Genomic DNA, 230,686 nt, shown 5'->3' on the forward strand with positions numbered 1-230,686 from the left:
TCCACGACCCTGGGCTGATTGCGGCTGTCCCAGCGGTAGTGCCACACCTGCGAACGGTAGCCCGGTTGCACCACCTGCCTGCGAATGAGCCACAGGATGCCACTCGGTCAACCGTGTCGCATCCTGCGGCAGGCCGCTACGGTTGTAGCGGTACTGTTCTTCCGTGTTAACGTTGCGCCCACGCCACCACTCAGTACAGACTACAGGTAGGTTAGCTTCATAACACCAAAACGTTTGTTGATCTCTTCGTGTATAGCCAAATGGGTTAATCATGGACTTTCCATTCAACAGTAATGGAATTTCACCATCGTTCGAGAAACACCTCATCACACCGGAGTATGTAGCGTTCTTAATTTTATGACTTTTAACCCATTCTGATATACACGCATCAATATCAATTTCTTTCACACGGATACGAACATTCGTAGCAGGTCGATTTACAGTGTTACTTAGCACCAAGTTGTAGGCAATTAATTCGTTACCACCGCCGTGAGTTTCGACCACCACTGAAACTATCGAGCGATTTGATTGAAGCCAGCTTCTTCGTGTGAAAAGAAATGAAAAAACCGATAACACAAGTGCCAACACAGACAAGATAGTTTTCCAATCATCCGGGCTCGGCAATAACATATCTTGCTCCTAACGTATGCTTTTCTTAACTGGTCTAGCAGAAAACAGGAAGCCACTCTGGTAACATTCGTCTATTTTTCAATCCTAAAAATTTCGATCATAGAATCAAATGTATTTTGATGCCGGTCAAATTCCGGTCAGGATATTATCAATGAGTTCAAAGCCAGACACCCCCATTGTTATGTGATTAGGATACTCAGAAACAGGAATACGCCTAATTTCTTCTTCCCCGTGATAAAGACCACCAGCATAATTGAATATTTTTAACTTTCTACTCTCCTCACCTAAATCGGCACACCCTACAATCTTCCATACACCGACACTAATATTCTGATTTCCCGTAAATATAACTTTCGTTTTTTTTCCAAACTTCTCAAAAGACATAGGTTCCAGAAGCCCATCATTTTTAAAAACCTCACTATCTTGTATAGAAATAACACAGAAAGCGATTACTTTCTTAAACTTTGCTTTCGGCGAAAAAACAACCTGACACATAGCATATTTACCATTACTCAAAGGAATGAAAAATATGTCGCCTTCTTTATATTTTATTTTCATAATCCATTAGCCTTCAACTGACCCATTTGGGAAATCAGGTGAAACTAAAATACTATTTAATATAGACATAGCCATGATTTACATTCCAGGAGGATTAAGAAGAGTAACACTTTCAACGAAGCCGCCACTACCTTGAGCATTTATTATTATACCTACCGGTATCCTAGAAGGACTTCTATAGTTCCCAATAAAATTCCCCAACTGCTAAAGTCGCTTTTTTGTCCCAGTCTTAGAAGGCGCCATTGCACAGTTTTGTCATACGCTGCATGTTCACTATTGTTGGACAAGATCAAAGAAACTCCCATGCTGAATATTTATAGTCACTATTTATTTCTTTAAAATCCACCCCCTTTAGCCCAAGCAACTCAAACTTAGATTTAAATATATCAGAACAGACGGGAGCAGCTATTTCATTGCAAAAAAACAAATATTCATTTATCTCTTCTTTTATTTCAAATAGTTCTATTGACTCATAATAAATTTTTTCGACCCCCTATCCTCTGGTGTATTAAATTCCCCAGTTTCATGATCTACAGATACCTCATAAATCGAATTCTCTCTATCCATTATAGATATATAATTCCTCAAGAAAAACAAGAAATATTTTCAGGAGAAAATTGTACAATAAAAAAGATTTTCCACGATTTTTCATAACAATTTCCCTGTATTAGGATCAACTTTAAACAAACCATTATCTAAGCCAGATCTGGCCAAATCCTGAATTTCCTTAACTTTAAGTTCTAGACTTGTATCGCTTAGAGATTTAGCCTGCCTTGAAAGGGTAACTAGTTGCTTTCTAATTTCATCTGTATACTGACTATGCTACCGCCTATCCACGAGGGAGTTAGCCATGGCTAAGACACATTCTAAGTCAGACGTCACCGTTAATAAAGCAACAAAAACAGAGCGTTGGATACGCCCCGCACAAACCTGTTATAACAGGTTTGAACAGCTTTAGCTGGCCCGTAGGGCGAGTCTCAAAATGAGACGAGTAAAATGGCAGACCCAACCCGCCGTCCGCGATTAACCTTAAAGGTCGCTGGCTCGAAGAGTCAGGGTTTATGGCTGGGATGCCGATAACGGTGACGGTGACGGTGACGGTTGAGCGGGGCAGGATAGTGATTGAGACCGAGATTAATCTCTGACGCTGCGCACGATAAATAGCAGATAAAATAAAGCCGGAAGGATCGTCAGATCTTTTCAACTTTATTCACATTAATGTTTTTAACAAGTAACTCTTTGCCACCATTTTTTATTTTCAATATAAACTGATGTAACTCCCTTACTCCATTTAGCATATTTTTTTAGAAAAAAAATCATAGCTGCATCAGATTTACCCATAATATCATCAGGTCCCTTCAACTCTAAAAATATAAAAATATTTATTGAATCAAATAAATGAATAACTTTTAAAAACTCCTCATAAAGTAAGTTACCATCAGAATAAATCAACCCATCCATATAATCATATGTAATCTCAACAATATTACTATATTTAGAAGTCATGACACTTTTGATAAAATCGTTAATTATATCATTATCAACCTGCTCGTTACTTTGCAATGCGTAATATATTTCACTCGCCACCACTTCAATATCATGAGGCAATCGATATCCTTTACTCATCAACCAAATAATATGATTTATTTTATCCGACATTTAATTACTCTCACTAATTAGGTACCGAGAAACCAGGCAATTTCCTCAGATTTTCCCAACTATCAGGAAAGTGAGTCAGTATAGTAGGCGTTTTACCTGTTTGACTAGTTGCTGTAAACAAGCCTGTATTAGGATCATAATAACCTACACGAGGTTTATTAGTATATCTATAAGTAAATTCCCTGCCATCTTGGATAGTAGTTCTGGCACTGAAATCATATTCCCTCACTGTATTTGCCCCCACTTGATCACCATGTTTTGCATAATGATCTCTTAATCCAGGCCCATCAACTCCCTGCCTAGATTTATTCCATTTTGCATTTTTCGATACACCACAAAAAAGCCCCAGCGGATCAACCCATCCCAGCGGATTCGGCGCATACTGATAAAGGTTAATCCCCCCCGCCAGCCCTATCGGGTCCGGTGTCGTGAAGCGGCCTACCGTCGGGTCGTAATAGCGGAACAGGTTGTAGTGTAATCCCGTTTCCTCATCTGCGTATTGTCCGGCATAGCGTAGCGACTGGGATTCTACCGGCTTGCCGCAACGCAGCCCTTCGCTGTCCTGCGTCTGTCCGGTGACAGCGCCGAAGCTGCCGTAGTCTCCGCTCCAGCGCACCGCGCCTTCCGCATCCGTCATCTCCAGCGGCGCACCGTTCAGCTCGGTATTGAACCAGCGGATATCGCCGTCACGCGCGCCCGGTTGCTGCGTGATACGCGCTAACGGCGACCACCAGAGAGTCGGGTCATAAACGTAGCTTTCCGTCCGCTCGGCGTGTCTGACCTGTAGCAGCCGAAAACCTTCCCACAGGAAACGCGTCTCTTCCTGCGTCCCGTTTTCACCCCGGGTGACCGTTTTATGGGTGCGCCTGCCCAGCGCATCATAGCCATAGCAGGCCACGAACTCACCCTGTGGCCCCCGACCCCGGGCTTCCACCAGACGGTTGTCCGCATCATACCGGTAAAACTGCTCCGTGGTGCCTTCACGCCGCCGTGTCAGGTTGCCCTGACCGTCATACTGGTTCCACAGATGACGCCAGTTCAGCAGGCGATTGTCGGACAGCGGGCCAGCAGACGGCGAATGGCCGCTATCCTGTAGATTGTCCGCCGCATCATAGCCATATCCCCGATGATGCACCAGCCAGTGCACATCAATCCGTTTCAGCAGCCGACCTTCTGCATCGTAATCATACTGCACGTCACCCCGCAAGCCGTCCCTGACTGACGCAAGCTCGCCGGAAGCCGTGTAGCGTAACGCCCGCGAGAGAAGCTGCTGCTCCGGCTCTGCGACATCCCAGAGTCCGCTGCGCTGTGAGGTCAGGCGACCGAGGCTGTCATACGCCCGTTGCTGCGTGCGGCGGCCCTGAGTACGGCTGATTTCCCGGTGCAACCGGTCACGGGTAAACTCGCTGACCACCTGATGATTGAATTTTACCGCGCTGACATGGCCCGAGCCGTAGCGCAACCAGCGCAGCGTGTCGCCATCCGGCAGCGACAGGGCGCTCACGTTGCCCAGTGCATCCCGCGTGTAGCCGATATCACCTTCACTGCCGTGTTCGCCTGACTGAGGGGTTAATAAAGCAACCAAAACAGAACGTTACTATACCGTGGGATATGCCCCGCACAAACCTGTTATAAACAGGTTTGAACAGCTTTAGCTGGCCCGCAGGGCGAGTCTCAAAATGAGACGAGTAAAACGGCAGGCCCAACCCGCCGTCCGCCATCAACCTTAAAGGCCGCTGGCTGGAAGAGTCGGGTTTTATGACCGGGATGCCAATAACGGTGACGGTTGAGCGGGGCAGGTTGGTGATTGAGACCGAGATTAATCTCTGACGACACACACGATAAGCAGCAGGTAAAAAATAGCCGGAAGGATCGTTAAGATCACTTCCGGCGTATTAAACTACTTAGTGCTATATACAAAATTCTTTAAATCAGATTTCCAGCTTTCATTTTTTTTATCGAGATATAGCCGAGCATCATCTTTATTTCTTTTTACATAAAGGATATCTGACATTTTGTAAGTTCGTCGTCCTAATTCATCAAACAAACAAAAAACCAGAGTCTCTTTACTCAAGGTTCTTTCGTTTAACATATCCCATTCTATTTCATCATTAAAAACAGTGAAAATTTCATTCCCATTTAATATTACCCACCCAGATCGCTCTAACATATCCTTTATCTCAAGCATTTTCTCTTTAATTTTCAAAGTGCCTCCCAAAATCCATTAGGTGGCGCAATTCCATTATTATTTAAGTTTTTAATAATGTCATCTTGAGTCATAGGGGTACCACCTTTCTTCCACGTATCAATAGAAAGGATCTTATTATTTCTATCAGCAATTGTCACACTGTAATCATTATCACCTAATTTTCTGATGTAATATTTAGTATCTGGATGTTTACCTCCACCTTTCAATAAACTCCCGTCAGAAATATTCCTCTTCCCTCTTTCTAAATATTTTTCTGGAGATAAATTTGAATGACGTCGAGCATGGTCCTTAAGACCTGAGTCTCCGTTTTTGAAGGTTCGCCGACTTTTCCATTCACCACTCCCGCATTTCGCCAACCCCAGCGGATCCACCCACCCCAGCGGATTCGGCGCATACTGATAAAGATTCAGTCCTCCCGCCAGCCCTATCGGGTCCTGTGTGGTGAAGCGGCCTACCGTCGGGTCGTAATAGCGGAACAGGTTGTAGTGTAATCCCGTTTCCTCATCTGCGTATTGTCCAGCATAGCGTAGCGACTGGGATTCTACCGGCTTGCCGTGGCGCAGTCCTTCACTGTCCTGCGTCTGTCCGGTGACAGCGCCGAAGCTGCCGTAGTCTCCGCTCCAGCGGACCGAACCTTCCGCATCCGTCATCTCCAGCGGCGCACCGTTCAGCTCGGTATTGAACCAGCGGATATCGCCGTCACGCGCGCCCGGTTGCTGCGTGATACGCGCTAACGGTGACCACCAGAGAGTCGGGTCATAAACGTAGCTTTCCGTCCGCTCGGCGTGTCTGGCCTGTAGCAGCCGAAAACCTTCCCACAGGAAACGCGTCTCTTCCTGCGTCCCGTTTTCACCCCGGGTGACCGTTTTATGGGTGCGCCTGCCCAGCGCATCATAGCCATAGCGGGCCACAAACTCACCCTGTGGCCCCCGGCCCCGCGCTTCCACCAGACGGTTGTCCGCATCATACCGGTAAAACTGCTCCGTGGTGCCTTCACGCCGCCGTATCAGGTTGCCCTGACCGTCATACTGGTTCCACAGATGACGCCAGTTCAGCAGGCGATTGTCGGACAGCGGGCCGGCAGACGGCGAATGGCCGCTATCCTGTAGATTGTCCGCCGCATCATAGCCATATCCCCGATGATGCACCTGCCAGTGCACATCAATCCGTTTCAGCAGACGACCTTCTGCATCGTAATCATACTGCACGTCACCCCGCAGGCCGTCCCTGACTGACGCCAGTTCGCCGGAAGCCGTGTAGCGTAACGCCCGCGAGAGAAGCTGCTGCTCCGGCTCTGCAACATCCCAGAGTCCGCTGCGCTGTGAGGTCAGGCGACCGAGGCTGTCATACGCCCGTTGCTGCGTGCGGCGGCCCTGAGTACGGCTGATTTCCCGGTGCAACCGGTCACGGGTAAACTCGCTGACCACCTGATGATTGAATTTTACCGCGCTGACATGACCCGAGCCGTAGCGCAACCAGCGCAGCGTGTCGCCATCCGGCAGCGACAGGGCACTCACGTTACCCAGTGCATCCCGGGTGTAGCCGATATCGCCTTCACTGCCGTGTTCGCCTGACAGGTCACCCGCCGCGTCATAGGTCAGCCTGACCTCATCGGCGGTGAGACCCAGCGCGAGGCCCTCCCCGGTGGGTTCACGCTTCAGGGAAACCAGTTGCCCCCGCTCGCTGTGCTGGTAGTGAAACACCGCGTGGGCATGCTCACGACGCACCAGTTGCCCCGCCGCATCGTGCTGATAAACGTGCGAGACCGCCTCGTCATTCGCGGCCTGACCGCGCTGCAACCGCTGACACAGATGACCGGCGGCGTCGTAGTCGAAAGTCAGCTCGACGCCATCCACGCGCCGCTCGTTCACCAGCCGGCCAACGGCGTCATAGCCAAACTGGTACGCCGCGCTGTTGCCGTTCTCCAGCCGCAACAACAACCCGCGGGCGTCATAGTGCCAGCGCGTTGTCCGGCGAAGGCGGTCCGTGACACTGACAGGCTGGCCGAGGTCGTTATACTGCCAGCGGACTTCGCTGTTCTGGGCGTCACGCCAGGCCTGCAACTGACCACGGGCATTCCAGTGCAGCGTTTCCCGGCGACCATCCGGGTAGATTACGCCCGTCAGGTGCCCACAGGCATCCCATTCCCGGCGAGTCGTGTGACCTTCGGCATCAACAGATGCCAGCAACTGCCCGTCACGGTCATACTCAAAGGTGCTGCTCTGCCCAGAACAGTCGGTACGTGCCGTCAGCAGCCCCTGCCGGCTCCAGACCAGCGTGACGGTGCCGCCCAGTGCGTCGGTGATACTGTCCGGCAAACTTTCCTGTGCCGTGGGGTAATGGTAGTAGGTTGAGTTGCCCCGCGCGTCAATCTCCTCAATCAGACGATTGCGGTCGTCATACTGCATTTGCTCGCGGCTGCCATCGGGATACGTAATCAGCGTAATATGCCCCGTCAGCCGATACCACTGGTAGCCGGTTTCCCGACCCAGCGGGTCAGTCTCGCTGAGCAACCGGCCATAGTCGTCCCAGGTCGTTTTGCGGCTCGCCCCGCCGGGCAGGATGACGTCACACAGTTCGCCATCGGTATAACTCAGGGTCGTCTCGCGCCCGTCGTAATCGGTAAAGCGAGTGACGTGGCCCTCATCGTCAAGTATCCACTGCGCGATGAGCCCATCCTCCCGGCGGGCAGTGCGCCGTTGTCCGGCGAAGTCATACGCCAGCGTGAGTTGCTCACCCGCGCTATTGCGGTAGGCCACCACACGCGGTAAATCGGCAATCTCCTGCCACTGGTATTCGCTAAGCAGGCCGCTCGCCTCTTCATGGCTGGCCATCAGCCCGTCATCGTGCCAGGTAAAACGGCGGCGCACGCTACCGCCCCGCCCGGTGACGGTAATCAACTGCCTGTGCGCATTGTAGGTATAGTGCACCAGACAGGTCGATTCATCCAGCCAGACGCTGTCCAGTCGTCCGTCACGATACCGGCAGGTGAGGTGCCGTCCGGCGCTGTCCGTCAGCGCCTGAAGCGTGTCATCATCGTTCCAGAAAAAGAGAAGGTCATGACCACACGGCTCGGCAATGCGTGCCAGCACCGCTTTCCCCTGTGGAGACAAGGCCGTGTAAGACCATACTTCGCCGTCCGGCCCATAAACCGACCAGCTCTCATCCTGATGGTGCTCCAGCCAGCGTTTTTCTGCCGGACAGTAGCTGCGCTGGCCGACGGGAACAAAAGGAAAGGAAATCAGATCGCCCGACGGGGCGCGCCAGACCAGACCATCCTGATAGCAGGTCAGCGTCGTTTCCCAGAACAGGCTCCATCCCTTTCCCAGTACGCTATCGCCGGGGTTACCGCTGCGCCAGCAGCGTTGCCAATAGACGGGCAAGCGGGAAGGCAGCACAAAATCCAGCTCCTCCTCATCCGCCAGAAATTTTTGCCCGCTCACGATGTCGATTGGGCGGGCAATAATCCCCCCGGCGGCGATACTGGTCATGAGTACGCCAAAACGGCAGGCAAGACGCTGGAGCTTGTTGAGGCTGGGAAGTTCCCGCAGCAGCTTGCCCAGTTTTCCGACGTTGCCCGCCATGCCGCCCACCCAATGAACACATTGGATGAGCCTTCCGTGATAGTGGCACCGCAGTTCACCTTGTCCCCCAGACGGGAGGCGGGCTGGTTGTTGATGTAGACCGTTGCGGAGCCCTCCGCCACCTGCATGGAAGGGCCGTCCTTGCTGCAACTGGCCACACTCAGAATAGCCATGGCAGCCTTCATGCCGTTGATAAAGACCGTGGGTGAGCCCTTGTCAATCGTGCCGGCCTTTGACATGCTGCTGGCAAAGGAGTCGGCAATGCCGTCACGGACTTTTGCTGCCAGCTCGCCCGTCGCCCACCCCACCGCAAGACTGAGGCCAATCAACAACGCGCCACCTACGAGGCAGGAGCCCAACCCCGCAAAAAACAGGGCACTGGCCGCAATGCCGCCGGCGGCAGCAATCAATCCGCCAGCAATGGTGCCCAGGATCATGCCAGCCAGAGCACTGGAGTGCCCGATCCCATCGCCAACGCGCGCAGCTTCAAACATAACAATATTCCTTATCGTTACTGGTTAAACGTAAAACTCCCGAGCAGGGCGTTGAAGCGGGATTCATCAGCCGCCGAAGGCGTGGCGGTTTTTGAGAGGGTGAAAACCAGGATCTGTGCGTCAGCGAAGGCGAATACCGCCTGCTGTTGCCAGATACGCTGACCGTCGCGCAGGTAACTCGCCTGGAGACGTTCACCCTCCAGCAGACGATCGCCTAACCAGATGACATCACGGGTCTGTGTTTTCCAGCCCTTGAAATGCTGCGTCATCAGCGCCAGTTGCCTGTCGATATAGGCATCGACGGTTTCCCCGTCGTTCAGCCTGTCGCGTGAAATTGTAAACGCGGGTTCGCCTTCCTGACTGGGTGTGAAGGCGTTCAGGGTTCGATCCTGATAGCCATCAGGGAGCGTGATACAGCCTTCGGTAAAGCGGCAATAAGAAGCAGATGGGGTCGTCATGGTACGTGGTCTCACAGGGTGATGGAGGACGTCACGCTCGCCTCAGCGGGGTAACGTTCTTCCTGATTATTTATTCAGATCAATACGCGAACTGCCGATCACATTGACGTTCACGCCCTTGATTTCAATATCGCCATTATTGAAAAGGGTCAGCGAACTCGCTCCCGTCTTCAGCGTGATGGTGCCACTGGTCGACGTCACGGTAATGTTGCCCGTCACCGTCAGTGTGTCGTTGGACGTGACATCGGTTTTACGGCCCTCACCGACGAAGATCCCCTGGGTGCCCTGGATCTTGGTCTCCTGATTGTGGACAACCTCAATCGTCTGATCTCGTCCCACCACGCTGAGCTGATCGTACCTGACTTTTTCCTCATGACTCCCCCCGACACCGGTGCTGCGGTTATTCAACACCACGGTGTTCATGTCCTTCTGGGCATGGATAAACACTTCCTCCTGCCCGGCCTGGTCTTCAAAGCGCAGTTCATTGAACCCGGCGCCCTTGTGCGTGGCGGTCCGCAGCGAGGTGCGGGTCTTGTTGGCCGGTAACGGGTACGGCGACGGATTGGTGGCATGAAAGGTTCTGCCGGTCACTATCGGCTGGTCCGGGTCGCCTTCGAGGAAGCTGACAATCACTTCATGGCCGATGCGCGGGATGGCTATCAGCCCGTACTGGCCGCCCGCCCAGCCCTGACTCACTCGCACCCAGCAGGAGCTCTGGTCGTCACTTGCGCCGTAGCGGTCCCACGGGAATTGCAGTTTGATTCGACCGTACTCGTCACAGTAGATTTCTTCACCGGCCGGCCCCACCACCGTCGCAATCTGCGGGCCGTCCACCATGGGTTTGTACGGCAGGTCGGCTCGCCAGGTAGTTTTGGCGCTGATAACCTCGAAGCTGTTGCTGTAAGTTGTGGGTTCACCGCCGCTTTCTTCTTCCAGCGCCTGCGGTTGCTGCCCGCTGTGGGTGATGGCCACCAGTTGCCAGCCGGTGTTGAGGGGCAGGTTGGGGTGCTCGGTGAGGGTAAAACTGCTGCCCGGCATCAGCATCGCCGCATTGGAATCACCCGCGCCGGTGATGGCATTCGCCCGTAACGCCTCCAGCCGGTAGCGACTGAACGCCTTGCCGCTCGGGTCCTTTTTGAAGCGCCCGGGGTAGTCGAAGTGCTGATAGCTTTCGCGCTGATGGTCCAGTTCGCTGCTCATCTTCTTGTGCAGCAGGCCATAGGCTGGCGTTTTGAAGCTGTAGTCCTTGAGCGCCACTTCAGCCGTGCTGACCCGCTCGGCGTAGCGGAAACGGTGGACGTACTCGCCTTCGCTCAATCCCTGCGTGGCGAGGTTGAAGAACAGGTCGGGGCCTTTCGCCAGCGCCCCGGCGTCGTCGGCAAAAACCACCCGGTGTTTGCCTTCCTCAAACTCGTGGAAGAAGTACAGCCCTTCCTCGGCTGCCAGTCGGGTGACAAACGCCAAATCACTTTCGCGGTACTGCACGCAGTACTCACGCGGGGCATGGTCATGACGTAACGAAAAGGCGTAATCGGTAATGCCGGCTTCTTCCAGCAGGGTGCCGATAATCACTTCCGGCTTCTGCGCCTGAAAGATGCGGGCGTTGGTACGCAACCCGAGTCGCCACAGTGCTGGACGCACCTCCGCCTGATAGCGGGTGCGGCGAAAGCCGGTGTCGCCCTGGGCAAAGGCGCTGATTATCCCGCCTACCCGACGCTTCAGCTCACCGTCGTACCACACCAGCAGCTCACACGGCTGGTCCAGCACGGCGCCAAAATCCACATCCGGCAAGGCACTGGCCAGATTGAGGGACAGGGCAAACGGCTGGTTAAGCGCCTCGCTGAGCTGAAAATCCACCACCGCAAACGTCGAGGCCGGCAACGCGCCGACCTTTACGGTGAACTGTAATCCTGTACTGTTGGCCATCCGTCCTCCTGATGCTGTCATCCACACTCAGGCATGGCATGGGCCATGACTCAGTACAGAACACTCCAGTTAAATAGGATTATCCTTCGACAGCAGCGTGTGCACGCAGCAGGAGACAAGCGAGTAGCGGAATCGGGACGGTATGAAAAATAATGAAGGCGTTCTATGTGACATCCTTGCCAAGATTCCCTTTTTGAAAGAAAAACACCAAAAGGATAGCAAGATGCATTGAGTTTTAATTGCACAAGGACGGGGATAAAATCAGGCGAATAAATTAATTAAAATTAAAACAATTTCATCCAAATTAATAACATGAGGGTAGAATCCATCTACCCGCCAGCAATGTTCCGCTTAGTCGGCAAGTCTCTCTAACGTCATATCGACGACATCGTTAGCCCCCGTCATCTAACGAGGGCATCAACGTTTATCCGATCCAAATCAGGACGATCAGAACAGCTTTTTCGCCGTCTCCAGCCAGTCGCCTTTGAACGGACGTTTCATGTTTTCGATGGCATCAACGATGTCATGGTGCACCATTTTCTCATTCTGAATACCGACACAGCGACCACCGTAGCCTTGCTGTAGCAGTTCAATCGAATATGCGCCCATGCGGGAAGCCAAAATGCGGTCATACGCGACCGGCGAACCGCCGCGCTGAATGTGGCCGAGCACCGTGGCACGGGTTTCGCGCCCTGTTTCTTTTTCAATGTATCTCGCCAGCTCATCGACGTCGCACACCAGTTCGGTAATCGCGACAATCGCATGCTTTTTACCTTTCTCGATACCGGCTTTGATTTCGCAAACCAGATCTTCCGGGCTGAACGGCACTTCCGGCAGGACGATGAATTCACAGCCGCCGGCAATCGCCGCCGCCAGTGTCAGATCGCCGCAGTGGCGTCCCATCACTTCGACAATCGAAATACGTTGGTGAGAAGAAGAAGTGTCGCGCAGGCGGTCAATTGCTTCCAGCACGGTTTCCAGCGCGGTAAAGTAACCGATGGTGTAGTCCGTTCCCGCCACGTCGTTATCGATCGTGCCGGGCAGGCCGATACAGGGAAAACCCATTTCCGTCAGACGTTTGGCACCCATGTAGGAACCGTCACCGCCGATGACGACCAGCGCATCCAGGCCGCGTCTCTTCATGTTTTCCACACACACCTGACGCACCGCTTCGTCACGGAACTGCGGAAAACGCGCTGAACCGAGGAACGTACCACCACGGTTAATCACATCCGATACGCTGTAGCGATCCAACTGCTCCATGCGATCTTCGTACAAGCCCTGATAACCATCATAAATGCCGTAGATTTCCAGCCCTTCAGACAGTGCAGCACGCACCACACCCCGAATTGCCGCATTCATACCTGGTGCATCGCCACCGCTCGTCAACACTCCGATTCTTCTAATCATGACAACCTCTGGACTTGTAGATGTAATTTTGCAGGATTCTTCTATCGTAAATTCGCCGCCGCTGTTACGCAGGCAGCAAGCCTTGTTCTTTTATTAGCATATTATAACAAACACCCGAAGCTGAATTGATTCAGGTCAGGCTACATTGTGCATAAATTTTCATGGCCTATCACGTTTTTCACATAAAATGCTGAAAATACCGTCGCCTACGTCGTCAACCTGCCACGCTGGTTTTCCGGCACAGCAGAAGCCGGGTCCTGATGAATCATAATATCAGCTCCCGGAAACTGTTTACGTAATGCCTGCTCCAGATCGTCGGCAATCTGGTGTGCCTCAACCAGCGGCAGGGCATCATCCATTTCCAGATGTAGCTGAATAAAACGCGTTGGCCCGGAACGCCGGGTGCGCAAGGCATGTGCGCCGCGAATACCCGGCCAGTTCACAATCACCTCGGCGATAGCGCGATGTTCGTCCTCCGGCAGCGCGCGATCTAGCAGCGACTGCACCGCGTCATACCCCATACGTAACGCGCTATATAAAATATAGCCGCCAATCCCCAACGCAAACAGGGAATCGGCACGCGTAATCCCTTTCCAACTGAGTGCCAACGCCAGCAGAATCGCACCGTTCATCAGCAGATCGGACTGATAATGCAGCATGTCCGCGCGTACCGCCTGACTGTGCGTGCGTTTAACCACCCAACGCTGGAACGAGACCAGCAGCAGCGTCACCACTAGCGCAATGAGCGTCACCCACATGCCCACTTCCGGCGCGTGCAACACCTGCGGCTCCAGCGAATGTTGCAGCCCCGTCAGGATCAGGAACAGCGCCGAACCAGAAACAAACATGCTCTGCGCCAGCGCAGCCAGCGATTCTGCCTTACCGTGGCCGAACGCATGCTCAGTATCCGCTGGCTGCAACGAATAGCGCACTACCAGCAGGTTAACCAGCGATGCGGCGATATCCACCAGCGAATCGACCAGCGACGCCAACAGGCTCACCGAACCGGTATGCCACCAGGCAAACACTTTCATCACAAACAGCACCAGCGCCACGACCGTTGCGCTCACTGCCGCCAGCGTCACCAAACGCGCATAGTGTGGATTCATCATGTCCTCACAGAAAATAGATCGTCCGGGTCTTTACCCAGATTCAGCTCGTTAATGACGTTTTTAACACACGGGAATAACGAACAAACGTAAAAATACAGCACACCGTCGCCAGTATCGCCATCGCCGCCCCCATGTAACCGATGTCGGGCAAGCCAAGATGGGTAATAACCTGATTACCGAGCAGCGCCCCACCGCCGATCCCGATGTTATAAATCCCCGAATAGAGCGCCATTGCCACATCGGTTGCATCCGATGCCAGCGTCAATACCTTGACCTGCATACCCAGGCTCAGCGCCATAATGGCGATCCCCCAGATGATACACAGCGTCGACAGACTCCAGCCGCTGAATGACAGCGGTTGCAGTAGCAATAAACACACCGCCAGAAACGCGAATGAGACAATCAGGAAACCCGCCGGATACTTGCTGCTGTAGCGGCTAAACAACATGCTGCCAATGATTCCAGCACCGCCAAAAATCAACAGCAGAATAGTCGTGAAGTTTTCACTCAACAACGCCACTTTCTGGATAAACGGCTCGATATAACTGTAAGCAGTAAAGTGTGCCGTTACGATCATGACGGTCAGGCCGTACACGCACAGCAGCGCTGGGCGCTTCAGCAGGAGAGGCAAGCTCTTCAACGAACCGGAATTGCTGCTCGGCAACACGGGTAGGAGCTTCATCAGGCCCAGCATAATCACCGCAGCAACCAGACCAATAAGGACAAACGTTACGCGCCAGCCCAGATACTGCCCGACCACACGCCCTAGCGGTAAGCCCAGCACCAGCGCCAGCGCCGTCCCGGTCGCCAGCAGGCTCAACGCCTGCGCTTTTTTATCCGCAGGAGCCAGACGTACCACCAACGATGCCGTAATCGACCAAAACACGGCGTGGGACAGCGCCACGCCGACACGGGCCATGACCAGTACCCAATAATTCCAGGCCAGACCGGACAGCACATTACTGATAGCGAACAGGATAAAGATGTTGATCAGCAGGCGGCGTCGTTCCATATCGCTGGACAACAGCATGCAGGGCAGCGACATCAGCCCAACTACCCAGGCATAAATCGTAATGATCAGCCCAACCTGCGCGGCGCTCATGGAAAAGCTGGCAGCGATGTCTGACAACAGCGCGACAGGAGCAAACTCAGCGGTGTTAAAAATGAATGCCGCCAGAGAAAGACTGACGACGCGTAACCAGGCGGTCGAACGGGGAGAACGGGTCATGGTATTGATATCAAAAGTTAAAATAAAAGAATGCGCCCCCTGTCATGGCAGAGGCTAGCGCGGTGAAGCAATGGTACAAGGAAAGTATGACACCGCCATGTAATCGGCGAACCGTCAACGGTGTTTCAGCGTGCTTTTATGAGGATGTCAGCCAAAAGCCTGAAGACAGGTAAGGGAACATTCATGAGCATCATTTTTGGTGCTCATATTCTACGCGTTACCACGCCCTTACGCTGTCTTTTTTCGTGCCTTTCTTGCTCTACTTTAATCCTGCTTTGGTCGGGAAAACGGCGTTACGCTGATGAAGGTTGCCGCAGCACAATCGGTAAGCCGTTTTGAAAACGCTGGAGCCTGTCGCAAAGAAAGACGACCCGCAGCAGGCTATCAACCTGCGGCTGGGGCTGTGCTAAATAGTGCGACAACGCGCGCTCAACGAGCGTTAGGCCCAGCTCATTGGCGGCTTTCATTGCGTGTTGCAACTGCTCTCTTTGCGTTGCGGTTAAATGCCGACGCCCAGTGCAGGCCTGCGCATCCAACACATCCAGGATCGGCTGACAAATCCGCTGTGCCAGCGTCAGCGGTGGACGCGGTACCGTTTTTTTCCGCTTCTTCTCAGCCAGCATGGTTTGAATATGGCTGATAAAACCCAGCACTTTCTTCTCACTTTTGATGGTCTGAAAATCCAGACAGAACGCCTTCACCATCCCACCCTCCTTTACCAAGAGAGAATAGGGTTGGAGATCGATATCATTCCCACGGCGGCGAGGCTGAACCAGCACCGCCATAATCTTCCATTTTTGCTGAGTAGCCTGTTCGAGCCTGTCTATACGCTGGTGCTGCGCCTTTTTCCAGTTGAGGCTCAGGTGCAGCGCATTATTGGCGTCGTCAAACACTGGCCAGATGATACGCTGCTCTACCTCATGCCAGATCACGGGTTCATAGCGATGCACATGTAGCAACAGAGGCTGTGGATAATCTTGATTCTCTTGCTCAAAATAGCGAGACAACTGCGACCAGTCGGCAATGCCCGCCGTCGATTTGCACTGCTCATACGCAGCAGCAGGCCACGGTGTACCATCAAGGTTCGCGTAACTTTCGCCACCAGAGGCCAATTTCCCGTCGTCAGAAAAACGCGGGTGATGCAGCGTAAACGGGGCACGCATGATGTGCTCACCTAACTGCTTCCACATAGTTTGTCCCTGCCACACGCTCTGCTGGCTGAATGTCACATCATGGTGATCGGCCCGCGCTTGTGTGCAGTGCAGTAATTGCTGGTTTTCACTCTCCCAAAACGAAAAGGTCGCCCCCCGCGCGCCGCCCTCAGTCACCCACCACTGCGCCCCTAACGGTACAAGCGATAGCGCTTCAGGCTGTTGTTGATACTGCCGCCGTACCTGCCCACGCAGCAGCAGCAAGCGTTCGGGGCTCGCCTGCTCAAGCTGGAATAAATACGCCGACAAGCGGGCAATAAACAGTAGGACATCACGCTCTTCCAGGCTGTAATGCCTTTCCGCTAATAAGCTAACCTGTCCGCTCAGCGTGCGCAGGTAGCCCGCCAATCGCGGTAATCCTTCCGCACGGGCAGACATATTCAGCAAATGAAGCTGCCGCGCACTGCTTTTACTGATGTGCGACAGCCCCTGACTCAGGACGTCATGGATAAACGTATTCAGCATAGTAATCAGCGCCTGCTCATCGGCATTTAACGCCCTTTCACTCGATTCCTGAGCGAAGCAATCCGCTGGCCACGGCCAGATGCACTGATTTTCTGCAAAGAGGCGGGCAAGGGCAGCAAGGTGCAAGGCAGGCTGCTTCTCACGCAGGAAATCCGACAGCATGCCAGTCAAGCCCGTTCCGGCCAGATAGATCACGGGGCTTTCCAGCGTTGGCAGGTAAATTTTAAGCTGGTTTGGCAGCGTCTCTGTCCTCACCGACTCTTCTGCCCACATTTGTACAAATCGTGCAGCATGCCGCGTTTGCACTTTACCGACCTGCTTCATTAGTACATCAGGATCAAGCTGTAAGATCTCGGCAAGCACGTCTATCGGTGATACTACCGTTTCCGAAGAGAGGTCAGCCGTTTGCTCCGCATCCCGTTCAGCATGGGTTTGTAACCACAGCACCGCCGCCAAAATGTGCTTACAGCAGCCGGTTGCCGGGCAATCGCACCGTGCAGTTTGTATCCCCAGCCCACCAAGCACCACCTGCTGACCATCGCTGACAAAATATCCTTCTTGCCCCGCGTCAGTCACCAACGTCACCTTGTCGCCCGCCAGATCTTTTTTGGCTCGGCGCAGTAAACCCACATTGGCAAAAACGCTCAGCGCGTCTTCATCATAATTCAGGTAGAGACGTTGCCAGCTCATCGCATCACCTCCGCCAGCCACTGTGCAAAATGCTCCGGCGTTAATGCTGCGACATGCATACCGCGATCGGCCAATTTTTGCCCGATTGCGGCATCGTAGACCGGGTGTGCCGCCTCATCCAGTGCTGCCAACCCTAACAGCTTGACTTGCTGGCTGTGCATACGCTGCACGCAACTGAGCAGGTGACTCAGCGCGCCACCTTCTTCAAAATCACTGATTAACGCCACGATAGTACGTTTCGGATTTTGTACGCGCTGTTCGCAATACTGCATAGCCTTCGCAATATTCGTCCCGCCCCCGAGTTGCACCGTCATCAGTACCTCAACCGGATCGTGGGCAAGATGCGACAAATCCACCACCTGCGTATCAAACACGATTAAAGAAACTCGCACCGCAGGCAACGTCGCCAAAATGCTGGCACAGACCGCCGCGTACATCACCGAGCTGGACATCGAAGCGCTCTGGTCGACACACAGAATGACATCCCACGGCATATGCCGCTGCATGCGTGAATTAAAATGCGGTGTTTCAATCACCAGGCGCTGCTTCTCGCGATCAAAATGCTTAAGATTGGCTGCAATCGTGGCACGCCAGTCAAAATTTTGACTGCTGGCGATCGGCGAGCGTCGGAATCGATTACGGCGACCGGTAAGCGCGTTCGTAAAGGTCGGCTTCAGCGTGCGTAATATCTCATCCACCACCTTCCGAATAATGTCGCGTACCGCTTCACGCGTTTGTTCATTCATCCGGCCACGCAAACTCAATAGCACCTTAGCCAACGCCGGCGTAGGTTCCATGGCTTGCAGAGCTTGCGGATCGTTGAATAAATGCGTGATTTCATAGCGTTCAATCGCTTGCGATTGCATCCGCTCAAAGGTGCTGCTGGGGAATAATTTACGCGCCTGATTGAGCCAATTCACCGCCGTCAGTTGAGACTGATCCAAAGAACCGTGGCGTCCCCCTTCCTGCTTCAGACCACGGCGTTGATATTCGCGGCGATAGAGATAATCCAGCGTGCGTTCCACTTTCAGATCCTGCGCATCAAACGCCGCCTTGCCTAATGCCTCATCGGCATAATGGCCCAGAATCAAGCGCCAGCGTTTGCCGTTTTTTCCTTTATCATCATGAGCACTCATCAGACTGGGTCCTTCTCTTTCTCGTACCATGACAGTAAATCGTTTTCCGCCAGTTGTTGTTGCAGCCGCTGGTTTAACTGCATCGTCTGTAGCATCTCCTGCTCCGTGAAGTCCGTTTGCCAAAGATGCATTTCCGGCTCAGAGAAACCACATTGCTCCGCAACATAGCTTGCTAACGTCGCGTTCTGCTTCGGTGTGAGTTGGCTGAAGGCAAAACGCAGGTCGGGCAACACATGCAGAAAACGATCGTCATCCCACTGCGAAATCAGCGTATTTAGCTTATCGACTAAACGCGGTGTCTTGATGATGAGCTCAGGAGCCGCACGCATTAACCCGACAAAATAGCGCACCGCCTGCTCAGGATCGCTCCCCTGACTAAAGACGCTCGATAGATTGTCATCAAGGGCGCGTTCATCAATGTCATCACCGAGATAACGCAGCGCATCAACCGCTCCTTTCAATAACGGCACGTCCTTTAATTCTGGAGAGATCTGCTGCAATTGGTGGTAAAAATCGCGACTGGCGGTATTGGAAGGGTCGAGCGTAGGAATAAATTCAATCAGCTCACGCAAGCCAAGCAGTGCCGTAAAATGCGTTTCCTGCTGTGATTCATCGCCCGCCGTGATGGTCGGTAAACAAAACAACGCCTGTGGAACCAGCGTAAACAAGAGCTGCGTTAATTCAGGCTGATTGCGTAAGCCAAGAAAATCACGCCCGCGCCATAGATGGATCAGGCTATGCCCGCATCCAACGAGTGAATCTAAGCGAAAATCGTTGTGTATATCGTCATGCAATAAACGAAATAGTCCGGCTAAACGCGACTGTAGCCCTAATAGCGCCGCCTGAATCAGCACATGCACCGCATTTTTACTCGACCGGTTCTGCCCTTGTTCCTCTAACTGCTTTTCCAGATAGACGACTTTATCGATGGCAATCGCCTCGAGCTGGCTTCCTTTCTCCGAGAGCGCAATCAATCGCCCTTCGATCGACGGGGTCCACGCATAGTGCCACTCTTCAAATAGCAGATCGAGATTGTGACCGCCCAAAAAATCAGGGCCGTTACTGCGCGTTGCGAAGCCGACTTCAAGGAAGCTCAGCAGATGGAGAAAGCGGCTGCGTGCACGATGCTGCGGGTTGCGATAGATATCCAAACGGCTCTGTTTGACGAGCGTATCATCAAGTTTAAAGCGGTGAGATTTCGCTAACCGATAGGTTTCATCAACCAACGGGGGCGTCGCACTACCAGCAGGAATCTGCCCTAGCGCATGGCCGGAAAATGTTTTTTGGATCTCAAGCCACAGTCCACTCTGCGCATCATCAATACTGCCTTTGATAAAACTACTCTGTAGCCCATCCAGCAGATCGTAACGGCCAGGACCATCATGCCCGCGTAATGCCGCGAGCTGCACACACTGCTCTACCGCATTTTTTACCGTGATATAGCTGGGGGGATCGTCAAAAGCTTTAGCACGGAGCATGCTGGCAACCTCAGACAAAAAACGCATCCCCATGTTATTGCGGTATTCCTGGGTCGTGAGCGGCGCTAATCCCTTTTCCACCTGCCGATCGCCCCGCTGCGCCATGAGCATTTGCCAGCTTCGCTGATAGTAAGCAGGCGCCGGCATGCCGGATGCGTATCCATTGAGCGCATCTAATCTGTCAAAGCTATAGCGAATCAGCCACGCGTGATCTTTTTCTGCCAGCTTAAGCTGTTTTTGGTACTGCTTTTTCGCGGCATCCGTGAAAACATTGAACGATTTGCCGTCGTGGGACAGCCCTTCGAGCAGCGCCAGTGAGTGAAACCCCCCCGTGACAACCAGAATTTTCCCCGTTGGGTTTTCAGCACGAACCTGCATGATAGCGGCAAGCATATGTGCCTCACGCTGCGCGGAACCTTCGGCCTCCAAAACCTGAGGCTCATAATCCAGTCGCGCCAACGCACACCAAACCAGCGTATCGCGGAAAAGCTGCTGCCAGTCGCTCAGAGCCTCAATCGAGCGTAACTCGAATAAATGTTCCCATAAATCATCGTGATCGCGGCAATGGCATCTCTTGGCGAGCGCTGAAATAAACTGGCTGTGGGCGAGATAGCGTTCTGCTTGCAGGCTTTGGCTGACATCATCCTGACGTTCCTCAATCGCGATTTGCTCAACCCACGGCAAATCAATAAAGCGTAATGCCGCGTGGTGTTGATGCCCGGCGTGCAGTGCAACCCATTCGGGCGAGTAGTCACAGAAAGGGAAAAAAGCACTACGCGTAGCCGTTTGCGGCGTTTCACCGTCTTGCGGCTCACCGGATTGAACGTCAGCCTGTCCCATCACCGCGATGGGAGGCTTCGCGTCAGGGTGAAGCAAATCGGGCAGTAAGTGATTAAAACTGACCGGAGCCTCAATCAGGATATGATCGGGGTGGATATCTTCAATCAATGACAGCAGGCCGTAGGCACAAGCGGGGCTATGGTGGCGCACCGGTGCAAAGTAGATCTGCTGCGACTGCAAAAAATCCCATGTTGCCAGCGCCTGTTTCATCCGTGCGGGCAGTACGATGTTCGAGAGACTCACTGGCGCGTTTCCTCATGAAAAAGAGTCCGTGAAGTAATCGGTAACAATGGACTACAGCCTAATGCCGATCGTTTAAGAGCCGAGATATACGGAGCAGCCACAGGGAGTGGTATCCCTGTGGTTCTCCTACTATAAGGCTTAAGTGACCAGCGATTAGGCCGTGGCCTTACTGCCAAAACTGTCGTGAGGCATCGTAAAACGCTTTCCAGTCATCGCTGCTTTTTGCCCGTTCTCGCGCCACGTTATCTACGTAGTAGCGCATACGTTTCGCATCGTCAGGGTTATCTTTTAATACCACGCCGATAATCTGGCGTGCGATGGCGCCCGCATTTAGCGTGCTATCGCCCAGATAATGCGCCTCAAGCGCGGAGGCATAGGCAATATTGACGGCTTCCGCACTCGACATCACCGCATCCGGCGTTTTGATGCTGCCACCGTCGCGCGTATTACCGGAGCGAAGCTCCTGGAACGTGGTCACCAGCAGTTCAATAACGCTCGGTGGCACAGTGACTCGCGCAGCCAGTTCACCCAATTCACGCGTAAGCTGCGTTTGAATCAGCTCAATCTCGAATTTAGGATCTTGAATCGGCCTCACGGTTTCAAAGTTAAAGCGCCGTTTTAATGCCGCGGACATTTCATGTACACCGCGATCGCGCAAGTTCGCCGTGCCAATCAGGTTAAAGCCGGGTTTAGCACTGATCCGTCCTTGCTCACCCATTTCAGGGATCATCAACTGTTTTTCAGACATCAACGAAACCAGGACATCCTGTATTTCCGGTGGACAGCGGGTGATTTCCTCAAAACGAACAATCCTGCCCTGCATCATCCCCTGATAGAGCGGTGAACCGATCAGCGCCCGCTCAGTGGGGCCTTCAGCAAGCAACAGCGCATAGTTCCATGAATACTTGATATGGTCTTCGGTTGTTCCCGCCGTGCCTTGAATCGTCAGGCCAGAATCACCCGAGATAGCCGCTGCAAACAGCTCAGACAGCATGGATTTTGCGGTTCCGGGTTCGCCAACCAGCATCAATCCCTGTTTCCCTAGCAGCGTCACAATTGCACGATCGACCAGCGCATTATCGCCAAAAAACTTCGCGGAAATCCCTAAGGCATCGTCACCTAGAATAAACTGCCGCACCGCACGGGGCGAGCGCAGCCAACCCTGCGGCTTAGGGTTATTTTCGTCCGCTTTAGTCAGGCGCGCTAACTCATCCGCAAAGCGAATTTCAGCATGTTGACGCAGCACATTGCTGGCCGTCTCTGGGTGTTTTTCCATGTTCGTGTCTCTGTTCGCCACAAAATAATGAACGAAGCCGGCACAATGTGTACCGGCTCCATAAGCGGATTACCAAGGCGTTTTGTTTTCCCAATCGGCATCGAATCCCGAGCAGGCTTGTGCGACTTTCAGATAATCGGCGTAGCTTTCTGCCAATAGGATGGGCGGAACGTCCTGCAATGCCAGATTATTGCGATCCCAGTAATTTTGCTGGTTTTTCTCAAAGCTCAAATCAAACAATACCGCTGGAATATTTTCTTCTGGCACGTAGCTGCCGCTAAATCCAATATTCACGTACAAATCCAGACTACTGAAATGTTTGTAATAGTGGCTAAACGACCCGCCATCTTCCGCTGGCGCACGCTGATATCCTATCTTGGTTAAGACGCCGCGCAGCGTGAACGTATCGGTCAGCCACCCTTTTCTATCCTCAACGTCAACCTGTTTGAGATCGAATTCTGGCACGGTGTTTACCATCTGCGAGAATAAGAATGTCACTTTATAGTCGTCAAAATGCGCAAGCCAGGCTTCACGCGTGTCGTTATCCACCACCGCCGCATGAGCAAGCTGAATCACCGTGCCGCTTGATAATTCAACCTCATCATCTTCAAGATTAATTAAGCAACCGTCATCCGTTGGCCTGAAAGTATTAAGCACCTGCTCATCCTTCACTTCTTGCCACACTAAACGCTCAATCAACGGGCGCATGACAGGATGGAGCATGATGTAAGTCTGCCAGTCTTCACTCAGCCATTGGCGCTGAGCACACATCGATTCATACAAACGTGCAGTTTGGAGATCAATTATCTGCTTCAACTCTTTTTTGCTCGACGAGAACAGCTTTTTCGCGTCTTTTATCTGCTCTTCATTATCCGTTTTACGAGCCGCAGGCAGTGCTTTAATTTCTTTCCCTTCTGGGTTCAGGAGCACCAACCGTTGCTTACTGTCCATACGAGCGGTAAAAGTCCTCTCGCCGTACTCCAGCACTAACGTTCCCGTTTCATCCATCCCGGCAGTGGGGATCGTGCGGTCAGCCAGCTCATCGGCACTCCAGCCATTGCGATCGGCAATCTCTTTGACTAATTCACGCGCCTTTTCCTGAATCGCGGTAGTACGGTAGCGACGTGACAGTGAGAGTAACAGTTGGATAATGATCGGATCGTCGCTAACCGCCACCGCGCTGATCATCGCCTCAATCTGTGAACGGCGCGGATAATGGTCGCGCATATAATTTCGTAATGCAGAGACGGCAACATGGCCTTCAATATGGCTAGTCAACGCCAGCATGCCTTTCTCACTGATTGCGGAGCCTAAATAGCGCCGTAAGACTTCATGCTTTATTTCTTCGGTCGCCTGCTCTAGCGTGTAATTCGCATACTTTTGGTAATATTCACCATAATGTTCAAAACAATATTGATAGTTTTTTAAACGTTCCGGTGCATCTTTATGTGCCTCCAACATCGCTTCTTCCAGCGATGGGTTTTTTACATCCTGCGCGATAAACGTGTGTAAAATAAAATTCCCCAGCTTATGCTGGCTCTCTTTGGCTAATAAACCGACATAACGCTGTAATAATGTGTTACCTGCAGGCGCTTTTAATTTTACCGCCAGGATTATCCACCATTTAATGATGTCAGCATCGACGGCCTTGCCGTTTTCCCATTTCAATGGCGGTATCACGCTATAGTCAAACCAGCTCATGCTCGCAGGAGGGTTTGCCTTCAACCCCTTCAAGGCTTCTTCGCGCAGTATTTTTTCTGATAAGTAGGGCGAAATGTCTTCACCAAACTGCTCCAATGCCGCCAACAAGGCGGCACGCACCGTTTCTCTTTTCTCTTTCTTTAACAATGCATAAAGCGGAGCGATGCTGTCTTTATTTTTTATACGCGCCAGCCACTCGATCGTGGTAATACGGATTTCTTGCTTCGCGGAATGCAAACTTTCCTGTGCATTCACATGTACATTCGGCAATTTTTCAAGCAATTGCTGCGCACTCACACGGAACGTTTTATTTTCACCCAATGCCAATTCCATAATTCGGGGAATAAATTGTGCAGGGATGGTAGGGAACTTACCAAGCAACTCAAAAGCATGGCCTAATTCAAATTGTCTATATTGGTTTTCGCTCTTATTCGGCAACAGTCCCAACGCTTCGGCAATATACTCTGGATATTGAGAGAAAAAAGGCCAAAGCTGTTCCGGTTTAGGGAAGAGTTTCAACCCATCGTTATAGGATTCTAAACATAGCTTGGCGACTTCCCGAGCAGGATCACGGCATGCCAGTTTCTGCAACACACTTTCAATCTGCCGTAATTCCAATCCAGCAAGAACATGAACTGGCGCTTCACTTTCTATTCGGGTGGTGCTTAAATTAACGTTACCATGCTCTTTTCCGAAAACAACTCTCATCGCATGATAAAGGGTAAATTCAGGAAGATTGCTAATGCGTTTCTTATATTTAATAACATTAACCTCTTCACTAGATAGAGGCACCCCATTATTCCCTAAATTAAGTCTATCGACTAAATAACGGCAGCGTTCAGCACTAATTTTTTTTATTTCATTATAATGATTCTGCGCCCATTTATATTTATGCTTGCTCGATTTATTCCCTTCTATTTCTTTTTCTGCATTTATTTTTGCTTTTTCCACCATCTCGACCAGGTTTTCGATAAGAATATCTTTTGCACTTTCAGGCAATGGCGTATCGGCGAGCAACGTTAGCTCAGGTAAATCAGGAAGTTCAATATTTTTTGCTGTATCAACAACGCCAAAACGCGTAATGGCACTTTCGATACTTTTTATCACTACCTTACTTTTTTCCAACTGCAACGCATGCTCTAAAATATCTTTATTTTCACCCTGACGGGCAAAGAGATCGGCGGCCTGAGATCGCTGCTTTGGCGTTCCGTTAAACAGGATATCACTCAGATGCGTTTTAACATCGCTAGCAGGGAGAATATTCAGCAGCGGTTCTGCCTCATTGCGTACCGTTTTTCGCTGATCTATGGCTAATTTAACAATGACGTCTGAGAATGAAACACGCAACGCTTCACGATCGGATAAATATTTCAGAAGTTGAATCAGACCAGGTGCAGAAAGTTTTTCCACCAGTGTGGTGCGGAAAAATTGCGCATGCTCTTCAATGTAGGCATAAAAATCAGGGAGTTCAAAGAAAATATTCAACTGCAGACTATAATGTTCAGATATTTCTGCCCTATCAAAGATCGCAAATAAAATAGATTCGCCCTTATCATGACCCTGCTCACTGGCAATCAGGTCTGCAAGAAGTTGAATACGCCAACCCGTTCGGTGCGTTAACTTTAGCTTCTCATTGGAGGTACTTTTTAACGTCGTAGACAACGCATCACACAGCAAATAAAGCATCCAACTTGGCACTTCACCCGTGGTGATTTTTATATTTTTATCCTGACATGCTGCAGCTAATACTTTAGCGAAGCGTATGACTTGCTCATTGGTTAGCGTTTTGCCTACTTCAGAATAGAGCTTATAGCGTGAATTTATTGCTTGCCTGATTATTTTATTATATTCGCTAGAATTAAAACTATTATTTCTAACATACCACCAATCAACCGTTCCCGGCTTATCCAAAAGTACCGTTATTTTATCGGCATCCAACTGATTTAGGGTGTAAACGATCTCAGGTTCAGTGCCTGCCATGACATAATGGAATAATTTCTTTGGCAACGTTTTATCAAGCTCTCCAAGCGGCAATAGAGACTCTTGCAACAATTTTTCCGTTGGCGTGACTTCATTATTACCAAAAAATGGCAAAAGATCGAATAACTTCCTTATCATGACGGTACCTAATTATTTATAGACAAATAATACTTTTAGCATGAATCTCATTCATTCTCAATTTGAAAATACATGATTTTTCGCAAGTTTTTTATTTTACACACAGTTGGTTTTATAGCGAATAAAACCATTTAATCTCATTCTTATCCAAAATTTCGGATAAAAATAGAATGGATTTAAAATATCGTAATATTAATGAAAAAATACAAAAACCCCGCAACCATTGTTCTGATAAAAACAGCCAGTGATCCTTTATCAGTACCCAGTCACAGATGAGGATACCGATTCCATGATGCCATTTATTGACGTCAATATAGATATCGCCTGTTTGAAGTCAAATTTTGAAGCCAAGGTGCGCCATTGACGTTAAAAAAGCCAAAAAAAAGCCCTCCATCATGGAGGGCAAAAAGACAGGGATGGTGTCTATGGCAAGGAAAAACAGGGTGTGTACCTACTACACATTACTACTCGGACTGCACTACGCTTACAGACTACTTACTGCACTACTACTCGGGATTATCTGTCTCAGTATGGTTTGTCGTACCTGGTGGTGGCGCGGCCATCTGGTTAAACATAGATATCTGCTGCTGCATCTCTTTCATACGTTGCTTATGCTTCAGCTCTAAAATGTCTTTCTGCGCTGGCGTCAGCAGGTTATACATTTGGTTGCGCACTCGGGTCATCTGAATCTGACGCTCAATCTGCACACTCATCATTCGGGTTATCTGCGCTCGCACTGCCGCTTCATCAAACGTTTCCGCCGTCACCAACTGATGCATGGCTTTAACATCGTCGGTATTAAACGCCGGTTTGTCCTGACGGCTCTGGTGCATCAAATCACGCATTTGCTGACGCTGTTGCTCCGTCAGCCTCACGCCATCGAACATACCTTGCTGGCCGGATGCGCCTTTAGCGGCGGAATCATCAATATGCCAGCCGCTCGCCGGGGCATCCCCATTCTCTGCTGCAAAGGCGGTAAAAGTGCCTAACATAAGCAGTGAAGCAAGAGATAAGGTTGCGAACTGTTGCATCAATAACTCTCCAGAGCGGTACGTCATTTTGTGAATCAATGAGCATGAGTCTACGCATCTTGCTGCAAACATCCGTCAGAGGATGTAAAACTACGTAAAGTCATGGAATAGCGCTAATCTATGTCGTATTTTGCCCTTGGAGGTAGAGAAAACATGAATAAAATTCTGTTGGTTGATGACGATAAAGAGCTGACCGCTTTATTGAAAGAGTTGCTCGAAATGGAAGGTTTTAACGTCGTTGTCGCCTACGACGGCGAGCAGGCGTTACAGATAGTCGATAACACCATTGACCTGTTATTACTGGATGTGATGATGCCGAAGAAAAACGGTATCGATACATTAAAAGAACTACGGCAACAGCATCAAACGCCGGTCATCATGTTGACCGCCCGCGGCAGTGAATTAGATCGCGTTCTTGGCCTGGAGCTGGGTGCCGACGATTATCTGCCGAAGCCCTTTAACGACAGGGAACTGGTGGCACGCATTCGCGCGATTCTCCGCCGTTCCAACTGGACCGATCAACAGCAGGCGGGTGATAACAGCGCACCGACGCTGGAAGTGGATGGCCTGCGTCTGAACCCCGGACGGCAGGAGGCCAGCTTTGACGATGTTGTGCTGGATCTGACGGGCACCGAATTCACGCTGCTCTATCTGCTGGCACAACGGCTGGGACAGGTAGTTTCGCGCGAGCATTTAAGTCAGGAAGTACTGGGGAAACGACTGACGCCGTTTGACCGTGCGATCGATATGCATATCTCGAACCTGCGGCGTAAATTGCCAGAACGTAAGGACAGTTTACCCTGGTTTAAAACGCTGCGTGGACGAGGCTACTTGATGGTATCGGCTGCATGATCAATAGTTTGACCGCCCGTATCTTTGCCATTTTTTGGTTAACGCTGGCGCTGGTACTCATGCTGGTTCTGATGGTGCCCAAGCTGGACTCGCGCCAGCTTACCGCCTTGCTGGAAAACGAGCAGCGGCAGGGCATCATGCTGGAACAGCACATTGAAGCAGACCTCGCCAACACGCCTGCCAACGATCTGCGCTGGTGGCTACGGCTATTCTGGGTGTTGGAGAAGTGGGCTCCACCAGGGCAGCGCCTGTTTCTGGTCACCAGCGAAGGACGGATCTTTGGCGCAGAGAAACATGAAACCCCAATCGTGCGTAATTTTATCGGGTTGTCGGATAACGCCGATCATCCGCAAAAGAAAAATTACGGCCGCATTGAGCTTCTCGGTCCCTTTTCGGTCCGGGATGGTGATGACAACTATCAGCTTTACCTGATTCGTCCTGCCAATAGCCCGCAGTCAGATTTCATTAGCCTGCTGTTTGACCGCCCTTTGCTGCTGCTGATCTTCACCATGTTGATCAGTTCGCCGCTATTGCTCTGGCTCGCCTGGAGCCTGGCGAAACCCGCGCGTAAGCTCAAACACGCCGCCGATGAAGTCGCCAAAGGTAATTTACGCCAGCATCCTGAATTGGAATCTGGCCCGCAGGAATTTCAGGCTACGGGCGTCAGCTTTAACCAAATGGTCAGTGCGCTGGAACGGATGGTGACCGCACAGCAACGTCTGCTGTCAGATATCTCCCACGAGCTGCGCACGCCGCTGACGCGCCTGCAACTGGCAACGGCGCTACTGCGTCGGCGTCAGGGAGAAGGCAATGAACTGAACCGCATCGAGACGGAAACCCAGCGGCTCGACAGCATGATTAACGACCTGCTGGTGCTGTCGCGCAACCAGCACAAAAACGAACTGACTCGCGAGTTCCTGCATGCCGATGAGCTGTGGGGTAATGTGCTGGACGATGCTGCTTTTGAAGCCGAGCAGATGGGTAAAACGCTGGAAGTCCCTTACCCTCCGGGGCCGTGGACGCTCTTCGGCAACCCCGCCTCGCTCGACAGTGCGCTGGAGAATATTGTGCGTAACGCGCTGCGTTATTCTCACAACCACATCGAAGTCGCCTTCTCGGTAGATAATCAGGGCATCACCATTAAAGTGGATGACGATGGCCCCGGCGTTAGCCCGGAAGATCGTGAACAGATTTTCCGTCCCTTCTACCGAACAGATGAAGCGCGTGACCGCGAATCTGGCGGAAGCGGCTTAGGACTCGCCATCGTGGAAACCGCGATTACGCAACACAAAGGGTGGGTAAAAGCGGAAGACAGCCCACTGGGCGGGTTACGCTTAATTATCTGGCTGCCGTTGCATCAGCGGTAAATCGGACAACCTCTTTCCTACCGCTACATCCTCTCAGGTGCCCGCACGGGCACCTGTCACATTCTGTTTATCTCCCCAGCATTGAGTTTTTTACGCGATTGCGTAGAGTGATCCCATTCATGCCGAAAACAGGCGAGACCCGTGTTGAATGAAGGATACTAACCACATGAAAGGAGTAACACTGCTGGCTGGCATACTGACCGCGTTAATAAGCAGTCAGGCATTCAGTTCCAGCGATGGAGCGTGCGGATTTTCCGACTCAGAGTGTGGCATGCCTGCCCTGCCTTATCTGCAACCGGGCAATGACACACGCGCTAACCTGATGCTGCTGCAAAGCCGCCTCCACAACATGTCGCTTCCGTTACCTCATCCTTTGCCCGATCAAACACGTTCACGTATCGACCCTTTCACAGCCTACCGAGTCATGGGGATTGCGGCCGCGGAAGTCGTACCGCCGTCAGGTTCAGGGGAAGATGTCACGGCAGATGCGCCTTACCTCTCGACGCTCAACAAAGCGAAGCAACTGAATCTTCCTTTGTCCGTTCAGGGCACGATCTCCACGTTTTCGCCTGACGATAACGAAGGACGCCATATTTCCAATGCGCTTTCCACACTGGAAGCGTTTTTCGACGTCCTGCTGGCTGACACACAGCTCACCAATGAACAGCGCACACTGCTGGCACATCAGCGGGTGAACCTCCTCAACCCGCTGTATACCAAAGAGGCGCTGAACGAGGGTCTTGTAAGCCTGCCGGACGAAGGACACGCCGGCGCTCTCATGCAATATCTGTTCGCAGTTCTGGCTTTCTATCAGGGCCACTTTGATGAGGCGGAAAGCGACTTTCAGGCGTTAACGTCGTCACCACAGACGTGGGTCGCAGAAACCTCGCGCTATATGTTGATTCGCGTAGCGATCAATAAAGCGATGGAACACGCGCTTGATGAATACAACATGTTTGATGCCAGTAAAGCCGATAAAGACACGGCGCAACTGACCGTTAAGCGTATTGATGATTATCTGAAACAGTATCCAGAGGGACAATACGTCGATTCCGCTAACGGGCTATATCGCCGCGCTTACTGGATCATGAACGATATGGATGCGTTAGCGAAAACGTACCAACACGAGCTGGACGGCACCACCGATATTGAAGCACTCCTTGAGCTGAGCGACGAGATCGACAACAAGCTGCTGGAAAATCGGCAGTTCACCAGCGCACCGGGCAGCGCGCCGTTGACGATGGTGCAAGATCTCAAGCGCTTGCGTTCAGATGAAGGCTGGCAGGCATTACCCGCCTTATCCGCCGACGAGCTGGCCGCGCAGAAGCCGCTGTTTGAGCAAGGTAATATGCAGGAGGCGTTCAGCTACCTTCAGGCCGCCCAGTTGTTTTATACCCAAAAAGATTACGCGGCCGTGGTTAACAGCGTTCCAATGACACAGGCGAACGATCTCACCGATACCGTGCGTTTCAGCCTGCAAGTCTTACGCGGCCGAGCGCTGGTGCGTCTGGAACGCTGGGATGAGGCGGAAGCACACTGGCGTCAACTGTTAACGCAAAAAATGGGGTATACCCAAAATCAGTTCCTGCAATTAGCGCTGGCAGAAACGCTGGTTAAAGCGGGCCACCCGGAGCGCGTCTTTGCTGCCGATAGCCCGGTGAAAAACCTGCGCTTCCGCTCCGCTGTGCTGAAGATTAGCGCCAACGCCGATTTGCTCCGTCAGCAAACAGGCCCGCAGCAGAGCCATGAGGAGCGGGCTATCGCGCTGCATACGTTGTTAACCAAATCACTAACCCACGGTGATTACGCCAGCTATCTCAAAGATGTTCAGTTGCGAAAAGACATCGCACCGCTGGTCAGCAGTGAAAATCAAAGCTGGAATCAGGAGGATTTAACGGCCTTTGATTGGGATGGCAGCGACACCGAGGAAGACTATCAATGCCCGGCACTGGATAGCATAGTCACAACGCTGAACCAGCGCCCCAATGACGCCCGTGCGACTAACTGCCTCGGCGAATTCTTCCTGCGTACCAATAACAGCGTGGGCTTCGATTGGGGTGAGGGCAGTATGTTGAGCGGACTCACCAACGCGCCAACGCAGTTCGTCGGTGCCGAATATAACCGTCTGGATGGTTATATGAAGGTAATCGCGGATCCAAAAGCGCCACCGGAAGACAAAACCTATGCCCTGTATCGCGCGGTCTACTGCTATGCGCCGAGTGGCTATAACGACTGTGGCCCACAAGAAATCAGCAAAGCAACCCGCAAAGCCTGGTTTACTCAACTGAAAACCAAATACAAAGGCAGCGTGTGGGCAGAGAAGCTCGATTATTACTGGTAACGCCGTCAATCGTGCTGGCCTGCCTACTCTCATTTTGTACGCAGGCCGCTCCCGTTAACGCTGCACCTTCAACCGTCAACGCGGCGAACGCCACCGTCGACGCGACCCGCTATCAGGATTTTTGGCTATGGGCCGCAGTGCGGCCACAACCGATTCTGCATCAGGCACAGACACTGTACCTGCACCAGGGAGAGGTCGCCCGCCGTCAGGGCAACGTCGTTTTCCTGCGTCAGGGAATTCCGCCCAGCCAACTGCGCGTTAACCGCGTCTGGCTGGCTTTCCGTATGACCACGCTGGAGCTGTCCGATCGCCACCTGAACCGGATGCTAGCGTTACGGGAAAAGTGGCAACGCCACGGTAATCAGGTTGTCGGAATTCAGATAGATTTTGACGCAAAAAGCTATCAACTTGCGGGTTATGTCGCGTTTTTAACGCAATTACGCGAGCGTTTACCCGAAGATTGTCAGCTCAGCATCACGGGGCTGCTCGACTGGTCGAAAACGGGGGATGTCTCCGCGCTGAATCGCTTACAAGGCAAGTTGGATGAAGTGGTGGTGCAAACCTATCAGGGACGCAACACCATTACCAACTACGCCGAGTACCTGCCCGCGCTGATGAAGCTGACCCTTCCATTCCGGCTAGGATTAGTACAAAACGGCAAGTGGGAAAAACAGTGGCAGCAGCGCCTTGCCACTTCACCGTATTATCGCGGGGAAGTGGTCTTTCTGGTGAACCCGCTAGCGAAGAAATCACCACCGCGCAGCAGTAAAACTGAGTGACTATATGCAGCTACATTGTAGCTACAGATAACTACAGGCACCCACCGAAACCATTCTGCCGCCAGGCTTCATAGCTGATGATTGCCACGGCATTGGACAGATTCAGGCTGCGGCTATCGGACTGCATGGGAATGCGGATACGGAAATCCGACTCGAAGCCGTTGCGAATCGCATCGGGCAACCCCGACGTTTCCGATCCAAACAGCAGCACATCGCCAGGCTGGTACGTCGGCTGGTCATAGGGGCGGCTGCCTTTGGTGGTACAGGCGAAAATGCGCTGGCCGGGAACCTCAGCCAAAAAATCCTGATAGTTTTTATGACGGCTGACCTTTGCCAGATCGTGGTAATCCAGCCCTGCACGGCGCAGTTTCTTCTCTTCAAAATCAAACCCCAGCGGTTCAATCAAATGAAGCGTACAGCCGTTGTTAGCCGCTAATCGGATGATATTGCCGGTGTTTGGTGCAATTTGAGGCTCATAGAGCGCGATATGGAACATGAGATAACATCAGCCACGAAGGAAAATTCCGCCGCAGTATAACGCATTCCAACGAGGCAACCCAAAACCTGTGCGCACAGGAATGCAGATTACTCCGCACGACGTTTTCATCCATAGCGATTACACTTAAGGAAGTACATCAGAATCATATACTGATGAAAACACGATGCGGGCATACTGCCTGTGTGGAGGTTTAATGAAACACCCTAAGGCAGTATTGGCCTGTGCAGCCCTGCTCTGTCTGCCGCTTCTGGCGGGCGCTAACACAACGCAAGCACCCACGCCTCAGCAGCAGTTTGAAAATGGCATCAGCAGCCAGAAACAGCTACAGCAAAGTATGCAGCAGAGCCAACAATTGCAGCAGCAACGGCTGAATCAGCAGCTCCAGCAGCGTAACCAGCAGTTACAGCAACAACGCCAGCAGCAGATCCAACAGGATTTACAGCGGTCACAGAGAACTACGCCGCCGCCACCGATTAAACAGAACCCCTGATCAACGGGTCTGCTCTTTTGATTTTTATTATCTTACGCGCGTAAAGAATTACGCTGAGGTGGGCGTGACCGCCGGATGAGCGGCATGGACGCCGCGAAAGCCTGTGACGCGCCGGGAGCGCGTCACAGGCGGTTCAGGTAGCGGGCATGAACACCGAAGGTACCGCAAAGCGGCGACACCATTTTGCAACGCAAAATGGAACAACGCTTGCGTTGGCCCGCAGGGTGACCCCAGAGGGGGCATAATTCCCCGCGAAAAGCCGGGGGTCACGGGGCGGCGGCGATTGAGCCGCACCGTGTCGGGCGCATGCGACAATGGTTGCAGAAAACCACGAGAGCAAACGCGCACGAAACATTACATAACACTAACAGAGTGCCTAACTACAGGCTTCCTCAGCCAAGCGTGGCTGACTATAGCCGTACCCCCATCAGCGTTAAAATCAACGGCGTGGTTAACGCCGCCATCGCCGTTGATAACAGCAGGCTTGACGCCACCGGGCCGCCCAGTACATCGAACTGACGTGACATCAGATAGACGTTGACACCCACCGCCATCGACCCCAACAGCACGACCGCGCGCGTCTCCATCTCCGGCAGGCCCAGCGCGACCGCAATCCCCCAGATCACCAGCGGCTGGACCAACAGCTTGATGGTACAAATCGCCGTACTAATCTGCCAACCGTCACGCACGCGGTATTCTGCCAGACCCATCCCCAGCGCCACCAAAGACAGCGGCGCGGCAATCTGCCCCAGCATGGCAAGCGGCTGGTCAACATACGACGGCAGCGGCAAGCCCGTCAGGCTGAATACCGTCCCGGACAGGATGCCGATAATCAGCGGGTTCTTCAGCACGCCCAGCGCGGTTTTGGTGAATCCCTGTAGCGATAGCGCACCGTTACGCGCCCATTCCACCGACACCGTCACCAGCGTCCACAGAATAAGTCCGTTAAACACCACGACCAGCGCCACAGACGGAATCGCCTCTTCACCCAGCATCAGCGTGGCAATCGGCAGCCCCAGCATTACGTTGTTGGAGAAGATGCCGCTCAGCGCAAAAAGCGAGCCGGATACGCCATCGAGATGAAAGATTTTGCGCGCCACGATGCGGCCGAGGACAAACACCAACAGGCAGCCGCCGAAAAAGGCGATCAGTAGTCGGGCATCGACCACCGGACGTTTGGAGAAATCCGACATCAGACGAAACAGCATCGCGGGCATTGCCACGGAGAAAACAAAGCGCGTCATGCCATCGGTGACGGTGGTCGGCCATTTGCCGTAGCGAATCAGGCTATAGCCGAGCGCGATCAGAACAAAAAGGGGTAACGACAGAAAAATCTGGTGCCAAAGCGAAACAATAAATGCGGGCATGAAGCCACTTCCTTATTACCGGCACCGAGTCAGAAAGAAGGTCCCCGCATTATATTTTCTTGCAGCAATATCAACATCGCCGCAGCTTGAAGTATGACGGGTATAAAGGCAGACCTCAGCCGGTCGCGAAGTGTGCCCCGATTAAATCTATCCGGTCAGTACAGATGCAGTCAACGCCCCAATCCAGCAAAATTTGCGCACGATCGGTTTGGTTAACGGTATAAACCAGAATACGCAAACCCGCCGTTTTCAGATCCACGACACGTTCTGCCGTCAGCAGTTTGTGATTCAGGTGGATGGACACGCACTCCAGACGCTGCGTTAATGCCAGCCAGTCCTCTTCCCACTCATCCAGCAGCAACCCACGCGGTAGTTCTGGTACGGCCTGCTGCGCCGCTTCCAGAGCGTCGATAGAGAACGATGACAGCAGCGGTGCGACCGGATGATCGGCCCATAACTGGCGTGCCGCCAGCGCAATCACGCGCCCCGTTTCGGTTTCATATCCGGTGGTGGGTTTAATCTCGATATTGGCCGCCATGCCGTACTGCATACAGCGTTTTGCCACTTCCGATAGCAACGGTAGACGCTCGCCGACAAATCTATGGCCGTACCAGCCGCCGACATCCAAACCGATCAGTTTATCCCACGGCAGTTCACCGGCGATCCCCAGCCGTTGCTGGTGCGCTCAAGCGTGTCGTCGTGTAAGAGGAAAATCTGGCCGTCCTGCGACAGCTTGGCATCAAATTCGATCATCTTGTGACCGAGGCTAGCGCCGACATCAATCGCCGCCAGCGTATTTTCCGGTGCCAGTGAACCGCCACCGCGATGGGCGACAATCGCTGGGTAAGGCCAACGTGTTTCCATTATTCCATCCGTAATCCGCTTTGCGAATCAAACAGGTGCCATGATGACGACGGCAAATGCAGCCAGAGCGTCGAACCGATGGCGGGACAGTGTTCATAAGAAAGCCGCACGATCACATTCTGCCCGCCCCACTTGCCGTGCGCTAAGTTGTCCGCCCCCAGCAGTTCGAGCGTTGAAACCTGTAACGGGATACCACCGGTTTCGCGCGTCGCCAGTTGAATATGCTCTGGTCGAACCCCCAGCGTCAATGCCTTACCGCGCCACTGCGGCTTCGGTTCAGGCAGCGCCAGCACGAGGTCTTCACCGATTTCAAAGCGGCAGCCGTCATCGCTAATGCGCCCCGACCACAGGTTCATAGCCGGTGAACCAATAAAGCTAGCCACAAACAGCGACGCCGGACGGCGGTAAATATCAGACGGTGCGCCGATTTGCTCGGCGATGCCTTTGTTCATCACAATCACACGCTGTGCCAGCGTCATCGCCTCGACCTGATCGTGCGTGACGTACAGGCTGGTGGTTTTCAGGCGCTGGTGTAGTTGCTGCAATTCCAGCCGCATCTGTACGCGCAGTTTGGCATCGAGATTCGACAACGGTTCGTCGAACAGGAACACCGCGGGTTCACGCACAATCGCCCGTCCCATTGCCACACGCTGACGCTGCCCGCCCGATAGCTCACGCGGTTTGCGTTGCAGCAGCGGCATCAGTTCCAGAATACGCGCCGCATCTTCTACACGCTCACGAATTTGCACCTTACCGAAGCCGCGAATTTTCAGGCCGTAAGCCATATTGTCGAACACGTTCATGTGCGGATAAAGCGCATAGTTCTGGAATACCATCGCAATACCGCGATCTTTCGGCTCCAGATCGGTGACCCGCTGGTTATCAATGTAGATATCGCCGCTGGTGGTACGTTCGAGGCCTGCCACCATACGCAGCAGCGTCGATTTACCACAGCCCGATGGCCCGACCATCACCACGAATTCGCCGTCCGCGACGTCCAGATCGATAGGTTGAATAATCTGTGTTTTGCCATCGTAAGACTTGGTGACGGCCTGAAGTTTTAAACATGCCATAAGCGTTTCCGAAATTCGTCTTGATTTATTTTTCGCTGTCGACCAGACCACGAACGAACCAGCGCTGCATCAGTAGCACCACCAGCAACGGAGGCAGCATAGTCAGCAGCATTGCGGCCATCACCTGATTCCACTGGGTCGCGCCATCGCCGGAAGCAATCATGCTTTTAATCCCGGCAACCGCAGTGCCCAGATTGGCATCGCTGACGATCAGCAGCGGCCACAGGTACTGGTTCCAGCCGTAGATGAACGTGATCACAAACAGCGCCGCCAGGTTGGTCTTCGACAGCGGTAACACCATGTCGAAGAAGAAACGCATCGGGCTCGCGCCATCGATACGCGCCGCTTCCATCAGCTCATCCGGCAACGTCATAAAGAACTGACGGAACAGAAAGGTTGCGGTCGCCGACGCCATCAGCGGCAACGTTAAGCCAGTGTAACTGTCCATCATGTCCAGCCGCGCGATCACTTCCACGGTCGGAAAAATACGCACTTCCACCGGCAGCATCAGCGTCAGGAAAATCATCCAGAAGAACAGGTTGCGCAGTGGAAAACGAAAATAGACGATGGCGTAAGCGGATAGGATCGATACGGTAATTTTGCCTACCGTGATCGCCAGCGCCATCACGAAACTATTGAGCAGCATTAGCCCGAACGGTGTGGTGTTGTTGCCTGCACCGTGCAGCCAGATATCACGCAGGTTTTCCCACAGGTGTGAACCGGGGATGAGCGTCATCGGTGCCTGAAAGACTTCCTGATTATCCAGCGTGGCGGCCACAAATCCTACGTACAGCGGAAACAGTACGGCGAGAATGCCGACGATCAGCATGACGTGACTGAAAACAGTTAACCCGCGGCGATTCTCAATCATTGGCCGTAGACCTTAATAAATAGCGTACCTTCATTGGTAGTTCACCTTCCGTTCCACAAAACGGAACTGAATAACGGTCAGTCCGATAACCAGCAGCATCAGTATCACCGACTGCGCCGCCGAGCTGGACAGATCCAACCCTGCAAAACCTTCGCGATAAATCTTGTAGATCAGCGTAGTTGTCGACTGCACCGGCCCGCCGGCCGTCGCGGCATCGATAATCGGGAAGGTATCGAAAAAGGCGTACACCAGATTGACCACCAGCAGGAAGAAGCTCACCGGTGAGATCATCGGCAGCACCAAATTGAAGAACCGCCGTACCGGCCCAGCGCCATCAATCGCGCCCGCTTCGACCAGCGAACGGGGGATCGACTGCAACGCAGCAAGGAAGAACAGGAAGTTATAGCTAATCTGTTTCCACACCGATGCCAGTACCACCAAAAACATCGCCTGTCCGCTGTTCTGCGCGTGATTCCACGTATAGCCAAGCAGCCCAAGAAAATGGGTGATCAGCCCCAGACCGGGGTTAAACAGAAACATCCACAGCACGGCGGCGACGGCAGGTGCCACGGCATAAGGCAGAATAATCAAGGTCTGATACAGGCGGCTGGCACGGATTACATAGTCCACCAGCGCGGCCAGAAAGAGTGAAATCAGCATGCCAAACCCGGCGACCAGAAAACTGAATATCAACGTGGTATAAAACGAATCGAGGTAGTAAGGGTTATTGAATAACTGCCTGAAGTTTTCCATGCCGACGAATTCGCTGGATAGCCCAAACGGGTCCAGATTCTGCACCGAATACCACAGCGCCTGACCAGCAGGCCAGATAAAGAAAATCACGGTAATCAGCAGTTGAGGCAACACCAGCACATAGGGCAACCAACTACTGCGAAAAACGGGGCGGGATGATGTCATGCGGCAACTCATTGCAAAAAAAAAGAAACAGGCCGATTCCCTTCGGCCCGATATTACTCAACAACAGCGCATTACTTCGTTGACTGCTCGAAGCGACGCAGCAGCGCGTTACCGCGTTCTACCGCGCTATCCAACGCCTGTTGTGGCGTCTTCTTACCTGTCCATACGCTTTCTAATTCTTCATCCACAACGGTACGGATTTGCGGCATATTGCCCAAACGCAGACCTTTGGTGAACGACAACGGTGGCTTGTTCAGCATCTGACGGGTAGCGATATCCGCACCGGGGTTTTTCTCATAGAAGCCCTGCTTCTGCGTCAGCTCATATGCCGCAGTGGTGATCGGCAGGTAGCCGGTTTTCTGGTGCCATTCAGCCGCATTTTCCGGTTTCGCCAGGAATTGCATAAACTCAGCGACGCCTTTGTAGGTTGCGGCATCTTTGCCGCCCATCACCCACAGGCTTGCTCCACCGATAATGGCATTCTGCGGCGCGCCTTTCGCGTCGGCGTCATACGGCATCATGCCGACGCCATAATTGAACTTGGCATGCTCGCGGATGTTCGCCAGCGAACCAGAAGACGCGGTCGTCATCGCACATTCGCCGTTATAGAACTTCTCGGTCGGCTCATCCTTGCGCCCGAAATAGGTGAAATCACCCTTCTTGTTCATGTCCTGCAACAGTTGGATGTGTTTGACCTGCGTGGGTTTGTTGAATTCCAGTACCGCATCGGTGCCATCAAAACCGTTATTTTTGGTCGCCACGGGCAGGCCGTTCCAGGCACTGAAGTTTTCAATCTGAATCCAGCCCTGCCAGCCGCTGGCGTAGCCGCACTTCATTCCGGCTGCGCGCAATTTGGCGGTGTAGTCAGCCATTTGCTGCCAGGTTTTCGGTGGCTGTTCTGGATCTAAACCGGCTTTCTTGAAGGCATCTTTGTTGTAGTACAGCACGGGGGTCGAGCTGTTAAACGGCTGCGACAGCAGGTGGCCACTCTTCGCATCGGTGTAATAACCGGAGACAGTCGGTACAAACACCGACTCATCGAAATTAATGCCAGCGTCTTTGAACACGTCATAGACGGGCTTGATGGCTTTACTTGCCATCATGGTGGCAGTACCGACTTCATAGACCTGCAAAATAGCGGGCGCATTCCCCGCGCGGTAGGCTGCAATCCCGGCTGCCAGGTTCTGTTCGTAGTTGCCTTTATAGACCGGTACAATTTTTACGTCGGTGTGTTCTTTATTAAAACGGTCAGCCAGAGAATTCACTTCTTTCCCTAACTCGCCTTCCATGGAGTGCCAAAAAGAAATGTCTGTCGCGGCCTGCGCACCAGCGCTCATCAGCGCAAATGCCACACACGCCGCTGCGGTGCGAATAGCATGTGTTTTACGAATTGTGTTGTTGAACATGCCTGTCTCCTGCAATCAATTAAATGCGCCATCATCACGGCGTTTTTTATGCGAAGGTAAACATGACATGGCCGCATGACAGAAAAATAACTGGAAGGTGACGGGAAAATGACAAGGGAAGTGCTCCCCCCTTATGGGGCTTATCCCTGATTTGGTCGCAGAAGGTGAAGTAACTCAAGCCATATCAAGCCGGTCAACCGTTAATTCGGTCATCATGCTGATAGGCCCCGTCATTGCGGCCTCCATTATTTCTTTCTCTTCAGCAGGTGTAGCGCTCTATCTCTCTGCAATAATGCTCGGATTATCATGTATTGCCTTTATCATTTTATTAGCAAAATCGGGTACAGATCCCGTTTCTGCGGGTGAAAAAGAGACATGGTTTGTAAAAACGAGAGGAGCCTTAACGGCAATTTACCGCGTCAAATCAGAGCTGCATATCGCGTTAATTTCCGCGGTTATTAACTTCACTCTGCTCCCCTTCTTTTCAGTGACCATACCTTACTGGATTAATACAGAATTAAAGCTTTCGGCATCGTACTTGAGGGCATTTGAATTTTCATTCGCCTTAGGGTTAATCATGGGAAGTCTTTATTTAAATACACGCATTAGAGAAGCTCTGGGGCGTTTATATAATGTTGTTCTTGGTTTCGTTTTACTTGGCGGTAGCGTGATGGCAATTGCCATTACAAGTAATATCTATATTGCTTTAGCTTTCTTTTGTGGTGCTGCATTTATTTTTATCAATGTCAATCTCAGTACACTCCGCTCGCTCATGCTGGCCTAACGCTTATCGGTGAACTCGACGAGCAATGGAATTTTGTCAGCAGCCACGAAAAACCGCTGACACTCTGCAGTTTTCCTCTTTATGCCAAAAAATACGCCCGTTTTACTCGTATATTCCACATCTGCCTATCCATGCGTTGTCTTTATAATGTGTTCATGGCAAGGGACAACACGCTCTCCTGCCAGGCAAGTCTGCAACACATACACTATGTCATCAAAAGTGCATGTCATCAGAAATACGCCCTATTCCTGACCTATCGTAGATAGCAGCCCAATCCATGAGGCTAAACCTGTATCAATCGATGAAAAATAATAAAGGAACACTATGAATTTTTTAGCAAAAATGAAGCTTGGCACCATGCTAGGTATGGGCTTCGCCTCTGTCATTATCATCGGTCTGATGGTCGCCGTTCTGGGGCGCGTACACCTCGCTAATCTGGGTAAAGATATTGAATCGCTCTCTGAAAAAAATTTGGCCAACCTGCTTCTTATTCAGGACACCAAAGGTGGTTTTGAGGTTGTCGCCCGAGTAGTCCGTAATATCGGTCTCTCACAAGACAGCGCCCGCATCCAGGAAGAAAAACGCCTTTTTGATCAGCAAATTACCCGCAATAATGAAGCGTTGGCGAAAGTCTATAAACAGCTTGCCGAACCGGAGGCTCGTGACCTGCTGGAACAACTCACACAGGCACGGCCGGTTTATCTGAAAGCGGTGAATAAGGCCATTACATTAAGCCTCTCTGGCGTACCCGAAGAAAAAGTGCAGGCAGCATTAGTCATGGTCAATGAAATGCCACCCGCACAGGCGTCCGTTTTCGCGGCTCTGGACGGACTAACAGCGTTGCAGAAAGAGAAAACGATGAAAACGGCGACCAACGCCATGCATAAAGCCAAGGACGATGGAAATATGCTGCTGCTGTTCGCTGCATTCGCGGTATTCATCGGGATTTTTATCTCTATTCTGATCACCCGCACGATAAAGAATCTGCTGGGTGGCGAAGTGACTTACGCCGCACAGATCGCTCAGGCGGTTGCGCAGGGAAATCTGGCTGTCGCGGTCAATCTCCATCCCGGAGACGATCGCAGCGTACTAGCAGCAATGGATGGTATGCGTAAAAGCCTGAGCAGTATCGTTGAACAAGTGCGTGAGAGCAGTGAATCCATCGCGACGGGTGCCAGCCAGATCGCCGCAGGCAGCACCGATCTCAGCCAGCGCACGGAAGAACAGGCGGCCAACCTGCAACAAACTGCCGCCTCAATGGAAGAGATGAGTCAAACGGTACGCCAGAATTCGGATACGGTGCGTAGCGCCGCTCAACTGGCGCAGGCCGCCAGCAACACTGCCGCTAAAGGCGGTGAAGCCGTCAGCAATATTGTTGTTACCATGCAAGAAATCACCAGCAGCTCACAAAAAATTGGCGACATCATCAGCGTCATTGATGGCATTGCTTTCCAGACCAATATTCTGGCGCTCAACGCCGCGGTAGAAGCCGCACGCGCGGGCGAGCAAGGGCGTGGTTTTGCCGTGGTAGCAGGCGAAGTGCGATCGCTGGCACAGCGCTCCGCCACTGCTGCCAAAGAGATTAAAGAACTGATTGGCCACAGCGTCGAGAAAGTTGAAACGGGTTCTGCTCTGGTCAGCGATGCAGGAACAACGATCGAAGAGTTAGTGCGTCAAGCCCGTCACGTTGCCGACTTGATCAACGAAATTGGTGTCACCACGCAGGAACAAGAGTCCGGTGTCTCACAGATTCATGATGCCGTTAACCAGCTCGATCAGGTGACGCAACAGAACGCCGCGCTCGTTGAGCAATCCGCATCCGCGGCCGATAGCCTGAGCGATCAAGCGGCTCATCTGGTAGAGCTGATGAGAGTCTTCATCGTTGAAGGTGGACAGTCTCAGCGTAGTGCGCCCGCGTTGAAAAGGCCCAGTAGCGCGAAGCTTTCCCTGACGAACCATAAAAGCAGTACGGGAAACCACAGTCAAAATTGGGAACAGTTCTAATTACCCACAGGGGGATGCCACGCATCCCCCTGCTTATATTCTTCCCCCTCCCGCCACACACAGCATTTTCCTTTTTTTCTCGTCATCGTGCGCCATGCCACAGCAGTAGGAATTAAAATCAATGTTTTCCCCAAAAATGCCGATATTTCAGACTGAACGGGTCAGTTATTCACCTAGAGGATCGGGGCCGTGCCAGTACATTGCTTCTGGAGAACAAAGGAAACTCACGTAATAACAATAAATATTTTAAATAGATCATGAGGATAACATGCAGCGTATAAAAAAAATGAAACTGGGTACTCAGGTCGGTTCGGGTTTTGCCATTGTTATTATTATCGGCCTATTCGTGGCCATCTTCGGCAGAATGCATCTGATTGGCCTCGGTAATACCACTGACAATCTTGCCAGGCACCATCTTGCCAACCTCATCGTACTACAAGAGTTGAAAGATAATCTGAACGTCACGATCAAAGCTACGTTGCGCATGCTTATCACAACGGAAAAAACGGTTCTGGAGGACAATCAAAAACTGATTGAAACCACGAGCGCCAAAAACGCAAAGCTCGTCACTCAACTGGAAGAGAATTTACAGGCCAAAGAGGTTCGCAATATGCTGGGTGAGCTTCAGCAAAACCGTACTGAATTTGCCACCGTGGGCCGTCAATCCGTCGCCCTGTCGCTCAACAATAAACAGGCCGAGTCCATCGAGTTAGTCAGGACCCAGCTTGAGCCGATACAAACCAAACTTTTCAACAACCTGAACACCATGATTCAGTTGCAGAAAGACTACACCACGCAAACGGCCACCAAAGCGATTGAAGAGTCTTACTATGATGGCAATTCACTGCTGATACTGGCTGGCATCGCGTCATTGATTGGTGTGTGCATCGCCTGGCTGATTACTCGCCACATCAAGAAGCAACTGGGTGGTGAACCCGCTTATGCCACGCTGGTCACACAGGAAATCGCCCAGGGTAATCTCGCCATACCGATTGATCTGGTGGCAGGCGACACGACCAGCCTGTTGTCCTCCATGAACCACATGCGCAAAAGCCTGAGTGGAATTGTTGAACAGGTGCGTGAAAGCAGTGAATCCATCGCGACCGGCTCCAGCCAAATCGCTGCAGGCAGCACCGATCTCAGCCAGCGTACGGAAGAGCAAGCAGCCAACCTGCAACAAACCGCTGCCTCAATGGAAGAGATGAGCCAAACGGTACGCCAGAACTCGGATACGGTGCGTAACGCAGCTCAACTGGCGCAGGCCGCCAGCAATACCGCGGCTAAAGGTGGTGAAGCCGTCAACAATATCGTTATCACTATGAAAGAAATTACTGACAGCTCGCAAAAAATTGGTGACATCATCAGCGTCATTGATGGTATCGCTTTCCAGACCAATATTCTGGCGCTCAACGCCGCAGTAGAAGCCGCGCGCGCGGGTGAGCAAGGACGGGGTTTTGCCGTAGTCGCGGGCGAAGTGCGCTCGCTGGCACAGCGCTCCGCCACTGCTGCCAAAGAGATTAAAGAGCTGATCGGCCACAGCGTCGAGAAAGTCGAGACGGGTTCTGCTCTGGTCAGCGATGCGGGAACGACGATCGAAGAATTAGTGCGTCAAGCCCGCCACGTTGCTGACTTGATCAACGAAATTGGCGTCACCACGCAGGAACAAGAATCCGGCGTTTCACAGATTCATGATGCCGTTAACCAACTCGATCAGGTCACCCAGCAGAACGCTGCACTCGTTGAGCAATCTACTTCCGCTGCCGATAGCCTGAGCGATCAGGCCGCCCATCTGGTAGAGCTGATGAAAGTCTTCGTCGTTGAAGGCGGGTCGTCACAGCATGTTGCATCGCCGCTGAAAAGGCCCACCAGCGCAACGCTTTCCCTCGCGAATCCTAAAAGCAAAACGGGAAGCAGTAGCCAAAACTGGGAAACGTTTTAACGATTAAGCAAAAGAGACCCAAAACCGCTGAGCAATCAGCGGTTTTTTATCCCTTTTGCACCTGAACACCTCACATCGCCATTCAGTACGTTTCCACTATTGATTGAAAAAAGAGTCGCTATGCATTGAAGAAAATGGCCAACGCTTTCAATAGGAAAAAACAATTAATAAAAAATAAAAATCAGCAATTGGCTTTATACCAAGTGAAATAGAATAAATAGAAAGCAAGAGAAGCGGCGATCTGAGGTTATAAATAACATCAAATATATGATGATAAAAACATCATATCTTTCAAAAAAAAAGAATAAATAAAAACAAATATCGTTTTAGGGATGAATAAATAAGCAAAAAATCATAATCGCAACGTTTATTAACATGGTTGTCAATTTAACATTACACCTCCCCCCCTGTTCGCGTTGAGCATAACCCCTATCGATATTGCGGCTTTCCTTTCATCCCTCTATACTCCTGCACCATCATTTCTCCTTATATGCAAATGTTCTTCCGAACGGATTCACACTCACAGTACACCGCATTTCATCCATCATCACTTAGCGAATAACGTCACAGGAACCAGTAAGCACAGCTTACGTTTATTACCACAAGGAAACGGGCAATGAGTAAAAGGACACATAAACGCGATAGCTCTTGCAAAATCAATATGTTCTCGCAACGTTTATTTCACATTACAAACGCACCAGTTCTAACAATAGTCGTTTTCAACATATAATAAGGGACACCATGAATCTCATCAAAAATAGCAGCCTGGGTAAAATGCTAGGGACAGGCTTTACTCTGGTCATTGCCATCGGTTTCCTGGTGGCGATATTTGGTCGTATCCAGTTAGACAAACTCGGCGAAAACATTCAAGTGTTGTCGCAAGTCCGTATCGCCAACCTCCTGATGATGGAAGAGTTCAAAGACAACATTAACACCAATGCGATTGCTGTCAGAAATCTGGTATTGCTGGAAGACGAGAGGCAAATGCAGGAAGAGAAAGCGCGTATTGAGGAGATGATCTCTCGTAATAACACGTTACTAGCAAAAATAGACGATGCCACTGTCGATAAGCATGCCAATGAACTGGTCGAAATACTGGAGCAAGTACGCCCAGCTTACAGCGACGTCATGAAAGAGGCCATCACGCTGGCGATGACAGGCAAGAATAACGAAGCGCGTGACCTGTTATTAACCGACGTAAAAGCCAAGCAGAATTCTGTCTTTAATGCCTTGAATGACATGGTTAATTGGCAAGAGAAACTCACGGTTGAAATCGCCGATCAATCTTTAAAAAATGCGAATAATGCAGGTACGCTGATGGTCATCATCGCCCTGCTTTCCGTCGTGCTGGGTATACTGATTTCATGGTGGATCACGCGGACCATTAAACGCCAGCTCGGGGGGGAACCGGCCTACACGCTGGAAGTGACGCGTCAGGTCGCACAAGGGAATCTGGCCGTTGCGATTGAACTACGCGACGGAGACACCACCAGCGTACTGGCGTCGATAGAAGACATGCGTCAAAACCTGAGCAACCTCGTCGGTCAGGTGCATCAGAGCAGCGAATCGATCGCCACGGGTGCGACGCAGATTGCGATGGGTAATACCGATCTGAGCCAGCGCACGGAGGAACAGGCCGCGAATCTTCAAGAAACCGCTGCCTCAATGGAACAAATGAATACCACCGTGAAACAGAATGCGGCGACCGTGCGCACCGCAACGGAGTTAGCCCACTCTGCCAGCACCACGGCGCAGAAAGGCGGCGATGCCGTCAATAACGTTGTACGGACGATGGAAGATATCACCGCCAGTTCGCGTAAAATCGGCGATATTATCGGCGTGATAGACGGGATTGCTTTCCAGACCAACATCTTGGCACTGAATGCCGCCGTGGAAGCGGCCAGAGCCGGTGAGCAAGGTCGTGGCTTCGCCGTGGTCGCAGGTGAAGTGCGCTCTCTGGCACAGCGTTCCGCTTCCGCCGCGCGTGAAATCAAAGATTTGATTAGCGTAAGCGTAGCGAATGTAGAAACGGGTGAGAAACTGGTTAACGACGCAGGCATCACCATCAAAGACATTGTCGAGAAATCTCAGCATGTTGCTAACCTGCTCAGTGAAATCGGCCTGACAACACACGAGCAGGAACAAGGCGTTGCCCAAGTGAATGATGCGGTGAATCAGCTCGATCAGGTGACGCAGCAGAATGCCGCACTGGTGGAAGAGTCAGCTTCTGCCGCTGACAGCTTGAGTGAACAGGCCAGAACGCTGCTGGAATTAATGGGCGTTTTCAAAATCAGCGGCGTTCAATCACCAGCACCGCGACTGACATCACCGATGAAACCGCAAGCTGCACCGAGATTGGCTCTAGCCAGCCAATCAGGTAACGCCAGCAGCGATAACTGGGAAACCTTTTAAGCGTAGAATCGATTAACGCTAAAAAAGACGATTAATACTAAAAAAGCCGCTGAAATATCAGCGGCTTTTCACATCAACAGATTACCTGCTATCAACAATTACAGCGCCCGGCGCAGCCGCGCCACCGCTTCATGCATTTGCTCATCCGTTGCCGTTGCAAAGGACAGTCGCAGCGTTGAGTAATCGATATTATCTGGAAAGAAGAACTCGCCCGGCACGAAGACAACCCCCTGTTCCAGCGTCTTCTTCAGCCATTCCGTGGTGTTGACATCGTCCTGACGGAACTTCGCCCACAGGAACATCCCACCTTTCGGCTGGTTGAAGGTGATCACATCACCCAGTTCTTTCTCGATAAGCTGTGCCAGCAGTTCGCCTTTATGCTTATAGGCATGGCGAATTTTTTCGATCTGCGTATCCAAACGGCCCAGCCCCAGATAGCATTCCGCGACGGTCTGCGACAGCGCGCTGGCGTGCAAATCGGCAGCCTGCTTGATAATTGCTACCTTGTGCAACAGCCAATCCGGCAGAATCGCCCAACCAAGACGCAGACCCGGAGCCAACACTTTCGAGAACGTGGAGGTATACAGTACGTATTCCGTGCTGCCCAGCTTATCCTGCGCCAGTTGGAACAGCGTCGGGTTGCGCTCTTCGGTGAAACGCAATTCGCCATACGGATCGTCTTCGATAATGACAAAACCGTAGCGCTCCGCCAGTTGAACCAATTGCAGGCGACGTTCATAACTCAGCGTCACGCCGCTCGGGTTACCGAAGTTCGGAACAATATAGACGCCCTTGATGCGCTGTTTCTTCAGCAGCGCCTCCAGCTCATCAACCACCATGCCGTCGGCATCGGATGACACCGACATCACATTCGCCTGCGCCAGTTCCAGCGTTTGCAGCGCCGCCAGGTAAGTCGGGCGTTCAACGACGAACACATCGCCGGGATCGATCATCGCACGCATAATCAGGTCCAGTGCCTGCTGTGAACCTGCCGTCACAACGATATCGTCGCCGCGTGTTTTTACGCCGCGCACCGCACACAGATCGGCAATGCGATCGCGCAGTACGCCGCTGCCTTCGGTTAAGCCGTACTGGAATGCCGTTTTCGGCTGTTCGGTAATCGCTAACTGCGTGGCCTGATTTAACCCTTCGAAATCAAACAATGCATCTGATGGGATCCCGCCAGCCAGCGAGATAATGTTTTCCATCTTGCTGTGTTTCAGCAGTTCACGGATGGCGGAACTTTTTAACCGGGCGATGCGGTGCGCTAACAACCCTTCAATGGCCATGTCTTCTTAACCCTTCTACGAAACAGGCCGGTAAACCGGCCCGATATCGACTATTTATTAACATTATCCGCCTAGATAGGCCGAACGTACCGCTTCATTAGCTAACAATGCCGCACCGGTATCTTCCAATACGATATGGCCATTTTCAAGTACATAACCCCGGTCAGCCAGTTTCAGCGCCTGATTGGCATTTTGCTCCACCAGGAAGATGGTCATGCCTTCTTCGCGCAATTGTTGGATCGTATCAAAAATTTGCAGAATGATAATCGGTGCCAGCCCCAGCGATGGCTCATCCAGCAGCAGTAAACGCGGCTGGCTCATCAGCGCACGGCCAATCGCCAGCATCTGCTGCTCACCGCCGGACATAGTGCCAGAACGCTGGGCGCGTCGCTCATACAGGCGCGGGAACAGATCGTAGACGCGCGCAATGCGCTCCTGATACTGATCGCGCTCGGCAAAGAACCCACCCATCGCCAGATTTTCTTCTACCGTCATGCGGGAAAAGACGCGACGACCTTCCGGCACAATCGCGATCGCTTCGCGCATAATCTGCGCCGTCTGCCAGTGTGTGATGTCCTTACCGTCAAACGTAATCGAACCTTCCGTTGCGCGTGGATCGCCGCACAGCGTGCCCAGCAACGTGGTTTTACCGGCGCCGTTAGCGCCGATCAACGTGACAATCTCGCCCTGATTAATATGCAGGCTAACCTGATGCAGCGCCTGAATCTTTCCGTAGTGGGCAGAAACCTGATGTAATGACAGCATAAACGTTATCCTTCACCCAAATACGCACGGATGACATCCGGGTTGTTACGAATTTCAGCCGGGGTGCCTTGTGCCAGCGGCGTTCCCTGATTGACGACATAAATCCGGTCGGAAATCCCCATGACCAGCTTCATATCATGTTCAATCAACAGAACAGATACCTGATGGCTATCGCGCAGCTCCACAATTAGCTGATTTAACTCGTCAGTTTCTTTCGGGTTCAGACCCGCGGCGGGTTCATCGAGCATCAACAGCTCAGGCCGCGTCACCATACAGCGGGCAATTTCCAGACGACGCTGATCGCCGTAAGCCAGATTCCCCGCCTGACGGTTCGCTAAATCCAGCAGGCCGATACGTTCCAGCCACACGGCCGCACGCTCTTGCGCATCCGCTTCGGCACGACGAAAACTCGGTGTTTTCAACAGCCCGGCAAACACGCCGCTTTTCAGATGCTGGTGCTGCGCAACCAGCAGGTTCTCGATCACCGACATTTCACGGAACAAACGAACGTGCTGGAACGTGCGCACCACGCCCATGCGGGCAATAGCCTGTCCAGGTAACCCTTCCAGATGGCGATCGCGCAGCATGATGGTGCCGCCGCTTGGGCGATAAAACCCGGTCAGGCAGTTAAAGACCGTGGTTTTCCCCGCGCCGTTCGGACCGATCAGAGAAACGATTTCGCCCGCATGAATATCCATTTCAACATTGTTGACCGCCAGCAGGCCGCCAAAACGCATCATCAGACCTCTGACTGATAATAGTGGCTGCGTGCTCATGCTTGCTCTTCCTTCTTCGCGACTTTCAACTTCATCTCAGGACGCGTCATCGGCAGCAAGCCTTGCGGACGCCAAATCATCATCAGAACCATCAATGCACCCAGCAACAGCATGCTGTATTCATTCAGGTCACGCATCAGTTCGCGGGACACCACCAGCAGGATAGCAGCGAGAATGACCGCAAACTGCGAGCCCATGCCGCCCAGCACAACGATGGCCAGCACAAAGGCCGACTCAGCAAACGTGAACGATTCCGGGCTGACAAAGCCTTGGCGCGCGGCAAACAGCGTACCCGCGAACCCAGCGAATGCGGCGCTGATGGTAAAGGCGGTCAGTTTGATGCGCGTTGGGCTCAGCCCCAGAGAACGACAGGCGATTTCATCATCGCGTAGCGCTTCCCAGGCGCGTCCCAACGGCATCCGCAGCAGGCGGTTAATCACAAACAGGGTTAATATGACCAACAGCAGCGCGACCAGATACAGGAAGATAATGCGGTCGCTGGGGTCATATTGCAGGCCAAAGAAATTGTGGAACGTATCCCAACCACCATCGCGCGCGCTACGGCCGAACTCCAGACCCAAGAAGGTCGGTTTAGGGATCTGGCTGATGCCGTTCGGACCACCGGTAATTTCGGTATTGTTCAGCAACAGGATACGGACAATCTCGCCGAACCCAAGCGTCACAATCGCCAGATAGTCACCGCGCAGCCGCAGCACAGGGAACCCCAGCAGGAAGCCAGACAGCGCCGCCGCCATGCCTGCCAACGGCAAACTTTCCCAGAAGCTCAATCCGTAATAGTGGTTCAGCAGTGCATAGGTATACGCGCCAATGGCGTAAAACCCGCCGTAGCCCAACACCAGCAGACCGGACAGACCCACTACGATGTTCAAGCCCAGACCCAGCATCACGTAAATCAGTGTGAGAGTGGCAATATCCACCGTACCGCGCGAGACCAAAAACGGCCAGGCAATAGCGGCGATAATCAACGCGGCAGCCAATACCTTCTGCCGTGGCGTACTGCCATCAAAACTGGGCAACACCAGCGACGGTGCGGAAAATTTCTTGATGCTTTGCTGGAAGAACGGGCGGATCAACTGAAAGAAGAACACCACGATGCAGCCCGTACCAATCCAGTACCAGCGAACCTCATCAGCACCGCGCACTACCAGTTTGGTGCCATCCAGCGCCAGTTGCATACCCATTAAAAACGAGGCAAGCACCAGCAGCATGAACGCGGAAACCAACGCATTAAACAGGTTGAGCTGTTTCATACCTTCTCAACCTCCGGGCGACCCAGAATACCGGTTGGCATCACCAGCAGCACCACAATCAGCAGCGCAAATGACACCGCATCTTTGTATTCCGTGCTCAGGTAAGCGGACGTCAGCGCTTCGGCTACACCTAAAATCAGCCCGCCGATCATCGCGCCAGGGATACTACCAATCCCACCCAGTACCGCGGCCGTAAAGGCTTTCATCCCGGCCATGAAGCCAATATAGGGATTGATGACGCCGTAAAATTGTCCCAGCAACACACCGGCAACGGCGGCCATTAGCGCGCCAATGACGAAGGTCAGAGAGATAACGCGATCGGTGCTGATACCCAACAGGCTAGCCATTTTCAAGTCTTCCGCGCAGGCGCGACAGGCGCGTCCCATACGGGAATAGCGAATAAATAGCGTCAGCGCCAGCATGGCGAGGAACGTAACAATCCAAATGGTCAACTGCATGGTGCTAATGGTGGCGGTAAAGCCATTGCTTTCACCCAGCACCCACTGGCCAGTCACCAGACTCGGCAGCGCAACATCACGTGAGCCCTGATTCAGGCTGACGTAGTTTTGCAGGAAAATTGACATCCCGATGGCAGAAATCAGTGCAATCAGACGCTTTGACGTTCGCACGGGACGGTAGGCCACCCGTTCGATACTCCAGCCATAAGCGCTGGAAATCACTACGGCGGCAATGAAGGCAACGCTAATCAGCAGCCAGCCAGTGTCGATGCCCATCATCATCAGGGCGGCAATAACAATAAAAGAGACATAGCTACCGATCATATAAACCTCGCCGTGCGCGAAGTTAATCATGCCGATAATGCCGTAAACCATGGTGTAGCCAATGGCGATCAGCGCATAGGTGCTGCCCAACGTCAGGCCGTTGAACATCTGCTGAAGAAAGTAGAGGAACTGCTCGGACATACCTTAACCTTAAATGCCGCCCCCGCGCCTTGCGGCAACGGGGGCTTCGGTATTGAGGGATTAGTAGTACACACTCAGAAAGCGGAGAATGCTCTCCACGCCGAAGAGGCAGACAACGGCATTCATCCGTTACTGCCTCCCCGGCATGATGATTATTTCACTGCGCTGGAAGTACCGTCTTTGTGCCACTCAAATACGCCAAATTCAAACCCTTTCAGGTCGCCTTTTGCATCCCAGCTTAATGGCCCCATTACGGTATCCACGGAGTTTGCTTTCAGATCCGCGACCAATTTTTCTGGCTCATCGCTACCAGTACGAGTCATCGCCGTGGTCAGCGATTGCAGCGCAGCGTAGGTCGTCCAGACGAACGGACCCGTTGGGTCCAGTTTCTTGGCCTTCAGCGCATCCACAATCGGTTGGTTAGCTGGCACTTGGTCATAGCGCTTCGGCAGCGTTACCAACATACCTTCAGACGCATCGCCTGCGATGTTGGACAGCGAGGAGTTACCCACGCCTTCTGGCCCCATGAATTTGGTGGTCATGCCAGCCTGACGAGCCTGACGCAGAATCTGCCCCATTTCCGGGTAGTAGCCGCCGAAATAAACGAAATCGACGTTCTCTTTCTTCATACGTGCAATCAGCGTGGAGAAATCTTTATCACCCGCGGTCACACCTTCAAACAGCACAACATTCGCGCCGGCTTTTTTCAGGCTATCCTGAACAGAGCGGGCCAGACCTTCACCGTATTGCTGTTTGTCATGAACCACGGCGATACGCTGCGGCTTGAGTGATTCGACAATGTATTTCGCCGAGGTTGGCCCCTGATCGGAGTCCAGCCCCGTCGTGCGCAGCACCATTTTGTAGCCGCGCGTAGTCAAATCGGCGTTGGTTGCCGCAGGCGTAATCATGATCACGCCTTCTTCTTCATAGATATTAGACGCAGGCTGCGTGGAGGAGGAACACAGATGGCCAATCACATAACGGATACCGTCAGTGACGACTTTGTTCGCTACAGCAACCGCCTGCTTAGGGTCGCACGCGTCATCATATTCAACGCCAACCAGCTTGTTACCGTTTACGCCGCCTTTTGCGTTGATGTCAGCAATGGCCTGGCGCGCGCCAATGAACTCCATATCACCATACTGCGCGACGGGACCAGACATCGCGCCAACAACCGCAACCTTAATATCGGCAGCATTAACGGCATGGCTAAACGCCACAGCCACACAACTCATCAGCAATACTTTACCTTTACTGAATTTCATTCTTTTTACCCCATCTGTCATTATGGATATTGCCGAAAACCTGACCGCCATCCGCCATAACCTGGCTATTTTCTTATAAGTAAGAAAGGCTTAGGTTATTATTAGTGATAATTTCTAATAAGGCTTTATTTTTCATATTATTAAACAGGAATATTATGCTGCAAATCAACTAACACTGTCAGAAACAAGCGGAGCAAACAGCACAAAACGCCAGATGCAAAAACCAGCATTTAATTTATATATAGTCAGATATTCTACTTTATGCATTAATTGTTGATGGATTACTCGAAAAACAGAGAATGAGAAAAACATTTGCCCTATTAACCATAACGCTCAAATTACACAACTGTTCCACTACAAAACAACTACATTATTCTTCACTCACATGATGGAGTGCCGATAAAAATGAAACTAACCGTTGAATGCCTCACCCGGTTCAGCCCTCAGGATAAAATTGATCTGGCGAAAATTTGGCCGCATCAAAACATTGAGTTACTCGAAGAAGGGCTCACGCTCGATCGGCGGTTGTTCACCGCTCGTTTTAACGATCGGCTATTAGGCGGAGTGCTGGTCGAGATTGAAGGGGAATATGCGGAACTGAGCGATCTGATGGTGCGAGAAGTCACGCGGCGACGTGGCGTAGGGCAATTGTTGATTGACGAAGCACGTCGTCAGCTTCCTGAAGTTAAAGAGTGGTGGCTGGCCACGGCCGATCATGCCACGATCAAAGAAGAAGTGTTGGCGCGCTTTATGGTGTCCTGCGGCTTCTCACCCGTATCCGGCGGCTGGCGCTATATCCGCAGAAAAGAAACACCGCTGATCCTTGACGTCATCAATCCAGAGAAGCCGTAAACTTCTCTCGAATTCCTGACGCTCACCGCAGACACAAACAAAACGACCGGGCATTACCCGGTCGCTTACCAAGAGACGATGAAAGCGATTAGGCTTCTATCGCCGCTCGCAGTTTTTTCATCGCATTCTTTTCTAACTGACGCACACGCTCTGCGGAAACGCCGTATTGGTCGGCCAGTTCCTGCAAGGTGGACTTGTTGTCATCATCCAGCCAGCGCGCGCGAATAATGTGCTGGCTACGTTCATCCAGCCCTTCCAGCGCGTAGGTGAGTTTATCGGCCGCATGCGTATCCCAGTTGTCTTCTTCAATGCCATCGGCAAAGTCAGACGATTTATCCTGTAGGTAAAGCATCGGCGACATCGCTTTGCCGTCGTGAGAATCTTCTTCCGGCGTCGGATCGAACGTCATGTCCTGCGCCGCCATACGGGATTCCATCTCACGCACGTCTTTGCTGGTCACGCCAAGTTCACGCGCGACTAGTTCGACTTCATCCTGATTAAACCAGCCGAGACGCGTTTTCGTCTTCCGCAGGTTAAAGAACAGCTTACGCTGTGCTTTGGTGGTCGCCACTTTCACGATACGCCAGTTACGCAGCACGTATTCATGAATCTCAGCTTTGATCCAATGCACGGCAAAAGAGACCAGACGCACGCCAACTTCAGGGTTGAAGCGACGTACCGCCTTCATCAGGCCGATGTTCCCTTCCTGAATCAGGTCCGCCTGCGGCAGGCCGTAACCGGAATAATTGCGGGCAACGTGAATAACAAAGCGCAGGTGTGACAGAATCAGGTGCTTAGCAGCCTCCAGATCGCCCTGATAATGCAGTCGTTCAGCCAGCGCCCGCTCTTCCTCCGCCGTCAGCATCGGATAGGCATTGGCGGCACGAATATACCCTTCCAGACTGCCCTGGGGAACTAAGGTGAAAGTTTGCATATCTTTGGTCATTCAACCCTCTCAGTTGCTCTACTCGTCATATTACAGTCGGCTATCTTAGCACTGCTTCGCCGCATCGTTTTGCGTGAAAATGGCAAAATGCGGCACCTTAAAGCATATTTATCGAATACCTTAAAATCCGTCTATTCAGACTGTGATTTCGCTCGCAAGTTCCTATCATTTTATTCACCTCATGCCAGAGATCAAGCAGGAGACAAACGAACGGTGAATCAAAGGGAAAACACAGCGGGAAGTGCAAAGAAGAGATGTCGCTGAGGAGGTTTCCCCTGCAATACGGTCTGAATTACAGGGGATAATTATACCAGAAAACGCTTACTGTGGTGTAAAGCGGCGTAAATGTTGTACCGTTGCCAGCCAGGCGGCCAGCCAGCCAATCATACCGGCGATTAACAGCAGCAGCAGGGACTCATCCCAGCTTAGCCCTTTGACGGCAAACGTCGTACCGAAGACGGCGGCAACCTGCGCCACCACGGCATCCAGTTTCCAGACCAGCGCCTGCGATAGAATCAGCGACAACACCGCGCCGCCCACGCCCATCGCCGCTCCGCCGTTTAGGAACGGACGCAGAATAAAGCCGTCCGTCGCCCCGATCAGCTTCATCACGTTGATGGTTTCACGACGGCTGAAAATACTCAGACGCACACTGTTGCCGATCACCAAAAAGACGGCAATAACCATCAGGATGCCAATCGTCGCAGAAATTTGCCCAACCAGATTGGTCAACGCCACCAGTCGTGCGAACCAACTGTCGTCCATCCGCACTTCAGCCACGCCCTGCGTCGCCGCCACGCGATCGCGCAGTGTTGTCAGCGTGGTGGAGTCCTGAAAACTCATTTTTGGCGTGATAATCGCGACTGCTGGCAGCGGATTTTCTTCCAGCATATCCAGCGCGCCGCCAAAACCGGACCAGTTGCGGAACTCGCCCATCGCTTCATTACGCGACAGGTAATTGACCTTATCGACACCGTCTTCAGACTGAAGCTGTGTGATGACGGCCTGCGCTGCGTTGTCATCCAGCGATTTATCCAGATACACCGTCAACTGCGGCGATGGATACCACTGGGTGGCCGCCTGACTCACGTTTTTCCATACCAGATAACAGATACTGGGCAACGCCAGCGAGATGGCGATGACCATCACGGTCAGAAAAGTGGCAAGCGGCTGGCGCAGCATATCAGCCAGCGTATTGGTCCAGGCATAGCGCCACTGTTCCTGCCAGCCACCGCGCAGTGCTTTCGCTTTTGCGACAGGTTTTTTCGCATTACGGACATTATTCGCCATTGTGGTTTCCCCCCACCATGCGGCCATCCGACAGCGTCAGCACACGGTAATGACGGCGAGCGATCAGCCCGGTATCATGCGTCGCCATCAGCACGGTGACACCGACGCGATTGAATTCTTCAAACAGGCGTAAAATCCCTTCTGACAGCGCCTCATCCAGGTTGCCGGTCGGTTCATCCGCCAGCAACACCGCAGGTTTGTTCACCACCGCGCGCGCAATACCCACACGCTGCTGTTCACCGCCGGACAACTGGATTGGATAGTTTTTCGCTTTATCCAGCAGGCCTACTTTGTCCAGTGCCGCAGATACCCGACGACGAATATCCTCACTGCTGGCGCCTGCGATAATGAGCGGCATCGCAACGTTGTCATAGACTGTACGCTCCATCAGCAGGTGATGATCCTGAAAGATCATACCAATCTGACGCCGTAGAAACGGGACTTCGCGTTTTTTCAGACGGCTAATATTGTGGCCGCCAAACAGAATCTGACCCGCGCTGGGACGTTCAATGCCACAAATCAGTTTCAGCAGGGTACTTTTCCCCGCGCCGGAATGGCCGGTCAGGAACGCCATTTCCGCTGGACGCAGATGGAAATCCACCCCTTGTAATGCCTGACGCCCACCGAGGTAAGCTTTACTGACCTGTTCAAAACGAATCATCCGTTTTAATCCTCTCGGGCAAAAAGTGCCTCAATAAAATCGTCGGCCTTGAATGGCCGTAAATCTTCAATGCCTTCACCTACCCCAATATAGCGGATAGGAATCGCAAACTGATCGGCAATGGCGAAAATCACCCCGCCTTTCGCGGTGCCGTCTAGCTTAGTCAAGGTAATGCCCGTCAGCCCGACGGCTTCATTAAACAGCTTGGCCTGACTCACCGCGTTCTGCCCGGTGCTGGCATCCAGCGTCAGCATCACTTCATGCGGCGCGTCTTCATCCAGCTTCTTCATCACGCGCACGATCTTTTTCAGCTCTTCCATCAGGTGCGCTTTGTTCTGCAAACGCCCTGCGGTATCCGCAATCAGGACATCCACGCCGCGCGCTTTCGCTGCCTGAATTGCATCGAAAATCACCGATGCCGAGTCCGCTCCCGTATGCTGCGCCACGACTGCCACGTTATTACGCTGTCCCCAGACCTGAAGCTGCTCAACCGCTGCCGCACGGAAGGTATCACCCGCCGCCAGCATCACGGATTTGCCCTGCGCCTGGAACTGACGTGCCATTTTGCCGATGGTGGTGGTTTTACCCACGCCATTAACGCCAACCATCAGAATGACATACGGCGTTTTGCCTTCGATATTCAGCGGGGCGTCCACCTTAGCAAGAATCTCCGCCATTTCTTCTTTCAGCTTCACAAAAAGCGTATCAGCATCTTTCAGTTGGCGGCGACTGGCGTGCTCTGTCAGGCTACTGATGATCTTACGGGTGGTCTCAACCCCGACATCCGCAATCAGCAGTTGTTCTTCCAGTTCATCAAACAGATCGTCGTCGATTTTCTTACCGCGAAACAATCCGATAAATCCGGAACCGAGATTCTGCCGCGTTTTCACTAGGCTGCGTTTCAGGCGAGCGAAGAAACCTTCTTTCGTCGGGCGTTCTTGCTCTTGTGCCACAACAGGCTCGTCATCCCAGTGCTCACTTTCCTGTTCTTCGCCCTGCACTTCCAACTGCGCAATGTCCGACTCCGCGTCAGCCACCGTCACGTTTTCTGCGATCTCGACCTGCACGATCGGAGCGGCGATATCTCGATCGAGAACGTCATGTTCGATCGTGTCACGATCGTCTGCCTCAGCGGTAACCTCACGCTCGGCGACCAATGGGGCCAGCGCTGGCGCTTCAACCTCTATCTTGTCTTCAACGACTCTGTTTTCTTCAACTACCTTGTTTTCTTCAACAACGCGACTTTCTTCCACTGCCGATTCTTCCGGCAGCGGTTGCTCTACGCGCTCCGGCGTAGGCTCAGCAGTCTGGTGAGTCGATGCAGCGGCATCCGATTCAGCAACGGGCACATCTTCAACGGCCGGCTGCTCTTGTTGTTTTTCTTCCTGTTTCCCGAGTCCCAGCCAGGAAAAAAAACCGCGCTTCTTTTCTTTTGACATGTGTAATCGCGCTCCACGCTGCTCACCGCAGCGAATCAATCAATGAAAATCATATTTAAACAACAAGTTTAACACTTTCCTGCCGACAGCAACACGCAGCCAGCGGGGGCAATGACGGACAATTCTCCGCGCTACTCGCAATCTTCGTAACGAAAGGCAATGTCCGTTACGAAGTGTGTCAAACGCCGTGTACGATCGAAAGACCGCCGACAGCACAAAATTTTAGCTTAAGCGCCTTAACGTCCATCTTAACATTCCCTCGACACGTAACCGCCGCTAGAATAGCGCCAGAAATTTCCTGCCCGCATCCACATCATGATGATGCGGCACAACAATAACCCTGTGAGCTATGGCTAAAAAAAATGCATCGTCAGCCGCCGGACAAATCCGAATCATCGGTGGTCAATGGCGCGGCAGAAAACTCCCGGTTCCTGATAGCCCCGGTTTACGTCCCACCACCGACCGCGTGCGGGAAACGTTGTTTAACTGGCTAGCCCCCGTCATTCAGCAGGCGCGCTGTCTGGACTGCTTTGCCGGCAGCGGTGCACTCGGGCTGGAAGCGCTGTCTCGTTATGCGGCTCATGCCACATTATTGGAGATGGAGCGTGCAGTCGCCCAGCAATTAACGCAAAATCTGGCACTGCTTCGGGCGGAAAACGCCGAGGTGGTCAATACTGATGCCCTGAGCTGGCTGGCGAAGTCGGGTACGCCGTTTGACGTGGTGTTCCTCGATCCGCCGTTCCGCAAAGAGCTGCTGAACAACACGCTTGCTCTGCTGGAACAACAGGGCTGGCTGGCACCAGACGCGTGGATTTACGTGGAAACAGAGGCGGAAAATGCGCAACTGACCATCCCGGAGAATTGGCAACTACACCGTGAAAAAATTGCGGGTCAGGTCGCCTACCGTTTGTACATCCGTCAGTGATCTTTGCAGCGACGTAAGGGTAAGAGATGATTTTGATTAACCTTGGCAGATTATTGATGCTGGGCGTGTGGGGATTTTTATTGCTTAATCTGATTCAGCCGTTTCCCAAACCGTTGAATATCTTCATGACCGTGGCGATGGTGTTTATGATCCTGATGCACGGTTTTCAACTGCTGCTGTTGAAATCCAGCCAACCGAAAGACAGCCCTGCGCTGGACCGGACGCTTCAGGCACGTATTTTCCTTTTTGGCGTATTTGAACTGCTGGCGTGGCAGAAAAAGCAGCCTAAGCCACCGAAGCCGTAACCGCTACTGGGGCATCATATTTCCTGGGCACCACGCGTCAATACCGTGCTGCCCTTTCGTCCCAAGGAGCGCGCAGCGCAAAAAATCAGGACTTTTTACCGGGAAGGTAAGGGAACGCGGTGACGTTATCGCCCAAATCAGAGATGCGAGCGCTGCCCTTTTCCGTCACGGCATCAATACGAATAATTGCCTGCAAAGGGATGAAACTACGGCTAACGCCGGAGAATTCCGTTTTCAGTTTCTCGGTTGACGGGTCAACCAACACCGTAGACTGGCTATCAAATACAAAGTCGGCAATTTCAATAAAACCAAACAGGCTACTCTGCACCAACTCACGCACATAAAGCTGGTAATTCTTACCGTTATTTATAAATTGAATACGATAAAGTGCGGATTCATTACTCATTCAACACAATGCTCCCTTCAGAGACGTCGCGGCGTAAAAACGGGCGATAACATAACATGAAGCTCACGAAAGGCGCATCCGTCTCATGCCGTGTTGTTTAACTTCCTCACAATCCCCTACACTGGATAAAGAACGGTTTATTTTTATCCAGACACAAACAAAAACACAAAAAGGACACGCTATGCTTTGGTCATTTATTGCTGTGCTTTTTTCTGGTTGGTTGTATGTAGATGCCAGCTATCGTGGCCCAACATGGCAGCGTTGGTTATTCAAACCCGTCACCATGCTATTGCTGCTGGCGCTAGCCTGGCAGACACCGCTGCTCGGCGTACCGGGCTATCTGATCGTGCTGGGCTTACTGGCAACGCTGGTGGCAGATACCCTGCTATTGCTCCCGACTCAACGCCTGCTTTACGCCTTTGCGGCCTATTTCCTCTCCCATTTGCTGTACACCATCGGTTTTTTTACCGGGCAAGCCTCGTTCACGTTTTTCTGGCCGCTGGCATTGACGCTGATCGTTGTGGCCGCACTCCTGATCGCCATTATCTGGGGACGGTTAGATACACAACGCTGGCCTGCCTGCGCGTTTATTATCATGACGGCGCTGATGGTCTGGGTTGCCGGTGAGCGTTATTTTGCGCTGGGGACAAACGCGAATTTCTCCCTGCTGACGGGCACGGCACTGCTGTTTATCGCTCATGCGGTATGGCTAATTCACCATTATCGTTTCCCGTTCCGTGCCCATCAGGCGATTGTGGCGGCGGGCTATTTTGGCGGTCATTTCCTGATTGTTCGCTCCCTCTATTTCTGACGTTCCCGACGCTAACGAAAGGCTGGCTAAGCCTTGAGCAGCGGTGTAAAGTTCCTGATGAGAATGGCTATCACTAATAACCCAGGAGGAAGACATGCACTCTCATCAGCACCACAGCGCTGAGAAATCAGCCTGCTGCAATAACGGCGTTCACCACGCGCCACGCAGTACCGCGCACAGCACGAAAAGCTGCTGTAATGCACACACGCAGCATTCGAACCACGCCGACCACAGTTGCTGTTCAACCAAGCATACGTCCGATGCCGCCGTTCAGACCGCATGTGGCACAGAGCAGCACTCGTCAGACAGCGGCGGTAGTGCGGATTCAGACGATCCCGATGGCGGAGACAGCGACAGGCCCCGATCCCACCAGCGTTTCAGTTGGAAAATCAGCGGGATGGATTGTCCCAGTTGCGCACGTAAAATCGAAAATGCAGTAAAAAATCTCACCGGAATTGAACAGGCCAAAGTGCTGTTCGCCACCGAAAAATTGGTGGTTGATGCCTACACCGATATTCGCCCTCAGGTTCAACATGCCGTTCAGCAAGCGGGCTTCACCTTGCAGGACACCGCACTTCCCATCGCCCCACCCGACACGTCTACCGTGCGTCGTTTCGTGCATGAATATGGTTTCTTAATACTTTTCACTCTGCTGGCTGCTGCAAGCTGGGGACTTTCCCTGCTAAGCGAGCGCGGCGGGCAGATCGCGTTTATCGCAACCACCCTTGTCGGGCTGATCCCAATCCTGAAAAAAACGGTGCAGCTCATTCGCACGGGTACGCCCTTCGCGATTGAAACACTGATGAGCGTGGCCTCCATCGGGGCGCTCTTGATTGGCGCGACCACCGAAGCCACGGTTATTTTGCTGCTGTTTATGCTGGGCGAATATCTAGAGTCTTACGCGGCAAGCCGTGCACGACGGGGCGTAACCGCACTGATGGCGCTGCTTCCTGAAGATGCTACGGTCGTCGGCAACGGGCAGCGACGCCTCGTCCCTGTTGCGAGTCTGGTCCCCGGAGATGTCATTGAAGTCGCTCCCGGCGGGCGGCTCCCTGCCGATGCGGAGCTATTGAACAACGACGCCAGTTTTGATGAAAGCGCCCTGACCGGTGAGTCGGTGCCTGTTGAGCGCACACCCGGTGAAAAAATTGCCGCTGGCAGCCTGTGTGTCGATCGGGTCGTACAGTTGCGAGTGGTTTCACAACCGGGCAACAGCGCCATCGACCGCATTCTGCAACTGATAGAAGAAGCGGAAGAGCGCCGCGCGCCGATAGAACGCTTCCTCGATAAGTTCAGCCGCTACTACACACCAGCCATTATGCTGCTGTCGCTGTTGGTGATTCTGGTGCCGCCGTTGCTGCTGGCACAGCCGTGGCAGGAATGGATTTATCGCGGGCTGACGCTGCTGTTAATCGGCTGTCCCTGTGCACTGGTGATCTCAACGCCTGCGGCGATTACGTCTGGGCTGGCTGCGGCAACACGCCGTGGAGCGCTAATTAAAGGCGGTGCCGCGCTGGAATCGCTGGGCAGCATCAAGACTATCGCATTTGATAAAACCGGCACGCTGACGGAAGGCAAGCCGCAGGTGACAGACGTGTTACCCGCCGCAGGTATTAGCGAAACGGCGCTGCTGACGCGCACCGCTGCGGTGGAATCGGGTTCGCACCATCCGCTTGCCAAAGCGATCGTCCAGCATGCACTGTCGAGCAGTACGTTCCTGCCGATGGCGGAAAACCGTAAAGCGCTGGCGGGTGTCGGCGTTGAAGGCACGATAGGCAGCAAGCGGATTCAGGTCAGCGCACCGACTCGCGTCGCGCCCGATCTGCTTGATGCCGACTGGTTGCAACGGGTTGATGCACTGGAAAGCGAAGGGAAAACCGTCGTGGTGGTGCAAGAAGATGACAGGTTGCTCGGCTTATTGGCGCTGAGCGATACGCTACGCCACGATGCGCGTGAAGCGTTGGATGCCTTACAGCAGTTGGGGATCCGCGGCGTCATGCTCACGGGTGATAACCCCCGCGCGGCGGCGGCCATTGCAGCGACATTGGGGATCGATTACCGCGCCAGTCTGCTCCCTGCCGATAAGGTCACGGCAGTCAGCGAATTGGGTCAGCAGCATCCTGTGGCAATGGTCGGCGACGGCATCAACGACGCACCGGCGATGAAAGCCGCAACGATCGGGATTGCGATGGGAAGCGGTACGGATGTAGCGCTGGAGACGGCCGATGCGGCATTAACGCACAGTCGCCTGACCGGGCTGGCGGCGATGATTAGCCTGTCGCGGGCGACACAGCGTAATATCCGTCAGAACATTACTATCGCGCTAGGGTTAAAAGCGGTCTTTCTGGTCACCAGTATTCTGGGTATTACTGGGCTGTGGCTGGCGGTGCTGGCAGATTCCGGCGCAACGGCGCTGGTCACGGCCAACGCGCTGCGGCTATTGAGAAAACAGGACTAATCGCGGTCTACGGTTCGCGGTGCAACGCCGCGCACCTGCGGCTTGAAGTATGACGAGTATTACCCTTTGCGCAGCAGATACCGATAGGGAATCTGCTCGGTCTCCTGCGCCAGAAGCTCATGCTCCATATACACGCAAAAACCGGGAATATCGCGAGTGGTGGCCGGATCGTCGGCAATAATCAGCAGCGTTTGCCCGGTTTCCATCTGGCGTACCGTCTTACGTACCATCATTACAGGCTCAGGGCAGCGTAGTCCCTGGGCATCAAGGGTTTTATCCGGGTTGGTAAAAGGATCGGTCATCAACGTTCTCAGTGCTGGAATCAAAAAACCGCCTTAGTTTACGCTGAGGATTTCCCGACGCAAGCGACGACAACGTTTGCACATAAAACAACCATCTTTTCTCGGCAAAACACATGTCCGTAGCGAAATAATTGCATTAGCGAAACAATTGCGTATTATGCCGCCGCGTTGCAGCATAAATCTGCACGTTATCTCTTGGGTTCCCTAACCCCAATAACCAAAAAGGTCACATTATGTATCGTTTTACTCCCCAGCAGCGGCTTACGGCGCTGATCTGGCTATCGTTGTTCCATATCCTGATCATTACGTCGAGTAATTATCTGGTCCAGCTCCCGGTATTGATTTTCGGTTTTCATACCACCTGGGGCGCATTTACCTTTCCGTTTATTTTTCTGGCGACTGACCTGACTGTGCGGATTTTCGGTGCGCCGCTGGCGCGTCGTATCATTCTGACCGTCATGGTGCCTGCGTTGGTGATTTCCTATCTAATTTCATCACTGTTCTATCAGGGATCGTGGCAGTCATTTGAGTCGTTGAATCAGGTGAATATCGTCGTGGCACGTATCGCCTGCGCCAGCTTCATGGCGTATGTTCTGGGCCAGATTCTGGATGTCCACGTCTTCAATCGGCTGCGCCAGAAACGCGCGTGGTGGGTGGCACCCGCCGTTTCAATCGTGTTTGGTAATTTTAGCGACACGCTGGCCTTTTTCTTCATCGCGTTTTACCGCAGTACCGATGCCTTCATGGCAGCAAACTGGGTTGAAATTGCGATGGTGGATTATGCCTTCAAGCTGTTGATCAGCCTGGCGTTCTTCCTGCCGATGTACGGTGTCATGTTGAACATGGTACTCAAACGTCTGAGCGAGCAGAAAGGCACTCCCAGCTATTACTCCGTCAGCAGTCACCATTAATTCCTATCAGGCGGCGATTCACGCCGCCTTTTCCCTTAAGTCACTCATCGTTTTGTAAAAATAACGCAGGTTCAAACAATGGTTTGCAACAACAAAATGCTTGTTTTTGCTACCTGAATAGGGTGCCATACTGTTATTACCTGTTTAAAAATATTACCTGTTAAAAAACGAGAGAAAGGGAACCTATGTCGAATGTAATCAAATACCTCGGTGTCGGCTTGCTTGTCGGACTGCTTGCTGCCTGTGATGGCAAAACGGATGACGCCGCAAAAGCAGGCGCACAAGATAAACCCGCCGCAGAAGCCAGCGCGAGCCAGAACATTGAATTAATGGAGGGTAAAATTGCGTTTACTCTACCAGCCGATATGCGTGACCAAAGCGGTAAAGTCGGTACACAAGCGAACAACATGCACGTTTACGCGAATGACAACGGGCAGAAAGCCGTCATCGTGATCCTAGGCGATAACACCACGGAAGAGTTGACCGTGCTAGCACAGCGTCTGGAAGATCAGCAGCGCACGCGTGACGCTAACCTTCAGGTCGTCACCAACAAAACCATCGACGTTGATGGCAAGAAACTGCAACAGCTCGACAGCATTATCACCAGCAGCGGACAGCAGGCTTATTCCTCTGTGGTATTAGGCAAAGTGGAAAACCAACTGCTGACCTTGCAGATCACGCTGCCAGCCAGCAATCAGCAACAGGCACAGAGCGAAGCAGAAGGCATCATCCACACGCTGAAGCTGAAATAATCGACGCTATTGTCTGAGAGTAGCCACTTCGGTGGCTATTCGAAGGACATAACAAAGCACGCAGAGCGGCGATAATGGATAGATCGTAAAGACGCTGTAAATACATCCATGTACGCTCGAGCCGCGCCATCCTTGGCGCGGACGCTTTACTCTTCTATTCCATTATCCCCGTTTTCATTTCATGAATTAGGATTGTCTACGGCCTGTATTATCGTTCTCTATACGCTGGTGATTCGCTGAGTCAGTCGCCACGTCAACGCCAGACCGCATAGCCCTAGCAGCGCCGCCGCCAGATAAATAGAAGCGATGCCGGTATAGCTCATCAGCACACCCGCCACCGGCCCGACGATGCCCAATGATAGGTCGAGGAATATCGTATAGGTTGCCAGCGCACTGCCCTGATTCTGTGGTGATACGGCCTTGACGGCTACAACACCCAGTGCCGGGAATACCAGAGAGAAACCCGCCCCCGCGAGGAATGCCCCCACTTCCGCCATGAGCGGTTGCGTTGCGCCCCACACCAGCAACAGGCCTACAATTTCAACCACAAAACACGCCATCGCTACGCGTAGCCCGCCAAATCGCTGAATACTGTTGGGGAAAACCAGTCGCGCGCCAACAAAAGCACAACTGAAAATGGTTAACGTCAGCGCAGCCCCATCCCAGTGACGATCGGCATAAAACAAGGTGATGAACGTGGCGATCACGCCAAAACCCGCGGAGGCGATCGCCAGAATAATGCCGTAAACCCAGACTTTCCCCAGCACTTCGCGGAAGGGGATCTTTTTACCGGGCGCGACCTGCACCGCTGGACGCGGCAGCGCAAAGATAATCGCCACGGCCGCACTCAGGATGATGCACACGGAGAGTAACTTTAGCCCGCCAACATGATTAAGCCAGACGCCGAGCGGTGCACCAATCGCCATAGCACCGTAAGTCGCAATGCCATTCCACGAAATCACGCGCCCGATATGTCGGGAACCCACGACGCCAACCCCCCAGAGCGTTGCACCTGTACCAGCGAAACTCTGTCCGGCACCCAGCACGACACGCCCGAAACACAATAGCAGCAGCGTGATGGCGGGCGATCCGTCGCTAAAAGCAGCAAGCAGGTAAAATACCCCGCTCAGCATAACGCCCACCAATCCCCAGACGACAATTTTCTTCGGCCCTTTTTCATCGGCGCTGCGACCGGCATGGGGACGGCTCAACAGCGTGGAGAAATATTGCAGGCTGATCACCAATCCGGCCCAGAATGCGCTATAGCCGAGGTGGTCATGCACATACCCCGGCAGCACCGCCAGCGGCAGGCCAATATTCAGATAGCTGGCGAAGTTGAACGCCACAATCGAAACGATGCGTAAATTGAGGCGCAGACCGCTCAACGCCGGTTCGGATGGGGAAGGTATTGGCATGAAAAATTCACTCGCTTAACGTCCATGTATGACGGACGTTCAAAAAACATCAAAAAGTAACATTCTTATATTGTTGGTTATAATCAAACTTATATTTTGTCTCTCAATAAACTAATCCCGAACACAGGAGAAACGCAATGCCTGTACCGGTAGACCCGGAACGTCAGTCACCATCGTCCACCCCAGAAGGGAATAAATCGCCACAGAAACCCCTCTCGTTTTTGGGCAAGAGCAAACGTCTGGCCGCACGAATTCAGGCGATTCCCAGCGTGGCGCACCTGATTCGCGCAGGCGAGCGTTTCAACGATCGCATGGGCAATCAGTTTGGCGCAGCCATTACCTATTTTTCCTTTCTGTCGCTGATCCCCATTCTCATGGTGTCCTTTGCTGCCGTGGGCTTCGTGTTGGCCTCCAATCCCGATCTACTGACAGGGCTGATCAATCGCATCGTTAACAGCATCAGCGATCCCAATCTGGCCAATACGCTGAAAAGTACCGTCAATACCGCCGTGCAGCAGCGTACCACCGTCGGGCTTACCGGTTTGCTGATCGCACTCTATTCCGGCATCAGTTGGATGGGAAACCTGCGTGAAGCGATTCGCGCCCAGTCGCGCGATGTATGGGAACGGAACCCGAAGGATGAAGAGAAGATTTACTTTCAGTACACGCGGGATTTCCTGTCGCTGACAGGGTTGGTCATTGCGCTCATCATTACGCTTTTCCTGACCTCCGTTGCGGGCACCGCGCAAAACATGATTGTGACCGCGCTGGGGTTAGATGGCATCGAGTGGTTGCGCCCCGCATTAACGCTAATTGCGCTATCAATTTCAATATTCGCCAACTATCTGTTATTCCTGTGGATATTTTTCGTCTTACCGCGCCATAAACCCAAGCGTAAAGCACTTTTTCGCGGCACGCTGATTGCCGCCGTCGGTTTTGAAGCCATCAAGTTCGCGATGACTGTCGCGCTGCCTAAACTCGCCAGTTCTCCTTCAGGAGCTGCGTTCGGCTCGGTCATTGGCCTGATGGCGTTCTTCTATTTCTTCGCTCGCCTGACGCTTTTCTGCGCCGCCTGGATCGCGACAGCGAATTATAAAGGCGACGTCTCGACAGACCAGAACGAGCAAGAGAAAGAACCGCCTTCTCCGCACTAAAAACAGCGGGAAAGCGCTGGTTTTCCGATCTGCGTCATGAAAAAATAAAACATCGTTTCAGAGCTATTGACTCAGTCTCACGTAATGTTGAGACTGAGGTTAATTTTCGCGTTTTTATACCCTAATAATTCGCGTCCCAGGGTACCTTTTAAACAGGCCAAAAGTGATGACAACAACTAACATTGCCGTAATCGGCGAATGCATGATCGAACTGTCGCAGAAGGGCACGGATCTTAACCGTGGATTTGGTGGCGATTCGCTGAACACCGCCGTTTACATTGCCCGTCAGGTAAACGCTGAGAAGCTGGGCGTGCATTACGTGACCGCACTCGGCACCGATAGCTTCAGTACCGAGATGGTTGCCGCCTGGCAGAACGAAGGGGTGAAAACCGATCTGGTTCAGCGACTGGACAACAAACTGCCCGGATTGTATTTCATTGAAACCGACAATAGCGGCGAGCGTACATTCTACTATTGGCGTAACGATGCCGCTGCCCGCTACTGGCTGGACAGCCCGGAAGCAGAAAAAATCGGTCAGGCGCTGGCTCAATTTGACTATCTCTACCTGAGCGGCATCAGTCTGGCGATCCTGAACGCCGAAAGCCGCCAGCGTCTCCTCGCCCTGCTGCGCGCCTGCCGCGCCAACGGCGGCAAAGTGATTTTTGATAACAACTATCGCCCACGTTTGTGGCAGAGCAAGGAAGAGACGCAACAAGCCTACACCGACATCCTGTCCTGTACGGATATTGCCTTCCTGACGTTGGATGACGAAGACATGCTGTGGGGCACGAAGCCGCTGGAAGCGGTGCTGGAACGGACGCACGGTTTGGGCGTTAGCGAAGTCGTCATCAAACGCGGTGCCGATTCCTGCATCGTGTCAGAGCGCGGACAAGCGCTGGTCGATGTCCCTGCAATAAAATTACCGAAAGAGAAAGTGGTCGATACCACCGCAGCAGGCGACTCCTTCAGCGCGGGCTATCTGTCAGTACGCCTGAACGGCGGCGGCACGCAGGAAGCCGCACAACGCGGTCACCTGACGGCTAGCACGGTCATTCAATACCGTGGCGCGATCATCCCGCTTGATGCAATGCCTGCGTAAACGTGACGTAGTGTGAGAATAAGCAAAAGGCCGCAACAGCGGCCTTTTCTATTTACTGATTGCGGGGTTACTGCGCAGCGGGAGCCTTGTCCTGCAGTTTGGCTTCTTCAGACGCTGCCGCAGGTACGTTGGCAACAGGTTCGACGGCTGGCGTCATAATCTGGTCGTAGGTTTCCTGCAACGCCTTCATATTCGCTTCGGGTTCACCCGGCTGTTGGATCAACATCATCGTCGTATCTTGTACCAGTTGCTGGTGCAGTTCCTGATTCAGGATGTCGAGCGTTAAGGCAGACAGATAAGCCTGACGCAGTTTCTGATACTGCTCGGGGGCAATATCCACCACGCCATTCTGCTGAGATCGCAGGCGCTGATCCATCAGGATGTCCGTGCTGGTACGCGCATAAGTGGCAAACAGCTTGTTCAGCTCGTCCGTCTTACGCGCGATTAATGCATCAAACTCTTGTTGTGTCAGCCCCTTTTCACGCAGCGTAGCCAGCTCGCGTGCCATAAACGTCACACCCGGTTCAACGCTCTCGCGATTCGGTACATCCATATGAATTGCGCACTGAGAACGGGTATAAAATACATTGCAGTCGAAACGGAGGTTGTTACCCTTCTGCGGACTCTTCTCCAGCACCTGCTGCAGGTGCCAGAACATCGCTTCTCGCGTCATGTCACCCAGCCAGTAGCGAACCAGCGCCTGAGATTCACGGATCGGATGCCACGGCGCATCCCACATCAGCGACAGCGTATCCTGCTGAGCGTTGTTATTCATCAGGCTGATCGCCTGCGGCGGCAGCGGGCTTAATGTCGGCAACGGCGCTGGCGCTTCGCGTTTCCCTTCCAACGGTGAGAAAGCTTTACCGATCTGCTCGAGCACGCTGCGGTTATCAACATGGCCAACGATGTAGAGCGTCATTGCATCTGGCGTATACCAGGTTTTATAAAATTGCTGGATCTGCTCGCCATTCAGCGGCGGTTTAACATCCTGAGCAGGATCGTGCGCCAACAGAGGTGACCCTTTCAGGCGATAGCGCCAGCTCGGGTCCTGCGGGTTAACCGGGAAGGTGGCAACCTGATCGGGCACCTTCAGCGCGGCCTGTAGCCTTTTTTCGTCGAACGTCATCTGTCCTGCACTTTCCGCCAGCCACGTCAGCGCTTCTTTCAGCAGTTCGGGACGATTATTCGGCAGGCTCAGGTTATACGACGTGAAATCATACGAGACAACGACTGGAGGAAGGGCGCGTGAGCTATTAGCGTCACGCAGCCACATGGAAGGTAGCTGGGCAGCGGACAGCTTATCGCCGGGCGCAAGGGCCAGACGGGGAAGAAAATGCGCAAAACCCACCTGCTGGGCGTTTTCCAGCAACGATCCGGCATTAACAACCAGGCGCAGCTCAACCCGATCGCCGGGGCGCTGTGGCGTGGTTAATAACTGCCAGGTAAAACCATTATCCAGTTTACCCTGCTGCCAGGCAGGATCGGGCTGTAGTGCTTCAGCCTGCACGCTGCTGCTGACCACGGCCAGCAACATACCACCAACGAAAAGCGCCTTTTTGGTGCCCTGCATGTGAACCCCTACTCATAGCTATCCAACATATAAATGTGGTTATTGTTGATCATTATGGTGGCCTTGCGTCTGCCACCGCACACTCTCGTGGATATATCACGGAAAAAATTGAAGACGCGAAGTGTACCATTCCCTTGGACAGCGCGCTTTTGTCTATGTCACTTCAGGAGGCGAAATAATCTGCAAAAAAGATAAAAATAGTCATATTTAACAATATTTTTACGTTTTTCGGCGGGTAAGAAGAGAGGGAGAAACGGTTTGGCTGGATTTGTTTACAGGCAAAAAATTTACAAACAAAAAAATTCCCCACGGATCGTTAACACCGCGGGGAACTGATTTAGAAAACCGAATTGGAATTACGACTGCGCCGTCGGCGTGGCCGCGTTATCGCTCTTCTTGTTACCAGACAGCTCAGCGTCCAGCGTCTTCTCATCCAGCTCGCGGCAGTATTTGGCTACCACGATAGTCGCAACACCGTTACCAATCAGGTTGGTCAGCGCACGGGCTTCTGACATGAAACGGTCAATACCCAGAATCAACGCCAGACCGGCAACAGGCAGGTGGCCCACGGCAGACAGCGTTGCTGCCAGCACGATAAATCCACTTCCCGTCACGCCTGCTGCGCCTTTAGAGGACAGCAGCAGCACCACCAGCAGCGTAATCTGATGCCAGATATCCATGTGGCTGTTGGTTGCCTGAGCGATAAACACCGCCGCCATCGTCAGATAGATGGAGGTGCCATCAAGGTTGAACGAGTAGCCAGTAGGAATGACCAGACCGACGACGGATTTTTTACAACCCACCTTCTCCATCTTCTCCAGCATACGTGGCAGCACGGATTCAGAAGAGGATGTACCCAGTACGATCAGCAGTTCTTCACGGATGTAGCGAATGAATTTGAAGATACTGAAGCCCGTTGCTTTCGCAATACTGCCCAACACCAGAAATACAAACAGAACGCAGGTGAGGTAGAAGCAGAGGATCAGTTGTCCCAACTGCACCAGCGTACCGACACCATATTTACCGATGGTGAAGGCCATGGCACCGAACGCACCCAGAGGAGCCAATTTCATGATCATGTTAATGACGCCGAAAATGACCTTGGAGAAGCTGTCGATTACATCAAAAATCACTTTGCCCTTTGGCCCCAGGCGGTGCAGCGCAAAGCCGAACATCACAGCAAACAGCAGAACCTGCAAGATATTACCGCTGGCAAACGCACCGACCACACTCGCTGGTATCACATCCATCAGGAACGGAATCAGACCCTGTTGCGAAGCCTGCTGGGTATAAACCGCCACCGCAGACGCATCGAGCGAGCTTGGGTCGATGTTCATGCCCACGCCAGGTTGCACAACGTTAACCACGATCAGGCCGATAATCAGCGCAATCGTACTCACAATTTCAAAATACAGCAGCGCGGCCGCACCAGTACGACCGACCGACTTCATACTTTCCATGCCTGCGATACCGGTGACTACCGTACAGAAGATAACCGGCGCAATAATCATTTTAATTAATTTAACAAACCCATCGCCCAGCGGCTTCATTTGCTCGCCAAGCTGGGGGTAGAAATGCCCCAGCAGGATCCCTATCGTAATGGCGGCAAGAACCTGAAAATAAAGACTTTTAAAAATAGATGTTTTCATACATACGTCCTATGGTGGGGAAAACACAGGAGGGAAATAGGGTACGAAAATGCCGCCTGTGATTGCGCCGGAAAGTAACATTGCAATAACAAGCTGAGAATGTTTTATAAGTTTAGTTTGTGAACAATAGGTTAAAACAAGAGCTGAATCACGTCAGCAAGAGTCATAAAGAAACATTAGTGCAATTTACTTGTAACAGATGCACATTTTTTCGGCAGATAAAACCCCATAAAAGCCGTCAAACCCCCGACACACGGGGAAAGTGCTTGTCAGGAAACGCCGCCATGAAAAATAACATTTTCGTTACCTATTGATACTCAGGAAGACGCGATGAGGAGATGAATACCGCATTTTTTATCACGCCGCGCCAGTTGCATGGCAAAGCGCGCCTGTGACAAAAGCAGCGCCGCCTCCTCTGGTCGAGGGTCGGTAATCGTCAGGATACCCGTGCTGACAGCCCGCACAGGCTGGGAGCCCGTAGGTAAGAAGGGGGAATTAATCGCCAGCATCACGTTTTGCGCCCACTCTTGCTCCCGTCCGGCGGATTCCAGTGTTTTCCCGATGATAGCGAACTCGTCACCATCGAGGCGCGCCAGATATATGCTCCCTGCCCCATTTTGTTCTTCTATCACCGTTTGGAGTTGCTTGGTCAACACAGCCATATCGCCCTGACTGGCCGAGGAATCAAGCCCAAAAACGAGCAGGCTAAACGGGGTAGCGTCCGCCAGACGCTGTTCAAGGCGTCGTATAAAATGCGCGTTGTCCGGTAGCCCCACGCTTTCAGTTCCGGCAGAGAGAGACTGCTCCAGCAACTGTTGATTACGATTGTAGCTGCGCACCAGCGCGCCCAGTTCATCATCCTGATGCCAGGGCGGCAGCGTAAGCGGGCGGTGGAGCACCGCATCCGGCGGTAGATTCTGTAACTCGACAATAATCCCACGCAGCGGGTGTATCAGTAAGCGGTTAATACACCAGGTAATGGCGATCGACATAATCAATGCCAGCAGCAGATACGTCGCCAACATGGTTGAAAAGGTGCTGACGATAAATTGATACATCCGATAGGAATCCGCCTGCAAGACCAGGTGCGCCAGCGGTGCCGAATATTGCGTCTGCGGCGGCGAATAGAGTGGAATAGAGATACGGATCGGCAGCTTAAAGACCCGCGCGATCCAGTCCGGCACCGGGCGTTCTTTCGGGAAATTAGCGTGTAACGTCTGGAAATCATCAGGCAGCAATACATCTGCCCGGCTAAGAAAGGCAACCGGCAGCAAGCTATCCAGAATATTGCCTGCACGTTGCACTTCACCTTGTAACACCGCATCCGTCAGCGGTTGACGCACGGAATACGCAATGCTCTCCAACTGCTTGGCATAATCTTCACGGCGCTGATGAACGAAGTGAAAAAGCTGTATGACGATAAACAGGCTGATCGTTACCAGTGCCACGGCAGACACGGCTGTCATCTGTTTAATCGTTAATGAACGTCTGAGCCGCAAGCGCTTTCTCCGTCAACCTGTTATGCAGACCTGAATACCTATCCCGCTAAATAAAAATAGACGGGCAACACGCCGCGCGAAAAACGCACCGCCACACGCAGTAACACGCTACAAATAGTATAAGTCAGCTTGTCACCGCCTCAACGCGGTTTTCTGCTGGTACTCAGGGGATTTCATCTTAATCTTAGGCTCCCGTAACGCGGCCTCAGAATAGGGGATATCCCCTGCATAAGCCAGCGCGGCTATTCAGGGACAGAGTGAAGATAACAAGCGATGAAGAAAGGCGGGCAGCGGCAGCGTCGCCGCTACCCGATAAGACGTGCGATGACGGGCTAATACTGCTCACTTAAGCCCGTTTTTAGGGGAAACACAGGGGCGTGCCCCACCACTGTGTTTTCCCGTGTATCTCGATGCTTGAACCACTGACATTACGTTATGATGGTTACACTATTGCGGATATGGCACCCAGTCTCCACCGTTCAGACGAATGTAGGGTTTTCCCTGATATTGCATCACGATCGCGTTCTCATTCTCCGAGATCGCTTCCGTTTGCGGCAGTGTGCTCGCCAGCGTTTGCCAATCCACAGAAGGCGCGGTGAACACTTTACCGTCCACCATGCGTGCAACCAGCTCCGAAATCGCCAGATAACTGCTCGGTGACGTCACCTCAAGCGCATTGCCCTGATGCGGTGCCTGCAAACCAAACAGTTTCACGCCGACAGGAATATGCGTAATGCTCGGGCTGGGGATATCGCGCAGCCCGGACATTTGCATCTTATCGCCAGCCAGCGCTGCGCCGTGCTCCGGTACTACCACCACCATGACTTTGCGACCAGATTTCTGCAACACGTCAAAAAAAGCATCCAGTTGGTCAAACAGAATCTTTGCACGTGGCGCATAGTCAGCCGACTGGTTGGTGCCTACAAAGCGGTTACCGTCATGCAGCGGAATCAGGTTAAAGAACGTTGCATTACGCGTCGTCGTCGCTTTATCTCGCTCGCCCAGCCAACGATTTAACAGCTCCAAATCGTTATAAATCGGTTCGCCGTCGAATGAGGTAATCTGGTGGCTGATGCCCTCCTGCGACAGCATCGGAATCTGGATGTCACCCTCTTCACGCACCTCGCGCAGGTAATTCCCGAAGATGCCGGAATGATCGAGCATCAGTTGCTCTTCAAAACCCAGCTTCACCAAATTACTGAACAGGAAGCACTGCTGGTTCACCGGCTGGTACAAATCGGTGTGAGACTGTTGACCACAGCTTGCCCGCAGCAGGCGAATTGACGCTGGTCCGCTATACGCGGTAGCGGAGTTAAACTGCCGGAACAGGATATCGAATTTCTTCCACAGCGGATGATTATCCAACTGCGCCACCTCTATATCCGACCATGCCAGCGAACAGATATTGATAATCAGGATATCAAAAGGCTGCGCATCCTGCGGCAGCGTGGTAGGAAACGCCGTGGTCCGCGCTTTTTCTCGCGTATAAAACTGGTTCAGATAAGCCGTAAGGTTCGCGTTCGTTGGCGGTAAGGTGGCCTCGGGCAGCGCGGTTCCTCCGCCCGTTGGGGAAGCCGCTGCCGAGGGGGTTGGCGTCGTCGCTACCGCGGGCATCAGCGAAACGGCAGGCCCCGCCAGATTGACAACGTTTAGCCATGCCAGCGCCGCCACGGTAAACACCGTAATACGAATCCACTGCGCGAAGAACAGGTAGGCCACGGTAATAACCACCGCCGCCCCGACCATTTGCCAGTTAATGAAGCGATTTAACAGCTCAAGCAAATAGGCGGCGCTAAAGCCAACAACCTGTGTCCCCTGGCTGAGAATACTGTTGATGCCCGGCAGCCAGGTGTCGTGGTAAAACAGCCCGATACCGAGCGGAATGGCAATAATATGACGCCAGCGATGCAGTGTGACATTGGGGATCGGGAGCAGCAAAAACGCCAGAAACACCAGATTAAGCAGTGGATGAAAATTCAGGTACCCAAACCATAACAGGGCAAACTTCAGCAAAAAATACAGATTCCAGGCACCGAGGCCACGCCAGTAGCGCCATATATGTTGCTGTTTTTGCGAGTCCTGTTGTTGCCTACGTGTTTTTTCGTCCATTTTATTTTTTAGTCTCTGCTGAAGTCGGCTTGGTTGAAGAAGGGCTACGCATCCAGACACTTGCTGGCTTCAGGTAGCGTGGCGACAATAGCCTGTTTTTCCAATACCGAAGCCAGTGGGGGATCACTCGGTGCGCCAGATAGCCAAGCGTAAAGAAGACAACCGCGCTTAATAGCACCAGTTGAACGATATCAATCAGATTCATCATGATAGTTCTCCCGGTACACGGGCCGGTAAATCGGGCGACAGTAAATCAATAGCAATAGGCTCACGCCGCGGCGTCTGGCGGCGCGGTACAGATTCGGTCTGCTGCAGTTGGACATAATCATTAATCTGTTGTTCCTGTCCGGACGTGCTGTCCTGCATCAACGATTTGATTTCCGCTACAATCTGTAAGTCTTGTGACCACACAATCCGATTACTGAACACTTCATCTACCGGCAGACGGAAGATAGATTTCAACGCGATATCCAATTCATTCAGACGACAATTAGACAGGAATAAAAACAGACGACCCTGCGCGATCGTGACGACATCGCCAAAACGTCGCAGCGTGCACAGCGTCAGCGCCTGTGCCGCGCGCACCCCCGGCACCGGGCGCAATGCCACCAGCACGCCTTTGCTGCCTTCTGGCATCAACGTACTATCAATCAACATCTGCACAGACTGCCGAAAGGTCTCAGGCGGCTGGTAGCCCTTAATCTGTAGCGGCCGCATGGTGGTCAGCAGCACCTCGACATCGACAGGAACATGTTTAGTAAAGCGCTGCCCTTGCACACTTTCAATCCGCGTCAGGAAGCGAGATAGTGGCTCTGAATGGGAGACAATAAGATTTGCGCCACACGCCAATAATAGACGCTCATCGCTGGCACGCAGGCAGGGCTTCATTTCCCGCACCACAATCTTCAGCAATTCGCCACGCTGCCGCCGCAGGCTATGAACCTGTTTGACGAGGGTATCGACCTGAATAGTCTGATTGAGTGCAAAAACGAGGGTAGCCGCATTCGTCAGCATGCCGGTTTGTACCAAAATGGCGTTGTCATCCAGTAGCTGCCAGTTTTCTGATAGCGCGGGAGCCCCTTCCATCACGCTCTTCTCCATCAGAAAAAGCCCATCGTCATTCAGAGACGGCGTGAGGACGGGCTCCTCTTCCGTCAGCATTTGCCAGCCATCATTATCGGGTTGCAGCATTTGTACCTTATTCGCCCGCACGCCTCTTTCCGTTGCCCACCATGACACCAGATACTGTGCACGATCCTGTTGCCATTGCAGGCTGGCCAAACCGTAAAGCCCGCGATGTTGGGAGATCAGCATATTCCTCAGCCGGGTTACGCCGCTGCTATGGCTGAGAACCACCAGCGTACACTGGCGCTGATGTAACCATACGGCCGTGTCATCCACCCAACGTTGTAATCTTTCCGGTGAAATATCTCGCCACAGACTGGCGGGCGCATACAGCACTAACAGGCGATGTTTCGGACGTAATGCGCGCATCAAGTCGTCAGTTAAATTCAGCAACGCAGCTTTATTTTCCGGCAATATATAGCAAGATAACTGTTTTATTTCGGTATTAAATAATGTTGTCAACAGCGCGTCAGACCGTTCCCCGCAGCCGATTAACGCCACTCTCGCGTCGTTATTTTGGTTGTGCATAATTTGTTGGCAAAATAATGCGGCATCAACCTGTCGATCAATATTCACCCAATAAAATCCCGCCAACTGGAGCGTAGCCAGTTCATCCCAAAGGTGACGGATACCTAATGAAAAGTTCTGCTTCATAGACTGATTTCTTTTCCGTTAATGGCGGCAACCAACCAATCAAAATAAACTCTAGCAGCCCCTTGGAGGATCACAACGTCCCGCCATTAATTATTCCGCCCCCTTAATACACCCCAAATAATTCGAGTTTCAGGAAGGCGGCAAGAGAGGGACAAATTCGTCGGAAACGAATTTGACCAGCCAACGGCTGGCCTCCGGTGAGAGACAGGATGTCTCTCATTTCATCCCGATGAGCTTACACAAGTCAGTGATTCGGGTGAGTAAACGTAGCCAACGCACATGCAACTTGAAGTATTACGGGTATAAAGGGTTCATTACTATTTTTATCTGCCCACATTGCAATCAGCAATTCGTTGCTATAGTTAATTGGCCTGCACGACTATTTTATTAAAGACAGCAAAGGCGTAAGCCTTTATCTGCCAGACTATCTGGTGTGGGCGCAGTAAAAGAACCACTACATCTGCCATTCAGATGTTTCCCTTTATCGTTCTCAATGATAATGGATAGCCTATTTCAGAGGCATGGGATGAATAACGAACCGACTCGTATAGATACCAGCGCACGCGCCGATTTAACCGAAAATGCAAGAGCCGATGACGATCTCCGGGTCCTCAGTCAGGCTTTTTCTTTGCCTGAAATAAACTATATCGATATTTCCCGTCAGGCGCGTCTGAGCCAAATGATGGCTCGCTGGCCGCTGCTGGATGAATTAAAAGAACCGGCTGGGAGCAACTGACAATGCCCGTTATTGCATTGCAAGGAATCCGCGGAGGTGTAGGAACCACCTCGATAACCGCCGCATTGGGGTGGGCTTTCCAACGGTTGGGCGAATCTGCGCTGGTGATTGATTTTTCGCCAGACAATTTGCTACGCATTAACTTTAATATGCCGTTTGAGCAGCGTCGCGGTTGGGCACGGGCGGAAGCTGACGGCGCATCGTGGCAAACCGGTGCCATGCAGTATCTCCCCGGTCTGGATTTTCTGCCATTTGGTCGCCTGAGCATGCAGGAAGTCGCCACGCTGCAACAGCATTACCACCAGCACTCCGCACTCTGGCAAAACAATCTAACGCAACTCAGCGCGGCAGGTCGCCACCGTTGGGTGCTGATCGACGTGCCGGCAGACAATAGCCCGCTCGCGCGCCAGGCGTTAGCTACCGCAAACACCGTTTTTCAGGTGGTGGTGGCCGATGCCAACTGCCATTCACGGTTACATCAACAGGCGTTACCACGTCAGTGCCATTTTCTGGTTAATCAGTTTTCTACCCTCAGTACACTCCAGCAGGATTTGCACCAACTCTGGCTGCACACGCTGTCACACCTGCTGCCGCTGGTAGTACACCGTGACGAAGCGTTGTCAGAATCACTGATGCTGAAACAACCGCTGGGCGAATGCCGCCCGGACAGTGTGGCAGCGGAAGAGATCATGACGCTGGCAAACTGGTGCCTGATTCACGTCAAGGAAAACGGCGTATGAGTGGCATCCTGCGCGTATTCCTCGTTCCGCCCGCCAGACAGGCGATACAGCAGCGCTATCGCGGCTATCGTCAGCAGGGTGCCCCCGCCTTTGCGGCCTTTTTCGCTACGCTGTTTGCAATACTCGGCTGGATCTTCCTGCGGCTGGAGTCTGACGGCTGGCAACAAATTCGCGCACAGCGGACCTATTGGTTCCCGCATATTTCGCCTCAGCGCCCGCGTCCAGCCGATGTGCTTCGCTATCTGACACAGAGTATTTGGCTGCTGACCATCAAAAACGGCCAGTTACCCACATCACGGCGTAATTACTTCTCCGCGCTACCGCGCTGGCGGCAGCGCTACATGAACGCACAGCAAACGCTATTTACCCGCTTTAGCCACGCGAATACTGACGACAGTGAATCAGGCACCACGCGGATGAACCGCGTACAAAGGCTGGTCACGGTGGCACTGAGTCTGCTGTGTGCGGCACTGGCGTTTCTGTGCATCACGCAGCCGTTTGATTTGCTATCACAGTTTATTTTCATGACGCTGCTGTGGGGCATTGCCATGCTCGTTCGCAACATGCCGGGACGCATGCCGACGCTCATGATGATCGCGCTCTCTTTCACGGTTTCGTGTCGTTACCTGTGGTGGCGCTATACCGAAACCCTAAACTGGGACGATCCCGTCAGCCTAGTATGCGGACTGTTGCTGCTGGCAGCGGAAACCTACGCCTGGGTGGTGTTGGTTCTGGGCTATTTCCAGACGATTTGGCCGCTCAACCGTCATCCCGTTTCGCTGCCGGAAGACAGCACAACGTGGCCAGCCGTCGATCTGATGATCCCAACCTACAATGAACCGTTGAGCGTGGTGAAACCGACGGTGTATGCCGCATTGGGCATCGATTGGCCTAAAGATAAACTCAACATCTATATTCTGGATGACGGCGGTCGCGCCGAATTTAAAGCCTTCGCGGAGGAGGTCGGCGTCCATTACATCGCCCGCGTCACGCACGAACATGCCAAAGCCGGTAACATCAACAATGCTCTGAAGCAGGCGAAAGGCGAGTTCGTCGCCATTTTCGACTGCGACCATGTCCCCACCCGCTCCTTTCTGCAATTAACCATGGGATGGTTTTTTAAAGACAAAAAGCTGGCGATGCTACAGACGCCGCACCATTTCTTCTCACCCGACCCGTTCGAACGCAATCTGGGGCGCTTCCGCCGCACACCCAATGAGGGTACGCTGTTCTACGGTCTGGTTCAGGACGGTAACGACATGTGGGACGCTACGTTCTTCTGCGGCTCCTGCGCCATCCTACGGCGGAAACCGCTGGATGAGATTAGCGGCATCGCGGTCGAAACGGTAACGGAAGATGCCCACACCTCGCTGCGTCTGCATCGCCGTGGTTACAGCTCGGCCTATATCCGCATTCCACAGGCAGCCGGACTGGCGACCGAGAGCCTGTCGGCCCACATCGGGCAACGCATTCGCTGGGCACGCGGCATGGTGCAGATCTTCCGGTTGGATAACCCGCTGTTAGGCAAAGGGCTGAAACTGGGGCAACGGCTGTGTTACGCCAACGCCATGATGCACTTTCTATCCGGTATTCCCCGGCTGATCTTCCTGACCGCCCCGCTGGCGTTTCTGCTGCTCCACGCCTACATCATTTTCGCCCCTGCGCTGGCAATCGCACTCTACGTGCTGCCACACATGGTGCATGCCAGCCTGACCAACTCGCGTATTCAGGGGCGCTACCGTCACTCGTTCTGGAGTGAGATCTATGAAACCGTGTTGGCGTGGTACATCGCCCGCCCGACCACCGTAGCGCTGTTTAACCCTCACAAAGGGAAATTCAACGTGACAGCCAAAGGTGGGCTGGTTGAAGAACAGCATGTCGATTGGGTGATTACGCGACCTTATCTGGTGCTGGTGCTGCTGAATATTGCTGGCGTGGTGTATGGCATCTGGCGTTTGATTGACGGGCCGACGGAAGAGATCATGACCGTGCTCATTAGCCTGCTCTGGGTCGCGTATAACATGACCATTTTAGGGGGTGCCGTCGCGGTCGCGGTAGAGGCCAAACAGGTGCGACAGGCACACCGGGTGGAGATGTCGATGTCTGCCGCCATTCTGCGCACCGATGGCCACCTTTTCCCCTGCGTCCTGCGCGATTATTCCGATGGTGGTGTCGGCGTTGAAACCCGTGAATCAGGCATTCTCCAAGTCGGGGACAACGTCTCGCTGTTATTAAAACGCGGTCAGCAGGAGTACGCCTTCCCTTTCAGCGTCACCCGCGCGTTCGGCAACAAAATTGGCTTGCGCATGGCCAACCTGACCATCCGTCAACACATCGATTTCATTCAATGCACTTTTGCACGCGCCGACACCTGGGCACTCTGGCAAGACAGCTTTCCGCAGGATAGACCCGTCGAAAGTTTGGTTGATGTACTGGCACTCGGCTTTCGCGGCTACCTGCGACTGGCAGATTACGCGCCGCCCGTCATACGCAATATCATCCTGGCCTTCCTCACCATCGTGGTATGGGTAGTGTCATTCATCCCACGCTATGTAGGAAGACGCACCGTAACCGACCAGTCAGGCGCTGCGCAGCCGGAAAAGGCCGTACATCGGGGTAAGACGCCGTCTACCCATGAAACACGATTTGCACAAGAGAACCTGTTTACAGAAAAAACAGTGGCTTGATTGCCATTCACAGGCCGTGACCAACGGTCTTTTTCCCGACAAAGAGAAAGACCCTTAACATTGATGATGACACGATGACGAAAAAAATAATCTGGTTAACCGCATTGGCTTTAGGCGTCAGCTCATTATCTCAGGCTGTCACCGTGCCACACGCACAAACACCGACGGCGGGAGGCACCACCCAGCCGCCCGCCCATGCTGCCACCACAACGCCAGCAACGGCCACACCTGCGACTGGCGTGTCGACCACGAGCATGCCCGCGATCCCGCTGGCACAACCGCAGGATAACGCCGCCGTGCGTAACGCGGTGCTGCCGTTTGCGCAAATCGCACCGGCACCGGGCACGTTTGCGCTACGCGGCATCAATCCCGACGGACAGATTGAGTTCGGCGTTCGCAGCGATGAAGTCGTGACGCAAGCCTCGCTCGATCTTGAGTTTACGCCGTCACCGGCGCTGATCCCCACCGAGTCCCATATCAAGGTTTACCTGAACGATGAGCTGATGGGCGTCACCACCATTAGCAAAGAGCAGATGGGTAAATCCAATCGCGTCCGTATCCCTATCGATCCGCGCTACATCACGGACTTCAACCGCCTGCAACTGGTGTTTGTCGGCCATTATCAAAACATCTGTGAAAACCCGGCCAGCACCAGCCTGTGGTTGGATGTCAGCAAAGCCAGCGCACTCAATCTGCAATTCCAGAAGCTGGCGCTGAAGGATGACCTGTCGCCGTTCCCTGCACCGTTTTTCGACAGCCGCGATACCCGACCATTAACGCTGCCTATTGTCTTTGCCGGCCAGCCGGATCTGGTGCAGCAGCGTGCCGCCGCCATGCTCGCCTCCTGGTTTGGCAGCAAAGTACAATGGCGCGGGCAGTCCTTCCCTGCTCTTTTCAACCAGTTGCCAGATCGCCACGGCATTGTTTTCGCCACCAATGATAAGCGTCCAGATTTCCTGCACGATACCCCTGCGGTGAACGGACCGACGGTGTCTATTATCAGCCACCCCGACAATCCTCACGTTAAGCTGCTGTTGGTTCAGGGGCGTGATGACAATGAGTTGCTCACCGCCGTTCAGGGCATCGCCCAGGGGAGCACACTGTTCCGTGGGCAGAGCGTCACCATCGATAAGGTAGAACAGCTCGCCCCACGCCAGCCGTATGATGCGCCAAACTGGGTACGCACCGACCGCCCGATGACCTTCGCCGAGCTTCAGCAATATAACGAGCAGCTACAAACCGACGGCATTGTGCCTCGGCCGATTTCACTGACCCTGAATTTGCCGCCTGACCTGTTTCTGATCCGCAGTCAGGGCATCGACATGCGCCTGAAATATCGCTACACCGCGCCGCAGGTTCAGGACGGTTCGCGTCTGAGCATCAATCTGAACAACCAATTCGTGCAGGCTTTCTCGCTAGCACCAGAGCACGACCAGAATTCCCTGTTAATGCGCTTGCCGCTCACACAGGGATTATGGGATTCCAACAAAAGCCTGACCATCCCGGCGTTGAAACTGGGTACTACCAACCAACTACGCTTTGATTTCAACTACACCACGCTGCTCTCCAGCGGCACCGCTGACCGCTGTGAAACCTATACACCGGTCGTGAACCACGCCGTTATCGATAGCAACTCAACCATTAACTTCTCTGGCTATCGTCACTTTATGGCGATGCCAGACCTGCGTGCCTTTGCCAATGCTGGCTACCCGTTCAGCCGACTGGCTGACCTGTCACAAACGCTGGTGCTGGTGAACAAACAGCCGCAGCCGGCTCAGGTCAGCGCGATGTTGAACGCGATCGGTAACATTGGGGCACAAACCGGCTACCCAGCGTTGGCGGTACAGCTCAGCGACGACTGGACACAGATCGACAAGCAGGACAGTGATATTTTGATGATCGGCGCTATCCCGCCTGAACTGCACGACGACGGCAAAATCAATCTGCTGGTCGAGCAAACGCAAAGCTGGATCAAGCAGCCAACACGCCAGACCGCCATTCCAGACATGGGCTCGCCCGAATCTGACGCGAAGCCAGACAGTAAAACCACCGTCAGCGGTACGGGTGCCATGTCGGCGATTATCGGCTTCCAGTCTCCTTATCACGACCAGCGCAGCGTTGTTGCGCTGCTGGCCGATAGCCCACAGGGCTACACCCTGCTCAACAACGCGCTGATCGACAGCGAGAAAAGAACGTCGCTATTCGGTTCCGTTTCCGTCATCCGCGAATCGGGCATCAATAATCTGCGTGTCGGTGACGTTTATTACGTCGGCCATCTGCCGTGGTGGGAACGTATCTGGCACGCATTGGCGCAGCATCCGATCTGGCTCGCCGTCATCTCGACGCTTACCGTCATCATTGTTGCCTGGCTGCTGTGGCGTGGCCTGAAATTCTTCAGCCGCCGTCGCCTGTCACCAGATGAAAGGGATTAACGCATCATGCCACGTGTGCTGCGCTACCTGATCCCCACGCTGCTGTGGCTATGGGTCTCCGTTGCCGCCGCAGCCGTCTGCGACTGGCCCGCCTGGGAACAGTACAAGCAGCACTACATCAGCGAGGAAGGACGGGTGATTGATACCTCAACACCCAATAAGATCACCACGTCCGAAGGGCAAAGCTACGCCATGTTCTTTGCGCTAGTCGCCAACGATCGAGAGATGTTTGATCGGCTGCTGCAATGGACAGAAAACAACCTGTCCGCTGGCGATTTAGCGACCAACCTGCCCGCCTGGCTGTGGGGAGAAAGCAAAGATAAACGGTGGACGGTACTGGATCCTAACTCCGCGTCCGATGCCGATCTGTGGATTGCCTATAACCTGCTTGAAGCAGGTCGACTGTGGAAAGATACACGCTACAACACGCTGGGCACCGCGCTGCTTAAACGTATTGCCAAGGAAGAGGTCGTGACTATTCCGGGGCTGGGCATGATGCTCTTGCCCGGCAAAGTCGGTTTCGTAGAGAAAGAGAGCTGGCGCTTGAATCCCAGCTACCTGCCGCCACAGTTGCTGGCCCGCTTTGCTCCGTTGGGTGAAACGTGGAAGAACATGCAGCGCACCACACAGCGCCTGCTATTGGAAACCGCGCCGAAAGGGTTCTCACCTGATTGGGTCATCTGGCAAAAAGACAAAGGCTGGCAACCCGATACCACCAAACCCAATATCGGCAGCTATGACGCCATTCGCGTCTATCTGTGGGTAGGGATGATGGCCGATAGCAGCAGAGGAAAAGCCGACTTGATCAAACAGTTTCAGCCCATGATTCAACAGACGATCCAACAAGGGCTGCCACCTGAAAAAACGGACACGGCAACAGGTGCCGTCACCGGGCAGGGATCGGTAGGGTTTTCCGCCTCGCTGCTCCCGATGCTATCCCGTCAGCCGGATGCGTTAACCATCCAGCGACAACGGCTCGCCGCAAATCCACCGGGTGACAATGCCTATTTCTCCGCTTCTCTGACGCTCTTTGGTCAGGGATGGGATGAGAAGCGCTACCGCTTCACGTCACAAGGCCAACTTTTACCGTCCCGAGGCAGCCAATGCATAACAACACCATAAACTGGCTGCGCCTCCTCCCGTTATTGCTGATTGCAGCACCGCAGGCCTACAGTGCAGAAACCGCATCACCAGAGCAGTTCCTGATGGAGCAGGTGCGTTTGGGAGAGGCCAGCAACAAAGACGATATCGTGCGTCAGTCGCTCCATCGACTGGAGCTAATCAATCCAGATAATCCCGACGTTATCGCGGCCAGATTACGGCTGGTGCTGCGTCAAGGCGATCAGGCGCAGGCGCGTCAGCAGTTGGAAAAGCTGAAAACTGTGGCACCCGATTCCGCAATCTACCGTCAGTCAGCAATCACGCTAGCGCTGACGCAAGAAGAGCCGCGTAAACAATTACAGCAGGCGCGCTTGTTATCTACCGCTGGGCGCTATGCGGAAGCCAAAGTGCAGTACGACGCGCTCTTTCACGGCGAACCACCCACGCTCGATCTTGCCGTGGAGTATTGGCGTTTGATCTCGCGTTTACCCAATCAGGAACCCGTCGCCATTAAGCAACTAGAGGTGCTGGATCACATTTACCCTAACAACGTCCCGCTGCGCATGGTGCTGTCACGTCTACTTTTCAGCCAAGATCGTAATGAGCAGGCCTACCCTTTATTGAAACAGCTTTCTAACGATCCCGTCGGGCGCGGGCAGGCAGCATCGCTATGGCTGGAAATTATCGGCCGGATGCCGGTCACACCGCAGAGCGTGACGGAACTCAACCGCTTTCTGGCCGTATTTACTGACGGCGAACAGGTAGAAACTGCACGTAAAGAGCTCAGCCGCCAGCAGGGAATATTAGCCGATCCCGTTTATCAAGGGCGACTGCGCGCGCTGGCACAGATTGAAAATGGCGGCGGCAATAACGCCACACTTATCGAGTTGAATAAGGCGCTGACCGCCACGCCAAACGATCCTGAGCTGATCGGCGCAGTGGGTCTGGTTTACCTGCGCACAGGCGATCGGGTAAAAGCACTGGCGCAGTTCCAAAAAGCATTACAGGCGGATGTTAATCGCCTGAACAGCAGCAAATGGGAAGGGCTCATTCAAAGCACGCAATATTGGACCACCATTGCGGAAGGTGACAACGCGCTGAAAGCCAACAACCTACCGCTGGCGCAGCAGAAATATCAGCAGGCACGCCAGATGGATAACACCAATGCCTATGCGCTGATTGGTCTGGGCGATGTCGCCGTTGCCAGCAAAAATGATACCGCCGCCCAGCAGTTCTATCAGCAGGCTTTGCACCTCGAACCCGGCAATGACAACGCCTTGCGCGGTCTGGTCGGTATTTACCAACGCCAATCGCCGGAGAAAGCACTCACTTACCTCAACAGCCTGTCGCGCAGCCAGCAGAACACGATGCGGGAGACGCTTACTGCGCTACAACTCGATATCCTGAAGCAGCAGGCAGATCGGCTTGCGGAACAGCAGCAGTGGACGCAGGCGGAAGAGAAGTATCGTCAGGCGAACCAGCAGGATCCGAACGACGTCTGGCTGGCCTATCGCTATGCCCAAACGCTGCGCCAGTTGGGGCAAATGCAGCAGGCCGACAGCGCGGTACAGCGTGCTACTGCCGTCCCCCCCGCTAATGCGGAGAAGAACTACGTTTACTCGCTTTACCTCTCATCCACCAATCGCGATGAGCAAGCACTCGCTCACCTGAACACGCTGCCTACTGCGCAGTGGAGCGCCGACATGCGCGATTTATCTCAGCGCCTGACGATTCAGACCACGCTGGCGAAAGCGGAAACGATGCGTGATGCGGGTAACGAATCCGCCGCCATTGCATTCCTGCGCCAGCAACCGGCGGATACACGTATCGATCTGCTATTGGCAGACTGGGCGCTGGCGCGGGGGGAATACACGACGGCACTGACGGAATATCAACGCATCCGCACACGCGAACCACAAAACCCTGACGCACAACTGGGTGAGATCGACGCATTTATCGCGCAGGGTCGGCAAGATGATGCGCGCCAGCGTCTGAACCAACTCCCAGCGCAGGCGGCGGATACACTCAACGGCCAGCGGCGCGTCGCCAACGCCTGGCAAGCGGTGGGCAATCCGCAAAAATCGACAGCACTTTTCCGTCAGCTAAAAATCGATGCGCAGAAAGAGCCAGTCGGTCAGGGCAAAGCATTGGTCTACCGCGACGCGGCACGCGTTGAACAACAGCAATCGCAACCTGAACAGGCGCAGCAGGACTATAAACAGGCCATGGTCGCCAGCGGCATGACTCCCGTGCTACCGCAAAGCGACGATGACTATACCCGGTTGACGCGTAATAACAGCGGCGATGACTGGCTACAACGCAGCATCCGTGCCGATGCCGCAGACCTCTATCGCAAACAGGATATTACCGTCACCCTCGATCATGATTACTCAAGTTCGAGCGGCACGGGTGGGATTTCCGATCTGAGCGCCCACAACACCCTGTTGCAAGTGGATATGCCACTGTACGATGGCCGTGCCTTCTTCCGCACCGATACCGTACAGATGAACGCCGGTTCCTTCTCGACGGACAGTTCCGGTGCCTACCGGGAAACCTTCGGTACCTGCGCCACGCGGGACTGTTTCGACGGCAAATCGCAGAAAGCCACCGGCACCAGCGTTGCCGCAGGCTGGAAGAACGACCGCTGGTCAGCGGATATCGGCACCACGCCACTCGGCTTTGACGTGGTCGATGTCGTCGGTGGCGCAAGCTACAGCGGTGACTGGCGGCAAATCGGCTGGACGGCGACCGCCTCGCGCCGCCCGATCTCCAGCTCATTACTGGCATTCGGCGGCACCAGAGATCCGGGCACAGGCATTACCTGGGGTGGCGTGCGTGCAACGGGCGTCAGCCTTGGTTTAAGCTACGATCGAGGCGAAGCACACGGCGTCTGGAGTGATTTCAGCGTCCACCAGATTACCGGTAAAAACGTGGCCGATAACGATCGCGCCCGCGCCATGGCGGGCTACTACTACAAGCTGATTAACGAAGATAACCGACGCGTCACGGTCGGCCTGAACAGCATGTGGTGGCGCCACCAGAAAGACTTAAGCGGCTACTCACTCGGTCAGGGCGGCTACTACAGCCCACAGCAATACTTCTCGCTGGGCGTGCCGGTGAACTATCGGCAGCGGACAGAAAACTGGTCATGGGAACTCGGCGGATCGCTGTCGTGGTCACGCTCCTCCACCAAAGACCAGCGCCGCTACCCGCTTGTCGGCCTGCTCGGTAACGCCGCACTCACCGACAGAGACACCGTTGAACAGGGCAGCAGCAGTTCCGGCTTCGGCTACACGGCGCGTGCTCTCGTCGAACGCCGTCTCAGCTCACACTGGACGCTGGGTGTCGGTATCGACATTCAACAGGCGAAAGACTACACCCCAAGCCACGGCCTTATCTACCTGCGCTACTCGGCCTCCGGCTGGCAAGGCGATCTCGACAGCCCACCGCAGCCGCTTACGCCGTATGCGGACTTTAAGTAACCGTTCCCAGTTCAAACTTTATAGGGTTTCCATCACCGCGGAAACCCAATGATAAATATCACAAAAGATATAATCTCAAAAATTTTATTGAAACACACTGAGAATGGATGGCTGATCAAATATTACATTGGAAACTATGACGAAGAGTTTTCACTGAATAATAATTACAAATAATTCACCAAAACATTCTTTCACTCTCCTCACAAAATATAAAAATCAGCATAGCAAATAGAACAATAAAACACAGATAACAAATAGGCTCGTCATGAAAGCGCAATACGAGTATAATTTGTGCTCTTGCCAAGCGATTGCGGCAATAAATACACACATCAATGGAGTGAAACACGATGTCTTTATTCATGCAGTTACGCATATTTTTCTTTTTCACCATAACTATCTTCGCATTCCCCGCCCTCGCGCAACCTTCTTCTGGGCTAACCTGTGGAATTTATACCAATGACAGTGGAGTTAAAGCTTATGTAATAAACTCACAGGTTTTGCAAAAAAAATACAAAGATGAATACATTACATCACGCTATACCCTGGATAATGGAAAGGTTAACATAATCTCAATTGATAGCTTAACCCCACCAGAAATAAATGAATTATTCGAACAGAAAAAAGTTAACGACTTTAATGAAGAGTACGTCCTAACAGAAGAAAAAAACTGTAAAGATAATATTGGCATACCGAAAAGTAAAATAGGAAAAGAATGTTGGGATAATATAGACACGTGCTCTTGGTTAATAGTAGAAAGTGATGGGAATACACTAAAGGAATTATGCCAAGATAATTTTTATGCAGCCTGCCAACTTTGGCATAATCGTATTTTTTTTCAGAATGAAATAAATACCATTACAGAAGAAACAAAAAATTTCGATATGCCACTAAAATCAGATCCAGAGTGGATCGAAGCCATTACTGAATCATGCAGGTCTGGGCTATCAGAATTAATGTGTAATAATGCTGCCAGGTCATTGTGGAATAATGGACAATATCTTGCCGCAAGAGACGCACTGCAACTGGCTTGTAATACGCGCGTGTGGGACGACTCAGTGTGTCAAAAAGCAGATGACTTACGTTCGCTCACAGCAAATGATATTGCCTCATCAGTATCTGGTTTGCCGGTAGGTCATTATGCAACACGCGGTGGTGACGTTGATTTTACTATCACAAAAAATGGCACGGTGATAATCAAAGGAAGCCCATCGGTTAAGGCTAAGCTCGATAATGGCCTGATTCGTATTCCACGCGATCTGGAAAAAGAAGCTATCGAACGCAGAAGTGATTTCATTTTCCGCCGTGCTGGAGAAAATAAGCTGATCAGTCTCGATAGCGAGAATACGTTCAAAGTCTACGAATTGCAGAAATGAGAGCAATCAGCGGCCAAATCTTTTCTCTGATGACTTGGTCGTAGCAGGGCGTTAACTCGCTGAAATCAGGGGGGTGGAGAACCGCCCCCCCCGAAGCCCTTAACATTAATACCCTATCGCTGCCCCCGCTGGGCGGCGGATATCATTTGCGCCATACAGATAACCTTCACGGACTTTGCCCGATACCGCCGAGTCATTGCCGGAATCCGCTGGCGTCACGCCCACCGCGCCCGGTAAACCAACCAGAATCAGCTCCGTTGCGCCCCAGGGCGTCTGCTCTACCATTTTGTAGCCGCGCTGCTTCAGCAGGTTCAGCGTATCGGCAGACAGCCCGCGCTGTTCGTAATACACCTCATCCGGCAACCACTGGTGATGGATACGCGGTGCATCTACCGCCTCCTGCGGTGCCATACCGTGGTCGATGATATTTAGCGCCGTTTGCAACGTGATGGTGATAATGCGTGAACCGCCGGGCGAACCGAGCACCATGAAGATTTTTCCGTCTTTCGTCACCAATGACGGGCTCATGGACGAAAGTGGGCGCTTACCGGGGGCGATCGAATTACGCTCTCCTTGCACCAATCCGTACAGGTTTTTCTCGCCAACTTTAACGGTAAAGTCATCCATTTCGTTATTGAGGAAGAAGCCCGTACCCGGCGCAATCACCACCGAACCAAAACGCCCGTTAACGGTATACGTGGTGGACACCGCGTTACCCTGATTATCCACGATGGAGTAGTGCGTGGTTTCCGGTCGCTCGTGCGGGCCAATCCCCGGCTGTACGTTTTTGGACGGCGTTGCGTTCTCTGGTTCGATTTGTTTACGGATTTCAGCAGCGTAATCCTTACTCAGCAAACGTTCGACAGGATTGCTAACAAACGCTGGGTCACCGAGGTAGGTATTCCGATCCATGTACGCGTGGCGCATCGCTTCGGTCAGGACATGAACGGTGGCCGCAGAATTAAAGCCCGCTGATTTAATGTCATAACCTTCGACAATATTGAGAATTTCACACATCGTGACGCCGCCGGAACTGGGCGGCGGTGAAGAGACAAATTGATAACCACGATAGTTACAGGTTACTGGTGCCGTTTCGGTAATGCGATAATCGGCAAAATCAGCCGCCGTCAGAATCCCACCGCCCTGCTTCGCTGCCTTCTCCACGGCCTGTGGGATCGTACCCTTGTAGAAGGCATCCGGCCCGTTAGCAGAAATCGCCGCCAGCGTATTCGCCAGATCGGTTTGTAGCAGCTTGTCACCCGGTTGCAACGGGCTGCCGTCAGGGCGTAGGAAGATGCGTGCGGCTTCAGGATCGGCCTTGAAGCGTTTGATGGTGGTATCCAAAATATCGGTATCCGCACGTGTGAGTGCAAAACCTTCACGTGCCAGTTTAATCGCCGGTGCCATCACCTGCTCACGCGTCAATTTGCCGTATTTTTGCAGCGCGGTATCCAGCCCCAGCACCGTCCCCGGTACACCTGCTGCCAGATAACCGTACAGGCTCGCGTCTTTTTTCACGCTCCCATCCGCGTTCAAATACATGTTGGCACTGGCCGCCGCAGGTGCCGTTTCACGGAAGTTGATAAAGGTGTCTTTCCCATCGGCCAGATGCAGCGTCATAAACCCGCCACCGCCGATATTGCCACAACAGGGGTTCACCACCGCCTGCGCATAGCCCACGGCCACGGCGGCATCAATCGCATTGCCGCCCATTTTCATGATATCGACGCCAATCTGCGAAGCCAGATATTGCGAGCTGACCACCATACCGTTTTTCGCTTCCACTGCGGGGGCTGAGGCCGCCTGCACGGTTCCACTCACCAGCAGCGCCGTCACACTCAGCGACAGCAGCCATTTTCCCGATGTTGTGTTTTTTATTTTCATGAAGACTCCTTTATCCCGTTGATTTTACTGACTGCTTTATCTCTATCATTTTGCAAAGCTAATTTGCAAAGTCCACGCCAACAAACAGCAGCGGCTTAACGAACTCGCTAACAGCAGTAAAAAGCGTAGGAAAGGCATGAGAAATTGCGAGCAGGTCGTGCCACCTTTGCGACCCGGCACGATCAATACGCACCGTCATAAGGCAACGTGACAAAAAACCGCCCCGCAGAAGGAAGGGGGTAAAGATGCGGGGCGGCGGAGAATCAATCCTTACGGGGATCGCTAATCGGTTGGCGAACCAGGAAAACGTAGGCCAGCGCGCCCAATACCGTCACACAGCCACAGATGATCAGCGCCAGACGGAAGGAATTCGTGGTATCGACAATAAAGCCGGTCACAATCGGGGCGAATGATGCGCAGATGAAGCTAGCAAAGTTTTGGATACTGCCGACCGACGCCGTCATACGCGACGCAACGGCAACATGGATCAGCCCCCAGCACGATGTTCCCGCAAAGTGGATGCAAAACAACGCCATACTAATCAGTGACACCGCTTCGATTGAGGTTGTCGCCTGTGGCACCACAAAAGTAAAAGCCGCAGAGCACAACATACCAGCAATGATGCAGATTTTACGGCTCTTGATCGGTTCCATTCCCTTTTTCACTAACCAATCCGTGACATAGCCGTTCACCAGCATCCCAGCGGCACCAAACAGGAAGGGGATCGCGGCCATCAGACCTGTGCTTTTTAAATCCAGATTATAAGCCGTTTGTAGATAACCAGGCAGCCAGGCCAAATATAGCCACGCAGTATAGTTGATGCCGCTAAAACCCAGCATCATGCCCCACATCGTGCGGTTACGGAACAGACTGCGCCATTCAATAAAACTCAACGGATCGCGGCGAGCGTTCACGCTGCCTGCGTTCAGGTAAGTTTGCTCATCAGCGGTGAGTTCAATCTGCTCACGGTTGCGATACAACATATACCAGCCGATAGCGAGGAAAATGCCGAATAGGCCGATGGTAATGAACATACCGCGCCAGCCCATGACTAACATCATCGCCGCCAGAATGGGTGGGCTTATCGCAACACCAATCGTTGAAGCCGCATTAAAGATCCCCATCGGGCGGCCACGTTCTTTGATGTTAAACCAGTCGTTGATCACCTTCACGCCACATGGGTTCATCGGTGCTTCGCCAATTCCCATACCAATACGGACCAGTACGAACTGGGTGAAGCTGTGTACCATGCCAGACAGCGCCTGAAACAGTGACCAGAAAAACATCCCAAGGCCCAGCATAATGCGCGGCCTTTACGATCCAGCAACGGTCCACAAGGGAGTTGCGCAATCCCATAGGCAAGAGAGAAAACGGAGAGCAATGCACCGATTTCTGTCGCACTCAGCCCCAATTCCTGACGAATCGTTAAGTTAGCCACCGAAAGCGAACTTCGGTCGAGATAATTAATCACCGCAGCAAAAAATAGCAAAATCATTGCCGTGGTTTGAATACGTTTAATTCGACTACTGCGTTGAACTATTCCCTCTGGTGGTGCTGAAGAACGGGTATCAAATGAAGAACGCGGGTCTAGCGTTATATTATTTTTTTCCACGCCTGGCTCCTGGACATTATAATTTTATCTTTACTCAGCGCAGGGTTGAGTAAAGTGGTTTTAAACGGAAAGCAATGAAATACGTAATCACCACTCACGAATTTTTATTAATAAAGTCGACTTCTCGTGAGCATAGATAAGAGATATTTCTCAGGCGTTTTTATTTTGATAAAACCGTGCTCTTGATAATGATTTATGGTTTTTAATCGGTTTTTAATGGTCGGTTCGAACAGCCTGGTTAATTGAGCGAATCATCGATTGTTTAGCTGAATTCAAATGGTTACGCAGCGCCAGCGTGGCATCCAGATCGCTTCGGCAAATCAACGCGCTGAGGATGGTCATGTGCTCGTCAATCGCGATGATGTTGCGCTGTTTGAGATCGCTTTCATCCCACTGGTAGTGGAAATGAAATATCACGGAGATGATTTCAAGCGACTGATCAAAAAAGACATTTTCGGCAGCAGAAAGTAAAAGCGCATGAAAGTTACGGTCGAGCTGCGAGAACATACGAAAGCTGTTACCAATGCTGTCACGTAACATACGGTGGCGCTCCAGCAAGGTTTTGGCCTGTAACCAGCGGGGGTCATCGTCCGGCAAATTGAGGAAATGTTGCAGAGCATGCGTCTCCAACATTTCCCGCAATTCAAATAGCTGTTCCGCGTATGCCTGATCGAACTCTTTCATGCTCCACTGCCCACGTTTTTCGTTCTGAATCAGGTTGTAGCGCCCAAATTTTAACAGATACTCGCGTACTACCACCGGGCTGACACCCGCGTCACGCGCGAGCTGTAGCTCTGAGAAGACTTCACCGACACGGAGCTGACGCTGGTTGATCATGGTGAAGAACGCCTGCTCGAAAATGCGGTTTTGCTCATCCACTGGCGCGGTAATGCAGGTGAACCCATCGTCGTGGTCGGGTTTTCGGGCAATCACATAATCGCTGCCAACCTGTGTAAGCACACCGCAGTCGCGCAGATGAACCAGAATGTGACGCACCGTTGTGCGGCTGATGTTATACATCTCCGCCAGTGCATTTTGCGACGGCAGAGGCGACGGAATATGACCACGGGCCATATCGTCGATAATCTGATTAATAACATTGTGACGTAAATTTTGTGAACGGCTCATGAGAGATCTCCTTTTTGCATACATTAAAAACCGATTTAAAACATTTTTATGAGTCCGCATTCACAATTTACAGCTCCTGTCTCTCATCAATATTTTTTTTCATCAATATCTGAAAAAACAAAAAACAGGAGAGAATAATCATGTCAAAAATGAATACATTGATTTGCCAGGAACCGAAAAAACTTGTCTGGAAAAAACGTGAAATACCTATTCCGGGTGAGGGTGAAACATTAATTAAAATTAAGTCTGTGGGTATTTGTGGAACAGATATTCATGCCTGGGGAGGAAATCAACCCTTTTTTAGCTACCCACGCGTATTAGGTCACGAAATATGTGGTGAGGTTGTCGATACAGGCAAAAATGTACATCAATTTAAAAAAGGCCAACAGGTTGCCGTCATTCCCTACGTCGCCTGTCAGCAATGTCCTGCCTGCAAGAGCGGCCGTACCAACTGCTGCGAGAAAATCTCAGTCATTGGTGTACATCAGGATGGCGGATTCAGCGAATATCTGGCGGTGCCCGCCACAAACGTACTGCTTGCAGAAGGGATCGATCCACAAGCGGCGGCATTAATCGAACCCTACGCCATTAGCGCGCATGCCGTTCGCCGGGCGAAAGTGTTACGTGGTGAACAGGTGCTGGTCGTCGGTGCGGGCCCCATCGGCCTCGGCGCAGCGGCCATCGCCAAAGCAGACGGCGCTCAGGTGGTGGTTGCGGATACCAGCGCAGCCCGCCGCGAACACGTCGTTGCCAACCTGAATCTGCCGGTCGTTGATCCCTCCGCCGAGGACTTTGAAGCTCAACTACGTGCCGAATTTGGTGGTTCATTGGCAGAGAAAGTGATTGATGCCACGGGAAACCAGCATGCGATGAACAACACCATTAACCTGATCCGTCACGGTGGCAGCATCGTGTTTGTCGGTCTGTTTAAAGGTGACTTACAGTTCTCCGACCCTGAGTTTCATAAGAAAGAAACCACGATGATGGGCAGTCGTAACGCCACACCGGAAGATTTCGCCAAAGTGGGCCGTCTGATGTCTGAAGGCAAACTCACCGCAGAAATGATGCTGACGCACCGTTACCCCTTTGCCACATTGGCTGACATCTATGAAAAGGATGTCATTAACAACCGTGAGCTGATCAAAGGCGTCATCACATTCTGATAGGGGAATAATCATGAAGACATTGAATCGGAAAGACTTTCCCGGCGCATGCTATCCAACAAAAGTGATTCAGTTTGGTGAAGGCAATTTCCTGCGCGCCTTTGTGGACTGGCAGTTGGATGCGCTGAATGAGAAGACCGATCTTCAGGCGGGCGTAACGATTGTACGCCCCATTAATACCGATTTTCCGCCGTCGCTCAATACGCAAGATGGGCTTTACACCACGGTCATTAGAGGACTCAACGAACAGGGCGAGGCCGTCAGCGATGCGCGCCTGATCCGCTCGGTCAATAACGAGATTAACCCGTATCAGCATTTTGCCGATTATCTGGCACTGGCCCATAACGCCGCTATTCGTTTTGTTTTTTCAAACACCACGGAAGCGGGCATCAGCTATCACGCTGGCGACAGCGTCAACGATACGCCGCCGGTCAGTTTTCCTGCCAAGCTGACACGCCTATTGCTGGAACGCTTTACGCATTTTAACGGTGAGAGCGATAAAGGCTGGGTCATTATTCCCTGCGAACTGATCGACTATAACGGTGAGGCGCTTAAAGCTCTGGTTCTGCGCTATGCTCAAGAATGGCAACTCTCACCGGCATTTATCGACTGGCTTGAGACGGCAAATACCTTCTGTTCCACGCTCGTGGACAGAATCGTAACGGGATACCCGCGTGAAGAATCGTCAGCGCTGGAAGAGAAACTGGGCTACCACGATGCCTTTCTGGATAGCGCCGAACATTTTTATCTCTTTGTCATTCAAGGCCCCAACTGGCTGGCGGATGAACTGAAACTTGCAGAATGCCCACTTAATATCCGCATTGTTGACGACATCCGGCCGTATAAAGAACGTAAAGTAGCGATTCTGAATGGTGCACACACCGCTCTGGTTCCGGTTGCCTGGCTCTGCGGGCTGGATACGGTAGGTGAAGCCATGCAGGATGCCGATGTGCGTCGCTTTGTAGAAAATACGCTACATCAAGAGATCATCCCGGTACTGGATTTGCCGGCGAATGAGTTGCGTGAATTTGCCGATGCCGTCACCGGACGTTTTCAGAACCCCTACATTCGCCATCAGTTGCTCTCCATCGCACTCAATGGCATGACTAAATTCCGCACACGTATCCTGCCGCAGTTGCTGGCAGGCCATCGCGACGGGCATTTTCCGGTACGGTTGACGTTTGCCTTGGCCGCACTGATTGCCTTCTACCGCGGAGAACGAGCGGGCGAGAATTATCCTTTACAGGACGATGAGCAGTGGCTCACCCGCTACCGCCAGCTATGGCCACGCGTAGGAACCGATCTGACCGTGCGCGAATTGGTTAACGAGGTACTCGCCGATACCGCACACTGGGGGAGGATCTCACTCAGCGGTCAGGTTTAGTGGAGCAGGTGACAGCCGATCTGAACGATATTTTGGCGCAGGGGATGCGTCAGGCGGTGAAAGCGCGAGGATGAGGATAATGATGAACAGCGCCCGACGGGCGCTGTTTTCCCTTGCAAGGTAATACATACCTAAACCGTTCGACTGCACCGCTACGGTTGCACGGAACACCACATCAGTGGTCGGCATAGATGGCGATTACTCAACGGCGATCGGTTTTTCCGTCAGCGTGGTTTTGTTGTCGCCCTGAATGGCTTTCACTTTCTGTTCCGTTTTTTGTACCGCATCCGCGCTGCTCAACAAGCTGTATGTCAGCTCAAACGTGGTGCTCTGTCCAGGCTGTAGCTTTTTGACTCGCCCTTGCTCACGTTCAATCGTGACTGGATAAGCGTAGTTAGTACCTGGCTCGATCCCTGTGACGTAGCCCTGTTTTTCCGTATCCGTATTTTTCCACAGCGTCAGCAGCGGCAACTGATGAGTATCAAAAGCAATTGAAACGCCCTTATCTCCCGCCTTGTTTACCAGTGCTGCCAGCGTTTTGCCTTGCGAATCGGTATATGGCGTGATGTTGAATACCATCTCATCAAAGTCTTTTGTCGGCCCTTTATAAGTTTGCCAGGTTGCCAGGCCCGCTTTGGCGTGGTCATTAAATGGAGAGATCTCTTTCACTGGCGCGATGAAACGCGCACCCTCTTCCAGAATCGGCGTACCGAAATTGCTGTGGTAGATAATTTGGTAGTCACGCGGATAGTCGGCTTTGTTGGTCAGCACATCGTGCACGGTAAACGACTCACTGCCGGGAACATAGCGCAGCTCGGTCCAGGTTTCCAGATTCGACTTCTTAAAACTATTTTCCTTCAGCAGGCCTCGCACCGTAATGGTATACGGCGCGTTATCGCTGACTTCCACCACCACTTTTGAAGCCAGCGTGTTACCCGCACGACCGTGCAAGGTATAGATCATGCCATCACTGACGACCGGGTGCCCCGTCCATTCGAAGCCGCAGCGCACCATCATCTCATTGAAACCTTCCAGCCATCCCAGCCCATTACGACTTTCCAGATTGATGGTATTCGGGTTTACGACTTCATCAACCGGCGAATCCCAGCCTAAACGGATGTTTTTTCCCGTCACATGCAGTAAGTTCATCCCTCGCGTTGGACTGAGAGCAATTTTCAGTCCGTTCTGACTGGTAATCGTAATCACTTTGCTGCCTTCCTGACGCCCACCGTGCAGGACTTTTTGTTCAATGCTGAAACGCTGGTTTTTGATCTTCAGTGCATCACTACTGATTTGCCAATTCCCCTTTTCCACACTGCTTTCAGCATCTGTCAGCACAAACGTCTGCGCCGATAATTGCCATGATGTCAGCGCCAATGTAATGCCCATAGCCAGTAATTTTTTCATGTTAACCATCCCTCTCTGCTGAATTGTTTTAGCTAATGCGAGCTAAAGACTACAAATCAGCGGATGGTCAGAATGTGATAGTTATCACCAGATGGATAAATTCAGCATTTTCGCGTCATTTATCTGATTATCATCACCTATTACATGCAAATAGGGTCAATTTTTGCAGAATTATTGAGATATTGATCGGGAAAAGCTGACATCGTTTCAGCAAAATAAATCGTGCTGCCAAAAAATCATTTCTTCTTTCGTTGCGCATCAGAGATTAATCCTGAAATTTAAGTTGGTTTCGATATAAAAAATTACGAGATTGTTTTTTGACCACATTGCACCCTATTAGCGCAAGCGCTATGGTTGCCGCTAACCTGTGTACGACCACTGATAAATAAACTATGAACTTTTCTCTTTTCGGCAAGAAATTCACGCGCCACGCTGGCATAACCCAATTAATGGACGACCTGAACGAAGGGCTGCGCACGCCAGGCGCAATCATGCTGGGGGGCGGTAATCCGGCGCACATTCCAGAGATGGATAGCTACTTCAAACAGCTATGTCAGGATATGCTGGAACAAGGGAAACTAACGGAAGCGCTATGCAACTACGACGGCCCACAAGGTAAGGATACGCTGCTTAATGCGTTGGCCGAACTCCTGAGTAATGAATTAGGCTGGCAGATTGGACCACAGAATATTGCGCTGACAAATGGCAGCCAGAGTGCATTTTTCTACTTATTTAACCTATTTGCTGGTCGCCACAGCGATGGCAGCCTGAAAAAGGTGCTGTTTCCGCTGACGCCGGAATATATCGGCTATTCGGATTCCGGGCTGGACGAAGACATGTTCGTTTCCGTTCGGCCACAGATCGAACTGTTGCCTGAAGGACAATTTAAATATCACGTCGATTTTGATCATCTGTCGATTACCGATGATATCGGGCTAGTTTGCGTATCCCGCCCGACCAACCCGACCGGTAACGTGCTGACCGACGATGAACTGATGCGTCTGGATATTCTGGCGCAGCAGCACAAGGTTCCCCTGCTGATTGATAACGCCTATGGCGTGCCTTTCCCCGGCATCATTTTTAGCGATGCCACGCCGCTGTGGAACCCAAATATCATCCTGTGCATGAGCCTATCCAAGCTGGGGCTGCCCGGATCGCGCTGCGGTATCGTGATTGCGGATGAAAAGGTGATTTCAGCGATCGGCAACATGAACGGCATCATTAGTTTGTCTCCAGGTGCAGTCGGCCCCGCGCTGGCGCATGAGATGATTCAGCGTGGCGATCTGCTGCGCTTATCTAATGACGTCATACGCCCGTTCTACCAGCAGCGCGTGACGGAAACCATCGCAATTATTCGCCGCTACCTGTCGCCCGAACAGTGCCTGATTCATAAACCGGAAGGCGCGATCTTCCTATGGCTGTGGTTCAAAGAGTTACCTATCACGACGGAAGTGCTGTACCAGCGCCTGAAAAAACGCGGAGTCCTCATGGTGCCGGGTCACTATTTCTTCCCCGGTCTGGAGCAGGAATGGCCACACGCTCATCAGTGCATGCGCATGAACTATGTGCCGGAGCCGGAAAAAATCGAACGTGGTATTGCGATTCTGGCGGAAGAAGTCGAAAAGGCGATACAGGAAGGCTAATTCGCCGCTGACAGATCTCCATTACGCTGAACACGATTGGGGCAAAGGAACAACTGCCCCACCATTTTTGTTTTGCCACCCGCTTTCGTCCATCCACGATGGCACTGCCAAAGCCAAACACTCCCTCTCTTTGTCCTCCCTCTCTGCTGGTAGCTAATAATTGATAACGATGATTATTTTTCTCACACTAAATCGATAAAAACTTTTATTTTCATCTGATTAATAGTTAATTCATTTAAAAGAGATGGGGATCTCACAATCTTAAGGAAAACTTTCAGCATCACTGCGCATTCTGCGCAACTTCTTGCTCACTTTTTGGTGGAAATCACTGTTTGCGCAATGGATGCCGTTTTTTCGCGAGGTCTGCGCAACTTCTTGCTCAAATTTGGCTTAAGGAAAATATGACTTAAGTAATTTACTAGCAAAAACAACAAGATAAAAATTGGCATGCAGATTGCTATACAGAACGTGAAGTCACTAATTCCGTTCAACAACAAGGATCAATACCATGCCAACTCCATGCTATATCAGCATCGAAGGAAAAACTCAGGGCAACATTACTGCGGGTGCTTTCACCTCTGACTCTGTCGGCAACATCTACGTGGAAGGCCACGAAGACGAAATGCTGGTTCAGGAATTCAAGCACATCGTCACCGTACCAACCGACCCGCAGTCCGGCCAGCCATCCGGTCAACGCGTACACAAGCCGTTTAAATTCACCGTCGCACTGAACAAAGCGGTGCCGCTGCTGTACAACGCGCTGTCTACTGGTGAAATGCTGCCGACCACAACCCTGAAGTGGTATCGCACCTCGGTGGAAGGCAAGCAGGAACACTTCTTCTCTACCATCCTGACCGATGCCACCATCGTGGATATCGACTGCAAAATGCCACACTGTCAGGACCCGGCTAAGCTGGACTACACCCAACTGATTGAAGTCTCGCTGGCTTACCGTAAAATCGACTGGGAGCACACTGTCGCCGGGACCTCAGGCTCCGACGACTGGCGTGTGCCGGTTGAAGCTTAATCGCTCTGTCTTCAACCCGGCCACCGTGCCGGGTTTTTGCCTGAAAGCGGTGTGGGCAGACGCAGACCCCCACTCAGGTATTGCAGTGACGGGTATTGCAGTAAGCAGGATAGCGACATGCCGCTCTGGGGAGATCCGGTGCGTGCGGTAGCCATGTCGGCGCTGAAGAGTCCTCTTCTCATAAATGATGTTAATATCTCTATAAATCAGCCTACAATTTCCCTAAGGTAAAATAGAGTGCATGCTGGAAATGTTTTTATAAATAACCGAACAAAAGAAATTAATAATGCCTTGAACAATAATGACCCAAGCATAAATGAATTAATTGGTGGAGTTGGGGATCTTTTTTCATCTCCTTATAAAAGAGAAGTTATTGCTGATAGTGATACTATCCAAGTCTTATGGGATTTATTATTTAACGTATTTAATCAGAGCAATGATAATAATACTAAATTCGATGCAATTAGTACAATGTGTGATATCTATATATATCAATCCAATATAGGATTGTCGCTAAATTTAAATAAAATAAAGCAGTGGAGGGAAGATTTACAGACAACGGCTTCCTCAGAGATACTCGACTGCATTGATGATATCTTATCGATGTAATTATTATTTTGTATAAATATTCGTGCCAACAAAGGAAAGGCAATTTTCAACCTCATTAATTTATTATTTTAATATTTACGCCCCTAGAAAGAGAGAGTAAGATGATACGTTCTTTTCTGCTGCTGTTATGCATGAGCGTTACTAATTATGTAAACGCCAATGAACTTAAAATGGCGGGTGCATTTCGTGTTTTTTCGATAGATAATAAAAGAATATCTAGCGTACTTAATTATGAAGACTACCAATACAATCCTTCCTATTCCCCTTCAGGATCCAATCTTTATAACACTGGGTTTGAGATCATCCTCCCTGATGGCATAACAAAGAAGGGTTATCTGGTTATTCACTCTGCGAAAACAAACAATATACTATATAGAGGTTATTATTCCGACAAAAAATCTATTATTTTTGATGCCGATGACAGACTGCTTGATCAAGAAGGATTGGATTTTCTCAGAATAGAGTACTTTGATTTTGATAAAAAATTTATTTATGTATGTGAGCAACAGAAGGTATTTAAACTATGGGTTGCGGGATCAATTTCTACCATTACTATTTTATCTGCCGAAAAACCGGATGAAGAAGTTGACGGTTTCACATATTGTTACGAGGCTAATATCTATAAAAAAATTAACAGATAATTATATTCTAAATAATTTTAGTTTCAGGCAGGTAGCAAGCTAACGAGGGAAATAACCACGAATACACTCGGTTAAAATATTATGTTAAAATGGCATAAAAAACTATAGTGAGTTGATATGAAAGATGATTTTCATCCACCGATAGATTTAACTAAATCTCCAGTGAGAAATAAAGAAGACATTGTAAAGTTGATCAATTTCTTGGCCAATGACGTAAGAGAAAACCCCAATGAATGGCAAAACAATGATCTTCCACGTTATTTAGAGGCGATGGCATCCTGGATTGAAGATATGGATGGATTTTATACAAACATGAATAGGCCAGAACCTAATATTGATTGGGCCGGCTTGGCTGACGTATTGCAAGCTGCAAAAGTGTATGAATAATTTGATAGCCTCTTCTGGCACAAGAGGTGCTCACGGGGCAGTAAGGATGAGTCAGTGTGATCCTAGCTTATCAATTACAGATGGCGCGATGCAACGGGGTATAGACCAAAATCAGACGGTAGATTTCTACTTCCTACAAAACCTGTAAAGCTTGGGAGATAATAAGTGAAATCGATTCTTTGGGATCTTTCTGGCTTCAATATTTCTATGAAGAGTCAGTATGCTGACATTTATGCATTAGAGAGAGATATCAGAAAAAATTTTGGCAGTAGTAACTTTAGTGAAATGGACTCGTTAGATTGGTTTTTATCAGATAAGATCACCGGTCAAACTTCATTTTTATTACTAACCATTCCATCGGTTTTAAAAGAATCATTCGATAATCCCAGTATTGACATCAACTCTCTTTCTAGCATTAACCTATCTGACTGCGTTCATGATTTCTCATCTAATGTTTCAATACAAAACGAAGCGACTTACTTTATTAAAAATGATGAATTACTTGTTACCTCTACTACCTCACTAATCTTTTATAAAGTATTGATATCGGATGAACTCTATTTTTTTCTAGATGAAGATCTTACATATCAAGGTTTCTTATTGACTAATGCTACTAGCCATATTGATGGATATGAAAAATCATTTGATGATGAAAAATTCAAACATCTTTTACTAAAAATGTTTTATTTTTGCAATCAAGAAGCCTACGACGCAATGGATCATATGGATAACCATTATTTATCAATGATGAACCAATTGGAGAAAGACTGCTACGACCATCAATATGATGATGTAAGAGTATTGCAAATACTTGATTTTATAAAAAACATTAAAGATATATTTTATGATATAGAGACAGATACAACATGGTAGATGAACTGAAAATAAAGTGGCTTGAAAATAAATTGCCAGGTCTGGATTTAGTCATTTTTGAATCAGGAGCGGTGCAACATATAGATATAAGTTTCATTGAGGATAATTCGTTATTACATTCTTTTAAAAAAGAATATTCTATATCATATGGAAAAACGTCAACACTCAGTAAAATTATTAGCGAACACGATGAAATATGGTCAGAAATTCAGATAAATAATAGATTAGTGGTGAATGAAAAAAGTATTTTCCTGTGTGGTGAAGGAGAAATGGGCAATGAAGGGTTTATTGTCAAAACAGATATAAACAATAACATTAAAATGATTATTTACTCAACAACATCTAATCCATTCATAGAGATAATCAAGAAAAATAACAGCCTTTATTTTAAATCAACATCTAATTTTTATGTTGTTATTGATCTGCTTTCTGAAAACATTACAATCTGCAACGAGGATGTTTTCAACAAAAAATAGATATTTATATGAAAAAAACGATTGAATTAGCATCAACATACGGTGAGGCAAAGAGGCTGGATATCGATTTATCTAAGTGCATCTCTGCTATAAATAACTTTGGCTACTTTTCTTCAGATGAATTAATTTGTTTCCTACAGGAATACAATGGGCTACAAGGGTATCATTCTGCTTATAAAAACAATGATGGAATGAGTAAGCTTTTCTATATAAACCCCGAAAAAGCGATGACTGAAATATATAAAGATCAGGTTGAAGACTATGAGAAAATAACACAATGCTCACTATTCCCTATAGGTGAATGCGATAATGGGCACATTATTCTAATGTATGGTAATGGCGCTATATATGGCGTTTTTGATGAATGTGTTTATAAATACGGTCAGGATATAGAGTCTTGTTTTGATGCTCTGATTAATGGAAAAGAAGAAATTAGTATTAGTTAGACATGTAAACAGGAAGCTATCCCGTAGATACATGTCAGCCAGCACACTCTCCGCCCCTACAGATGTTTACAAGAAAAACGCCTCTGATAGACTTAAACAGATTGGCGATAAATCATCTTTCAACGATGAGTTTAGCAATATATCTTTATATAAAATAATAGGTTTTTATTTTAAGGTAGAAAAATGAAAGATTTAGATGAAATTAGGGATGAGTTTGAAAAAATAAATTCGTCGTCCCTTTATTTTTTAGAGAAATTCCGTAACGATGTGAAGGTAACGACAACTAAAGAGAAGATAAGTAAGGGAAAATTGATTAACTTCAGACCTTTTGAGGCAGAAAGATTCGGTTTTAAGCCAGGTAAAGAATTAACGTCCCTTCCAGCAAGAAAAAAAGATATTCAAGTTTGGCAATTTGATTCAGAAGGAAGAGTTGTTCTGGTTGAAAGATTTGGCTCAACTGGGTCGATTCAATATAGCGATTTTTACTTTTATTCTACCTCTGTTGTTAGAATCATTGGTTTTTACAATGTGAATTATTTAGCGTTTATTATAGATGTTTTTTTTGATAATGGGAAAGTTATCAAAGAACTGAGTTATGGTAAATTTGGCTCAAGCGTTTCAAATTATAATTACAGCGGTGATATGCTGGTTGATATTATTGTGCATGAAAAAGAGCATGATCATACGGATTTCTCTACTCATAGTATTTCATTCTTTTATGAGCATGGCGATTTGAAATCAATAATGAAGAAGTATCCTAATGGTTATTCCGAGCAGCGTTATCCATGATGAGTTTAATAAGGTTAAAGCCATAAACCCCCACGCTTCAACAGCGTGGGGGCTCAGAGGTAAGTTAGGCGACTGCGGTGCCCTGTTCGTCCTGATCGACGGCGAAGCAGGCAACCTGCTGTTCACCGTAGGTTTTCAACTGCGGCTGGAACTGCGTACAGGTGCTGAAGCAGCGCTGACAGCGGGCATTAAACGCACAGCCCGGCGGTGGATTCAATGGGCTAGGCAACTCACCGGTCAGCTTGATGCGCTCGCGGCGTAAATCTGGGTTCAGACGCGGCGTCGCGGAAAGTAGCGCCTGCGTATAAGGATGGCGCGGATTGTTGAAAATGGCATCTTTACTGCCTTTCTCAACACAGCGGCCCAGATACATCACCATCACTTCATCAGCAATATGTTCAACCACAGACAGATCGTGCGAGATGAAGACATAAGACAGCCCCATATCCTGCTGCAAGTCCATCATCAGATTCAACACCTGCGCACGCACCGACACATCCAGCGCCGAAACCGGTTCATCAGCAATCACCACGTCCGGGTCCAGCATCAACCCACGGGCAATGGCAATACGCTGACGCTGGCCGCCGGAGAACATATGCGGGTAGCGGTCATAATGCTCTGTTTTCAGCCCCACTTTCGCCATCATCGCCAGTGCTTTTTCACGGCGCTCTGCTTTCGACAGCTCAGTGTTGATCTGGAGTGGTTCTTCCAGGATCTGGCCAACTTTCTTACGCGGATTCAGCGATCCGTAAGGATTCTGGAAAACGATCTGGATCTTTTGGCGACGCAACTTCTGCGCTTCAGGATCCGGTTTCAGCAGATCCTGCCCCTGATAGTACAGTTCGCCCTCTGACGGGGTTTCGATCATCGTTAGCAGGCGACCCAGCGTAGATTTTCCACAGCCCGATTCCCCCACCACCGCCAGCGTTTTACCGCGTTCCAGCGTAAAGGACACGCCATCAAGCGCTTTCACCATCCGCTCCGGCGCAAAAAAACCCTTTTTCACCGGATAGTGTTTTTTCAAATCGATCGCATGCAGTAAGTACGGCTGCGATGTGGCATTCAGTTCACTCATAGGGTTGGCCTCCCCGCATCATCCAGCGGTGTATGACATTTCACCTGACGACCAGGAATATCGCGCAGCCCAGGTTCTTCCTGACGGCAGCGGTCCTGTGCATAGGGGCAGCGTGGGTTTAACAGACAGCCGTTCGGGCGATCGTATTTACCCGGCACCACGCCCGGCAGCGATGCCAGACGGGCTTTATCCACCGCAAACTCCGGCAGCGCACGCAACAGCGCCTGAGTGTACGGATGACGGGGAGCACGGAAAATATCCGCCGCTTTACCCGATTCCACCACCTGTCCGGCATACATCACGATGATGTGGTGTGCCGCTTCAGCCACCAGCGCCAGATCGTGCGTAATCAGGATCAGCGCCATGTTCTCGCGCTGCTGCAATTCAAGTAGCAGTTCGATAATCTGCGCCTGAATGGTCACATCCAGCGCCGTGGTGGGTTCGTCCGCAATCAACAGCTTTGGTCGACAGGCAATCGCCATCGCGATCATCACACGCTGGCTCATCCCACCGGAAAGCTGGTGTGGATACACGTCAAGGCGCGAAGCCGGATCGGGGATACCGACCAGCGTCAGCAGGTCAATCGCACGCTGACGACGCGTTTTGCGGTTACCGCCCTGATGCACCTTGATGGCTTCCATGATCTGGTAACCGACGGTGTAACACGGGTTCAAACTGGTCATCGGGTCCTGGAAAATCATTGCGACTTCCGACCCCACCAAATTACGCCGTTCTTTCTCAGAAATTTTCGTTAAATCACGCTGGTTAAATTCCAGCTTGTCGGCCATCACCTTGCCGGGGTAATCAATCAATCCCATAATCGCCAGCGAGCTGACGGATTTACCGGAGCCGGATTCCCCGACGATACCGACGACCTGACCTTGTTCAACCTGGTAGCTGATACGATCGACCGCACGAAACGGCAGACCTTCATCACCAAAGTGAACCGACAGTTTATCTACATTGAGCAACGCCATCTCTCTACCTCTATTACTGCTTGAGTTTGGGGTCGAGAGCGTCACGCAAGCCGTCCCCCATCAGGTTAAACGCCAATACCGTCAGTAAGATTGCCACACCAGGGAACGTCACCACCCACCAGGCGCTTTGCGCAAACTGCAAAACGTCCGACAGCATGGTGCCCCATTCTGGCGTTGGCGGCTGTGCGCCCATACCGAGGAAACCCAAAGCAGCCATATCCAGAATGGCGTTAGAGAAGCCGAGAGATGCCTGCACAATCAGCGGTGCCAGACAGTTAGGAAGAATGTTGACGAACATCTGGCGTGCCGAGCTGGCACCCGCCACGCGTGAAGCGGTGACGTAATCACGGTTAACTTCCACCAGCACCGCCGCTCGCGTCAAACGGACATAGTGCGGCAACGCCACGAAGGTCAACGCCAGCGACGCATTCACAATGGAAGGCCCGAAGACGGCGACCAGTACCAGCGCCAGCAGCAGGCTTGGCAGTGCCAGCATGATATCGACGATACGCATGATGAGCGCATCGACCACCCCGCCGAAATATCCAGCCAGCAGGCCGAAGATCACCCCCAGCACCAGCGACAGCGCGACCACCAGACAGCCGACCAGCAGCGACAGGCGTGCGCCGTACATCAGACGGGACAGGACATCACGCCCGACGTCATCCGTTCCCAGAATAAACTGCCAGCTTCCGCCCTCTTGCCAGACCGGCGGACGAAGCAGCGCATCGCGAAACTGCTCGGCAGGTAAGTGCGGTGCCAACACGTTGGCACCCATGGCGATAATCAGCATCAGTGCAACATACACCATGCCAACAACCGCCCCTTTGTTACGTTTAAAATAGTGCCAGAATTCCTGTAACGGGGTCATCGGCTTCGGCGCGCTGTTTACAACCGGTTCAGTGACATGTGTCATCTTAGCCTCCCCTTATTTCTTGTGACGGATACGTGGGTTAACCACGCCGTAGAGCACATCCACCAGCAGGTTAACCAGAATAATCATGGTTGCTACCAGCAGCACACCGCCCTGAACCACCGGATAGTCACGACGCTGTAATGCATCGATCAGCCACCGCCCCAGCCCAGGCCAGGAGAAAATGGTTTCCGTCAGGATCGCCCCAGCCAGCATGGTGCCGACCTGCAAACCAATCACTGTCACCACCGGCAGCATCGCATTACGCAACGCATGCACGACAATCACGCGCAGGCGGCTCAGCCCTTTGGCGCGGGCGGTACGAATGTAATCCTCGCCCAGCACTTCCAGCATCGCGGAGCGCGTCATACGCACAATCACCGCCAGCGGAATGGTGCCCAGCACGATAGCAGGCAGGATCATGTGTTCAACCGCGTCGATAAAGTCGCCTTTTTCGCCCCAGAACAGGGTGTCGATCAGCATAAAGCCGGTGAGCGGCATGCTGTCATCGAGGAAAATGGTATCGCTAACGCGTCCCGAAACGGGCGTCAGGTCGAGTTGAACGGAGACCAGCATAATCAGCATCATGCCCCACCAGAAGATAGGCATGGAGTAGCCCGTCAGCGCCAGTCCAACAGAAGTATGATCGAAAATGGAACCGCGTTTGACCGCAGCCAATACGCCAACCGGAATCCCAACAGCGATAGCAAACAGCATCGCACAGACACCCAGTTCCAGCGTCGCTTTGAAGCGAGGCACAAATTCTTCCCACACGGGGATACGACTCTTGAGGGAGATCCCCAGATCGCCCTGCAACACACCGCCGATATAGTGGATGTATTGCTGCCAAAGCGGCTTATCCAGCCCCATTTCAGCCAGCAATTGCGCATGGCGCTCGGCGGAAATACCGCGTTCCCCCGCCATGATCATGACCGGGTCGCCCGGAATCATGTGCACGAAGGCAAAGGTCAACAGGGTGATACCAATAAACGTTGGGATAACAAGCCCCAAACGCCGGAGTATGAACTGCAACATATCCCGAACTCTCTATTCATGCCCGTTGGCTCATTGGCCATCAGGCTTATCATTGCTCACAGCTAAAAAATCGCCAGGCGCGATTTTAAACGTCGTGTGCGACGGCCCGCAGGGTAGCGGGCAGGGAAGGCAACCATAAAAGTTTAACGGGCAAGAAACCCCGCCTCCACGGCTCCTCTAACGAGAAACTGCAAGGTCGGGGTTTTCAATGTCCGTGAAAATCGAGTGGCTGACTTAATCCAACGTCACGTTGTTGAAGCTATGCACGCCACGCGGCTGCACCACATAGCCTTTCACGTTTTTACGGACTGGCTCGTACACGGTGGAGTGCGCGACAATCAGCGCCGGAGCCTGATCGTGCATCACAACCTGCGCCTGCTTGTACAATTCAATACGTTTTTCGTGATCGGAAACGGCACGCGCCGGCTGGATCAGGTCTTCAAACGGCTTGTAGCACCACTTGGAGTAGTTGGAGCCATTTTTAGCTGCGTCGCAACTGAACAGGGTTGCGAAGAAGTTATCTGGGTCCCCATTGTCGCCAGTCCAGCCCATCAGCACGGTCTGGTGCTCGCCGTCTTTCGCGCGCTTCAGATACTCGCCCCACTCGTAGGTGACGATCTTGGCTTTCACACCCACTTTCGCCCAGTCGGACTGAATCATTTCCGCCATACGACGTGCGTTCGGGTTGTACGGACGCTGTACCGGCATTGCCCACAGATCGATAGAGAAGCCGTCAGCCATACCCGCTTCTTTCAGCAGGGCTTTCGCTTTCTCAGGATCGTAGCTGTAGTCTTTAACGTCGTTGTTGTAGCCCCACATGGTCGGCGGGATCAGGTTGGTTGCTGCTTGACCAGCCCCCTGATAGACCGCTTCGATGATGGCAGACTTGTTGACCGCATAGTTCAGCGCCTGGCGAATCTTGACGTTATCCAGCGGTTTTTTCTCAACGTTATAGGACAGATAGCCGACATTCAGGCCTGGCTGTTCCATCAACGTGATATTTTTATCTTCTTTCATACGGGCAAGATCGGCCGGATTTGGATACGGCATGATCTGGCATTCATCTTTTTGCAGCTTGGCGTAACGCACAGACGCATCCGGCGTGATGGAGAAGACCAGACGATCGACGCCCGGCTTGCTGCCCCAGAAGCCCTCAAAGGCTTTGTACAAAATACGGGAATCTTTCTGGTACTGCTGTAGCTGGAACGGGCCTGTACCAATTGGGTTCAGGTCAATCTTCTCCGGCGTACCGGCTTTCAGCATCTTATCCGCGTATTCCGCAGACATGATAGAAGCGAAGTCCATCGCCAGGTTTGCCAGGAATGGCGCTTCAGGGCGGCTCAGCACAAAGCGAACGGTATAATCGTCTACTTTTTCGATTTTGCTAACCAGCTCTGGCATACCCATACCTTGGTAGTATTCATAGCTGCCGCCAGAAACTTTATGGTACGGGTGGTTGGCATCCTGCTGACGCATGAAGGAGAAAATCACGTCATCGGCATTGAATTCACGGGAAGGTTTGAAATCCTTGTTATCTTGCCATTTCACGCCTTTGCGCAAATGGAAGGTATACGTTTTGCCGTCTTCGCTAATATCCCATTTTTCAGCCAAACCTGGACCGGTGTCCGTGGTGCCGTCTTTAAATTCCACCAGACGGTTATAAATAGGAATAGAGCTGGCATCAAACGTCGTACCGGAGGTGAACAACTGTGGGTTAAAACCTTCCGGAGAGCCTTCTGAGCAGTAAACCAGCGTTTTTGCCTGAACGCCCGCAGCGACGGACAGGGCGAGCAAGCCGAGGCCGAACTTCAACACCCTTGATTTAACCAGGGATTTTTCCATTACTTATGCTCCATTGTGGATGATGTTGTGTGCTATACCCGTCCGACGCCAAGCTGCATACACGTTAACCCTGTGGTTAAAAACACGATCGTTAAAAGCGCGATCGAAAAAACGCAGGTGTTAACAACGTTGATGTCCTGTCATGCATCTCGAAATCAATTGGGTAGGGTTGGGCAGACCTGTATTTTTACGTGCTGCGGTCTGTACCCTGTCGCCCGAAGGCAAAATTAAAATACTGGGGGAGGAATCGTGGTCACCAGAACAAACCGTCGCCACGCTATTCAATATAGTCATAATAACGACAACCTATACCTTGAAGCGTCACAACCCGTTCACGGGTGCTGAATGAAGACGTAGGATCATTCAAACAAGCCGCTGCTTTCCTCCTTATATCCCTATGGCTATCCCAATTTCTCAACAGATGGCGGTGACGTCAATATAAGCTGTAAGGATTTACAAAAATTCCTTACATTTTATTAATATATAAAATACAGCTCTATCACATAATTTAAGTCGTATATTTTGTGATTTTTTAAAAAACTAGCGATAAAAACCTACGCATTGTCTACTAAAAGAAATTATCACCATTAAAAAAACTATGGTCATCTGGTCTTACATGTCCAAGATCTGAGCACTATTTTTTGTTAAAAACGTTAACAACAGGTGAAAATTCTGAAAGATGATAAGAAATTCTGATATTCACCATGACGCCATAAGGCGTTGAATGACTATCTACGCTACATAAAAAAACTTTGCTTTCTCCTCTTCGACGAGCCAAAAACCTACTCCACTGCATTCTTTGTCTATATCGATGAGGTGCCCGTTGCTGGATACCATCCACCAGATAAAAGCATAGATAAAAAAGCGGATGAAGCAGGATCGGAGACTCATTCTGCCCACGGTATCTTCGGCAAGGGCCATACCCACGAGAAAATGATATTGCTCAATAATTAATTGGGTATTTTAGTTAAATAAATATTTTCATTAAAATGGAACACGCTATTTACTTATTCTCATAAAGTGGTATTTTTTCATCTCATGATTCATCTCCCTTCTCTTTTTAATTCCTCAACCCCCATTAATAATTATTTTAATTACAAAAAAATGACGTAAGTTATTTAAAATAGAGTTGCTGATAAGTTCACAAATACGTAATTAACGTATTATTTTTAACATTCACTCATGCTAGATTACCCTCAGAAGTGGTTCACTGTTAAATAACATCCATCATTTTTTATCTTTTTGTTACCAATTGATAAAAAACAAAAAAAACGTATTTTTCTGCTTTCTGATAATAAACATCCCGCCGCCACCGGCATTAGTGACGCTCGATAAATATACAGTCATCGATGAAAAAACGTCACGACCCATGTCGATAACGATGCACCATCAATATCGTAACGGCAGGGATGTAATTTCTTTCTGTACCAACTGTCCTAGCAGGGTGAATATAATGAAAAAAACTGAAACTGATATTTTATGTGAGAACGATCTCGCTCTGGAAACACAGTCATCGTTTATCGGCGACTTCTTTAAAAAGAAAATTGGCTCCGTTCCCGTTGCACTGTTTATAGCAATTGCCGCGATTGTCGCTATCGCTGCCTATGAGGGATATTTGCCTAAAAACATGATTGGCGGTTTCGCCGTCATCATGACGATGGGTTTTTTACTCGCGCACATTGGCAGCAACATTCCCGTATTCAAAGATATCGGCGGACCGGCGATTCTGTGCCTCATGGTACCTTCCGTTATGGTGTACTTTAATTTATTCAATGACAACACCATGAAAACCGTACACCTGTTGATGAAAGAGGCGAATTTCCTGTATTTCGTCATCGCCTGTCTGGTGGTCGGCAGTATCTTGGGTATGAACCGCAAAATCCTGATTCAGGGGATGGTGCGTATGTTCGTTCCGCTGGTCATCGGCACCGCGACAGCGCTGGCAACCGGTTTGCTGGTCGGTAAGTTGTGCGGTTACAGCGTCTATCACACCTTCTTCTTCATTATCGTGCCAATCATCGGTGGGGGTATTGGTGAAGGTATCCTGCCGCTGTCCCTCGCCTACTCTGCCATTCTGGGACAAAGCCCAGACGTTTATGTCGCTCAGCTAGCCCCCGCTGCCGTTGTCGGTAACATCTTCGCAATTCTGTGTGCTGGCGTGCTGTCTCGTCTCGGTATGCGCCGTAAGGATCTAACCGGTGAAGGCCGTCTGGTTCGCAGCGATGAAGACAACGCGATGTTTGCCGTAAACGACGCGCCAAAACCGGTCGATTTTCATCTGATGGGCGGCGGGCTGCTGATGATTTGCGCCTTCTTCATCGTCGGTGGCCTGTTTGAGAAACTGGTTCACATCCCTGGCCCGGTTCTGATGATTCTGATCGCCGTCTTCTGCAAATATGGACGTGTTATTCCTGCCATTATGGAAACCGGTGCACACAGCGTTTACAAGTTCGTATCTAGCTCTCTGGTGTGGCCGCTGATGATCGGGCTTGGCATGCTGTATATTCCGCTGGAGAGCGTCGTCGCGGTATTCTCTGTGGGTTATGTGATCGTCTGTGGTTCTGTGGTGCTGTCCATGGCGCTGGTGAGCTTCCTGATTGCACCTTACCTGAACATGTACCCGATTGAGGCTTCTATCGTAACCACCTGCCACAGCGGGCTGGGTGGTACCGGTGACGTAGCAATTCTGTCTGCCTCTAACCGTATGTCTCTGATGCCGTTCGCACAGATCGCTACCCGTATCGGCGGCGCGTCTACCGTCATCGCCGCTACGCTGCTGTTGGGCTGGGCTGCCTGATTTAGCTCTCTAGTATCACGGTTTCCCCCAATCAGGGGGAAACCTTATTGAATGCAGAACTACGCTAATCACCCATCAACCGCGTTCTTATCTAACCTTTTTGAAAATGATCAGAATCAGGATCACACTAATTGGGAAACCAATTAGTGTGGCTGAATACATGGAGTTCATAGACTCTTGTATATCAGCCAATATCGCAAAATGGTATTCAACTGACACTGTTTTATCAGGTAACGAAACCATTCTTTCCTTATCTTGAACATGTCCAAAAGAAAAAATGGCAATGCTAATCAAATAAAAAAAAGAGACAAGGCAAATACTGCCCCATCGAATAAATGCTTTGCACTTATTTGTTAACATCATACATACCGTCTAATAAGCCACCGATAGTACCGCCAGAATAAGGCGAAATGTTACCTATACCAGAAACAACCTCGGACACGACTCTTAACGCAGTATCTTCGCTTATCGGTGTGTAATTATCAGTATTCGGGTACTGCTTTCTAAACTCACTGGTCATATCAACAACAAGCATCGTGTATAAGAACAAGGCGGGATCGCTCCCGCCTTGTTTCTGTTTCTGCCAGCTTTATCCGTAGCTATTTATTCACAGCTCTTCACTCACAGTACTGACGCAGTGAGTCCTGCTTTTCTGGCAACAGGCGATACAGGTAAACCGGCCGTCCCGTCGAACCGTACAGAATATTGGTGGTCAGGATATTGGTGTCAGACAGGTAAATCAGGTATTTACGGCAGGAAACGCGGGAAATGCCAATCGCATTGGCCAGCATTTCGGTAGAGAACTCGATACCCTGATTGCCTTCAATCCACTCGCAGACGGTACGCAATGTCAGGCTGGTCAGCCCTTTCGGCAATTTCTTGCGCTCACTGGCCGTGCTACCGCTGGTGCGGCGAATCAGACTATCAATGTCCGACTGCGCAACGAAATCGCGGTGCTTGAACAAGTTCGCTTCTTCGCGATAGGCGGTAAGCGCCTGTTCGAAACGCGAGAACTGGAAAGGCTTGATCAGATAATCCACCACGCCATAGTGCAGTGCTTTTTTGATGGTATACACGTCGCTGGCAGAAGAGATGATGATGACATCCGTCTTTTCACTGAATTCACGGATAGTCGGCAACAGATCCAGTCCATTATCCTGCTGCATGTAAATATCCAGCAGTACCAAATCAATTTCCGAGTCAGGTTGCATCAGCAGGTTACGCGCCTGCTGCAACGTGGGGACGGTCGCATAGCAGCTAAATCCAGAAACCTGGTTCAGATAAGATTTGTTAAGCTCTGCAACCATGGCATCGTCATCAACAATCAGTACATTAATCATGGTCAAACAGCCTTGCTTGATAAGGAATAGTAACGAAAAACTGGGTGTACACATCAGGTTCTGATTCAAACTCGATAGTGCCGCCAATCTTCTCCAGACTCTGTTTGGTCAGGTACAGGCCAATACCGCGCCCGCTGCCTTTGGTAGAGAATCCCTGTTCATAAATGCGCGCCTGACTTTCCGACGAAATGCCGGGGCCGTCATCCCCCACGGTACAGTGAAGGCGGTTATTTTGATGATGGAAACTCACGCTGATTTCACAGTTTTCCTGCTCATCAATCGCGTCCATCGCATTCTCAATCAGATTACCCAACACGGTAATCAATTCATTCGTGGCATCGACATCATCGGTGTCCGGCAGCAGGCTCTCCTCGCTGATGGAGAGCGTAATGCCGAGATCGCGCGCGCGATTGATTTTACCCAACAGGAAGCCGGCAATCACTGGCGATTTCACTTTACGAATAATCGAACCGATTTCCGCCTGATAATTATTGGCGGTTTTCAAGATGTAGTCTTCCAACTGCGAGTAATATTTTAAGTGCAGCATCCCTAAGATGACGTGCAGCTTGTTCATAAACTCGTGCGACTGCGCACGCAGTGCATCCGCGTAGTAGGACATCCCACTCAACCGTTGCAATAACTGGCTGATCTCCGTTTTATCACGGAACGTCGCAATCGCGCCGATAATATCGCCCTTCACAAAAACCGGAACGGTGTTGGTTAGCAGCAGATGCCCGTTAAAGTTAATCTCTTCATCGCGCCGCGGCGTACCGCTCTCCAGCACCTGTTTCAGGTGCAGATGCTCAAGCCACTGTTCGCTGACGCGCTCAGTTGGCTTCGGCACCGGCTTTTCACTGCTCTGTGGATTATTCTGCCGAAAAAGCCGTCGCGCCTCATCATTGATTACGGTAATCCGACCATGCTGATCGACCGCAATAACCCCTTCTTTGATGTGTTTGAGCATCGCGTTACGCTGTTCAAACAGGTTCGATATCTCAAACGGCTCGAATCCCAGCATAATACGCTTGAGTATCTTCACCAAAATCAGCGTACCCAGCCAGCCAACCAGCGCCCCTGCCAATAACGTCCAGGGAATCATCCAACGGTTGTCGCTGATCACCCTCTGTACGCTGGTTAGGGCAATCCCCAGCGCAACGACGCCAACCTGCTTATGGTTATTATCAAAAACCGGCGTAAATACCCGCAGTGCCGGATCGAGCGTTCCCCGGTTTATCGCGGTATTCTCCATGCCCAACAGCGCGGGGTAGATATCACGGCCAGCAAAATGCTCACCAATTCTTTCCGGTTCAGGGTGGCTATGGCGCACCGTATCCATATCCGTGACGGTCACGAAGAGCAGTTGATTACGCTGGCGGATGGTCTCCGCAGCAATCTGCACGTCCTCCGGCCGGCCAATCCCTTTCAGTTCATCAATAACAACGGGGGAGGACGCAAATGTGCGAGCAATGGCAAAGGCTTTTTCCCGCAGATGATCTTCCGAAAGCTGATTAATACGAAAAAACAGCAGGGAATAGACCACCAGCAACACCGCGCCAAGTACCACTGACACCATCAAAAACACCGATGTTCCCAGCTTTAGCGGTGCTTTTTTCTTGCCCATGTCACTCTCCAAAACAAACATCATCACACCGTTATCTTATACTGTTTCGCCGCGTTTCGCGTGTCGTGATGCATACGCCCCGTCACAGGGACAGGGCGTAGGCTTAAAGAAAGGAAATCAGGCTTAACGTATTGCGGTACATTTTTTGTGTCAGGAATGTCTCGCGTCAGGAAAACCCGTGGTATCCACGTTTTTACCAGAAACCAAGCAGTTTCCACCACATACTACCCACACCCAGCCAAATAGGGATGATGACCAGACTGACCAAGAAGCCGATCTTCCACCAGGTTCCCAGCGGCACGTAGCCTGTGCCGAACAAAATGGGTGCCGGGCCACTGGAGTAGTGCGTCGTAGACATAAACAGGTTACTGAAAATACCGAACACCAGTACAGTCAGCATCGGCGGTGCGCCGGCTGCCAGCGCGATAGAGACGAAAATCGCGTACATGGCGCTGATGTGGGCAATCGCACTCGCCATCAGGTAGTGGCTGTAGTAGTAAACCAGCAGCAGCAGGCCCAGCATCGGCAGCCAGTGCATCCCGCTGACCGCATTACCCGCCAATCCACCCAGCCAGGCAATCAGCCCCATTTTGTTGAGCTGACCAGCCAGCGTCATCAGCACAGCAAACCATACCACGGTGTGCCAGGCTTCTTTCTCACTGACCACGTCATCCCAGGTCAGCGCACGGCTGAGCAACAGCACGCTCAGGCCAGCCAGCGCGGTCAGAGTCGCGTCGATATTCAGCGTAGAGCCCAATACCCAGAACGTCACCAGCCCCAGGAACACGCCCAGCACTACCCACTCATCGCGGGTCATTTTGCCCATCTCACGCAGTCTTTCGACGGCGATCGCACGCATTTCTGAGGTTTTCTTCAGTTCAGGCGGATAGAAGCGGTAGATCAGGTAAGGAATCAGCGCCAAAGACAGGAAGCCCGGCAGCAGTGTTGCTAACGCCCAGTCTGTCCAACTGATGTGGATGCCAAACTGGGAAGCCAGCTTCGCCACCATTGGGTTGCCCGCCATGGAGGTCATGAACATCGCCGAGGTCACGGCGTTACACTGGAAAATGGACTGCACCAGGAACGCACCAATGCGACGCTGCGTGCCTTTTTCCGGCGTAGAATCATAGGCTTCGGCAATCGAGCGGAACAACGGAGTGATGATCCCGCCACAGCGTGCAGATGTGGAAGGCATCGCCGGAGCGAACAACAGGTCGGTAAACACCAGCCCATACGCCAGACCGAGAGAGCTATTCCCCAGCTTGCTGATGAACAGCAGACCAATACGCCGACCAAAGCCGGTTTTGATAAAGCCGCGCGAGATAAAGAAGGCGCACGCGATCATCCAAATGGTGGGATCGCTAAAGCCCGCCAACACATCTTTAATGGATAATAACCCTAATATGGCAACCGTGGTCAGGCTGAACATCGCCATCGCGCCAAGCGGGTAAGGAGAGAGAATCAGACCGACAACCGTGGCAATAAAAATCGCCATCAGATGCCAGGCATCGGGTTTAACGCCATCGGGAACCGGTAATAGCCATAAGCCACCGGCAATACAAAGGATAACTAGAAGCTTTATCAACCTGCTGTTATTCGCAGACATAGGAACACCACTCTTCATTAAAACGGAATGCTGTATTCACGACGGATGTCCCGGGCGGAGGAGTGGGTATTTCGTTATTCTTCCTTCGTCACCCTGCTGAAACCACGCAACAGGAATCATCTGCGGAAAAAAAGACGAGAAAACAAGGGTTCAGGGTGCTTCTCTCGTCTGATCAAATCTAGTGATTAATGGAGAGATAGTATTCTAATGCGCCTGCAAAATAGCGTTACTTTAGTTACTAAAATAGTTCATTAATTTATTTAAGAAACTATCGTGGTTTTAATTTCCCGATAAAAAACCCTTAAAATTCAATAATAATTGACATTTTATGAACATAAAATTAACGAAGTTAACGACAAATTAATGATAAAAAAACCTTATACCTAATAATGGTAATATAAGTCTTTCTCAGACAGTAAGTTATCTATTCCTTATTTATTCACTCAGGTATTTATTTATTCAAAAAATAAAAAAACAAATCGCCATTATTCGGCGGAAAAATATTATTTTTTATCCAGTTGATAACATTTAGAGGGTAAGAAAAAGCACGGCTAAAAGCTGCGGTGACATAATTCGCAGAAACATCGCTAGCGGATAAACCGTCGCATAAGATAGCGCCGCCGCACCGCTGGTCGGGTGTAGCCCATTGGCAAATGCCAGCGCGGGGGGATCGGTCATGGAACCCGCCAGCATGCCGCACAGCGTCAGGTAGTTCATCTTACCCAGCGTGCGTGCCAGTATGCCGACCAGCAGCAGCGGCACCATGGTAATCAGTGCACCATAGCCAATCCACCATACGCCATCACCGTTCAATAGCGTATCGACGAAATCGCCGCCCGATTTCAGCCCCACCACCGATAAGAACAGCACAATGCCGAGCTCACGCAGCGCCAGATTCGCACTGGGTGGCATAAACCAGTGAAGTTTGCCGATACTGCCTATGCGCCCCAGCACCAACGCCACCACCAGCGGTCCGCCGGCCAGCCCGAGTCGCAGCGCCACCGGAAACCCAGGGATCATCAACGGCACAGAGCCCAACAGCACACCTAGCCCAATGCCGATAAAGACGGGCAGCATCTGTACCTGTTGGAGCTTCTGCTGCGCGTTACCCACGATATCCGCAACGGCATCGATCGCCGTTTTCCGCCCAACCAGGTTCAGAATATCGCCAAATTGCAGGCTTGCCTGATTGCTGGCAACCAACTCGACGCCCGCACGATTCAGGCGCGAAATCACGACATCGTAGTTTTGCTTCAGATTAAGCTCGCGAATCTTGCGGCCCAGCACCTTCTCATTGGTCACCACCACGCGCTCAACGTGCAGATCGGTGCCTCGCGTCGAGAGCGATGTCTCAACTTCATTGCCGATGACCAGACGCGCCTGCTCCAGATCGTGTTTCGCCCCCACCAAATGCAGATAATCGCCCAGTTGGATGAGCGTCTGAGGCGATGGCACCATCAGCTCGTCACCGCGTTTCAGACGGGAACAAACGATAGTGTCGCGATTCAGAATCGGCACATCCTGAATCGCCAGCCCTTGCAGATTGGTATTCGTTACCGACACATTCATCGTGAGTAGCTGTTCATGATGCTGACCGTTGCTGGCCTCAAACTGTTTTGCTTCGTTATCCACCGCAACACGAAACAGGACGCGCATCAGCCACATCACCAGTAAAATGCCGCAGATCCCCAGCGGATACGCCATCGCGTAACCCGTCCCCATCTGGTTCACTAAGGTTGAACTCGAACCGAGATCGGTCAAAATCTGTTGACCCGCGCCCAGTGAAGGCGTGTTGGTGACTGCGCCGGAAAAAATACCGAGAATAATAGGCAGAGGAATATTGAGCAGTTTGTGCAGCATGACGGTCACCACACTGCCGAGAAACACCGTCAGCAGGGCGAACGCATTGAGGCGCAGGCCAGAAACGCGCAGAGAGGAAAAGAAGCCCGGCCCGACTTGAATGCCAATGGTATAGACAAACAGGATCAGCCCGAATTCCTGAATGACGTGCAACATGTCATCATTCAGTTGAATCTGGTACTGGTGGGCAACATGCCCGACGATGATCCCACCGAACAGGACCCCGCCAATCCCTAAACCGACGCCATAAATCCGCCAATTACCGATCCACAACCCCAGAACGGCAACCAGCGCCAGCATACTCACGGTAAGTGCGATATCACTCATACCCGTATCCTTTGCGGACGTTTTTATTGGGAAATACCACTGCTGCTCGTTTTAATTTTGGCAGAATACTGAGGAGGGAAACGTGGCGGGCAACACAAAACCGCGCGGACAATCATCATAGTTAAGTGCAATATCAAAATATTCGATAGGCTAATTGGTGTTCGGGATCTTGCTCAGAACCCGCCCCTAAGTTAAGCTTATTTTTCGTAAACATGGAGCCGTTTAAACGTGAAAAAAACATTATTACTCATTGGTATTTTATTGGGAGTAGGACTCACTCTTTCATATCAATGGGTGAAACCACCATTCAACAATCCTTATTTTTTCTTATCACCAAAAATATCCACTGACACCCCCATCAACATACCAATTAAATTATATGAAAAAGGAGATGAAATTGATTTCGCCTTCTGGAAAACACCATTACCACTCAGCAGGTTTTTTTTCATAACCCCTCTGGAATCGCCTTCATCGCATATAATGTTAAAAATAAAATCGACAGAAAACCTAAGCGTGGGATTCTATACTTCAGATATATTTATTGGTGGCGGGCCGATAAAAGATATTGAAGAATCACCTATTTTTAACGTTGAACTATATAAAATAAACGATGATTTAACTGAAAAGTTAATTTTAAAAAAAATTCATCGACAAAAATATTATATTGATAAAGAATCTCAGCGATTATCACGCAGGCCTGCAGAGGTTTTCAGTTTAGTCGATCTAAGTAGTGAACCTTATGGACAATACAGACTTAAAGTAAAAGTCTTAGGTGACTGGCCTGAGTTAAAAATAGATAACTTACATTATTTTATAACAATAGAAACTTATTTTGTTAAATAAATTAGCGGACTTGACCCAGATAACTACAAAAAACAAGAAGCACCGGTGCAGGATATTCCACCCCCTCTAAATTATGGAGGAGACCAATTTTTTAATGATTGGGATAAAATCAGTCGCTAATCACTAAATGACAAAGAAACGTGGCGGGCAACACAAAACCGCGCCCATGATGATACGGGCGCGGCTAACCTTTAGTTTACTAACGCGCAGGTTAATAACACGGATGTCGCGTTATGACGCATCTTCGGCAGACTGCTGGTTCAATGCTGGGCGGCCACCGCCGATGGCGATGCGCTGCGGCTGCAAGGCTTCTGGTACATCACGCACCAGATCGATGTGCAGCAGGCCATTTTCAAAATGGGCATCAGACACATGCAGATGCTCGGCCAGCGTAAAGCTCAGTGTGAAAGGTTTAAACACCAACCCCTGATGCAGGTATTCCACAGCTTTCTCGGTCGGTGCCGGGCTACCCTTCACGGTCAGGCGCGGACCTTCTACTTCGATATCCAGATCGCTCTGCCGGAAACCTGCCAGCGCAAGCGTAATGCGATAGTGGTTATCGTCTTTCTTCTCGATATTGTACGGAGGGAAATCAATCGGTTCCTGACTGCCCTGCATTGAGCTAGCTAATTTGTCAAAACCGATCCACTGACGCAGTAAAGGTGATAAGTCGTAGTTACGCATTATATAACTCCTTCTAAGAAGCGAGGTTAATGATGCCCTTAGGCATCGTTTGTTCCAGCTACGGTTCCATAGCTGGTGTCGTCCCCATTCGGCAGACGAAACGTGAATTCATAGCGTTGCTGTTTCGGGCGATTCGCGTGATTTACTTGATTTCAATCCGACGCGGCTTCATCGCTTCCGGCACGATACGCTCGAGATCGATATACAGCAGCCCGTTTTCCAGATTGGCGCCTTTTACCTGAATATGTTCAGCCAGTTGGAATTTACGCTCGAAGTTGCGCTCGGCAATGCCCTGATACAAGTAATTGCGGGCAACCTGCTCACCAGCGTGGGCACCTTTTACAATCAATAAGTTGTCGTGCGCGGTGATATCCAGTTCCTGCTCAGCGAAACCAGCGACGGCAATCGCAATGCGGTATTGGTTCTCATCAACCAGCTCGACGTTGTAGGGAGGATAGCCGCCGTTACTCTGGGTCTGGCCGGTTTCTAATAGATTGAACAGACGATCAAAACCAATAGCGGAACGGTACAGTGGGGAAAAATCGGGGTTACGCATGAAACAGCCTCCTAAACATGCAGCGAGGATTTATTTTTTACCTTCCCTAAGGACAGGCTCACAGCCGGGACAGATACCCTGACGGCGTATCGTTTTCTTCCGGCTTATTATCAATATGGTGACCCCCTCTGACTTTCAAGAGGCAAAAAGGGAAAATTGCTACGTTTCATGCAATATTCACTCACAGGGTGAGCGTTATCACATACACTCAGGATAGACAGGTTTTGGCCTAGTGCCGATTGTTTAAGCATCGAGATACACGGGGCGGCCACAGGGGTGAGGCGTCCCTGCGGGAACCTCCCTGTGTTCCCCCTAGCAACGGACTTAAGTGACCAGTATTAGGCTTCGACCCACTCTGGCAGCAGGTTCTTAATGGATAAGTAATATGACTTTACTGAAAAGTGCGTTGTTCTCTTTCATTATTACTGGTAGCGGCGCGGTAGTAACCAGCGGCTGCTCCAGCATCATGACGCATACCGGAAACGATCAGGGATACTATTCCGGCACACGCGCCAGTGTGGGTATGCTGCGTGACGACGATACCAGTTGGGCGATGATGCCGCTGGTCGCGATCGATTTGCCGTTCTCCGCGGTTACCGACACGCTGCTGCTGCCCTACGATTACTATCGTGCAGGCAGTGATAAGCACAAACTGTCGACGCGCGAACGCATTTTACACAGCGAAGAGCAAAACCAGACCGCCAGTTCACAGCTCGCCACTATGCCTAATAACAACACTATGCCTAATAACAACACCATGCCACACAATCAGCTTTGACAGTACCGCGCTCGCCGAGAACCCGCTACACCGCCGTCATGATAATAAGCAGGCCACGACGAAAAGCTGATTAAAGCCGCCAATTTCCCGCATATACGCAACGTGTTTCCCATCAGGGGAAAAGACCACCGCATCCGCACTCGGTGCGCTGTCCGTCCGCGCCGTCAACCGAACAAGCTCACCACTTTTCGCGTCACACAACATGATGCTGTTGTCACACACAAATGCCAGAGAACGTCCATCCGGGTGCCAGTTAAAGGCAGACTGTACACCGTGTTCCGTGTGCGTTACCTGTCTTGGTTCACCGCCATTCGGGGAAAGCGTCCATAGCTGTACTACGCCAGCCTCGTCACGCATCAGAAAAGCAATTTCACTGCCATCGGGCGAAGCGCGTAGCCAGTGGCGCGGCTGATTTACCAATCCAGGATAACGGCGTTGGTGCGTAAAGGTTAAACGCCGCTGCTGCACGCCCGCTGGCGGCGCAGGCATGGACGTCGCCGTCCCCGCTAATGTCGCATCACCCTCTTTGGCGTAATCTTCCAGCGCGTCCGGCAAATCAACGATAAAGATCTCAGGAATAGTTGTTCCGTCCGCCGCACGCGTGTCGCCGATAAACGCTAGTGCCCAGCGCTGGCGCGAACCGTCCTGTCGAATATAGCCCGTGGTGCCCACCCAACCTTCTTCATAGGCACGATTGATTTCATCGCTGTCGGGCTGCGGCTGCGGTGTCGTTCTGCTGACCAGCACACAATAGTGGCTGCCGTCATATTCACGCGGGTGGCATTTCTCAACAGTGACAGCCTGTAGCGGGACGGCCACGCCAACATTACGCAAGTTTAATGCCGGATCGCGCTCATGCAGCACATGGTCGTTATAGGTAAAACTCAGGCGACTCGCATCCGGGCTGAAAACATGGACATGCGTACCACCGCGCAGCGCACCGGCCTGATATGGCGGCGTAATAGAGAAAGCATCAAGCGTAATCGCCTCATCGCGCTGGCGATCTGCCACTATCGTTCCACGGCGATGGTGAAAATCATACTGCCATTCGCTATCCGGATTTTCCGGCCCGTGGATAAAGACATAGCGCAGCGGTTCCTGCGGGCTACAGGTCACCACACCCACATGCGCGCCCGCCGTCGCCCGATAGATCACCTCAGTTTTCAGGCTTTTCAGATGTATGCGCTCAATGGTCAGCCCTGTGAATGAAGATCCATAGGGTCTTATGTCATAAACCAGCCAGTTTCCATCACAAGACCAGCAATTAATATTGGTAAGTTGATGACCTATAGCATTAAACGTTAGTTGAACCTCAGCAGACAAGACATCACCCCAGTTATTCAATATCAGTCAATAGTTTGTAAATAAATTTCAGTTTTATGTATAACTTATTGTTTTTAATTTAAAAAAAACAAACAACATCGATAAATGTTATTCAAAAAAATAGAAAGATTACCTCAATAACATCCGTTTTTTAATTCATTAGCATCGGCGTAACATTCTTCATATCGAAAGGGCAGCCCCCTTTCACCTATCAAATCAGAAAAGGATAAGACATCATGAAAAACGTAAAAACCATCGCTGCTGCTGTTGTTCTCGCTACCATGACTTTCGGTGCTTCTGCTGCTGAATACGTGTCTCCTTCACAGGCACAGAACCTGGAAAAAGCGGGTGTTGTTACTGCAACTGCTCAAGACCTAAGCTCGCTGCAATCTAAGCTCGCAGCGAAAGCAGAAAAAGCAGGCGCTAAAGCTTATACCATCACGTCTGCGACCGGTAACGATCAACTGCGTGGTTCTGCGGTAATCTTCAACTAAGCGTTGTTGACCCTAGCTTGCCCCGATAGCCATCATAGATAGACCAGTAAGACATCACGTATTACCCTCTTTCCGGCTTGCCTCCTCATCAGGGCAAGCCGGTTTTTTTATTTATGCGAAAGGGGGTTCGTGGGAAAGCAAGAAGGGCGGTGAATGTGGTGTGGCAGAGTGCCACACCGACGTGGATAGACTTACAACGTTGAACCTTGAAAGCCATTCTCAGCCGCCACGGCCGCGAACCATTCCCCGCTTTTCTTCACCGTGCGCGTCTGCGTCGCCAAATCCAACTGCACGAAACCATAGCGATTCTTGTAGGCATTCGACCACGACCAGTTATCGATAAACGTCCACATATGGTAGCCGAGGCAATTGCTGCCTTCCGCAATGCCTTTGTGTACCTGCTTCAGGTGTTCGCGGACAAAATCGATGCGGTAATCATCCTGAATCTGCCCGTTGGCATCGAAACGCTGTTCGTTCTCCACCCCCATGCCGTTTTCTGAAATAAAGCAGCGCGGATTGCCGTAGTTCACCCGTAGGTTAGTCAGAATGTCATAGATACCCGGTTCGTAAATTTCCCAGCCGCGATAGGGATTCATTTTTCGTCCCGGCATTTCATAGCTGGAGAAGAACCACTCTGGCATAAACGGACTATCGGGATTGACCAAACTGTCACGGCACTGGATACGACGCGGCTGGTAATAGTTAATACCCAGCAGATCGACAACACCATCGGCCAGCAGCGCACGATCGTCAGGCTGACAATGCGGCAGTTGGCCATAGCGATGCAGCAGATCGACCAGTTCCTGCGGATACTCGCCCTTCAGCGCAGGATCGAGGAAGCTGCGATTAAACATCAGATCGGCAATGTTAGCGGCTTTGACATCGGCCGGATGTTGCGAACGCGGGTAAGAAGGCGTCAGGTTGAGGATGATACCAATTTCCCCGCCCTGAGACTGTTCACGATAGGCCTTCACCGCCAGCGCGTGCGCCAGCATGGTGTGATACGCCACTGTCGCGGCTCGCTTGAAATCCACCACGTTCGGGTAGTGAAAATCATACAGATACCCGCCTTCCACTGGCACTACCGGCTCATTGAACGTAAACCAATGTTTTACCCTATCGCCAAACAGACGGAAGCAGGTCGCCGCATAGCCCGCATAGGCCACCACCACCGCCCGATTTTCCCAGCCGCCTAGCCGCTGCATCACCATCGGCATATCAAAATGGAACAGATTGATAAACGGCGTGATGCCCTGTGCTAGCATTTCATCAATGATCTGATTATAAAACGCGACCGCCTGCGGATTGGGTTCACCGACGCCATCGGGTATCAGCCGCGCCCAAGAGATCGACGTCCGGAACGTGTTGTGGTTCAGCGTTTTCAGCAGCGCGATATCTTCACGCCAGTGCTGATAAAACGTGGAGGTATCCGCCGGCCCAACCTGCTGGTGAAAACGGCCGGGCTGCGTGGCAAACCATTCGTCCCACACGGTGGCGCTTTTACCATAGCGGAGGCTTTCGCCTTCCGTTTGCGGTGCCGAACTGGCGCTGCCCCACCAAAAATTCGTGGGAAAGCGAAAATCGTTCTGAAGATGATCGTGCATACGTTCCTCTCTGCTTCACTCGTGTTTATGCGCTGGCTTCGCCCGCCGCCTGCTGTTGTTTCTCCTGTTCCTGTTTAAGCAACGTGCGCTCGTAGACTTTCAGGAACGGGTAGTACATCGCGGCCGACATCACCATGCACAGCAGACACATGATTACCGGGCTGAAAGCCCAGTTCGCCGCCCACGATGCACCAATCGGTGCTGGCGTTGTCCACGGCGTCAGGGAAACGACCTGCGCGATCCAGCCAAGCTTCGTCGCCGTATAGGCAATGACAGCATTGACCATCGGCACGCAAATAAACGGCAGGAACAGCAGCGGGTTCATGATGATCGGTGCACCAAACAGAATCGGTTCGTTGATGTTGAAAAAGCTCGGTACTACGCCCATCCGGCCAATGGTGCGCAGGTGAATCGCTCGGCTACGCATTAACAAAAAGGCCAGCGGCAGCGTGGAACCGACCCCGCCAATCAGCAGGTAGTGATCCCAGAAGCCCTGCAAATAGATATGCGGTAGCGGCGCACCCGCCGAAAGCGCAGCTTGATTCAGCGCCAGATTGGTCATCCAGAACGGGTTCATAATCCCGGTGACGATCAGCGCGCCGTGGATCCCGGCAAACCACAGAATCTGGCAGATAAATACCGAAATCAGGATCGCGGGCAGCGAATCCGACGCCGAAATTAGCGGTGCCAGCAGGTGCATGATGGCTTCCGGGATAATCATGCCGGTCGCGGACTGGATGAACAGGTTAAACGGATGCAGCGTCGCGACGATCACCAGCACAGGGATGAGGATTTCAAACGAACGCGCTACGCCGGTCGGCACTTCTTTCGGCAGGCGGATCGTGATGTTGCGCTTTTTCAACCAGGCATACACTTCACCCGCATAAATTGCAGTCAGAATGGCGGTAAAAATCCCCTCACCGGAGAAGTACTGAGTGGAAATTTGCTTATCATGATAAGGCGCAGCCACCAGCAAAAACGCCATCAGCGCCAACAGGCCAGTCATGATCGGGTCCAGCTTGTAGTGCTTGCCAAGGCTGGCACCAATCCCCACTGAGATAAAGAAGGTCATGACCCCCATACTGAGGTAGTACGGCAGCATCAGTTGTTCACGGTAGGCAACGGAAAAGTCGAGCCACGCACGGGCAAACCCCAACGTAGTATCCGGCGAGAACGGCGGGAAGATGAACACCAGCATAAATGAACCAATGATCATGAAAGGCAGCGCGGCGATGAAGCCGTCACGAATCGCGATGATGTGGCGCTGTTGCCCAACCACACCTGCCAACGGGGTAATTTTCTGCTCGATGATATCGACCATCGACTGATAGAGGCCACTCATAGCGGTTGTCCTGATGTTTCGATCAGTGAAAATGCAAAATCCAGCACGTTGTCACCGCGCTGCATACCGTAATCCATCATGTCTATCGCTGCCACAGGCACGCCTTTTCCCTCAGCTTTCTCCTTGAATGACGCCAGCATGTACTTCACCTGCGGTCCCAGCAGCACAACATCATACTTCCCTACTTGTTCATCAAATTCATGGGCGGCGTAGGCGGCAATCTCAACGTCCAGACCACGCGCATCAGCCACCTCCTTCATTTTTCTCATTAAAAGGCTGGTAGACATCCCAGCGGAACAACAAAGCATGATCCTTTTCATTTTGAACACCCCGTAGTACGTCATGAATAAAAAGCGTCGTGAATAAATCCCACCATTAGAAGCATGTTCATGGAAACACCGTCATTGGAAACAAAACGGAAACCGTTTTCCATGGAAAAAAGCCAGATATGAGAATAGGTTCACGAAATGATAGACATTGCCGGAAACAATGTGAGGTAGGTCATGTAAAACGTCATTCAGGCGTGAAGGATGGGTAAACATCGCTATTACCGCGCTTATTGCGCTAAGTGTATTGATTTCAGGTATTTCCTACTTTTGGCTATAAAAACGACAAATTGAGATTTAAAAAGCCCACCGGCTGCCTGTTATGGTTATCACCTGATGTTGTGTTTTTTCACTGTATTTTAATTTTTCGTTATAAGGGAGCGATCATACGCATGCCATTGATGATGAACCGAACGGTCACGGAAGCGCGTGAGAAACGCACGCCGTTATGGAAAAACGTGACGGCGCGGCTACGCCAGATCTCCACAATTCTCGCTGCCAGCACCGTGCTGTTCATATCCACCGCTTATGCGCAGGACAGCGTACCGACGCAGCTACGAGTCGGCTATCAGAAAGGTTCGGTCAGTCTGGTACTCGCAAAATCGCACCAGTTGCTGGAGAAGCAGTTCCCCAATACCAAAATCAGTTGGGTTGAATTCCCCGCCGGACCGCAGATGCTGGAAGCACTCAATGTGGGCAGTATCGATCTGGGCGGCACTGGTGATATCCCGCCTATTTTTGCGCAGGCAGCCGGAGCTGACCTGCTGTATGTCGGCGTGGAGCCACCTAAACCACAGGCCGAAGTCATTCTGGTACGAGAAGACAGTCCGGTGAAAACCGTTGCCGACCTGAAAGGCCGCAAAGTCGCCTTCCAGAAAGGCTCCAGTGCACACAACACGTTGCTGCGCGCGTTGCAACGAGATGGGCTGACATTCACCGATATCAAACCGACCTACCTGACCCCTGCGGACGCACGCGCGGCATTCCAGCAAGGTAATGTCGATGCATGGGCAATCTGGGACCCCTACTACTCTGCCGCGCTGCTGGAAGGCGGTGTCCGGGTACTGGTTGATAGCTGCGGGCTTGATAAAACCGGTTCTTTCTATCTGGCGGGTCGCCCTTACGCCGAAGCACACGGCAGCTTTATTCGCCAGGTATTGGACGAACTGACCAAAGCCGATGCGTTAACAATCAGCGACCGGGCACAGAGCGTCACACTGTTAGCCAACGCGGTAGGGCTACCGGAAAAAGTGATTGAAACGGCGCTCGATCATCGCCCGCCAACCACCATAAAACCGCTGGATGCCGCCACGATCAAGGCGCAGCAATCCACGGCCGACCTGTTTTATGCAAACCGTCTGGTGCCGGTGAAGGTCAATATCGCGGAACGCGTCTGGAATCCCCAAACGCCGTAGTTCGCTTATCACACACCATTTTGTTTACCACAAACAAGACCGTTCAGGAGAACACACCATGAGTCTTAACGTATTCTGGTTTTTACCCACCCACGGAGACGGTCGCTATCTTGGTAGCACCGAGGGCGCACGTCATGTTGACTACGGCTATCTGCAACAGGTGGCGCAAGCCGCCGAACGGCAAGGCTTTGGCGGCGTGCTACTGCCAACGGGCCGCTCCTGCGAAGATTCCTGGCTGGTGGCAGCATCGCTCATTCCAGTGACGCAGCGGCTAAAATTTCTCGTTGCTCTGCGCCCCGGCGTCATTTCCCCTACCATCGCCGCACGTCAGGCCGCCACGCTAGACAGGCTGTCTAATGGTCGGGCGCTGTTCAATCTGGTGACCGGCGGTGACCCAGAAGAACTGGCCGCCGAAGGACTGTTCCTCAGCCACGAAGAACGCTACGAAGCCTCAGCGGAATTCACCCATATCTGGCGCAGGCTGCTGGAAGGTGAAACCGTTGATTTCGAAGGTAAACACATTCAGGTCAAAGACGCCAAACTGCTTTATCCGCCCGTGCAACAGCCGCGTCCGCCGCTCTACTTTGGTGGTTCGTCTGAGGCGGCACAGAATCTGGCAGCAGAACAGGTCGATCTCTACCTGACATGGGGTGAACCACCTGAGCAGGTTAAAGAAAAACTGGCGGAAGTCCGCGCCAAAGCCGCGGCGCAGGGGCGTGAGGTTCGCTTCGGTATTCGCCTGCACGTTATCGTGCGGGAAACCACCGAAGAGGCCTGGCAGGCTGCCGATCGACTGATTTCCCATCTGGACGAAAAAACTATCGCCGACGCACAGGCGGCGTTGGCGCGTTTCGATTCTGTCGGACAACAGCGCATGGCCGCTCTGCATGGTGGCAAAAAGGACAATCTGGAGATTAGCCCGAATCTGTGGGCCGGTATCGGTCTGGTACGCGGCGGTGCGGGTACGGCGCTGGTTGGCGATGGCCCAACGGTTGCCGAACGCATTCAGGAATACGCCGATCTCGGGATTGATACCTTTGTCCTGTCTGGCTATCCGCATCTGGAAGAAGCGTATCGCGTGGGCGAACTGCTGTTCCCGCACCTCGATCTGGTGCAACAGCCGACGCCGCTGCACGCCGTAAACAATGCGGGGGAAGTGGTGGCAAACCGCTATGTACCGCGCAAAGTTTCGCAAAGCTGAGGAATCAATCATGGCAAGAACGCTCTCCTCGCTGGCACAACGGCTTGCACCTTTCCTGCTCCCCGTGACGCTGCTGGTCGCGTGGCAGATATCCGTAGAGTTCGGCTGGCTATCCAACCGGATTCTGCCTGCGCCCAGTTCGGTGATTACCGCAGGGTGGTCGCTCATCTATAGCGGCGAGCTTTGGCAACATCTGGCGATCAGCGGCTGGCGCGCCCTGATCGGGTTTGCTATCGGCGGCAGTATCGGATTGGCGCTCGGCTTTATCACCGGTCTGTCGCGCTGGGGAGAACGCTTGCTGGACAGCTCGGTGCAGATGATCCGCAATGTCCCCCATCTGGCGCTGATTCCGCTGGTGATCTTGTGGTTTGGCATTGATGAGGCGGCCAAGATTTTTCTGGTCGCGTTGGGTACGCTGTTCCCGATTTATCTCAACACCTATCACGGTATTAAAAACATCGATCGCGGCCTGCTGGAAATGGCGCGCAGTTACGGTCTGTCCGGCATTAGCCTGTTCTATCAGGTAGTGCTACCCGGCGCGCTGCCGTCCATCATGGTCGGCATCCGTTTTGCCCTGGGCTTCATGTGGCTGACGCTGATCGTCGCGGAAACCATTTCTGCCAACTCCGGCATCGGCTATCTCGCCATGAACGCCCGCGAATTTCTGCAAACGGACGTAGTAGTGGTTGCCATCATCCTTTATGCCCTGCTCGGCAAACTGGCCGATGTCAGCGCTCAGGGGCTAGAGCGCATTTGGTTGCGCTGGAATCCGGCTTATCAAACCTCATCGGGGGACGCATCATGACCGCTTTTACCGATCCTGCAACACCATCTCATTCACCGTCGCCGCTCACCAAGGGGGCACCGCTGGCGCTGGATGCCATCACCAAGCACTACGGTCGCCGCACCGTACTGAACGAAGTGCAGTTACGCATTCCTTCCGGGCAGTTTGTGGCCATCGTCGGCCGCAGCGGCTGCGGCAAAAGCACCCTGCTACGCCTGCTTGCCGGGCTGGAAGCCGCCAGCAGCGGCAAACTGCTGACAGGCACCGCACCGCTCAGCAGCGCGAAAGACGACACGCGGCTGATGTTTCAGGAAGCACGACTGCTGCCGTGGAAGAAGGTGATCGATAATGTCGGGCTGGGGTTACGCGGCAACTGGCGCGAAAAAGCGCAGGATGCACTAGCCTCCGTCGGGCTGGCAGATCGCGCCGACGACTGGCCAGCGGCGCTATCCGGTGGACAGAAACAGCGTGTCGCGCTGGCGCGTGCGCTCATTCACCACCCACGTCTACTGTTGCTGGATGAACCGCTGGGTGCACTGGATGCCTTGACTCGCATCGAGATGCAAAGCCTGATCGAAAATCTGTGGCTCCAGCATGGCTTCACGGTGCTGCTGGTGACGCACGATGTCTCCGAAGCCATTGCGCTAGCCGACAGGGTTATTCTGATCGAAGAAGGACGCGTGGGGCTGGATATCACTGTTGATTTGCCACGACCGCGACGCCGCGGCTCGGCAAAGTTGGCGGAACTGGAAGCCCGCGTGCTGGAACGCGTACTGGTTCCTACCTCATCACCCTTACCTCAGCAGGCGGCGATATAACCTTCGTTCTGGCGATTAAGACTGTGCATCTTATCGCCAGATTTAACATCAAAAATATTGACAGATATTCTCAAAACACTCCGTTTTATCTCCCCGAAGCATCGGCGTAGTATCCTCTTCATCGAAAGGAAATCACCTTTCACTCCAAACAACATTGAACAGGAACTATCACATGAAAAACGTAAAATTCTTCGCCGCTGCTGTCGTACTTTCTACTCTGTCTTTCGGTGCTTTCGCTGCCGACCAGGTGTCTTCACAACAGGCACAAGGTCTGGAAAAAGTTGGCGTAATCAGCGCGACTGCTCACAGCCTGGATTCACTGCAAGCGCAGTTGGCTCAGAAAGCAGACAAAGCCGGTGCTAGCGCCTTCACTATTACATCGGCCACAGGCGATAACCAACTGCGCGGCACCGCCGTTATCTACAAATAATGCCTGCTGGTAGACAGTCAAAAAATTAAACGGACTTTCCTCACCCAAGAGGAAAGTCCGTTTTTTTATGGCTTTCACCTGAACCCTACTGCACGCAAGTAACGAGGGTTACCCTACCCGCTTCACTTCGCCCACCAGTAAGATGTAAGACAGCGCGCCGACCAGCGCCACACCAGCAATATAGGTCAGTGCGGGAGCAAAACCGTAATCCTGCGCCAGATAGCCAATAATCAATGGCACCGTGATACCGCCCAAACCACCGACAAAGTTGAATACCCCACCCGTCAGGCCAATCAGACGAATTGGAGCCAGCGACGACACCAGTGACCAGGTGATGGATGCAAAGCCATTGCCAAAGAACGCCACAGCCATTAGCGTCATAATCCATACCGGATCGTTCGTGTAGTTCGCGCCCATGATGCAGGTTGAAATCAGCAGGCCACAGATAATCGGCGTTTTACGCGCCAGGCCGAGCGATTTTCCACTACGCACCAAACGGTCCGCTACAAATCCAGACAGCAGAACGCCAACGAACGCCGCCAGGAAAGGTACCGTCGTCATAAAACCAGCCGTCAGTGCGCTAATGTGTTTTTCTTGCGTCAGGTAGTTAGGGAACCACGTCAGGAAAAACCACAACGTAGAGGTCACGGCAAACTGCCCGATATATACACCCACCAGCTTGCGGTTAAACACCAGTTTCCAGTCAGCCGCCGTCAATGGGGTGCGTGTTTTTTTGTCGCTCGGCGCATCACCATCGACAATACCGCCACCTTCGGCAATGTAATCCAGCTCAGCCTGATTGATCCCTTTACTTTTCTTCGGCGGCTGATAAACAAAGTGCCAGATAAGTGCCCAAACAATACCGACGCCGCCAGTGACAATGAACACCCAATGCCAGCTCAGAATTTCCTGTAACCAGATGAGCAATGGCGTAAGGAACGCCAGACCAACAAACTGCCCTGATGTATAAAATCCAACGGCAGAAGCCCGCTCTTGTTCAGGGAACCAACTGGTCACCATGCGGTTATTCGTCGGAAACGCTGGTGCCTCAAACAGTCCGGTCACGGCGCGTAAGCCAATCAACGATGCCAGACCCGTGGCAAAACCTTGCAGCAACGTGGCAATCGACCATCCCATGATGGCGATAAAATAGGTAACCTTTGAACCGACACGGTCAAGAAACCAGCCGCCCGGTATTTGGCATAACGTATAGGTCCAGGCAAATGCGGAGAAGATATAGCCCATTTGTGTTTTTGTAATACCAAACTCTTCCTGAATGTGTGCCGATGCCACAGCCAGGTTGGCCCGATCCACATAGCAGATGACAACCGTAATAAAAATCATCAGCAAGGTGAGATAGCGCCGCTTTGTAGGACGGGTAGTTAATGTCATGTCCATCTTATATTCCTGTTATTTATTAAACGGGCACCATATTTATTACCCGCTATTTTTGAACGATTAACAACATTAGCAGTTGGTATGCTTTATTTTTCTAATGAAATAAATAACCGATCGCGCTCACTATATTTATCTATTTATAGCGGCACTTTATTTTAGATCCCCGGTGGTGGCGTACTCATAATAAGTGGAAGAATTACATTCCCCGACCCAGACAAAATAAACAGTAATCCCTCACGAAATAATTCATTTCGTGATAATCCATGATTGTTCTATTCTATTGTGCCGGGGAAATGCGCTATGTATTACTCGTTATTCAACACCCATGCGGCTTGAGGTCGGTATTACCACTCGGCGACAGCACCGTCGGGATAACGCCACACCGGGTTACGCCAGTCTGGCGCATTTTTACTGCGTTCGATAACCAACTCTTCATTAATTTCCACACCGAGGCCCGGTTTATTTAATGGATAGAAATGGCCGTCAGTCATAGCAAAGTCTTCTTTATTAATGACGTAGTCCAACAGCTCGGCACCTTTATTATAATGAATGCCCATACTTTGCTCCTGCAATACCGCATTACGCGCCACAAAGTCGAGATGCAAACAGGAAGCCAGTGCAATTGGGCCTAATGGACAGTGTGGTGCCAGCGCGACATCATAGGCTTCCGCCATTGCGGCAATTTTAAAGCACTCGGTAATACCGCCCGCGTGCGACAGGTCAGGCTGAATAATGGCCAGTCCACCGTCTGCCAGTACGCGTTTGAAATCAAAGCGTGAGAACATACGTTCGCCCGCGGCAATCGGCAGGTGCGTTTGTGCAGCCAGACGAGGATAGTATTCCGCCTGTTCAGCCAGCACCGGCTCTTCAATAAACAGCGGACGGTACGGTTCCAATTCTTTGATCAGGATTTTCGCCATTGGCGCATCGACACGACCGTGGAAATCCAGACCGAATTCGATGCTGTTACCAAAGGCTTCGCGGATTTCAGCAACCACGGCCACCGCAGCATCCACTTTGCGCGAGTTATCAATGATGCCCATCTCTTCACAGCCGTTCAGCTTGAAGGTATCGAAGCCAATTTCGGTCAGTTTCTTAATGCCAGCGATCACTTCGGAAGGACGATCGCCGCCAACCCAACTGTAGGCTTTGATCTTATCGCGCACCAACCCACCCAGTAACTGATAAACCGGTACGCCCAGCGCCTTGCCTTTGATGTCCCACAATGCTTGGTCAATACCAGCAATAGCGCTCATCAGGATTGGGCCACCGCGATAGAAGCCCGCGCGGTAAAGCACCTGCCAGATGTCGTTGATACGTGCCGGGTCTTGCCCGATCAAATAGTCAGACAGCTCGTGAACGGCAGCTTCAACGGTGCGCGCACGACCTTCGATAACCGGTTCACCCCAGCCAACAATGCCTTCATCGGTTTCAATCTTCAGGAACATCCAGCGTGGCGGCAGCCGGTACGTGGTGATTTTGGTAATTTTCATTGAACAGCGTCCTTATAGGCGTTAACAAATGCATGTGCTTTTTGCGCGGTAACCTCAACCGACTGACCGGCTCGATACAGATCGCTGCCTAACCCGGCACCGATGCAGCCCGCACTCAAATAATCCTTCAGGTTTTCTGGCGTAACGCCACCGACGGCAAAGACGGGAACGTCTTTTGGCAATACCGCTTTCAGCGCCTTGATGTAGTCTGGCCCAAACGCCGATGACGGGAAAATTTTCAGCGATTGCGCCCCCGCCTCCAGTGCGGTGAAAGCTTCCGTCGCAGTGGCACAGCCAGGGCACACCGTCATGCCGTAACCCACCGCCCGACGAATCACCTCAGGAGAAATATTGGGGGTGACCACTAACTTGCTGCCAATTTCCTGCAACTTGTCGACATAGTCGGCTTTCAGTACCGTACCCGCGCCAATCAGGGCGCGATCGCCAAAATGCTCCACCGCCAGTTGAATACTGTCATACGGGTTCGGCGAATTCAGCGGGATTTCTACTGCATCGAATCCAGCATCCAATAGCGCTGCGACATGTTCCAGCACCTCATCTGGCGTAATACCGCGCAGAATCGCAATCAAGGGAAGATTAGTATTCCAACTCATTAACAATGCTCCTTATTCCTGCCTGAAAAGCCCGATCGCCATCCAGTTGCTGCCAGCGCAATCCAGCTTGTTGTAATGCTTTTTCGTAGCGCGCTGTCAGCGCAGGGGAGCCGATTAATGTGATGGTATCTCCCGCCGCCACTTGATAGTGGCGCTGCATTTGTGAGACTTCGTTGCCAATCAGCAGCCCGGATAGCCAGTCGCTAACGGCGCTTTTCTCCAGACGCCCCAGCACGTGCGCCGCACGGGTTTCAAACAGACAGCGGATAATGTTGTCATCGGTCAAGCCCAGTGCCAGCCCTTGTTGGAAGGCGTCGGGGGACGGCTGCTGTTCAGTCAGACCCACGCCAATTAACGACTGCGTCATCAGCAGGTGATGCAGTTCACCGGTCATCACCGTGCGGAAATCCAGCACGTTGCTGCCATCGGCACGCACCCATTTCGAGTGGGTTCCCGGCATTAAATAAAGAGAGGAAGGACATTCGCTATATGCGCCAATCAACTGGGTTTCTTCACCGCGAATCACATTGCAGTTATCGTCCTGCGCAATACTCAACCCCGGCACAATCCAAGCGGCCAGCGGCTGAGCTTCTTCCACGCGCGTCAGGCGATGGGCGACATCCGTCAGGCGAGTCGGGCATGGCAGATAAGGCACGGAAAGCCAGCCCGCATTGCTGCCAATCATGCCCGCCATCACAACAGGCACGTTGTGCTGCTGCCACGGCGCAACGATTTGCTGAAAAACCTGCGGCGGCGTCTTGCCGTTCAAACGCGTGACACCCGCTTCAGATTTCACGCTGTCGATACAGACGCCATCCAGATACAGCCACGCCCGCAGATTGGTCGAACCCCAGTCAATGGCGATATAGCTTTCACTCATGTAATGTCCTTTAACCGTTTGGTCGAGCTGGCGATCATGGTCAACGCCGCCCGCTCTGCTGCTTCAATATCCTGATGCCGAATGGCATCGTAGAGATCCTGATGCTCACGCAATGTACGTGGCATGTTGTCTTCGTCCGGCATATAGGTGCGTTCAAACACCGCACGCTGCAAAGAACTGATCGCAACGCTCAACTGCTGTAGTACCGGATTGTGCACCGCCGCCAATACCGCCTCATGGAAGCGAATATCCGCTTCATTAAACGCGTCACGATTCTGATGGTTAGAAATCATGTCGTTCAGCGCCGCTTCAATCACCGCCAGCTCGCTTGAGGTCGCGCGTTCGGCGGCCCAGCGAGCAATCGTCGGCTCCACCAGATTACGCACCTCGCTCATCGCGCTGATCAGACGTGGGTCGTAGTCGCTTGCCAGAACCCATTGCAGAACGTCGGTATCCAGATAATTCCACTGGTTACGCGCAGCCACGAACGCACCGCGATACCGTTTCACTTCCACCAGCCTTTTCGCCATCAGTGCTCTGAACACCTCACGAATGATGTTGCGCGAGGTCTGAAACTCTTCACACAGCTCAGCTTCTGCGGGTAACGGCGTACCCGGAGCGTATTTCCCGCCCACGATCTGTTGGCCAATATCCAGAATGATGCGGTCGGTTTTGCTTAATTCCTGCTTATTCATCATCACCTCAACGAGACAAAACGGATTGATATCACTGCACTTACTTTACCCGCCATGCCGCCTGACGTCGTCGAACTGTTGCACAATAACCGCATCCTTCCCTCTTTCCTTGGCTTGATTGTAGTACCATTAACATATGTTGTACTACAATCTGGATCACAAAACGGACAATAAATACAATTTGGCAACAAAATGTGTTACCGGATTTCAACATCCAGAGGAATTGGATCGAGCGAAGGTGGAAGGCGACTCCACTATTGCTAACGAGGAACGCTTGCTAATATAGCTTGTGGGTTATATTGTATTTACAGAGTGCAGGACATGGAGGTTTACCGATTGGCATGGAAAATCGTCACACGGGCGCTATTCGATACGTGGTTTGATGAGCAAACCGAAGCAGTACAGGAAGAGGTTTTAGCACACCTTGCCATACTCGAAGAGGATGGCCCACAGCTAGGGCGACCACAGGTTGATCAGATTAAAGGCTCAAACTACAAAAATATGAAGGAGCTTCGGATTCAGGTTGGCGGCCACCCATTCCGAACATTTTTCGCGTTTGACCGGACACGTAAAGCGATCATTTTATGTGCGGGAGATAAGAAAGGCGAAGATGAAAAATTGTTCTACGAACGTATGATTAAGATCGCAGACGCTGAGTTTACATCGCATCTGATATCACCGGAGGTAAAAGAAGATGACAACGCTTAAAGAAATGATGGCTAAACGTTCACCGGAGAGTCGCGCCCGCATTGAAGCGCGCACGGCTGAGATCCGTCAGGAAATCACCTTAGCGAAACTACGCGAAGAGCTGAACATGTCGCAGATGCAGCTTGCAGCAGTACTGGGCGTCAAGCAGCCCTCTATTGTGAAGATGGAGAAGGTTGAAAATGACCCAAAACTATCAACGCTGAAACGTTATGTCACTGCTCTAGGTGGCAAGCTTACGCTAGATGTGACACTGCCTGATGGTAAGCGTATCGCACTGACTTTATAATTAAGTCGATCTGGACTTTCAGTAAACGCGTTTCTCTTTACTCCAGCACAAAATGTCCTTCTCCAACTTGCTTATAACGACGCTCAGGAGGATTAAAATCAGGGGCGCGTACCGGGCTGCGCAGTTCATCATTGGTGATATTACGCACCGGGCGGGTATCTGGGTCAGGCACCGGCACCGCTGAAATCAGGCGTCGGGTGTAGTCATGCTGCGGATTGTCGAAAATCGCCGAACGTGGGCCGATCTCCACGATTTCGCCGAGATACATCACCGCCACGCGGTGGCTGATACGCTCGACGACCGCCATATCGTGCGAAATAAACAGGAATGCCAGCCCAAGTTTCTGCTGGAGATCCAGCATCAGGTTGATCACCTGCGCCTTGACGGACACATCCAGTGCCGACACCGATTCATCGGCAATAATCACTTTCGGCTCTAGCGCCAGTGCACGGGCAATACACACGCGCTGCCGCTGCCCGCCAGAGAACTGGTGCGGGAAGCGCGAGGCCATATCGCCGGATAACCCCACCTGTTCCAGCAGTTCGTTCACTCTCGCATTCACATTCTGTCGGGTCGCCAGCCCGTGCAACAGCATCGGTTCAGCAATCGCTTCCCCTATCCGCATGCGCGGATTCAGGCTTTCATACGGGTCTTGAAACACCATCTGAATCTGCCGCCGCGAATCAGTCAGTTCACGCTTATCCGCCGTCAGGATATTTTGTCCCAGCAGTTGAATGTCGCCGCTAACCGCGTCGTTGAGGCGAATAATCGACCGACCCGTGGTGGATTTACCGCAGCCCGATTCTCCGACCAGCGCAAGCGTTTCTCCCGGCCAGAGATCGAACGAGACATTCTCCACCGCATGAACTCGCCCGGACAGTCGCCGGAAAAAACCTGATCGGATATCAAATCGGGTGACCAGATTTTTTACCGTCAGCACTGGCTTCTCGCCCAACACGGTGTTCACCGCCTCCGGTACCGGCTGGCGCTCACCCGTTTTGAGATCGACCAGCGGAAAGCGCTGCGGCCACGCGCTGCCGGACATCGAACCGAGCTTAGGCACGGCAGACAGCAGCATGCGGGTATAAGGCTGTTGGGGATGGTGAAAAATTTCTCGCGTGACGGCATTTTCCACCATCTCGCCCTGATACATCACCAGCGTGCGATCGGACACTTCCGCCACGACGCCCATGTCGTGAGTAATAAACAGCACCAACATCCCTTCTTCTTCCTGAAGAGTTTTTATCAGCGTCAGAATTTGCGCCTGAATGGTAACGTCCAGCGCCGTCGTCGGCTCGTCGGCAATCAGCAGTTTCGGGTGACAGGCCAGTGCAATCGCAATCACTACGCGCTGACGCATCCCGCCGGAGAAGCTTTGCGGATATTCGTTCAGCCGTGATTTCGCCGCCGGAATACGTACCTTTTCCAGCAGTCGCACCGCTTCAGCGCGCGCTTCCGCTTTCCCCATGCCGCGATGGCGGCGTAGCACTTCCGTAATCTGGTAGCCAATCGGCAAGACCGGATTCAGGCTGGTCATCGGCTCCTGAAAAATCATGCCGATGTGGTTGCCGCGCACATCCTGCATCGCTTTATTAGGGAGCGACAGCAGCTCGGTGTCGCCGAAATGAATCTGTCCCTCAACCCGACTTTGGCCGGGCGGCAGCAAGCGCATGATGGATTTCGCCATCACGCTCTTCCCTGAACCGGATTCTCCCACCACGGCGACCGTCTCTTTCTCGCCGATCGTAAAGGATAAATCCCGCACCACGTTCATCCACTCGCCGTTCACCTGAAAGGCGGTGGTAAGATGCGAAACATACATAATCGGCGCTGTCATGTGTTCATTACCCCTTATTCCCACGGGCGCTCCCATCGGTTAATTCCGTGGGTTGAGGATGTCGCGCAGCGCATCCCCCACCAGATTGATCGCCACAATCAGCAGCAATAGCGTCAGCCCTGGAAAGAAACTGATCCAGTAATCACCCGACATCAGGTATTCAAAACCATTCGAGATGAGCAACCCCAGCGACGGTTCCGTCACAGGCAGCCCGATCCCCAAAAATGAGAGCGTAGCTTCCAGCATGATGGCGTAGGCGATACGCATCGTCGCCACCACGATCAGCGGTGCCAGACAGTTCGGTAAAATATGGCGAAACAGAATGCGGCGATTGGACAACGCCATGCTGCGTGCGGCGTCCACGTAGCTGCGGCGGCGCTCCACCAGTGCCGAACCGCGGATCGTGCGCGCGTAGTACGCCCACTGGGTCACCACCAGCGCCATAATAATTTTATCGACCCCTTGTCCCAGCACCGCCAGCAAAATCAGCGCAATCAGGATAGGCGGGAAACTCAGTTGGATATCAACGATGCGCATGATCGTCGCATCCGTTTTTCCACCGACGTAGGCGCTAATCAGCCCCAGCGAAGCCCCAATCAGCAGCGCAAGCACCGCGCTGGAGAAGCCCACCATCAGGCTAATGCGGGTGCCATAAAGAATGGCACTGAACAAATCGCGCCCCTGATCGTCCGTCCCCAGCCAATAGGTCATACCCGCCATACTGGAGGAGCCCGGCGCAAGCCGACCATCCATGATGTCGAGCTGCATCAGATCATACGGGTTCTGCGGCGACAGAAGCGGGGCAAACAGCGCCAGCAGCACAAAAATCGCCAGCAGGATCAGCCCGCACAACGCCAGTCGATCGTTGATTAGCGCCATCATGACGCGCACTGCCGGATGCGACGTTTTTTTCACGGCCATGGATTGGTGTAAGGTATTCCCTGTCATCCCTTGTCCCCTCCCAGCCGCACGCGCGGATCGACCAACACGTACAGCAAATCCACCAGCAGGTTAATCACGCTGAACATCACGACGGTAATCATCAGGTAAGCCAGGATGACCGGACGGTCGAGCACGGCGATCGCGTCGATAATCAACTTACCCATGCCCGGCCAGGCGTAAATGGTTTCTGTGACCACGGCGAACGCAATCAGCGAGCCTAGCTCCAACCCCAGCACAGTAATCAGTGGAATCAGCGTGTTGCGCAGTACATGAACCAGCACAATGCGGGTTTCCGATAGCCCCTTTGCACGGGCAAACTGCACATAATCTTGTTGCAGACATTCCATCACGCCCGCACGCATCAGGCGGATGACCAGCGAGATTTTAAACAGTGCGAGATTAAACGCGGGCAAAAGCAGGTGTTCGAGGCCGTCACGGGTGAGAAAACTAAATGGGATACCGAACAAATCGTGGGTATCCCCCCTGCCCGACGAGGGCAGCCAGCCGAGCTTCACGCTGAACAGCATGATCATCACCAACCCGATCCAGAACGTAGGCAGGCTAAAACCGAGGATGGAGAACGTCATGATGGATTTGGACACCGCGCTGTCCGGCTTTAGACCCGCGTAAATCCCCAGCGGGATACCGACAACCAGCGCCATAACGAATGCCACCATCGCCAGTTCGAGCGTGGCGGGCATACGCTGGAAAATCAACGTCAGCGCGGGTTGGTTAAAGATAAAAGACTTGCCCATGTCGCCCTGAAAGGCGTTCCAGACAAACAGCCCGTACTGTTCCCAGACGGGCTTATCGAGGCCGAAGGACTGAATCACCGCCAGCCGTTCCGCTGGCGTGGCCGTCGCGCCCAACAACATATCGACCGGATTACCGACCAGATAGACACCCACAAACACCAGCACCGACATCACAGCCAGCGTTAGCAGTGTTTGTCCGATTCGGCTTAGCAGGTAGGCTATCATTAGCGCTCCTCAGAACCGTTTAGTGCTTCAGAGCCCGTTAGTGCGCCAGAGCTCATTATTGTTTCAGAACCATAGCGGCGCAGGCGATCGGCAATCAGGCCGAGAAACCCTTGCTCGTCGATTTCCCGCATGACCAGCGCATTATCCGGCTCATCCAGTTTGTGATAGAAATCGGCAAACACGTAACCCGCCGTCTTGCCGGTGACCTCTACTCCCACACGCGCAGACGCCGATTGGAACAACTCAGGTTTTAGCAGCCATGAAATGACGGTCGCATCATGAATCGGACCGCCTTCACGCCCAAAACGTGCCACTTCATTACGATCGAACGTGCGTAACAGTGCCGCCATCGCCTTGCCCGGTTCACCGCCGCTTCGTTCAATTTCATCAACCTGTTCTGCCTGAATCAGTGCCTGAAACGTCATATCTAACGGCATGATGACAAGGGGAACACCGGAGGAAAAGACGATGTCCGCCGCATGCGGATCGGCATAAACGTTAAAATCTGCCCATGGCACACGATTGCCCAATGCGGTAAAAGCACAGCTCATGGACACAATCTGTTTGATGCCGCGTGCCACATCGGGATGAAAACGCAGCGCCAATGCCACATTCGTCATCGGCCCTATCGAACAGAGAGTGATGGGATTATTGTCAGCCGCAGCCTGGCGCGTCATTCGCACCAGAAAATCGACGGCGTGTTCCTGCTCCGGCAACAGCGTGCTCTCTGGCACCCACTCAGGGGAAAACGCACCGATATGCGCATATTTACCAAACACCTGCTCGCGGATCAGCGGGCGCGACGCCCCGGCAAAAATCGGCACATCGGTTCGCCCCGTCAGGCCAACGACTTTGCAGGCATTCTCCAGCGTCGCTTCAAGCGGGACATTACCCGCCACGGCGGTGATACCGAGCACGTCCAGTTCAGGTGAAGCCAAGGCCAACCAAATGGCTATTGCATCGTCAACACCGGGATCGGTATCAATAATAATGCGTTCTCGCACCATATCAGACTCCCTCTCCATAGCGGCTCAGTAGATCAGCAAACAGTTCGACCACCTGCTTGGCATCCACCCCCGTCACCACATCGACATTCGGCTGACGCGCAGTTTTTCCGTACCAGTCAGCCACGGTTTGCCCCATACACAGCTCGCTATCCTGCTCAATATAGACGCTGGCTTTTTCCGTCGTGAAACAGTGCGGCGCCAGAACCCAGGCGATAACCAACGGATCGTGTAGCGGGCCACCGCGTGAACCATAGCGACGAATATCGTTACGATCCCAAAACGCCATCATTTCGCCCAGCGGGCCGGAAATCCGCCCAGAGAGCGCAATGAAACGCGCCACCAATTCCGGCGTCAAAATCACCTGATGCGTGACATCCAGCGGGAGAGCAACAATGGCAATCGATGAGTCAAACACCACTTTTGCCGCCTGCGGATCGGCAATCATATTAAATTCAGACGTCAGGCTGCGGTTACCCGCTTCCCGATACGCGCCGCCCATCATCACGATGCGTTCAATCCCGTTGGCAATCGCAGGCACCATACGCAACGCTGTCGCCACATTGGTCAATGGCCCGAGCGTACAGAGCGTAATAGGCTTGCCGTCGGCAATCGCCTGCTGGCACTGCTCGATAATAAAATTTACCGCGTGCTGCGATTCTGCCTGCTTTTGCGGCACCGGCAGCACGGTCTGACCTAATCCACTTTCACCATGAAACTGGCCGTGGATCGGTTCACGTAACAGCGGACGGTGGCACCCGGCGAAGACCGGAATATCCGTTCGCTGGCCCAGTTCAACAATTTGCAGCGCATTACGCACCGTCTTTTCCACTGGCTGATTGCCACACACCGCGCAAATACCGCGAATATCCAGCTCAGGAGCCACAAATGCACTTAATAACGCAATCGCGTCATCGATCCCCGGATCGCAATCAATAATAATAGGTAAGGCGCTCATCCTATGGTTATTCCTTTTCTCTTTTTTAATCGATACTGACAAATTTCAGGGTGCAGAAGCCCACACGGCTACCGCGTTAAAAATAACAATATCCATACTCTAAATAATTCAAGTTTCAGGACAAAACGTGTTAAAGCGCGCCGACAGACACCAGCACGTCCGCGATCTCCTTACGCGCTTTTTCATCCAACGGCTGCTGAGGCAGTAACGGATCGCCCACCGAAAATCCCTGCAATTGCAGCGCAGTTTTAATACAACCGGCAATGGAATAACGGGCAAAAATTTCATTAATGCGCCACAGCGGACGCTGAAGCTCCATTGCTTTGTTCCAGTCTCCCGCGCGAGCAGCTTCATACAAAGCAATACTCTGTTTGGGGACGATACACGCAGGGCCAGCCATCCAACCTACACCGCCAATCAGCATCACGCAGGCGGGAATATGTGCAGACGCGGAGAACACCGCCATCTGGCCACGAGTACGTTCAATGATGGAGAGCAAACGCCCGGTATTGGTCGACGCATCTTTGATATAGAGGATATTACTGACATGGCTGAGGCGTTCGATGACGGGCAAACTCAAATCGGAGCGCTGGAACTGAGGATTGGTGTAAAGCACCACCGGTTTACCTTGTGCGGCCTCGGCAATGGCGCGGAAATACTGTTCGACGCCGTCATCGTTCAAAGGGAAATAGGCTTCCAGCACCGCGAGAATGCCATCCGCCCCCAATTCGACGTAGCGCTTCGTTTGCTCAACGGCATCCTGAATGGTTGTCGATGCAACACCCGCGATCACGGGCACACGGCCTGCTGCCGTCTCGATCACCGTTTTAACCACATCAAGACGCTGAGCCGCAGAGAGATAGGCAAATTCACCGGTGCTTCCCAATGGCACCACGCCATGTACGCCACACTGAATCAGATGCTCGGTGAGCTGTGCCAGTACAGGCGTATCAACCTGACCATCGGGCTTGACGGGGGACACCAGATAGGGAAAAACACCGCTAAATGCATTCACACCGCTCTCCTTGTTATCGGTAATAAGGGGTGAAGCCTCACCCCTTTTGGATCATGACTGAAAGGTGACTATTTCGCGGAACGGACAAAGTACGGCAGCGTGTAGGCATCGGAACGGCCCACGTAGGTATACTGCTTTTTCATCGCCCAGGTGTTGGATAAGAACATCACCGGAATCACTCCCAGATCGTTCATGCCGATGTTCATTGCCTCAGCCAGCAGCGCATCACGCTTGGTATCATCCAATGTGGCACGCGCGTCGTTCAGCGTTTTATCAAAGACAGGATTGGAATAGCGACCACGATTACCCTGTCCTGCATTGGGGCCAAAGGTTTCTAGCAATGGCCCCAATACCCCAGAAGCTTCCCCGGTTTCAATCGCGGCCCCGCCCATAATCAAACTAAACTCGAGACGGGATGCACGTGAGAAGTACACACTGCCGGGCATCGTAACCACTTCGGTTTTGATGCCGACGCGTGTGAACATTTGGCCAATGGCCTGAGCAATTTTAGAATCATTAGGATAACGATCGTTCGACGCATGGAAGGTCAGCGTGAAGCCGTCGGGGTAACCCGCCGCCGCCAGTTCCTGTTTGGCTTTCTCCGGACTGTAAACCGGCGCAGGAATGGAAGCGGAATACCCGAGATACCCCTTCGGTACAAGCTGAGAGGCAACAACAGCCTGCCCCTCCATCACACGGTCGACGATTGCCTGACGATTAAGTGCTAAAGACATCGCCTGGCGTACTTCTTTTTTTAGTAATGGGTTTTTACCATCAGGACCTTTGGCGAACGGTGATTCGTCTCGCTGCTGGTCCATGTGAAGGTAAATAACACGATTCCCTGGTGTTGAAATCGTTTTTAACTGCTGATTTTTTTCAATATTACTGCTGTCGGCTGTTGGAACGTTTTCAATCATGTCCACATCACCGGATAATACGGCTGCTACACGGGCGCTACTGTTTTTAAATACACGGACAGTAACGTTGTCCCACTCTGCTTTTCCTCCCCAGTAATCATCATTACGACTAAGGACTACCCGGTCGTCCGGCACCCAGGAAACAAATTTGAATGGCCCTGTACCAATCACCTCTTTTCCTGAATTCAACGTTTCCGTCGGGACGTTCTCAAGTCGGGCGGGCAAAATGGAAACCCGACTTAAATTATTCAGCAGCAGCGGCGAAGCCTCTTTTGTCTTTATCCGCACCGTTAATGGATTCACTTCTATTACTTCAGCAATGTCGCTGACGTAAGGTGCGTAAGAGCTTGGGCTGTTTTTCGATGCCAGCGCAACACGCTTAATGCTGGCAATCACATCTTTAGCCGTAAAATCACTGCCGTCGTGAAACTTAACGCCAGAACGCAAGGTAAATTCCCACGTCTTGTCGTCAATCACTTTCCAACTGGTTGCCAGGGCAGGTGCAATCTGCTGTTTTTCATCCTGTACAACCAAACCGTCAAAAATATTGCGCGCCATTGCGCTATTCGCTCCACCCACATAAAACTGCGGGTCCATTGATGTGGTGGAGGAAGCCAAACCGATATTCAGGTCCGCGCTATAAACCAAAGGTGAAGATGAAAATAAAACGGTAAACAATAACGCCAGCGTTGATTTCTTCATTCACTAACCCTCTATTCCATGATTGAGTACTAATGAAGTGTATTAAATCTTATGATTGTGAGTCTATGCGTCAGATTGGATAATGAAAAATTGCATTTTGTGTTAAATTGATAACTAAATGTTATGTTTTAAGGTGACTAGCATGCGTATCAATCCCCGCCAGGTTGAAGCCTTCCATAAAGTCATCCTCACCGGGGGCATCACTGCTGCCGCCAACATGATGTACATCACCCAGCCTGCCGTCAGCCGGCTCATTAAGGACTTTGAAGACGCGCTGAATCTGAAGCTGTTTGATAGAGACGGACGCGGCCTGATCCCACGCGCCGAGGCGATGAAGCTGTATCGGGAAGTGGAACGTCTTTATTTGGGGTTGGATCACATCGGGCTGATTGCCGATGAAATTCGCCACGCCAGAGGCAGCATACTGCGCATTGCCGCGGTTCAGGCGCTCTCGTTTCTTTGTTCAGATCAGGTTCTCCCTACTTTACTCAAGAAATACCCCGATCTTTCCCTGTTTTTAGACATCGAAAGCAGCAGCCGCATTACGAATGCAATTTCTGAAAATCACTATGACGTTGGGTTTATTTTTGGCCAGCCGGGCATTAAAGGGCTGGAAGCCGAACCCCTGGCGGACGCCAGTGCTGTCGCGGTGTTAGCGGTGGATCACCCCCTTGCCACAGCGGATGAAATTACGCTTTCCGATCTGGCTGGCACCCGCGCCATTTTGCCGGGCAGAACCACGCCGCTACGGGCACAGCTCGATATTGCCATCAGAAAAGAGCAGAGCTATCTGCATAACCCTATCGAAACCTCAATGGTTAACTGCTGCGTACTGGCTTCAAGAAACGTCGGTATCGGGGTCGTGGATTTTATTACCGCGCTGAACAGCCCTTCTCCGGTTATCGTTAAGCCTTTCAATCCTGATATAAAAATGGCGTATTGCGCGGTCTATCCCCCACAAATTCCTCGCAGCCAAGTGGTTAATCACATCACTCTGGTGATGAAAGAAAAGCTCGCGGCGAGTTTGGATTTAAAATAATTATCCAGTGATTCGGGTGACTGACAAATCTGCCAGAGGCCAATTTTAACGCTGCTTACCGCGCTCTCAACGAGCGAAGCACACGTCAGTGTACCGAGTGACACAGCCAACGCACAGGCAACTTGAAGGATGATGGATATATATTTTTCCCATGCACGTTTGACATCATAATAAAGGCAAGGGTCTTCTTTTAAAGAACACATCAACTTCAGAAAACCTTTGCCTTACCATTAAATATTAATTATTTACCCAAAATACCATATGTTTGGAAGTAACCAGAGTGACGAATAAAATCATCATATTTTTGGTGTTCTTCTTTTGAAAGGGAAGAAGAATGCTTCGCATAGACAGAGACTAAATCAATGCTTAGCTGGGTAATATTTTTATTTACTTTATCATGGATACCCGCGTCATCAGACTCTTTAAGTTGTTTTAATAACACAACGATAGCATCAGCTTTTTCTTGCATGTCAGCATGAAGGAATTTCACTGTAGGGATATCATAATTAAATGTCATATTAATTGAATCATTACCTTCATCCTTGGGTGATTCAGGCTTGAGATCTTCTTTATATGTGGTTGATATATAATCAATTAACTCTATTTTATCAAAGCATTTTGATTTAATATTACCATTTGAACTGCGGTCATTGATTGTGATCGAATCAGGGAAAGGTTCACCTAATTGATAGCTACATTTAAACATATTGGCATCAATTATGGTTGCATTCGCACTTCTGGCCGACATTTCTAATTCATGGCCATTTATCGTCACGTCATAGGTCGCAGGCTTGAATTTATTAGACTTCCCTTCAACCGCATAAGCTTCTGACAACGTATAATAGACATGGTTATCTGGATTGATAATCCCCCCATTATTATTATCAAAAACCATAAATGAAAAAACCTGACCTGCACTGTTCTCTAACTTATGCATTCCCGAAGAGATTTTAATATTACCTTTCCCTCCTGGCAATATTTCATGACTTTCACCATCAACCTTAAATGTTATATTTTTAGTGGTTGGGTTACTGTAGTGAAACACGCCTTTATCACTTGTTAGATCTAAACTATCACAAGCAGAAACGGAAAGTGTGGCGATAAAAATCAATCCAAGTTTGAATGTCGCTTTCATGATATGATTCCCTAATTAAAAAATATTATTTCCAATGATTATTACGCTAATACAATAAAAATTTTAACATATCAATCACAGCCATATATTCTGAATTAAGTAAAATCAGATGCCCAGTAGCCTATAATCTCTCTATAACAGATGATGAATGCCTGCCTTTTGCAAAGACAAGCTGCGTCTTCGTTGAGAGACAAGATATCCCTTATTTAATCCCGACACGCTTACAGCAAAAAGTCATTCGGATAGCGGCACCCCCATCAAAAGCAAATTTGAATACGGTTGGCCGAGCCCGCAGAAGGGATGCGTAAAACCCATGCAGCTTGAAGTATGACGGGTCTATAAGGCTACACCACGGCCTTATAGACCTTCCCATCAACGTTATCTCAGGCATTAAGCACAAATTTCTCGATCGCGTAGGCGACGCCGTCTTCGGTATTGGCTTTAGTGACGAACTGGCTGGCTTCTTTCACTTCATCGATGGCGTTACCCATCGCAACGCCGATGCCCGCATAGCGAATCATCGCCAGATCGTTCTGCTGGTCACCCAGCGTCATGACGCTTTCGCGCGGAATGCCGAGGTGCTCCGCCAGCATTTTCACGCCTTCGCCTTTGTTCACACGCTTATCCAGAATTTCCAGATAGTATTCAGCGCTCTTCATGATGGTGTAGCGCTCAAAGGCTTCCGCTGGCAGTTGGCTGATGGCGCGATCCAATAGCTCTGGCTCATCAATCATCATCACTTTTGGGAACGTCAGGCTACGATCCATTTCTTCTACCGCACGATACTTCAACGGCATTCCGGTCAGGTGAGATTCGTGAATGGTGTAAGGGCTGATGTCTTTATTGGCGGTATAGACAAAATTGAAATCCAGCGCGTGGAAATGGACGCCCAATTTGCAGGCTAGCGCTTCGAAATAGAGATAATCGTCGAAACTGAGCGCCGTTTGCGCCACACAGTCGCCGTTGACCGCACGTTGCACCAGCGCACCATTGTTAGTGATGCAGTAACAGCCTTCCTGCTGTAAATCCAGCTCCATCAGGTAGCGTTCGACGCCGATGTAGGGGCGACCGGTTGCCAGTACGACCTGCACGCCTTTCTCTCTGGCAGCAGCAATCGCGGCTTTTACCGCAGGTGAAATTTGATTTTGGGGCGTCAGTAACGTCCCGTCCATATCAATAGCGATCAGTTTTACAGACATAATTTTTCCAGCATCAAGTTATCTGTTTTCATGCTAACGCGATTCAGCGATGAAGTCGTTAGTGAAATACGGCAGGGTGACAGGCATATGACACGCAACGTAAAAAGCCGTGCGGTTAAGCACGGCTCTGTGACTCGCGTTTCCTACAATTGCCGCTATAACTCGGCACCGTTGCTGGATATCACCTTCTTATACCAGTCAAAGCTCTTCTTCTTTGAGCGATTGAACGTGCCGGTGCCATCATCATGCTTATCCACGTAGATGAAACCGTAACGTTTACTGTACTGACCGGTGGTGAACGACACGCAGTCGATACAGCCCCACGGCGTGTAGCCCATCAGTTCCACACCATCTTCCACGACGGCTTTCTTCATCTGCTCAATGTGTGCTTTGAGATAGTCGATACGGTAGTCATCATTAATGCTGCCATCGGCTTCCACCTTATCCACCGCACCAAAGCCGTTTTCGACGATGAACATCGGCTTCTGATAACGTTCGTAGAAGCTGTTCAACGTATAGCGCAGTCCAACCGGGTCAATCTGCCAGCCCCATTCCGACGCCTTCACATGCGGATTTTTCACGCCACCATCAAACCCAACGATAACATCTTCGGTTTTCCGGCCTTTTGCCGCGTACTGCACCGCATTGCTCATGTAGTAGCTGAAGCCCAGATAATCCGTGCAACCTTCACGCAATGTCTGTTCATCTTCCGACTGCATATCAATCTGATAGCCCTTTCTCGCCCACTCTTTCAGGATGTAAGACGGATAATAACCGCGCAGTTGTACGTCACCGAACAGATGGTGCTGACGCATCCCTTCCTGTGCAAACATCACGTCATCCGGGTGGCATGACCACGGATAGAGTGGCACCAGCGCCAGCATGCAGCCAATTTTGAAATCCGGGTTAATCTCATGGCCCAGCTTTACCACTTTCGCACTAGCGACAAACTGGTGGTGCAGCGTTTGGTACATCGCCTGCTCCGGCTTATCGTGATCGGTAAAAATCACGCCGGAACAGCAGTAGCCAAACAGCGGATACTGCCAGTTGCGCTGGTTGTTGATCTCATTGAAGGTCATCCAGTACTTCACTTTGGACTGATAACGCTTCATGACCACTTCACTGTAGCGCACAAAAAAATCGACTACTTTGCGGTTCAACCAGCCGCCGTACTGCTTAACCAGATGATGTGGCATCTCAAAGTGAGACAGCGTAATCACTGGCTCAATGTTGTACTTCAGCAGTTCATCGAACAGGTCGTCATAGAATTGCAGACCCGCTTCATTCGGCTCCAGTTCATCACCATTGGGGAAAATACGCGTCCAGGCAATCGAGGTACGGAAGCATTTGAAACCCATTTCGGCGAACAGGGCGATATCCTGCTTATAGTGGGAATAGAACTCCACTGCCTGATGGTTTGGATAACTGACACCAGGCTGTACGCCATCGGTAATCACACGGTCAACGCCGTGCGCGCCACCGGACAGGACATCGCAAATGCTCGCGCCTTTGCCACCTTGATCCCAACCACCTTCAACTTGATGCGCCGCTACCGCGCCGCCCCACAGAAAGTCTTTCGGTAATTGTTCAATAGACATCTTATTTCCTTCTTATTTAGGGTATACATGTTGTTTCAGGGAGGAGATCTCCCGATGCAGTTGAATCAGCTCCTCCACCAGTTCACGGCATAGCATCGCGTTCATCAGGTGATCTTGCGCATGAACCAGAATCAGGTTGACCGGGATTTTTCCGCTGCCTTCATCGGCACCGATCAAAGCCGTCTGAATTTGATGGGCTTTGCGTGCCGCTACGGAAGCCGTGTTCAGCAATTCCTCAGCCTTGTCCCAGTCGTATTTTCTGGCCGCGCTCAGCGCCTCCATCGAGCTGGAGCGCGCCTCTCCCGCATAAATAATCAATTCCATCACTGTAGTTTCATCAAGAATGGTTTCATCGAGCATCACTCACGACCTCCTCTGCTGTACCAACTTCCTGTGCGATCAGTTGACGTTCATACATTTTGAAGAAGGGGTAATAAATTAAGGACGACACGATAATCAGCACCCCCACCAGCACCACCGCCCGCCAGTCCCACCCCGTAGACCAGGCTGCACCAATCGGGCCCGGCGTTGTCCAGGGGGCGAGAGAAATCACGCGATGCACCAAATCGGTTTTTAACGCGATATAGGCAAGGGTAGCGTTCACCAACGGCGCGGTAATAAACGGGATAAACATCAGCGGGTTCATCACGATAGGTGAACCAAAAATCACCGGTTCATTGATGTTGAACATGCTTGGCACCACGGCCAATTTGCCGATGGCGCGCAGATGGGCAGAACGGCTGCGCAGATAGAGAAAGACCAGCCCCATGGTCGCCCCCGATCCCCCCACCGTAATGAAGAACTGCCAGAAGGGTTCAATAAAAATTTTGGTGATCGGTGCACCCGCGTTAAACGCTTCCTGATTGATCCCTAAGTTGGTCAGCCAGAACGCCTGTAAAATACCGCCGACAATAACGGCACCGTGGATCCCGGCAAACCACAGCAGATGACAGAGCAGCACCGCGATCAGGATGGCGGGAAGCGAGTCGGATGCTGAGATAATCGGCGCAAACATCGCCATGATCGCCTGCGGTAACAGCATACCGAACTGACTCTGCATAAACAGGCTAAGCGGGAAAAGCGTCAGGAAGATGGCAAGAATCGGGATCAGTAAATCAAAAGACTGGCGGATTTTCGGCGGCACCTGCTCCGGCAGGCGAATACCAATATTATGCTTCTGCAAAAAATGCATCAGCTCCGTCGAATAGATCGCCACGATAATTGCAGTGAAAATCCCCTCACCGCCCAGCGACCCGACCGGCAGGCTTTTGTCGATTTGCGGCGCGGCCACCACCATAAACGACATCAGCGCTAAACTGGCGGCCATAAAACCGTTCATTTTATAGCTCTGCGCCAGGTTATAAGCGATGGCGCTGGTGATATACACCGCCATAATGCCCATCGTCATATTGTAGGGCATCATGATCTGTTCGCTGTGGCGTTCCACCATTCCCAGCCACCACTGCGCGAAAGCCCATTCACTCGTCGGGCTAAAAGGCGGATGGGCAAATAGCATCATAAAAGAGCCGACAATTAAAAAGGGCATGGAGGCAATGAACCCATCCTTAATTGCCACAACGTGACGCTGACTGGAGAGTTTTGCTGCAATCGGGCTAATACGATTTTCGATAACGCTGAATAATGACTCGGTTAATTTACTCATTATTCCTCCCGCTATGCTACGCAATCATCGCCAAGGCATCGTTAAGGACTTTTTCCCCATTCATCATGCCGTAATCAACCATATTAATAACCGCGATTGGTTTCTCTTTTTCATCAGCTATCGCTTTGAATTCAGGCAGTTTATATTTGATTTGCGGTCCCAAAAGGCAACAGTCATATTCATCAATCAATTCATTAAACTCTTCAAAACCCACGGCTTTTATCTCAACAGCGATCGCTTTTTTCTCGGCGACCTTTTCCATTCGCTGTACCAGCATGCTGGTAGACATTCCTGCTGCGCAACAGAGTAAAATCTTATTCATACTGCACCTCACCGTCCGTTTTTTTATTATTCAAGCAATACATAAAATAATATGCAACCGGTTTCATATTGTTTTTACTATTTTTTGAAGGCGATCATAAATAGCGCAACCGGGGCATATTTTTATCCCTATACTCACCATTGATGATAAAAAGAGAGGAAATATCCCTATAATGACGAGATAAAGCGGTGCAAAAGGAGAACGGGAAAGTACGATGGTAACCATGCTCGATGTCGCAAAAAAAGCCGGTGTCTCTAAGGCCACCGTATCACGCGTGCTAACGGGGAATAATTACGTCAGCAAAACCACGCGGGATCGGGTATTCCAGGCCATTGAAGAGATTGGTTATCGGCCCAACCTGCTGGCTCGCCAGCTCGCCACGAGCAAATCGCAAATCATTGGTTTGGTCGTGACCAACACGCTGTACAGCGGCCCCTACTTCAGTGAATTACTGTTCCAAACGGCAACCATGACGGAAAAATACGGCCGTCAACTCATCATGGCGGATGGCAAACACAGCGCTGAAGAAGAACGGGAAGCGATCCAATTCCTACTCGATTTACGCTGCGATGCCGTCATTATCTATCCGCGCTTTCTGTCTATCGAGGCGCTGGAAAGCATTATCGAACAGCATGAACAGCCGATCATGGTCGTGAATCGTACACTGCATCAGCACAGTGATAACGGTATCTGCACCGATCACCAGCAACACAGCCATGATGCCGTCAATTACCTGATTGCGCAGGGTCACCGTGATATCGCGTTTATCTGCGGATCGTCAAACTCCCCCACCGGTACAAGCAGGCTGGCAGGCTATCGACAGGCGTTAGTAGACAACGGAATTCCCTGTGATGACAGGCTGGTGGCACCAGGCGACTGGACCCATGACAGCGGTTATGCGGCGGCAAAGGCGCTGCTTCAACGAGCTGCCGCCTTCAGCGCGCTGGTTGCCAGCAATGACGACATGGCGATTGGTGCGGCGAAAGCGCTGCGTGAGCACGGCCTCGCAATCCCACAGGATGTTTCACTGCTGGGGTTCGACGATTTACCCATGGCATCATGGTTCTACCCGCCTCTCACTACCGTGCACGTGCCCGTCGCCGAGATGATCAACTATACCCTTGAGAAACTGCTATGTCGGTTAGAGGGGGAAACCGTCGTACCTGCACCCGCCTTCAAAGGCACATTAATCATCCGCGATTCCGTTCGCAAAGGCCCTGCCGCCTAATCCTCGCTCACGCGGTGAGGCACCATGCCTCACTGTTCTGTCCGTTCGCAGCGATACAAATTTATGCCTCGCTGATTTGTGACATTTTTGTGAAAAACCTAAAGACATATTGTTTCTCGCCGATAACTTATTTGTGATTTACATCACAAATAATGACGAATCGCGCAAGGGAATGCCCCAAAAACAGAAAGGAAGACAATCGATTGATTCTTTTTATAAAAAAGCACCTATATACCCTAAATAATTCGAGTGCGGGACAAAACGTTAGCGTTTTGAACGATGCACATGCAGCTTGAAGTATGACGGGTATCGGCGCTTATATCCCAGGGGATATTACGCATATGTCTACAACACTGTTACCGGTTCACCACAGCAACCCATCCATTCACACCTCGCCAACCGCGTCAAAAAGAAAGCTCAGCACACGTACATTGATGTTACTCGCCGGCGTCACCACTATCGCACTCGGCTTTATTCTCACTATCGGTCTGTTGATCTGGCAATCCGGTCAGCAGCAAAAAACCATCGCCCAGCAGTATCTTGAGCAAACCGCGTATACCAACAGCTATCTTATTCAGCAAAAGCTGGATGTCGCACTCCATGCAGCACGTAATCTGGTACAGAGCGTTGTCAGCCTGCAAGAAGCAGGTAACGCCGATCGGAAAACCGCAGAGACGCTGCTGAAGAATGCGCTGAAGAGTCACCCCGATTTCCTTTCCATGTCGCTGGCATGGGAGCCTGATGCGTTTGACGGCAAAGATCGGGAGTACATTGGTCAACCCGATCAGGACCCGCAAGGTCGCTTTGTCCGTTATGTCGACCGCGATACCGCGGGCAACGTTGCTCTGCATAATCTGGTGGATTATGAAACACCGGGCAGCGGCGATTACTACTTGCTGCCGAAGAAACTTCAGAAAGAAGTGATTCTGGAACCGTACAGCTACCCTTACAACGGCGTCGATGTGTTGCTGACTTCCATTGCCGTGCCCATCATCATCAACAATAAGTTCTATGGTTCCGTCACTGCGGATTTTTCGCTGGATACGCTGCAACAGCTCACCAATCACATCAAGCCCTATCAAGGCACGGGCTACGCGCAGTTACTGTCCCATACTGGCGCCTATATTTCTCATCCCGACAAAGCGCGGATAACTAAAAAAATTGAAAACGACGCGACGCTGCTTGAGCATGTCACCACCGGTCAGCCGTATCAGATCGAGCGTGACAATGCCGTGTTGAACACGCCCGCGTTTAACATGTATGTGCCGGTAAACATCGGCAATACCGGTACGCCCTGGATGCTCGGCCTGTCCGCCCCCGTCAATGTGGTGATGGCGGAAACCGCACAGCAGCGCAACATGGCGCTACTGCTTATGGTGCTGAGTATCGTGGTGGTTTCCGGTGTGTTGGGCATCATCTTTAACCGCAAGATCGCCCGCCCTATCGGTGGTGAACCCGCTCAGGCAGCGCAGATCGCCTTGTCCGTCGCGCAGGGAAATTTAACGCAGTCCATCCCCGTACAGCCGAAGGACGACAGCAGTATTTTCTACGCTATGAACGCCATGCAGACGCAGTTGAGAGATATTGCCGAACAGTTGATTAATACCAGCGAATCCGTCAGCCACGGTGCGACAGAGATTGCAGCAGGCAACATCGATCTGGCTTCTCGTACCGAGCAACAGGCCGCAGCGCTGGAAGAAACCGCCGCCAGCATGGAGCAGATTACGGCGACGGTGAAACAGAATGCGGATAACGCCCACAACGCGACAACACTGGCGCAAAATGCCGCGCACATCGCTCAGAAAGGCGACAAAATAGTCGGTCAGGTTGTCCACATCATGAGTGAGATCGACGACAGTTCGAAGAAAATTGCCGACATTACCAGCATCATCAGCAGCATCGCATTCCAGACCAATATTCTGGCACTCAACGCGGCGGTAGAAGCCGCCAGGGCGGGCGAACAAGGGCGCGGTTTCGCGGTCGTTGCCAACGAGGTGCGTAACCTCGCGCAGCGCAGCGCCAGTGCCGTAAAAGATATCACCGCGTTAATTACGGAGTCCGCCAGCCGCGTCGATAGCGGCGTCACGCTGGTTCAGAGCGCAGGTTCAACCATGCAGGACATGCTGCATGCCGTAACCTCAGTAAAAGACATCATGGATGAGATCGTCTCGGCATCGGACGAACAATCTCGCGGTATCAGTCAGGTCACGCAGGCGGTTCACGAGATGGACGGCGTCACCCAACAAAACGCCGCGCTGGTGCAGGAAGCGACTGCTGCTGCCGCGTCGCTGGAAGAACAGGCCAGACAACTCGCGCAAACCGTGCTGGTATTCAAGCTCTCGTAACCAACGTATTTCACAACCAATCATCCTCACAGGCTGACAGCAGCCTGTGAGTTATTCCCAGCGCGGGCAGCAATCCTCGAATGAATGTGACGTTGGCTTCAGTTAGGCATGAATGAAATCAGTAATATGTTAACCTTGTGATCCATTTACCAGGGAGTGACGCCCTGTTCCTGCGCCAGCTCTCACGATAATAAAATCAACAGACCTGTAAGCTGCAAAAACAACATGAAACTCATAAAACTACCGCTACTGGCGCAAATCTCATCCGCTCACCTGGTGAGTCACTTCCATATGATGGTGCTGCCCGCGCTCATTCCGCTGCTGTCAGCCCAGCGCGATATCAGCTTTGTTGAACTCGGGTTTGCACTTAGCGTATTCAACATTGTCTCCGCCTGCGTGCAGACGCCAATTGGTTTTATGGTGGATCGCATTGGCGCACGCCGCACGTTAACCGCAGGGATCACGCTTGGAAGCCTCTGTTTTCTTTCGCTCGGTTTTTCAAGCAGCTACGTCTGGCTGGTCGCCGCGATGGGGCTAGCGGGTGTGGCAAACGCCGTTTACCATCCGGCGGATTACGCTTTACTGTCGCGCGGAATTGATGAAAAACGCATGGGCCGCGCCTTCTCGGTACATACGTTCTCCGGCTTTCTGGGCACGGCCATTGCCCCCGGAATTTTGCTGTCCGTTGCCGCTTTTTCTGGTATCAGCAGCGCATTCATCGTTTCTGGCGTCATCGGTTTGCTGACGATCCCACTGCTTCTAGCCGATCGTGATGAACCCAGCCGGGTGAAATCTGCGGCAGCAACGAGCACCCAGCCGGGCAAATCGCGTGCATCTGTTTTCACGTTGCCGATTTTGGCGCTGCTGATTTTGTTCCTGTTGCTGAATTTAAGTACGGGCTCGATCCAGAACTTCTCGGTTACAGCGTTAGTCACGGGCTACGATTTGTCGCTTTCACAGGCTAACGTGGCGCTTACCGCGTTTCTGTTCGCCAGCGCCTTTGGCGTATTGGCTGGCGGTTCACTGGCGGATAAAACCAAACGCCACGGGCTGGTGGCGACGGCGGCGCTGGCTCTCACCGCCGTGCTGGTCAGTATCGTTGCCATGTACTCTTTACCTACCATCGTGCTAGTGCCGTTGCTGGCTGCCGCGGGCTTCCTCTCCGGGATGATCGCTCCATCTCGGGATATGCTAGTGCGCGCCGCCTCGCCGCCGGGAGCGGAAGGTCGGGTATTTGGTATTGTTTCCACAGGCTTTAATCTGGGCGGAGCCGCAGGGCCAGTGCTGTTCGGCTGGATGCTGGATCACGGTCACCCTCACGCGATTTTCTGGTCTGCCGTCATCTTTATGCTGATCACCGCTTTCATCACGCTGCTACAGGAAATGCGCAGCGCCAAACGACGTGCGTTGGCCTGATAAAAGGCATAAAAAAACGTAGGGAACGTTTTTCAACGTCGCTCGCGACGGCCCAAAGGGTGGCGGGCAGGAAGCTCGCCATAAAAAAGCCAGCTCCGCAGGGGGCTGGCTCAGATAACGATAACAACGTAGGCCGAATCAGATATCGATGTTCATCGCCTTCAGGGCGTTCTCTTCGATAAACGCACGGCGCGGTTCAACGGCATCACCCATCAGAGTCGTAAACAGCTCATCGGCAGCAATGGCATCTTTCACCGTCACGCGCAGCATGCGGCGGCTGGTTGGGTCCATCGTGGTTTCCCACAGTTGGTCAGGGTTCATTTCGCCCAGACCTTTATAACGCTGCACGCTCAGACCACGACGAGACTCTTTCACCAGCCATTCCAGCGCCTGTTCAAAGCTTGCCACTGGCTGACGACGCTCGCCACGTTCGATATACGCATCTTCTTCAATCAAGCCACGCAGTTTTTCGCCCAGTTGATTCAGCTTGCGATATTCACCACCCGCCACAAAGCCAGTGCCCAGCGGATAATCGGTATCCACACCGTGCGTTCGCACGCGCAGTGCCGGCTCAAACACGCCGCGCTCTTCATCGTGGTGAACCACAAAGCTGTAGGTACTGCCGTGCACTTCGTTGGCGTTCAAGCCGCTAACCAGCGATTCCGCCCACGCCTGCACTTTTTCACGCTCACTCAAATCAGCTTCGAGCAGCGTAGGCTGATAGATCAGACGGTTTAAAAACGCACGCGGGAAGCGACGCTCCATACGGCCAATCATCTTCTGTACGGCGTAGTGTTCAGAAACCAGTTTCTCCAGCGGTTCACCCGCCAGCGCAGGAGCCTGTGCATTGGTGTGCAACGTCGCGCCGTCCAGCGCCAGTGCGATCTGGTACTGATCCATCGCTTCATCATCTTTGATGTACTGTTCCTGCTTGCCTTTTTTCACCTTGTACAGCGGCGGCTGTGCGATATACACGTGGCCACGCTCAACAATTTCAGGCAGTTGACGATAGAAGAAGGTCAACAGCAGAGTACGGATGTGCGAACCATCGACGTCAGCATCGGTCATGATGATGATGTTGTGATAGCGCAGTTTGTCTGGGTTGTACTCATCACGGCCAATGCCGCAGCCCAGCGCGGTGATCAGCGTCGCCACTTCCTGCGAGGAAAGCATCTTGTCAAAACGCGCCTTCTCAACGTTCAGGATTTTACCCTTCAGCGGCAGGATCGCCTGGTTCTTACGGTTACGTCCCTGCTTAGCAGAGCCGCCCGCTGAGTCCCCTTCCACCAGGTACAGTTCAGACAGCGCTGGGTCGCGTTCCTGACAGTCCGCCAATTTACCCGGCAAACCAGCCAGATCGAGCGCACCTTTACGACGCGTCATGTCACGCGCTTTACGCGCCGCTTCACGAGCACGTGCAGCATCAATAATTTTTCCGACCACGATTTTGGCGTCTGACGGGTTCTCCATCAGGTAATCCACCAGCTTCTCGTTCATCAGCGATTCGACGGCGGTTTTCACTTCGGAAGAAACCAGCTTGTCTTTGGTCTGCGAGGAAAACTTCGGATCGGGCACTTTCACTGAAACCACAGCAATCAACCCTTCACGCGCATCGTCACCGGTAGCGCTAACTTTGGCTTTTTTGCTGTAGCCTTCTTTATCCATGTAGGTATTCAGGGTACGGGTCATTGCGGCACGGAAACCGGCCAGGTGTGTACCACCGTCACGCTGAGGAATGTTGTTGGTAAAGCAGTAAATATTTTCCTGGAAACCATCGTTCCACTGCAACGCCACTTCCACACCGATGTCATCTTTCACCGTTGAGAAATAAAACACGTTCGGGTGGATTGGCGTCTTGTTACGGTTCAGGTAATCAACGAATGCCTTGATGCCGCCATCATAATGGTAATGATCAGCTTTATCTTTTTCACGCTCGTCGATCAGGCGGATAGAGACGCCAGAGTTCAGGAACGACAGTTCGCGCAGACGCTTAGCCAGAATTTCATACTCGAATTCCACCACATTGGTGAACGTCTCGTGGCTCGGCCAGAAGCGCACCGTCGTGCCGGTTCTGTTGGTCTCGCCTGTGACCGCCAGCGGAGCCTGCGCTACACCGTGTTTGTAGGTTTGTTCGTGAAGTTTCCCTTCGCGGTGGATAACCAGTTTCAGTTTTTCCGACAGGGCGTTAACCACGGAAACCCCTACGCCGTGCAGGCCGCCGGAGACTTTATACGAGTTATCATCGAACTTACCGCCCGCATGCAGCACGGTCATGATAACTTCAGCAGCGGAGATCCCTTCTTCTTCATGAATGCCGGTCGGAATACCACGGCCATCATCCTGCACCGATACCGAATTATCGGCATGGATGGTGATGATAATGTCTTTACAATAGCCAGCGAGTGCTTCGTCGATAGCGTTGTCCACAACCTCGAATACCATGTGATGCAGGCCGGTACCGTCGTCCGTATCGCCGATATACATACCTGGGCGTTTACGTACCGCATCCAGCCCTTTCAATACCTTGATACTTGAGGAGTCATAAGAATTCGACATCAACGTTTCTCGCTCATTTTAGTCCTGTGATTGAACCGTTATTTTACCCTGTTCTACGCGGAACATCTTGCCCTTTTCACCAACCATGTCTTCTATCTGTTCAGCGCTAACCGCACTGACAAACACCTGCGCATGGGTGGCTTTTAACCGTTCAGCCAGCAAACGGCGGCGGGTACTATCCAGTTCGGAAGCAAAATCATCAATCAGATACAGGCAGCGCAGCCCATTCTGACGGGTGAGAAACTCACCCTGCACCAGCCTCAAGGCACACATCAGCAGCTTGAGTTGGCCACGAGACAGCATATCCTCGACCGCCACGCCGCTAGCACGGATGCGGAAGTCGGCTTTATGCGGCCCCAGCGCCGTATAACCTAACATACGGTCACGTTCGAACTGCCGTTCCAGCAGCTCTGCATACTCACTTTCTTTATCCCAGCCACGCTGGAAAGAGAAACTGAGAGAAAATTCAGGCAAAAATTGCGTACAGGTCGCGGCAATGTCACTGGCAATCCCTGCGCTGTACTGTGCGCGCCATTCGCTAATACGCTCCGCCAGCGGCACCAGCTCCTGATCCCAGGCTCTGAGCTGCCCGTAATGACTCACCTGACGCAGCGCCGCATTTCGCTGGCGCAGCAGGCGTTTCATGTTGCTCCAGGCCGCAAGAAAGCCGGGTTCATGATGGAAACAGCCCCAGTCGAGAAAGGCGCGCCGAAATTTCGGTCCGCCGTTGAGCAGGGTAAACCCCTCCGGGGTGATCAACTGTATCGGCAGCAGTTGCGCCAGCTCAGCGACTTTATGGCCATCGCTGCCGTCAATCCGCACCTTGCTATCGCCCTGACGGTTTTTGCTTAACCCGACGGATCGCTCCGTTTCCGTGCCGTCAATCCGGCCATGCAGCACAAATTCCGGCTGGTCGTGACGAATCACACGTCCGGCCTGGATGCTACGAAACGCCCGCCCGTGCCCTAGCGTATAAATCGCTTCCAGCACGCTGGTTTTACCGCTGCCGTTGGCACCGACCAAAAAATTAAAGCCAGGAACCAGCGCCAGATCGGCCGCCTCGATATTACGGAAATCTTTAATGAGAAGACGAGTGAGGGCCATGTTGCAGATATCTTATATGGGAGGGCAAGTAAACTTGCCCGATAATTCTACAACCGCATTGGCATGACAACATAAGCCGCCGCTCGGCTGGCGCTATCTTCGATCTGCACGCTGGAAACGGAATCGGTCAGCAACAAACGCACACCTTCGCACTTCAGCGCGTTCAGCACATCCAGTACGTAGCTAACGTTAAAGCCGATCTCCATCTCGGTGCCGTCATACTGCACATCCAGAATCTCTTCCGCTTCTTCCTGCTCTGGGTTGTTAGCGGTGATTTTGAGCTGATTCTGAATCAGATGCAGGCGAACGCCGCGGAATTTTTCATTCGACAAAATCGCTGCACGGGAGAACGCCTGCTTGAGCAGGTCGCAACTGGCTTCCAGCGTTTTATCCGGGTTCTTCGGCAATACGCGGCGATAATCCGGGAAGCGACCATCCACCAGCTTCGACGTGAAAATAAAGTCACCAACATGCGCACGAATATTGTTGCTGCCAATTTGCAGTTGCAGCGGCGTATCACCACCATCCAGCAAACGCACCAACTCCATGACGCCTTTACGCGGCACAATCACTGAATGTGAGGGCAAAGATTGCCCAACCGGCATCGAACAAACCGCCAGACGGTGACCATCGGTCGCAACCGTGCGCAGCTCTTCGCCTTCGGTTTCAAACAGCATGCCGTTGAGGTAGTAGCGAACGTCCTGATGCGCCATCGAAAACTGCGTCGCTTCGATCAAACGCTTCATCGTCGCCTGTGGCAGAGAAAATTCAACCTCGCTCTGCCAGTCGTCCAGATTAGGAAAATCTGCCGCAGGTAACGTGGACAGCGAGAAGCGGCTGCGCCCAGAGCGCACCAGCATACGATCGCCATCCAGCATGATGGTGATCTCTGCGCCTTCTGGCAGGCCCCGGCAAATATCAAACAGTTTACGGGCAGGAACGGTCGTAGCACCCGGCTCATGCGGCTGCGTCAGCGCCACTTTCGCCACCATCTCCATTTCCAGATCGGTACCGGTTAGCGACAACGCGCCTTCCGTCACCTGAATCAGCAAGTTGCCCAGAATCGGTAAAGTCGGTCGACCACCCAGCGGGCTGCTGACCTGTTGTAATGGCTTTAACAGACGTTCGCGTTCAACAATAAATTTCATAGTGTTATGACGATAGTGTTCTGATTAAATTGGAAAAATCTTCTTTGATGTCGTGGCTTTCTTCACGCAACTGCTCAATTTTCCTGCAGGCATGCAATACCGTCGTATGATCTCGCCCGCCAAAGGCATCGCCGATTTCCGGCAGGCTGTGATTCGTCAGTTCTTTCGCCAACGCCATCGCCATCTGGCGCGGACGCGCCACCGAGCGGGAACGACGTTTAGACAGTAGGTCGGCTACCTTGATTTTATAGTATTCGGCCACGGTCTTTTGAATATTGTCGATAGTAACCAGTTTTTCCTGCAACGCCAGCAGATCGCGCAGCGCCTCACGCACAAAATCGATGGTGATCGAGCGGCCAGTAAAATTGGCATTCGCGATAACACGGTTCAGTGCGCCTTCCAGCTCACGCACATTAGAACGCAGGCGTTTGGCAATAAAGAATGCGACTTCACCAGGCAGGCGAATGTCATTTTCATCTGCCTTTTTCATCAGGATCGCCACGCGGGTTTCCAACTCTGGCGGTTCAATCGCGACCGTTAACCCCCAACCGAAGCGGGATTTCAGGCGATCTTCCACGCCGTTGATCTCTTTCGGGTAGCGGTCAGACGTCAGGATGATTTGCTGGTTGCCTTCCAGCAGCGCGTTGAAGGTATGAAAGAACTCTTCCTGCGAACGCTCTTTATTAGCAAAGAATTGAATATCATCGATCAGCAACGCGTCAACAGAGCGGTAGTAGCGTTTAAACTCTTCAATCGCATTGTTCTGCAACGCTTTCACCATATCCTGCACGAAACGCTCGGAGTGCATGTAGACCACCTTCGCGTTAGGTTTGCGGGCAATGATGCCATTCCCCACCGCGTGCAATAAGTGCGTTTTACCCAAGCCAGTGCCGCCATAAAGGAACAACGGGTTATACGCACCACCTGGGTTGTCAGCCACCTGACGTGCTGCTGCGCGGGCTAACTGGTTCGATTTACCCTCAACGAAGTTATCAAACGTATGTTTCGGGTTCACATTGGAACGGTAGGTATGCTCTGCCTGTACTGGCGAGTTATCCCAGCTTGGACGTACCGGTGCCGCGCGGACTGGCTGTTGCCGCGCAACGCTGACAGGATTGTGGTGCGACTGCGCGGGCTGGCTGACAGCCTGAACCAGTGGTTTACTCCCCACTTCAAAACGCAGTAAAGGGGCATCCATCCCGCAAAAATCATTCAGCAGGATATTGATATTATTTAAATATTTATCACGAACCCAATCCAGCACAAAGCGGTTGGGGGCGTAGAGCGCCAGAGTGTTATCACCCAGCTCCGCCTGCAACGGGCGTATCCACATACTGAATTCTGTGGCAGGTAACTCATCCTGCAAACGGGCAAGACACTGCTGCCAAAGCGAAAGTGACACGGCGGACTCCACTCGAACAAGAACGATCAAAAAGAAAAGAATAAGACGTTATTTATGTGACTCATGATTTTTTGGCACCTGCGTCATCCACGATTGCTTCATTTACAATGCAGACAGCAGACACACCACGCAGCGTGGCGATTTATTCCGACGATCCCGTCAAAAGGATCGCTAATGGAACCGTGGATCATAACCTAATCCGGCAAAGAGATCTTCCCCTTCTGCACAGTTTCGATCCTTTTTATCCACAGGCTATTCTTATCGCGACTCCCCACAACACGCCAGAAGGGCGGCTAGTGCGCCTTTTACTCGCCCTCTATAAAGAGCATCCAAGCATACCCTTGGAGACACGATCGTTACGGTGATATCGATCATGATCTTGCGGAACAGATCGTTGGACGATCCTTGCACTTTACAATAGAGTCCGTATAATTCCCTGCCCGCGCGTCTACGCCGTTTCTGTGCTCTGGCAGACAGAAATTCCAAAAATACTGGGAATGGCTGGCGTGTTAAGTGTGATGTTAATTGACTCAGGACTGTACAATTATTACAATCCTGCCTCTTTCCGTTATATAGCTGTGATATGCGATTGAGGCGTCGGTCATTTTCACGCCGAACAGCCAAACGCGTTTACTGTGAAGTTATAATTTTCCAAGTTTAGGTAGAAATCGCCATGAAACGCACTTTCCAACCGTCCGTATTGAAGCGTAACCGTAGCCATGGTTTCCGTGCTCGTATGGCCACCAAAAATGGTCGTCAAGTTCTGGCCCGCCGTCGTGCGAAAGGCCGTACTCGTCTGTCTGTTTCTAAGTAATAAAAGCTAACCCACCGAGTGGTTAAGCTAGCATTTCCCAGGGAGTTACGTTTGTTAACTCCCAGTCATTTCACTTTCGTCTTCCAGCAGCCGCAACGGGCTGGCACGCCGCAAATTACCATCCTCGGCCGCCTGAACTCGCTGGGGCATCCCCGCATCGGTCTTACCGTCGCCAAAAAGCATGTAAAACGTGCTCATGAACGCAATCGGATTAAACGCCTGACGCGCGAAAGCTTTCGCCTGCATCAACATTCATTGCCTTCAATGGATTTTGTGGTGCTCGTGAAAAAGGGGGTGTCTGAACTGGATAACCGCACTCTGACGGAAGCATTGGAAAAACTATGGCGTCGACACTGTCGTTTGGCTCCCGACTGCTGATCGGGTTGATACGCGGTTATCAACTCGTTATCAGCCCGTTACTCGGACCACATTGCCGGTTCCGGCCAACGTGTTCGCAATACGGTATTGAAGCAATACGCAGGTTCGGCATGATAAAAGGCTGTTGGTTGACGCTTAAACGCGTATTAAAATGCCATCCTTTGAACCCTGGTGGTGATGATCCCGTACCGCCAAAAACCGACAATAACAGAGAACATTAACGATGGATTCGCAACGCAATCTTCTTCTCATCGCTCTGCTATTCGTAACCTTTATGCTTTGGCAGGCTTGGGAAACGGATAAAAATCCGCCAGCAACCACGCAGGCCATACAGCAGGCGACGAACGCAGTGACCGGTGATGCTACCAACCAGGGCGTACCCGCTAGCGGTCAAGGCAAACTGATCACGGTGAAAACCGATGTGCTGTCGCTGACCATCAACACGCGTGGCGGCGATGTCGAACAAGCGCATCTGCTGGCTTACCCGGACACATTGGGTTCAGATAAAGCTTTCCATCTGCTGGAAACCACACCAGCGTTTGTTTATCAGGCTCAGAGCGGTTTGACCGGCAAAAACGGCCCAGATAACCCGGCTAACGGCCCACGTCCGCTGTTTACTGCCACACAAGATAGCTTCGAGCTGGCAGATGGCCAGAGCGAACTGCGCATTCCGATGACGTACACCGCAGCGGACGGCGTAATCTACACCAAAACGTTTGTTCTGAAACGTGGCGACTATGCACTGAACGTTGACTATAGCGTCAACAACACCAGCGCTCAGCCTCTGGAAATCACGCTGTACGGTCAGTTAAAACAGTCCATCGACTTGCCTAAGCACCGCGACACCGGCAGCAGCAACTTTGCTCTGCACACCTACCGTGGCGCGGCGTTCTCTTCCAGTGAAGACAAGTACAAAAAGTACAGCTTCAGCGATATGGACGAAGGCCTGAACATCACCACGAACAGTGGCTGGGTGGCGATGCTGCAACAGTACTTCGCAACCGCATGGATCCCGACGACGGCAGGCGCGAATACGTTCTTTACCAGTAAGGACAACGGTCAGGCCGCGATTGGCTTCAAGGCTACCCCGGTTGTGGTTGCTGCTGGCAGTCAGCAAAATCTGAACGCTACCCTGTGGGTCGGTCCGGAAATTCAGGACAAGATGGCGGCTGTCGCACCGCATCTGGATCTGACGGTGGATTACGGCTGGCTGTGGTTTATTTCTCAGCCGCTGTTTAAACTGCTGAAATTCCTGCACGGTTTTATCGGTAACTGGGGCTTCTCCATCATTGCCATTACCTTTATCGTGCGCGGTGTGATGTATCCGCTGACGAAAGCGCAATACACTTCTATGGCGAAAATGCGCTTACTGCAACCTAAATTGCAGGCGATGCGTGAGCGTATTGGTGATGACAAACAGCGCATGAGTCAGGAAATGATGGCGCTGTACAAGTCAGAGAAAGTGAACCCGCTGGGCGGCTGCTTGCCGCTGGTGATTCAGATGCCAATCTTCCTGGCGCTGTATTACATGCTGATGGGTTCCGTAGAGCTGCGCCATGCGCCGTTCGCGCTGTGGATTCATGACCTGTCTGCACAAGACCCGTACTACATTCTGCCGATCCTGATGGGCGTGACGATGTTCTTCATCCAGAAGATGTCACCAACCACCGTGACCGACCCAATGCAGCAGAAGATCATGACTTACATGCCGGTCATCTTTACCGTCTTCTTCCTGTGGTTCCCGTCAGGTCTGGTTATGTACTACATCGTCAGCAACATGGTTACCATTCTCCAGCAGCAGTTGATCTACCGCGGTCTGGAAAAACGTGGCCTGCATAGCCGCGAGAAAAAATAATCCGGTTGATAGCTAGCCGATAGAAAGAGTAAGGCGGTCATTGACCGCCTTATTTTTTTATAAGCTGTTTTATCCCCTAACGATACGTAAAATAGCCTGACAGACAGGCATCAACGCAGAGAGAACATCATGAGTAATATCGATACCATCGTCGCCCAAGCCACGCCACCGGGACGCGGAGGTGTGGGTATTTTACGTGTTTCAGGGCAGGCAGCCGCAGAAGTAGCACATGCCGTTCTGGGTAAGCTTCCCAAGCCTCGTCACGCCGACTATTTGCCGTTCCGTGATAGCAACGGCACCACGCTCGATCAGGGCATCGCCCTCTGGTTCCCTGGCCCGAATTCCTTTACCGGTGAAGATGTGCTGGAACTTCAGGGTCACGGCGGCCCGGTTATTCTTGATTTGCTCCTGCAACGCATTCTGACCCTGCCCAACGTGCGCATTGCGCGTCCCGGCGAATTCTCTGAACGTGCCTTCCTGAACGACAAGCTCGATCTCGCGCAGGCAGAAGCCATCGCAGACCTGATTGACGCCAGCTCGGAACAGGCCGCTCGCTCAGCGCTGAACTCCCTACAAGGCGTATTTTCTACCCGTATAAATCAGTTGGTGGAAGCACTTACTCACCTGCGAATCTACGTCGAGGCTGCCATCGACTTCCCAGACGAAGAGATCGACTTTCTCTCCGATGGCAAAATTGAAGTGCAGCTAAATGGTGTGATGGCCGATTTGGGTGCCGTCCGAGCCGAAGCGCATCAGGGTAGCCTGCTGCGTGAAGGGATGAAGGTGGTGATTGCGGGTCGCCCTAATGCGGGTAAATCCAGCTTACTCAATGCGTTAGCCGGTCGTGAAGCGGCGATTGTGACGGATATCGCAGGAACCACGCGTGACGTATTGCGTGAACACATCCATATCGATGGTATGCCGCTGCATATCATCGACACTGCCGGACTACGTGATGCCAGCGACGAGGTCGAACGCATTGGTATTGAGCGAGCCTGGCAGGAAATTGAACAGGCCGATCGTGTGCTGTTCATGGTAGACGGCACCACCACGCAGGCGACCGAGCCTGAGCAAATTTGGCCCGAATTTATGGCACGCCTGCCAAAAACGCTGCCGATTACCGTGGTGCGCAACAAAGCAGACGTGACGGGTGAAACGCTTGGCATCAAAGATGTGAACACTCACTCACTTATCCGTCTTTCCGCCCGCACGGGTGAAGGTGTGGACACACTGCGCGACCATCTCAAGCAAAGCATGGGGTTCACCAGCAGCACAGAAGGCGGTTTCCTAGCACGCCGCCGTCATCTGCAAGCATTGGAACTCGCAGCACAGCATCTGATCCAGGGCAAAGAGCAGTTGGTGAGCGCCTACGCTGGCGAACTACTGGCAGAAGAACTGCGGCTGGCACAGCAGGCACTGAGTGAAATCACCGGTGAATTCACCTCTGACGACCTATTAGGCCGCATTTTTTCGAGTTTTTGTATTGGCAAGTAGCGATCCCAACACACCGTTGTTGCTCGGATAAGGTTCTGTATTCGATCTGTTTTATACCGTGAACGGGTGTGCCCTGCGGTATCCGTTGCAATGCCCCGACACTGTCCTATCCCACCTTAGCTAGCAGATCAAACGGCTGGGTGGAATCCCCTCCCGATAGCCGTTCATGTAAACATCGAGCGCAGTCATTACCATTCTTCCTTCCAGGATGATGCAGTAGAAGGCGTCGTTATCAGTTACCTTTGCATTTCTGGGAGAAACCGAAGTTCCAAATTCAATGCCGACAGGATTTTAAAGAAGGTTTCCAGCTTAGTGGAATCAAGACCGTAGGATAAACATGACACGCTATAGACATTAGATTTATCTGCTATAGCGCGTAAAAACCACGCGGCAATATTTTCGCCCGTTACACGTCGATATCCAGTGTAGTCATTCTGTGCAGGGTACATTGAACCAGATAAAGGGAGATGTTGAAAACATAGAAGAAAATCATAGATAAGCGATGGTTAAATAAAAATATGTAAAACGTCATCTGAAAAACCATTTTGTAAAAAAAAAGTTATTGTGTTATTACTAAATCAAGAATTAATTTTTCTTTCCAATAAAATAATTCACAACAATAAGATAGAGATGGGAAAATTAGCCCTCTCACTATTACATTTGTCATTTTAAAGAATCATTTTAACATATAGATAGCTTCCTATTTATATATTTATGATAGATGTCTTTCCTCATTTTTCGCATCGCGTTTAAATAGGAGACAATAAATGGATAGTAACCTCATCGTAAAAAAGGATAATTCACACCATTACCAGAATAATATTATTATAAAGAGAACACCCAAAGGGTATCTACCTAATTTACCCTCTCTAAACGGCACTCGAATTATTGCTGCCCTTCTTGTGTATCTCTTTCACACATCGAGCGGGAATATGTTAAACCTGTTCTCAGATGACGCTATCGGTGCAGCCTACATTTTTATCCTCAGTAAGGCTGGGTGGGTAAGTGTATCGTTCTTTTTTATCCTGAGCGGTTTTGTCATGAACTGGTCAACGCCATCAGTTAGCAGCCCGCTTCAATTCTATAGGAAACGATTCGCGAAGGTATACCCTGTAAATATATTTATTATTATACTACTTATTTTTACTGGAATAATAAGTGTTGGGCGTGTTGATGTCTGGTTACCCAATTTATTATTGATACAGACATGGATACCGCAAGGTGATATTTATATTGGCGGAAATGTCCCTAGTTGGTTCCTATCTGTTATTGTTTTTCTTTATATTATTTATCCATTCTTACTCAAGATCGTCAAAAAAATACCGACTGAATCTTTATGGACGTCCGTAATATTATGCTATATCGCCTTAATCGCGGTTAATGGTGCAATCTATACGTTATTACCCACCGTTCCGGTGATTGAAGGTTGGCCTCACGTCGTTGGTGAAATCCAATGGTGGCTTTCCTATACCTTCCCGCCAACACGTATTTTTGAATTCACTATTGGTATGTTACTGTCACGTATTATCCAGGAAGGGAAGTGGATACCCGTTTCAGTTACCACCAGCATAATACTGACCGCATTGACATATTGTATTGATCTTTTTATGCCATTCCTGCTTAGCTTTAATTTGATTACGCTTATTCCGCTGACATTCTTGATAGGCTCACTTGCGGTGAATGACCTACAGGAGAAGCGCTCATTTTTACATGCGAAATCAATGCAATGGTTAGGAAGCATTTCTTTCTGCTTTTACCTGATTCATTTCTTGGTACTGCGCTTGCTAAATGAATGGACTGATGGCAATCAATACAATGTGATAGACGCAGGGCTGCTGATCATCGCCGCTGGAGCGGTTAGCCTTATCGCTGGCTGGTTGCTTTATCAATTCATTGAACAGCCTGTAGGCAATTTACTGACGGCCAAAAAGAAACAAAGCGTGAGCAATCAAGTGCAAGAAAGCACCCCAACATCTTGATAAGCAAAAGGTGCGACTAAGGATGGGCATATTCTGACAGGGAAATGCGCTAGGCTCAGCATTGATGCTGAGCCTAGCGTGATACTTATTTCAACGTCGCTTTCACTACCGCTGACAGCGGCGTCGTTGGGCGACCAATCAGACGGCTTAGTTGTTTACCATCATCAAACAGACCGCCTTTGGATGCACCGACGTCTGAATCCGCAATAATCTGCGCGAAAACATCAGGTAGCCCAGCGGAAACCAGCGCAGCAGTGAACTCCGCTTCAGACAGGTTTTGATAACCGATAGATTTACCAGACTGTTTGCTAATCTCCGCAGCCAATTCCGCCAACGTGTAAGGCTCATCACCGGCCAGTTCGTAAACTTTGCCGGCTTGCCCTTCCTGCGTCAGTACCGCAACGGCGGCGGCAGCGAAATCTTCACGGGTTGCAGACGTAATTTTTCCTTCGCCCGCACTGCCGATAAATACGCCATGCTCCAACGCCGCAGGGATGCTGGCCGCATAGTTCTCGGTATACCAGCCGTTACGCAGCAGGACATGCGGTAAACCAGAATTTTTCAGCAACGCTTCGGTTTGGCGGTGTTCTTCCGCCAGCGCTAACGGCGATTTATCCGCGTGCAATAAGCTGGTGTAGGCCAGTAATTTTACCCCAGCTTTCGCGGCGGCTTCGATCACATTGCGATGTTGCTCCGCACGTTGCCCCACTTCACTGGAGGAGATCAACAGCACGTTATCCACACCTTGCAGCGCAGAAGCCAGTGCCTCTGGCTGGTTGTAATCTGCCGCTTTCACCTGCACACCTTTTGCAGACAGATCGGCAACTTTATTCACATCACGCACCAGCGCCACAATGTCGCTCGCCGGAACCTTCTCTAACAGTTGTGCAATGACTAAACGGCCCAGTTGGCCAGATGCACCAGTAATCGCAATCATCTCAAGCTCCTTTTATTAACTGTCTTTGATTAACCGTCTTTTATTAACAAGAACTGACTGGCATAATATCGGCAAAACTAACTTTAAGTAAGTACATACACAAAGGTAAGTATAGTGAGTCAACACTCAACGCCGATAGATTTATTGCCCCCACTTCTGCCAACCGGCAATGTCTTAGCCGAGAAATGCCCGTCTCGCCAGATACTTAACCACGTAACCAGCCGCTGGGGTGTACTGATCCTCATTGCATTACTTGATGATACGCATCGCTTCAGTCAACTGCGTCGACGAATTGGTGGCGTGAGTGAACGCATGCTGGCACAGACCCTGCAATGGCTGGAAAGTGATGGTTTTGTCCTGCGAACAGCCTATCCGGTTGTCCCGCCACATGTGGAATACAGCCTGACGCCATTAGGCAAAGAGGTTGGCAAGCGGGTGAAAGAATTGGCGGTGTGGATTGAAGGGAATCTGGGTGACATTCTGGCAGCACAACCATTTGTTGAAAAACAGTCAGGTTAACCACTGTCAGCTAAACAGCGCGCTTCCTTAGCCACCATTCTTGCCTAGGAAGCGCCGAGTTTGAGAAACAGGCGGTGATATCAGAGAGAAGCGCTTTCCCGCTCTCGTCATCAACCGCCATAAAACTAACATGTGTATTCAGTCACGACGATAAGCTGTCGATACCAATAATTGTTCCATGATCATTATGCCAAACACGCTGGATCTTATTACGATGCAATTCCTGAACGAGTCCATCCGGTAAAGAAAAACTTCTGGCAACGTGCTTGGTATCAAGTGCATCAGCACGCGTTCTTTGCTCTGTTCTGGAACGATAGCGATATTGTTCCAGTTTTCCCCAAGCAATTAAGAGCGATGCGTTTACCAGGAATATGCATAAATGTATCGAGATCACCCAACCCTCTGAGGTAAAGAAAGACCCTTCGGGAGCAGCGTTATTCAAGAAAGTGTCGATAAACACCTCGAAAAACAACCAAATAAAGATCCCCCATCCACATAGCGTCAGAAAAGAATCGATAAAGAGCGGCAACCAACGTCTTTCAGAAATGATTAAAGGTGAGTGCATAATTTATCCTCTTTCAATACCACGATCGGGGCTTTCCCAACGCGCGCGTTTTTTACGGGAACGTAGCATGACTTTGGGAAAACTGACCAGGCTGGTAAGAAGGCTCAACGTCCAATACACCATTGGATACCAGATCACCCAGAACAGATATTTACCAATGTCTTTCTCATAACGTCGTTCGATCAACATACTGACCGCAAACTGGATTAAACAGACAACCCCGATCATCATGCCGGTAAATGCGGGAGGAAAGAGCGTTTCCACCCGAATGCCATCAGGCAGTTCTATTAAAAAACCTAATAAATACAATAAGACACTCATGGCATAGGTGAAGGCCCATAATATTGAAATAGAATATTCGAGGAACAACGGCCACATTCGGCGATAGCGCCATGACCATAGATGACGGAAGTTTTTTAAAAAGACTTCCGCACCGCCTTGCGCCCAGCGCAGCCGTTGCTTCCATAAGCCAGAGAGCTTTTCTGGCATCAGAATCCAACACAGCGCTCTTGGCTCAAAAAATATCGTCCAATGGCGCAATTGCAGCTTCCAACTGATATCAATATCTTCCGTGATCATATCGGTACTCCAGTAGCCAACCTCTGCTAGTGCACTGCGACGAAAAGCAGCGATGACGCCAGAAACCGTGAAAACTTTGCCGTAAACCCGCTGTGTACGTTTGATTAAACCAATAATTGAGGAGAATTCGCCAACCTGAATACGGCCAACCAGCGTCGAGCGCGTCCTTATCCTTGGGTTTCCCGTTACTGCACCGACCCGTGGGTTATTGATTAATGGGTTAACCAAGTAGGCGACAGCATCGGGATCGAGAAGCGCATCGCCATCAACACACACCAGCAGATCGCTCTGGGCCGCTACACACGCGGTTTGCAGCGCCAACGCTTTGCCCTGATTATGCGCAAGATGAATGACTCGCAGTTTGTCATATTGATCCGCCAACCGATCGAGCACCTCTCCCGTATCATCATTAGAGCCGTCATTCACCGCTATCACCTCGATATGGGTATAACGTTGTGCTAATGCCGCTTCAATCGTTTCGCACACGTTAGGCCCCTCGTTATAACAGGGGATCAAGATAGAAACTAACGGACGTCCGGCTGGCTCATCGGGTATCACCCCCTCTCCCCAGCGCCAATGGCGTTCATGGTGAAACCAGAAATACAGCCCACCCGTTATCCATAGCCCAGACATAAACAAAGGCCAGAAAAAGGTAAAGTTTAGAATGACATCCCCCGTAAAAGAGAACATCACACCAAAAGGGATACCGAGCATCAGACATAAGATTAAGAAAGCTAAAATTCGCTCTATCATGGCAGTGGGTACCATTCTGATGAAATCATGGGGCGGATGCTCTCTAATTCAGGAGAATTATTAAGGAAATCATCCGGATAATAACCGTAATTTTGCGCACCGTTCAGTTGCAACACGGTCATCCATTTAACCAATTGCGTAGTGTCTAACCACAGTTCTCCTGGGACGCGCCACTCCCTTGCCTGAAGTTCAAATACCGTTTTATTCAGCGCGCCGGGGCGGCGGGCCACTTCTTGTACCAACTTTTCCAACCACACATTGCTGTCCCTGGGCGCGATGTTTTCCATCAATGGCATCGCCATGGGGGCAACCCAATCATAAGCGGCAAGGAAGTCATCCAGATTTTGGGAGAACCATGCTTCACTCTCTGGCTCAATAATGGGGAGCGCGAAAATGTTGCGCGCGGTCTGGACTTGCGGGCCTCGGATCTCATGCACTCGAGCGGCCAGCTCAAGCGTAAAGTCCGTTAACGCTTTACTTTTAAACCGCGTCCAGCGTGCCGTAAGCTGGGGGTCTCGACGAATGTTGGCAATCGTGTCGGGGAATCCGGCCTCTTGGTATGCCTGTATAGCCTGATGGCTTGCATCTTCATCCTCTGCAAGTACAGCATCGTCATGGAATAAAATGCCACCAAACATGGTGTAGGCGGAAAGATCCTCATAAATATCAAGAATTCGACTCCTGGCTTTCGAATCCCATAACGATAAACGCCTATATTGACTCGGGTTGATACTGCGTTGCTCGCTCTCACTATCGATCCGCTCAACGCGTTGCAACGTCTTATCATCCATATCAAAAGCCAACACCGGCATCCAGGCGTAAACGCGAACAAGCGCCCGCGAGGCTAGCTGCCAGGCCACATGATTGAATAAGTCTTCTCGGACAGGCATCCAGCGATTAGGAAAATAGAGTGACTGGACATTGCCATCACCCTTCGGGTCGGAGAAAGCCTGAAGATAAACGGTATTAATACGCAAGTCGGCAATGCGTTGAATTAATGCATCCACATTACGCGACTGCTGAGCTTTATCGGTGTCATAAACATAATCCAGATCGATATGTGCCACTCGTATGCGCTCATGCTCGCGGGCATAGCTGACCAACAGCGCGAACCGTTGCACATCTGGATTATTGTTAATTAGTATGCGAGGAACGTTATACGGCGAGTCAGCCGATGCAGGCCCACTTCCAAGCGTTAGCGCTAGCTGATAGCCGCGCTGCTTAACAATGTTTAGCGCATCCCCCCCTACCGCACCATAAGGCCAGACCCAAACGCGAGGCTTTTTCCCCGTCGCGTCAGCGATTCTTTGAGTAATGAGATCCGTATCATGCGCAAAACGTTGACGATACTCATCACGCGTTTCATATCGCTTACTCTCTGGAAAATAGCGACGAGTGACGGCGGCAGGTTCCATATTCCCCTGTGGGTTTGCCTGGATCCCTTTATGTAAGTCATAGGTATGCGCCCCAATTTCTACCAGGCCAGATTGCGCCATTTCACTGACTTGCTGCCAGGTAAGAAAATGATCGCGAGGGATTTGAACGCCACTAAAATCCACCGGCTGGTTTTCTGGTGTGTCCAGCCAGCGCCCAACGGGTGCCAGTACCGCAGGCCAACCATAGGCTTTCAAGAGAGGGTAAACGCGATGATAAAAACTGCTATAACCATCATCGAATGTCAGTAGCACTGCTCTGTCGGGTAGCGGTTTCCCCCCAGAGCCAGCAGCCAGAATCTCATCAACGGATACCGGGTGGTAACCATTTTCCCTCAACCAGACAAAGTGTTCATTCAGTGCACTGGTTCGTACCGCCATAAAACGTTGATCGGCCCCCTCATCCGCAACATCGTGATAGGCAATAACAATATATTGATTAGTTTTCCACGGCAGTTCCTTAACTAAAACAGGACGTTCTGCTGGCGAGCTATATTTCACGTCAACGGGATGCGCGCAGGCGGCGATCATTAACACCCCAAGCACCATCACAAAATTTCGTAATCGTATAAATAACATCACCTTTCCCCTCAAAACCGATAATTCAAATCAAAAGACAACGACAAATTTTGCTCCCGCTTACCGTCGTATGGCCGCTTATCCCACTGGGCACTCACTCCCATATCCAGCACGTCATTCCACCGGACTCTTTGCCCGTATCCGAGCGTGGTGATAGCCCCTGCGGATTCACCTTTTTGCCAGTAACGTCCTACGCCAGCATTTATCTCTTGATGCCACTCCGTCTGGTAATGTCGGTAAAGCAAGTGATCGAGGGTGAAGGCCGGTAACACAGCCACATAATTCTGCGGATTGTAATAAGAAACGGCCTGCTTGCTGTTTGACCCCAAACCGATCGCCGGGGTGAAATCCAGGGCTAAATACGGAGATGAAAAGACTCGCTCTTGCCCACTCAGCGCGTATTCCTGACGTCTGTTGCCATCAGAGAACCAGCCGCTCGACAGATCTGCCTGCCATGAGCGTCGTTCACTTTGCCGCCAACGCACATATCCCCCACCGCCATTCGCCGTTACGCCATTCTTAAGTGCCCGTAGCGGTGTGTTGCGCATTAGCCGCTCAGCATTAAGGCCGATACGCCAAACGTCATTAATGTCATGCCGATAGGAGAAACGCGCACCGATGTCAGAGCCAAATCCAAAATTTCGGTGTGAAAACTCAGCCTCAGCCCAATTGTCGCGATTAGTAAATTCCACACCGCCACGAATAGTGCGATGGATAGCCCGTCCTTCAGTGAAATCACTTTGATTAAAAGCCCCCCCAGAGAACACTCGCCAATGGTCGGAAAACGGCGGGCTATAGAGCACGGCATCAATCTCCGTGTCATTCATCCCCTTGACTGGACTGTCAGACTTGAGGCCCTGAACGCCGGAAATACGCAGCTCCGCCATGTGATGAACCTGACGCAAACGCGCTAATCGTTTCACAGAGAAATCATCCGGGTAGCGAGCCACCGTATCGTCGGTCAACTGATCAAGCTGACGCCACTCTTGCAATTCCAATGCCGTGAGCCCTTGATAAGTTTCCAATCGGAACGATCTGGGTTCCAACAACTCAACTCGCTTTAATAGCACTTCGGCACGACGCGGCCATCCTCTGTTGAGATAAACCCCGGCCAAGCTGATGCTCAGCGCTTGGTTTCCTGGCCCACTAAAAGCCAGACTTTCCGCCAACCGTTGCGCCGCAGGAAGGTCGTTATGAGAAATCAGCGACTGTATTCGCAGGTATTTGATGTCAACCCAATCGTCGTTAGGTATGAAGGTTGGCAAGCCATAAACCTGTTTCTTATAAGGCGTTTTTTCTTCAGCCTGAACTGACAACTGCACGGCCTGTTCAACTTTCTCATCCTCCAGGAGGCTGTAGAAAAAATCGCCTTTCCGTATTATCTGAAAGTGTTGCGAAGGGTCTTCTTGTATTACCGAACGGAGAATCTGCTCTGCTTTTTCAGGCTGCTTCAAATAGAGATAGGCAGAAGCCACCCAGCGTCGCGCATAGCTGGGAATATCCCCCTCTTTGAGGAGTGATTGGTATTCCGAAATAATTTCTTCCATGCGATAGCGGACGAGCAACGCACCTAGCCGATCAATTCGGGCGTGGCGATAGCTGGTTTTTGCCGAAGGAAGCGTTCGCCATTGATTCATCAGGCTGTCATAACGGGCCAAAGCGCGATCCGCGATAACGAAGCGTTCGTTTTCCGCTGTGGACGTGATAAACGCAAGACGGACCAACTCCGCCGCCGCTTCCAGCTCTCGCGGGCGTTGCCTTTCATCAGTCTGGAAGACAGGAAATTTGCCGTCTTCCAACGCTTTCAACGCCGGGGCGCTAATCGTATTCTGGGAAAGAATATCGCTGTAATCAGAAAGCAGAGTTTTATCCTGCGGTGCATGGCGCATGGCTTGCATGATAGAAAAGAGGGAATCAGTATGTTTCCCCGCAATACGCTGCACCCACGCTAATTCACGCCAATGGTGCGCCGTTGGCTCGCGCTTAACGCGAGACGTGGCAAGTTCCAACGACCTTTTTGTCTGCCCGGCATCGGCAAGGGTCAGTATCAAACCACTACGTGCATCATCATCCCGTGGAGTGTGCTGTAAAACCCGCTGCCATAATTCCACCGACGACTGCCACTGACGGAGATTACGGTAGGACTTAGCCGCCGCTCTCAGTGCCGGATCGGGCAGCGACATCGTTGGCGAATAGGTTTTCCAAATCCGGATCACTTCTGCATCCTTTCCCGCCCAACCGTTAATGAGCAGCCAGTCGGTCACCTCGGCAGCGGTCAGTACGCGATTTCTGGATTGCCCATCAAGCCATGATGTCGCAGGGGAGATATCTCCCTGCCGGGCAGTGCTAATTAACGTGTCATAGTGAGATTCTGCCGCCGCGACACCGACAGAAATGGAAAAATAAACGAATGATTTAAGTAAGTTAAATAATATTGGATTGAATCTGCTGGAATGAGAATGAACAACACTCATCGCTGAATCTCCCCGCCAGTGATGACAGAATAACGGTCAAATACATCGTTGAACGCTGGTTTCATGACTTAACACCTCTCATCGAGTCTAAACGCGGCATGCAGCTATCCCTCCCGTGATTCAAAGTCAGAGATAGACGCTAAGGCCAGTTTGGCGCATAATAATGCATATAGTTTTTTTATCAATATAATTTTTATACGCATATGACTAAGACTTCAGTAACAGGTTCAGATCAAGCAGTGAAAGGGCGCAGTTGGGGGCTGGAGCGTCGGCTTCAATTCATCGACTTTCGGTTACGGTGGAGTGGGCACATAAATCGTACAGATCTAACGTCTTTTTTTGGGCTATCGATCCCTCAGGCGTCGCTCGACATCGCTAAATATCTTGAGATCGCCCCCCATAATCTGATCTACGATCGGCGCACCAAAACTTACACAGCTACGCCAGCATTCTCTGCGGTCTACCCACAGAATTCAGCCCAACGCTATCTGGCGGAATTATTGGCAATGAAGACGGGTGTCCTTGAAGCGGACGCCAGCTTCATTGAGTCTGCTCCAGAGGTGTGTTGGATTCATGTCCCGCTCAACACCTACAATGAACAGGTTGTTGAAGTCATTGTCAGGGCCATTCGTGAAAAAAAGGCGGTGAGCATCCGCTATCAATCCTCATCATCCATGGATAATTCGCCACGGCTCATTTCCCCACACGCTTTAGGCAATGATGGATTACGGTGGCGAGTGCGTGCCTACTGCCATATCGAGCAACGGTTTACTGACTTCATTCTTACGCGAATCCTTAACGTTGAAGGTATCGAGCCCTCGACAGTCGATCCCACTAACGATTATCCGTGGCATACCTATCTTCAGTTAATTTTGGCCCCTAGCGATAAACTACCACTGGCACATCAGCGCGCGTTAGAACTGGAATATGGTATGACCCATGGTGAGTTGAATATATCCTGCCGTCTGGCATGCTTACATGAAACGCTCAGCCGATTCCACATCAGTTTAATAAATGAAAATAATGATAAAGATCAGCTATTTATATTGAAGAATAAAGAGGATATTCAAGTATTTCTGGGAGCGTAATCCCCACCCCTTCCACTCCTATTAATGTCTCATCGGGATAAGACAGAACAAGGCCATGATTAAGTGAATTCACATATTGAGTTCACTTTTCATCCTTGCGTCAGAAATGCATAAAATGATGTAAGATAAGAGAGTAATTTATGATGATTCTGCTACAAAAGTGACGCAGGGTAAAATAGGTTAACCGGGAAAAAAAATGAAAATTCGCGCATATGAATTATTAATTATTTTCAGTTCAACCTTAATGATGAGTTACTTAGGTTTGTCTTTTAGGCTACTTGATGACACCTCTCTATTCTGGCCAGCAGACATTCTGTTATTTTGCTTTCTTATACGCTATCGTAGTCGAGATAAAAGCACAAAAAACAAATTATTGCATAGTGTTATTTTATGCATAGTCGGTTTTTTCGGCATGCTACTACCCGCAATTCACCTTGAAAGTAATCAATCTTTTTTTGAAAAAATCATTCACTGCGCGGTAAGCTCAGTTTTTTTTATTACCGCATGGATGACATTAATAACTCTTTTAAAGGTAAGAGGTAAGTCGCATAGCCTATTAAGTAAAAACTATATTTTCTTTATATTTATTTCCATTTCTATAGGATCTATTTTTTCAGCGGTATTTTATGGGTTATATTTATCCGCAATAACCACTAATGAAAATGTTTTTATTCTTTCAAGAAAGTGGTTTAGTGAAGAACTAAGCTCTGGTATTATTTTCGTTTTTTTATTTCTAAACATAACAAAGAAAGTAAAAAACATCCTTAACATATCAAAGGATTCAATTAAAAAAACCATCAAAAAACCATTTTTTATACTATACTCTATCATTATTATTTTTTGCATCGTTTCTTTAAATATCACCCTAAGTGTATTGGCAATATTGCCATTACTTTACCTTTCTTTATCTCACTCATTTAACAAAATCATTATCATGTGCGCTGCAACTGGCATTGCACTGAATTACATTTATATAAACAGATTAATAGTCATTCATGACAAAATAGAAAAAGAGTATTTGCTCGAATTATCTTACTTATTTAAAATCAATACATCTGTTATTATCATTACCGTACTTACCGCTTCTTTTTTTATTAACAAAAACAGAAAAAACATAAAAAGAATAGAGTTAATCAGTAACCATGATGCGCTAACTGGCATGTTAAATAGACGTTCACTCAATCAACACATGATGAATATCATTAATTCCATGCGTGATGGAGAGAATAAAATAATGTCTCTACTTGTTCTTGATATTGACCATTTTAAAAAAATTAACGACACCTATGGACATGCGATAGGCGATAATGTCATCAGAGGGTTTTCTACAGCCCTTAAGCAATATACCCGACCTCAAGACTTGCTATGCCGATGGGGAGGGGAAGAGTTTTTAATAATAATGCAAGGCCTCTCAGTAAATGACTGCTTAGATATCGCAGAGAGAATACGATCTATTATAGAAGGGTCTTCATTAGCTATTTCAAATGGCCATGTTGTTCGATGCACAACCAGTATAGGTGTAAGTTTTTTTCATCTGGAAAAAATTGAAGATTTCCATAACGCATTTAAAGAAGCCGACAAATTATTGTACATAGCCAAAGAACAAGGACGTAATCGCGTAAATTCAGACACGAATATAAATTCGGTAAAAAAACTAATCTCATGACATCAACATCCGATTAAAATACCTTTTTAAAAAGGGTAGCGCTATCCTACAGATGAAGATGAAAACGAAAATCGAAGATAGAGAACCTGCTATGCAATCACCCAAAAAGTGGCTGATTTTGGCCATTGTTTCCAGTGCCCTGTTCCTGATTGTTATCGACATGACGGTGCTGTACACCGCGCTCCCTACGCTAACCCATGACTTGCACGCCACTGCATCGGATAAGCTATGGATTGTTAATATTTATGCGCTGGTTGCCTCCGGTTTGCTGCTGGGCATGGGCACACTGGGCGATAAGTTAGGCCATAAGCCTTTATTTATCTCTGGTCTGGTAGTTTTTGGTACCGCGTCATTGCTGGCGGCTTATTCGCCCAGCCCCGGTATTCTTATCGCCGCTCGTGCACTGCTGGCGGTTGGGGCGGCAATGATGATGCCTGCCACCCTCTCAATTATCCGTCTGACCTTCGCTGATGAACGGGAACGCGCGCTAGCGATTGGCATCTGGGCGGCGGTGGCATCCGGCGGTGCGGCGTTTGGTCCCGTGATGGGCGGGATACTGCTTGAGTACTTCTGGTGGGGATCGGTTTTCCTCATCAATGTACCGGTTGTGCTGCTTGCGCTCACCATGGGAATCACCGTGATTCCACATCGGGCGGGTAACGCCTCACACCGCTGGGATGTCATCGGTTCCCTATTAATCATGGTAGGTTTGATTGGTGTGACCTATGCCATAAAAGAACTGGGCAAGCGAGTTCCCTCTTATGAAGATGCGCTGATCGCGCTGCTTATTGGCATAGCATTCATCACTCTGTTCGTTCGGCGTCAGCGTAACAGCACGCACCCTTTAGTGGATTTCTCTCTCTTCCGCCTGCGGCCTTTCAGCGCCGCTGTGGCAGCAGCCATCGTGGCGGCGGCCGCCTTGATCGGAATGGAACTGGCTTTCACACAGCGGTTGCAGTTAGTGGTCGGGCTATCCCCGCTACAGGCAGGGTTGTTTATTTTACCGCTGTCGTTGGCTTCCTTTATCTCCGGCCCGTTGACCGGAAAGATATTGCCGCACGTGAATAGCGGGAAAATACTGGCGGTAGGCCTGCTGATTTCGGGACTGGGAATGGGGAGCTATCTACTACTGCACAATGCCCCCATTATCATACAAGTCATCAGCTTGACGGTGATTGGTGCTGGCGTGGGGTCAACCATGACAGCCGCATCGAGCACTATTATGCACGTTGCGCCTGCTGAAAAAGCAGGTATGGCAGCGTCAATCGAAGAAGTGTCCTATGAATTGGGGGGCGCGACAGGGGTGACATTGATGGGCAGTTTGCTGTCTTTCGCTTATTCCGCAACGTTTATGCTACCTACCGGGTTTGCCGTACCGGACACCGCCTATGACAGCCTGGATGAAGCATTAATTTTTGCCGAATCCTTACCAGAAAATATGCAGCGAACGCTTATTACACAGGCACATGCCGCTTTTGATTCTGGATTTTCCGCCGTGCTGGCAGTCGCCACGCTGATCCTGTTGCTAACCTCTGCCTTCGTCTGGATAACGCGTCATAATAAGCAGCAATCGCGTAAGACTGCTGATGCATAGCATCACAGGCTTATCATAAAAACGCCGTTCAATAATGAACGGCGTTGATGATGCATCTACGTACTCGAATTTAGCGATATACTACAAAGTAACTCAGTAGGCTTCTTTACCGTATTGCAGTGAACGAGGTCCGTACAGCATACCGCGCGAACGGCCCGCAGCCAGCAGACGGGCGCTAGTCACACCCGCAATATCATGGCCTTTGTCGGAGATCGTGTCCGCGATTTGATTCACCGCAGCCTGCACCAAAATACCGATGATGCCGCCGTTAGAGTTTGACTGCTGCTCATTGCTGGAAGCCGTTGCACTTCCGCTCCACAACAATTTACCGGTACGCAGATCAACCAGACGTGCATCCGCAGAAACGCGAGTTTCGCTATTAATCACGATGTAAGACGTACCGTATTCTTTCACATCCAGATATAACGCAGCATCGGCACCAAAGATTTGGTGTAGCTTCACCGTGCTCAGCGCATGGATATCCGACGCGGTAGACAAACCATTCTGTTTGAACGTTTCATCCACTACTGCAACAGGCAATACGTAATAGCCCGACTCTGCCAACGGATAGGTGACCTGTGAAACTAGGCTATAACTTGCTTTTACATCAGGAGAATGGTTAACCGGCGGCAAGACCAGAATAGACTTAGGCTTGCTCTGCTTAAATGACGTGTAGTCATAAGGCACGGGTTTAGCACAGCCAGTTAGCAGTAGCGCAAAAACCAGACCACATAATCCTAAGAAACGATTCATTTAATATTCCCTTTATTTTTACTCAACAGGAAGTCCATGAAAGGTGCTGATTCAGGGAATTTCGCTTTTTCAGTTTCAAACTGTTGGCGAGCTTCACTATCACGACCAGTATTGGCGTACAGCAACCCAAGTTGAGCATAGAGTCCCGGTGGGACAGGTTTGTTTGCGGCTTTCGCTTTCTCGATTGATTCATTCAGAGCAAGAATTTGTTGCTCTGGCCCAACCTTGTCTTGTTGATAATAATCATAAATCGCAGGCTGATAGTTGTCCCAACTGTAAATCGTTTTCGGCGCGGACGCACAGCCAGCCAGTACAGTCGCTGCCAGCAGCAGGAGAATTTTCTTATGAGATAACATAGTTATATTCCTATTCCATTAGTTCGCTGGGCGCCAGGCACCGCTTTCAATTCCTGCAACCAGATTATTGACGGCTTCACGAATAGCCAAATCCAGAACTTTACCATTCAGCGTCGAATCATAGCTGGCTGTGCCACCAAACCCGATAATTTCACGGTTGGACAACGTGTATTCGCCCGCACCCTGTACGGAATACACCACTTCAGACGTTTGTACGTTCACCACATTCAACGTGGTTTTTGCGTAAGCAACCTGTGTTTTACCGCGACCAAGGATGCCCCACAACTGATGGTCACCCACTTCTTTGCGGCCAAACTCGGTCACATCGCCGGTAATCACATAGCTTGCGCCTTTCAGCGTCTGCGTTTGCCCTTTAATACCCGCTTCCGCTTTCAGCTCTTCCATATTGGTGCGATCCAGCACATTAAAGCGGCCGCTCTGTTGAAGATGGCTAACAAGAATGGTCTTGGATTGATTACCTAAACGGTCAACGCCATCAGAAAAAATACCATTCATGTAGTTAGAGCGGTTTTCAAATTTTCCGATGGAAATCGGACTGCGAACACCCTGATAAGGCGTACTGTGAGAAGTGACTTTTTGGGCTTCTACGGTACGGGAAGACTCTGTAGCACATCCGCTCAATAGCGCGGCTGACATGAATACAGAACATAGAACGACTTTTTTATTCATAACACTATCCCTTAGTGACAATCCATTAACCTGAGCAAAGCCCTGTTATTGATTCATAATGAAAATGCCATAAAAACATTATTTAGCTTCAACATTATTTAGATTCAACATTGTTTTGCTGCATTTAAATGATGTCCGACATTATGAGGGGCGCAAATAAAAGTAACGAGTTATTTCACGCGAGAATTAACAAAAGTAATGAAAATCAGAATTTTTACCTGAGACAAATCACGATAAACCGGATAAAAAACAAGGTTATATACAACCATGTTATTACTTACCAGTAACATTACAACTTACTGAAACGATTCAATAATTTTATTAATAACCTGGGTAAGATTTAACATTAACCGACTTTTTACCTGCTCTATATCAAGGTCAGAGCGTTATCCAGCTATTAGGATAAAGGCCACGATCGAGGGATCAAGGGTGGGAAAAGGTAATGAACCGATTTGTTATTGCCAGTACTCAAGACTGTATGGGATGCCATGCATGTGAAATCGCCTGTGTGATTTCACACAATGACGAGCGCTATCCAGAGAGTACCGCGGTATTTCAGCCCAGAATCAAGGCATTCAATACGCCAAAGCTTCGGGCTGCCGTGACATGCCGCCACTGTGAAGATGCCCCCTGTGCAAGCGTATGCCCAACACAGGCCTTGATCAGAAAAGACAATAGCATTCAGCTCGTTCAGGAAAAGTGCATCGGCTGCAAAAGCTGTGTACTGGCTTGCCCGTTCGGCGCAATGTCGATGGTGACAAACCCTATGAACAGCAGCACCATCGCGCATAAATGCGATCTCTGCGCCGACCGCCCAGAAGGACAAGCGTGTGTGGAAGCCTGCCCAACGCAGGCATTGCAGTTAGTCAGTGAACAAACGTTAGCAGCCCGTCGCCAAGAGAAACAGCAGGTGATGGCACAACGTTCCGCCGCACATTGGCAGCGTGAAACGCCCGTGGTGAAAGCACTGACGCTCAACCCACTCAGTAAAAGGAAAAACTGGCCGCGCCGGGATGCAGAGAAAAAACCGCTGACGCAGAGAACCTCCACGTTTGATGAAATCTATCATGGCTTCTCTGTGCAGCAGACAGAAGATCAGGCTGATCGCTGCCTTTCCTGTGGCAAACGCGCGATCTGCGAGTGGACCTGTCCGCTGCATAATAATATTCCCGAATTGCTGAGCCTGGCAAAGCAAGGTCGCATTCTTGAAGCAGTCGAGCTCTCGCATCAAACCAGCAGCCTGCCGGAAATCTGTGGTCGGGTATGCCCGCAGGACCGGTTATGCGAAGGGGCTTGTACGCTGGGCAAAGAATATGGCGCGATCACCATCGGCAACGTTGAGCGCTACATTACCGACACCGCGATGGAAATGGGCTGGTCTCCCGATATGACACATGTCGTTCCCAGCGGAAAGCGTGCTGCGATCGTCGGAGCTGGCCCGGCTGGGCTAGCCTGTGCCGATGTGTTGGCACGTAATGGCGTGCAGGCCGTCGTGTTCGATCGTCACCCGGAAATTGGTGGCCTGCTCACGTTCGGGATCCCGTCATTCAAACTGGACAAAGACGTCCTGATCCATCGTCGTGAAGTGTTCAGCTCTATGGGAATCGACTTCCAGTTGAATACCGAAGTGGGGAAAGACATTTCTCTGGCTCAACTTCTGGACGACTATGACACCGTGTTCCTCGGCGTGGGCACCTACCGCTCCATGAAAGCCAACATTGATAATGAAGATGCTCCCGGCGTTTTTGATGCGCTCCCCTTCTTGATCGCCAATACCAAGCACGTTATGGGGCTACCTGAATTAGACGATGAGCCCTATATCTCGATGGCCGGCAAACGCGTCGTGGTGCTCGGCGGTGGGGACACTGCGATGGACTGCCTACGCACGTCCGTTCGGCAAGGTGCGATATCCGTAACCTGCGCCTATCGCCGTGATGAAGCCAATATGCCCGGCTCGAAAAAAGAGGTTAAAAACTCCCGCGAAGAAGGCGTGGAGTTCATGTTTAACGTTCAGCCACAGAAAATCTGCCTCAATGAACACGGCGAGGTATGCGGTATTAGTCTGGTTCGAACCGAACTGGGCGAGCCTGATGCCAGCGGCCGTCGTCGTCCGCGCCCGATTCCTGGTTCGGAATTCGTTCAGCCGGCAGAAGCCGTGATAACCGCATTTGGTTTTCAGTCACACAGTATGCCGTGGCTGGAAGAGGCTGACGTCGGTCTGGATAATTGGGGATACATCACCGCCCCGCTCGATAGTCAGATACCTTGCCAGACCAATCATCCGCGTATTTTCGCGGGTGGTGATGCCGTGCGCGGCGCCGATCTGGTGGTTACCGCCATTGCTGATGGGCGAAAAGCTGCATTGGGGATGATTGCGACGATGGGGCTGACCGCCGTCACGGGTGCTCTTCCCGCACACCCGCAACACCACGAAATAAACACAGTCCGCGAGGAGGTCCGCTCATGAATCAATTTGTTATCGCCGAAGCAGAAAAATGTATCGGTTGTCGGACTTGTGAGATCGCCTGCGCAGTCGCGCATAGCGGTGGTCAAAGTGCACAACTGCGGCCGTCTCACTTCTTTCCCCGTCTGAAAGTGATTAAAAGTGCCAGCGTCAGCGTACCTGTTCTGTGCCGCCAGTGTGAGAACGCCCCCTGTGCCAGCGTGTGCCCAAATGACGCGCTAGTGCGCGATCGGGATAGCATTCAGGTTATTCAGTCCCGCTGCATCGGCTGCAAAAGCTGTGTCGTCGCCTGTCCCTTCGGTGCCATCAATGTGGTAACGAAAGCCTCAAATGACGAGAGTACGCAAAGTGAAGTCCACAAATGCGACTTATGCGTCGATGTAGCCCCGAGCCCTTCCTGCGTCAGCGTGTGCCCGACGTCAGCGCTTCGGTTAGTGACTGCAGATGAGTTGCGCAAGCAGACGTTGGAAAAACAGCAGCGTTCCGCATTGGGGTGGCCGAACCATTAAACAAACGGGGATATGACGGGCAGGGAAGGAACGCCACAAAACACTGATGCAGAAAATTCGTGGGGCCTAATTAATAATTATCGCCGATTTATCCATCGATTTTTCTTTGGTTCACATATTAGTCTGATAATATGCATTGGTAGTACCTGATAGGTTCCCATCTTTTATCACGATCACGGAGTGAACAATGACCTGCCATTTTGTCAGGTGGACAAGCACGGAAGCGCTTCCTGACTTACAAAGACTGCCTGATAGGCTCATTTCATCGACACAAGGTTTTTCAACCAAACGCCGCGAGCGTTATCTGAAAAGTCGAGCGCTGTTGGCTGAGATGATGTTCTATTTTTTCGGTTATCCGCTGTTGCCCACGCTGCTGGTGTCCCCTGAAGGACGCCCTTATTTTGCCGATCCTAATCTGCCCAATTTCAGCATCGGCTATGCAGGAAATACGATTGCTATCCTCCTGAGCGAAGAGGGAAGCGTCGGTATGGATATCGAAATCGTTCATGTCAGGCCAACGAACCAGACCGTTCCACAGACGCAGGCTGAACAGGCGTGGATTGACGCTCAGCGCGACCCCCTGGAAGCGGCAACACAATTATGCACCATCCGCCAGTCGCTGGTAAAAATGCCTGGCGCAAACAGCCATCTTCCCCATAACCTCAAACTTCACCCCGCTTCCGGCAGGCTACGTTCAACCTACACGCCAGCCGTAGAAGTGATGAGCGATGTTGATGATTATCTTGCATGGGCCTGCGCCCATATCCCCACGCTTAACCGACTCGTCATGTGGAAATACACATCGGCATCGGGCATGAGAAAGTCGGGGGAAATCCTACAGCAGCAGCGCCAGTCTGTACGCTATATGAAATTAACCAGCCATACGATAGAAAAAGTCACCTCTACCGCATCACAGTAACCAACCGCGTTACCGCAGACTGAGGCTCCGGGGAAAACCCGGAGCCACGAACGGATTAATGCGCGTCGATAAACACGATTTTCAACAGGAACAACAGCGCAACCACCACCACACAAGGGCTGATTTCACGCCAGCGGCCTGTCGCCAGCTTCATCACACAGTAAGAAATGAAGCCCAGCGCGATCCCTTCGGTAATCGAGAAGCTGAACGGCATCATCACCGCAGTAATAAAAGCCGGAACAGCTTCGGTCAGATCGTCCCACTTCACGCGTGCCAGGCTGGACGTCATCAATACACCCACGTAAATCAGTGCGCCAGCCGCCGCATAGGCAGGCACCATACCCGCCAGCGGTGACAGGAAGATCACCAGCAGGAACAACAGACCCACGACGACAGCAGTCAGGCCGGTACGCCCCCCCACGGATACACCCGAAGAGCTTTCAACATACGCCGTGACGGATGATGTCCCGATAAACGATCCAGCCACAGAACTGATGCTATCGACATACAGCGCCTGCTTCATACGCGGGAATTTACCGCGAGCATCCACCAGACCCGCTTTGTCCGTCACACCGATTAGCGTGCCGGAGGAGTCAAACAGGTTCACCAGCATGAAGGAGAAAATAATGCCGGACATCCCGAGGTTCAGCGCGCCCGCCAGATCAACCTGACCCACCACGGACGTTACGCTTGGCGGCATTGAGAACACGCCAGAAAAGGTCACATCGCCCAGCAGCAGGCCGATTGAGGTGGTTACAACGATGGAAATCAGCACCGCAGCATGAATATTACGTGAAGCCAACGCCACAATGATGAAAAAGCCCAAAGCCCCCAACAGCACGCTGTGCGACGTCAGGTCACCAATCGTCACCAGCGTTGCAGGGCTGGGAACGATAATGCCAGCATTTTTCAGGCCCATCATCGCGATGAACAGCCCAATACCGCTGGCGATCCCCAGACGTAGGCTAAGCGGGATATTGGCGATCATCCAGTAACGAATCTGAAAGAGCGTCAGCAACAGGAAACCGATTGCGCCCCAGAAAATAGCCCCCATCGCCACCTGCCATGGCAGCCCCATCGCCCCTACGACGACAAAAGCGAAAAATGCATTCAGCCCCATAGCCGGAGCCAGCGCGACAGGCAGGTTAGCCAGCAGTCCCATTAAAATACTGCCGAATGCCGCAATCAAACAGGTGGTCACAAAGACCGCTTTGGTGTCCATCCCCGCGGCACCCAGAATCTGCGGGTTAACAAAAACGATATAGACCATCGTCAAAAACGTCGTGAAACCAGCAATCGTTTCCGTTCGTGCTGTCGTGCCGTGTTGTTTAAGTTTAAACACGCGCTCCAGCAGGCCCTGCTCGGTAGCAGAACCGGGTTGTGATTTATTCATTAGTACTAATCCAAAGAAGGGAATAACTGTCGTCGGGTATCCTATAACAAAATTCTACGTTTTTACGTTGATCCCACGTTTTTTTTCATCGAATAAGAAGAACCTATTAACCACATGGCTATTGTGCCGAACGCCCTCGATTAACGCCCCTTAATTTTCTGCAAGATTGCCGTGAAAATGGCTTTATAGGTCGCAATATCGGGTCAATTGGGTAAAGTAAGAGTCATAGGCTTAATGCTGATCACTTAAGTCCATTTTTAGGAGAAACACAGGGATGAGGTTCCCGCAGGGAGCCTCGCCACGTGGTCGCTCCGTGTATCTCGGTTCTTACATGGTCGGCATTAGGGTATTTGCTTTATTTCATCGATAAGGATTAGTCATGCCCCGTATTGAATGCGTCTTCTTCGACTGTGATGGCACGTTGGTTGATAGCGAAGTGCTGTGTTGTCAGGCTTATGTGAATATCTTCATCCCGTATGGGGTGAACTTATCGCTGGAGGAGGTGATAAAAACCTACAAGGGCGTGAAGCTGTACGAGATTATTGCCCGCATCAGCCAGCAGTATGGCTTAACCGTCTCGGTAGAAGACGCGGAGCGTCATTTCCGGCAAGAGGTGAAGCGTCTGTTCGATGAGTCCCTGCAACCTATCGAGGGCGCACGTGAATTAGTGCAGTCCATCACCGTCCCAATGGCCGTGGTTTCCAACGGTCCGGTCAGTAAGATGCAGCATTCACTCGGCCTGACGCACATGCTCGATCTGTTTGGCGACCATCTTTATAGCGGCTACGATCTGAAAAAATGGAAACCCGATCCAGCGGTGCTGTATCACGCCGCCGAGCAGTTACAGCTTCCAATTGAACACTGCATTCTGGTTGAAGATTCCGCCGCAGGAGCACAGGCGGGCATCGCTGCGGGTATTCCGGTGTTCTATTACTGCGCCGACCCGCACAACCAGCCGATTCATCACCCGCTGGTCACCATGTTCGACGACATGCGCGAGCTGCCGCAGATCTGGCGTGAAAAAGGCTGGAATATCACCGCACAATAACCGCATTTCAAACTTATGTCATACCACCATCAAATCTATTTACGGAACGAAAACGGTGGTAATGGAGTAGAAGAGTAAAGCGTTTGCGCCATGGATGGCGCAAGTCGAGCGTACATGGACGTATTCACAGCGTCTTTACGATCTATCCATTACCACCGCACGACGCACGTGATCTGCATCGTCAGGCTGGCTTATTCCGCCACCACAGCAGACGACGCTTCGGCTGTTTTTCCTGCTGGTTAAAACGGGCGTTAACCCGGTTAGCCAGCAACTCCAGAGACAGGCAAAGCACAAAGTAGACCAACGCGACAAACAGGAAAACTTCCATCGGGTAGACCATACTGCAGTTATTGACCTGCGTAGCAAGAAACGTCAACTCGCCAACCCCGACAATGTAGGCCAGTGACGTGTCTTTAATCAGGGAGATCCATTGATTAATGAAGGAAGGCACCATCATCCGCAGTGCCTGCGGTAGGACGATCTGCCACAGCACCTGCCAGCGACTCAGCCCCAACGATAGCCCAGCCTGCCACTGACCGCGCCCAATCGCGACAATACCGGCTTTCACGCCATGTGCCAGATACGCCGAAGCGATCAGCGCCAGCGCACAAACCACGGTAGTGATTTCAGGGATATCGACGCCAAAAACGATCGGTAACAGGAAGTACGTCCAGAAAATCAGCATGATGACGGGGATCGCCCGGAAGAACCCGAGCACCATCGCCAACAGCGCGCTCCACCCGCCTCGCGACATCGCCAGCGCCACGCCCAAAATCGTGCCTAGCACGGCAGATGCTACGCCCGCCAACAGGCTCATCACCAACGTCAGCGCCGCGCCGCCCAGCGGACCATCCGGGAATGAACCCCACATCAAATAGTCGATGTTATCGATGATAACGGTAAAATCCATCTCAGTGCCTCTCCGCCAGACTACGCTGCTGGCGCCACATGCCCCAGCCTTCCATCACCGCAATAATCATGATGTACAACACCGTCGCCACGCCAAACGCCTGAAACGTGCGCAAGGTTTCCGTCTCCACCTGACGCGAGGCGTAAGATAATTCAGCGACGCCAATCGCCATCGTTAGTGATGAGTTTTTGACAATATTCATGTACTGCCCAAGCAGCGGTGGCAAAGCAATTTTTAGCGCCTGCGGCAGCACCACGTAACGCATGGATTGCCAGCCCGTTAACCCCAGAGCCTGCGCGGCATACTTCTGCCCACGCGCCACGCCACGAATACCGGAGCGGATCTCTTCCGCAATGAACGCGCTGGAGTAGAGCGTCAGCCCTGCCAATCCGGCCAAAAACTCAAAAGAAGGCCATGCTAATGTCGTACCCAACAACGAGATAACATGAGGGGTGTTCAGCCACTGCATCATCTCTGAGGGGAAAAGCTGTCCGGCACCGAAATACCAGAAAAACAACTGCACCAGCAGCGGCGTATTACGAAATAGCGAGCTATATGCCACTACCACGCCACGCAACACATGAATCTGGCTGTCTCTGGCCGCTGCCAGCAGAAAGCCCAATACCGTAGACAGAACAACCGTACCGGAGGAAATACCCAGCGTGATCAGGAAACCGTGCCACAGCCAGGTGAGATATTGAGGAGCCAACAGCCACGACTCAAGCGATTGCAGCGCCGTATCCATACGTTTTATCTCTCTTTGTCATGATGATATGTACCCTAAATAAAAATGCCCTCTGCAATGCAGAGGGCTGGGATCATAGCACTGAACACGTTAGCTATCAGGATTTAGGCTGCTGATCCAGCGGGGCAAAGGTGAAGTCACCGCGCGGTTGAGATGATTTGGTACTCGGCCCGAACCAGCGATCGTAAATGGTCTTCGCTTCACCCTGTTTTTCCAGGTTAATCAGCGTGTCGTTAATTTTCGCCGTCAGGCGTTCTTCACCCTTCGGAATTCCCACACCCTGATATTCTTTGGTAATGCTGAACGGAGAAATTTCGAATTCGGCCTTCTGTGCATCAGGCACGTTAGCCAACAGGCCGACCAGTTTGGCATCATCCTGCGTGATGGCCTGAACATTGTTGTTACGCAACGCGACAAAGGCCAGCGGCGTATCGTCGTAGGAAATCACTTTGGCGGTCGGGTAATGTTCACGCAGGGTAATTTCCTGCACAGTGCCTTTATCCGCACCGATGCGCAGCGTTTTGATGTCGTCCGGCGTTTTCAACACGCCTTTACGGGCGATGAATTTTTGTCCGGTCGCGAAGTAGGGAATACTAAAGTTAACCTGCTTGGCGCGCTCATCGGTAATGGTGAAGTTCGCGGCAATCAGATCAACCTTCTGAGAGCTTAACAGCGGAATACGGTTAGCAGGATTGGTCGCACGCAGTTCAACCTTCACACCCAGCGCCTTACCAATCGCCTCGGCGATATCCACGTCATAACCCACCAGCTTTTTGCTCTGCGGATCGACATAGCCAAATGGCGGATTACTGTCGAAGACGGCAATTTTTACCACACCCGCCTTCTGAATATCATCCAGTTTATCTGCCTGTGCAGCACCAGAAACGGAAGCCAACCCGGCCAACAAAGCCACTGTCAAAATCTGCTTTTTCATTCCCTGCCCCTTAATTATTGCTGTATGAACAGTAGGCTATCAGTAGGGTGAAAACGCGGGAAATAACATAAATAGCTATAATATAACCTTATGTTACTTCGGTATTCTGGCAGATTATCCTGACGATTCAGCGAGCCTTGTCAGCGTATGCTGACAGAATAAACCAGGTCATCATCCCCCCGATCAGCCCCCAAAATGCCGCACCGATTCCCCACAGCGTTAATCCAGAGGCGGTGATCAGGAAAGTAACGACCGCCGCATCGCGCTGTTTTTCATCCAGCAAGGCGCGGTACAGGCTGCCCGAAATCGTGCTGAGCAACGCTAAACCAGCAATAGCATGAATCAGCGGCTGCGGCAGCGCGGTAAAAAGCTGCCCGATCGATCCACCGAAAACGCCCGCCAGTAGATAAAATCCGCCTGCCGCGACAGCGGCAAGATAGCGTTTTTTTGGATCGGGATGCACATCCGATCCCATACAGATCGCGGCAGTAATCGCGGCAATACACACGGAAAAGCCGCCGAACGGCGTCAATATCAACGCGATTAATGCCGTAATAGTAATCAGCGGCGATACGGGAATCTGATAGCCCGCGGCTTTCAGCGTGGCAACGCCCGGTGCGTTCTGCGACGCCATGGTGACGATGAAAAACGGAATGCCGACGCCCAGCAGAGACGCCCACGAAAAATGTGGCGTAATGAATTCCGGCACGGTAAATACCAGCGGCGAATCAGAAACCGCAATTTGCCCACGCCATAGCGCCAGCAACAGGCCAGCAAGCAGCGTTAACACAATGGCAAAGCGAGGGACCCATCGACGGCTGCACAAATACGTCACGCACATCGCAAAAGCGAGCCAGAAATCCTGTTGCAGGGAAAGAAAGGCATCCGCACCAAAGCGCAGCAAAATCCCCGCCAGCATCGCGGCAGAAATAGCCTGCGGAATCACATTCATCAGGCGGGCAAACAGACCCGTAATCCCGCAGATGAAGATAAGCGCAGAGGCAAACAGGAACACGCCGATCGCCTCATTGAGCGATGTGCCCGGCAGGCTGGTGACCAATAGCGCCGCCCCCGGCGTTGACCACGCCGCCAGTATTGGCGCACGGTAATACAGCGATAGGCTAATGGATGCCAGCCCCTGGGCAATGCCCAACATGCTTAACCAGCCGCCAATTTGTACCGCACTGGCACCTGCCGCTTCTGCCGCCTGAAAAATAATGGCGGCCGAGCTGGTGTAACCCACCAGCACCGCAACAAAACCGGCGACAAAGGTCGAAAACGTGACATCTTTTAGCGCAAATGACGCAGGCATGGTATAGCATCCCACTCTTATCGTGCGCTATAACGCACAAGCAGGAGCCAGCATAATGTCTGATAAGTTAACTTGCCGTATTGGCGATACATTGAAAGTGCTAAGGCAGGAGAAAGGCTGGAGCCTCACGCGAGCAGCGGAAGAAACGGGAGTCAGTAAAGCGATGCTCGGCCAGATCGAACGTGGTGAATCCAGCCCGACGGTCGCGACCCTATGGAAAATTGCGACCGGTCTGAATGTCGCGTTTTCCACCTTTATTGAACCGATGCTCACGGGTGAAGACGTGACGTATCGCTCAGGGGCGGGTTCAACGTTCAGGGGAAATGAGGCGGGAATGCACGTTGTGCCACTCTTTCCCTACGACGAAAAATTGCGTTTCGATATGCTGGTTATTGAACTAGCTGCCGGCGCCAGCAGCACGTCATCGCCACATGAAAACGGGGTGATCGAGCATATTATTGTGTTGGAAGGCCAGTTGGAGATTACCGTTGATGACCAGACGCACTTATTGTCCACCGGTGACGCCCTGCGATTTGCCGCCGACAGAGAGCACCACTATCACAACCCTACCGATACCACGGTGCGCTTCCACGATCTGATTCACTATCCTTAAAAACTAACGCCCTGCAAGCAGGGCGTTATCAGAGGCTAAGCGTGAAATAGCGTTACTCTTCAGCTTTTCTGTCTTTCTCAGCCAGCAACTTTTCCAGCGCGTCGCCACCAAGGTGGCGGAAATCCTGACCTTTGACAAAATAGAAGATAAATTCACAGATATTCTGGCAACGGTCGCCGATACGCTCGATAGAACGGGCGCAGAACAGAGCCGTCAGCACGCTGGGGATGGTTCGGGTATCTTCCATCATGTGAGTCATCAACTGACGCACAATCCCTTCATACTCTTTATCCACTTTTTTATCTTCGCGATAAATACGAATCGCTTCGTCCAGATCCATACGGGCAAAGGCATCCAGCACATCATGCAGCATCTGCACGGTGTGGCGGCCCAATGATTCCAGACTCACCAGCAGCGGCTGATGCTGATGGGAGAATTTCTCCAACGCGGTGCGACAGATTTTATCCGCCACATCACCGATACGCTCCAGTTCAGAGATGGTTTTGATGATCGCCATCACCAGACGCAGATCGCTGGCGGTCGGCTGACGTTTCGCAATAATGCGCACGCAGGCTTCATCAATCGCCACTTCCATCATATTAACTTTGGCGTCACCTTCAATCACCTGCTGAGCCAGCTCCGCATCCTGATTATGCATTGCGGTGATGGCATCCGTCAGTTGTTGCTCCACCAGCCCGCCCATGGTCAGGACCTGCGTGCGGATGTGTTCCAGTTCGGCGTTAAACTGACCGGAAATGTGTTTGTTCAGATTCAGATTATCCATGATGCTTTCCTAATCAACCGTAACGGCCGGTGATGTAATCTTCAGTCTGTTTCTGCCGTGGGGCAGTAAACAGGGTATCAGTATCGCTGAACTCAATCAGCTCACCCAAATACATAAACGCCGTATGATCTGAACAACGCGCTGCCTGCTGCATGTTATGCGTCACGATGACCACGGTGTAATCTTTTTTCAGCTCAGAGATCAGCTCTTCAATGCGGCCGGTAGAAATCGGGTCGAGTGCAGAGCAAGGTTCATCCAACAGCAAGACATCTGGGCGAATCGCAATGCCGCGCGCAATACATAAACGCTGCTGTTGACCACCGGACAGGCTATAGCCGCTCTGATGTAGCTTATCTTTCGTTTCTTGCCACAGCGCTGCTTTAGTTAGCGCCCACTGAACACGCTCATCCATATCGGCACGGGACAGCTTCTCAAACAGGCGAACACCAAACGCGATGTTATCGTAAATAGACATCGGGAACGGCGTCGGCTTCTGGAAAACCATCCCCACCTTGGCACGCAACAGTGCGATATCTTGCTTATCCGTCAGGATGTTATTGCCATCCAGCAGGATATCGCCTTCGGCACGCTGCTCAGGGTAGAGCTGATACATTTTGTTCAACGTGCGCAGCAGCGTGGATTTACCACAGCCGGACGGACCGATAAACGCGGTAACCTGATTCGCGGCAATATCCAGTGTGATGTTTTTCAACGCATGGAATTTTCCGTAATAGAAATTCAGATCGCGTACCTGGATTTTGTTGGATGTCTCAGTAGTCATACTCATCAAGACTTCTCTCTTTTACCTGGCGCTGCCTGGCAACACCTTGAATTTGTTTAATGTGTCTTCGCGGAGAAAATAACACGCGCCAGAATATTCAGTAGCAGAACGCACAGCGTAATCAGCAGTACACCCGCCCAGGCCAACTGTTGCCATTCCACAAACGGGCTCATCGCAAATTTGAAGATGGTGACAGGCAGGTTAGCAATCGGATGCATCATATCCGTGCTCCAGAACTGATTCGACAGCGACGTAAACAGCAGCGGCGCCGTTTCCCCGGCAATACGTGCGATAGCCAGCAACACCCCGGTGATGATGCCTGATACCGATGCCTTCAGCGTAATCGCAGAAATCATTTTCCATTTCGGCGTACCCAGCGCATAAGCGGCTTCACGCAGGCTATCCGGCACCAGTTTGAGCATATTCTCGGTGGTACGAATTACAATCGGCACCTGCAACAGCGCCAGCGCAATCACCCCAGCCCAACCGGAGAAGTGCTGCATCTTTGCTACCACGAGCGTGTAGACAAACAGGCCAACCACAATCGAAGGCGCTGACAGCAGAATGTCGTTGATGAAGCGAATCACTTCCGCGATCCACGATTTACGACCGTATTCCGCCAGATAGATGCCCGCCATAATACCCAGCGGCGTACCCAGCAGCGTCGCCCACACGATCAGCAATCCGCTCCCGACGATGGCATTCGCTAACCCACCACCTGCGGTATTGGGCGGCGGTGTCATTTCGGTAAATAACGCCAGAGACATGCCATCCACGCCTCGGGTAACGGTCGAGAACAGGATCCAAACCAGCCAGAACAAGCCGAAAACCATCGTAGACATGGATAAAAACAGCGCAATACGGTTTTTCTGGCGACGCCAGGCCTGCATTTTACGCCGTGAGCGTTCCAGTGCAGCTTCTTGCTCAATGCCTAATGTTGCCATTAGCGCGCCCCCTCATTTTTTGCCAGACGCATAACCATCAGTTTTGAACACGCCAGAACAATAAAGGTAATCACAAACAGAATTAGCCCCAGTTCCATCAGTGCTGCGGTATGCACGCCGGATTCGGCTTCGGCGAATTCGTTCGCCAGCGCAGAGGTAATACTGTTGCCTGGCATATACAGTGAAGCGCTGTCGAGCTGGTAGGTATTACCGATGATAAAGGTAACGGCCATGGTTTCCCCCAAGGCGCGCCCCAATCCCAACATCACCCCGCCGATGACACCGTTCTTGGTGTAAGGCAGCACAATGCGCCAGATCACTTCCCACGTCGTACAGCCGATGCCGTAGGCAGACTCTTTCATCATGACGGGCGTTTGCTCAAACACGTCACGCATGACCGCCGCAATGTAAGGGATAATCATGATGGCCAGAATAACGCCAGCCGCCAGAATACCAATCCCGAACGCCGGGCCAGAGAACAGTGAGCCAACAATAGGGATGCCGGACAGGACGTTGCCTACCGGCTGCTGGAAATATTTGGCAAACAGCGGAGCAAAAATGAACAGCCCCCACATGCCATAAACAATACTCGGTATGGCCGCCAGCAACTCAATCGCTACGCCAAGTGGGCGTTTCAACCACGCGGGTGCCAGTTCGGTCAGAAATAACGCAATCCCGAAGCTAATCGGAATCGCAATAATTAGGGCAATCAGTGAGGTCACGACAGTTCCGTAAATCGGAACCAGTGCACCAAACTGCTCTGCGGGCGCATCCCACTCTTTCGTCCACAAGAAGGCAAAACCAAACTTCTCGATGCTGGGCCAAGACGCCACAATCAGGGAAACAATGATGCCTCCCAACAGCAGTAGCGTAACCAGCGCCGCCAGTTTTACCAGCGTGCTGAAGAGGATATCGCCATATTTTCCCGGGGCTTTGATAGTTGGCTTGTACTCCGCCATACGTCTCTCTTCTCGATTTAACTGCATTTGATAAACTATTGAAGGCAGAGAGGCTTATCACCTCTCCGCCCCGATACGACGTGTTATTCCGCTGCGTATTTCCAGAACCTGATAGCATCATCAGGTTCTGGTGACCACGCGACGGTTGTCGAGACAATAATTAGTACAGCGCTTTGCCGTTGCTGTCTTTTACCTGGGTTTTCCAGGCAGCACGGATTTGCTCAACCACTTCTTTTGGCAGCGTGGCGTAATCCAGCGCTTCAGCTTGCTCACCGCCTTTATCAAGCGCCCAGTTGAAGAATTTCAACACTTCAGCACCCTGCTCAGGTTTTTCCTGTTTGGTATGAACCAGGATGAACGTGGTGGAGGTGATCGGCCATGCATCAGCGCCTTTCTGGTTGGTCAGATCCTGAGCAAATGATTTGCTCCAATCGATCTCTTTAGCCGCGTTGCTGAAGCTGGCGCCAGTTGGGCTAACCGCTTTGCCATCGGCAGAAATCAGTTTGGTGTAAGCCAGGTTGTTCTGCTTGGCATACGCATATTCTACGTAACCGATAGAACCAGGCAGACGCTGTACGAACGCCGCGATACCATCGTTACCTTTACCGCCCAGACCGGTTGGCCAGTTCACGGTAGAACCTGCGCCAATCTTCTCTTTCCACTCTGGGTTCACTTTTGCCAGGTAGCTAGTGAACACGAAAGACGTACCAGAACCGTCAGCACGACGAACTACCGCAATATCCTGATCCGGCAGTTTGGCGTTCGGGTTCAGCTTGGTGATCGCTGGGTCGTTCCATTTTTTGATTTTTCCTAGGTAGATATCACCCAGAGTTTTACCGTCCAGCGTCAATTCGCCAGATTTGATACCAGGAACGTTCACTGCCAGTACCACACCACCGATAACGGTCGGGAACTGGAATAAACCATCCTGTGCTAATTTGTCATCAGCCAGAGGCGCATCAGAGGCACCGAAGTCTACTGTTTTAGCGATAATCTGTTTTACACCGCCAGAAGAACCGATTCCTTGATAGTTAACTTTATTACCGGTTTCTTTTTGATAAGTGTCAGCCCATTTGGCATAAACAGGCGCAGGGAATGTCGCACCGGCACCAGTGAGGTTAGCAGCAGCAAAAGCGGAGACCGCTGTCAGAGAAAAGGTTGCCGCAACAACACTGGCAAGAGTGGTACGCATCAGTTTCATAATCCCTCCTGTGGGATACTCGACGTGTCGACGTAGAGCCGTTATCAATCAGAGTTATCAAATCAGAGTGTAGTTCGCAGGAGGAAAAATAGGACAATTTGGTGACAGTAAAATGTACGCAATATGACAGTTTTATTACACGGAAATACAAACAAGGCTTCCTCTCTCGATCTCGACATCAGTTACACCAATATCAATCGCAATGCCGACAACGAATAGCTCCCCCCCTCTGATCCGACCTTATTTTTTCCTGTTATAGCGAGCAGCATCGGGTATTCCTTTCCGCTGTACAAAATCTGTAACAATCATGTTTTACGGTAAGCCCTGTTTTTCAGCACGTTGGTTTTAATTTTTTGGATATGACGACGTGATATTCTGATTCAATATCGTAAATTCAAAAAAAAACCTGACAATAGCGATGGGATTAGTAAAAAACTCCACATAGAAAACGAGAGACGTGCGTACATCATGACGACTGCCATTTGGGCATTAACCACAAGTGTTAAAGGAGATCGACATTGAAAAGAAGAGCCTTCATACAATCTGCGGCACTCTTGCCGCTCGCCATGCAACTTCCTGTTCATGCCGGCACCACCGATCTATGCATAAGCCAACCCAGCAATGACGATAAAAGAAAAAGGTTATCTATCGCGGTAATCAGTGACCTGCACATAGATAACGATGATTTACTCTCGTCATTTTACAAAGCATTAAATAATATAAAAGAGAAACATAAAATATCTAACATCATCATCCCAGGAGATATTAGTGATAGTCTTGATTATATAAGTAAAGTAATGGTCGCTGTAGAAAATACGTTTCGAGGAGAAGATAATAAGGTAATAGAAATATTAGGAAATCATGATGTTAGAGGCCCTGATAGTAAATCATGGACTAAAGATCCCGATAAAGAAAACCCTTACTACAAATTTATTATAAAAAAATACAAAAACATGAATACTAAGAAAATAAAGCATGAAGAAAAGCATGCATGTTTTGATATTTTTATTGGCGACAATCACTTTATCGCACTAAACACGGATAGAGGTCTAAAGGATCAAGCCTACTACGATGATTCAACGTTAGCATGGTTCGAAAAGAAGGTTTCTGAAAAGGTTAAGGGTAGAAAATTTGTTATTTCTCATCAACCACTTAATGACACACACTGGCGTTCTAATTTGTATGGTGGATTTGGGAAGCAAGATGATAAAATAAAGAAGATATTATCAAACCATCCAAAAACCGTTGTCATATCCGGCCATATACATAATGGATTGGGTGTTTTAGAGGCCATGCAAAAAGAATTCGGCACCCTAATTGAAATACCTTCATTTAATAGAACAGAAAATGGACTAAGGGAGAAAGGCTATGGTTTTATTCTACAAATAGAAAGTGATTCTATTACATTTGAAGCATGGAATTTCTTGAAAAACCAGCACTACCCTGAATATGACGTAAAAATAACCGACCACGCTGTTTCTTCTATATTAGAGAAAAAGAAAGAAAACGAAGAATGTTACAAGAGCCTAATTGCAGAAGATTATCCTTGGGAGAAAATAGCAGAAAAGAATGATGGCGGCGATAGCATAACCGAAGGGCAAGAACATTTTGGCTTAAGACGATTATGGCCTAATTATAAGTGGGAGCAGTATTCATCCGCCCCTACGCAGGGACAGTGATGAGGATGCCCTTGTCGGTCACGGTGTTGTACTGTAGCTAAAAAAGAGAGGGGCGATGAAAATCACATCGCCCTTTACCGCACTAGTGAAAATACGGCTGACTGTGACTAAGCAGTTTGTAAATCGTATCCGGCTTATAGCTATCGCCTTGATAATAAATCGCCCAGTCGGTTACCCGTGATATATCAACAGAATACACTCCGCCTTCCTGCATATCCTCAACGTAAAACGGATGATTAATTAATTTTCCCGTCACTACAGTGTCGTGGATTTTTTCGGGTATAAACCACATATGTTCACGTTCTTCGCCCTCTTCACCATGAGGAATGCCAAACTTCACCATAAAGCGCCATTCACTTTCGACAGGCTTAGGTGATTTTTTTAGCAGCTTAGCTAAAAAACCCGGCTTAGCCGGTTCGTCACTCACATGGTAATTTTTAAACATATTGACGAAATAGCGCCAGCGCAACTGCGCTTTACGCGACATTTCTGCCGTTTCCGCATTGGTGCGCCAGAACATGATGGCATTCTGCTCATCGAACCCTTTAAAGAACGTTTGCAGTACCGGATTTTCTTCGTTGGTACGAAACAGCATGCAAGAAGGTTCCTGATGCACATCATCCCGATCGGCGCGATCGCCCAGAAACGCGCCCTCCGGCGTCCCTTCCAGATCGTAGCGCATCTCTTCCAGAGGACGCAGTTGGTCAATCGGCGTGGATTGATTCACATGCCGCAGTCCTTCTTCAAACGGCAACGCCACCAGATATTCATAGCCGCTGTTTGTCTGCCCGCACAAAATCGGCTCATTAAAAGTAATCTGCTGATTTTGAATGGCATTATTGACAAAGCTTCTGAATAAATCCGGAATACCGTAATACGAATTCAGCGTCTCTGGAATGACGAGCTCAGCTTCCGTCAGACCGCATCGCGCCAGACCATGTGAATGAAACCAGAATGTCGTTGGCGGATTATTTTCGGTGTCGTATACGGCATGAATGGTATACAACGATTCAATTTCCGGCAGGACATCATCCTCTAGCTGAAAACTCAGCCATTCGCGGGTAAACACGTTACCGGCAGCAGACATATCAATCCCCAGGAGAAAATCCGGCACCACGGCGCTTAATAAGCGAAGCTGATGAACGTAATCTTCCAGCGGATTTTGCCCAAAAAGACACTCCACCATCACTTCCTGCGTTGCCGCATTAGCCTGCGCCAGCAACTCAGGTGAAATCGGGTCGGTTGAATGCATCGGCGTGATGCTATTCTCAGGATCGCGCTCCGATATCTCAAGATAGAAGGTCAACTCTCTATCATGATGGCGACAGGTATAAAAGAATCCGCCCTGTCCCTGCTCGGTATAACTGACATCACCATCAGTAAAGGATGACTGCGCCTCTAACAGGCTTTCCAGCAGCGGATAACTCATCTCTCGTAAGGAAAAGGCCACCATCGTTGAAGGTGCTTTTTCGCCCTTTCCCTCAGCGATATCCAGGTATTGTTGTTTGTTATTCATCATGAACCCGTTAACGTCTTAATCCATTATTGCCAACGACGGAAGATCAGCGATGTATTAATGCCGCCAAAGGCGAAATTATTAGACTGAATGTAATCCGTCTCAATATGGCGTGGCTCACCCATGATGTAATCCAATTCACCACAGTCTTCCGCTGGTTGCCGTAAATTGAGCGTCGGTGCAAACCAGCCTTCACGCATCATCTCAATACTCATCCATGCTTCAAGCGCGCCACAGGCACCCAGCGTATGGCCGAAATAGCTTTTTAGCGACGAAATCGGCGTGGATTTACCGAACACGGCCGCGGTAGCCTGGCTTTCCGCTACGTCACCCCGATCGGTTGCTGTACCGTGAGCGCTGATATAACCCACATCGCTGGATTGCAAACCCGCGCAGCGCAGCGATCCTTCAATACAAATCTGCATAGTTTCGCGCTGAGGCTGCGTAATATGTGCCGCATCACAGTTGGTGTAAAACCCAACCAGTTCAGCATAGATCGTCGCGCCACGCGCCACTGCATGCTCAAGCTCTTCCAGCACTAACGTCCCCGCCCCTTCGCCGATAACCAAACCGTCGCGACTGGCGTCAAAAGGAGACGGCGTAGTCTCTGGCGCGTCGTTGCGTTGGCTGGTGGCAAACAGCGTATCAAATACGGCGGCTTCCGATGGGCACAGCTCTTCCGCACCGCCGGCAACCATCACCGTCTGATAGCCATGACGGATCGCTTCCCAGGCATAGCCAATCGCCTGACTCCCCGATGTACAGGCGCTGGATGTCGGAATAACACGACCGCGCAGCCCAAAAAACAGACCGGCATTCACCGCCGTGGTATGCGGCATCATCTGTACATAGGTCGTACCGGTAATATTATTGGTGTGCTTTTCTGTCAGCATGGTGGCAAATTCGCTCACCGGCCCCGTGCTCCCCGTTGAAGAGCCGTAAGCTATACCGGTTTCGCCATTCGTCAGCACCGGATGACCAATCAACCCCGCCTGCTCCAGCGCCAGTTCGGTGGCACGAGTTGCCATCAGAGACACACGTCCCATCGAACGGATGCGTTTACGCGTGTAGTGTTCTGGCAAGCTGAAGTTATCAATCGGTGAACCCAACTGCGTATTCAGGCCATCATACACCTGCCATTCGGGCATCTTGCGTATAGCATTATGTCCTGAGCGCAAACCTTCAGAGACGCTTTCCCAGGACTCACCGAATGCGGTAACTCCGCCCATTCCCGTAACCACAACACGACGCATCACAGCATCCCTCCATTAATAGAAATTACCTGACGCGTCACATAACTCGCGATATCAGACATCAGATAGCTCGCCAGCCCGGCGACTTCTTCCGCCTGCCCCATACGTTTCATTGGGATCATTTTCATTGCTTCTTCAACGGCGACCGGTTCCATTTGAATCATACCGGTATCGATCAAGCCGGGTGCGATACAGTTAACGGTTATTTTTCGTTTCGCCAGTTCGATAGCCAGTGCTTTCGTTGCACCAATGATGCCCGCTTTCGCGGCGCTGTAGTTAACCTGCCCCCGATTCCCCATAATCCCGGAAACCGAAGACAGCGTGATAATTCGTCCGCCGTTACGCAGACCAATCATCGGCATTACACAGGGATGGATCACGTTATAGAAGCTATCGAGATTGGTGTGGATCACGCTGTTCCAAGCCTGCTCGTCGAGGGCGGGAAAAGCACCGTCACAGGTGATACCGGCATTGCTGACCACACCATAATAGGCACCGTGTGCCTCAATATCCTGTTCGATCACGGTACGACACGCTTCCCGATCGGCAATATCAAAGCTGACAATACGACCAGAACCGTTTTGCTCCGTAATCTGGCGTAAGGTTTCCTGCGCCCCGTTTTCATCACGGTGATAATGCACCACCACGGTAAAACCATCCGCCGCCAGACGCAGCGCGATGGCTTGACCGATCCCTTTGCTGGCACCGGTCACTAACACAGAACGCGGCATGCTTGTTTTTCCGGTTTTCATAATAGTTTTTCCGGCTGTCATAATAGCTTTCCCTGTTCTAAAAGTGCTTTTAACTCATGTTCGTCGGGTTGATAGGTATTCAGCCGACCAGAGGCATACTTCTCGCCATTGATCGCTATCTCACCCTCAAAGCTACCCACTTTATCATCACGCATCAGTAGCGTGACGGTCACATCAAGCAAGGTTCCAGCAGGGAACACATCCTGCTTACAGTGATAACCCCGCCCGCCGAGCAACATGCCGGGACGCGGCTTCTCATGTAGCTCGCGGCTCTGACGCCCGTGCCAACCAGACCAAACCCCGATCGTTTGAGCAATAATTTCGATACCAAACCAGGCTGGCAAATGTCCCTGTGCATTCAGAAACGGAGCCAAAATACCCTCGCGGCTGACCGCCACACGGCAGTGCGCGTGTTCATCATCAACATGGAGCACTTCAGCCACCAGCACCATCGGGTCGGAATGGGGCAGATAATCTGCCGCAGCCAGATACTCACTCATCATTCTTCCCCAAAATCAGACACGTATTATTGCCGCCAAACGCAAAAGAATTGGACAGAATCACCGGGCGGGCAAGCGGCGCGGGTTCATGGAGCAGGCCACACGATGGCAGTGATGCATCGGGGCAGCTACGTGAGAAATCCTGCGCAGGCAACGGAAGATCCCGAGTCAGAAGCAGCCAGCAGAGGACAGCTTCACTAATACCGGCGGCACCCAGCGTATGGCCGGTGAGGTGCTTAGTTGAGCTACAGGGTACGCGATTGCCAAAAACGGCGTGAACCACATTAGCCTCAATCTGATCGTTCAGACGCGTGGCCGTACCGTGTAAATTGATATAACCCACATCCTCTGGCTGCAATCCGGCTTGCGACAGCGCCATCGTCATTGCGCGAATCGCCCCTTCGCCTTCCGGGTGCGGCGCAGACATATGGTGAGCATCGGACGACTCACCAAAGCCCAAAATCGCCACTCGATCGGGCTGCTTGCCGATCAGCATCAGCGCAACGCCTTCACCGATCGTGATGCCATTACGTTCTTCACTAAACGGTTGGCAGCGCGTTGAAGAGAGTGATTCAAGGCTATCGAAGCCATTCAGCGGCATGCGGCTCAGCGTATCCGCGCCGCCAACGATAGCCACATCCGCGAGCCCGGCATCAATTAGCCGTTTACCGCTGATCAGCGCTCTGGCACTGGAAGAGCAGGCGGTTGATATGGTGTAAGCAGGTCCATTTAACGCCAGATAGGCGGCCAAAAACCGAGAAGGATCGCCAAGTTCCTGCTGCGCATAGTGATAAGTGGCAAGATTTTCACTGACATACCGATCGGCTTCATCCAACCCGGAGGTACTGGTGCCCAACACCACCGCCACCCGGTCAGAGCCAAACTGCGCGATAGCCGCGTCCACCTGAGGTTGAATTTGTTCCAGTGCCGCCAGCAATAGCTGGTTATTACGGCTGTTATGCGCCGCTAATTCCAGCGGGATAGTCGGTAATTCTGCATCCACCTTCCCTGTCCAACAGGGTTTATCATGCAGCAGCCACCCGGTATCAGGACGCATGCCCGGCGCATGGCCGCAGGCAAGGTTATCGGCGATCTCATCCAGATTATTGCCCAACGCATTCAGCGCACCAACGGCGTTAATGTAAATCATGCTAGCTATCCAGATGTTGAATCACGATGTGATAACCAAAGACGAATTGCTGAACGCTCATCGGCACGCGCTGGTTATTCCGCGTCATATAGCGAATTTCGGTAATCAGCGTGCCACGATCGTCTCGCAGTTGTCTCTTGTCATCGCTATCTTTTAACGTCCAACCGGCTGGCAGTTGTGTCTGCCACACGGCAATCGGCCAGTGGCTCAGCATGATATCCGCCAGCACCTGACTGGCTGGCGGCAACTGCGGCAGGACGATGGACTGTTCAGTATGAACACCCTGTTCATCATAGGTGACTTTGAACAGACGAATACCGATAGAGGAAAGCCCAACCAGCGAAAGCTGCTTATCATCAGCACTCAACATCACCAGCAGCGATTGCTGCTTACCGTCAAAGGTTCCCGTTAACAACTGCTGTTCGTTAACCGATGGGGTAATGGCCGGTGAGGGGAGCGTAACTTTCACCCCCGGTTTGAGCCACGCCTGCGGCCGGCTATTATCATGCTGTTTGCTGGCGCAGCCGATCAGTACCAGCACACCAATGAGCAGAAGCCCACGTCGCAACAATGTCATTTTCGTTTCCCTTTTGAATCAGGCAACGCCAGAGGCGCCAGCAAAAAGGCGGTAAAAATACCGCTACAAAGCACAATCCCGAAGCTGCTGATGGCCTGAGTGCTGCTGAAAACCAGCATACCCAGCGTCAACAGCGCGACACACATCGCCAGCGTCACCGCCAGCAACGAGGTCATCGGCGTACCGCGCGGGTTGCTGAAAAACAGCGTGTAATTGATGCCAATCCCGAGAACCAGAACCAGCGCCAACAATGAAAACAGGTTCAACGAATGGCCACTTAGCGCCAGCACCGCCAGCCCACCGCCTAGCGACAGCACCGATGGCACCACATTTAACAATCCACGGCGCAGCCCAAGACGGATAACGTAGCTCAGCGCAATCACGGCCAGCGCTGCCGTCAGCAACCATCCCAGCATGGCGCGATAGAAACCGAATAACGCGTCGAAGGTGCCTTTTCTGTCGATCCACTCTACGCCCGGCAAGGTTTTAGCCATCTGTCCCAGCGCGGCGCTATCGCGTACTCCGCTGACGGGAACCAGAACGCCACTTTTCCCATTAGGTAACGTCAGCCACAGCAACCGCCATCCTTCACTTATCGGACTATCCAGCCAGCGCTCTGGCGTTACCGGCATGGGCCGACTATCCGGCATAGCAACATCAACCCCCGTATCATTAAGACGCCCGATCACCGTTGCTGCTGCCGAAGCAATAAGCTGACTATCACGCTGTTGCTGAACCAGAGAAGAAAGCGGCAGTAACCGATACTGCTTTAGCCATGCCTGTTGCTGCGCGTTACGCAGTTTAGGCGCGAGCTGTTCCAGACGCTGTAATGTCTCCTCCGCGCTGTCGCCATAGACGACGAACCAGGTTTGATCGGCGCTCTGTCCCGTCAGCGCCGTCAACTGTCGCTCTTGTTGCATCAGATCCTGCGGCAGCGCCTGTAGCTGGGAGATATCGTCATTGACCTCCAACCGCAGCAATCCCACGACAGAAAGTAGCAGCAGCGCCAGTGGGACCCCAAAACGCACGGCACGCTGACGCCGCCATGCGGCTAGCCAGCGCCCCATCAGCACCATAGCGGGGATCGGTCTCACTGGCAGTCCCTTAACCAGAAAAGGATACCAGCACACCACGGTCAGGCAGGAGGCCGTCAGCCCGGTGGCAGCGAACACCGCCAACTGCTGTAAACCGGGGAACGGAGCCAGCGCCATCATCAAGTAAGCCACCACCGCCGTACCTAGCGCGAGTAAAAGGGCCGGCAGCACCTTTTTCAGGCTTTCCAGTGCGGAGACGTGGCCGCCGTGAACCATCCGTTCGGTCAGATAATAAAGCGTATAATCCGCTGAAATACCGACGATGCTGATGCTCATCACCAGCGTCATCAAATGCAGTTCACCGAACAGCAGCAGGGTAAAGACCGTGCCAGCCAGTGCACCGATGCCCACCGATAATCCACATAACAGCAGCGGGCGCGGTGAACGAAACACAAAGAAGATCAGCAGCAGCACGCCAGCTACGGTGGCAACGCCAAGGGTAGAGACATCCTTTTTGGCCTGTTGGCTGGCATAGTTGCTGAACAATACCGTCCCGCGAGTTAATACCTCGGCATCAGGGAATGCAGCCTTCAGATCGCGCTCAACAACAGCCAGCTTATCAACCAGTTGCTGGTTACGCGCCATGTCGAAGGAGCCTCCACTGAGCTCTCCGTGCAGAAAATACCAGGTGCGGCCTTGTGCGTCTTTTGCTGTTAACCAGCCTTGCGACAATCCTAACTGGCTGGCATTTTGCTGCAACGCCAGTTGAGATCCACGCACCAACATCAAAGGATCGTGATTCAGCTCCTTGCCGCTCACGCCCGCAAATGCAGAATAAAGCTGTGCCAGCACCCAATCGGCCTGTGCCGCGCCGCCATTCTCCAGCCGCGCGCGCGTGGCGGGATCGACCAGACCATTGCGGTGTTCAAAAACGAACTTTCCCCACCGCTGCTGCTGTTCGGCATCAATCGGGCCATTGACCTGCTGTAGATCGGGAAGCGCGCGCAGGTGTTTCAGCCACCAGTCGGCCACAGCAGGTTCTGCCTGCTTACCGGGTGTGACTAGCCACACCATCTGCCGATCGAGGCGTTGCATAAAGCCTTGCTGTAGCTCTGGAGGAAGTCCCCCCATCGCCTGCTTGGGTAACAACGCCAATACGCTACTGTTTATCTGCGCCTTCGGCAGCAGCAGAACCAGCGTAGCGATCAGCACCACACAGCAGCCAATCCAAACCAGCGCCGCGCGACGGATACCGTCAGAAAACGAAACGCTGTAGTTCATCATCGCTTAACGTCCGGGGAGTGATACGCTGGTTACTCAGAATAATTCTGGTCATGTCGCCTTGGCGGTCATCCAGTTCAATGCCGTCGAGAAACTCACCGCCGTTCAGCGTAATGGTGTTGAATAATTTATCTAACGGCGACGTTTTTGGTGTCAGCACCAATTTCCACTGCTGCTTACCCAGATCGGTAAAATCGATGGAGAAATTCTGCTCCAATACGTGGCGATCGGCCTGAAACAAGGCACGTAACAGGTGGTTAAACTGAAACATCTGCGGGTTGCTTTCCGCTGTGACAATCTGCGGAGCTTGCCCGTTCATCACCTGAACCATACGCGCTTCGTCCAACACCATCGTCAGCGGAAACGGCGCAGCCTGATGCCACCACAGCCCTTTTTCCTGCGCGATCAGCAGTTGTCCGCCGGATTTAAGCGGTTTTGCCATGCCTTTTATTTCACGCAGTTGGGTGAAATCGGCGCGTACAACCGGCTGACTACTGAATCGCTGTTGTAAATCATCCAGCGTAACGGCCTGCGCCACACCGCTTAACAGCACAAAAACTGCGACAATCAGTCGTATCATGGCGTGACTCCAAGGCGCTCAAACAAAATAGGGGGGGAAACAAAACTCAGTTCACGGCATCCTTCCTGTACCGCGACCTGGATCGTATAGCCAGTCGTAGCGCGTTGACCGCTCTCGGCATCAAAAATCTGGTAGGCAATACGCAAACGATTCTCGACCTCCTCGATAGTGGCGCGAATACGTATACGCTGTTCGTAAGTCAACGCGGCTCGGTATTTCACACGCGTATCCACCACGGGCCACACATAGCCCGATGCCTGCATCTCACGATAGCCATAGTTAAATTTGCTGAGCAGCGCCTCGCGCGCAACTTCAAAAAAACGAAAATAGTTACCGTGCCACACCACGCCCATCGGATCGCAGTCATGGAAAGATACCGTCAGTTCAACCTCATGGCTTAAGCGAGGATCGTTTAGCACTATGACTCCTTTTTCCCAGCAGCTCGGCCGTCATCATCAGGCAGGCTCCAGAAATCAAAAAAATTAAACCAGTCGAGCGGGGATTTCAGCGCGTAGTGCGCCAGCCGTTCGGCATAGCGATCGACAACCTGCTGCAAAGCCTGCTGTCGGGTTGGGCGAGGTAACGCAATGCTCTCAGCAAAGGGCTCACAGTAGACACGTAGCTTTTTCTGCTCGCGAATGACAAACATCAGCAATACAGGACAACGCAGCGCCGCCGCCAGTACAAAAGGCCCTTGAGGAAAGGGAGCTTCTTTTCCCAAAAATGGGCTCCACACCACGCGCCGCACACCACCACGCTGACGATGTACCGCCGTGCGATCGCCGACAATCGCCACCCATTCCCCCGCCTCCAGCTTTTCTTGCAGCATAATTGCGGTATCCGGCCCGATGTCGCTGACAGGAATAAGGTTAACGCCTGCCTGCGGAGCGATCTCTTCCAGCACTTGTTTAAAGCGTTGAGAGTTTTCAGTAAACACCAGCGCGTTAATCACCAGCCCGCTCACCTGCTGCGCCAGCGCCCGACACACTTCGATATCACCGAGGTGTGAAGCCAGTATCAGTTGCCCTTTTTGCCTGCTGTGTTCAATGGTTTGTAGCGCACCGGGGGCAAAATCGATATCACGTCCCCAGTGTAGATCGCCACGCCAACTGGCGATTTTGTCCAACATCGCCTGACCAAAACGCAGGAAGTGGTGATAGCTGCTGAGCGGTTTAGGCAGCGGGATAGCCTGCTGACGCGCATAATCTCCGATTTGCCGCAGCCATAACTGAGATGCCTTACGCGCTGCGCGTCCAGTCAGCCAGTAAAAAGCAATAACCGGCCAGAGAAACAACGTAAACACTCCGCGACCTAACCGTTGATAGACCGCCAGCATGAACCGCATACCGAGCAAGCCTTTGCGCTCCGACACGCCAGCCCAGTGTTGCTGACGCTGCCGCATTAGCAGCACGGGAATGCGTGGAAGCATGCCGAAAAACAGACGGGTATGCATCCACGAAATCCGCAGGTTATCGTGTAACGCATCAAAATGAGATAGACCGTTTTCTGGATACGTCACCGCCGTCTCAATAAAGCGGCTAGGCGTTCCCGCCCAATACAGACGCACCATAATTTCCGTATCGAAATCCATACGGTGACCGAGAGACGTCCGAGAGAGAAGGGATAACGTCGCCGCAACCGGATAAACACGGAATCCGCACATGCTGTCCTTGAGGGAGAGGGATAACGTTTCAATCCAGACCCAGACGTGGGTGACATAGCGCCCGTAAAGACGTGATTTCGGCACCGAGGCATCGTAACGCGGCCGACCGGAAATCAGGCAATCCGGGTGCGTTTCCGCCTCATCCAGCAAAAGCGGCGCATCTTCAATCTGATGCTGTCCGTCGGCATCAACCTGTAAAGCATGGGTAAACCCGGCCTGCGCCGCCGCGTCGATGCCACGGATCACCGCCGCGCCTTTCCCACTGTTGTGCGCCAACCGAATCAACGTCACACCATCATTTTCCGCAGCCAACTGACTGAGAACCTGCTGCGTTGCCGCATCACTGCCATCATCGACAATAAAAACCGGTAGCGCTAACGGTGCCAAACGCACCAGCACCGACGCCATCATGGCACCGTGGTTATAACAGGGGATCACCACGCAGGGCGAGAATGCACCATTCACTGACATAGGCGATCTTCCACAATCGGCGTAAGCTTGATTTTTCCGCTGCTAGCCGTGCGCTCGGTATCGCCTTCCAGAATGGTGTAGTTAAACGTCAGCGATTGCTTTCCGGCATGCCATGTCAGTACTAAACGCAGCGTTTTTCCGGGCAAAATCGGCTGCTGGAATTTAATGTTTTCAATGGATAAGAACGTCCACCCTTGCGCTAGCACCGTCGTCGCGTAATGCATGACCCAATCCAACTGTGCTACACCAGGCAGCAGCGGCTGACCCGTAAAGTGGCCGTTGAACCAGAACAAATCGGGATCAACCCGTAGCATCAACTCAACCTGAGACGTTTCATCCGTCTTTTTTACATCGTGCCGGGCAAGCTCAACGGGCAACATGAAACAATTCCTGTATCTGCGGCCAGGCACGTTTACTCTGGCTATTGTGGGGAATGACATCGACGACGCGCCAAAAACGCGGCATCGCTAACGGCTCCAGCCATTTTTGCAATTCATGTCGCCATTGGCGTTTCAAATTCGGTAAGTCAGCAGCCTTGTCTGGGGAATTCAACACCAGCACCACACCAATCCCGCTACGCTCTGGGCGCGTCACCTGAAGCGCAACCGCATCCGCAATATCGGGCAGATCGAGTAAGCGCCGTTCTATCTCGCTTAGCGAGATGCGCTTGTCTTCGATCTTCACGACGCGGTCATGTCGACCGCACAGTTGAAAATGGCCGTCGTCGTCAAACGCCAATCGGTCATCCAACTTGTGGCCTTGAGCATCAGGGATCAGTACCGACTGTGCCCACCAATCATCGTGTTCGTCACGTCGTAGTGACACGCCGGGAAACAGTTGCCACGGCGCGGTATCAACCTCGCGCGATCGCCATGCTAAAACCCCCGTTTCTGTACTGCCGTATATTTCATTGATGGGGCGCGTAAACCACGCCGCTGCCGCCTCGGCATGCTGCCAGGGTAATGTTCCCCCCGCAGAGACAATCAACGAACACAACGGGGCAGAAAGCGCACGATCGATACGGCGTAAAAATGCCGGGCTACTGATAAACACGTAGCGCTGCTGACGATCCTGCGAAGTAAGCTGTTCGGTATAAAGCAGTTGGCGGCTATCAAAACGCAGCCCCAGCGCCATCGGTAGCCAAATGCGAAACGTCAGTCCGTATAAATGCTGGTGGGTGACGGAAGCAATCACGTCACAGCCTTGCAAATGCACGCCCCAGCGATCCGACAACCAACGAGACTCTTCATCCAGACAGCGCACCGGTTTCACAATCTGGCGAGGCTTCCCGGTGGAGCCCGACGTAAACAACACAACGCAGGCATCATCCGGTATGGGAGGTAACACAGACTCAGCGACGTTCACCGTATCGACCGTTAGGGTAAATACGGGGCAATCCAGATGCAGCGACACATCCGTCAATAAACCGTCAAACTCATCCGCTTGTTCTTCTAGTACTGATTGGCGACAATGACCAGGAATGACGGGCGTTTTCCCCGCATGCAAAGCAGCCAGAAGCCCAATCGTGAAGCGATAACTGTCTTCAAAACACAGTGCCCAACGCGTCTCCTGTCGCTGGCTTAACTGCTGACAAAGCGCAATAACCTGCGCTTTCAGCATACTCAGCGTGAACATGGTGGCACCATTATTGGCAACAATGCGCTGAGGAGAATCATTTCCTCTGAGCCAGTCATTGACAGCTCGAACAGTCGGCCCGTTCATACGCACTTCCTCAGACGCTGGCGTATCAACCACTCTCCCCCCATCAACAACCCCATAAGCACATAGCTGATCACGCCGTTCCATAACGTCCACCAATGAAGATCGCCGACAACACAGGTCAGCACGGCAATACTGCCGTTAAAAATAAAAAACCAACACCATACCTTCGTCACGCGACGCGTATAGGCAATAGCCTGAACCGGGAGTTCCGGTTCCCGAAGGCGAGCAAGGCGCTCGACAAGCGGCATGCCGCTATAAAGTGAGCCACCAAAAAACAACAACATGACGCCGTTTACCGCAACGGGATACCACAGCAACCAACCGCCATCACGCAGTAATAAACTGGCAATGGAAAGCGCCACGCCAGCCGCCGCCAGCCACAGAGCCGTCCCTTTGAAAGCATGTTTATCATCACGCAACGTGGTGAAACGTAGAACAAACATCAGCGCTAATACAACGAGTAGCCAGCGATGTTCAGGATGCGTGATGCTAAACCAGGCCAGAAAAGGCCAGGCAATCGTCATTAATACGTTCAGGCTACTTATCAGCACACGTATCACTTGGCGAACTCATCAACCTTCACGGAGCAGGTTTTCTACCGCATCAACCACATCTTGTACGGTACGCACAGATTTAAAAATTTCCGGCGATATTTTGCGCCCGATGCGTTTTTGCAGGTGAACCACCATATCCACCGCATCAATGCTATCTAACTCAAGATCTTCATAGAGGCGAGATTCAGGTTTTATCTCATCAGCATCCAGTTCAAACAGCTTGACCAGTAAGCCTGTAATTTCCTGATAAATTTCGTTTTTATCCATCATCAACTCATTTTATTTTACTATCAGGCACTCACAGCGCGCTGAGTGTTGATAAAAGCGGCAAGGGTAGCAACGGAAAAGAAGTGTTGGCGCACTTCTTCACTCTCAGCAGAAAGCACGACGCCATAACGGTTTTTAACCGCCAACCCCAGTTCAAGTGCATCGATAGAATCCAGACCAAGACCCTCGCCAAAAAGCGGGGCGTCTGTTTCTATTTCATCAACGCTAATATCTTCAAGATTAAGAGAATCAATAATCATCTCTTTGATTTCAATAAATAGACTTTCCATATGCATTTCCAAATGGTGTTCAGCTTTCTGGTGTTAAAGATTGCTGCAAAAGGCGATTCAAACGGCGAGCCGCCAAGGATCGCGCCTCTTCAGGCGCCATAAAAATGTCGCTGCTGATACGTTCGCGCACGCTCACCGTGAAATACGGCTTTTCAGGCGGAATATGATACCAACGACTTTGTTTTCCTAATGTGTCTTGACTACAACAAATATGCACGACCCGCAAATCACAGCCGCAGCGCACCGCAATATTTGCGGCACCGCGTTGCAGAACCAGAGGTTCCCCATAACGCGTGCGCGTGCCTTCAGGAAAAATAATGATCGCATCACCGTTATCAAGCCGCTGCTGGCAGTCCGGTAATAGCGCATCAGATTGGCTGTTAAGCAGGTAATCTGCTGAGCGAATAACGCCACGGAAAAACAGGTTTTTCTGTAAGTCGGCTTTAACCAGACAGTCTGCATCTGGCATGACGGACGCCAGTAACACATAGTCGATTAACGTTGGATGATTAGCGACAATCAAACAACCGCGATCGCGCTGTAAAGTTTCGATGCCGTCGATACGGTAATCCAGCACCCCTAACCTGCGAGCGCTGCATAAAAAAAATCGGAAGCTGGCGGAAATGCTACGGCGTGCCAACTGGCGGCGGCGAGTGGTATCCCGCTGAATCAGCAACACATTGAACCACACCAGAGAAAGCAGCAAACCGCCAACGCCAAACATGGCAAAACAAATGCCGGTCATCATTAGCCGCCACAGACGATTCAAACGCGCAGCAGGGCAAAGAACCAGCGATGACTCAGACATGATGTCTATCCCACGTCCAGTCAACACGTTCACCGGGTAAGGAAAAACGCGTTTTTTTGGCAAGGAAAGCATGTAAAAACAACAGGCTTTGCGGTACTCCACCGTCGTGGCGTTCTACCTGAGGTCGCGATTCACACACCACCTCATCGCCATCCCCTAACAGGAGAGAGACAGCATAAGGATAACGAGGCATGTCTGCTGGAACATGTGGGTGGTAAAAATCAGGGATCGCGCCATCAAAATCAACCAGGAGAATAGTGCGGTAGCCCGCCGCCTGTAATGCTTTCGCTTCAACAAGGCCTTGTTGAAAAGAGTCTATTCCTGCTGCAATCGACGTAGAAACCAGCGGTTTTTTTGCCGTAATCGTCAGGCTCCCTACTGCCGCATTATGTACTGACATAGCAAAATCGGTAGGCGAAATATTTTCATTTTCTGAAAGCGCCTTCAGGATACTCAGGTTACGTTCTAATTCGCCGTGACGCGAGGTGAAAACAATCGCATCAACCGACTGGCGACGCAGCAACGCTAACCCACTGTCGACCGCCAAACGGCTCCCTTGATTAAGGCGACGAGCCATCATCATGGGTAAATGCCGACATTTATCCAAAGGTTGCTCAGCATCGATAGCCGCAGACATCAGCGACCAATTAAGCCAATCGTCCACGCTGCTGAGGCCCGGCGCGCTGGCCTGCCAATCAATAATTGAAAATGCTAATCTCATACTGCCTTCTTCCAGTCCGACCTATTCGCTGCTATTTCCCGTTTACGTCCGCTATTTTATTATTGCTTTTTACAAATCAGCAGCGTGTGACCAACACCTATATTGTCGATTTGATTTTCAACGATAAATCCAGCCTGTTCTAACAAGGGTAAAAATCGTTTGGCCGCATAGAAACGGCTAGTGCCATTGGCAAGACAGGTAAAATAGAGCGAAGAGGCATTCAGGCTAAAAGCACCCGCTTCCCACCGTTGACGATCCCAGAAAATCTCCAAAATACAGACTCTGGCATCCGGCTTCATCACGTCGGCAATTTTACGCAAGATAGCCACGATGTGTTCTTCGCTGAAACAGTCGAGGAACTGGCTCATCCACCATACATCCGCTTCATCTGGCAATGGGCAATCAGAAAGCATATCAACAGCGCAGCCCTGAATACGGTCAGACTTCTCTGCTTCTTTGATATTTTCTGTTGCGAGAGCAATTTGCTCCGGCAAATCCAGGATCGTAATGTTCACGTCACGATCGTAGTCATAGCACCGCATCGCCCATTTACCCGTGTTCCCACCAACATCGTATAGATGTTTTGGCTTGAGCTGGAAAACATGTGGCAAGGCAGCGTCAAAAGCAGCATCGGAATAGAAATGATCGAACGCAAACCAACTCTCTTTTGCCTGCGGCGGGAGTTGGCTTAATGCCGGATAGATTGTTGGCCATTCACCAAAAACTTTTAATCCAGAAGGTTCATTTTTTGACAAGGCTTCATCAAGGTAAAACATCCCCTGATAACAGACATCCTGAGTAAAATCCATGTTAACGCGCGTCATGCGGTCATGAAGCAGATAATGACCAATCTTAGCCAGAACGTACTGTTCATCTTTCTGAATAATAATGCGACCACTTAGCCCGACATCCAGCAGGAGCTCAACGGCGTAGTGATTTAATGAGGTGATAGCAACAATCTCATCGAGATTTGCGCCCTGCTGGCCGCGCTTATCCAAAAAATCCAAAATACCGTGGTTACGCAGATTGATAGCGGCCTGAAACAGCATGGGAGCAAACGCAATTCGCTGCGCTTCTGTAATAGCATCCAGAGCGCTGACATTATCTTTGTCATATCCGTAGTACACTGACTTTTCCCTTGAGGTCGGACAAATACGATCAGAAAAGAGCAATAAAAATAGAGTCGGACATCAAGAAGATATCTGACTCTTAAAATTATTTAATCTGTTGGCTGGCAAGCGTTAATTGGATTTCATGATCCAGGTTTTTTATCCAATTATTATAATTTCGGTGAATCTTCCCACCTCCCGCCAACAAATTCTCACTTCCAACATAGCTGATGGAATAACTGGTTTGCGAATAGGTAATGCGAACATTTGCCACATGGCTACGCTGAACCAGACGACCATCAATCGCACCGACATAAGCCTGAGTCATCGCCCACTTACGCTTTTGCCCTGCTTCAATAATGGCATTCTTTACCTGTTCAGTAGAGTGCTGCCCAGTGATGGACTGGGTCACATTCGCTACCGGAACTGTACGCTCAGCACAACCAGTCAATATAAGAACAGAGACTAAAGTGGCGAAAATAATCTGTTTTTTCATAAAATCCCTATCAAACAAAAACATCACTGCAAAAAAAAAAGAATTCGTTTCTGATGCAAGATGTAAAATTAATGCACCATTAAAACTATTTTACACAAAATAAAGATAGCTTGACAAAAAAAACGTGATTTCAAGATTCAGATTTTTACCAAAAAATCGCGGTGCGGTGAAAGCAGAGTAATAAGCACAATTAAAAAGTGGATATAAAAAATCCGCCTTATGTCGATAAACATAAGGCGGACAGTAATAACCAATAAAATATCGGAAGTTACTCTACAGTAACGGATTTCGCCAGGTTACGCGGCTGATCGACATCTGTGCCTTTAATCAGCGCGACGTGATAAGACAGCAACTGCAACGGTACCGTGTAGAAGATTGGTGCAATAACTTCTTCGATATGCGGCAGCGGAATAATCTTCATATTTTCGCTGCTGGTGAAACCAGCATCTTCGTCGGCGAAGACATACAACTCGCCACCACGCGCCCGAACTTCTTCGATGTTGGATTTCAATTTCTCCAACAGTTCGTTGTTCGGGGCAACCACGACAACCGGCATATCTGCATCAATCAGCGCCAGCGGGCCGTGTTTCAGCTCGCCCGCCGCATAGGCTTCAGCATGAATGTAAGAGATCTCTTTCAGCTTCAACGCCCCTTCCATTGCGATCGGATACTGATCGCCACGGCCAAGGAACAGCGCATGGTGCTTGTCAGAGAAACCTTCCGCCAGAGATTCAATGAGCTTGTCTTGGGACAGCATCTGCTCAATACGCGCTGGCAGCGCCTGCAAACCATGAACGATGTCATGCTCAATCTGCGCATCCATACCGCGCAGACGGCCAACACGAGCCACCAGCATCAGCAAAACGGTAAGCTGGGTAGTGAAGGCTTTGGTCGAGGCCACACCAATCTCTACGCCAGCTTTGGTCATCAGTGCCAGATCGGATTCACGCACCAGCGAGGAACCCGCAACGTTACAGATAGCCAACGACCCCAGATAGCCCAGTTCTTTGGACAAACGCAGCGCCGCCAGTGTATCCGCCGTTTCACCGGACTGAGACAGGGTAATCATCAGGCTGTTCTTACGCACAGCAGGTTTGCGATAGCGGAACTCGGAAGCGATTTCTACGTCGCACGGAATCCCCGCCAGCGCTTCAAACCAGTAGCGGGAAACCATACCGGAGTTGTAAGACGTCCCGCAGGCAATAATCTGAACGTGCTCAACCTTCGCCAGCAGTTCATCCGCTTTCGGGCCAAGTTCAGAAAGATTGATCTCGCCGTGGCTGAAACGCCCTTCAAGGGTGTTCTTAATCGCCATCGGCTGTTCGTAGATCTCTTTCTGCATATAGTGACGATACGCGCCTTTGTCACCGGCATCGTAATTCACTTTTGATTCAATTTCTTCGCGTGTAGCAAGTTGGCCTGATTTATCAAACACGCGCACGTCACGACGGGTGATTTCCGCCACGTCGCCTTCTTCCAGGAACATGAAGCGGCGAGTCACAGGCAATAATGCTAGCTGATCGGAGGCAATGAAGTTCTCACCCACACCACGACCAATCACCAGCGGGCTACCAGAGCGCGCAGCAACCAATACGCTTGGATCGAGGTTATCCAACACCACCATGCCATAGGCACCGCGCAATTGTGGGATAACACGCTTAACGACGTCAACCAGCGTTCCGCCATTCTGTTTCTGTTCAAAATGAACCAGATGGGCAACCACTTCCGTATCGGTCTCAGAAACAAAACGATAGCCGCGACCGATCATCAGTTCACGCAGCGGCTCGTGGTTTTCGATAATGCCGTTATGGACGATAGTGATATGTTCAGAAACATGCGGGTGTGCGTTCTCTTCAGAAGGTTCACCGTGCGTTGCCCAGCGGGTATGGGCGATACCGGTGCCGCCGTGCAGATCATGCTCATCAGCAGCCTGAGACAACACCTGTACTTTACCCAGACGGCGTAAACGGGCGACATGTCCTTCGCCATCAACAACCGCCAGCCCCGCAGAGTCATAGCCGCGATACTCAAGACGGCGTAAACCTTCCAACAAAATTTCAGCAACATCACGTTGCGCAACTGCGCCTACAATTCCACACATCGATGTGTATTCCTATAAAAGTGACATATTGTGTCACCTGGGATGTCTTAGACCTGATTGTTCCGGTTTTTCCGGGTTCCCCGAGCCTTGTAGAGAGTTGGGGATTATTATGTTTTGTTTTGTACTCTGGGATCGGTCAAAGCACAGGACAAAACAACCTCCGCAACAAGCGGAGGTATATCATTCAACGACTATTTCTTCTTCATCGGACGTTGCCACTCGGAAATATGCTTCTGCTTCACACGGCTGATCACCAGTTCGTTCTCAGCCACATCGCGTGTCACCGTCGTTCCCGCACCGATAGTCGCACCGTTGGCAACGGTGACAGGTGCCACAAGTTGCGTATCCGAACCAACAAACACATCGTCACCAATAATCGTTTTGTGTTTATTCGCACCGTCATAATTACAGGTGATCGTTCCCGCACCAATATTAACACCGGAACCGATATCCGCATCACCTAAATAGCTAAGGTGTCCCGCTTTCGAGCCTTTCCCCAGACGCGCTTTTTTCAGTTCAACAAAATTGCCAACGTGCGCCCCCTCAGCCAGTTCAGATCCAGGGCGCAAACGGGCAAATGGCCCAACGGTGCACTGCGCTTCCAGCACGGCATCTTCCAGTACGGAATAAGGGCTAATCTCGCAATCATCGCCAATGATGCAGTTTTTGATCACACAGCCTGCACCGATTTTCACTCGGTTGCCGAGTTGAACATGGCCTTCCACAACCACATTGACATCAATCACCACATCACGGCCATGAGTCAGTTCACCACGCAGATCAAATCGCGCCGGATCAAGCAGCATAACACCAGCCAACAGCAATTTATCCGCTTGTTCACGCTGATAAACCCGCTCCAGCGCCGACAGTTGCAGGCGATTATTAACGCCTTCAACTTCGCTCAGCCGTTCGGGATGGACCGCTTCAACGCGCTGGCCTTCTTCTGCCGCCATCGCAATAATGTCGGTGATATAAAATTCGCCCTGTGCGTTGCTGTTGTTCAACTGGCTTAACCAACGCTTCAAGTCTTTTCCGTTGGCAATCAATATGCCGGTATTAATCTCGTTAATCTGGCGCTGTGCTTCGCTAGCATCTTTGTGCTCGACAATCCCGACTACAGCACCTTTTTCACGCACAATCCGCCCATAGCCCGTCGGATCGTTCAGTTTCACCGTCAACAGTCCGATACCGCCCCGCGGCTTAGCATCACGTAAACGCCCCAGCGTTTGTGACGAAATCAGCGGCACATCGCCATATAACATCAGGATATCTTCATCATCAGCAAAATGAGGGGCAGCTTGCTGCATCGCATGGCCGGTTCCCAACTGTTCCGCCTGCAGCACCCAGTTCAATGCCGGATCGGTCAATTCACGTTTTAATAAATCGCCGCCGTGGCCGTATACCAGATGAACATGCTGTGCGCCTATCGTCATGGCCGCATCAATAACATGCTGAACCATCGGCTTGCCCGCCAGTTGATGTAACACTTTAGGAAGATCGGAATACATACGGGTTCCTTTCCCCGCAGCGAGGATCACCACACTCATAGCACTATTTGACATAAGCATCCTGACAATACGAAGCCACTGCCCCGCAGAATAAAAATGACCAACCGATGACGGCCTGAATGACTCAAGTTTACCGAAATTCCGGCATAACACAGATAATTTTTAGTGAGCTTTTTCTGAAAGTCGCTCGCAAAACTGCGAATAAACATGAGGAAAGAATGTGTGCCTCAACAACAGAAATGGCACGGGGTTTTATAAAAAACAGACTTTGTTTTTAAGTATTTCTATTTGTGACACACACAAAAGAAACAGCGTTTCATTTATAGCAATATACGCGGGCGAATAATTCAATAACGAAGGAGACACAATGAAACGTTGTTCTTCACAAAAATGTGATTCTGTACGGAAACACCGTTCTTCACGCCTCGCAGCCGTCGCGTTGACGAATGCATTACTCTTCAGCTTCAGTGCACACGCCGCGACAGAATCAACCCCCGTCTGGCATGGTATCGCCTTTGGTCAATCAACAGACGTAAACTTTTCATCCAATGTTCTGCCGGAAAAAATTGGTGTTAATGATGTCACAATTAACGGTAAGAAGTTAGCACCGGGAGACAATGTAGATTTGTCCGCACCTATCACGATTGAGAGTCGTGGCGGAAAGATTGCCAATACCCATGATGGGTTGACGTTCTTCTATACGCAGCTACCTGCCAATGTGAATTTTACGCTTCAGTCTGATATTACCGTGGAACAATTTGGGCCAGAAAATGGTGCCAAGCCTGCGGCTCAGGAAGGGGCAGGTATTCTGGTGCGCGATATTATCGGTGTACCGCGCCAGGAACCGTTGAAAGAAGGGTATGAAGAATTTCCTGCGGCATCCAACATAGTGATGAATGCCATCATGACGCAGGATAAAAAATCTCATACCGAAATCAAATTACAGGCTATTTTGCGTAATGGCGTAACACAGCCATGGGGCAATGCGGGCGCAAAAATTACCAAAACCAGCTACCAGGAAAATGTCAATCTGGAGCAGACACCGACTTTCCGTCTGAAACTAGAGCGCACCAACGACGGCTTCATTACCTCTTATGCACCGAAAGGCACAGATAACTGGGTATCAAAAGAAGTCAAAGGCGCGGACGTCGTCACCAAGCTGGACAAAGACCACTACTACGTCGGCTTCTTTGCCTCCCGTAACGCCAAAATCATCGTCAGCAATGCACAGTTGACAACGACACCAGCGCAAACCAAAGCCTCACCGGAATTTAAAGCCAAGGCTTACGATCCGCAGCTACAGGTGATGTCATCGCCTAAAACCACCAGCGAACACTATGTTGTACAGGCCAAAGCCAACTACAACGGTACGATCGCCGTTTCACAAGACGGTAAATCTCTGGGTGATGCCAAGCAGGTAAAAGCAGGCGAGACGTTCTCTCTGCCAGCGAAAATTGCCGGTAATAGTGCTGAATTCAAGCTCGCTTACCAGCCTGCAGATGGGGATGATAAAGCGGTAAAAGAGAGCACGTTCAAGGTTGAAAAAGTGGCTTATGCAGACGCAAAAAATCTGTATGTTTCGCCACAAGGTGCAGCCAGCAACGACGGCAGTAAAAAAGCACCGCTCGATTTAGCTAGCGCCGTCGCCGCTCTGCCAGCAGGCGGCACCATTTGGCTCAACGATGGCGATTACAGCGCGGCTGAAATCCCTGTCAGCGCCAGCGGCCAGCAAAAAGCCGTCAAGAATCTGTTTACTGTCGGTAATAAAGCCGTCATCCATGGCTTGCAACTGAAGGCAAGCTATTGGCATGTTAAAGGGATTGAAATCACCGAGAAACCGTTCCGTATCGAAGGGAGCTACAACACCATCGAACGCGTTCTGGCGCACCACGCTGACGATACCGGTATTCAGGTAACCTCGACGGCCGATGTAGGCAGACCGCTGTGGGCCAGCCATAACCTGATCCTGAACTCAGAATCTCACAGCAACCAAGACCCAGGTAAAATTAACGCCGACGGCTTTGCGGTGAAAATGCGTGTCGGTGAAGGTAACGTGATCCGCGGCGCGTTCTCACACAACAACATCGATGACGGCTTCGACCTGTTTAACAAAATTGAAGACGGCGCAAACGGCGTTGTGGTGATCGAGAATTCAATTGCCATGAACAACACCAGCAACGGCTTCAAAATGGGTGGCGAAGGTCAGCCGGTGGCGCATCAGGTTAAACACAGCATTGCCGTGGGTAACAAGCTTGATGGTTTCACTGACAACTTCAACCCAGGTGCACTGATCGTTGAAGACAACATCGCGTTAGATAACGAACGCTTTAACTTCATTTTCCGCCCAAGCCCTTACTCTGGCCCGGAAAAACAAGGCGTCTTCAAGAACAACGTTTCACTGAAAACCAAAGCAGGTAAATATGATGATGCGGTTGTCGGCAATATCGATAACACCAACTACTTCATCAAAGGCGACCGCTCCGTTAACGCACAGGGTAAGGAAGTCACAGTAAATAACTTCGTGTCGGTTGTCGTCCCGGAGACGTTTACACGTGATGCCAAAGGCAATCTGGTCCTTGGCGACTTTCTGAAGAAAAAGTAAGCCTTTTCGAAAAAATGTAATGTCGATCGTTTAAGCATAGAGATACACGGGGCGACCACAGGGGTGAGGCGCCCCTACGGGAACCTCCCCCTGTGTTTCCCCTAATAATGGGCTTAAGTGACCAGCATGACTTCAACAAAATGCCTGCTGCTCTTGCAGGCATTTTTTATATCTATGTATAACATCGACTTAAATGCAAAAAGGCCAGTCAGTGTGAACCTGACTGGCCTTCAATTATTGCAAGCTTATCTGTTACATCGCTTTTCTGGTCAGCTCGATAACTCGCAGTTTCGCAATCGCTTTAGTCAGTTCTGCGGAAGCCTGAGCATAATCCACATCACCATGCGAATTACGGATATGGTCTTCTGCTTTGCGTTTCGCTTCCAACGCGCGGGCTTCATCCAAATCCTGTCCACGAATAGCGGTATCGGACAGTACGGTAACCATATTCGGCTGCACCTCAAGGACGCCACCAGAAAGGTAGATATACTCTTCTTCACCGTGCTGCTTAACGATACGAATCATACCCGGTTTAATGGCAGTGAGCAGAGGGGCATGTCCCGGATAAATACCCAGTTCGCCTTCGCTCCCCGTTACCTGGATCTTCTGCACCAGACCGGAGAACATTTGCTGTTCCGCACTCACGACATCCAGATGGTAAGTCATAGCCATGTCACCCTCCTACAAGGCGTTACAGTTTCTTGGCTTTTTCCACGACTTCGTCGATGGAACCAACCATGTAGAACGCCTGCTCTGGCAGGTGGTCGTACTCGCCTTCCATAATCCCTTTAAAGCCACGGATGGTGTCTTTCAGGGAAACGTATTTGCCCGGAGAACCGGTAAATACTTCAGCAACAAAGAACGGCTGAGACAGGAAGCGCTGAATCTTACGCGCACGGGATACCACCAGTTTGTCTTCTTCAGACAGCTCGTCCATACCCAGAATCGCGATGATGTCTTTCAGTTCCTGATAACGTTGCAGAATAGACTGCACGCCACGAGCAACATCATAGTGTTCCTGACCAACAACCAGCGGATCCAACTGACGGCTGGTGGAGTCCAGCGGGTCAACGGCCGGGTAGATACCCAGAGAAGCGATCTGACGGCTCAGTACCACGGTTGCATCCAAGTGAGCAAAGGTAGTGGCTGGTGACGGGTCAGTCAAGTCATCCGCAGGAACGTAAACGGCCTGAACGGAGGTGATAGAACCGGTTTTGGTTGAGGTGATACGTTCTTGCAGAACACCCATCTCTTCCGCCAGCGTCGGCTGATAACCTACCGCAGAAGGCATACGGCCCAGCAGTGCGGATACTTCCGTACCGGCCAGGGTATAACGGTAAATGTTATCGACGAACAGCAGTACGTCACGGCCTTCATCACGGAATTTTTCCGCCATAGTCAGACCGGTCAATGCTACGCGCAGACGGTTACCTGGTGGCTCGTTCATCTGGCCATAAACCAGTGATACTTTATCGATTACGTTGGAGTCGGTCATTTCGTGGTAGAAGTCGTTCCCTTCACGAGTACGCTCACCCACACCGGCAAACACGGAGTAACCGGAGTGCTCGATCGCGATGTTACGGATCAGCTCCATCATGTTTACGGTTTTACCTACGCCCGCACCACCGAACAGACCCACTTTACCGCCCTTGGCAAACGGACACATCAGGTCGATAACCTTGATGCCGGTTTCCAGCAGTTCCTGTGAGTTTGACAGCTCTTCATAGCTCGGAGCCGCGCGGTGAATAGCCCAACGCTCTTCTTCGCCGATGTCGCCTTTCATGTCGATGGGATCACCCAACACGTTCATAATACGACCCAGCGTTGCTTTACCTACCGGTACTTCGATCGGGTGGTCCAGGTTATTCACGTTCAACCCGCGACGCAGGCCGTCAGAAGAACCCATTGCGATACAACGAACAATACCGCCGCCCAACTGCTGCTGCACTTCCAGCACCAGTTTCTCAGCGCCGTTCTCTACCTCAAGCGCATCGTACACCTTCGGTACGGCATCTTGCGGGAACTCGACGTCCACCACGGCGCCGATTACCTGGATAATCTTTCCAGTAGCCATCTTGAATCCTCTACGTAATTCGACAATACGTAATTCGTAAACCTGCTTTAAACCGCGGAGGCTCCCCCGACGATTTCGGTGAGTTCCTGGGTAATGCTGGCCTGACGAGCCTTGTTGTATACCAACTGCAGCTCTTTGATCAGGCTACCGCCGTTATCGGTCGCGGCTTTCATCGCAACCATTCGCGCGGCCTGCTCACTAGCCAGATTTTCTACGACGCCCTGATAAACCTGAGACTCTACATAACGGCGCAGCAGGGTATCCAGCAGCGACTTAGGATCGGGTTCATACAGGTAATCCCAGGCTTTCTTCTTCAACTCACCGTCATCCGAAGGCGGTAACGGTAACACTTGAACAACAAGCGGTTCCTGAGACATGGTATTGATAAACTTGTTGCTTACGATATACAGCTTGTCCAGACGACCTTCATCATAGGCTTGCAGCATAACTTTAACCGGGCCGATCAGTTCTGATACGGAAGGGTTATCCCCCATACCGGTAACTTGAGCAACAATGTTTCCGCCTACTGAACCGAAGAAAGAGACCGCTTTGGAACCAATCAGCGCTAAATCAGTTTCAACGCCTTTGTCGCTCCAGGATTTCATATCAGCCAGCAGTTTTTTGAACAGGTTAATGTTCAAACCACCACACAGGCCACGGTCAGTAGACACCACCAAATACCCAACGCGCTTAACGTCGCGTTCTTCCAGGTACGGGTGTTTATATTCCAGATTTCCTAACGCAAGGTGACCAATCACATTGCGTATGGTTTCCGCATAAGGACGGCTGGCCGCCATACGATCCTGCGATTTACGCATTTTGGAAGCGGCGACCATTTCCATTGCTTTGGTGATCTTCTGCGTATTTTGGACGCTTGCGATCTTACTACGTATCTCTTTTGCGCCGGCCATCTTTGCTTCTCCTCAAAGCCTTGCGGCCTGCTTTACAGCAGGCCACCGGGCGTTACCAGGACTGGGTTGCCTTAAAAGTATCGAGGATGCCTTTAAACTTGCCCTCGATCTCATCGTTATAAGCGCCAGTCTGGTCGATTTGTTGCAGAAGTTCGCCATGCTCACGGTCAGCGTAAGCCAACAGTGCCGCTTCAAAGCTACCGACTTTCGACAGCTCAACATCTTCCAGATAACCACGTTCCGCCGCAAACAGAACCAGAGACTGCTGTGCGACAGACATCGGCGCATACTGTTTCTGTTTCAACAGCTCGGTCACTTTCTGACCGTGGCTCAACTGCTTACGGGTTGCATCATCAAGATCGGAAGCGAACTGAGAGAACGCAGCCAGCTCACGGTACTGTGCCAG

192 protein-coding genes and 7 pseudogenes (2 of these 199 running past the window's edge) are annotated in these 230,686 nt (G+C 51.4%); 70 read left to right on the top strand and 129 right to left on the bottom strand.

Translation table 11 applies throughout. From position 1 onward, the window contains the following. Positions 1-200: pseudogene (locus A7983_RS23850) on the bottom strand (RHS repeat-associated core domain-containing protein) (its annotated part extends 485 nt beyond the left edge of the window); the annotation flags it as partial. A gap of 556 nt (positions 201-756) precedes the next feature. Next, positions 757-1,188, bottom strand: a complete 432-nt coding sequence (locus A7983_RS06760) for an Imm26 family immunity protein (protein ID WP_005973288.1) — start codon at positions 1,186-1,188, stop codon at positions 757-759. Positions 1,189-2,186: 998 nt separating this feature from the next. Here A7983_RS06760 and A7983_RS24725 point away from each other — a divergent pair. Next, positions 2,187-2,333: pseudogene (locus A7983_RS24725) on the top strand (SymE family type I addiction module toxin); the annotation flags it as partial. Positions 2,334-2,412: 79 nt separating this feature from the next. On the opposite strand, the gene A7983_RS06765 reads toward A7983_RS24725, so the two are convergent. Both A7983_RS06765 and A7983_RS06770 read right to left on the bottom strand, forming a co-directional pair. Beyond that, the gene (locus tag A7983_RS06765) at positions 2,413-2,847 is read right to left on the bottom strand and encodes a hypothetical protein (protein WP_005973286.1); all 435 of its coding nucleotides are present in this window, start codon (positions 2,845-2,847) and stop codon (positions 2,413-2,415) included. Positions 2,848-2,860: 13 nt separating this feature from the next. Then, entirely contained in the window at positions 2,861-4,432 is a 1,572-nt protein-coding gene (locus tag A7983_RS06770; RefSeq protein WP_069704143.1) for an RHS repeat-associated core domain-containing protein, read from the bottom strand. Between the two features lie 19 nt (positions 4,433-4,451). Between A7983_RS06770 and A7983_RS24730 the strand changes: the two are divergent. Continuing rightward, positions 4,452-4,677 (top strand): annotated as a pseudogene (locus tag A7983_RS24730) (SymE family type I addiction module toxin). Positions 4,678-4,747: 70 nt separating this feature from the next. On the opposite strand, the gene A7983_RS06775 reads toward A7983_RS24730, so the two are convergent. The 13 genes and pseudogenes from A7983_RS06775 to cpxP all read right to left on the bottom strand — a co-directional run bounded on the left by A7983_RS06775 (position 4,748) and on the right by cpxP (position 27,457). Next, positions 4,748-5,053 (bottom strand): hypothetical protein, encoded by a 306-nt coding sequence (locus A7983_RS06775; RefSeq protein ID WP_005976342.1) that lies wholly within the window; start codon positions 5,051-5,053, stop codon positions 4,748-4,750. A gap of 352 nt (positions 5,054-5,405) precedes the next feature. After that, positions 5,406-9,134: pseudogene (locus A7983_RS06780) on the bottom strand (RHS repeat-associated core domain-containing protein); the annotation flags it as partial. A 17-nt stretch (positions 9,135-9,151) separates the two neighbouring features. Beyond that, a complete protein-coding gene (locus tag A7983_RS06785) occupies positions 9,152-9,592 on the bottom strand; it encodes a DcrB-related protein (RefSeq protein ID WP_005970292.1) in 441 nt (146 codons plus the stop codon). Positions 9,593-9,658: 66 nt separating this feature from the next. Continuing rightward, on the bottom strand, positions 9,659-11,518 hold the full coding sequence (locus A7983_RS06790; RefSeq protein WP_069704144.1) for a type VI secretion system Vgr family protein: 1,860 nt from the start codon (positions 11,516-11,518) through the stop codon (positions 9,659-9,661). A gap of 447 nt (positions 11,519-11,965) precedes the next feature. Further along, positions 11,966-12,928: a 6-phosphofructokinase gene (gene pfkA / locus A7983_RS06795; protein ID WP_005976493.1), complete on the bottom strand. Its 963-nt coding sequence runs from the start codon at positions 12,926-12,928 to the stop codon at positions 11,966-11,968. Between the two features lie 206 nt (positions 12,929-13,134). Continuing rightward, positions 13,135-14,037 (bottom strand): CDF family cation-efflux transporter FieF, encoded by a 903-nt coding sequence (fieF, locus tag A7983_RS06800; RefSeq protein ID WP_005976491.1) that lies wholly within the window; start codon positions 14,035-14,037, stop codon positions 13,135-13,137. 43 nt (positions 14,038-14,080) lie between these two features. Next, on the bottom strand, positions 14,081-15,268 hold the full coding sequence (locus A7983_RS06805) for a sugar transporter (RefSeq protein WP_005976488.1): 1,188 nt from the start codon (positions 15,266-15,268) through the stop codon (positions 14,081-14,083). A gap of 293 nt (positions 15,269-15,561) precedes the next feature. Then, positions 15,562-17,634 carry an SWIM zinc finger family protein gene (locus tag A7983_RS06810; protein ID WP_005976486.1) on the bottom strand — a complete coding sequence of 691 codons (2,073 nt, stop codon included), beginning with the start codon at positions 17,632-17,634 and terminating at the stop codon, positions 15,562-15,564. Then, positions 17,631-18,770 (bottom strand): VWA domain-containing protein, encoded by a 1,140-nt coding sequence (locus A7983_RS06815; protein WP_005976484.1) that lies wholly within the window; start codon positions 18,768-18,770, stop codon positions 17,631-17,633. Before A7983_RS06815 ends, A7983_RS06810 begins: the two co-directional genes overlap by 4 nt. Beyond that, positions 18,770-21,331, bottom strand: coding sequence for a DUF5682 family protein (locus A7983_RS06820; protein ID WP_005976481.1), 2,562 nt, complete (start codon positions 21,329-21,331; stop codon positions 18,770-18,772). The genes A7983_RS06815 and A7983_RS06820 overlap by 1 nt, the downstream gene beginning before the upstream one ends. 166 nt (positions 21,332-21,497) lie before the next feature. Continuing rightward, entirely contained in the window at positions 21,498-22,607 is a 1,110-nt protein-coding gene (locus A7983_RS06825) for an ATP-binding protein (protein WP_005976479.1), read from the bottom strand. 69 nt (positions 22,608-22,676) lie between these two features. Then, the gene (locus A7983_RS06830) at positions 22,677-26,426 is read right to left on the bottom strand and encodes a DUF4132 domain-containing protein (protein WP_005976477.1); all 3,750 of its coding nucleotides are present in this window, start codon (positions 26,424-26,426) and stop codon (positions 22,677-22,679) included. A 506-nt stretch (positions 26,427-26,932) separates the two neighbouring features. After that, positions 26,933-27,457 carry a cell-envelope stress modulator CpxP gene (cpxP, locus tag A7983_RS06835; protein WP_005976475.1) on the bottom strand — a complete coding sequence of 175 codons (525 nt, stop codon included), beginning with the start codon at positions 27,455-27,457 and terminating at the stop codon, positions 26,933-26,935. A gap of 153 nt (positions 27,458-27,610) precedes the next feature. Between cpxP and cpxR the strand changes: the two genes are divergently transcribed. The 4 genes from cpxR to A7983_RS06855 all read left to right on the top strand — a co-directional run bounded on the left by cpxR (position 27,611) and on the right by A7983_RS06855 (position 32,796). Then, on the top strand, positions 27,611-28,309 hold the full coding sequence (gene cpxR / locus A7983_RS06840; RefSeq protein ID WP_005976473.1) for an envelope stress response regulator transcription factor CpxR: 699 nt from the start codon (positions 27,611-27,613) through the stop codon (positions 28,307-28,309). After that, the gene (gene cpxA / locus A7983_RS06845; protein WP_005976471.1) at positions 28,306-29,676 is read left to right on the top strand and encodes an envelope stress sensor histidine kinase CpxA; all 1,371 of its coding nucleotides are present in this window, start codon (positions 28,306-28,308) and stop codon (positions 29,674-29,676) included. The genes cpxR and cpxA overlap by 4 nt, the downstream gene beginning before the upstream one ends. A gap of 166 nt (positions 29,677-29,842) precedes the next feature. Continuing rightward, a complete protein-coding gene (locus A7983_RS06850) occupies positions 29,843-32,017 on the top strand; it encodes a hypothetical protein (RefSeq protein ID WP_005976469.1) in 2,175 nt (724 codons plus the stop codon). Next, positions 31,987-32,796, top strand: coding sequence for a DUF3142 domain-containing protein (locus A7983_RS06855; protein WP_005976467.1), 810 nt, complete (start codon positions 31,987-31,989; stop codon positions 32,794-32,796). The genes A7983_RS06850 and A7983_RS06855 overlap by 31 nt, the downstream gene beginning before the upstream one ends. A gap of 31 nt (positions 32,797-32,827) precedes the next feature. Here A7983_RS06855 and A7983_RS06860 read toward each other — a convergent pair whose 3' ends face one another. Beyond that, a complete protein-coding gene (locus A7983_RS06860) occupies positions 32,828-33,292 on the bottom strand; it encodes a tRNA (cytidine(34)-2'-O)-methyltransferase (RefSeq protein ID WP_005976465.1) in 465 nt (154 codons plus the stop codon). A gap of 196 nt (positions 33,293-33,488) precedes the next feature. On the opposite strand from A7983_RS06860, the gene A7983_RS06865 reads away from it, so the two are divergent. Next, the gene (locus A7983_RS06865; protein ID WP_005976463.1) at positions 33,489-33,785 is read left to right on the top strand and encodes a hypothetical protein; all 297 of its coding nucleotides are present in this window, start codon (positions 33,489-33,491) and stop codon (positions 33,783-33,785) included. A 410-nt stretch (positions 33,786-34,195) separates the two neighbouring features. Here the strand turns inward: A7983_RS06865 and A7983_RS06870 are convergent, their stop codons facing one another. The 6 genes and pseudogenes from A7983_RS06870 to ugpB all read right to left on the bottom strand — a co-directional run bounded on the left by A7983_RS06870 (position 34,196) and on the right by ugpB (position 40,284). After that, complete coding sequence (locus A7983_RS06870; RefSeq protein ID WP_005976461.1) at positions 34,196-35,152, bottom strand: AEC family transporter; 957 nt, start codon at positions 35,150-35,152, stop codon at positions 34,196-34,198. 115 nt (positions 35,153-35,267) lie between these two features. Further along, positions 35,268-36,016: pseudogene (gene ugpQ / locus A7983_RS06875) on the bottom strand (glycerophosphodiester phosphodiesterase). Next, positions 36,016-37,089, bottom strand: coding sequence for a sn-glycerol-3-phosphate import ATP-binding protein UgpC (locus tag A7983_RS06880; protein WP_005976458.1), 1,074 nt, complete (start codon positions 37,087-37,089; stop codon positions 36,016-36,018). Before A7983_RS06880 ends, ugpQ begins: the two are co-directional and overlap by 1 nt. Before the next feature lie 25 nt (positions 37,090-37,114). Further along, positions 37,115-37,960 (bottom strand): sn-glycerol-3-phosphate ABC transporter permease UgpE, encoded by an 846-nt coding sequence (ugpE, locus tag A7983_RS06885; RefSeq protein ID WP_005976456.1) that lies wholly within the window; start codon positions 37,958-37,960, stop codon positions 37,115-37,117. Positions 37,961-37,990: 30 nt separating this feature from the next. Next, positions 37,991-38,878 carry a sn-glycerol-3-phosphate ABC transporter permease UgpA gene (gene ugpA / locus A7983_RS06890; RefSeq protein ID WP_005976454.1) on the bottom strand — a complete coding sequence of 296 codons (888 nt, stop codon included), beginning with the start codon at positions 38,876-38,878 and terminating at the stop codon, positions 37,991-37,993. A 71-nt stretch (positions 38,879-38,949) separates the two neighbouring features. Next, a complete protein-coding gene (gene ugpB / locus A7983_RS06895) occupies positions 38,950-40,284 on the bottom strand; it encodes a sn-glycerol-3-phosphate ABC transporter substrate-binding protein UgpB (RefSeq protein WP_005976452.1) in 1,335 nt (444 codons plus the stop codon). Between the two features lie 133 nt (positions 40,285-40,417). Here ugpB and A7983_RS06900 point away from each other — a divergent pair, with 133 nt between their 5' ends. The 4 genes from A7983_RS06900 to A7983_RS06915 all read left to right on the top strand — a co-directional run bounded on the left by A7983_RS06900 (position 40,418) and on the right by A7983_RS06915 (position 47,423). Continuing rightward, a complete protein-coding gene (locus tag A7983_RS06900) occupies positions 40,418-41,068 on the top strand; it encodes an MFS transporter (protein WP_005976450.1) in 651 nt (216 codons plus the stop codon). A 324-nt stretch (positions 41,069-41,392) separates the two neighbouring features. After that, positions 41,393-43,072 (top strand): methyl-accepting chemotaxis protein, encoded by a 1,680-nt coding sequence (locus tag A7983_RS06905; protein ID WP_005976448.1) that lies wholly within the window; start codon positions 41,393-41,395, stop codon positions 43,070-43,072. 268 nt (positions 43,073-43,340) lie between these two features. After that, positions 43,341-45,011: a methyl-accepting chemotaxis protein gene (locus A7983_RS06910; RefSeq protein WP_005976446.1), complete on the top strand. Its 1,671-nt coding sequence runs from the start codon at positions 43,341-43,343 to the stop codon at positions 45,009-45,011. Between the two features lie 741 nt (positions 45,012-45,752). Then, positions 45,753-47,423, top strand: a complete 1,671-nt coding sequence (locus A7983_RS06915; protein WP_005976444.1) for a methyl-accepting chemotaxis protein — start codon at positions 45,753-45,755, stop codon at positions 47,421-47,423. A 98-nt stretch (positions 47,424-47,521) separates the two neighbouring features. Here A7983_RS06915 and A7983_RS06920 read toward each other — a convergent pair whose 3' ends face one another. The 6 genes from A7983_RS06920 to A7983_RS06945 form a co-directional block, all read right to left on the bottom strand. Then, positions 47,522-48,712 carry an aminotransferase-like domain-containing protein gene (locus tag A7983_RS06920; protein ID WP_005976442.1) on the bottom strand — a complete coding sequence of 397 codons (1,191 nt, stop codon included), beginning with the start codon at positions 48,710-48,712 and terminating at the stop codon, positions 47,522-47,524. A 63-nt stretch (positions 48,713-48,775) separates the two neighbouring features. Then, positions 48,776-49,477, bottom strand: a complete 702-nt coding sequence (livF, locus tag A7983_RS06925) for a high-affinity branched-chain amino acid ABC transporter ATP-binding protein LivF (RefSeq protein ID WP_005976440.1) — start codon at positions 49,475-49,477, stop codon at positions 48,776-48,778. A 5-nt stretch (positions 49,478-49,482) separates the two neighbouring features. Continuing rightward, positions 49,483-50,253, bottom strand: coding sequence for a high-affinity branched-chain amino acid ABC transporter ATP-binding protein LivG (livG, locus tag A7983_RS06930; protein WP_039479152.1), 771 nt, complete (start codon positions 50,251-50,253; stop codon positions 49,483-49,485). Beyond that, positions 50,250-51,524 (bottom strand): high-affinity branched-chain amino acid ABC transporter permease LivM, encoded by a 1,275-nt coding sequence (locus A7983_RS06935; protein WP_005976438.1) that lies wholly within the window; start codon positions 51,522-51,524, stop codon positions 50,250-50,252. The genes livG and A7983_RS06935 overlap by 4 nt, the downstream gene beginning before the upstream one ends. Next, a complete protein-coding gene (gene livH / locus A7983_RS06940) occupies positions 51,521-52,447 on the bottom strand; it encodes a high-affinity branched-chain amino acid ABC transporter permease LivH (RefSeq protein WP_005976436.1) in 927 nt (308 codons plus the stop codon). The genes A7983_RS06935 and livH overlap by 4 nt, the downstream gene beginning before the upstream one ends. A 152-nt stretch (positions 52,448-52,599) precedes the next feature. Beyond that, positions 52,600-53,712: a branched-chain amino acid ABC transporter substrate-binding protein gene (locus A7983_RS06945; RefSeq protein WP_025919969.1), complete on the bottom strand. Its 1,113-nt coding sequence runs from the start codon at positions 53,710-53,712 to the stop codon at positions 52,600-52,602. A 405-nt stretch (positions 53,713-54,117) separates the two neighbouring features. On the opposite strand from A7983_RS06945, the gene panM reads away from it, so the two are divergent. After that, positions 54,118-54,564, top strand: a complete 447-nt coding sequence (gene panM, locus A7983_RS06950) for an aspartate 1-decarboxylase autocleavage activator PanM (RefSeq protein WP_005976432.1) — start codon at positions 54,118-54,120, stop codon at positions 54,562-54,564. Between the two features lie 88 nt (positions 54,565-54,652). Here the strand turns inward: panM and rpoH are convergent, their stop codons facing one another. From rpoH to ftsY, 4 genes are all read right to left on the bottom strand, one after another. Next, complete coding sequence (gene rpoH / locus A7983_RS06955) at positions 54,653-55,510, bottom strand: RNA polymerase sigma factor RpoH (protein WP_005976431.1); 858 nt, start codon at positions 55,508-55,510, stop codon at positions 54,653-54,655. A gap of 321 nt (positions 55,511-55,831) precedes the next feature. After that, positions 55,832-56,800 carry a permease-like cell division protein FtsX gene (gene ftsX / locus A7983_RS06960; protein WP_005976430.1) on the bottom strand — a complete coding sequence of 323 codons (969 nt, stop codon included), beginning with the start codon at positions 56,798-56,800 and terminating at the stop codon, positions 55,832-55,834. Next, the gene (ftsE, locus tag A7983_RS06965; RefSeq protein ID WP_005976428.1) at positions 56,790-57,461 is read right to left on the bottom strand and encodes a cell division ATP-binding protein FtsE; all 672 of its coding nucleotides are present in this window, start codon (positions 57,459-57,461) and stop codon (positions 56,790-56,792) included. The genes ftsX and ftsE overlap by 11 nt, the downstream gene beginning before the upstream one ends. Positions 57,462-57,466: 5 nt before the next feature. Beyond that, positions 57,467-58,900: a signal recognition particle-docking protein FtsY gene (gene ftsY, locus A7983_RS06970; RefSeq protein ID WP_005976426.1), complete on the bottom strand. Its 1,434-nt coding sequence runs from the start codon at positions 58,898-58,900 to the stop codon at positions 57,467-57,469. Positions 58,901-59,249: 349 nt separating this feature from the next. Here ftsY and rsmD point away from each other — a divergent pair, with 349 nt between their 5' ends. Both rsmD and A7983_RS06980 read left to right on the top strand, forming a co-directional pair. After that, entirely contained in the window at positions 59,250-59,825 is a 576-nt protein-coding gene (gene rsmD, locus A7983_RS06975; RefSeq protein WP_005976424.1) for a 16S rRNA (guanine(966)-N(2))-methyltransferase, read from the top strand. Positions 59,826-59,854: 29 nt separating this feature from the next. Further along, positions 59,855-60,130 carry a DUF1145 family protein gene (locus tag A7983_RS06980; protein ID WP_161546507.1) on the top strand — a complete coding sequence of 92 codons (276 nt, stop codon included), beginning with the start codon at positions 59,855-59,857 and terminating at the stop codon, positions 60,128-60,130. An 85-nt stretch (positions 60,131-60,215) separates the two neighbouring features. Here the strand turns inward: A7983_RS06980 and A7983_RS06985 are convergent, their stop codons facing one another. Then, positions 60,216-60,536, bottom strand: coding sequence for a DUF1820 family protein (locus A7983_RS06985; protein WP_005976419.1), 321 nt, complete (start codon positions 60,534-60,536; stop codon positions 60,216-60,218). A 181-nt stretch (positions 60,537-60,717) separates the two neighbouring features. Here A7983_RS06985 and A7983_RS06990 point away from each other — a divergent pair, with 181 nt between their 5' ends. Next, the gene (locus A7983_RS06990; RefSeq protein ID WP_005976416.1) at positions 60,718-61,347 is read left to right on the top strand and encodes a lysoplasmalogenase; all 630 of its coding nucleotides are present in this window, start codon (positions 60,718-60,720) and stop codon (positions 61,345-61,347) included. Between the two features lie 94 nt (positions 61,348-61,441). Beyond that, positions 61,442-63,805 carry a zinc/cadmium/mercury/lead-transporting ATPase gene (locus tag A7983_RS06995; RefSeq protein WP_005976414.1) on the top strand — a complete coding sequence of 788 codons (2,364 nt, stop codon included), beginning with the start codon at positions 61,442-61,444 and terminating at the stop codon, positions 63,803-63,805. 59 nt (positions 63,806-63,864) lie between these two features. On the opposite strand, the gene tusA is transcribed toward A7983_RS06995, so the two are convergent. Continuing rightward, positions 63,865-64,107 (bottom strand): sulfurtransferase TusA, encoded by a 243-nt coding sequence (gene tusA / locus A7983_RS07000; RefSeq protein ID WP_005976412.1) that lies wholly within the window; start codon positions 64,105-64,107, stop codon positions 63,865-63,867. A gap of 233 nt (positions 64,108-64,340) precedes the next feature. Here tusA and A7983_RS07005 point away from each other — a divergent pair, with 233 nt between their 5' ends. After that, entirely contained in the window at positions 64,341-65,018 is a 678-nt protein-coding gene (locus A7983_RS07005; RefSeq protein ID WP_005976410.1) for a 7-cyano-7-deazaguanine/7-aminomethyl-7-deazaguanine transporter, read from the top strand. Positions 65,019-65,203: 185 nt separating this feature from the next. Then, the gene (locus A7983_RS07010) at positions 65,204-65,770 is read left to right on the top strand and encodes a DcrB family lipoprotein (RefSeq protein WP_005976408.1); all 567 of its coding nucleotides are present in this window, start codon (positions 65,204-65,206) and stop codon (positions 65,768-65,770) included. Positions 65,771-65,988: 218 nt separating this feature from the next. Here the strand turns inward: A7983_RS07010 and A7983_RS07015 are convergent, their stop codons facing one another. Beyond that, positions 65,989-67,185 carry an MFS transporter gene (locus A7983_RS07015; protein ID WP_005976406.1) on the bottom strand — a complete coding sequence of 399 codons (1,197 nt, stop codon included), beginning with the start codon at positions 67,183-67,185 and terminating at the stop codon, positions 65,989-65,991. Positions 67,186-67,322: 137 nt separating this feature from the next. Here A7983_RS07015 and yhjD point away from each other — a divergent pair, with 137 nt between their 5' ends. Further along, complete coding sequence (gene yhjD, locus A7983_RS07020; RefSeq protein ID WP_005976404.1) at positions 67,323-68,339, top strand: inner membrane protein YhjD; 1,017 nt, start codon at positions 67,323-67,325, stop codon at positions 68,337-68,339. 166 nt (positions 68,340-68,505) lie between these two features. Continuing rightward, complete coding sequence (kdgK, locus tag A7983_RS07025) at positions 68,506-69,438, top strand: 2-dehydro-3-deoxygluconokinase (RefSeq protein WP_005976401.1); 933 nt, start codon at positions 68,506-68,508, stop codon at positions 69,436-69,438. Between the two features lie 67 nt (positions 69,439-69,505). On the opposite strand, the gene A7983_RS07030 is transcribed toward kdgK, so the two are convergent. The 6 genes from A7983_RS07030 to bcsE form a co-directional block, all read right to left on the bottom strand. Continuing rightward, entirely contained in the window at positions 69,506-71,008 is a 1,503-nt protein-coding gene (locus A7983_RS07030) for a M16 family metallopeptidase (RefSeq protein ID WP_005976399.1), read from the bottom strand. Positions 71,009-71,364: 356 nt separating this feature from the next. Then, on the bottom strand, positions 71,365-72,657 hold the full coding sequence (locus A7983_RS07035) for a dicarboxylate/amino acid:cation symporter (RefSeq protein WP_005976397.1): 1,293 nt from the start codon (positions 72,655-72,657) through the stop codon (positions 71,365-71,367). A 317-nt stretch (positions 72,658-72,974) separates the two neighbouring features. Beyond that, positions 72,975-74,156, bottom strand: coding sequence for a diguanylate cyclase domain-containing protein (locus tag A7983_RS07040; protein WP_005976395.1), 1,182 nt, complete (start codon positions 74,154-74,156; stop codon positions 72,975-72,977). 447 nt (positions 74,157-74,603) lie between these two features. After that, positions 74,604-76,265 (bottom strand): cellulose biosynthesis protein BcsG, encoded by a 1,662-nt coding sequence (bcsG, locus tag A7983_RS07045; protein ID WP_005976392.1) that lies wholly within the window; start codon positions 76,263-76,265, stop codon positions 74,604-74,606. A gap of 1 nt (position 76,266) precedes the next feature. After that, positions 76,267-76,470 (bottom strand): cellulose biosynthesis protein BcsF, encoded by a 204-nt coding sequence (bcsF, locus tag A7983_RS07050; protein WP_081503829.1) that lies wholly within the window; start codon positions 76,468-76,470, stop codon positions 76,267-76,269. Beyond that, a complete protein-coding gene (bcsE, locus tag A7983_RS07055; protein WP_005976387.1) occupies positions 76,470-78,044 on the bottom strand; it encodes a cellulose biosynthesis protein BcsE in 1,575 nt (524 codons plus the stop codon). Before bcsE ends, bcsF begins: the two co-directional genes overlap by 1 nt. A gap of 526 nt (positions 78,045-78,570) precedes the next feature. Between bcsE and bcsR the strand changes: the two genes are divergently transcribed. The 7 genes from bcsR to A7983_RS07090 all read left to right on the top strand — a co-directional run bounded on the left by bcsR (position 78,571) and on the right by A7983_RS07090 (position 90,595). Next, positions 78,571-78,780 (top strand): cellulose biosynthesis protein BcsR, encoded by a 210-nt coding sequence (gene bcsR, locus A7983_RS07060; RefSeq protein ID WP_005976385.1) that lies wholly within the window; start codon positions 78,571-78,573, stop codon positions 78,778-78,780. A gap of 2 nt (positions 78,781-78,782) precedes the next feature. Beyond that, positions 78,783-79,520, top strand: coding sequence for a cellulose biosynthesis protein BcsQ (bcsQ, locus tag A7983_RS07065; protein ID WP_005976383.1), 738 nt, complete (start codon positions 78,783-78,785; stop codon positions 79,518-79,520). After that, on the top strand, positions 79,517-82,207 hold the full coding sequence (bcsA, locus tag A7983_RS07070) for a UDP-forming cellulose synthase catalytic subunit (RefSeq protein ID WP_005976380.1): 2,691 nt from the start codon (positions 79,517-79,519) through the stop codon (positions 82,205-82,207). The genes bcsQ and bcsA overlap by 4 nt, the downstream gene beginning before the upstream one ends. Positions 82,208-82,281: 74 nt before the next feature. Then, positions 82,282-84,639 carry a cellulose biosynthesis cyclic di-GMP-binding regulatory protein BcsB gene (bcsB, locus tag A7983_RS07075; RefSeq protein ID WP_005976378.1) on the top strand — a complete coding sequence of 786 codons (2,358 nt, stop codon included), beginning with the start codon at positions 82,282-82,284 and terminating at the stop codon, positions 84,637-84,639. Between the two features lie 6 nt (positions 84,640-84,645). Then, the gene (gene bcsZ, locus A7983_RS07080) at positions 84,646-85,761 is read left to right on the top strand and encodes a cellulose synthase complex periplasmic endoglucanase BcsZ (RefSeq protein ID WP_005976376.1); all 1,116 of its coding nucleotides are present in this window, start codon (positions 84,646-84,648) and stop codon (positions 85,759-85,761) included. Continuing rightward, complete coding sequence (bcsC, locus tag A7983_RS07085; protein ID WP_005976374.1) at positions 85,743-89,222, top strand: cellulose synthase complex outer membrane protein BcsC; 3,480 nt, start codon at positions 85,743-85,745, stop codon at positions 89,220-89,222. The genes bcsZ and bcsC overlap by 19 nt, the downstream gene beginning before the upstream one ends. A 347-nt stretch (positions 89,223-89,569) precedes the next feature. Further along, positions 89,570-90,595 carry a hypothetical protein gene (locus A7983_RS07090; protein WP_005976369.1) on the top strand — a complete coding sequence of 342 codons (1,026 nt, stop codon included), beginning with the start codon at positions 89,570-89,572 and terminating at the stop codon, positions 90,593-90,595. A 105-nt stretch (positions 90,596-90,700) separates the two neighbouring features. On the opposite strand, the gene ggt is transcribed toward A7983_RS07090, so the two are convergent. The 3 genes and pseudogenes from ggt to A7983_RS07105 all read right to left on the bottom strand — a co-directional run bounded on the left by ggt (position 90,701) and on the right by A7983_RS07105 (position 95,219). Next, positions 90,701-92,479, bottom strand: coding sequence for a gamma-glutamyltransferase (ggt, locus tag A7983_RS07095; RefSeq protein WP_005976367.1), 1,779 nt, complete (start codon positions 92,477-92,479; stop codon positions 90,701-90,703). Between the two features lie 263 nt (positions 92,480-92,742). Then, positions 92,743-93,974 (bottom strand): annotated as a pseudogene (locus tag A7983_RS07100) (MFS transporter). Between the two features lie 330 nt (positions 93,975-94,304). Further along, the gene (locus A7983_RS07105; RefSeq protein WP_005976362.1) at positions 94,305-95,219 is read right to left on the bottom strand and encodes a GntR family transcriptional regulator; all 915 of its coding nucleotides are present in this window, start codon (positions 95,217-95,219) and stop codon (positions 94,305-94,307) included. 140 nt (positions 95,220-95,359) lie between these two features. Here A7983_RS07105 and A7983_RS07110 point away from each other — a divergent pair, with 140 nt between their 5' ends. Both A7983_RS07110 and A7983_RS07115 read left to right on the top strand, forming a co-directional pair. Beyond that, positions 95,360-96,382: a zinc-binding alcohol dehydrogenase family protein gene (locus A7983_RS07110; RefSeq protein ID WP_005976361.1), complete on the top strand. Its 1,023-nt coding sequence runs from the start codon at positions 95,360-95,362 to the stop codon at positions 96,380-96,382. A gap of 13 nt (positions 96,383-96,395) precedes the next feature. Further along, positions 96,396-97,840, top strand: a pseudogene (locus tag A7983_RS07115) (tagaturonate reductase). On the opposite strand, the gene A7983_RS24125 reads toward A7983_RS07115, so the two are convergent. Both A7983_RS24125 and A7983_RS07120 read right to left on the bottom strand, forming a co-directional pair. Further along, positions 97,746-97,955, bottom strand: coding sequence for a hypothetical protein (locus A7983_RS24125; protein ID WP_005976357.1), 210 nt, complete (start codon positions 97,953-97,955; stop codon positions 97,746-97,748). The pseudogene A7983_RS07115 and the gene A7983_RS24125 overlap by 95 nt on opposite strands. A gap of 9 nt (positions 97,956-97,964) precedes the next feature. Further along, the gene (locus tag A7983_RS07120) at positions 97,965-99,173 is read right to left on the bottom strand and encodes an aldose 1-epimerase family protein (protein ID WP_005976355.1); all 1,209 of its coding nucleotides are present in this window, start codon (positions 99,171-99,173) and stop codon (positions 97,965-97,967) included. Positions 99,174-99,565: 392 nt separating this feature from the next. On the opposite strand from A7983_RS07120, the gene A7983_RS07125 reads away from it, so the two are divergent. Further along, positions 99,566-100,816, top strand: a complete 1,251-nt coding sequence (locus tag A7983_RS07125; RefSeq protein ID WP_005976352.1) for a valine--pyruvate transaminase — start codon at positions 99,566-99,568, stop codon at positions 100,814-100,816. Positions 100,817-101,324: 508 nt separating this feature from the next. After that, complete coding sequence (locus A7983_RS07130) at positions 101,325-101,843, top strand: Hcp family type VI secretion system effector (protein WP_005976796.1); 519 nt, start codon at positions 101,325-101,327, stop codon at positions 101,841-101,843. A gap of 11 nt (positions 101,844-101,854) precedes the next feature. Here the strand turns inward: A7983_RS07130 and A7983_RS23855 are convergent, their stop codons facing one another. Beyond that, on the bottom strand, positions 101,855-101,998 hold the full coding sequence (locus tag A7983_RS23855) for a hypothetical protein (RefSeq protein ID WP_156107313.1): 144 nt from the start codon (positions 101,996-101,998) through the stop codon (positions 101,855-101,857). An 82-nt stretch (positions 101,999-102,080) separates the two neighbouring features. Between A7983_RS23855 and A7983_RS07135 the strand changes: the two genes are divergently transcribed. The 7 genes from A7983_RS07135 to A7983_RS07165 all read left to right on the top strand — a co-directional run bounded on the left by A7983_RS07135 (position 102,081) and on the right by A7983_RS07165 (position 106,064). Beyond that, entirely contained in the window at positions 102,081-102,452 is a 372-nt protein-coding gene (locus A7983_RS07135) for a hypothetical protein (RefSeq protein ID WP_005976792.1), read from the top strand. Between the two features lie 101 nt (positions 102,453-102,553). Continuing rightward, positions 102,554-103,093: a hypothetical protein gene (locus A7983_RS07140; protein WP_005976790.1), complete on the top strand. Its 540-nt coding sequence runs from the start codon at positions 102,554-102,556 to the stop codon at positions 103,091-103,093. Between the two features lie 117 nt (positions 103,094-103,210). Further along, complete coding sequence (locus tag A7983_RS07145; RefSeq protein ID WP_005976788.1) at positions 103,211-103,480, top strand: DUF7660 family protein; 270 nt, start codon at positions 103,211-103,213, stop codon at positions 103,478-103,480. 165 nt (positions 103,481-103,645) lie between these two features. Beyond that, positions 103,646-104,353 (top strand): hypothetical protein, encoded by a 708-nt coding sequence (locus tag A7983_RS07150; protein WP_005976786.1) that lies wholly within the window; start codon positions 103,646-103,648, stop codon positions 104,351-104,353. Further along, positions 104,347-104,829 carry a hypothetical protein gene (locus tag A7983_RS07155; protein WP_005976784.1) on the top strand — a complete coding sequence of 161 codons (483 nt, stop codon included), beginning with the start codon at positions 104,347-104,349 and terminating at the stop codon, positions 104,827-104,829. The genes A7983_RS07150 and A7983_RS07155 overlap by 7 nt, the downstream gene beginning before the upstream one ends. A gap of 8 nt (positions 104,830-104,837) precedes the next feature. After that, positions 104,838-105,275, top strand: coding sequence for an SUKH-3 domain-containing protein (locus A7983_RS07160; protein ID WP_005976782.1), 438 nt, complete (start codon positions 104,838-104,840; stop codon positions 105,273-105,275). Positions 105,276-105,458: 183 nt separating this feature from the next. Further along, on the top strand, positions 105,459-106,064 hold the full coding sequence (locus tag A7983_RS07165; RefSeq protein WP_005976780.1) for a hypothetical protein: 606 nt from the start codon (positions 105,459-105,461) through the stop codon (positions 106,062-106,064). A 64-nt stretch (positions 106,065-106,128) separates the two neighbouring features. Here the strand turns inward: A7983_RS07165 and dppF are convergent, their stop codons facing one another. The 5 genes from dppF to dppA all read right to left on the bottom strand — a co-directional run bounded on the left by dppF (position 106,129) and on the right by dppA (position 111,906). After that, a complete protein-coding gene (dppF, locus tag A7983_RS07170; protein WP_005976778.1) occupies positions 106,129-107,139 on the bottom strand; it encodes a dipeptide ABC transporter ATP-binding subunit DppF in 1,011 nt (336 codons plus the stop codon). Then, positions 107,136-108,116, bottom strand: a complete 981-nt coding sequence (gene dppD / locus A7983_RS07175; RefSeq protein ID WP_005976776.1) for a dipeptide ABC transporter ATP-binding protein — start codon at positions 108,114-108,116, stop codon at positions 107,136-107,138. The genes dppF and dppD overlap by 4 nt, the downstream gene beginning before the upstream one ends. Before the next feature lie 13 nt (positions 108,117-108,129). Continuing rightward, positions 108,130-109,032: a dipeptide ABC transporter permease DppC gene (gene dppC, locus A7983_RS07180; RefSeq protein ID WP_005976774.1), complete on the bottom strand. Its 903-nt coding sequence runs from the start codon at positions 109,030-109,032 to the stop codon at positions 108,130-108,132. A 12-nt stretch (positions 109,033-109,044) separates the two neighbouring features. After that, a complete protein-coding gene (gene dppB / locus A7983_RS07185; protein WP_005976772.1) occupies positions 109,045-110,064 on the bottom strand; it encodes a dipeptide ABC transporter permease DppB in 1,020 nt (339 codons plus the stop codon). A gap of 234 nt (positions 110,065-110,298) precedes the next feature. Then, positions 110,299-111,906: a dipeptide ABC transporter periplasmic-binding protein DppA gene (dppA, locus tag A7983_RS07190; protein WP_005976770.1), complete on the bottom strand. Its 1,608-nt coding sequence runs from the start codon at positions 111,904-111,906 to the stop codon at positions 110,299-110,301. A gap of 1,453 nt (positions 111,907-113,359) precedes the next feature. Here dppA and A7983_RS07200 point away from each other — a divergent pair. Continuing rightward, positions 113,360-114,703 carry a 2-hydroxycarboxylate transporter family protein gene (locus tag A7983_RS07200; protein ID WP_005976768.1) on the top strand — a complete coding sequence of 448 codons (1,344 nt, stop codon included), beginning with the start codon at positions 113,360-113,362 and terminating at the stop codon, positions 114,701-114,703. A 617-nt stretch (positions 114,704-115,320) separates the two neighbouring features. Here A7983_RS07200 and dcuR read toward each other — a convergent pair. The 4 genes from dcuR to A7983_RS07225 all read right to left on the bottom strand — a co-directional run bounded on the left by dcuR (position 115,321) and on the right by A7983_RS07225 (position 121,457). Further along, positions 115,321-116,043: a two-component system response regulator DcuR gene (gene dcuR, locus A7983_RS07210; RefSeq protein ID WP_005976762.1), complete on the bottom strand. Its 723-nt coding sequence runs from the start codon at positions 116,041-116,043 to the stop codon at positions 115,321-115,323. Next, positions 116,036-117,664 (bottom strand): sensor histidine kinase, encoded by a 1,629-nt coding sequence (locus A7983_RS07215; RefSeq protein ID WP_005976760.1) that lies wholly within the window; start codon positions 117,662-117,664, stop codon positions 116,036-116,038. The genes dcuR and A7983_RS07215 overlap by 8 nt, the downstream gene beginning before the upstream one ends. A 193-nt stretch (positions 117,665-117,857) precedes the next feature. Then, complete coding sequence (locus tag A7983_RS07220) at positions 117,858-119,270, bottom strand: anion permease (protein WP_005976758.1); 1,413 nt, start codon at positions 119,268-119,270, stop codon at positions 117,858-117,860. A gap of 528 nt (positions 119,271-119,798) precedes the next feature. Then, the gene (locus A7983_RS07225) at positions 119,799-121,457 is read right to left on the bottom strand and encodes a putative transporter (RefSeq protein ID WP_005976756.1); all 1,659 of its coding nucleotides are present in this window, start codon (positions 121,455-121,457) and stop codon (positions 119,799-119,801) included. 228 nt (positions 121,458-121,685) lie between these two features. On the opposite strand from A7983_RS07225, the gene A7983_RS07230 reads away from it, so the two are divergent. Further along, positions 121,686-122,300, top strand: coding sequence for a hypothetical protein (locus A7983_RS07230; protein ID WP_005976754.1), 615 nt, complete (start codon positions 121,686-121,688; stop codon positions 122,298-122,300). Between the two features lie 231 nt (positions 122,301-122,531). Here A7983_RS07230 and ibpB read toward each other — a convergent pair whose 3' ends face one another. Both ibpB and ibpA read right to left on the bottom strand, forming a co-directional pair. Then, the gene (ibpB, locus tag A7983_RS07235) at positions 122,532-122,984 is read right to left on the bottom strand and encodes a small heat shock chaperone IbpB (protein ID WP_005976752.1); all 453 of its coding nucleotides are present in this window, start codon (positions 122,982-122,984) and stop codon (positions 122,532-122,534) included. 142 nt (positions 122,985-123,126) lie between these two features. Beyond that, complete coding sequence (ibpA, locus tag A7983_RS07240; RefSeq protein WP_005976748.1) at positions 123,127-123,540, bottom strand: small heat shock chaperone IbpA; 414 nt, start codon at positions 123,538-123,540, stop codon at positions 123,127-123,129. Between the two features lie 385 nt (positions 123,541-123,925). Between ibpA and A7983_RS07245 the strand changes: the two genes are divergently transcribed. Then, a complete protein-coding gene (locus tag A7983_RS07245) occupies positions 123,926-124,318 on the top strand; it encodes a YceK/YidQ family lipoprotein (RefSeq protein WP_005976745.1) in 393 nt (130 codons plus the stop codon). 36 nt (positions 124,319-124,354) lie between these two features. Here the strand turns inward: A7983_RS07245 and A7983_RS07250 are convergent, their stop codons facing one another. Next, positions 124,355-125,641 (bottom strand): DUF3748 domain-containing protein, encoded by a 1,287-nt coding sequence (locus A7983_RS07250; RefSeq protein ID WP_172645147.1) that lies wholly within the window; start codon positions 125,639-125,641, stop codon positions 124,355-124,357. Between the two features lie 236 nt (positions 125,642-125,877). On the opposite strand from A7983_RS07250, the gene bhsA (A7983_RS07255) reads away from it, so the two are divergent. After that, positions 125,878-126,135 carry a multiple stress resistance protein BhsA gene (bhsA, locus tag A7983_RS07255; protein WP_005976743.1) on the top strand — a complete coding sequence of 86 codons (258 nt, stop codon included), beginning with the start codon at positions 125,878-125,880 and terminating at the stop codon, positions 126,133-126,135. 191 nt (positions 126,136-126,326) lie between these two features. On the opposite strand, the gene A7983_RS07260 is transcribed toward bhsA (A7983_RS07255), so the two are convergent. From A7983_RS07260 to A7983_RS07270, 3 genes are read right to left on the bottom strand one after another with little or no spacing between them, the layout of a single operon-like run. Further along, positions 126,327-127,739 carry a glycoside hydrolase family 1 protein gene (locus A7983_RS07260; protein ID WP_005976741.1) on the bottom strand — a complete coding sequence of 471 codons (1,413 nt, stop codon included), beginning with the start codon at positions 127,737-127,739 and terminating at the stop codon, positions 126,327-126,329. A gap of 25 nt (positions 127,740-127,764) precedes the next feature. Continuing rightward, positions 127,765-129,081, bottom strand: coding sequence for a PTS cellobiose transporter subunit IIC (locus A7983_RS07265; RefSeq protein ID WP_005976739.1), 1,317 nt, complete (start codon positions 129,079-129,081; stop codon positions 127,765-127,767). After that, the gene (locus A7983_RS07270; RefSeq protein WP_012821891.1) at positions 129,078-129,401 is read right to left on the bottom strand and encodes a PTS sugar transporter subunit IIB; all 324 of its coding nucleotides are present in this window, start codon (positions 129,399-129,401) and stop codon (positions 129,078-129,080) included. Before A7983_RS07270 ends, A7983_RS07265 begins: the two co-directional genes overlap by 4 nt. Before the next feature lie 398 nt (positions 129,402-129,799). Here A7983_RS07270 and A7983_RS07275 point away from each other — a divergent pair, with 398 nt between their 5' ends. From A7983_RS07275 to bhsA (A7983_RS07295), 5 genes are all read left to right on the top strand, one after another. Further along, positions 129,800-130,822, top strand: a complete 1,023-nt coding sequence (locus A7983_RS07275; RefSeq protein ID WP_005976735.1) for a sulfonate ABC transporter substrate-binding protein — start codon at positions 129,800-129,802, stop codon at positions 130,820-130,822. A gap of 58 nt (positions 130,823-130,880) precedes the next feature. Then, the gene (gene ssuD, locus A7983_RS07280; RefSeq protein ID WP_005976733.1) at positions 130,881-132,023 is read left to right on the top strand and encodes an FMNH2-dependent alkanesulfonate monooxygenase; all 1,143 of its coding nucleotides are present in this window, start codon (positions 130,881-130,883) and stop codon (positions 132,021-132,023) included. Positions 132,024-132,033: 10 nt separating this feature from the next. Further along, the gene (gene ssuC, locus A7983_RS07285) at positions 132,034-132,828 is read left to right on the top strand and encodes an aliphatic sulfonate ABC transporter permease SsuC (protein ID WP_005976731.1); all 795 of its coding nucleotides are present in this window, start codon (positions 132,034-132,036) and stop codon (positions 132,826-132,828) included. Beyond that, entirely contained in the window at positions 132,825-133,625 is an 801-nt protein-coding gene (gene ssuB / locus A7983_RS07290) for an aliphatic sulfonates ABC transporter ATP-binding protein (RefSeq protein WP_005976729.1), read from the top strand. The genes ssuC and ssuB overlap by 4 nt, the downstream gene beginning before the upstream one ends. 172 nt (positions 133,626-133,797) lie before the next feature. Then, a complete protein-coding gene (gene bhsA, locus A7983_RS07295) occupies positions 133,798-134,055 on the top strand; it encodes a multiple stress resistance protein BhsA (RefSeq protein ID WP_005976727.1) in 258 nt (85 codons plus the stop codon). Positions 134,056-134,163: 108 nt separating this feature from the next. Here bhsA (A7983_RS07295) and A7983_RS07300 read toward each other — a convergent pair whose 3' ends face one another. The 5 genes from A7983_RS07300 to dgoR all read right to left on the bottom strand — a co-directional run bounded on the left by A7983_RS07300 (position 134,164) and on the right by dgoR (position 139,135). After that, the gene (locus A7983_RS07300) at positions 134,164-135,453 is read right to left on the bottom strand and encodes an MFS transporter (RefSeq protein WP_005976725.1); all 1,290 of its coding nucleotides are present in this window, start codon (positions 135,451-135,453) and stop codon (positions 134,164-134,166) included. A 344-nt stretch (positions 135,454-135,797) separates the two neighbouring features. Next, positions 135,798-136,946: a galactonate dehydratase gene (gene dgoD, locus A7983_RS07305; RefSeq protein ID WP_005976723.1), complete on the bottom strand. Its 1,149-nt coding sequence runs from the start codon at positions 136,944-136,946 to the stop codon at positions 135,798-135,800. Beyond that, a complete protein-coding gene (locus A7983_RS07310; RefSeq protein ID WP_005976721.1) occupies positions 136,943-137,560 on the bottom strand; it encodes a 2-dehydro-3-deoxy-6-phosphogalactonate aldolase in 618 nt (205 codons plus the stop codon). Before A7983_RS07310 ends, dgoD begins: the two co-directional genes overlap by 4 nt. Then, entirely contained in the window at positions 137,544-138,440 is an 897-nt protein-coding gene (locus tag A7983_RS07315) for a 2-dehydro-3-deoxygalactonokinase (RefSeq protein ID WP_005976719.1), read from the bottom strand. The genes A7983_RS07310 and A7983_RS07315 overlap by 17 nt, the downstream gene beginning before the upstream one ends. Continuing rightward, positions 138,437-139,135: a D-galactonate utilization transcriptional regulator DgoR gene (dgoR, locus tag A7983_RS07320; protein ID WP_005976717.1), complete on the bottom strand. Its 699-nt coding sequence runs from the start codon at positions 139,133-139,135 to the stop codon at positions 138,437-138,439. Before dgoR ends, A7983_RS07315 begins: the two co-directional genes overlap by 4 nt. Positions 139,136-139,456: 321 nt before the next feature. On the opposite strand from dgoR, the gene A7983_RS07325 reads away from it, so the two are divergent. Continuing rightward, on the top strand, positions 139,457-139,843 hold the full coding sequence (locus A7983_RS07325; protein ID WP_005976715.1) for a type II toxin-antitoxin system RelE/ParE family toxin: 387 nt from the start codon (positions 139,457-139,459) through the stop codon (positions 139,841-139,843). Continuing rightward, entirely contained in the window at positions 139,830-140,129 is a 300-nt protein-coding gene (locus A7983_RS07330; RefSeq protein ID WP_005976713.1) for a helix-turn-helix domain-containing protein, read from the top strand. Before A7983_RS07325 ends, A7983_RS07330 begins: the two co-directional genes overlap by 14 nt. 37 nt (positions 140,130-140,166) lie before the next feature. On the opposite strand, the gene A7983_RS07335 is transcribed toward A7983_RS07330, so the two are convergent. The 7 genes from A7983_RS07335 to A7983_RS07365 form a co-directional block, all read right to left on the bottom strand. Continuing rightward, positions 140,167-141,966: an ABC transporter ATP-binding protein gene (locus tag A7983_RS07335; protein ID WP_039479027.1), complete on the bottom strand. Its 1,800-nt coding sequence runs from the start codon at positions 141,964-141,966 to the stop codon at positions 140,167-140,169. Positions 141,967-142,005: 39 nt separating this feature from the next. Beyond that, entirely contained in the window at positions 142,006-142,914 is a 909-nt protein-coding gene (locus tag A7983_RS07340) for an ABC transporter permease (RefSeq protein WP_005976709.1), read from the bottom strand. Further along, positions 142,911-143,888 carry an ABC transporter permease gene (locus A7983_RS07345; protein ID WP_005976707.1) on the bottom strand — a complete coding sequence of 326 codons (978 nt, stop codon included), beginning with the start codon at positions 143,886-143,888 and terminating at the stop codon, positions 142,911-142,913. The genes A7983_RS07340 and A7983_RS07345 overlap by 4 nt, the downstream gene beginning before the upstream one ends. Further along, positions 143,888-144,895 carry a nucleoside hydrolase gene (locus A7983_RS07350; protein WP_005976705.1) on the bottom strand — a complete coding sequence of 336 codons (1,008 nt, stop codon included), beginning with the start codon at positions 144,893-144,895 and terminating at the stop codon, positions 143,888-143,890. The genes A7983_RS07345 and A7983_RS07350 overlap by 1 nt, the downstream gene beginning before the upstream one ends. 1 nt (position 144,896) lies before the next feature. Continuing rightward, positions 144,897-145,850 (bottom strand): nucleoside hydrolase, encoded by a 954-nt coding sequence (locus A7983_RS07355; RefSeq protein WP_005976703.1) that lies wholly within the window; start codon positions 145,848-145,850, stop codon positions 144,897-144,899. Positions 145,851-145,980: 130 nt separating this feature from the next. Further along, positions 145,981-146,865, bottom strand: a complete 885-nt coding sequence (locus A7983_RS07360) for a dihydrodipicolinate synthase family protein (protein WP_005976701.1) — start codon at positions 146,863-146,865, stop codon at positions 145,981-145,983. A gap of 68 nt (positions 146,866-146,933) precedes the next feature. Next, positions 146,934-148,484: an ABC transporter substrate-binding protein gene (locus tag A7983_RS07365; RefSeq protein ID WP_005976700.1), complete on the bottom strand. Its 1,551-nt coding sequence runs from the start codon at positions 148,482-148,484 to the stop codon at positions 146,934-146,936. Positions 148,485-148,626: 142 nt separating this feature from the next. Between A7983_RS07365 and A7983_RS07370 the strand changes: the two genes are divergently transcribed. After that, positions 148,627-149,523 carry a LysR family transcriptional regulator gene (locus A7983_RS07370; RefSeq protein WP_005976698.1) on the top strand — a complete coding sequence of 299 codons (897 nt, stop codon included), beginning with the start codon at positions 148,627-148,629 and terminating at the stop codon, positions 149,521-149,523. Positions 149,524-149,764: 241 nt separating this feature from the next. On the opposite strand, the gene A7983_RS07375 is transcribed toward A7983_RS07370, so the two are convergent. From A7983_RS07375 to A7983_RS07400, 6 genes are all read right to left on the bottom strand, one after another. Continuing rightward, on the bottom strand, positions 149,765-150,658 hold the full coding sequence (locus A7983_RS07375; RefSeq protein ID WP_005976694.1) for a hypothetical protein: 894 nt from the start codon (positions 150,656-150,658) through the stop codon (positions 149,765-149,767). Positions 150,659-151,041: 383 nt separating this feature from the next. Further along, positions 151,042-151,857 (bottom strand): sugar-phosphatase, encoded by an 816-nt coding sequence (yidA, locus tag A7983_RS07380; RefSeq protein WP_005976692.1) that lies wholly within the window; start codon positions 151,855-151,857, stop codon positions 151,042-151,044. Between the two features lie 155 nt (positions 151,858-152,012). After that, positions 152,013-153,455, bottom strand: a complete 1,443-nt coding sequence (locus tag A7983_RS07385) for a 6-phospho-beta-glucosidase (protein ID WP_005976690.1) — start codon at positions 153,453-153,455, stop codon at positions 152,013-152,015. 12 nt (positions 153,456-153,467) lie between these two features. Continuing rightward, positions 153,468-153,815, bottom strand: coding sequence for a PTS lactose/cellobiose transporter subunit IIA (locus tag A7983_RS07390; RefSeq protein ID WP_005976688.1), 348 nt, complete (start codon positions 153,813-153,815; stop codon positions 153,468-153,470). Beyond that, the gene (locus A7983_RS07395) at positions 153,805-155,118 is read right to left on the bottom strand and encodes a PTS cellobiose transporter subunit IIC (RefSeq protein ID WP_005976686.1); all 1,314 of its coding nucleotides are present in this window, start codon (positions 155,116-155,118) and stop codon (positions 153,805-153,807) included. The genes A7983_RS07390 and A7983_RS07395 overlap by 11 nt, the downstream gene beginning before the upstream one ends. 16 nt (positions 155,119-155,134) lie before the next feature. Further along, positions 155,135-155,440: a PTS sugar transporter subunit IIB gene (locus A7983_RS07400; protein ID WP_005976684.1), complete on the bottom strand. Its 306-nt coding sequence runs from the start codon at positions 155,438-155,440 to the stop codon at positions 155,135-155,137. A gap of 214 nt (positions 155,441-155,654) precedes the next feature. Between A7983_RS07400 and A7983_RS07405 the strand changes: the two genes are divergently transcribed. The 3 genes from A7983_RS07405 (at position 155,655) to A7983_RS07415 (ending at position 160,429) form a co-directional block, all read left to right on the top strand. Continuing rightward, entirely contained in the window at positions 155,655-156,668 is a 1,014-nt protein-coding gene (locus A7983_RS07405; RefSeq protein ID WP_005976682.1) for a LacI family DNA-binding transcriptional regulator, read from the top strand. 341 nt (positions 156,669-157,009) lie between these two features. Then, a complete protein-coding gene (locus tag A7983_RS07410) occupies positions 157,010-159,013 on the top strand; it encodes a methyl-accepting chemotaxis protein (protein ID WP_005976680.1) in 2,004 nt (667 codons plus the stop codon). A 225-nt stretch (positions 159,014-159,238) separates the two neighbouring features. Then, positions 159,239-160,429 (top strand): MFS transporter, encoded by a 1,191-nt coding sequence (locus A7983_RS07415; RefSeq protein WP_039479021.1) that lies wholly within the window; start codon positions 159,239-159,241, stop codon positions 160,427-160,429. 138 nt (positions 160,430-160,567) lie between these two features. On the opposite strand, the gene gyrB is transcribed toward A7983_RS07415, so the two are convergent. From gyrB to dnaA, 4 genes are read right to left on the bottom strand one after another with little or no spacing between them, the layout of a single operon-like run. Continuing rightward, positions 160,568-162,985 (bottom strand): DNA topoisomerase (ATP-hydrolyzing) subunit B, encoded by a 2,418-nt coding sequence (gene gyrB / locus A7983_RS07420; protein ID WP_005976676.1) that lies wholly within the window; start codon positions 162,983-162,985, stop codon positions 160,568-160,570. An 18-nt stretch (positions 162,986-163,003) separates the two neighbouring features. Beyond that, positions 163,004-164,089: a DNA replication/repair protein RecF gene (gene recF / locus A7983_RS07425; protein ID WP_005976674.1), complete on the bottom strand. Its 1,086-nt coding sequence runs from the start codon at positions 164,087-164,089 to the stop codon at positions 163,004-163,006. Positions 164,090-164,136: 47 nt separating this feature from the next. Then, complete coding sequence (gene dnaN, locus A7983_RS07430) at positions 164,137-165,237, bottom strand: DNA polymerase III subunit beta (RefSeq protein ID WP_005976672.1); 1,101 nt, start codon at positions 165,235-165,237, stop codon at positions 164,137-164,139. Between the two features lie 4 nt (positions 165,238-165,241). Further along, positions 165,242-166,639: a chromosomal replication initiator protein DnaA gene (gene dnaA, locus A7983_RS07435; protein WP_005976670.1), complete on the bottom strand. Its 1,398-nt coding sequence runs from the start codon at positions 166,637-166,639 to the stop codon at positions 165,242-165,244. Positions 166,640-167,312: 673 nt separating this feature from the next. Here dnaA and rpmH point away from each other — a divergent pair. The 6 genes from rpmH to A7983_RS07460 all read left to right on the top strand — a co-directional run bounded on the left by rpmH (position 167,313) and on the right by A7983_RS07460 (position 173,159). Beyond that, a complete protein-coding gene (gene rpmH / locus A7983_RS07440; RefSeq protein ID WP_005976668.1) occupies positions 167,313-167,453 on the top strand; it encodes a 50S ribosomal protein L34 in 141 nt (46 codons plus the stop codon). Positions 167,454-167,471: 18 nt separating this feature from the next. Next, on the top strand, positions 167,472-167,831 hold the full coding sequence (gene rnpA, locus A7983_RS23185; RefSeq protein ID WP_071531164.1) for a ribonuclease P protein component: 360 nt from the start codon (positions 167,472-167,474) through the stop codon (positions 167,829-167,831). Continuing rightward, positions 167,795-168,052, top strand: coding sequence for a membrane protein insertion efficiency factor YidD (gene yidD / locus A7983_RS23190; protein WP_071531163.1), 258 nt, complete (start codon positions 167,795-167,797; stop codon positions 168,050-168,052). The genes rnpA and yidD overlap by 37 nt, the downstream gene beginning before the upstream one ends. A 2-nt stretch (positions 168,053-168,054) precedes the next feature. Next, positions 168,055-169,686: a membrane protein insertase YidC gene (gene yidC, locus A7983_RS07450; RefSeq protein WP_005976664.1), complete on the top strand. Its 1,632-nt coding sequence runs from the start codon at positions 168,055-168,057 to the stop codon at positions 169,684-169,686. 129 nt (positions 169,687-169,815) lie between these two features. After that, the gene (gene mnmE, locus A7983_RS07455) at positions 169,816-171,180 is read left to right on the top strand and encodes a tRNA uridine-5-carboxymethylaminomethyl(34) synthesis GTPase MnmE (RefSeq protein ID WP_005976662.1); all 1,365 of its coding nucleotides are present in this window, start codon (positions 169,816-169,818) and stop codon (positions 171,178-171,180) included. 767 nt (positions 171,181-171,947) lie between these two features. After that, positions 171,948-173,159 carry an acyltransferase family protein gene (locus tag A7983_RS07460; RefSeq protein WP_005976660.1) on the top strand — a complete coding sequence of 404 codons (1,212 nt, stop codon included), beginning with the start codon at positions 171,948-171,950 and terminating at the stop codon, positions 173,157-173,159. Between the two features lie 85 nt (positions 173,160-173,244). Here A7983_RS07460 and A7983_RS07465 read toward each other — a convergent pair whose 3' ends face one another. After that, positions 173,245-174,096: an SDR family oxidoreductase gene (locus A7983_RS07465; protein ID WP_005976657.1), complete on the bottom strand. Its 852-nt coding sequence runs from the start codon at positions 174,094-174,096 to the stop codon at positions 173,245-173,247. 114 nt (positions 174,097-174,210) lie between these two features. Here A7983_RS07465 and A7983_RS07470 point away from each other — a divergent pair, with 114 nt between their 5' ends. Beyond that, the gene (locus A7983_RS07470; RefSeq protein ID WP_005976656.1) at positions 174,211-174,615 is read left to right on the top strand and encodes a winged helix-turn-helix transcriptional regulator; all 405 of its coding nucleotides are present in this window, start codon (positions 174,211-174,213) and stop codon (positions 174,613-174,615) included. Between the two features lie 142 nt (positions 174,616-174,757). Here A7983_RS07470 and pgaD read toward each other — a convergent pair whose 3' ends face one another. The 4 genes from pgaD to pgaA are packed head-to-tail and all read right to left on the bottom strand — an operon-like array spanning position 174,758 to position 180,998. Then, positions 174,758-175,180 (bottom strand): poly-beta-1,6-N-acetyl-D-glucosamine biosynthesis protein PgaD, encoded by a 423-nt coding sequence (gene pgaD / locus A7983_RS07475; protein WP_005976654.1) that lies wholly within the window; start codon positions 175,178-175,180, stop codon positions 174,758-174,760. Between the two features lie 3 nt (positions 175,181-175,183). After that, positions 175,184-176,512 carry a poly-beta-1,6-N-acetyl-D-glucosamine synthase gene (pgaC, locus tag A7983_RS07480; RefSeq protein ID WP_005976652.1) on the bottom strand — a complete coding sequence of 443 codons (1,329 nt, stop codon included), beginning with the start codon at positions 176,510-176,512 and terminating at the stop codon, positions 175,184-175,186. Beyond that, positions 176,509-178,524, bottom strand: a complete 2,016-nt coding sequence (gene pgaB / locus A7983_RS07485) for a poly-beta-1,6-N-acetyl-D-glucosamine N-deacetylase PgaB (RefSeq protein WP_005976650.1) — start codon at positions 178,522-178,524, stop codon at positions 176,509-176,511. Before pgaB ends, pgaC begins: the two co-directional genes overlap by 4 nt. Positions 178,525-178,535: 11 nt before the next feature. Then, positions 178,536-180,998 (bottom strand): poly-beta-1,6 N-acetyl-D-glucosamine export porin PgaA, encoded by a 2,463-nt coding sequence (gene pgaA / locus A7983_RS07490; protein ID WP_005976648.1) that lies wholly within the window; start codon positions 180,996-180,998, stop codon positions 178,536-178,538. A 239-nt stretch (positions 180,999-181,237) separates the two neighbouring features. On the opposite strand from pgaA, the gene A7983_RS07495 reads away from it, so the two are divergent. The 3 genes from A7983_RS07495 to A7983_RS07505 all read left to right on the top strand — a co-directional run bounded on the left by A7983_RS07495 (position 181,238) and on the right by A7983_RS07505 (position 185,346). Further along, entirely contained in the window at positions 181,238-182,086 is an 849-nt protein-coding gene (locus A7983_RS07495) for a WYL domain-containing protein (protein WP_456107103.1), read from the top strand. Between the two features lie 196 nt (positions 182,087-182,282). Continuing rightward, positions 182,283-183,752, top strand: coding sequence for a GGDEF domain-containing protein (locus tag A7983_RS07500; protein WP_005976644.1), 1,470 nt, complete (start codon positions 182,283-182,285; stop codon positions 183,750-183,752). 91 nt (positions 183,753-183,843) lie between these two features. Beyond that, positions 183,844-185,346, top strand: a complete 1,503-nt coding sequence (locus tag A7983_RS07505) for an MFS transporter (RefSeq protein WP_005976643.1) — start codon at positions 183,844-183,846, stop codon at positions 185,344-185,346. Positions 185,347-185,439: 93 nt separating this feature from the next. Here A7983_RS07505 and A7983_RS07510 read toward each other — a convergent pair whose 3' ends face one another. From A7983_RS07510 to A7983_RS07520, 3 genes are read right to left on the bottom strand one after another with little or no spacing between them, the layout of a single operon-like run. Continuing rightward, complete coding sequence (locus A7983_RS07510; RefSeq protein WP_005976641.1) at positions 185,440-186,099, bottom strand: DUF799 domain-containing protein; 660 nt, start codon at positions 186,097-186,099, stop codon at positions 185,440-185,442. Further along, positions 186,096-186,455 (bottom strand): DUF4810 domain-containing protein, encoded by a 360-nt coding sequence (locus A7983_RS07515; RefSeq protein WP_005976638.1) that lies wholly within the window; start codon positions 186,453-186,455, stop codon positions 186,096-186,098. The genes A7983_RS07510 and A7983_RS07515 overlap by 4 nt, the downstream gene beginning before the upstream one ends. Positions 186,456-186,473: 18 nt before the next feature. After that, positions 186,474-187,145: a CsgG/HfaB family protein gene (locus A7983_RS07520; protein ID WP_005976636.1), complete on the bottom strand. Its 672-nt coding sequence runs from the start codon at positions 187,143-187,145 to the stop codon at positions 186,474-186,476. Positions 187,146-187,587: 442 nt separating this feature from the next. Here A7983_RS07520 and aegA point away from each other — a divergent pair, with 442 nt between their 5' ends. The 3 genes from aegA to A7983_RS07535 all read left to right on the top strand — a co-directional run bounded on the left by aegA (position 187,588) and on the right by A7983_RS07535 (position 191,037). Then, entirely contained in the window at positions 187,588-189,612 is a 2,025-nt protein-coding gene (gene aegA / locus A7983_RS07525; RefSeq protein ID WP_005976634.1) for a formate-dependent uric acid utilization protein AegA, read from the top strand. Further along, positions 189,609-190,118, top strand: coding sequence for a 4Fe-4S binding protein (locus A7983_RS07530; RefSeq protein ID WP_005976632.1), 510 nt, complete (start codon positions 189,609-189,611; stop codon positions 190,116-190,118). The genes aegA and A7983_RS07530 overlap by 4 nt, the downstream gene beginning before the upstream one ends. Before the next feature lie 187 nt (positions 190,119-190,305). Next, positions 190,306-191,037: a 4'-phosphopantetheinyl transferase family protein gene (locus tag A7983_RS07535; RefSeq protein ID WP_005976630.1), complete on the top strand. Its 732-nt coding sequence runs from the start codon at positions 190,306-190,308 to the stop codon at positions 191,035-191,037. Between the two features lie 55 nt (positions 191,038-191,092). On the opposite strand, the gene A7983_RS07540 is transcribed toward A7983_RS07535, so the two are convergent. Then, on the bottom strand, positions 191,093-192,430 hold the full coding sequence (locus tag A7983_RS07540; protein ID WP_005976628.1) for an NCS2 family permease: 1,338 nt from the start codon (positions 192,428-192,430) through the stop codon (positions 191,093-191,095). Positions 192,431-192,809: 379 nt separating this feature from the next. Between A7983_RS07540 and yieH the strand changes: the two genes are divergently transcribed. Next, positions 192,810-193,478, top strand: coding sequence for a 6-phosphogluconate phosphatase (gene yieH, locus A7983_RS07545; protein WP_005976626.1), 669 nt, complete (start codon positions 192,810-192,812; stop codon positions 193,476-193,478). Between the two features lie 181 nt (positions 193,479-193,659). On the opposite strand, the gene A7983_RS07550 is transcribed toward yieH, so the two are convergent. The 4 genes from A7983_RS07550 to A7983_RS07565 all read right to left on the bottom strand — a co-directional run bounded on the left by A7983_RS07550 (position 193,660) and on the right by A7983_RS07565 (position 197,379). Further along, positions 193,660-194,388 carry an amino acid ABC transporter permease gene (locus A7983_RS07550; protein WP_005976624.1) on the bottom strand — a complete coding sequence of 243 codons (729 nt, stop codon included), beginning with the start codon at positions 194,386-194,388 and terminating at the stop codon, positions 193,660-193,662. Between the two features lies 1 nt (position 194,389). Next, positions 194,390-195,133, bottom strand: coding sequence for an amino acid ABC transporter permease (locus A7983_RS07555; RefSeq protein ID WP_005976622.1), 744 nt, complete (start codon positions 195,131-195,133; stop codon positions 194,390-194,392). Between the two features lie 97 nt (positions 195,134-195,230). Then, positions 195,231-196,067, bottom strand: a complete 837-nt coding sequence (locus A7983_RS07560; RefSeq protein WP_005976620.1) for an ABC transporter substrate-binding protein — start codon at positions 196,065-196,067, stop codon at positions 195,231-195,233. Between the two features lie 127 nt (positions 196,068-196,194). Then, complete coding sequence (locus tag A7983_RS07565) at positions 196,195-197,379, bottom strand: benzoate/H(+) symporter BenE family transporter (RefSeq protein ID WP_005976618.1); 1,185 nt, start codon at positions 197,377-197,379, stop codon at positions 196,195-196,197. 55 nt (positions 197,380-197,434) lie between these two features. On the opposite strand from A7983_RS07565, the gene A7983_RS07570 reads away from it, so the two are divergent. Further along, the gene (locus tag A7983_RS07570; RefSeq protein ID WP_005976616.1) at positions 197,435-197,992 is read left to right on the top strand and encodes a helix-turn-helix domain-containing protein; all 558 of its coding nucleotides are present in this window, start codon (positions 197,435-197,437) and stop codon (positions 197,990-197,992) included. Positions 197,993-198,044: 52 nt separating this feature from the next. On the opposite strand, the gene phoU is transcribed toward A7983_RS07570, so the two are convergent. The 5 genes from phoU to pstS form a co-directional block, all read right to left on the bottom strand. Then, on the bottom strand, positions 198,045-198,776 hold the full coding sequence (phoU, locus tag A7983_RS07575) for a phosphate signaling complex protein PhoU (protein ID WP_005976613.1): 732 nt from the start codon (positions 198,774-198,776) through the stop codon (positions 198,045-198,047). A 13-nt stretch (positions 198,777-198,789) separates the two neighbouring features. Then, positions 198,790-199,563 (bottom strand): phosphate ABC transporter ATP-binding protein PstB, encoded by a 774-nt coding sequence (gene pstB / locus A7983_RS07580; RefSeq protein WP_005976611.1) that lies wholly within the window; start codon positions 199,561-199,563, stop codon positions 198,790-198,792. Positions 199,564-199,613: 50 nt separating this feature from the next. Further along, positions 199,614-200,501: a phosphate ABC transporter permease PstA gene (pstA, locus tag A7983_RS07585; RefSeq protein WP_005976609.1), complete on the bottom strand. Its 888-nt coding sequence runs from the start codon at positions 200,499-200,501 to the stop codon at positions 199,614-199,616. Then, entirely contained in the window at positions 200,501-201,460 is a 960-nt protein-coding gene (gene pstC / locus A7983_RS07590) for a phosphate ABC transporter permease PstC (protein ID WP_005976607.1), read from the bottom strand. Before pstC ends, pstA begins: the two co-directional genes overlap by 1 nt. A 160-nt stretch (positions 201,461-201,620) precedes the next feature. Then, positions 201,621-202,661, bottom strand: coding sequence for a phosphate ABC transporter substrate-binding protein PstS (gene pstS / locus A7983_RS07595; protein ID WP_005976605.1), 1,041 nt, complete (start codon positions 202,659-202,661; stop codon positions 201,621-201,623). A 518-nt stretch (positions 202,662-203,179) separates the two neighbouring features. Here pstS and A7983_RS07600 point away from each other — a divergent pair. Then, entirely contained in the window at positions 203,180-204,340 is a 1,161-nt protein-coding gene (locus tag A7983_RS07600) for a metallophosphoesterase family protein (protein WP_005976603.1), read from the top strand. Positions 204,341-204,422: 82 nt separating this feature from the next. Here A7983_RS07600 and A7983_RS07605 read toward each other — a convergent pair whose 3' ends face one another. From A7983_RS07605 to glmU, 21 genes are all read right to left on the bottom strand, one after another. After that, on the bottom strand, positions 204,423-205,856 hold the full coding sequence (locus A7983_RS07605) for a DUF4026 domain-containing protein (protein ID WP_039479045.1): 1,434 nt from the start codon (positions 205,854-205,856) through the stop codon (positions 204,423-204,425). Between the two features lie 26 nt (positions 205,857-205,882). Then, positions 205,883-207,109, bottom strand: coding sequence for a beta-ketoacyl-ACP synthase (locus tag A7983_RS07610; RefSeq protein WP_005976599.1), 1,227 nt, complete (start codon positions 207,107-207,109; stop codon positions 205,883-205,885). Beyond that, entirely contained in the window at positions 207,109-207,840 is a 732-nt protein-coding gene (locus A7983_RS07615) for a 3-ketoacyl-ACP reductase FabG2 (RefSeq protein ID WP_039479043.1), read from the bottom strand. The genes A7983_RS07610 and A7983_RS07615 overlap by 1 nt, the downstream gene beginning before the upstream one ends. A 38-nt stretch (positions 207,841-207,878) precedes the next feature. Beyond that, positions 207,879-208,361 (bottom strand): ApeP family dehydratase, encoded by a 483-nt coding sequence (locus tag A7983_RS07620; protein ID WP_005976595.1) that lies wholly within the window; start codon positions 208,359-208,361, stop codon positions 207,879-207,881. Next, positions 208,354-209,511 (bottom strand): beta-ketoacyl-[acyl-carrier-protein] synthase family protein, encoded by a 1,158-nt coding sequence (locus tag A7983_RS07625; protein ID WP_005976593.1) that lies wholly within the window; start codon positions 209,509-209,511, stop codon positions 208,354-208,356. Before A7983_RS07625 ends, A7983_RS07620 begins: the two co-directional genes overlap by 8 nt. 1 nt (position 209,512) lies before the next feature. Continuing rightward, complete coding sequence (locus tag A7983_RS07630; protein ID WP_005976591.1) at positions 209,513-210,088, bottom strand: DUF3261 domain-containing protein; 576 nt, start codon at positions 210,086-210,088, stop codon at positions 209,513-209,515. Next, on the bottom strand, positions 210,085-212,406 hold the full coding sequence (locus tag A7983_RS07635; protein WP_005976589.1) for an MMPL family transporter: 2,322 nt from the start codon (positions 212,404-212,406) through the stop codon (positions 210,085-210,087). Before A7983_RS07635 ends, A7983_RS07630 begins: the two co-directional genes overlap by 4 nt. After that, entirely contained in the window at positions 212,378-212,983 is a 606-nt protein-coding gene (locus A7983_RS07640) for a LolA family protein (RefSeq protein ID WP_005976587.1), read from the bottom strand. The genes A7983_RS07635 and A7983_RS07640 overlap by 29 nt, the downstream gene beginning before the upstream one ends. Further along, entirely contained in the window at positions 212,980-213,402 is a 423-nt protein-coding gene (locus tag A7983_RS07645) for an acyl-CoA thioesterase (RefSeq protein ID WP_005976585.1), read from the bottom strand. Before A7983_RS07645 ends, A7983_RS07640 begins: the two co-directional genes overlap by 4 nt. Beyond that, positions 213,402-215,117 (bottom strand): glycosyltransferase family 2 protein, encoded by a 1,716-nt coding sequence (locus tag A7983_RS07650; protein ID WP_005976583.1) that lies wholly within the window; start codon positions 215,115-215,117, stop codon positions 213,402-213,404. Before A7983_RS07650 ends, A7983_RS07645 begins: the two co-directional genes overlap by 1 nt. Continuing rightward, a complete protein-coding gene (locus A7983_RS07655) occupies positions 215,108-215,497 on the bottom strand; it encodes a 3-hydroxyacyl-ACP dehydratase FabZ family protein (RefSeq protein WP_005976581.1) in 390 nt (129 codons plus the stop codon). Before A7983_RS07655 ends, A7983_RS07650 begins: the two co-directional genes overlap by 10 nt. Beyond that, positions 215,484-216,839, bottom strand: a complete 1,356-nt coding sequence (locus A7983_RS07660; protein ID WP_005976579.1) for an AMP-binding protein — start codon at positions 216,837-216,839, stop codon at positions 215,484-215,486. Before A7983_RS07660 ends, A7983_RS07655 begins: the two co-directional genes overlap by 14 nt. Continuing rightward, entirely contained in the window at positions 216,836-217,399 is a 564-nt protein-coding gene (locus A7983_RS07665; RefSeq protein WP_005976577.1) for a COG4648 family protein, read from the bottom strand. Before A7983_RS07665 ends, A7983_RS07660 begins: the two co-directional genes overlap by 4 nt. 12 nt (positions 217,400-217,411) lie before the next feature. Beyond that, positions 217,412-217,660 (bottom strand): acyl carrier protein, encoded by a 249-nt coding sequence (locus A7983_RS07670; protein ID WP_005976575.1) that lies wholly within the window; start codon positions 217,658-217,660, stop codon positions 217,412-217,414. 23 nt (positions 217,661-217,683) lie between these two features. Next, positions 217,684-217,956 carry a phosphopantetheine-binding protein gene (locus tag A7983_RS07675; protein WP_081503830.1) on the bottom strand — a complete coding sequence of 91 codons (273 nt, stop codon included), beginning with the start codon at positions 217,954-217,956 and terminating at the stop codon, positions 217,684-217,686. Between the two features lie 13 nt (positions 217,957-217,969). Further along, on the bottom strand, positions 217,970-218,758 hold the full coding sequence (locus A7983_RS07680; RefSeq protein WP_005976571.1) for a lysophospholipid acyltransferase family protein: 789 nt from the start codon (positions 218,756-218,758) through the stop codon (positions 217,970-217,972). Further along, positions 218,751-219,479 (bottom strand): beta-ketoacyl synthase chain length factor, encoded by a 729-nt coding sequence (locus tag A7983_RS07685; protein WP_005976569.1) that lies wholly within the window; start codon positions 219,477-219,479, stop codon positions 218,751-218,753. Before A7983_RS07685 ends, A7983_RS07680 begins: the two co-directional genes overlap by 8 nt. A 59-nt stretch (positions 219,480-219,538) precedes the next feature. After that, positions 219,539-220,606 carry a methyltransferase gene (locus A7983_RS07690; protein ID WP_005976567.1) on the bottom strand — a complete coding sequence of 356 codons (1,068 nt, stop codon included), beginning with the start codon at positions 220,604-220,606 and terminating at the stop codon, positions 219,539-219,541. A gap of 88 nt (positions 220,607-220,694) precedes the next feature. Next, positions 220,695-221,084 (bottom strand): hypothetical protein, encoded by a 390-nt coding sequence (locus A7983_RS07695; RefSeq protein WP_005976566.1) that lies wholly within the window; start codon positions 221,082-221,084, stop codon positions 220,695-220,697. Between the two features lie 268 nt (positions 221,085-221,352). Next, positions 221,353-223,185: a glutamine--fructose-6-phosphate transaminase (isomerizing) gene (gene glmS / locus A7983_RS07700; RefSeq protein WP_005976564.1), complete on the bottom strand. Its 1,833-nt coding sequence runs from the start codon at positions 223,183-223,185 to the stop codon at positions 221,353-221,355. Positions 223,186-223,376: 191 nt separating this feature from the next. After that, complete coding sequence (gene glmU / locus A7983_RS07705) at positions 223,377-224,747, bottom strand: bifunctional UDP-N-acetylglucosamine diphosphorylase/glucosamine-1-phosphate N-acetyltransferase GlmU (RefSeq protein ID WP_005976562.1); 1,371 nt, start codon at positions 224,745-224,747, stop codon at positions 223,377-223,379. A 313-nt stretch (positions 224,748-225,060) separates the two neighbouring features. On the opposite strand from glmU, the gene pelX reads away from it, so the two are divergent. Continuing rightward, positions 225,061-227,295 (top strand): pectate disaccharide-lyase PelX, encoded by a 2,235-nt coding sequence (gene pelX, locus A7983_RS07710; protein ID WP_005976560.1) that lies wholly within the window; start codon positions 225,061-225,063, stop codon positions 227,293-227,295. Between the two features lie 252 nt (positions 227,296-227,547). Here the strand turns inward: pelX and A7983_RS07715 are convergent, their stop codons facing one another. The 4 genes in view from A7983_RS07715 to atpA are tightly spaced (at most 52 nt apart) and all read right to left on the bottom strand, a layout consistent with a single transcriptional unit that may run on beyond the window. Beyond that, positions 227,548-227,967 carry a F0F1 ATP synthase subunit epsilon gene (locus tag A7983_RS07715; protein WP_005976558.1) on the bottom strand — a complete coding sequence of 140 codons (420 nt, stop codon included), beginning with the start codon at positions 227,965-227,967 and terminating at the stop codon, positions 227,548-227,550. Between the two features lie 19 nt (positions 227,968-227,986). Continuing rightward, positions 227,987-229,369 (bottom strand): F0F1 ATP synthase subunit beta, encoded by a 1,383-nt coding sequence (atpD, locus tag A7983_RS07720; protein WP_005976556.1) that lies wholly within the window; start codon positions 229,367-229,369, stop codon positions 227,987-227,989. Between the two features lie 47 nt (positions 229,370-229,416). Beyond that, positions 229,417-230,280, bottom strand: coding sequence for a F0F1 ATP synthase subunit gamma (gene atpG, locus A7983_RS07725; RefSeq protein WP_005976554.1), 864 nt, complete (start codon positions 230,278-230,280; stop codon positions 229,417-229,419). A 52-nt stretch (positions 230,281-230,332) separates the two neighbouring features. Next, positions 230,333-230,686, bottom strand: partial view of a F0F1 ATP synthase subunit alpha gene (gene atpA, locus A7983_RS07730; RefSeq protein WP_005976551.1) — the 3' portion only. The gene runs 1,188 nt beyond the window's last position; only the last 354 of its 1,542 coding nucleotides appear in the window; its start codon lies off the right edge, out of view — the gene reads right to left on this strand; its stop codon occupies positions 230,333-230,335.

The sequence above is a fragment of the Pectobacterium wasabiae CFBP 3304 genome (assembly GCF_001742185.1).
In the GTDB taxonomy this organism is placed as follows: domain Bacteria; phylum Pseudomonadota; class Gammaproteobacteria; order Enterobacterales; family Enterobacteriaceae; genus Pectobacterium; species Pectobacterium wasabiae.

Bases quoted from the DNA above. Each gene is read 5' to 3' on its own strand.
- dgoD (WP_005976723.1), bottom strand. From the start codon at position 136,946: ATGAAAATTACCAAAATCACCACGTACCGGCTGCCGCCACGCTGGATG.
- pstC (WP_005976607.1), bottom strand. From the start codon at position 201,460: ATGGCGGAGTACAAGCCAACTATCAAAGCCCCGGGAAAATATGGCGAT.
- ugpA (WP_005976454.1), bottom strand. From the start codon at position 38,878: ATGACATCATCCCGCCCCGTTTTTCGCAGTAGTTGGTTGCCCTATGTG.
- A7983_RS07275 (WP_005976735.1), top strand. From the start codon at position 129,800: ATGCCATTGATGATGAACCGAACGGTCACGGAAGCGCGTGAGAAACGC.
- pgaC (WP_005976652.1), bottom strand. From the start codon at position 176,512: ATGATAGAGCGAATTTTAGCTTTCTTAATCTTATGTCTGATGCTCGGT.
- bhsA (WP_005976743.1), top strand. From the start codon at position 125,878: ATGAAAAACGTAAAAACCATCGCTGCTGCTGTTGTTCTCGCTACCATG.
- ssuD (WP_005976733.1), top strand. From the start codon at position 130,881: ATGAGTCTTAACGTATTCTGGTTTTTACCCACCCACGGAGACGGTCGC.
- A7983_RS07460 (WP_005976660.1), top strand. From the start codon at position 171,948: ATGGATAGTAACCTCATCGTAAAAAAGGATAATTCACACCATTACCAG.
- A7983_RS07535 (WP_005976630.1), top strand. From the start codon at position 190,306: ATGACCTGCCATTTTGTCAGGTGGACAAGCACGGAAGCGCTTCCTGAC.
- pstA (WP_005976609.1), bottom strand. From the start codon at position 200,501: ATGGCAACATTAGGCATTGAGCAAGAAGCTGCACTGGAACGCTCACGG.
- A7983_RS07015 (WP_005976406.1), bottom strand. From the start codon at position 67,185: ATGCCAATACCTTCCCCATCCGAACCGGCGTTGAGCGGTCTGCGCCTC.
- A7983_RS07510 (WP_005976641.1), bottom strand. From the start codon at position 186,099: ATGAATCGTTTCTTAGGATTATGTGGTCTGGTTTTTGCGCTACTGCTA.
- A7983_RS06880 (WP_005976458.1), bottom strand. From the start codon at position 37,089: ATGGCATGTTTAAAACTTCAGGCCGTCACCAAGTCTTACGATGGCAAA.
- dcuR (WP_005976762.1), bottom strand. From the start codon at position 116,043: ATGATTAATGTACTGATTGTTGATGACGATGCCATGGTTGCAGAGCTT.
- A7983_RS07625 (WP_005976593.1), bottom strand. From the start codon at position 209,511: ATGATTTACATTAACGCCGTTGGTGCGCTGAATGCGTTGGGCAATAAT.
- ugpE (WP_005976456.1), bottom strand. From the start codon at position 37,960: ATGATTGAGAATCGCCGCGGGTTAACTGTTTTCAGTCACGTCATGCTG.
- ssuC (WP_005976731.1), top strand. From the start codon at position 132,034: ATGGCAAGAACGCTCTCCTCGCTGGCACAACGGCTTGCACCTTTCCTG.
- A7983_RS07315 (WP_005976719.1), bottom strand. From the start codon at position 138,440: ATGAGTGAAAGCTATATCGCCATTGACTGGGGTTCGACCAATCTGCGG.
- A7983_RS07010 (WP_005976408.1), top strand. From the start codon at position 65,204: ATGTCGAATGTAATCAAATACCTCGGTGTCGGCTTGCTTGTCGGACTG.
- kdgK (WP_005976401.1), top strand. From the start codon at position 68,506: ATGACAACAACTAACATTGCCGTAATCGGCGAATGCATGATCGAACTG.
- A7983_RS07155 (WP_005976784.1), top strand. From the start codon at position 104,347: ATGGTAGATGAACTGAAAATAAAGTGGCTTGAAAATAAATTGCCAGGT.
- dppD (WP_005976776.1), bottom strand. From the start codon at position 108,116: ATGGCGTTGCTCAATGTAGATAAACTGTCGGTTCACTTTGGTGATGAA.
- A7983_RS07370 (WP_005976698.1), top strand. From the start codon at position 148,627: ATGCGTATCAATCCCCGCCAGGTTGAAGCCTTCCATAAAGTCATCCTC.
- A7983_RS07335 (WP_039479027.1), bottom strand. From the start codon at position 141,966: ATGACAGCGCCGATTATGTATGTTTCGCATCTTACCACCGCCTTTCAG.
- livH (WP_005976436.1), bottom strand. From the start codon at position 52,447: ATGTCCGAGCAGTTCCTCTACTTTCTTCAGCAGATGTTCAACGGCCTG.
- A7983_RS07125 (WP_005976352.1), top strand. From the start codon at position 99,566: ATGAACTTTTCTCTTTTCGGCAAGAAATTCACGCGCCACGCTGGCATA.
- A7983_RS07260 (WP_005976741.1), bottom strand. From the start codon at position 127,739: ATGCACGATCATCTTCAGAACGATTTTCGCTTTCCCACGAATTTTTGG.
- livF (WP_005976440.1), bottom strand. From the start codon at position 49,477: ATGCTGTCATTACATCAGGTTTCTGCCCACTACGGAAAGATTCAGGCG.
- A7983_RS06865 (WP_005976463.1), top strand. From the start codon at position 33,489: ATGAAACACCCTAAGGCAGTATTGGCCTGTGCAGCCCTGCTCTGTCTG.
- A7983_RS07030 (WP_005976399.1), bottom strand. From the start codon at position 71,008: ATGCAGGGCACCAAAAAGGCGCTTTTCGTTGGTGGTATGTTGCTGGCC.
- yidD (WP_071531163.1), top strand. From the start codon at position 167,795: ATGGCGTCGACACTGTCGTTTGGCTCCCGACTGCTGATCGGGTTGATA.
- mnmE (WP_005976662.1), top strand. From the start codon at position 169,816: ATGAGTAATATCGATACCATCGTCGCCCAAGCCACGCCACCGGGACGC.
- A7983_RS24125 (WP_005976357.1), bottom strand. From the start codon at position 97,955: ATGCCGACCACTGATGTGGTGTTCCGTGCAACCGTAGCGGTGCAGTCG.
- ggt (WP_005976367.1), bottom strand. From the start codon at position 92,479: ATGAAAATAAAAAACACAACATCGGGAAAATGGCTGCTGTCGCTGAGT.
- A7983_RS07630 (WP_005976591.1), bottom strand. From the start codon at position 210,088: ATGACATTGTTGCGACGTGGGCTTCTGCTCATTGGTGTGCTGGTACTG.
- dppC (WP_005976774.1), bottom strand. From the start codon at position 109,032: ATGACACATGTCACTGAACCGGTTGTAAACAGCGCGCCGAAGCCGATG.
- A7983_RS07300 (WP_005976725.1), bottom strand. From the start codon at position 135,453: ATGGACATGACATTAACTACCCGTCCTACAAAGCGGCGCTATCTCACC.
- A7983_RS07620 (WP_005976595.1), bottom strand. From the start codon at position 208,361: ATGAGTGAGTATCTGGCTGCGGCAGATTATCTGCCCCATTCCGACCCG.
- A7983_RS07715 (WP_005976558.1), bottom strand. From the start codon at position 227,967: ATGGCTATGACTTACCATCTGGATGTCGTGAGTGCGGAACAGCAAATG.
- A7983_RS07670 (WP_005976575.1), bottom strand. From the start codon at position 217,660: ATGGATAAAAACGAAATTTATCAGGAAATTACAGGCTTACTGGTCAAG.
- gyrB (WP_005976676.1), bottom strand. From the start codon at position 162,985: ATGTCGAATTCTTATGACTCCTCAAGTATCAAGGTATTGAAAGGGCTG.
- A7983_RS06850 (WP_005976469.1), top strand. From the start codon at position 29,843: ATGAAAGGAGTAACACTGCTGGCTGGCATACTGACCGCGTTAATAAGC.
- glmS (WP_005976564.1), bottom strand. From the start codon at position 223,185: ATGTGTGGAATTGTAGGCGCAGTTGCGCAACGTGATGTTGCTGAAATT.
- rsmD (WP_005976424.1), top strand. From the start codon at position 59,250: ATGGCTAAAAAAAATGCATCGTCAGCCGCCGGACAAATCCGAATCATC.
- A7983_RS07610 (WP_005976599.1), bottom strand. From the start codon at position 207,109: ATGCGTCGTGTTGTGGTTACGGGAATGGGCGGAGTTACCGCATTCGGT.
- A7983_RS06790 (WP_069704144.1), bottom strand. From the start codon at position 11,518: ATGGCCAACAGTACAGGATTACAGTTCACCGTAAAGGTCGGCGCGTTG.
- A7983_RS07265 (WP_005976739.1), bottom strand. From the start codon at position 129,081: ATGAGTGGCCTCTATCAGTCGATGGTCGATATCATCGAGCAGAAAATT.
- pfkA (WP_005976493.1), bottom strand. From the start codon at position 12,928: ATGATTAGAAGAATCGGAGTGTTGACGAGCGGTGGCGATGCACCAGGT.
- bhsA (WP_005976727.1), top strand. From the start codon at position 133,798: ATGAAAAACGTAAAATTCTTCGCCGCTGCTGTCGTACTTTCTACTCTG.
- A7983_RS07270 (WP_012821891.1), bottom strand. From the start codon at position 129,401: ATGAAAAGGATCATGCTTTGTTGTTCCGCTGGGATGTCTACCAGCCTT.
- A7983_RS06905 (WP_005976448.1), top strand. From the start codon at position 41,393: ATGAATTTTTTAGCAAAAATGAAGCTTGGCACCATGCTAGGTATGGGC.
- bcsZ (WP_005976376.1), top strand. From the start codon at position 84,646: ATGCCACGTGTGCTGCGCTACCTGATCCCCACGCTGCTGTGGCTATGG.
- pelX (WP_005976560.1), top strand. From the start codon at position 225,061: ATGAAACGTTGTTCTTCACAAAAATGTGATTCTGTACGGAAACACCGT.
- ibpA (WP_005976748.1), bottom strand. From the start codon at position 123,540: ATGCGTAACCCCGATTTTTCCCCACTGTACCGTTCCGCTATTGGTTTT.
- A7983_RS06810 (WP_005976486.1), bottom strand. From the start codon at position 17,634: ATGAGCTGGCAACGTCTCTACCTGAATTATGATGAAGACGCGCTGAGC.
- ssuB (WP_005976729.1), top strand. From the start codon at position 132,825: ATGACCGCTTTTACCGATCCTGCAACACCATCTCATTCACCGTCGCCG.
- A7983_RS06815 (WP_005976484.1), bottom strand. From the start codon at position 18,770: ATGAGTGCTCATGATGATAAAGGAAAAAACGGCAAACGCTGGCGCTTG.
- A7983_RS07340 (WP_005976709.1), bottom strand. From the start codon at position 142,914: ATGACAGGGAATACCTTACACCAATCCATGGCCGTGAAAAAAACGTCG.
- A7983_RS07200 (WP_005976768.1), top strand. From the start codon at position 113,360: ATGAAAAAAACTGAAACTGATATTTTATGTGAGAACGATCTCGCTCTG.
- A7983_RS07225 (WP_005976756.1), bottom strand. From the start codon at position 121,457: ATGAGTGATATCGCACTTACCGTGAGTATGCTGGCGCTGGTTGCCGTT.
- bcsF (WP_081503829.1), bottom strand. From the start codon at position 76,470: ATGAATCTGATTGATATCGTTCAACTGGTGCTATTAAGCGCGGTTGTC.
- A7983_RS07415 (WP_039479021.1), top strand. From the start codon at position 159,239: ATGAAACTCATAAAACTACCGCTACTGGCGCAAATCTCATCCGCTCAC.
- recF (WP_005976674.1), bottom strand. From the start codon at position 164,089: ATGGCCCTCACTCGTCTTCTCATTAAAGATTTCCGTAATATCGAGGCG.
- dgoR (WP_005976717.1), bottom strand. From the start codon at position 139,135: ATGAATAAGCAGGAATTAAGCAAAACCGACCGCATCATTCTGGATATT.
- A7983_RS07220 (WP_005976758.1), bottom strand. From the start codon at position 119,270: ATGTCTGCGAATAACAGCAGGTTGATAAAGCTTCTAGTTATCCTTTGT.
- A7983_RS07660 (WP_005976579.1), bottom strand. From the start codon at position 216,839: ATGAACGGGCCGACTGTTCGAGCTGTCAATGACTGGCTCAGAGGAAAT.
- A7983_RS06935 (WP_005976438.1), bottom strand. From the start codon at position 51,524: ATGAAACAGCTCAACCTGTTTAATGCGTTGGTTTCCGCGTTCATGCTG.
- A7983_RS07565 (WP_005976618.1), bottom strand. From the start codon at position 197,379: ATGCCTGCGTCATTTGCGCTAAAAGATGTCACGTTTTCGACCTTTGTC.
- A7983_RS06825 (WP_005976479.1), bottom strand. From the start codon at position 22,607: ATGGAAAAACACCCAGAGACGGCCAGCAATGTGCTGCGTCAACATGCT.
- A7983_RS06985 (WP_005976419.1), bottom strand. From the start codon at position 60,536: ATGAGTAATGAATCCGCACTTTATCGTATTCAATTTATAAATAACGGT.
- A7983_RS07635 (WP_005976589.1), bottom strand. From the start codon at position 212,406: ATGATGAACTACAGCGTTTCGTTTTCTGACGGTATCCGTCGCGCGGCG.
- A7983_RS07695 (WP_005976566.1), bottom strand. From the start codon at position 221,084: ATGAAAAAACAGATTATTTTCGCCACTTTAGTCTCTGTTCTTATATTG.
- A7983_RS07605 (WP_039479045.1), bottom strand. From the start codon at position 205,856: ATGAATAACAAACAACAATACCTGGATATCGCTGAGGGAAAGGGCGAA.
- bcsC (WP_005976374.1), top strand. From the start codon at position 85,743: ATGCATAACAACACCATAAACTGGCTGCGCCTCCTCCCGTTATTGCTG.
- A7983_RS06830 (WP_005976477.1), bottom strand. From the start codon at position 26,426: ATGATAAGGAAGTTATTCGATCTTTTGCCATTTTTTGGTAATAATGAA.
- A7983_RS07515 (WP_005976638.1), bottom strand. From the start codon at position 186,455: ATGTTATCTCATAAGAAAATTCTCCTGCTGCTGGCAGCGACTGTACTG.
- cpxP (WP_005976475.1), bottom strand. From the start codon at position 27,457: ATGCAACAGTTCGCAACCTTATCTCTTGCTTCACTGCTTATGTTAGGC.
- A7983_RS07350 (WP_005976705.1), bottom strand. From the start codon at position 144,895: ATGGTGCGAGAACGCATTATTATTGATACCGATCCCGGTGTTGACGAT.
- cpxA (WP_005976471.1), top strand. From the start codon at position 28,306: ATGATCAATAGTTTGACCGCCCGTATCTTTGCCATTTTTTGGTTAACG.
- dppB (WP_005976772.1), bottom strand. From the start codon at position 110,064: ATGTTGCAGTTCATACTCCGGCGTTTGGGGCTTGTTATCCCAACGTTT.
- ftsE (WP_005976428.1), bottom strand. From the start codon at position 57,461: ATGATTCGTTTTGAACAGGTCAGTAAAGCTTACCTCGGTGGGCGTCAG.
- ibpB (WP_005976752.1), bottom strand. From the start codon at position 122,984: ATGCGTAACTACGACTTATCACCTTTACTGCGTCAGTGGATCGGTTTT.
- A7983_RS07105 (WP_005976362.1), bottom strand. From the start codon at position 95,219: ATGAGCCGTTCACAAAATTTACGTCACAATGTTATTAATCAGATTATC.
- A7983_RS06900 (WP_005976450.1), top strand. From the start codon at position 40,418: ATGGGGCTTATCCCTGATTTGGTCGCAGAAGGTGAAGTAACTCAAGCC.
- ugpB (WP_005976452.1), bottom strand. From the start codon at position 40,284: ATGTTCAACAACACAATTCGTAAAACACATGCTATTCGCACCGCAGCG.
- A7983_RS07345 (WP_005976707.1), bottom strand. From the start codon at position 143,888: ATGATAGCCTACCTGCTAAGCCGAATCGGACAAACACTGCTAACGCTG.
- A7983_RS06785 (WP_005970292.1), bottom strand. From the start codon at position 9,592: ATGACGACCCCATCTGCTTCTTATTGCCGCTTTACCGAAGGCTGTATC.
- A7983_RS07005 (WP_005976410.1), top strand. From the start codon at position 64,341: ATGTATCGTTTTACTCCCCAGCAGCGGCTTACGGCGCTGATCTGGCTA.
- pgaA (WP_005976648.1), bottom strand. From the start codon at position 180,998: ATGAGTGTTGTTCATTCTCATTCCAGCAGATTCAATCCAATATTATTT.
- dppF (WP_005976778.1), bottom strand. From the start codon at position 107,139: ATGAGTGAACTGAATGCCACATCGCAGCCGTACTTACTGCATGCGATC.
- A7983_RS07685 (WP_005976569.1), bottom strand. From the start codon at position 219,479: ATGAGATTAGCATTTTCAATTATTGATTGGCAGGCCAGCGCGCCGGGC.
- A7983_RS07640 (WP_005976587.1), bottom strand. From the start codon at position 212,983: ATGATACGACTGATTGTCGCAGTTTTTGTGCTGTTAAGCGGTGTGGCG.
- A7983_RS07400 (WP_005976684.1), bottom strand. From the start codon at position 155,440: ATGAATAAGATTTTACTCTGTTGCGCAGCAGGAATGTCTACCAGCATG.
- A7983_RS07355 (WP_005976703.1), bottom strand. From the start codon at position 145,850: ATGAGCGCCTTACCTATTATTATTGATTGCGATCCGGGGATCGATGAC.
- A7983_RS06990 (WP_005976416.1), top strand. From the start codon at position 60,718: ATGCTTTGGTCATTTATTGCTGTGCTTTTTTCTGGTTGGTTGTATGTA.
- atpD (WP_005976556.1), bottom strand. From the start codon at position 229,369: ATGGCTACTGGAAAGATTATCCAGGTAATCGGCGCCGTGGTGGACGTC.
- ftsY (WP_005976426.1), bottom strand. From the start codon at position 58,900: ATGTCAAAAGAAAAGAAGCGCGGTTTTTTTTCCTGGCTGGGACTCGGG.
- pstB (WP_005976611.1), bottom strand. From the start codon at position 199,563: ATGAGTATGACTACTGAGACATCCAACAAAATCCAGGTACGCGATCTG.
- A7983_RS07395 (WP_005976686.1), bottom strand. From the start codon at position 155,118: ATGAGTAAATTAACCGAGTCATTATTCAGCGTTATCGAAAATCGTATT.
- A7983_RS07090 (WP_005976369.1), top strand. From the start codon at position 89,570: ATGTCTTTATTCATGCAGTTACGCATATTTTTCTTTTTCACCATAACT.
- bcsR (WP_005976385.1), top strand. From the start codon at position 78,571: ATGAATAACGAACCGACTCGTATAGATACCAGCGCACGCGCCGATTTA.
- yidA (WP_005976692.1), bottom strand. From the start codon at position 151,857: ATGTCTGTAAAACTGATCGCTATTGATATGGACGGGACGTTACTGACG.
- A7983_RS06870 (WP_005976461.1), bottom strand. From the start codon at position 35,152: ATGCCCGCATTTATTGTTTCGCTTTGGCACCAGATTTTTCTGTCGTTA.
- A7983_RS07140 (WP_005976790.1), top strand. From the start codon at position 102,554: ATGATACGTTCTTTTCTGCTGCTGTTATGCATGAGCGTTACTAATTAT.
- panM (WP_005976432.1), top strand. From the start codon at position 54,118: ATGAAACTAACCGTTGAATGCCTCACCCGGTTCAGCCCTCAGGATAAA.
- rpmH (WP_005976668.1), top strand. From the start codon at position 167,313: ATGAAACGCACTTTCCAACCGTCCGTATTGAAGCGTAACCGTAGCCAT.
- A7983_RS07505 (WP_005976643.1), top strand. From the start codon at position 183,844: ATGCAATCACCCAAAAAGTGGCTGATTTTGGCCATTGTTTCCAGTGCC.
- A7983_RS07680 (WP_005976571.1), bottom strand. From the start codon at position 218,758: ATGTCTGAGTCATCGCTGGTTCTTTGCCCTGCTGCGCGTTTGAATCGT.
- A7983_RS07650 (WP_005976583.1), bottom strand. From the start codon at position 215,117: ATGTCAGTGAATGGTGCATTCTCGCCCTGCGTGGTGATCCCCTGTTAT.
- bcsQ (WP_005976383.1), top strand. From the start codon at position 78,783: ATGCCCGTTATTGCATTGCAAGGAATCCGCGGAGGTGTAGGAACCACC.
- atpG (WP_005976554.1), bottom strand. From the start codon at position 230,280: ATGGCCGGCGCAAAAGAGATACGTAGTAAGATCGCAAGCGTCCAAAAT.
- A7983_RS06805 (WP_005976488.1), bottom strand. From the start codon at position 15,268: ATGACCCGTTCTCCCCGTTCGACCGCCTGGTTACGCGTCGTCAGTCTT.
- A7983_RS07500 (WP_005976644.1), top strand. From the start codon at position 182,283: ATGAAAATTCGCGCATATGAATTATTAATTATTTTCAGTTCAACCTTA.
- A7983_RS07550 (WP_005976624.1), bottom strand. From the start codon at position 194,388: ATGGATTTTACCGTTATCATCGATAACATCGACTATTTGATGTGGGGT.
- ftsX (WP_005976430.1), bottom strand. From the start codon at position 56,800: ATGGCGAATAATGTCCGTAATGCGAAAAAACCTGTCGCAAAAGCGAAA.
- pgaD (WP_005976654.1), bottom strand. From the start codon at position 175,180: ATGCACTCACCTTTAATCATTTCTGAAAGACGTTGGTTGCCGCTCTTT.
- A7983_RS07530 (WP_005976632.1), top strand. From the start codon at position 189,609: ATGAATCAATTTGTTATCGCCGAAGCAGAAAAATGTATCGGTTGTCGG.
- livG (WP_039479152.1), bottom strand. From the start codon at position 50,253: ATGAGCACGCAGCCACTATTATCAGTCAGAGGTCTGATGATGCGTTTT.
- A7983_RS07555 (WP_005976622.1), bottom strand. From the start codon at position 195,133: ATGGATACGGCGCTGCAATCGCTTGAGTCGTGGCTGTTGGCTCCTCAA.
- A7983_RS06765 (WP_005973286.1), bottom strand. From the start codon at position 2,847: ATGTCGGATAAAATAAATCATATTATTTGGTTGATGAGTAAAGGATAT.
- rpoH (WP_005976431.1), bottom strand. From the start codon at position 55,510: ATGACCAAAGATATGCAAACTTTCACCTTAGTTCCCCAGGGCAGTCTG.
- A7983_RS07160 (WP_005976782.1), top strand. From the start codon at position 104,838: ATGAAAAAAACGATTGAATTAGCATCAACATACGGTGAGGCAAAGAGG.
- A7983_RS07570 (WP_005976616.1), top strand. From the start codon at position 197,435: ATGTCTGATAAGTTAACTTGCCGTATTGGCGATACATTGAAAGTGCTA.
- glmU (WP_005976562.1), bottom strand. From the start codon at position 224,747: ATGTCAAATAGTGCTATGAGTGTGGTGATCCTCGCTGCGGGGAAAGGA.
- A7983_RS23855 (WP_156107313.1), bottom strand. From the start codon at position 101,998: ATGGCTACCGCACGCACCGGATCTCCCCAGAGCGGCATGTCGCTATCC.
- A7983_RS07165 (WP_005976780.1), top strand. From the start codon at position 105,459: ATGAAAGATTTAGATGAAATTAGGGATGAGTTTGAAAAAATAAATTCG.
- pgaB (WP_005976650.1), bottom strand. From the start codon at position 178,524: ATGTTATTTATACGATTACGAAATTTTGTGATGGTGCTTGGGGTGTTA.
- aegA (WP_005976634.1), top strand. From the start codon at position 187,588: ATGAACCGATTTGTTATTGCCAGTACTCAAGACTGTATGGGATGCCAT.
- A7983_RS06945 (WP_025919969.1), bottom strand. From the start codon at position 53,712: ATGAAATTCAGTAAAGGTAAAGTATTGCTGATGAGTTGTGTGGCTGTG.
- dppA (WP_005976770.1), bottom strand. From the start codon at position 111,906: ATGGAAAAATCCCTGGTTAAATCAAGGGTGTTGAAGTTCGGCCTCGGC.
- A7983_RS07390 (WP_005976688.1), bottom strand. From the start codon at position 153,815: ATGCTCGATGAAACCATTCTTGATGAAACTACAGTGATGGAATTGATT.
- A7983_RS07365 (WP_005976700.1), bottom strand. From the start codon at position 148,484: ATGAAGAAATCAACGCTGGCGTTATTGTTTACCGTTTTATTTTCATCT.
- A7983_RS07120 (WP_005976355.1), bottom strand. From the start codon at position 99,173: ATGAAAAAATTACTGGCTATGGGCATTACATTGGCGCTGACATCATGG.
- phoU (WP_005976613.1), bottom strand. From the start codon at position 198,776: ATGGATAATCTGAATCTGAACAAACACATTTCCGGTCAGTTTAACGCC.
- A7983_RS07215 (WP_005976760.1), bottom strand. From the start codon at position 117,664: ATGGGCAAGAAAAAAGCACCGCTAAAGCTGGGAACATCGGTGTTTTTG.
- tusA (WP_005976412.1), bottom strand. From the start codon at position 64,107: ATGACCGATCCTTTTACCAACCCGGATAAAACCCTTGATGCCCAGGGA.
- A7983_RS07675 (WP_081503830.1), bottom strand. From the start codon at position 217,956: ATGCATATGGAAAGTCTATTTATTGAAATCAAAGAGATGATTATTGAT.
- dnaN (WP_005976672.1), bottom strand. From the start codon at position 165,237: ATGAAATTTATTGTTGAACGCGAACGTCTGTTAAAGCCATTACAACAG.
- bcsE (WP_005976387.1), bottom strand. From the start codon at position 78,044: ATGAAGCAGAACTTTTCATTAGGTATCCGTCACCTTTGGGATGAACTG.
- A7983_RS06915 (WP_005976444.1), top strand. From the start codon at position 45,753: ATGAATCTCATCAAAAATAGCAGCCTGGGTAAAATGCTAGGGACAGGC.
- A7983_RS07615 (WP_039479043.1), bottom strand. From the start codon at position 207,840: ATGCCGCGTTCTGTGTTAGTGACCGGTGCCAGCAAAGGGATCGGTCAA.
- A7983_RS06760 (WP_005973288.1), bottom strand. From the start codon at position 1,188: ATGAAAATAAAATATAAAGAAGGCGACATATTTTTCATTCCTTTGAGT.
- A7983_RS07465 (WP_005976657.1), bottom strand. From the start codon at position 174,096: ATGATTGCGATTACTGGTGCATCTGGCCAACTGGGCCGTTTAGTCATT.
- yieH (WP_005976626.1), top strand. From the start codon at position 192,810: ATGCCCCGTATTGAATGCGTCTTCTTCGACTGTGATGGCACGTTGGTT.
- A7983_RS07035 (WP_005976397.1), bottom strand. From the start codon at position 72,657: ATGAAAACATCTATTTTTAAAAGTCTTTATTTTCAGGTTCTTGCCGCC.
- A7983_RS07405 (WP_005976682.1), top strand. From the start codon at position 155,655: ATGGTAACCATGCTCGATGTCGCAAAAAAAGCCGGTGTCTCTAAGGCC.
- A7983_RS07110 (WP_005976361.1), top strand. From the start codon at position 95,360: ATGTCAAAAATGAATACATTGATTTGCCAGGAACCGAAAAAACTTGTC.
- A7983_RS06920 (WP_005976442.1), bottom strand. From the start codon at position 48,712: ATGGCCATTGAAGGGTTGTTAGCGCACCGCATCGCCCGGTTAAAAAGT.
- A7983_RS07520 (WP_005976636.1), bottom strand. From the start codon at position 187,145: ATGAATAAAAAAGTCGTTCTATGTTCTGTATTCATGTCAGCCGCGCTA.
- pstS (WP_005976605.1), bottom strand. From the start codon at position 202,661: ATGAAACTGATGCGTACCACTCTTGCCAGTGTTGTTGCGGCAACCTTT.
- A7983_RS07325 (WP_005976715.1), top strand. From the start codon at position 139,457: ATGGAGGTTTACCGATTGGCATGGAAAATCGTCACACGGGCGCTATTC.
- A7983_RS06995 (WP_005976414.1), top strand. From the start codon at position 61,442: ATGCACTCTCATCAGCACCACAGCGCTGAGAAATCAGCCTGCTGCAAT.
- A7983_RS06910 (WP_005976446.1), top strand. From the start codon at position 43,341: ATGCAGCGTATAAAAAAAATGAAACTGGGTACTCAGGTCGGTTCGGGT.
- A7983_RS07655 (WP_005976581.1), bottom strand. From the start codon at position 215,497: ATGTTGCCCGTTGAGCTTGCCCGGCACGATGTAAAAAAGACGGATGAA.
- bcsG (WP_005976392.1), bottom strand. From the start codon at position 76,265: ATGGACGAAAAAACACGTAGGCAACAACAGGACTCGCAAAAACAGCAA.
- A7983_RS07330 (WP_005976713.1), top strand. From the start codon at position 139,830: ATGACAACGCTTAAAGAAATGATGGCTAAACGTTCACCGGAGAGTCGC.
- A7983_RS07385 (WP_005976690.1), bottom strand. From the start codon at position 153,455: ATGTCTATTGAACAATTACCGAAAGACTTTCTGTGGGGCGGCGCGGTA.
- A7983_RS07410 (WP_005976680.1), top strand. From the start codon at position 157,010: ATGTCTACAACACTGTTACCGGTTCACCACAGCAACCCATCCATTCAC.
- yhjD (WP_005976404.1), top strand. From the start codon at position 67,323: ATGCCTGTACCGGTAGACCCGGAACGTCAGTCACCATCGTCCACCCCA.
- A7983_RS07310 (WP_005976721.1), bottom strand. From the start codon at position 137,560: ATGAGTTGGAATACTAATCTTCCCTTGATTGCGATTCTGCGCGGTATT.
- A7983_RS06860 (WP_005976465.1), bottom strand. From the start codon at position 33,292: ATGTTCCATATCGCGCTCTATGAGCCTCAAATTGCACCAAACACCGGC.
- A7983_RS07145 (WP_005976788.1), top strand. From the start codon at position 103,211: ATGAAAGATGATTTTCATCCACCGATAGATTTAACTAAATCTCCAGTG.
- A7983_RS07245 (WP_005976745.1), top strand. From the start codon at position 123,926: ATGACTTTACTGAAAAGTGCGTTGTTCTCTTTCATTATTACTGGTAGC.
- A7983_RS07375 (WP_005976694.1), bottom strand. From the start codon at position 150,658: ATGAAAGCGACATTCAAACTTGGATTGATTTTTATCGCCACACTTTCC.
- A7983_RS07130 (WP_005976796.1), top strand. From the start codon at position 101,325: ATGCCAACTCCATGCTATATCAGCATCGAAGGAAAAACTCAGGGCAAC.
- fieF (WP_005976491.1), bottom strand. From the start codon at position 14,037: ATGAATCCACACTATGCGCGTTTGGTGACGCTGGCGGCAGTGAGCGCA.
- yidC (WP_005976664.1), top strand. From the start codon at position 168,055: ATGGATTCGCAACGCAATCTTCTTCTCATCGCTCTGCTATTCGTAACC.
- bcsA (WP_005976380.1), top strand. From the start codon at position 79,517: ATGAGTGGCATCCTGCGCGTATTCCTCGTTCCGCCCGCCAGACAGGCG.
- bcsB (WP_005976378.1), top strand. From the start codon at position 82,282: ATGACGAAAAAAATAATCTGGTTAACCGCATTGGCTTTAGGCGTCAGC.
- A7983_RS07560 (WP_005976620.1), bottom strand. From the start codon at position 196,067: ATGAAAAAGCAGATTTTGACAGTGGCTTTGTTGGCCGGGTTGGCTTCC.
- A7983_RS07540 (WP_005976628.1), bottom strand. From the start codon at position 192,430: ATGAATAAATCACAACCCGGTTCTGCTACCGAGCAGGGCCTGCTGGAG.
- cpxR (WP_005976473.1), top strand. From the start codon at position 27,611: ATGAATAAAATTCTGTTGGTTGATGACGATAAAGAGCTGACCGCTTTA.